Origin of the sequence: Streptomyces sp. NPDC048172 (assembly GCF_043202595.1) — a bacterium.
Lineage (GTDB): Bacteria > Actinomycetota > Actinomycetes > Streptomycetales > Streptomycetaceae > Streptomyces.
This window is the reverse complement of sequence record NZ_JBIDAT010000004.1, coordinates 281247-506077: the sequence shown is the minus strand read 5'-3', so window position 1 is coordinate 506077 and position 224831 is coordinate 281247. Positions and strand designations below refer to the sequence as shown.

Sequence of the window (224831 nt, the reverse complement as noted above, 5' to 3'; positions counted from 1 at the left end):
CCGCCGCTCCTCCAGCGCCGCCTGCACACGCGGGTCGTCCGCGAGCCGGACCCGGGCGCGCGCGTCCCGGGGGCGCCCCTCGCGCACACCGAGCGCCGCCAGTACCCCGGCCGCCTTGGCGTGCGTCTCGGCGACCTCGTTCGCCGGGTCCGAGGCGCGCACCAGCGTGGCCCCGACCGGGACCCGCAGCCGTCCCGTCGCCGTGTCGATGTCGGCGGCGCGGATGAGGATGGGGGAGTCCAGCGTCTGCGCGCCGCCCGCGTCCCGCCCGACGAGGGCCAGCGCCCCCGCGTAGTAGCCGCGACCGCCCCTCTCGTGCCGCTCGATCACCCGGCAGGCGTTCTCCACGGGCGAGCCCGTCACGGTCGCCGCGAACATCGTCTCGCGCAGCACGTCGCGCACGTCGAGCGTGCTCTTGCCGCGCAGCTCGTACTCGGTGTGCGCCAGGTGCGCCATCTCCTTCAGCCGGGGCCCGACGACGACGCCGCCCTCGTCGCCGACGGTGCACATCATCTTCAGCTCCTCGTCGACGACCATGGACAGCTCCTCGCTCTCCTTGCGGTCGTCCAGGAACTCCAGCAGCCCCTCGACGCTCGGCCCTTCGGGTGGATACCGGTAGGTCCCACTGATCGGGTTCATCACGACGGTCCCGCCGCTCATCCGTACGTGCACCTCGGGGCTGGCGCCCAGGAGGACGCGGTCCCCGGTGTGCACGACGAACGTCCAGTACGCGCCCTGCTCGCCGCGCAGCAGCCGCCGGAAGAGCGCGAGCGCGTCGGCCCGCGAGAAGCCGGGGACGGTGCCGACGGTGCCCTCGAAGGTGCGGCGCACGACGAAGTTCGCGCCCTCGCCCGTGCCGATCTCGTCCTCGACGACGCGGCGCACGATCTCCTCGTACGCGCCGTCGTCCACGTCGAAGGCGCCGCCTTCCACGTGGACGCTGTGCGCGGGCAGCGCGTCCAGCACGGCGCCGAGCGGCAGTTCATGCCGCTCCTCCACGGCGAGCACGGAGAGCGGAGTGCCGTCGTCCGTCACGTCGAACCCACGCTCCCGGATCTGCCGGAACGGTACGAGCGCGAGCGCGCCGCCGTCGTCCACGGGGATCTCAGCGAGCCGTTCCCTCGTGTGCACGGGGCCGGTCAACAGCTCGACGGTATCGGCCTCGCGGCCGGGCGTACGCCTGCGGAGCAGGGCGAAGGGTGGAGCGTCGTCGCTGGTCAGACGGTTGATGAGAGTGGTGGTGCGGTCCATGGGCGGGTTCCTTCACGTGGGGAGGAACGGCCGCCGAACACGAAAAAGGCCGCCCCTCGGGCGGCCTGCCTGTACTGCGGTGCTCAGCGCACGCGCATGCCGGGATGGGCCGCCACCTGAGCGGGCCACCACCAGTTCATGTTCACGAGCGCGTGCATGCGTGCACCTTAACGGATGAGCCGAGCAGAATCTGCCCCGCGCCCCTGACGGGGCACGCCCCACCTCTCCCTCCACCCCTCTGAGCTTGGGAAGTCTGCGCAAGGCGCAGGGTTGGCAAGCGCAGCCCCCCACGCCGGGTGCTCCGGCGATAGAGCCGGGTTCGGGGTGCCCCGGGCTGTGCTTCGCGGGCTGCGAGTGCGTCGTGGCTTGTCGCGCAGTTCCTCGCGCCCCTCAGGGAGAAGGGGTGGGCTCTGGTTAGTTGTCCAGTTCCATTGGGACAGCTCGGACGCTGCGTCCGCTCTTGTCCAGGACGCGGCCCACGTGCTTGATCGTGCGGAGGACGACCGCCCGTTCGTCGATGCGCAGCGAGAGCCCGTGGAGCTCGCGCCCGATGTGGGTCTCCAGGGCGTGGACGTCATGGAGGGCCCGTAGCCAGACGTCGAGGACCAGGTTGTACGGCCCGGCCGTGATCGTGCAGAGGCGGAGTTCCGGCAGGGTACGGAGCGCCTGGGCCGCCGCCTCCAGATGCTCGGCCGGTACGGACGCGAAGTAGACGGCGGCGACCGGCGAGCCCGAGAGCGGGCGGGCCACGGTGCAGCGCAGGGAGAGCTGACGGCTCGCGGTGAGGAGCTGGAGCCTGCGGCGGGCCGTGGCCACGCTCGTACCGACGGCCGAGGCCAGCTCCGTGAGCGGCATCCGCCCGTCCTGCCCGATGGCCACGGCGATGCGCTGGTCGACCGGGGTGAGGGAAGCGAGGACCGCGGGGCGCTCGGGGGGCGGGGGCTGGAGCCGGGCCCGCTGCTGCGGGGTGAGGGCGCGCAGCCGCCACATGCTGCCCTCCCAGGGCGCCGCGGTGATGACGTGGATGCGGGTCGTACGGACGCCGGGGATGCGGGAGACGCGTTCCGAGACGTAGTCGACGAGGCGGCCCAGGTCGCGGGCGATGACGATGGCGATGAGGTCGCGGGAGCCCGAGGTCTGCTTGAGGCTCATGATCTCCGCGTCCTCGGCGAGGACACCGGAGACCTCGGCGAGGCGCGCGCCGTCGGTGATGATCTCGACGTGCGCGCGGACCGCGCCCTCGTGGCCGATCGAGAGGTAGCCGTCCACCCAGGCCGTGCCCGCGTCCCGCATCCGCTGCCAGCGGCGGGCGACGGTGACCGGGTCGACGCCGAGCACCTGGCCGAGCAGCGACCAGGGGGCGCGCGGCTGGATCTGGAGGGCGTGGAGGAGCTGGAGGTCCAGCTCGTCGAGGTCCTCCTGGGGGGCGGCAGATCCCTGCATCTCCCTGGCCTTTCCGGATCGTGCGTGTGAGAGCCCTCGGTGAATGAATCCGGCGATTTAACAGCCGGTTCATCGAGAGACCTGACCGTATCTCCAGCCCATCCCCCTCCGCGACGACAGCTGGAGTTTCTGTGACCTCCCCTGCCTCTTCCGTCCCGCTCCGGATCACCGGCGCCCGTATCGTCGACGGCACCGGCGCGGCGCCCGTGGACGACGGCGTGGTGCGTACGGGCGCGGACGGCACGCTCAGCTACGTCGGGCCCGCGGCGGGCGAGCCGCCCGTCGAGTCCGGCGTACGGACCCTCGACGTCGGGGGCCGCACCGTGCTGCCCGGGTTCATCGACACCCACGTCCACTTCTGCGCGGGCTCCTCCGCCGATCTCACCCGGCGCTTCCAGGAGGACCCGACGGTGGGCGTCTTCCGCGCCGCCGAGCGGATGCGGCTGACGCTGGACGCGGGGGTCACCACGGCCCGTGACCTGGGCGGTCTCCCGGCCGGGTTCCGCGTGGCGCAGGCCGAGGGGCTGACCGTGGGCCCGCGGATCCGTACGGCCGTACGGATCATGGGGCACACCGGCGGTCACGCCGACTACAGCACCACGTGCGGGATGGACCTCAGCGGCGGCGTCGGGGAGATCGCGGACACCGTCGACCAGGTGCGGATCTCGGTGCGCAGGCTGCTGCGCGAGGGCGCCGACGTGATCAAGCTCTGCGCGACCGGCGGCATGGGCAGCCCGCACGACCAGCCCGACGACGAGGGGCTGAGCGAGGAGGAGATCCGCGCGGTCGTGGACGAGGTCTCGCGGCACGGCGGCCGTCCCGTCGCCGCCCACGCGCAGGGCACGGCAGGCATCCTCAACGCGATCCGCGGCGGCGTGACCAGCGTCGAGCACGGTTACGGGCTGGACGCGCGGGCCCGTGAACTGGCGGGGGAGCGCGGCACGTTCGTCGTCCCGACGCTCTCCACGGTCTTCGACGGAATCGACAAGTCGACCATGGAGCCGTACCACTACGAGAAGAAGGTCCGCTGGTCCGGGATCACTCAGGAGAATATCGCCGCGGCCATCGCCGACGGCGTCCGCATCGCGCTCGGCACCGACTCCGCGATCTGTCCGCACGGCCGGAACCTGCGCGAGCTGATCCATCTGGTGACCCTCGGGATGTCCCCGCTCGACGCGATCACCGCGGGCACCCGCAGCGCCGCCGAGCTGCTCGGCCTCGACGACCGGATCGGCACCCTCGCCGCGGGTAAGGAGGCCGACCTCGTGGTCTGCGACGGGGACCCGCTCGCCGACATCTCCGTCCTCGCCGACCCCGCGCGGATCGCGTACGTCCTCCAGGGCGGCACCGTCCGTAAGAACCTGCTGCCCGCGCAGCCCGCCGAGAGAGGCTAGCGACGACGATGGCCAGGACGATGGAGAAGGCCCCGCCGGGCGGCGGCACCCTGCTCGACAAGGCGCTCGGCCTGATCGAGCGCGGCGGCAACCGGCTGCCGCATCCGTTCTACCTGTTCACCGGCATCTTCGCGGTGCTCGCCGTCGCCTCCACCGCGCTGGCGGTGGCGGGCGCGACCGTGACGGTGCCGGGCTCGGACAAGACGCTGGAGATCCACGGCCTCCTCACGGGCGAGGGCGTCCAGTGGCTGCTGGCGAACCTCATCCCGAACTTCACCGGCTTCCCCTCGCTGGGGACCGTGCTGCTGATGATGATGGCGGTCGGCGTCGCGGAGAGGACGGGGCTGCTGGAGGCGGCCGTACGCATCAGCATCGCGCGCACTCCGGCCCGCTTCCTTCCGTATGTGATCGCTTTCGTGGCCTGTCAGGCGCACCTGATGAGCGACATCGCCATCATCGTGATCCCGCCGCTCGCCGCGCTCGCCTTCCGCGCCGCCGGGCGGAACCCCGTCGCGGGCCTCATCGGCGCCTTCGCCTCCGTCTGCGCCGGATACGCGGCGGGCTTCACCATCGGCGCCCTCGACGCGCTCTACGTCGGCATCACGGAGAAGGCCGCCGCCGTCCTGCCGGACGCGCCGGGCGTCGAGACCCACATACTGATCAACTACTTCTTCACCGCGACCGCCAGCGCCCTGCTCGGCCTCCTCGGCGGCTTCCTCACCGCGCGCGTCCTGGAACCCCGGCTGCCGCAGCCCACGGGCGACGGCGTCACGGACCCGGAGACCGAGGACGCGACGGGCGGCACCCCCGAGGGAGCCGCGCAGGCCGGAGAGGTCAGCACGGCCGTCACGGCCCCGGAGAAGCGCGGCCTGCTGCGCGCGCTGCTCGCCGTCGGCGCGTACGGCGTGGCCGTCGTCGTCTGCTGGCTGCTCCCCGGCAGCCCGCTGCGCGGCGAGGGCGGCGCGCTCGTGCCCTCGCCGGTGCTGGACGGGGTGGTGCCGCTGCTCTTCGTCGCCTTCCTGCTCGGCGGCGTGGTGTACGGCGTGAGCGTCGGCACCCTGCGCGGCGCCGACGACGTCCCGAAGATCATGGCCCAGTCCGTCACCGGGATGTCCGGCTACATCGTGCTCATCTTCATGATCAGCCAGGTCATCGGGGTCTTCGAATGGTCGAACGTCGGCACGCTGCTCGCGGTCAAGGCCGCGGCCCTGCTGAAGGCGGCGGGCCTGACAGGCTTCCTGGGCGTCCTCCTCTTCGTCCTGCTCGTCTGCGTCCTCAACCTCTTCATCACCTCGGGCTCGGCCCTGTGGTCGCTGATGGCGCCCGTCTTCGTACCGACGTTCATGCTGCTCGGACTGGAGCCCGCGCTGACCCAGGCCGCGTTCCGGATCGGCGACTCGGCGACGCAGATGATCACTCCGATGAACCCGTACCTCTTCCTCGCGCTCGCCCTGCTGCGGCGGTACGAGCCCGAGGCGCGGCTCGGCACCCTGCTCTCGCGGCTGGCTGTCTTCACCGTGCCGTTCCTGATCGCCTGGCTGGCGGTGCTCGGGATCTTCTACTTCGCCGATCTCCCGCTGGGCCCGGGATCCGGCGTCCATCTCCCGGCGAGGCCGTGATGCCGGTCTCGTATCGCGGTCAGGGGGACGGAGACGCCCGAAAACCCCGTAATCTTTACCGCGTGACTGTGAACGCCAACACCGACGCCGGTGCCCACACCTGGCGAGACCTTCCCGCGGCACAGCAGCCCGACTGGCCGGACCACGAGGCTCTGCGCGAGACGCTCGCGGAGCTGGAGTCCTATCCGCCGCTCGTCTTCGCCGGCGAGTGCGACCAGTTGCGTGCCCGGCTGGGCGCGGTCGCGCGCGGTGAGGCGTTCCTGCTCCAGGGCGGTGACTGCGCCGAGGCATTCGACCAGGTCAGCGCCGAGCACATCCGGAACAAGCTGAAGACGCTGCTCCAGATGGGCGCCGTGCTGACCTACGCCGGGTCCGTCCCGGTCGTGAAGGTCGGCCGGATCGCCGGGCAGTACAGCAAGCCCCGCTCGAAGCCGACGGAGACCCGCGACGGCGTCACCCTGCCGACGTACCGGGGCGACTCGGTGAACGGGTTCGACTTCACGCCGGAGGCGCGTACGCCCGATCCGGAGCGGCTGAAGCGGATGTACCACGCCTCGGCCTCGACGCTGAACCTCGTGCGCGCCTTCACCACCGGCGGATACGCGGACCTGCGCCAGGTGCACGCCTGGAACCAGGACTTCGTGAAGAACTCCCCGTCCGGGCAGCGGTACGAGGCGCTGGCGCGCGAGATCGACCAGGCCATGAAGTTCATGCGGGCCTGCGGCACGGACCCGGAGGAGCTGCGCACCGTCGAGTTCTACTCGTCGCACGAGGCGCTCCTGCTCGACTACGAATCGGCGCTCACCCGCGTCGACTCCCGCAGCGGGAATCTCTACGACGTCTCAGGGCACATGGTCTGGATCGGCGAGCGTACGCGTCAACTGGACGGGGCCCACGTGGAGTTCGCCTCCCGTGTGCGCAACCCGGTCGGCGTCAAGCTGGGCCCGACGACCACCTCCGAGGAGGCGCTGGCGCTCATCGACAAGATCGACCCGGACCGCGAGCCGGGGCGCCTCACCTTCATCACGCGGATGGGTGCCGACAAGATCCGCGACCGGCTCCCCGAGCTCGTGGAGAAGGTCACGGCGTCCGGCGCCCAGGTGGCCTGGATCAGCGACCCGATGCACGGCAACACCTTCGAGGCGGCCAGCGGGCACAAGACCCGGCGCTTCGACGACGTGCTGGACGAGGTCAAGGGCTTCTTCGAGGTCCACAAGAGCCTCGGCACCCACCCGGGCGGCATCCACATGGAGCTGACCGGCGACGACGTCACGGAGTGCGTGGGCGGCGGCGACGAGATCTTCGTCGACGACCTGCACCAGCGGTACGAGACCGCGTGCGACCCCCGCCTCAACCGCAGCCAGTCCCTGGACCTGGCCTTCCTGGTCGCGGAGATGTACCGCGACCAGTAGCCGCCTGCCATGAGCGGCCGTGGGGCCCGCATCCGATGTGATGCGGGCCCCACGCGCATTTATGGACACTCCGGCCGGGGTAAGGTTAGGTTAACCTCATCGATAGTTCCCGTCCGGAGGTGACCGCGTGTACGTCTGCTCGTGCTTCGGCATCACCGAAGAGCAGGTGCGTGAGCACGCGGCGGCGGGTGCGTGCACCCCGCGCCAGATAGCCTCCGAGAGCAAGGCGGGCACCGACTGCGGCTCCTGCGTGCGCCGCATCCAGGGCCTCCTGGGCCGGGGCACCTGCCCCCGCCGCGCGGCCATGGACAAGGGGGAGCCGGCCCTGGAGCCGGTGGAATCCGTGGAGTCCGTGGAGCCGGTGGAGTCTCTGCCGGAGCGGGTTCTTACGATTCCGGCTGCTTGATCAGCTGCGAGATGTAGAGCGGCTCACCGAGCTTCTCGACCAGTTCGAGCTGGGTGTCGAGGTAGTCGATGTGGTGCTCCTCGTCCTTGAGGATGTCCTCGAAGAGCTTGGCCGAGGTGATGTCGCCCTTGGAGCGCATCAGCTCGATGCCCCGGCGCAGCCGGTCGATGGCCTCGACCTCGATCTGCCGGTCGGCCTGGAACATCTCGGTGACCGTCTGGCCGACGCGCACATGGAAGAGCCGCTGGTAGTTCGGCAGACCGTCCAGGAACAGGATCCGGTCCGTGAGCACCTCGGCGTGCTTCATCTCGTCGAACGACTCGGCCCGCGTGTACTCCGCGAGCTTCGGCCAGCCGAAGTTCTCCTGCATCTTGGCGTGCAGGAAGTACTGGTTGATCGCGGTGAGCTCGGCGGTCAACTGCTCGTTGAGGAATTCGATGACCTCGGGGTCGCCCTGCATGGTGGCGGGCTCCTTCCAGGGGGCAGGAATGTGCGAATGCTTGCGCGCGCCCGCGCATCCTCGCACCGCTTCCGCGCGCTGGTCCAGTAAGTGCAGGCTTACCGAATTTGCCCGGATTTACGACTGTGAGTGAAGGGTGAGGGGGCGGTAAGAAGCACCCCTGTCGGTCTGTCACCATGGAGACATGGGTCAACCGCAAAGCCGCGAAGGGGAGCAACCGGAGCTTCCGCCCGGGCAGCGGCTCCAGCGCGGCTGGCCGGTGACGCACTACGGACCGGTGCCGAAGTTCAAGCCCGACCGCTGGGACTTCCGGGTCTTCGGGGCCACCTCCGACGGCGACAAGCGGTCGTGGGCGCACGAGGAGTTCACCGCTCTGCCGTACGAGACGGTGGTCGCTGACCTGCACTGTGTCGCGAAGTTCAGCATGCTGGGCGCCGAATGGGGCGGCGTGCGCGCCCGCACGGTCCTGGAGCTGGCACCGCCCGCGCCGGACGTCACCCATGTGATGGTGTGGGCCGAGTACGGCTTCAGCTCGAATCTGCGGCTCGCCGACTTCGCCGCGGAGAACGTGGTGTTCGCGACGCATCGCGCGGGCGAACTCCTCACCGCCGAGCACGGCTTCCCCGTACGTCTCGTCGTGCCCCATCTGTACGCCTGGAAAGGGCCCAAATGGGTCCGCGGCATCGAATACATGACGGCGGACCGCCGGGGCTTCTGGGAGGAGCGCGGCTACCACAACCTCGGCGACCCCTGGCAGGAGCAGCGCTACTCCTACCAGGAGGAGCCGGGAGACGGCCCCGAGTTGTAGTCAGTGGTACCGATGGGCCACCGCGTGGCCCTTGCCCTTGCCGATGAGCCAGCGGTTGACCGGCGTGGTCACCACGAAGGCGATGGCGAAGGCCACGGCCAGCGTGATCCAGAAGAGCCACTCCGTGAGGTGGGCGTCCATCGCGCCCGGGGTCACCAGGATGACGCCGTTGTCCACGATCTCCATGACGAGGATCGAGACCGTGTCGGCGGCCAGGGCGACCTTGAAGGCCGACTTGAGGTCGAGCCCGGCGCGGAGCACGGCGTACATCGTGAAGCTGTAGCCGAAGACGAAGGCCAGGGCGATCGCGAGCGCCATCGTCGGCGCGTTGTGCCAGGCCAGGGCTGTGCCGATCATCATGCCCAGGATCTCGCCGATGGCACAGCCGGTGAGGCAGTGCAGCGTGGCCCTGGCGGCCATGGCCCAGGAGACGGGCCCGTGGCCGCCGTGGTCGTGCTGCGCGGGGGCGTGGTGGTGCTGGGACATGTGCGACACCTCGCGGAACGGAGCGACTCCTGGCGTGCTGCGAGGTCAACGATATACCCCAGCGGGGTATTCCTGTGGTGTGCGGAGACGGCTCAGCGGAGCTTCTTCAGCAGTGCCACGTCGTCCGCGTGCCCCTGCTTGCCGCCCGGGGTCTCGATCACCAGGGGGACGCCCTCGGTCGCCGGGTGGGCCAGCAGCTCGGCGAACGGGGTCTCGCCGATGTGGCCCGCGCCGATGTTCGCGTGCCGGTCCTTGTGGGCGCCGGCGACGTCCTTCGAGTCGTTGGCGTGGATGAGCTTCAGCCGCCCGGGTCCGGTGACCTCCACCAGTTCGTCCAGCGTGTCCCGTACGCCGCCCGGGGCCGCGAGGTCGTGCCCGGCGGCGAAGACGTGGCAGGTGTCGAGGCAGACCCCGAGCTTGGGGTGGTGGCCGAGGACGTCGAAGTACGGGCCGAGGTCGCGCACTTGCGAGCAGAGGGAGGCGCCCTGGCCCGCGGTCGGCTCCAGCAGCAGCCAGGGGTCGTCGTCGTGCGTCAGCTCGTCCAGCAGCGGCCGCATCAGCTCGCCCGCCTGCGCGAGCGCCGTCTCCCGGGCGCGTCCGCCCGTCGCCGAGCCCGTGTGCACGACGACGCCGAGCGCGCCGATCTCCCGGCCCCTGCGCAGCGAATGGCGCATCGAGGAGACGGACTTGGCGGCCGTCGCCTCGTTGTCCGAGCCGAAATTGATGAGATACGGCGCGTGGACGTACGCGGGAAGATTCTCCTCTGCGCAGGCGGCGCGGAATTTCTCGTCCTGCTCCGGTTTTCCCGGGAGGGTGGCCCAGCCACGGGGATTGGCGACGAAGACCTGAACCGTCTCCGCCGCTATTTCCCGCGCATAGGAAATGCCATTGGCGGCCAGACCCCCGGCTACGGGGACATGGCCGCCAATGGGATTGCGCTGTCGCTTCGTCTGTTCTGCGGTCACACGCTTCAGTATGCCGAGTCGACGTTGTCCATCGAACCGTACCGGTCGGCCGCGTAGTTGCAGGCGGCGACGATGTTGGCGACGGGGTCGGTCAGATTCTTCGGGGTGCCCTTGACGTGGTAGGCGTCGAAGGTGGGCTGGATCACCTGGAGCAGGCCCTTGGACGGCACGCCGTTCTTGGCGTTGATGTCCCAGTCGTTGGACACGTTCGGGTCGCCGCCGGACTCGCGGATGATGTTCCGCTTGATGCCGTCGTACGAGCCGGGGATGCCGTGCTTCTTCATGATCGAGCGGGCCTCGCGGATCCAGCCGTCCAGGTTGTCGGGGTAGCTGGGCTTGGCGGGGGCGCGCTTGGCGGAGCGGCTGGCGGGCTTGTCGCCCTTGTCCCGGGCCGCGGCGTCGGCCTTCGCGTCCTCGGCCTTGCGGGCCTCCTCGGCCTTGCGCTCGGCCTCGCGCTTGGCGGCGGCGTCCTTGCGTGCCTCGGCCTTGCGCGCCTCGTCGGCCTCCTGCTTGGCCACGGCGGGGTCCTTCTTGGCGACCGAGGACTCGTGCTTCGCGGAGGCGGAGTCCGTGGCGAACGCGACGGGCTCGGCGGAGATGGTCGCCGCGGCCTGGCTGTGGTCCCCGTCCTCGGCGGAGCCGGGGACGACCGTCAGCGCGAGCGCGGCGGCACCCGCAGCGCTGATACCGACGGCGGAAATCTTCTTTGCCTTGGGGTTGCGGAGATAACCGGAGATGCTGGGCATGGGGAGAGCGGAGCCTTTCCGTTGGTTTGCGTCGCAGAGCCGGGGGAAGGCGAGGAACGCCGAGTTCGATCCCGGCGCCGTGCGACGAAGACCAAGTGTTAAAGGCTTCGAATTCGTAAATCAAAGGTGTGACGTACGACCCTGATTAGTGGACCGCGTATGACGTCACGTCAGAAGTGCCGCATGTCCGGTTCTGTTCCACTAATCCCGTTCGTACGTGATGTGCGCCCTATGCGCGGGCTCACACGGGAGACCCCCGGAGCTCACGCTCAGTCGACCGGTGACGACGGGAAAGCCGACCGGAAAGCGCGCTCCGAGAGGGTCAGCGCAGCCAGATGGTGACCTCGGAGCCGCGCGGGGCCTCCTCGCCCGCGTCGGGGGACTGGTTGAAGACCGTGTCGCTGACGAAGAGCCTGCGCACGGTCACCTTGAACCCCGCGTCCTCCAGCGCCGTGCGGGCCTCGTCCTCGCTGCTGTCCTCCACGTCGGGCACCTCGACCATGTCCTGGCCCTTGGAGACCGTCAGCGTGACGGTCGCGCCCTTCTCCCGCACAGCCCCGTCGGCCGGGGACTGGCGGGCGACCGTGCCCTTGTCCTCCTCGGAGAAGACGCGCTTGGCCGCGACGCGGACCTTGAAGCCCTCTTCCCGCAGCTCGTCCCGCGCCGCGCTCTCGTCCTCACCGACGACGTCCGGCACGTCCAGCGGCTCGCCCTTGGAGACGGACAGCGCCACGGCCGTCCCCGAGCGCCGCTTGGTGCCCGGCGTCGGATCCGTCGTGACGACTTCGCCGCGCGGCACGCTGTCGCTGAAGCGCCGCTTGACCGCGCCGGGCTCCAGGCCCGCCTTCTTCAGCTCGTCCTTCGCCTCGGCGAGCGGCGAGCCCTTCACGTCCGGGACCTTCACGACGTGCGGGCCGCGCGAGACGACCAGCGTGACGGTGCCGGTGTTGCGGATGCGCTCGCCCGGGTTCGGGTTGGTGTCGATCACATGGCCGCGCTTCACGCGCGCGCTGTAGTCGTACGTGACCCTCACGTCGAGGCCCTCGTCGTCGATCAGCCGCGTGGCCTCGGCCCGCGTCTTGTCGAGCACCGCGGGCGTCCGCGTGAACTGTCCGGAGTTGATGTACCAGATCCCCACGCCCAGCAGGACGAGCAGCAGCGCGCCCACCGCGACCAGCGCCCAGCGCGGCGGCCGCCGCGGCCCTCCGCGCGGGCCCCGGCCGCCCGGGGGCGCGGGCGGGGGGTCGAGCGGGGGCGGGGCGAGCCGGGTGGTGGCGTTCAGCGGCTCGGCGGCGGAGACGAGCGCCGGGCGCGGGATCACGTACGTACCGGCCTCGTCGCCGCCGGACTCCTTCTTCTGCTGGGCGTCGGCGTCCTTCGCGCGCGGCGGCACGGCGTCCAGCTCGGCGTCGGTCAGGCGGGCCCGCGTGGCGCGGGTCTCCGAGAGCATCGCGACGGCGTCCGCGGGGCGCTGCCGCGGATCGCGCGCGGCGGCGCGCGCCACCAGCTCGTCCAGCGCGTGCGCCGCACCCGGCACCGACTGCGAGGGGGCCGGGACGTCCTCGTGCAGATGTTGGTAGAGCACCTGCGCCGGGGTGCCGCCCGCGTGCGGCTTGGCGCCGGTCAGCATCTCGTAGAGCATCACGCCGCACGCGTACAGATCGGTGCGGGTGTCGGCGGCGCCGTGCTCGATCTGCTCCGGCGCGAGATACGAGACGGTGCCCAGGATCGAGTCCGTCGTCACACCGGACTGGCTGTCCACGGCCCGTACGAGCCCGAAGTCGGCGACCTTCACCCGGCCGTCGTCCCCTATCAGGACGTTCTCCGGCTTCATGTCGCGGTGCACGAGCCCCGCGCGGTGCGCGGCGCCGAGCGCGGCGAGGATCGGCTCCAGGATGTCGAGCGCCGCGCGCGGCTGCAGCGCGCCTCTGTCGCGCAGCACGTCGCGGAGGGTGCAGCCGGAGACGTACTCCATCGCGAGATAGACGTACGTCCCGTCCGTGCCCTGGTCGAAGACGCCGACCACGTTGGGGTGCGCGAGACGCGCGGCCGACTTGGCCTCCCGGATGAACCGGCCTACGAACGTGTCGTCGGCCACGAGAGAGGGATGCATCACCTTCAGGGCCAGCACGCGGTCCAGGCGTGTGTCCATCGCGCGGTAGACCGTGGCCATGCCGCCGACGGCGATACGCGCGTCCACGCGGTATCGCCCGTCGAGCACCTTGCCGACCAGCGGATCCTTGAGGGTGGTGTCCATTGCGGAGAGTTTACGAGTCGCGATGCCCTTCGGGTTCGTGCGGTGCCCTGCTGGAGCCGAACGGTGACGTTGCCCGGCATCCGGACTGAGCCCGGGCAGCCCCTTGCGGTGCGTCGCAGTCTGCGAGCGCGCTGTGGCCGGCCGCGCAGTTCCCCGCGCCCCTGAAGCGCCCCTCCGGGGCGCTTTGCGCGGCCAGGCTGCGCCCCGAAGCACGCCCCGAAGGGGCGGCTTCAGGGGCGCGGGGAACTGCGCGCCAAGCCACGGCGAAGCCCGCGGAATGCTACGCGCCGCGAGGGGCACCCCGCCAGGGGCGCGGGGAACTGCGCGACCGGCCACGGCGCACCCGCAGGCTGCAATGCACAGCAAGGGGCAGCCCCTGCTCAGCCGAAAGCAGGCCTTTCGGGGTCGAGAGAGGGCGTGCCCTCTACCGGCGACGACGCTTCGGCGAAGTGGCGGCGGGGGATGCGGCCGGCCCGGAAGGCGAGGCGCCCGGCATCGGTCGCGTGCCTCATGGCCTCGGCCATGAGCACCGGCTCCTGGGCCCGCGTGACCGCCGAGGCCAGCATGACGGCCGCGCACCCCAGCTCCATCGCGAGCGCGACGTCGGAGGCCGTGCCGGCACCGGCGTCCAGGATGACGGGGACACCTGCCCGCTCGGTGATCAAGGAGAAGTTGTGCGGGTTGCGGATGCCCAGGCCCGAGCCGATGGGGGAGCCCAGCGGCATGATCGCCGCGCACCCCGCGTCCTCCAGCTTCCGGGCCAGCACCGGATCGTCGTTCGTATAGGGAAGGACCGTGAAGCCGTCGTCGACCAGCGTCTCGGCGGCGTCCAGCAGCTCGACCGGGTCGGGGAGCAGGGTGCGCTCGTCGGCGATGACCTCCAGTTTCACCCAGTCCGTGCCGAGGGCCTCGCGGGCGAGGCGGGCGGTGAGGACGGCCTCGCCCGCCGTGTAGCAGCCCGCGGTGTTCGGCAGGACGCGGATGCCGTGCTTCTCCAGTACGGAGAGGACCGAGCCCTGCACGCCGGGGTCGAGGCGGCGCATGGCGACGGTCGTCAGCTCGGTGCCGGAGGCGAGCAGGGCCCGTTCCAGCACGTCGAGGCTGGGCGCCCCGCCCGTACCCATGATCAGGCGGGACGTGAACGTGGTGTCGCCGATGGTCAGCGCGTCGTCGGCCATGGTGCGGTCAGCCTCCCTGTACGGCGGTGAGTATCTCCACGCGGTCGCCCTCGCCGAGGCGGGTCTCCGCCCAGCGGCCGCGCGGTACGACGTCCTCGTTGACGGCGGCGGCGACCCCGCTGGGCGCGGTGCTGAACGTCGCCACGAGCCGGTCGAGGGCGAGGCCGTCCGGCACGGCGCGGGATTCGCCGTTCACGGATACGGAGACGGTCACGGTCACAGGCACGGTCCCGTCAGTGCTCATGCGTACTGCTCCTTACGTTCGTGCGCGAAGCGCCCCGGGGCGAAGGCGCGGGCCTCCTCGGGCAGTTCGCCCGTCTCCAGCAGCGCGCCCATCGTGTCGCCCGTCACGGCGGTGAGCAGCACGCCGTGGCGGTAGTGGCCGGTGGCCAGGTGGAGGCCGGGGAGGGCCGAGGGGCCCAGCAGGGGCGCGTTGTCGGGGGTGGCGGGGCGGAGTCCGGCGAGGGTCTCGGCGAGGGGGAGTTCGGTGATGCCGGGGACCAGCTCGTGGGCGTCGCGCAGCAGTTCGTAGACGCCGCCCGCCGTGACCGTGGTGTCCCAGCCCAACTCCTCGCTGGTGGCGCCGACGACCAGTTCGCCGCTGGCGCGCGGGACGAGATAGAGGTGGCCGCCGCGGACGACCGCGCGCACGGTGCGCGAGAGGAACGGGCCGAACCGGGACGGCGGCATCCATAGCCGCAGCACCTGCCCCTTCACCGGGCGGACCGGCGGCAGCACGTCCGGCGGGACGCCGTCCAGACGGCCGCTGTACGAGCCGAGGGCCAGCACCGTCTGCCCGGCGTCGAGCACCGTGCCGTCGTCCAGGTCGGCGCCCGTAGCGCGGCCGTTCGCGGTGCGCAGCCGTACGGCCGAGGCGCGGTGGAACGTCACGCCCGCGCGCTCGCAGGCCACCAGCAGCGCGGCGGCGAGGCGGCGCGGATCGACCTGGTGGTCGCCGTCGACGCGCAGCCCGCCCCGTACCGAGGGGGCGAGCATCGGTTCGAGACGGCGGCACTCGCGGCCGGTCAGCCACTCCGACTCCAGGCCGCAGCGGAGCTGGAGCGCGTGGAGTTCGCGCAGATGGGCGCGGTCGTCGGCGTCGAGCGCCACGGCGAGGGTGCCGCAGGCGCGGTAGCCGGTCTCCTGGCCGCTCGCCTCCTCCAGCTCCGCGACGAAGTCCGGATAGCGGCGTGCCGAGGCGAGGTTGAGGGCGAGCAGCGTCTCCTCGCCGTAGTGCAGCTCGGTGACGGCGGCGAGCATCCCGGCGGCCACCTGGGCCGCGCCGCCGCCCGGCGCCGGGTCGACGACGGCGACGCGCAGCCCGCGCCGCGCGGCCCGCCAGGCCGTGACCAGGCCGATGAGCCCGCCGCCGAGCACGGCGACGTCGGGGGAGGAGGAGGGGGAGGGGGAGGGGGAGTGGGGTGTGACGCGCATGGGAAGAACGCAGCTCCCTTCGCCGGTATGACCCGGATCAGGTTCGGACGGTCGGAGGCCGCCCAGCCTCCCTCTCAGCCCGGTACGTCCGGGCTCCCGCGTATGTCCGCCCCAGCGTACTGCGGCGCCTCCGGCGCGGGGAGTCCGGCTTAGAGTGATCGTGTGAGCGACAGTCAGAAGCAGCAGAGAGTCGTGATCGTCGGGGCCGGGATGGCGGGGGTGCAGACCGCCGTGCAGCTCCGCGAGCAGGGGTGGCCGGGGCCGGTCCGGCTGATCGGCGCCGAGCCGCACGCGCCGTACGACCGTCCGCCGCTGTCCAAGGCGGTGCTGCTCGGCAAGGGCGAGGCGGCCGAGCACCCGGTCTTCGACATCGACTTCGCCGCGCTCGGCATCGAGCTGGAGCTGGGCCGCACCGTCACCGGGCTCCGCCCCGGCGAGCAGCTGCTGGACACCGAGGCGGGGCCGGTGCGTTACGACCGGCTGGTGGTCGCCACGGGGGCCGAGCCCGTCGCGCTGCCCGGCAGCGAGGGCGTTCCCGGCGTGCATCTGCTGCGCACCCTCGACGACGCGGCGCGGCTGCGGCCCGTGCTCGCCGCGGGCGGCGACGTGGTGGTCGTCGGCGCGGGCTGGATCGGCGCGGAGTTCGCGACCGCGGCCCGGGAGCGCGGCTGCCGGGTCACCGTCGTGGAGGCGGCGCCGCGCCCGCTGCCCGGTGCGCTGCCCGCCGAGGTCTCCGAGCCGATGCGCGCCTGGTACGAGGAGGCGGGGGCCGAGCTGCGTACGGGCGTCGCCGTGGCCTCCGTCGAGCGGGGCGCCGTCGTCCTCGCGGACGGCACCCGGCTGCCCGCCGACGCCGTGGTCGTCGGCATCGGGGCCCGGCCCGCGACCGGCTGGCTGGAGGGCTCGGGGATCGAGCTGGGCGCGCACCGCGAGGTGCTGGCCGACGCGGGCCTGCGCGCCTCCGCCGAGCACGTCCACGCGGTCGGGGACTGCGCCTCCTTCCCCTCAGCGCGCTACGGCGAGCGGCTGCTGATCCACCACTGGGACAACGCGCTCCAGGGCCCCCGTACGGTCGCGGCGAACCTGGTCGCCGAGGGCCACGCGGACAGCGCGGCCGAGCGCGTGCTCTACGACCCGGTGCCCTACTTCTGGTCGGAGCAGTTCGGCCGTTTCGTGCAGTACGTGGGACACCACCGGGACGGCGACGCACTCGTGTGGCGGGGCGATCCTGCGGGCGCCGCGTGGTCCGTGTGCTGGCTGCGCGGGGAGCGGCTGGTGGCGCTGCTGGCGGTGGGCCGCCCGCGCGATCTGGCCCAGGGCCGCAAGCTCGTCCAGAGCGGGGCCGAGGTGGACAAGGCCCTGGTAGCAGACGCGTCCGTCGCTCTGAAGAAGGCGGCGCGGTAGTGACCGCCGTCGGAGGGTGGCACTCTGGGAGCCGTGACCCAGATTGACGCAAAGACCGAAGCTCTCGTGCCCGCATGGCTCACTCTCCCCGACGCCGCCGAGAAGCTCGGCGTCGAAGTGACCCGCGTCCGGCAGCTGGTCAAGGAGGGCCAGCTCATCGCCGTCCGGCGCGTGGGTGAGGACGGAGAGTCCAAGGTGCTGCAGGTGCCCGCCGACTTCATCGGTGACGGCAAGGTCGTGAAGGGCCTCGTCGGCACCATCACGCTCCTGAAGGACGACGGCTTCAGCGACGAGGAGATGCTGGAGTGGCTCTTCACCGAGGACGAGTCCCTGCCGGGCTCCCCGGTGCGCGCCCTCCGCGAGAACCGGGGGACCGAGGTGAAGCGCCGCGCGCAGGCCCTCGCCGTCTGATCCGTATCCCGTACGACGCACGACCGAGAACCGTCCACCGGGGTGCATGGGCCTCACCGGCCCATGCACCCCCTTCCTGGGGGGAACGTCCCATGTCCCGCAGCGCCCGAGAGCGGCTGGCCGACGCGCGGCTGTATCTGTGCACCGACGCGCGCAAGGACCGCGGTGACCTGCCCGCCTTCCTCGACGCGGCACTGGCGGGCGGCGTCGACATCGTGCAGCTGCGCGACAAGGGCATGGAGGCGGGCGAGGAGCTGGAGCACCTCGCGGTCCTCGCCGACGCCTGCCGCCGCCACGGCAAGCTCCTCGCGGTGAACGACCGCGCGGACGTCGCGCACGCCGCGGGCTCCGACGTGCTCCACCTCGGCCAGGGCGACCTGCCCGTCCCCGCGGCCCGGGCGATCCTGGGCGACGACGTGCTCATCGGCCGTTCCACCCACTCCGCGGCCGAGGCCGACGCCGCGATCACCGAGCCCGGCGTGGACTACTTCTGCACCGGGCCCTGCTGGCCGACGCCCACCAAGCCGGGGCGTCACGCACCGGGGCTGGATCTGGTGCGTCACACCGCGGCCCGCGCGCCGGAGCGCCCCTGGTTCGCGATCGGCGGGATCGACGAGGACAACCTCGACCAGGTCCTGGACGCGGGTGCCCGCCGGGTGGTCGTCGTCCGTGCGATCACTGAGGCCGACGACCCGGGCGAGGCGGCGGCAAGGTTGGCCAAGCGACTGCGGGCGGTCCAGTAGGACCGTCCCATAGCGCTGCCCCATAGCGCTGACCGGTTGTGCCGTCCAGTAGCGCCCTCCGGCGGAAGTGTCCAGCAGGCGGACATCGGCCATCCGGGAAACGGACAGATGCCGCCGTATCGTCCCAGCGCACAGCCACGGCGCAGCGGGGACGGCTAACCTGCACGTATGGCCATCGGTATCTCAGCTCCCAGGACAGAACGTCCGCCGACCGTGCGTGAGCTGCTCGCGACCGGAGAGCAGTCTTTCTCCTTCGAGTTCTTCGCTCCGAAGACCGAGAAGGGGGAGCGGACCCTGTGGGACGCGCTGCGCCGTATCGAGGCAGTGTCCCCGACCTTCGTGTCGGTGACCTACGGCGCAGGCGGCTCCTCCCGCGAGGGCACCGTACGCAACACCGAGCGCATCGCCACCGAGACCACCCTCACCCCGGTCGCCCACCTCACCGCCGTGAACCACTCGCGCGCCGAACTGCGCAACGTCATCGGGCAGTACGCGAACGCGGGGATCAAGAACGTGCTCGCGATCAGGGGTGATCCCCCCGGGGATCCCATGGGCGAGTGGGTCAAGCACCCCCAGGGGCTCGACTACGCCGCGGAGCTCGTCGAGCTGATCAAGGAGTCCGGAGACTTCTGCGTCGGCGTCGCCGCGTTCCCCGAGATGCACCCGCGCTCGGCCGACTGGGACACCGACGTCCGGCACTTCGTGAACAAGTGCCGCGCGGGTGCGGACTACGCGATCACTCAGATGTTCTTCCGCGCCGAGGACTATCTGCGGCTCCGCGACAGCGCCGTCGCGGCCGGTTGCCAGACGCCCATCATCCCGGAGATCATGCCCGTCACGAATGTGAAGCAGATCGAACGGTTCGCGCAGCTCAGCAACGCGACCATCCCGCGCGAGATGGCAGACCGCCTCCGGGCGGTCGAAGACGATCCGGCCGCTGTACGCTCGGTCGGGATCGAGTGCGCCACGGAGTTGTGTGCGAGGCTGCTGGCCGAGGGAGTCCCCGGTCTCCACTTCATTACGCTGAACCACTCCACGGCGACGCTGGAAATCCACGAGAATCTGGGACTTCACGACAGGTCCTGAGCCGAGAAGCTGGCGGCTGGCCGACCGGGCGGCGAGCAGCGGGAAGAGGGGCGTACATGGGCTGGACGGTCCTCTATGTCGCGTTCGGAGTGGTCGCGCTCTGGCTGCTGGGCGAAGTCCTGCTCCAGTACAAGGCCCGGCTGCGCTGGCGCCTGCTGGCGTTCGCCGGGTTCCTCGGCGTCGTCGCGGGCGCCGTGATAGGGCAGGTCATCGTGATCGGCGTCGGCATCGCCGCCTTCGCCACGGGCCAGACCTTCGTCACGCTCTCGTACCGCCGCGGCTTCTCGACCGGCTGGGCGCTCGGCGGATCGCCGGGCGCCAGCCGGCGCCGCCGGGGCGGCCCGGCCCCCCGCGACGCGGAGCCCTCCCTGGAGGTCACCGGGCTGGAAGCGGGATACGACGAGAACGGCGTCCCGGACTACTCGGCGGGCCAGGGCATCCCCCCGGCCCCCGCGGGCTACGGCACCGGCCCCGGCCCCGGCGACACCCCGCCCAGCGGCGTCCCCGGCGTCCCCGGCATCCCGGACTACGTCGACTACCAGGCGGCCATGGCCCAGGAGCAGACCCAGGTCCAGCCGGTCCAGGCGGCCTACGGGGACTACGCCCCGCCCGCCCCGCCCGTCCCCCCGGCCCCGCACGCCGAGCAGACGCAGGCGTTCGCGTACGACGACCAGCAGCCGTACGCGCCCTACCAGGACCCCTACGGCGGATACGCCCAGCCCGCGCCCCAGGCCCCGCAGTACGACTACGGCTACGGCGACTACGGACAGCAGGGCTACGGCGGCACCGACGGCGCCGGGTACACGTACGAGACGCCCGGCGCGCCGCCCACCGAGCCGTACTACCCCGACACCCCGCCCGGCGGCGTCTGGGTCCCGCAGCAGCGCGAGGGCGGCGTGCCGCTCCCGCCCGAGCAGCCGCCCGCGCAGCCGCCGCCGTACGGGTACGACGAGCAGCAGCAGTACCAGAACGGGTACTACGGCCAGGGCCAGCAGGGCGGCTACTGAGCGCGTCGATGCCCAGCTCGCACCGTTCGCGCCTACGCCCCGTCGACCTCGCGCGCGCGGCGGGCGTCTCGCCCCAGCAGATCCGCAACTACGAGGACGCGGGCCTCCTGCCGCCCGTCCCCCGCACCCCCACGGGCTATCGGGCCTTCGGCCCCCGCCACCTGGACGCCGTCCTGACCTACCGTGCCCTGGTCCTCGGCCACGGCCCGGAGACGGCCCGCGCCGTCATGCACGCCGTCCACGCCGACGACCTGCCGGGGGCGCTCGCGCTGATCGACGCCGGGCACGCGGAGCTCCACGAACAGCGCCGCGCCCTCCAGGCCACGGCCGAGGCCCTCGAAGCGCTCGCGAGCCGGCCGCCGGATGCGGTGCCCCGCGTGTCCCTGCGCATCGGTGACGTCGCGGCACTCCTGGGCGTACGGACGTCCGCCCTCCGCGTCTGGGAGGCGGCGGGCCTCCTGACCCCCGGGCGCGAACGCGTCACCGGGTACCGCCTGTTCGGCCCCGCCGACGTCCGTGACGCCCGCCTCATCCACATGCTGCGCCAGAGCGGCTACCCGCTGCCGCAGATTCGCCCGGTCCTCGACGGCCTGCGCCGCACGGGCAACCCCTCCGCGCTTCGCGCGGCCATCGACCGTCGCCAGTCCGAGCTCGACGCCCGCGCCAGAGCCAAGCTGGCCGCTTCCGCGCGCCTTCGCGCGTACGCGATGCCCGAGGACTGACCAGAGCTCGCCCCTGCTTCTCCCTCCGCTCCTGCGGAGCTTGGGAAGTCTGCGCAAGGCGCAGGGTTGGCAAGCGCAGCCCCCCACGCCGGGTGCCCCGGTGAAAGAGCCGGGTTCGGGGTGCCCCGGGCTGTGCTTCGCGGGGCGCGCCCGCGTCGTGGCTTGTCGCGCAGTTCCCCGCGCCCCTGAGGGAGAAGGGGCAAGCCCCGACGTGCAGTGACCGGGCGCGCCCGCGCGGCGGAGCCGCAAAACCCCTGAGGGAACAGGGGCAAGCCCCGAGGTGTCGGGACCGTCGCGCCCATGTGGCGGAGCCGCACATCGAGCGCAGGCTCAGGACGAGCCGCGCCAGTTGGGACCCTCTGTGAAGAGACCGGCGGCGAGGGTGCCGGACATGCCCGCGTGGGGGAGGCCGCCCCCCGGGTGGGACCAGGCGCCGACGGCGAAGAGGGCCGACACGCTCGTCTGGTTGGGGGGCTGGAGCAGGGCTCCGGACGCGCCCGCGAGGGCCGGGGGAGGGACCTGGCCCCCAGGAGCGCCGGTCTCGGACTCGTAGTCGCGGGGTGTGCGGACCTCGCGCCAGAGGAGGCGGTCGGAGAGGTCCAGGCCCGCCGCATCCGTGGCGGACAAGAGCTCGGCGGCGAGGCGCTCGGCCTCGGGCTCCTCCCGTACGGCCCCCACAGGCACCGGCACGGTGAGGACCGCCGTCCCGTGCGCGTCGTCGGGCCGCAGCGAGGGGTCGTCGGGGCGGAGCACCGTCACCGGCGCGGCGCCCGCGCCCCGGTGCACGACCGTGCGGTGCGGGGTGCCCTCGGGGTGCGCGCCGCGCAGGGCGAGGAGGACGGTCAGCCGGGAGGAGCCCGCAGGCCACTCCGCGCGGCCGGGGCGGAGCGCCGGGCCGCTGCCCACGATCACCGCGTCGGCGTCGACGGACGAGCCGTCCGCGAGCTCGACGCCGACGGCCCTGCCGTCCTTCTCCCGTACGGACGCCACCGGGGAGTCGAAGACGAAGCGGACCCGCCGGGCCCGGCACCGCTCGTACAGCGCGTCGGCCAGCGCGCGCATCCCGCCGCGCACGTACCAGGTGCCGAACGAGTCCTCCACGTACGGCAGCACGGCCGCGCTCGCCGGGGTGACCGCCGGATCCAGGCCGTACGCGCGGGCGTAGCTCTCCAGCAGTGCCACCAGCCGCGGCTCGCGCAGCTCGTCCGCGGCGACCTCGGCCAGCGTGGGCGGGCGGCGGCGCAGCAGGCCCTTGCGGCGGAGCGCCGGGTACGCGGAGTCGTGGCTGAGCGCGGCGCGGGACTCGTCGCGCAGGGGCTCCTCCAGGAGCGGGCGGCGCGTGGCCTCCCAGGCGTCCCGCGCGCGGTTGAGGACGTCCGCCCAGCGCTCGCCCGCGCCCGCGCCGAGGGCCGCGTCGACGGCGGCGACGACCTTGCCGCGCGAGGCGTTCGGCAGCGTGAGGGCCGTGCCGTCGGTGAAGACGTGGTGCGCGGTCGGGTCGACCTGCGCCATCTCCACGCACTGTTCGAGGGACTCGCGGCCCGTTTTGAGGAACAGGTCGCGGTAGACGGCGGGCAGCCGCAGCAGGCCGGGACCCGTGTCGAAGGCGAAGCCGTTTCGTTCGTAGCGGCGCAGGGCACCTCCGTAGGTACCGGTGCGCTCGTGGACCGTGACCTCGTTCCCCGCGACGGCCAGCCGAGCCGCCGCCGCCATCGCGCCCATTCCCGCGCCGATCACCGCGATACGTGCCATGGTCAGCGACTCTAGCGGGAGCGCTCACCGCGCCCGGCACCGACTGAGCCTTTGTGCGCACGCCTAGGTAGTGCTACTCAGACGCGCGGTTGAGTAGCCGCGCGGATGGGGCCCGACCTGCGCCGACGGCAGAGTGATGCACACGGAAAGGGCGCGGCACGGTACCGCCGACACGGGGCTGCGGAACCGGGTCGTGGCCCTTTCCGGGGGGAACCGGGGGAACACGGGGGCTCGGGCCGCGACCGGTCCGGGCACAGGGAAACGGGGAACAAAGGCCGTGGGCGGAACCGGTACCAAGTCGCCCTAACGGGACCGCCCACGGCCTCCACGGCCCTCATGGCCTCCGACGCGCCCCTGGAGCAGCAGCGAGAGCGCGCCGTGCACATCCTCCAGAGACCGCTCCGGCTGGAACGCCTTCCAGTCCAGCGCCGCCACCAGCACCATGCCGACCAGTGCGGCCGCCGTGAGCGGGATGTCGATCTCCTCGCTCAGCTCGCCCTCGGCGACGCCCTCGCGCAGCACCTCCTCCACGACCGCGACGGCCTGCTTGCGTACGACCATCAGCGTGTCGTTCCACGCCCTGTTGGTGCGCCACAGCTCGGCGACGTAGAGCTGGGTGAACGCCGGGTAGTGGTCGATGAAGCCGAGCCCGGCCCGGATCATCGCGTCCAGCGCGTCCACCCGCCCGCCGCCGCGCGCGGCCGTCTCCTCGGCGGCGCTGCGCAGATCGGCGGTGAGCATCTCCACGCCGTGCCGCAGCAGCTCCTCGAACAGCTCCGTCTTGCTGGCGAAGTTGTAGTAGACCGTGCCCTTGGCGACACCGGCACGCTCGGCTATCTCCTCGACGGTCGTCGAGGAGAAACCCTGCTCGGCGATGAGGGTCACCGCGGCCTGGAAGAGCTTCTGCTTCGTGGCGCTGCGGCTGCGTGGGGTGGTGCGGGCACTCGTCATGACGCTGATTCTCTCCTCACAGGGTCAGCTCCGGGTGCAGCCGGTCCAGGGTCCACACCTGCTTGCGGCGCGCGGTGACGGCGGTGAGCGCGAGGGCGCCCACGGCGAAGGCCAGCAGCACCGCGCACGCCCGCCACACCGGCCACAGCCCGCCGCCCGTGATGAGGTGCCGCAGCCCCTCCACCACGTAGGTCATGGGCAGGAACGGGTGGAGCGCGTTGAAGAACCCCGGGCTGGTCTGGATCGGGTACGTGCCTCCGGCCGAGGTGAGCTGCAGCATCAGCAGGGCCAGGACGAGGATGCGTCCGGCCGGTCCGAAGCGCGCGTTGAGGAACTGCACGATCGAGGTGAAGCAGACCGTCACCAGCAGCAGGAACCCGATCGTGCCCGCGCCGCGCGCCATTTCCAGGCCCAGCCCCCAGTGCAGCACGCTCATCAGCGCCGCCACCTGCGCGGCGCCGATCGCCGCCACCGGCAGCCAGCCCGCGAGCGCGATCCGCCAGGCGGGGGCGCCGGAGGCGAGGGCGCGCTTGTTGAGCGGCTGGAGCAGCATGTACGCGATCATCGCGCCGACCCAGAGGGAGAGCGGGATGAAGTACGGCGCGAAGCCCGTGCCGTAGTTCGGCGCGGCGTGCGCCTTGTCGGAGGCGAGCCCGACCGGGTCGGACATCACGCCCGTACGGTCGTCGCGCTGCTGCTTGTCGTAGTCCGGGATCTTCTTGGCGCCGTCGTGCAGGCCGCCCGCGAGCTTGCCGGAGCCGTCGGCGAGCTTGAAGAGGCCGCCGTCGAGCGAGGTGGCGCCCTTGGTGAGCTTGCCGAGCCCGGTGTCGAGGTCGGCGGCGCCGGTCTTCGCGGTGGACAGGCCCGCCTGCAGCTTGCCCGCGCCCTTGGAGACCTGGTGCGCGCCCTTGTTGAGCTTGTTGATCTGGCGGACGGCGGAGGTGACGTCCTGGCCGAGGTTCGGGGCGCGCTTGGCGAGGAGGGTGGCCTTCTTGTCGAGGTCGTCCAGGTGCGTGCCCAGCTCGTCGAGGTTCTTGTGGCCCTTGACGGTGTCGTTGACCTCCTTGGCGACCTTCGCCGAGCGCTCGGCCGCGTCGACGGCCTTCTTCAGCTCGGGGCACGCCTTGTCCTTGACGTCACCGGGGGATTCCCCCTGCGTGGGGGAGGGCGTGGGAACGGGCGGGGGCGTGCCGCCCTTCTCGCAGCCCGAGGTGTAGAGCGTGGAGAGCGCGTCGGCGGCCTTGCGCGAGTCGGTCTGCGCGCGCTGGGCCGCGCCCGGCAGCTCGTCCAGGTGCTTCTTGAGCGCCTTGCTCGTACGGGAGACCCCGCGCGCGGCCTTGCCGATCTCGTCGCCGTGCTCCTTGAGGAACGGCGTGACCTTCCCCGATACGCCGTTGGCCTTGTCGGCGAGCTTCTGGGTGCCCCCGGCCACCTGCTTGGCGCCCTTCTTCAGGTCGCCCGCGCCGGTGTGCAGGTCCGAGGTGCCGGTCTTGAGCTTGCCGCTGCCGTCCTCGGCGTCCTTGAGGCCGCTCTTGAGGTCGGAGGCCCCCTTCTTCGCCTTGCCGATGCCGTCGCCGAGGTCGTCGGCGCCCTTGGCGGCCTTGGCCGTCTGGCCGTGCAGGGAGGAGAAGGAGACGAAGATGTTGTCGTAGAAGCCGCGCGAGACCTTGCTGGAGGCCGAGGCGCGTACCTCGGAGAAGACGCTGCGGGATATCTGCCCGACGATGTAGTTGTTCGCGTCGTTCGCCTGGACCTTCAGGGCGCCCGTCTCGGGGGAGTCGCCGGAGCTGGAGGTGACGCGCTTGCTGAAGTCCGAGGGGATCGTCAGCGAGAGGTAGTACCGCCCGTCCTCGACGCCCTCACGGGCCTCCTTCGCGCTCGTCTCGCGCCAGTCGAAGGTCTCGCTGTCACGCAGCCCCTTGACGATCGAGTCCCCGGCCTCGACCTTCTCGCCCTTGGCCCGGGCGCCGCTGTCGTCGTTGACGAGCGCGACGGGGATCTTGTCGAGCCGCTCGTAGGGGTCCCAGAAGGACCACAGGTAGAGCGCGCCGTACAGCAGCGGCAGCAGCAGCATCGCCGCCATGGCCGCGCGGGGCAGCCTCCCCCTGCCGAACCGCTTGAGCTCAAGCGCGGCTAGCCTCGGCGAGCGCATCGAACGCCTCCCCCTTCTTCTCCGCCTCGGTCTTCTCGTCGTCCCTGTCCGTGGGGGTGCGCTGCTCTCCTGTACGCACCACGAGCGCACCCTCCGGTGCCTCGCTGCACGCGGCCAGCACGGTCAGGCCCGTACGGGCGCCCGTACCGGTGCCCGTACCGGCGAGGGAGCGCAACAGGGCCCACATCTCCTCGCGTTCGGCGTCCGAGAGCTTCAGGTCGGCGTCGTCCACCGCGAGCACCCGGGGCTCGCCAAGCAGCGCCAGCGCCAGCGAGAGCCGCAGCTCCTCCAGCCGCCCCAGGTCCCGCACGGAGGTACGCCCGCCGCGCGGCAGCGCGTCCAGGTCGAGCCCCGCGGCGCCGAGCGCCGCCTCCAGCCGCGCGCGGCTCGCCGCGGCGCGCTCGGCGCGCGGGCGCAGCAGTGAGCGCAGCGAGCCGCCGAACCGCCGCTGGAGCAGCACCCGTTCGCGGAGCTGCTCGGTGACGGTCAGCGCGGGGTCCAGGTCGGTGACGCCGGGGACGGAGCCCAGCGCGCTGATCCGCCGTACGGCCGCCAGCCGCTTGGGGAGCCGCTCGCCGTGCACGTCCGCGTGCCCGGACGTCGCCTTCATCCGGCCGGTGAGCGCGAGCAGCAGGCAGGTCCGCCCGGAGCCCGAGGGCCCCTCCAGTGCGACCAGCGACCCCTCGGGCGCCGTGAAGGTGATCCCGTCGAAGACCTGGCCGCGCGGCCCCTTGAGCCCGAAGCCCTCGGCCGCGACGGCGTACTCCCGCTGGCTCACCGTGTCCTCCCCTCCCGTTTTTGAACTGACCGGTCAGTTCAAAGTATGCGCCATACGGGGACGCCGACGCGAACCGGGGGTGGGAGAGCGGCGCATGGGCGGCATTTCTGCAGGTCAGAGCGGATTGTCAGTGGCATGCGCCACGATGTGGGTCATACGGTCGGTTGTCCGCGAATCCGGACAACCGGCGCCCGACGACGGGAGGTTGGTTCAGCAATGCGACCGAGCGCCGCCCTGTCCCAGACCGACGTCCACCCCGTGCTGCGCCGCGCCTCGGCCCCGCCCGCCGCACTCGACCTGCTGGCCCAGGCGCAGCACGGCCTGGACGAGGCCATGACCCTGGAAACGGCGAACGAGCGGTATGCCACCGCGCACCTGGCCGCCCTCCGCACGGCCGCCGCCGTCCTCGCCGCGCGCGGCCGGCCCGACCCGGCCCCGCCGCGCAGGCGCGGCGGCCCACCCCGCCGCCCCCGCCGCCAGGGGATACGGAGCGCGTGGGAGATCCTCCCCGAGATCGCCCCCGAGCTCGCCGAGTGGTCCGCGCTCTTCGAGTCCGGCGCGGCCCGCCGGGCCCGCGCCGAGGCAGGCATAGCCGACGCGGCGAGCTGGCGCGACGCGGACGACCTCGTGCGGGACGCCGGAGTCTTCCTCCGCATCGTCGAGCGCCTGCTCGTCCCCCAGCCCGCGCTCCCCAGGCCCCGGATCGCCGGAGGAGCGGACGGATCGCCGGAGGTCCCGAGGCAATAGGGTGGGAGGCGCCCGTCACTGAGCCGAGGAGCATCAGCCATGTCCCGCCCCAGCGCATCGATCCGTACCGCCGTGGTCTGGGAGGTCCTGCGGGGCGCCCTCGACCAGCGCGCCAAGCTGGCGGACCGCGATCGGCTGGACGTCCTGGACACCGGCGGCGGCACCGGCAACTTCGCCGTTCCCGTCGCCCGTCTCGGCCACCACGTCACGGTCGTCGACCCGAGTCCGAACGCGCTCTTCGCGCTGGAGCGCCGCGCCGCCGAGGCAGGCGTGGCCGACCGCGTCCGCGGCGTGCAGGGCGACGCCCGCGGCCTCTTCGACGTGGCGGAGCGCGAGGGGTACGACGCGGTGCTCTGCCACGGCGTCCTGGAGCACGTCGACGACCCCGCCGAGGGCGTGCGCAACGCGGTCGCGGCCCTCCGCCCCGGCGGCGGCACCCTCAGTGTGCTCGCCTCGGGCCTCGGTGGAGCCGTGCTGGGGCGCGCCCTGGCCGGACACTTCACGGAGGCCCGCCAGGTCCTCACTTCGGAGGGCGGCCGCTGGGGGGCGAACGATCCGATGCCCCGCCGCTTCACCCCCGAGCAGCTCACCGGGCTGGTCACCGGCAGCGGCCTGGAGGTCGTCTCGGTGCACGGCGTCCGCGTCTTCGCCGACCTGGTCCCCGGCGCCCTGGTCGACACCGAGCCGGACGCCCTGGAGGCGCTCGCCCGGCTGGAGGCAGCCGCCGCCGAGCTGCCCGCCTTCCAGTCCGTGGCCAGCCAGCTCCACGTGCTGGCCGAGCTGCCGCCGGTCACGGGCGCGGGGCCCCGTTAGCGGTCTGGCTCACAGCCCGCCCGATCATCGGCTACGCGCCGTATGATCGAGGCACACCGTCCGGCATGGCGGAAAGGTGGTGAGGGAATGTACGGAACACGTCGCTCAGCGCCACCGTCCGGCATCTCGGTCTTGGTGGGAGGAATTGGCGTAGAGGGGCGGGTTTCACGGGGGCGATTCCCTGCCTATCCTTGAAGGGTCGCATCCGGTCGCCCCCGCGACCGACGAGTAGGAGGACTCCGTGCCGCTCTCTGAGCACGAGCAGCGGATGCTCGAGCAGATGGAGCGAGCGCTGTACGCCGAAGATCCCAAGTTCGCGACAGCGCTCGAAGGAAGTGAGCTGCGCCGGTACACCCGCAAGCGGGTCTATCAATCGGTCGCAGGCTTTCTGGTGGGTATCGCGCTCCTCATGGCCGGGATGGTCGCGCAGCAGATCTGGGTCAGCGTCGTGGGTTTCCTCGTCATGCTCGGATGCGCCGTCCTCGCGGTGACCGGCTGGCGCAAGGCGCCCAAGGCCGGCGAGCAGGGGCAGCAGGGTGGGCAGGCGCCGCAGGGGGGTGGCCCAGCAGGGCAGCCACAGGCTCAGGCTCGCCGTCAGCCGCGTTCCCGTCGTTCGATGATGAACCGCATCGAGGAGCGGTGGCAGCGGCGCCGTGACGAGGGCCAGCACTGAGCTTGCGCCTTCTTTGACCTGTACCCGCCCAAGAGCCCTCACCGTCTGACGTCCAGCTTCGACGTGGGCGTGGCCCGATTCCCTCGGACCACGCCCACGTCATTGTTGTACGGGGTGCCCCTTCAGGGGCGCGGGGCTGTGCGTGTTTCGCGGCTCCGCCGCGTGGGCGCGACGGTTCAAGACTCCGGGGCTTGCCCCTTTGCCCTCAGGGGCGCGGGGCTGTGTTTGCTTTGCGGCTCCGCCGCGCGGGCGCGACCGGTCACTGCACGTAGGGGCTTGCCCCTGTTCCCTCAGGGGCGCGGGGAACTGCGCGCCAAGCCACGAGGCGGGCGCGGCCCGCGAAGCACAGCCCGGGGCACCCCGGGCGCGGCTCTTGTACGCGGGGCACCCGGCGCAGGGGGCTGCGCTTGCCAACCCTGCGCCTTGCTCAGACTTCCCAAGCTTCGCAGGGGCGGAGGGAGAAGCAGGGGCACCCCCTTATCGGGGGTGCCCGGCCCTACTTGGCGAAGCGGAGACGGACGGCGCCTGCCCAGCGGCTGCGCAACGCGGCCCAGCGGCGTGAGACTCCCCACACCACCCTGATCGTAGAGGGCGGCAGCAGCAGGGCGCGGAGGCGGAGGCGGCGCGGGGCCGCCGCGTGGAGGCCCGCGTGGACGCGGCGGACCTCGTCGGCGAGGCCCGACGCAAGGTCCGGGCTGGGCCTCGGGGCGTAGAGGACCTGCTCCACCGCGAGCGCCACCCGGTGGGCGGCCTCGGTCTCGGCCGGGCCCAGCTCGCCGACCCGGGCGATACGGGCCGCGGCCGTGCGCGGCGTCGCGGACTCCTCCGGTACGACGCCGTAGTCCCAGCCCGTGTCGAGGAGTTCGCTCCAGACGGCCAGGACGGAGCCGGAGACCACCTCCGGCGGGGCCCCCGCAGGGGGCGGCGGGCGGAGGCGTCGCGCGCGGCTTCGCCTGCGCCACAGCAGCGGCAGGGCGGGGAGGAGCAGCACCAGGAGCACGGCGCTCGCGGCCGCGGCGACCGTGCCCGTGGGGAAGCCGCCGCCCCGATCCCCGCTGTCCGGCGGGGGCGCGGCCGCCCCGCAGTCCGGGTTCGCACGCTTCTCCTCCGGCGTGCACTTCTCCGACTGCGACGGGCTCGGCGAGGGCGAGGCGCTCTGGCCGCGGTCCGGCAGCCGCTCCTCCGGGTTGTCGCCGGGGTCGGGGGAGTCGGGCAGCGCGTAGTCAGGGGTGCTGCCGCGGGTCGGGGTGGGCTCGAAGCGGGTCCAGCCGACGCCCTCGAAGTACAGCTCGGGCCAGGCGTGCGCGTCCTGGAGGCCGACGGCCATCGAGCCGTCGCCCTGTGCCGTGCCCGGCGTGAAGCCGACGGCGACCCGTGCCGGGATGCCGAGCGTGCGGGCCATCGAGGCCATGGCGAAGGAGAAGTGGATGCAGAACCCCTCCTTCTGTTCCAGGAAGTTGGCGATCGCGGCCGTGCCGCTGCCCGCCTGGACCTGGGTGTCGTAGCGGAAGCCGCCCTTGCGGGCGAACCAGTCCTGGAGGCGGACCGCCCGCTCGTAGTCGTTGTCCGCGCCGCGCGTGAGGCGCTGGGCCGTCTCCGGGACGACGGACGGGAGGGAGTCCGGCACCTTCGTGTACTCGCGCTTGAGTCCGGCGGGCGGCTCTGGGGCCTGCCGGAGCTGGTCCGCGGTCGGCTCGACGATCAGGCTCTCGACGTCGTACGAGGCGCCGCGCGTGGTCTGGCCCTGGTAGCCGACGAGGGTGCGGCCCTCGGGCTCGAAGCGCCATTTGCCGCCCACGCTCACGCGGTCGGCCGGGTACGGCATCGGCAGCCAGTCCTGCGCGTACCAGTCGGCGGCCTTGATCTTGCTGCGGACCTTCTGCGTACGGACGTCGGGGGCGAGGCCGCGCGGGCTGGGGAGCGGGCTCGGGACGGAGGTGATCCGCCGTTCGGAGGGCTTCCACGCGGAGCCGTCGAACTTGTCGAGCGCGACGATCCGCATGTAGAGCTCCTGCGTCTCCTTCGCGTTCGTCCGGTACGTCAGCGCCGTACGGTCCTCGGGCTGGTTGAGGCTGTCCTGGAGTGCGACCAGCGGGTTCACGGCCGAGATGGTGCCGCCGTTGTCGCCGCCCTTGCCCGCGCCCCCGTTCCGCGCCGCGTCCAGCAGCCCGCCGCTGAGCGAGGGGAGGACGGCGGGGACGACCAGCGAGATGCCGAGCGCCAGCGCGCCGATCCGCCGTCCCGTGCGTACGGGCGCGACGGCGGGCCCGCCCACGGAGCCTGGTTCGTGGGGTGCCGAGCCCGGCCGGGACCTGTCGGCGAAGAGGCGTCCCCACTGGGAGAGCCGCTCGCGGCCCTCCGCGAGGAGCAGCAGCAGATAGCCGCCCGCCGCGCACAGGAACCACAGCCAGCGCGCCCCGCCCTGGGAGAGCCCGGCCGCGACCGAGTACAGCGCGAGCAGCGGCAGTCCGGCGGGTGCCGCGCTGCGGTACGTCACCGCGAGCGCGTCCACCAGCAGTCCGATCACCAGGACCCCGCCGACGAGCATCAGCCGGATCCCGTCCGTCACGGGCGCGGGGATGGCGAAGCGGCCGACGTCCTGCGTCCCGGCGGTCAGCAGGTCGGCGAAGCGCTCGAAGACCGCCGGGTTCGGCAGCACTCCGCCCAGCGCCTCCTGCCGCGCGAACATCACGGTGAGCAGCAGCAGCGTGGCCAGCGCCTGCACCAGCACCGTCACGGGGCGGGCCAGCGGCACCCGGCGGGCCGCGGCGCCCACCCCGCTCTGGAGGGCGATCAGCATCGCGGCCTGGAGGAGCCAGGTCGCGGGGTCGACCAGTGGCAGCAGCGCGCAGGAGGCGGCCAGGGTCGCCAGCGCCGCGCAGAAGGCGAGCCTGCCCCGTCCGCTCATCGGTCCAGTCCCTTCACGGTCTGCTTGTCGGCCTCCTGCCACAGCGCGGGCAGCGCCGTCCCCGGGCCGCCGACCAGCGCGGTCCAGCCCGCGTCACGCAGGGCGCGCAGCGCGGGGGCGTCGTCGGGGAGCGGGGACGGGGCCGTGGCAGGCGCCGGGGCCGGAACCGGGGCCGGTGCCTCGGGGGCGCCGACCGGAATCTGCCCGTTCCCGCCGTTGCCGTTCCCGTTGCCGTTCCCGGAAGCGTGCAGTGCCGAGGTGAAGGCCACCGCCCGGTTCGTCCGCATTCTCATCCGCCCCACCGTGATGGCCTGTTCCTCGTCGAGCGTGCCCAGGAAGGCGACGAGCAGCCCCTCGGAGCCGCCCATGCCGCCGCGCAGCGCGTCGTACGCGGACGAGAGCCCCGTCTCCGAGGAGTGCTCGACCACGGCGAGGGCGTCCAGCAGCAGGCCCGCCGTGTCCGAGGAGTCGGCGGCGAAGAGCCCGCCCTCCGGGCCCGGCGACATCGCGCCGGTGTCGGTCAGCAGCCGCACCGCGTAGCCCCGCTCCAGCAGGTGCATGCAGACGGACGCCGCACCCGCGACGGCCCATTCGAAGGGCGAGTCGGGGCCCGAGCCCGCGTACGCGAGACGGCGGGTGTCGAGCAGCACCGTGCAGCGGGCCTTCTGCGGCTGCTCCTCGCGGCGCACCATCAGCTCGCCGTAGCGAGCGGTGGAGCGCCAGTGGACGCGGCGCAGGTCGTCCCCGTGCCGGTAGCCGCGCGGGATGACGTCGTCCTCCCCGGCGAGCGCGAGGGAGCGCTGCCGCCCGTCGCCGTACCCGCTGGTCTCGCCCGACAGCCGCACGGGCGGCAGGGCCTCGACGGGCGGGACGACGGTGAGCGTGTCGTACGTACTGAAGGAGCGCGTCAGCTCGCACATCCCGAACGGGTCGGTCAGCCGCAGCTGGAGCGGTCCCAGCGGATAGCGCCCGCGCAGGTCGGAGCGGACCCGGTAGGACACCTCGCGCCGCCCGCCCGGCTCGACCCGGTCCAGCACGAAGCGGGGGCGCGGGCCCAGCACGTAGGGCACCCGGTCCTGGAGCATCAGCAGGCCCGTGGGCAGCCGCGAGATGTTGTCGATCCGCAGATGCACCCGGGCCTCGGTCCGCGCTGGCACCCGCGCGGGCGACAGCCGCCGCGAGCCCGCCACCCGGTACCGGGTGCGGTGCAGCACGAGCACGCACACCAGCGGCAGTACGGCCAGGAGCATGCCGACGCGCAGCAGTTCGTTCTGCCCGAGCGCGTACGCGCAGATGGCGGCGGCCACGCCCGCGGCCAGGAACGACCGCCCGCGCGTGGTGAGCCCGCCGAACGCCGTACGGAGAGAGCCGCGCGTCTCGCCGCCCTCACCGCCCGACGGGGACGGCCCCCCTGACGGCCCCCCAGCCGCCATCAGTACCCCCGCGGCTGCTGCTGCCCGGGCTGCGGCGGCCCGGCCTGGGGGTGACCGGCCGGGGGATGACCGGCCTGGGGAGGCGCGGCCGGGGCGCCGGGCGGCGGCTGGCCCGGGGCGCCGCCGTACCGGTTGTGCGGGGCGCCGGGGACGGGGCCGCCCGGCGGCGGCGGGGCGACGGCGGGGACCGGCACGCGCTGCACGATCTCCTGGACGACCTGGTCGGCCGAGCGTCTGTTCAACTGCGCCTGCGCGGTGGGCAGCAGCCGGTGCGCCAGGACGGGCACGGCCAGCGACTGCACGTCGTCCGGCAGCGCGAACTCCCGCCCGGCGAGCGCCGCCGCGGCCTTCGAGGCGCGCAGCAGATGCAGCGTCGCGCGCGGCGAGGCGCCCAGCCGCAGGTCGGGGTGCGAACGGGTGGCGGCGACCAGCTCGACCGCGTACCGCCGCACCGCGTCGGAGACGTGCACGCCCCGGACGGCGTCGACGAGCTTGACGATGTCGTGCGCGTGCGCCACCGGCTGGAGGTCGTCCAGCGGGGAGGCGCCGCCGTGCACGTCGAGCATCTCCAGCTCGGCCGCCGGGCTCGGATAGCCGATCGAGACCCGTGCCATGAACCGGTCGCGCTGCGCCTCCGGGAGGGGATACGTTCCCTCCATCTCGACCGGGTTCTGCGTGGCGACGACCATGAACGGATCGGGCAGCTCGTACGTCTGCCCGTCGATGGTCACCTGCCGCTCCTCCATCGACTCCAGCAGCGCCGACTGGGTCTTGGGCGAGGCGCGGTTGATCTCGTCGCCGATCACGATCTGCGCGAAGACCGCGCCCGGCTTGAACTCGAAGTCCCGCTGCTGCTGGTCGTAGACGCTCACGCCCGTGATGTCGGAGGGCAGCAGGTCGGGAGTGAACTGGATCCTGCGCACCGAGCAGTCGATCGATTTGGCCAGCGCCTTCGCCAGCATGGTCTTGCCCACCCCCGGCACATCCTCGATCAGGAGGTGCCCTTCGGCCAGCAGAACCGTCAGAGAGAGCCGGACGACCTCGGGCTTGCCCTCGATCACGGTCTCCACGGAGCGTCGCACCTGTCCTGCTGTGGTGCTCAGATCGCTGAGGTTCGCTCGCTCGTCATAGGTCGTCACCCGGCCCTCCTCGGCCCCGTCCCCGTCGTGCTGGGTTGTGCTGGGTTGCCACGGGCCGTGCTCGTCCCCGCCCGTGTGCGCTGCTCCCTCGTATTCTTCACGGCCACCCGGTGGTTCGTCACCGTTCCCGGGGGATCTCCGGGTCGATCTCGCGCAGCAGGCCGGTCGTCACGTCGAAGACGAAGCCCCGCACGTCGTCCCTGTGCGGTACGAACGGCGACGTACGGACGCGCTGCATCGACTGGCGCACATCCTGGTCCACGTCCCTGAACGCCTCGACCGCCCAGGCCGGCCGCTGGCCGACCTCCATCTCCAGCTCGTGCCGGAACTCCTCGGAGAGGGACTCCAGGCCGCAGTTCGTGTGGTGGATCAGCGCGACGGAGCGGGTGCCCAGCGCGCGCTGGCTGATGGTGAGCGAACGGATGACGTCGTCGGTGACGACCCCGCCCGCGTTCCGGATCGTGTGGCAGTCGCCGAGCTCCAGGCCCAGGGCCTCATGCAGGTCCAGGCGGGCGTCCATGCACGCGACGACCGCGACACGGCGTACGGGCTTGGCGTCCATTCCGGGGTCGGTGAAGCTCTCGGCGTAGTGGGCGTTCGCCGCAACCAGCTCGTCGGTGACAGTGTCCTTCGCGTCCATACGGACGATTCTCCCCCAGACCGCAGCGGGGAGCTTGACGGGGCGTGCCGAACAGGGGGCCGGACGCGCCTCGTACCGTAGTTGACCGAGGGGACGAGTGGACTAAAGTGACGCGAAGTGGGAGGCGCAACTCTCCCCAAGGACCCCGAATCCCCTCGCGTGCGCGGGCGCGCACGTGCGGCTCGGCCTCCTCCCGCTCCCGGCCCTCCGACGCCCACCAGGCGCAGGCGGGTCACTCCCCTTCGAGCGGGCGGGGACCAAGGAGCATGTGCACCAGTGCCCGCCAGACTTGAGAGGGCACATGACCACCAACGAGCAGCCCGTCGGCGACCTCCACAACCCGGTCATGCTCCGGCGCTCCCTGGACCTGCTCGCCCCCGCCCTCGCCCTGCCGGGCGCGACCGTCATCGACTGCACCCTCGGCATGGGCGGCCACAGCGAGGCCCTGCTGCACACCTTCCCCTCCGCGCGCCTGATCGGGCTCGACCGCGACACCGAGGCGCTGCGCCTCGCGGGTGAGCGCCTCGCGCCGTACGGGGACCGCGCCACGCTCGTCCACGCGGTCTACGACGAGCTGCCGCAGGTCCTGGAGCGGCTGGAGGTCCCGCGCGTCCAGGGCGTCCTCTTCGACCTCGGCGTCTCCTCCCTCCAGCTCGACGAGGCGGGCCGCGGCTTCGCGTACGCGCAGGACGCCCCGCTCGACATGCGCATGGACCAGACGACGGGCATCAGCGCCGCCGAGGTCCTCAACACCTACGCGCCGGGGGAACTGGTGCGGATCCTGCGGGCGTACGGCGAGGAGAAGCAGGCCAAGCGCATCGTCGAGGCCGTGGTGAAGGCGCGCGAGAAGGAGCCCTTCAGCAACAGCGCCCGGCTGGTCGAGCTGATCCGAGACGCGCTCCCGCAGGCCGCCAAGCGCACCGGCGGCAACCCCGCCAAGCGGACGTTCCAGGCGCTGCGCATCGAGGTCAACGGCGAGCTGGCCGTCCTGGAGCGGGCCCTGCCCGCCGCCGTGGACGCGCTCGCTGTGGGCGGCCGTATCGCCGTGCTCTCGTACCACTCGCTGGAGGACCGGCTGGTCAAGCAGGTCTTCGCGGCGGGCTCGCACAACACGGCGCCGCCCGGACTGCCGGTCGTGCCCGAGCAGTACCAGCCCCGGCTGAAGCTGCTCACGCGCGGCGCGGAGCTGCCCTCGGAGGAAGAGATCGCGGAGAACCGCCGCGCGGCCCCGGCGCGGCTGCGCGCGGCCAAGCGCATCCGGGAGGCCACGGGATGAGCGCCCAGCAGCGTCTCGCCCGGCTGGCCCGGATGGTGCCCGCCGGCAACTCCAACGCCGCGCGTGCCCCGTTCGTCCTGCTGGTCGTCCTGCTGCTCGGCTCCGGGCTGCTCGCGCTGCTGCTGCTCAACGCGTCACTGAACAAGGGTTCGTTCAAGCTGGACAAGCTGGAGAAGGAGACCGAGGAGCTGACGGACGAGCAGCAGGCCCTCCAGCAGCAGGTCGACGGCTACTCCTCCCCGGGTGAGCTGGAGAAACGTGCCCGCGAACTGGGCCTCGTCCCCGGCGGCAACCCGGTCTTCCTCACCCCCGACGGCAAGGTGCGCGGCACGTCCGACGCCCAGGACGAGCAGGTGGGCCCGTGACCCCGAGGAACGATCCGCGCCGCGGCGGTGACGACGGTGCCTCCCGTGCCCCGCGCCGCGAGCGACCGAGCCGGGGCTCGCGCCCGGACGACCGTCCCCGTGACGGATCGGACGCGCCGCGCGCCGCGGGCGGCCGAGGCGCCGACGAGCGGGACGGGCGGCGGTCCGTCCCCGGTGGCCGCGCCCGCGACGACGGGGGCGGCGGCGCTCGCCGTGACCGATCGGGCGAACCGCGCCAGGCGGGTGGCCGGGGTTCCGGCGACAGGAACGCGCGACGGCCCCTGCGTGACACCGAGGACGGCGAGTCCGTCAGGCGCGAACCGCGCCCGGCGGGTGGCCGGAGCCGGAGCGAGCGGCCTGGCGAGCGGCCGGGCCGGAAGGCGGAACCGGACGCCCGCCGTCGCGCCGCGGCGGGCGCGCCGCGTGCCGCACAGGAGCGGCCCTCCCGCCGGTCCCGTGACGACGACGGCGGCGGCCGGGGCTCCGGCGAGCAGCGGCAGGGCTCGCGGGAGGGCGCGTCCGCGCGCGCCGCGCGCGCCGCGCGCGGCGCGCGGTCCGAGGCCCGGCAGGAAGGGCGAGAGTCGCGCCCCCGCGTGCCGCGCCCCGCGCGCGGCGGCGCGCAGGGCGGCGGACGTGGCGGGCGTGGTGGGCGAGGCGGCGGGGGCGGCAACAACAGGCCCGGCCGTCCCTCGCCCGGGGAGGGCGCCGCGCTGCGGCTGGCGAACCCGAAGCCCCGGCTGCGGCTGGTGGCGGTCGGGCTGACCCTCGTCGTGCTCGCGTTCACCGTGCGGCTGCTGCAGGTGCAGGCCGTCGACGCCAGCGTGTTCGCGGACAAGGCGGCCGTGAACCGGTACATCACCGTGCCGCTGGCCGCCGAGCGCGGCACGATCGCGGCGCGGGACGGTTCCTCGCTGGCCGCGACGGTGGACGCGTACGACATCACCGCCGACCCGTACCTCTTCACGCCCAAGCAGGCCAAGGTGAAGGACGCGCCCGAGCGGGCCGCGAAGCTGCTCGCGCCGCTGGTGGGGGAGAAGCGGAAGACGCTCGCGAAGAAGCTCTCGAAGCCCGACACCCGGTACGTGCTGCTGGCCCGCCAGCAGACCCCGCAGACCTGGAAGAAGATCAAGAAGCTCAAGGCGGAGCTGGCCGCCGACGCCGCGGCCCGCAAGGGCGCCAACGTGCTCGCGGGGATCTACCAGGAGAAGCACGCCAAGCGCGTCTATCCGAACAAGGAGCTGGCCTCCTCCGTCCTCGGCTTCGTGAACCAGGACGGCGAGGGCGGCGCGGGCATCGAGGCCATGCTCGACAAGGAGCTGTCGGGCGAGAGCGGCAAGATCACGTACGCCCAGTCGGGCGGCCGTCAGGTCCCCACCGCCGGAGTGCGGGAGAAGGCCGCGCGCCCCGGGTCCGACATAGAGCTCACCCTCGACCGTGACATCCAGTGGTCGGCGCAGCAGGCGATCAGCAAGCAGGTCCGCAAGTCCCACGCCGACCGGGGCTACGTCATCGTCCAGGACACCAGGACAGGCGAGCTGCTCGGCATGGCCGCCGCGCCCGGCTTCGACCCGAACGACATCGGGAAGTCCAAGCTCGACTCGTTCGGCAACCCGGCGCTCCAGGACGTCTACGAGCCGGGCTCGACCAGCAAGCTGATGTCCATGGCGGCCGTGCTGGAGGAGAAGAAGGCCACGCCGCGTACGGCGGTGACCGTGCCGAACCGGCTCAAGCGCGCCGACCGCGCCTTCGCCGACGACGTCGACCACCCCACGTGGAACCTCACGCTCAACGGCGTCCTGGCCAAGTCCAGCAACATCGGCACGATCCTCGCCACCGAGCAGCTCGGCAAGACGCAGAAGAAGGCCAACAAGGTCCTCTACGACTACATGCGGGACTTCGGCATCGGCAGGCCCTCGGGCCTCGGCTTCCCCGGGGAGACCGACGGCATCCTGGAGAAGCCGCAGAAGTGGAGCGCCTCGCAGCAGTACACGATCCCCTTCGGCCAGGGCCTCTCGCTCAACGCCGTACAGGCCGCGTCGATCTACTCGACGATCGCCAACGGCGGCGTCCGGACGCAGCCCAGCCTCGTGCGCGCCACGGTCGGGCCCGACGGGCGGTACGCGCCGTCGAAGAAGCCGGGCGAGCGGCGGGTCGTGAGCGAGAAGACCGCGAAGACGCTCGCGAAGATGCTGGAGTCCGTCGTCGGCGACATGGAGGGCACCGGCACCACCGCGAAGATCCCCGGCTACCGCGTCGCGGGCAAGACCGGTACGGCCAACCGGGTGGACCCGGAGACCGGCCGCTACCACGGCTACACCTCGTCCTTCGCGGGCTTCGCGCCCGCGGACAAGCCCCGCGTGACCGTCTACTGCGCGGTGCAGAACCCGAAGAGCGGCAGCTACTTCGGCAGCGACGTGTGCGGCCCGGTCTACAAGAAGGTCATGAAGTTCGCGCTCAAGTCCCTCCAGGTCCCGCCGACCGGCGCGGACCCGGCGCGGCTGCCCGTCCTCGCGGGGCAGGGCCGCTGACGGGGGCGCACAGGTGAGGGAAGACCGGGAGAACCGTGCAGAACGTGAGAACCGTGCAGATCGTGAGAACCGCGTGAGAACGATCACTGACAATCCGTGCAACCCCCAGGCCGCTCCGTCCGCGCCCGGCCCCTCGCTTCGCGGCGCGGCGGCCCCGCCCGGTACGCTCACCGCCGTGCCACAAGCTGATCAGACCTCCTCCGAGTCCTTTCCGGGGCCGCCCCGGCCCACCCGGGTCCGGCCCGTACCGCTCGCGGAGCTGGCCCGACGGCTGGACGCCGTGCTCGCCGAAGACAGCGGGGCCGAAGGAACCGCCACCGGCATCACGCACGACTCCCGCGCGGTGCGGCCCGGCGACATCTACGCCGCGCTGCCCGGCGCGCGCCTGCACGGCGCGGACTTCGTGGCGCAGGCCCAGAGCCTCGGCGCCGTCGCCGTCCTCACCGACCCGGGCGGCACCGAGCGCGCCGCCGCCACCGGGCTGCCGGTGCTGACGGTCCCCGACCCCCGCGGCCGGATGGGCGAGCTGGCCGCCGCGGTGTACGGGGAGCCGGGCGCCGACCTGCTCCAGATCGGCATCACCGGCACCTCCGGCAAGACCACCACGGCGTACCTCATCGAGGGCGGCCTGCGGCAGGCGGCCGAGAAGGACGGCGGGCTGACGGGCCTGATCGGCACCGTCGAGTCCCGCATCGGCGACGAGCGCATCAAGTCCGAGCGCACCACGCCCGAGGCCACCGACCTCCAGGCGCTGTTCGCGGTGATGCGCGAGCGCGGCGTCAGCTCGGTCGCCATGGAGGTCTCCAGCCACGCGCTGGTCCTGGGCCGGGTGGACGGCTGCGTGTTCGACATCGCGGTGTTCAACAACCTCAGCCCCGAGCACCTCGACTTCCACCCGGACATGGAGGACTACTTCCAGGCCAAGCGGCAGCTCTTCACCCGGGCCCGCTCCCGCGCCGCGGTGGTGAACTTCGACGACGAGTACGGCCACCGGCTGATCACCGAGTCCGAGGTCCCGGTCACCACGTTCTCCGCCGAGGGCCACCCCGACGCCGACTGGCGCGCCGAGGACGTCGAGCTGGGCCCGCTCGGCTCGACGTTCACCGCCGTGGGCCCCGAGGGCGAGTCCGTACCGGCGCACGCGCCGCTCCCCGGCCCGTTCAACGTCGCGAACACGCTCGCCGCGATCACCGCCCTCGTCGCCGCCGGGATCGACGCGCGTACGGCCGCCGAGGGCGTCGGCGCCGTCCCGGGCGTCCCCGGCCGCCTGGAGCGCGTGGACGCCGGGCAGGACTACCTGGCCGTCGTCGACTACGCGCACAAGCCCGACGCCGTCGAGTCCGTGCTCTACGCGATCCGCAAGGTCACCGAGGGCCGGGTGCACGCCGTCCTCGGCTGCGGCGGCGACCGCGACCCGCACAAGCGGCCCGCGATGGGCTCGGCCCTCGCCCGCCTCTCCGACACGGCGGTGCTCACCTCCGACAACCCCCGCTCCGAGGACCCCCTCGCGATCCTCGCGACGATGCTCGCGGGCGCCGCCGAGGTGCCCGCGTACGAGCGCGGCACGGTGCTCGTCGAGGAGGAGCGGGCCGCGGCCATCGAGGCCGCCGTGGCCCGCGCCGAGCCCGGCGACGCCGTTCTCGTCCTCGGCAAGGGGCACGAGACGGGCCAGAACATCGCGGGCGTCGTCCGCCCGTTCGACGACCACGACGTGCTGCGCCGCGCCATCCTGCGGCGCGCCGCGGAAGCTCCGCAGTCCCCGCAGACCTCGCAGTCCACTCCGACCGCACAGCCCAGTCCCGCAGCTCCGACACCTCACCGGACAGACAACCAGAACCGATGATCCCCCTCTCCCTCGCAGAGATCGCCGCCCTCACCGGCGGACGGCAGCACGACATAACGGACCCGGAAGCGCGGATCACCGGGCCCGTGGTGATCGACTCCCGCCAGGTGGGCCCCGGCAGCCTCTTCGCGGCCTTCGCCGGAGAGCGCGTCGACGGCCACGACTTCGCGCGCGGCGCCGTGGAGTCCGGAGCCACCGCCGTGCTCGCCACCCGCCCCGTCGGCGTCCCCTCGATCGTCGTCGACGACGTCACCGCGGCGCTCGGCGCCCTCGCCCGCCATACGGTCGGGCAGCTGGGCACCCGGGTCGTCGCCCTCACCGGATCCAGCGGCAAGACCAGCACCAAGGACCTGATCGCCCAGCTGCTGGAGCGGATCGGGCCCACGGTGTGGCCCCCCGGATCCTTCAACAACGAGATCGGGCTGCCGCTCACCGCGCTCCGCGCCGACGCGGACACCCGCCATCTGGTGCTGGAGATGGGCGCCCGCGGCATCGGCCACATCCGCTACCTCGCCGAGCTCACCCCACCCCGTATCGGCGTCGTGCTCAACGTGGGCACCGCGCACATCGGGGAGTTCGGCGGCCGGGAGCAGATCGCCGAGGCCAAGGGCGAGCTCGTGGAGGTCCTGCCGACGGCGGAAGATGGCGGAATCGCGGTGCTCAACGCCGACGATCCGCTCGTCCGCGCCATGGCACCCCGCACCCGCGCCCGCGTCACGCTCTTCGGCGAGGACGCGGATGCGGACGTACGGGCAGAGAACGTACGGCTCACCGAGCGCGGCACACCCGCCTTCACCCTCCACACCCCCACCGGGTGCGGTGACGTGACCATGCGGCTGTACGGTGAGCACCACGTGTCGAACGCGCTCGCCGCGGCGGCCGTCGCCCACGAACTGGGCATGCCCGCCGGGGACATCGCCACCGCGCTGTCCGAGGCGGGCACGCTCTCCCGTTGGCGGATGGAGGTCACCGAGCGCGCCGACGGCGTCACGGTCGTCAACGACGCCTACAACGCCAATCCCGACTCCATGCGGGCCGCGCTCCGCGCGCTGGCCGCCATGGGCAGCGGTCGTCGGACGTGGGCGGTGCTGGGCGAGATGGCCGAGCTGGGCGACGAAGCGCTCGCCGAGCACGACGCGATCGGACGGCTCGCCGTCCGGCTCAACGTCAGCAAGCTCGTGGCGGTGGGCGGCCAGGAGGCCGCCTGGCTCGACATGGGCGCCAAGAACGAGGGTTCGTGGGGTGAGGAGTCGGTGCACGTGTCCGACGCTGAGGCGGCCGTCGACCTGTTGCGCGGGGAACTGCGCGCGGGGGATGTCGTATTGGTGAAGGCTTCCCGTTCGGTCGGCCTGGAGAGCGTCGCCGAGGCGCTGCTCGCTCACGAAGGGGCCGCCGCCCGATGAGGCAGATCCTCTTCTCCGGGGCCATCGGCCTCTTCCTGTCCCTGGTCGGGACCCCGCTGCTGATCAAGCTGCTGGCCAAGAAGGGCTACGGCCAGTTCATCCGCGACGACGGCCCCCGCGACCACCACAGCAAGCGCGGTACGCCCACGATGGGCGGCATCGCCTTCATCCTCGCGACGATCATCGCGTACGCGCTGACCAAGCTGATCACCGGCAGCGAGCCGACGTTCTCCGGCGTGCTGGTGCTCTTCCTCTTCGCGGGGATGGGCCTGGTCGGCTTCCTCGACGACTACATCAAGATCGTCAAGCAGCGCAGCCTCGGCCTGCGCGCCAAGGCGAAGATGGCCGGCCAGCTCATCGTCGGCATCGCCTTCGCGGTCCTCGCGCTCAACTTCGAGGACGCCCGCCAGCTCACCCCGGCCTCCACCAAGCTCTCCTTCACCCAGGACTTCGGCTGGGCGCTGCCGCCCGTCATCTTCGTGGTCTGGGCGCTGTTCATGATCCTCGCGATGTCGAACGGCGTGAACCTCACCGACGGCCTCGACGGTCTCGCCACCGGCGCCTCGGTGATGGTCTTCGGCGCGTACACCTTCATCGGCGTGTGGGAGTACCAGGAGTCCTGCGCCAACCCCGCCTCGGCCGGTCCCGGCTGCTACGAGGTACGAGATCCCCTCGATCTCGCGGTCGTCGCGGCGGCCCTGATGGGCGCCTGCTTCGGCTTCCTGTGGTGGAACACCTCGCCGGCCAAGGTCTTCATGGGCGACACCGGCTCCCTCGCCCTCGGCGGCGCCCTGGCGGGCCTCGCCATCTGCTCCCGGACCGAGCTGCTGCTCGCGGTCCTCGGCGGCCTCTTCGTCCTGATCACCATGTCCGTGGTCATCCAGGTCGGCTCCTTCCGGCTCACCGGCAAGCGCGTCTTCAAGATGGCGCCACTCCAGCACCACTTCGAGATCAAGGGGTGGTCGGAAGTCCTTGTGGTGGTCCGGTTCTGGATCATCCAGGGCATGTGCGCGATCGTCGGCGTCGGCATCTTCTACGCGGGCTGGGCGGCGAGCAATTGAGCACCCAGGGATTCAAGGACCTCACCGAGCAGCTCGACGGCAAGCACGTCACGGTCGCCGGGCTCGGCGTCAGCGGCCTCCCGGCGGCCAAGGCCCTGCTCCGCCTCGGCGCCCGGGTCACGGCCGTCAACGGCGGCGACGGCGACGGGCCGCGCCGCCAGGCCGCCGAGCTGGAGGAGCTCGGCGCCGCGGTCCGCCTCGGCGACGACCGTACGCTCCCCGAGGGCACCGACCTCGTCGTCACCACGCCCGGCTTCAAGCCCGACAGCCCGCTCTTCCTCGCCGCCGCCGACGCGGGCGTGCCCGTATGGGGCGACGTCGAGCTGGCGTGGCGGCTGCGCGGGCCCGACAGCCCGCCCTGGCTCGCGGTCACCGGCACCAACGGCAAGACGACCACCGTCCAGATGCTCGCCAGCATCCTGCGCGCCGCCGGGCTCCGTACAGCGGCCGTCGGCAACATCGGCGTCTCGCTCGTCGACGTCGCCCTGGAGCGCGAGCCGTACGACGGGCTGGACGTCCTGGCCGTCGAGCTCTCCAGCTACCAGCTCCACTGGGCGCCCAGCCTGCGCCCGCACTCGGCGGCCGTGCTGAACCTGGCCCCCGACCACCTCGACTGGCACGGCTCGATGGAGGCGTACGCCGCCGACAAGGGCCGCATCTACGAGGGCAACGAGGTCGCCTGCGTCTACAACGTCGCCGACCCCGTCACCGAGCGACTCGTCCGCGAGGCCGACGTCGTCGAGGGCGCCCGCGCCATCGGCTTCACCCTCGCCGCCCCGGCCCCCTCCCAACTCGGGGTCGTCGACGGCATCCTCGTCGACCGCGCGTTCGTGGACGACCGGCAGACGCAGGCCCAGGAGCTCGCCGAGGTCTCCGACGTCACGCCCCCGGCGCCGCACAACGTCGCCAACGCGCTCGCCGCGGCGGCGCTCGCCCGCGCGTACGGGGTCGCGCCCGCGGCCGTGCGCGACGGGCTGCGCGCCTTCCGCCCCGACGCGCACCGGATGACCCATGTCGCCGACGCCGGCGGCGTCGCGTACGTGGACGACTCCAAGGCCACCAACACCCATGCCACCGAGGCCTCCCTCGCGGCCTACGCATCGGTCGTATGGATCGCGGGCGGCCTCGCCAAGGGCGCCACCTTCGACGAGCTGGTCACGGGCGCCGCGCCCCGGCTGCGCGCCGCCGTGCTGCTGGGCGCCGACCGGCAGCTCATCGCCGAAGCCCTCGCGCGACACGCCCCGGATGTGCCCGTGGTCGACCTGGAGCGCACGGACACTGGGGCGATGGCGGCGGCGGTCCGCGAGGCGGCGTCCCTGTCACAGCCGGGGGATACCGTACTGCTGGCCCCCGCGTGCGCGTCGATGGACATGTTCGTCAACTACAACGCACGCGGCGACGCGTTCGCCGAGGCGGTACGGGCACTGGCGAGCGAGACATAACCCGCAGGTCCGTCCCCGTGGACCGAGGCGCGGGTGAGACGGAGGGACACGGATGACGGCGCGATCCGCCAAGCCGCCCACGGCGCGGCGCGGGACGGGACAGCCCGCACCCGTGCGCCCGCCGCGCCGCCCGCGCCCGTCCCGGGGCGGCGGAAGCACGGCCCTGGGACTCTCGCGGTTCTACGCCCGCGCGAAGCGCACCTGGGACCGCCCCCTGACGGCGTACTACCTGATCCTGGGCGGCAGCCTGCTCATCACCGCGCTCGGCCTGGTGATGGTCTTCTCCGCCTCGCAGATCGAGGCGCTCCAGTCGGGCCTGGCGTCCACGTACTTCTTCCGCAAGCAGCTCGTCGCCGCCGTGCTGGGCACCCTGCTGCTGCTCGCCGCGTCCCGGATGCCGCTGAAGCTGCACCGGGCCCTGGCGTATCCGCTGCTCGCCGTCTCCGTGTTCCTGATGTGCCTGGTGCAGGTGCCGGGGATAGGGCGCGAGGTGAACGGGAACCAGAACTGGATCTATCTGGGCGGCCCCTTCCAGCTCCAGCCCAGCGAGTTCGCCAAGCTCGCGCTCGTCCTGTGGGGCGCCGACCTGCTCGCCCGTAAGAGCGACAAGAACATGCTGACCCAGTGGAAGCACCTGCTGGTCCCGCTCGTCCCGATGGCCCTGCTGCTCCTCGGGCTCATCATGCTCGGCGGCGACATGGGCACGGCCATCATCCTCACGGCCGTCCTCTTCGGCCTGCTGTGGCTCGCGGGCGCTCCCACCCGGCTCTTCACCGGCGTGCTGGCCGCCGCCGCCACCGCCGGTGCGTTCCTCATCACATCCAACCCCAACCGCATGTCCCGCCTCGGCTGCATCGGCGCGACCGACCCGGGGGCCAACGACCAGTGCTGGCAGGCGGTCCACGGGATCTACGCCCTGGCATCGGGCGGCTGGTTCGGTTCGGGCCTCGGCGCGAGTGTGGAAAAATGGGGTCAACTGCCCGAACCGCACACCGACTTCATCTTCGCCGTGACTGGGGAGGAACTCGGTCTGGCGGGGACGCTGTCGGTGCTCACTCTCTTCGCGGCTCTAGGCTATGCGGGTATCCGCGTGGCCGGACGTACGGAGGATCCGTTCGTGAGGTATGCCGCGGGAGGCGTGACCACCTGGATCACGGCCCAGGCCGTGATCAATGTCGGTGCGGTGCTCGGTCTGCTGCCGATCGCCGGTGTCCCGCTCCCGCTGTTCTCCTACGGAGGATCCGCCCTGCTGCCGACGATGTTCGCCGTCGGACTGCTGATCGCCTTCGCGCGCAGCGACCCGGCGGCTCGTGCGGCACTGGCCGTGCGGCAGCCCGCCCTGGGGCAGCGCCTGCTGCGGGGAGGGCTGGCAGGGAGAAGGAAGACGATGAGACGGCGCCCCGAACGGCGGCCGTCCGGAGAGCGGTGAATCAGAGTGCACGTCGTACTCGCCGGTGGGGGGACCGCCGGCCACATCGAGCCCGCGCTCGCCCTCGCGGACGCCCTGCGCAGGCAGGACCCGACCGTGGGGATCACGGCCCTGGGCACGGAGCGCGGACTTGAGACGCGCCTCGTCCCCGAGCGTGGCTATCAGCTGGAGCTGATCCCGGCCGTGCCGCTGCCCCGCAAGCCGACCCCCGAGCTGATCACCGTGCCGGGACGGCTGCGCGGCACCATCAAGGCCACCGAGCAGATCCTGGAGCGCACCAAGGCGGACTGCGTGGTCGGCTTCGGCGGGTACGTGGCGCTGCCGGCGTACCTGGCCGCCAAGCGCCTCGGCGTCCCCATCGTCGTCCACGAGGCCAACGCCCGCCCGGGCCTCGCCAACAAGATCGGCTCGCGGTACGCGTACGCGGTCGCCGTCTCGACCCCCGACAGCAAGCTGCGCGGCGCGCGCTACATCGGCATCCCGCTGCGCCGCGCCATCGCCACGCTGGACCGCGCCGGGGCGCGCCCGGAGGCCCGCGCCTCCTTCGGCCTCGCGCAGAACCTGCCGACCCTCCTCGTCTCCGGCGGCTCCCAGGGCGCCCGCAGGCTGAACGAGGTCGTGCAGCAGGCCGTCCCGCACCTCCAGCGCGCCGGGATCCAGGTGCTGCACGCGGTCGGGCCGAAGAACGAACTGCCGCAGGTGCAGCAGATGCCCGGAATGCCGCCCTATGTGCCGGTACCGTATGTGGACCGTATGGACCTCGCGTACGCCGCGGCGGACATGATGCTCTGCCGCGCGGGCGCGATGACCGTCGCGGAGCTGTCGGCCGTCGGGCTGCCCGCCGCCTACGTCCCGCTGCCGATCGGCAACGGCGAACAGCGGCTGAACGCCCAGCCGCTCGTCAAGGCCGGCGGCGGACTGCTCGTCGACGACGCCGAGCTGACGCCGGAGTGGATCCAGGGCAACGTGCTCCCGGTCCTCGCCGACCCCCAGCGGCTGTACGACATGTCGTGCGCGGCGGCCGAGTTCGGCCGCCCCAACGCCGACGAGCTGCTGGTCGGAATGGTGTACGAGGCGCTCGCGGCGCGTCGCCAGGGCTGAGCGCGGCCCGGCGCGGCAGCGGCGGGAGCGACCGGAGAAGTGGCGAAGAGGCAGGGGTGCGCGTGGCCGGACCGTCCGGACCGACGAAGACCGCCGACCGGCGCGCGCACGAGCGCGCGCGGGCCCGGCCGTCCCCGGACCCCTCCGGTTCCGGTTCCGGCGGGGACCGGCCCACGCGCTCCCGCCTGAGACCCCGGATGCGGGTGCCGGGCAGGCGCACCCTTGTGGTGACACTCGTCCTGGTGGTCCTGCTCGGCGCCTTCGCCGTCTACGCCCTCTACGGCTCGCCCTGGCTGCGGGTCGGACATGTTTCGGTCAGCGGAAACCAAAAACTCGGCAAGGCCGAGATCACCCGCGCCGCCGCCGTCCCGGAGGGCGCGCCGCTCGCCACCGTCGACAAGACCGCGATCGCCCACCGGGTCAGCGCCGCGTTGCCGCGTGTGGGCCGCGTCGATGTCGTACGGTCGTGGCCGGACGGAATCGGGCTCAAAGTGACCGAACGCCGTCCGGAACTGCTGATGAAAAGCGCCGGAAAATACGTCGAAGTGGACGCCGAAGGCGTGCGATTCGCCACAGTGGGCAGGCCCCCGAAGGGAGTTCCACTTCTTGAGCTGGAAGCCGAGCGCTCCGCGAGCCTGCGCCACTTCGGCGCGGCCCGCCTGCGCCGCGAGGCGGTACGGGCGGCGGCGGCTCTCCCGGAATCCCTGCACCGCGCCACCCGCACGGTCCGGGTCAGCTCGTACGACTCCATCACCCTTGAGCTCTCCCACGACCGGACGGTCCTGTGGGGCAGCGCGGAGCGCGGCAAGGCCAAGGCCAAGTCGCTTACGGCACTCATGAAAGCGGCCGAGGACGAGTCACACTTCGACGTCAGCGTCCCCAGCGCTCCGGCGGCCTCGGGGAGTTGACGGCGGCAGTCGCAGGCCCGTTCGGCGAAGTGGCTGGTAAGCGCGAAGTCATAGGCCGTGTCAGTTGACGGGCGTAGCCGCAGGCCAGCACCCTGGATGGCTACCGCCCGGCCTGATCACATAGGGTGAAAAGAAAAACGGGAGGTTCGGCGTGTTCGTTGAACACCCACCACTTGTCGACTTAGTGTCCGTTCCGGAGAGTCCAAGTAAGACAGGCACTGGTAACCCTAAACTTCACGCTTAGGGTTCGGGTCGGCGTTCGAACCGCCCCACAGGGATACGTAACTCGAGGCGAGAGGCCTTCGACGTGGCAGCACCGCAGAACTACCTCGCAGTCATCAAGGTCGTCGGAATCGGCGGCGGTGGCGTTAATGCCATCAACCGGATGATCGAGGTCGGTCTCAAGGGCGTCGAGTTCATCGCGATCAACACCGACGCGCAAGCCCTGTTGATGAGCGACGCCGACGTCAAGCTCGACGTGGGCAGGGAGCTCACGCGCGGCCTCGGCGCCGGCGCCAACCCCGACGTGGGGCGCAAGGCCGCCGAGGACCATCGCGAGGAGATCGAGGAGGTCCTCAAGGGGGCCGACATGGTCTTCGTGACCGCGGGCGAGGGCGGCGGGACCGGCACCGGCGGCGCGCCCGTCGTCGCCAACATCGCGCGTTCGCTCGGCGCCCTGACGATCGGCGTCGTCACCCGCCCGTTCACCTTCGAGGGCCGCCGCCGCGCGAACCAGGCGGAGGACGGCATCGCGGGGCTGCGCGACGAGGTCGACACCCTGATCGTCATTCCGAACGACCGGCTGCTCTCCATCTCGGACCGCCAGGTGAGCGTGCTCGACGCGTTCAAGTCCGCGGACCAGGTGCTGCTGTCCGGCGTCCAGGGCATCACCGACCTCATCACCACCCCCGGCCTCATCAACCTCGACTTCGCCGACGTCAAGTCCGTGATGTCCGAGGCGGGCTCGGCCCTCATGGGCATCGGCTCGGCGCGCGGCGACGACCGCGCGGTGGCGGCGGCCGAGATGGCGATCTCCTCGCCGCTGCTGGAGGCGTCCATCGACGGCGCCCGCGGCGTGCTGCTCTCGATCTCCGGCGGCTCGGACCTCGGTCTGTTCGAGATCAACGAGGCCGCGCAGCTCGTGAGCGAGGCCGCGCACCCCGAGGCCAACATCATCTTCGGCGCCGTCATCGACGACGCGCTCGGCGACGAGGTCCGGGTGACCGTCATCGCCGCGGGCTTCGACGGGGGCCAGCCGCCGTCGAAGAAGGGCGAGAAGGCGCTCGGTTCGAGCGCTCCCTCGACCTCGTCGGCGGCACCGGCGCCCGCGCCCTCGTACAAGGAGGAGCCGGCCGCTCCCGAGCCGGAGCCCGAGCGCTCCTCCTCGTTCAGCGGCATCGGCACCGTCACCCCGCGCGAGGAGGAGTCGCCGCGGCGCAGCGAGCCCGCGCCGGTGAGCGAGGTACCCCCGCCGCCGGAGGACTCGCCGCGCGTCCCGCCGCCGCCGCGTTCGTACCAGGACAGCCAGGCGGAAGAGCTGGATGTGCCGGACTTCTTGAAGTGATAGGCACGCAGGAGACGGTCAGCGGCGCGCACTTCGCTTTCACCGACAGGTGGGGTGGGGTGAGCGCCGCTCCGTATGAGGCCCTCAATCTCGGCGACGCGGTCGGCGACGACCCCGAGGCCGTACGGACCAATCGCGCGCTGGCGGCCAAGACCCTGGGGCTGTCCCCCGACGAGGTGGTCTGGATGCGTCAGGTGCACGGGCGTGACGTGGCCGTCGTGGACGCGCCGTCCGGCGAGGAGCCCCCGTCCGTCGACGGGGTGGCGACCGCCCGCCGGGGTCTCGCGCTCGCGGTGCTCACCGCGGACTGCACGCCCGTGCTGCTGGCCGACCCGGTCGCCGGAGTCGCCGGTGCCGCGCACGCGGGGCGCCCGGGGCTGCTCGCGGGCGTGGTCGGGGAGACGGTCGAGGCGATGAGGGGGCTCGGTGCCGAGCCCGCGCGGATGGTCGCCCGTACGGGACCCGCGGTCTGCGGACGGTGCTACGAGGTGCCGGAGGCCATGCGCGAGGAGGTGGCCGCGGCCGTTCCCGAGGCGTACGCGACGACGCGGTGGGGGACTCCGGCCCTCGACATCGCCGCCGGAGTGCGCGCGCAGTTGGCCCGGTCGGGTGTCACAGCATGGGAACAGTCGTCCGTGTGCACCCTGGAATCGGGTGACCACTTCTCCTACCGGAGGGACCGGGGGACAGGGCGGCTCGCGAGTTATGTCTGGATCGGGGTGGAGTGAGCCATGTCGGCGCGGAAGGCGGAACTCGCGGAGAATCTCGCCCGGGTGGAGGAGCGCATCGAGAGCGCTTGTGTCGCGGCGGGGCGTAAGCGGGAGGACGTCACTCTGGTCGTCGTGACCAAGACGTACCCGGCGAGCGACGTACGGCTGCTGGCGGAGCTGGGGGTGCGGCACGTTGCGGAGAACCGTGACCAGGACGCGGCGCCCAAGGCCGCGGCCTGCGCGGATCTGCCGCTGAAGTGGCACTTCGTCGGACAGCTGCAGACCAACAAGGCCCGTTCCGTTGCCGGTTACGCCGACTTCGTGCACTCTGTCGACCGGCCCCGGCTGGTCACGGCGCTCTCGACGGCGGCCGCGCGGGACGGGCGCGAGCTCGGGTGCCTGGTCCAGGTGGCGTTCGACGTGGAGTCAGGGGACGTCGGGGCGCGGGGCGGTGCGGCCCCCGGAGTGGTGCCGGATCTGGCGGACGCGGTGGCCGCGGCCGAAGGGCTCCGGCTCGACGGTGTGATGACGGTCGCACCTCTGGCCGGGCCTTATGCGGGCGAGCCCGGTCAGGCGTTCGCACGACTGAGGGAAATCTCAACCCGCCTGCGAGCCGCGCATCCTGCTGCGAACATGGTCTCGGCAGGAATGAGCTCGGATCTCGAAGAGGCGGTGCAAGCCGGTGCGACACATGTGCGCGTCGGCAGCGCGGTGCTCGGAGACCGACCCCGCCTCGGGTAACGTCGCCAAGCAAGTCGGACCACAGCACAAAATATGGTCATTTCCGCCAGGAAAATCTGAGCGGAGGGACTGCGTGGATCCTAGGCCACCGGTGCAGGTGACGGAGCCGATCCACCACAGAGCGGAGGACGCAGAGAATGGCCGGCGCGATGCGCAAGATGGCGGTCTACCTCGGCCTCGTGGAGGACGATGGGTACGACGGCCGGGGCTTCGACCCCGACGACGAGTTCGAACCCGAGCCCGAGCCCGAACGGGACCGTCGGCGGTACCAGCCCGAGCAGTCACATCATTCCTTGCAGAAGACGGACCCCCACGAACCCGCGGAGCCCGCGCGGGTCGTGAATCCTCCCGCCCAGCGGGAGCGTGAGCAGACGCCGCCCCCGGCGGTCGTCGGCGAAAGCGGACGATCCGGGAGGATCGCCCCGGTGGCATCCATCACACCTGAACGACAGAACCTGGAGAAGAGCGCGCCGGTGATCATGCCCAAGGTCGTGTCCGAGCGAGAGCCGTACCGGATCACCACGCTCCACCCCCGGACCTACAACGAGGCCCGTACCATCGGGGAACACTTCCGTGAGGGCACCCCGGTGATCATGAACTTGACGGAGATGGACGACACGGACGCGAAGCGACTTGTCGACTTTGCGGCCGGTTTGGTCTTCGGATTGCACGGAAGTATTGAGCGGGTGACGCAGAAGGTGTTCCTGCTGTCTCCTGCTAACGTCGACGTGACGGCGGAGGACAAGGCCCGCATCGCAGAGGGCGGGTTCTTCAACCAGAGCTGAGACGACAGGATCAAGGGAACGGGCCGCGAGGCCGGTACGAGGACCCAGGGGAGAGGGACGCGTAGATGAGAACCGCATTGGACGTGGTCCAAATCGCGCTGTACTGCTTCCTGCTCGTGCTGATCTTCCGGCTGGTGATGGACTACGTCTTCCAGTTCGCCCGCTCATGGCAACCCGGCAAGGCGATGGTGGTCGTTCTGGAGGCCACCTACACTGTCACTGATCCGCCACTCAAGCTCCTGCGGCGGTTCATCCCGCCGCTGCGCTTCGGGGGCGTGGCGCTCGACCTGTCCTTCTTCGTGCTCATGATCATCGTCTACATCCTGCTCCAAGTGGTGTCCGGGGTGTGAGCGATTCATATGGTCTTGCCGATATGCCGATGACTTACGTTGAGGTGAAGAGATGCCACTGACCCCCGAGGACGTGCGGAACAAGCAGTTCACGACCGTCCGGCTCCGAGAAGGCTATGACGAGGACGAGGTCGATGCCTTCCTCGACGAGGTCGAGGCCGAACTGACCCGCCTGTTGCGCGAGAACGAGGACCTGCGGGCGAAGCTCGCGGCCGCCACGCGTGCCGCCGCGCAGAACCAGCAGCAGGGCGGGATGCGGAAGCCTCCTGAACCTCAGGATCAGCGCCCAGGCGGGGCCCCTGTGCCCGCCGCCATATCCGGTCCGCAGCCGGTGCCGCCCGGTCAGCAGGGCCCGCCCCCGCAGCACCCGCAGGGCGGTCCCATGGGCGGTCCGCCGCAGCTTCCCGGTGGGCAGCCCGCGCTTCCCGCCGGTCCCGGTGGACCTGGCGGCCCCGGTGGTCCCGGTGGCCCCGGCCCGCAGGGCGGTCCGATGGGCCCGGGCGGCCCCGGTCCGCAGGGTGGCCCGATGGGCCCCGGCGGCCCCGGTGGTCCCGGCCCGCAGCAGGCTCAGCCGCCGCAGCCCCAGCAGCCGCAGCCGCAGATGCCCGGTCAGAACAACGACAGTGCCGCGCGCGTGCTGTCGCTGGCGCAGCAGACCGCCGACCAGGCGATCGCGGAGGCCCGTTCCGAGGCCAACAAGATCGTCGGTGAGGCGCGCAGCCGCGCCGAGGGCCTGGAGCGGGACGCCCGCGCCAAGGCGGACGCGCTGGAGCGGGACGCGCAGGAGAAGCACCGCGTGGCGATGGGCTCCCTGGAGTCCGCGCGCGCCACGCTGGAGCGCAAGGTCGAGGACCTGCGCGGCTTCGAGCGCGAGTACCGCACGCGGCTGAAGTCGTACCTGGAGAGCCAGCTGCGCCAGCTGGAGAACCAGGCCGACGACTCGCTGGCCCCGCCGCGGACCCCGGCGACGGCCTCGCTGCCGCCGTCCCCCGCGCCGTCGATGGCCCCGGCCGGTGCCGCGGCGCCCGCCCCCGCGGGTGCGGCGACGAGCGGTGGCGGCTCGATGGGCGGCCACCAGTCCATGGGCAACAACCACTCCATGGGCGGTCCCGCCGGTGCCGCGGGCCCGCACACCCAGGGCGGTGCCGGGCAGTCGTACGGCGGGCAGCAGCAGATGCAGCCCGCGATGACGCAGCCGATGGCTCCCGTGCGGCCGCAGGGCGGCCCGGCTCCGGCGCAGCAGGCGCCGTCGCCGATGCGGGGCTTCCTGATCGACGAGGACGACAGCTGATCGTCCCCTAGGTCACAGCAGTTCGGGCCGGGCCCGAGAGCAGTTCCTCTGCTCTCGGGCCCGGCCCGTTCCGTGTGCCGTGCTACGCCTTCTTCAGGCTGAAGGTCAGCGACAGGGCCTCGTCCTCGAAGGCGGGGGTCTCCGGGTCCCCTTCCTCGTACGCCGTGGCCAGGACCTCTTCCGCGATGAGCGCGGCGTGGTCCGTGAGGGCTTGGGTGACGTCCTCGTCTGTGGACCGCCAGCGCAGGGAGATACGGTCGGCGACGTCCAGGCCCGAGTTCTTCCGGGCCTCCTGGATGAGGCGGATCGCGTCACGGGCCAGGCCCGCGCGGCGCAGCTCCGGGGTGATCTCCAGGTCCAGGGCGACCGTCGCGCCCGAGTCGGAGGCGACCGACCAGCCCTCGCGCGGGGTCTCGGTGATGATGACCTCCTCCGGGGAGAGGGCCACCGCCTCGCTGCCGACGTCCACCGTGGCGTGGCCCTCGCGCAGCGCGATGGAGAGGGCGGCGGCGTCGGCCTCCGCGATGGCCTTGGCCACCGCCTGGGTCTCCTTGCCGAAGCGGCGGCCCAGTGCGCGGAAGTTGCCCTTCGCGGTGGTGTCGACCAGGGAGCCGCTGACCTCGGCCAGGGAGGCGAGCTGCGAGACGTTCAGCTCCTCGGCGACCTGGTCGCGCATCTCGGGGGAGAGGGTCTCGAAGCCCTGGGCCGCGACCAGCGCGCGGGAGAGCGGCTGGCGGGTCTTGACGCCGGACTCGGCGCGGGTGGCGCGGCCCAGCTCGACCAGGCGGCGGACCAGCAGCATGTCCTGGGACAGCTCCGGGTCGATCTTCCCGAGGTCGGCCTCCGGCCACTCCGCGAGGTGCACCGAGTCCGGGGCGCCCGGCGTGACGGGGACGACCAGGTCCTGCCAGACCCGCTCGGTGATGAACGGGGTGATCGGCGCCATCAGCTTGGTGACCGTCACGACGACCTCGTGCAGGGTGCGGAGCGCGGCCGGGTCGCCCTGCCAGAAGCGGCGACGGGACCGGCGCACGTACCAGTTCGAGAGGTCGTCGACGAAGGTGGAGAGCAGCTTGCCGGCGCGCTGCGTGTCGTACCCGTCCATGGCCATGGTGACCTGGTCGACCAGGGCGTGCAGTTCGCTCAGCAGCCAGCGGTCCAGCAGCGGGCGCTTGTTCGGCGCGGGGTCGGCCTCGGAGGGGGCCCAGCCGGACGTACGGGCGTAGAGCGCCTGGAAGGCGACCGTGTTCCAGTACGTCAGCAGGGTCTTGCGGACGACCTCCTGGATGGTGCCGTGGCCGACGCGGCGCGCGGCCCAGGGCGAGCCGCCGGCGGCCATGAACCAGCGCACCGCGTCGGCGCCGTGCTGGTCCATGAGCGGGATGGGCTCCAGGGTGTTGCCCAGGTGCTTGGACATCTTGCGGCCGTCCTCGGCGAGGATGTGGCCGAGGCAGACCACGTTCTCGTAGGACGACTTGTCGAAGACGAGCGTGCCGACGGCCATCAGCGTGTAGAACCAGCCGCGGGTCTGGTCGATGGCCTCCGAGATGAACTGCGCCGGGTAGCGCTTCTCGAAGAGCTCCTTGTTCTTGTACGGGTATCCCCACTGGGCGAAGGGCATCGAGCCCGAGTCGTACCAGGCGTCGATGACCTCGGGGACGCGGTTCGCCTCCAGGGCGCAGCCCGGCTCGGGGCAGCCGAAGGTGACCGCGTCGATGTACGGACGGTGGGGGTCCAGGGCCGACTGGTCGGTGCCGGTGAGCTCGCTGAGCTCGGCCAGGGAGCCGACGCAGGTGAGGTGTCCGTCCTCGCAGCGCCAGATGGGCAGCGGGGTGCCCCAGTAGCGGTTGCGGCTCAGGGCCCAGTCGACGTTGTTGTTCAGCCAGTCGCCGAAGCGGCCGTGCTTGACGGAGTCCGGGAACCAGTTGGTGGCCTCGTTCTCCCTGAGGAGGGCCTCCTTGATCTGGGTCGTACGGATGTACCAGGACGGCTGCGGGTAGTAGATGAGGGCCGTGTGGCAGCGCCAGCAGTGCGGGTAGCTGTGCTCGTAGGCGACGTGGCGGAAGAGGATGCCGCGCGCGTCCATGTCGGCGACGAGGTCCTCGTCGGCCTTCTTGAAGAAGGTGCCGCCGACGAGGGGCAGGTCCGGGTCGAAGGTGCCGTCGGGGCGGACGGGGACGACCGGCGTGATCCCGTTGTCCCTCGCCACCCGGAAGTCGTCCTCACCGAAGGGCGCGAGGTGCACCATGCCGGTGCCGTCCTCGGTCGTCACGTACGTGTCGTTGACGACGAAGTGGGCGCCGGGGATGTCGACGAGGTCGAACGGGCGCTGGTACGTCCACCCCTTCATCTCGGCGCCGGTGAAGCGCTGGTCCGTGGCGTGCCAGCCCTCGCCGAGGGCCTGCTCGACCAGGGGCTCGGCGACGACGATCCTGTCGGTGCCGTCGGTCGCGACCACGTACGTCACGTCGGGGTGCGCGGCGACCGCGAGGTTGGCGACCAGGGTCCAGGGGGTGGTCGTCCAGATCATGAGGTCGGCCTCGCCCGCGAGCGGGCCGGAGGTCAGGGGCATGCGGACGTAGACGGACGGGTCGACGACCGTCTCGTACCCCTGCGCCAGCTCGTGGTCGGAGAGGCCGGTGCCGCAGCGGGGGCACCAGGGCGCGACGCGGTGGGACTGGACGAGGAGGCCCTTCTTGAAGATCTCCTTGAGCGACCACCAGACCGACTCGATGTACTCGGGGTTCATCGTCCGGTAGGCGTCGTCCATGTCGACCCAGTAGCCCATGCGGGTCGTGAGCTCGGAGAAGGCGTCCGTGTGGCGGGTCACCGACTCGCGGCACTTCGCGTTGAACTCCGCGATGCCGTAGTTCTCGATGTCCTGCTTGCCGCTGAAGCCGAGCTCCTTCTCGACGGCCAGCTCGACCGGGAGGCCGTGGCAGTCCCAGCCCGCCTTGCGCGCGACGTGGTAGCCCCGCATGGTGCGGAAGCGCGGGAAGACGTCCTTGAAGACGCGGGCCTCGATGTGGTGGGCGCCGGGCATCCCGTTGGCCGTCGGCGGGCCTTCGTAGAACACCCACTCGGGGCGGCCCTCGGACTGTTCGAGGCTGCGGGCGAAGACCTTGCTCTCGCTCCAGAAGTCGAGCACCGCGCGCTCCAGCGCTGGCAGGTCGACCTGGGCGGGCACCTGGTTGTATTGCATCGTCGGGGCTTCCTCCGGCGGACACGTCTGTTCGTCTTCCGTCGGAAGGACGAGCGCCTGCCGGAGTCCGGCGGCGGCCCGCGGTACCACCCTCCTTGGCAGCGGAAACGGCGGTCCGCCCACTGCCCCCTCATTGGGAGTGACGCTGCCGGGTCTACTCGCTCCGGGGAGCTTTCTTCCGGCGGCTCCGGGGTGATCTTCACGTCGCGCTCGCCCCCGGGCTCTCACCGTCCCCGGGTCGCTCCTGGCCGCATACGGACGCTACTCGTCCCCTTCATCGCCTTTCGCCACCCCCAGTGTACGGGCCCGCGCGGGCGGCGGCCGAGCGGTTTTCGGGCCGCCGGGCGGGGCACAACGCTTGCAGACCGGCGTGCCCCGTTGCCGTGCGCTTGAAGTCGATTTATCGTTCCGGTCACGTTTCGCGAGCAAGATCACAAAATGTGAAGGGGCCGCGGTCATGGTGGCGAGAGACTCCGCCGCGAAGAAGACGGCAGCAGCGAAGAAGACCTCACACAAGGCCGCACCCGCGAAGAAGGCCGCGACGAAGAAGGCGGCGGCCACGAAGACGGCGGCGAAGAAGACGGCGGCCAAGAAGAGCGTGGCCAAGAAAGCGGTGGCGAAGAAGGCCGCCGCGAAGAAGGCTTCACCGGGAGGGGAGGCGGCACCACGCAGGGCGACGGCGGCCGGTAAGGCCGCCGCTCCGGTGAAGAAGACCGCATCGGCGGCCAAGGCGGCCCCCGCCGAGCAGAGTGCCGAGGCCGCAGATCAGACGACGGGAGCCAAGACGGTGGCTGCGAAGAAGACTCCGGCGGCGACGAAGGACGAGACGGTGCCCTCCGCGCGTGCGGCGGACGCGGCGTCCCCCGGCGAGCTGGCTGTACGTCCCGGCGAGGACCCCTGGACTCCTGAGGAGGTCACGGAGGCGCGCGACGGCCTGCGCAGCGAGTCCGAGCGGCTGCGCGCGGAGATCGCCGCCTCGGAGGAGGCGCTGACCGGTCTCATGCGGGACTCCGGGGACGGCGCGGGGGACGACGACGCCGACACCGGCACCAAGAACATCACGCGCGAGCACGAGATGGCGCTCGCCGCCAACGCGCGCGAGATGCTCTACCAGACCGAGCGCGCCCTCGAACGGCTCGACGCGGGGACGTACGGCCTCTGCGAGAACTGTGGCAAAGCCATCGGAAAGGCCAGGATGCAGGCATTCCCCCGGGCCACTCTGTGCGTGGAGTGCAAGCAGAAGCAGGAACGCCGCTGAACGCGCTCGTACGCGTGTGTCGTACCCTCAACACGTGACAGAGGTGGAGCGGCCCATCGAGACGCCGGACGAGGGCACCGAAGGTCAATCCGAGGCGGCGCCGGGCAAGAAGCGGCGTATCGCCGTGCTCGTGTCGGTGGCCGGGCTCGCCTTCGTGCTGGACCTGATCAGCAAACTGGTCGTGGTCGCCAAGCTGGAGAACCACGAGCCGATCGAGGTCGTGGGCTCCCTGCTGCGGCTCAACGTGATCCGGAACCCCGGAGCGGCGTTCGGCATCGGCGAGGCGCTGACCATTCTGCTGACGGCCATCGCGGCGGCCGTGGTCGTCGTGATCGCCCGCATCGCCCGCAAGCTCTACAGCACGCCGTGGGCCATCGCCCTGGGCCTCCTCCTGGGCGGCGCCTGCGGCAACCTGGTCGACCGCATCTTCCGCTCGCCGGGCGTCTTCCAGGGCGCGGTGGTCGACTTCATCGCTCCGACGCACTTCGCCGTCTTCAACCTGGCGGACTCGGCGATCGTGTGCGGGGGCATTCTGATCGTGCTGCTGTCGTTCCGTGGGCTGGACCCTGATGGGACCGTGCACCGGGACTGACTGAGGTCAGTTCCTGGGCGGGACCTTGAAGGTGACCGCCTGGTCGCCGGTGAGGGTGCGGGTGATGTCCGCGCGGACGCCGTTCGGGAAGGTGTGGCTCTCGCCGGGGCGGAACGGGGCGTCGGAGAGTTCGGCCAGCTCCGTGGGGAGGCGGTCCGCGCAGTCCGGGCCGCCGCCGCTGCGGGGGTGGGCGTCGACGACGCGGACCGGGCCCTGGCCCGTGGGGACGCGTGAGTCGACCGTGTAGAGCAGGACGCCCTCGGCGCAGATGTCCGCGTCGAGGCCCTCGCGGGTGCGGGTCTCGGCGACGACGGCCGTGTGGCGGCCCGTACGGACGACGGCGAGGCGCGCGCCGGGGGAGCCGATGGGCGGAAGGACGTGTTCCGTCGTGCCGGGGGACGTCACGCAGCCGACGCGGTGCGAGGGGATCCAGCCGAACTTCCACTTGTGCCAGCCCAGCAGGTCCGAGATGCCCGCCATGCTCATGGTGTCCCAGCCGCCCGCGTACTCGACCGAGGCGCCCCTGCGGACGTTGTAGAGGTCGGGCAGGCCGTAGAGGTGGTTGGCCTCGTGGACGAAGTTGCCGCGCTGCCAGAGCGCGGAGTCGCCCTCGCGGCCGAAGACCAGCGCGGCCGAGCTGACGCGGGCCGGGCCCGAGCGCAGGGCGGGGAAGGTGTGGGCCTGGGAGACGGTCGGGGCCGCGGGGACGTTCGCGTCGGCGACCACGTAGACCAGGTCGGCCCCGCCGACGCGGACGCCCTGGGCGCGGGCCGCGTCGAGGGCCTCCTGCACGTACCGCCGCATCAGGGGGACGGGGACGCCGCGCGCTATGCCGTACGAGGACCAGGGGCGCGGCATCCGTATCCAGCGCGGCGTGGGGGAGAGGCGGAGGCGGTACTTCCCGTACGAGGCGCGCTTGAGGTAGGCGTCGCCGTAGCGGGAGAAGAACGCGGCACGGTCCCGGGCCGGGGTGACGGCGGGGAGATCGCTGAAGTCGACCATGAGCATCAGGGCCCGCTTCACGCCGTGGGGGCGGACGAAGCCGGGGCGTACGGGGCTCTCGCCGGTGCCGCGGGGCGCCTCCAGGGCGCAGGCCTCGGCCGTCGCCGAGGGCGTCGCCGTGCTCACCGGGGTCAGCGCGAGGCCCGCCGTCGCCAGGGCCGTGGTCACGGTCAGCGCGGTTCTGCCCATCGATCGCTGGCGCCCGCGGTGACGCCCCCAGCGGTGCACGTTGCGCGAGGTCATGACGCGCTCCCCTCGGAGGCCGGGTCGGAGTCCGGCTCTGCGAGCCACCGTCCTGGGGAGCGGGCGCCGTCGCATTCCGGCGCGTGCCAGGCGGGTGAGGCGGGAGGGAGGCCCGGGGGCGGCCCGGGGCGGCCCGGGGCGGCCCGGCGTAGGGCCGCGCGGGTGAGGGCGGACCGGGCGCGTCCGGCATACTCGATCAGGTGAGCACGCTTCCTGAAACACGCACCCTGCCCGTACCGGACGGCCTCGAAGGCGAGCGCGTGGATGCCGCGCTCGCCCGGATGTTCGGTTTTTCGCGTACGAAGGCCGCCGAGCTGGCCGCGGACGGCAAGGTGCTGCTGGACGGCGCACCGGCCGGGAAGTCCGACCGGGTGCAGGGCGGTGCGTGGCTGGAGGTCGAGATGCCCGGTGCGCCGCAGCCCGTGCGGGTCGTCGCCGAGCCGGTCGAGGGGATGGAGATCGCCCACGACGACGAGGACATCGTCGTGATCGTCAAGCCCGTCGGGGTCGCGGCCCACCCGAGCCCCGGCTGGACCGGGCCGACCGTGATCGGCGGGCTCGCCGCCGCCGGGTTCACGATCACGACGTCCGGCGCCGCCGAGCGCCAGGGCATCGTGCACCGGCTCGACGTCGGCACGTCGGGGCTGATGGTCGTCGCCAAGTCCGAGCGGGCCTACACCCTGCTCAAGCAGCAGTTCCGCGAGCGGACCGTCGACAAGCGGTACCACGCGATGGTCCAGGGCCACCCCGACCCGCTCAGCGGCACCATCGACGCGCCCATCGGCCGCCACCCCACCCACGACTACAAGTGGGCGGTCACCGCCGAGGGCAAGCCCTCGGTGACGCACTACGACCTGATCGAGGCGTTCCGCGCCGCGAGCCTGCTCGACATCAAGCTGGAGACGGGGCGTACGCACCAGATCCGCGTCCACATGGCCGCGCACCGCCACCCCTGCGTCGGCGACCTGACGTACGGCGCCGACCCGACCCTGGCCAAGCGGCTCCGGCTGGAGCGCCAGTGGCTGCACGCGATGCGGCTCGGCTTCGAGCACCCCGCCGACGGCCGCTGGGTCGAGTACGAGAGCGAGTACCCCGAGGACCTGCAGCGGGCGCTGGACAGGGTGCGGGCCGAGAGCGCGTAGGAGAGGGACAGGGAAGAGACAGGGAAGGGACAGGCCCAGGAACCGTGGATCAGCTCGCCCTCTTCTTCGCACTGCTGCTCGCCGCCGTCGTGATGGTCCCCGTCGGGGACCGGCTCGGGCTGCCCGCGCCGGTGCTCATGACCATCTTCGGCGGGGTGCTCGCGCTCATCCCGTCGGTCCCGAACGTCTCGCTGCCGCCCGAGTACATCCTGCCGCTCGTGCTGCCGCCGCTGATCTACGCGGCGGCCCAGCGCACGTCCTGGCGGCAGTTCGCCGCGAACAAACGGCCGATCTTCCTGATGGCCGTGGCCCTCGTCTTCGTGACGACCGCCGTCGTCGCCTTCGTCGCCGACGCGCTCGTGCCGGGGCTCGGGCTCGCCGGGGCCGTCGCGCTGGGCGCGCTCGTCGCACCGCCCGACCCCGTCGCCGCGACCGCCGTCGCGGGCAGTGTCGGGCTGCCGCGCCGCCTCGTCTCCGCGCTGGAGGGGGAGGGGCTGTTCAACGACGTCACCGCGATCACCCTCTACCACGTCGCCATCGCCGCCGCCGTGACCGGCTCCTTCTCGCTGGGCGGCGCCGCGTGGGAGCTGGTGCTGTCGGGCGTCGTCGCGGTGATCGTCGGGCTCGTGCTCGGCTGGACCGCCAACAAGCTGATGGGGTACCTCGGCGACGCCACGCTCCAGACGGGGCTGACGCTGCTGGTGCCCTTCGCGGCGTACGTACTGGCCGAGGAGCTGATGGGCTCCGGCGTGCTGGCCGTCCTCGTCACCGCGCTCTATCTCTCCTCGGGGCACGCGGTCGACGCCGACGACGTGCAGGGGCGGCTGGCCGGACAGACGTTCTGGCCGATCGTGGACACGCTCGTGACCGGGGTCGCCTTCGGGCTGATCGGCCTGGAGCTGCACACGGTCGTGGGGACCGTGCGGAACGAGTGGGAGCAGCTCCTCCCGGCCGCGCTGGCGGTCGTGGGCGTCGTCGTGCTCGTACGGCTGATGTGGCTGCTGCCGACCGCGTGGCTGGCCCAACGGCTGCACCGGCGCAACGACCTGGACGAGGACATCCCCGAGAACTGGCGCGAGACCGTCGTCGTCTGGTGGTCGGGGATGCGCGGCGTGGCCTCGGTCGCGCTGGCGCTCGCCGTGCCGCTCAGCGTGGACTCGGGCGCGGACTTCCCCGGGCGCGACGCGATCATCTTCGTCGCCTTCGCCGTGGTCCTGGTGACGCTCGTCTTCCAGGGCCTGACGCTGCCGTGGCTCGTGAAGCGGCTCCGCGTACGGGCGGACAGCGCCGCCGAGCGGGAGCTGGAGCGGCAGTTGGCGATGCGGTGCGCGAAGGCGGCGCGGCGCCGGCTGAAGGAGATCGAGGAGGTCGAGGACCTGCCGGAGGAGGTCTCCGAGGCGCTGGCGCGGCGCGCGTGGGACGTGGGCGCGCGGATCTCGCCCGACATCGTGGACGACGAGCGCCGCGCGGCCCATGTGCAGCGGGTCGCCCGCCTGAAGAAGATGCGCCGCCTCCAGGGCGAGCTGCTCTCGGCGGCACGGCACGAGGTGCTGGCCGCCCGCGGCGAACCCGGCGTCGACCCGGAGGTCGTCGACCGCATCCTCCACCAGCTCGACGTGCGCAGCTTCCGGGGTTTCTAGCCGCCGTGCCTCAGAACGTCTTCTCCGGTTCGCCGGTGCGGCGGATGCCCGGGAGGGCCTCGGTGTGGTTGTCCTTCAGCCAGGTCAGGAGGGACTCGCGGACGTGGCAGCGCAGCGTCCACAGGTCGTCGGAGGTGCGGGCCGTCATCGCGGCGCGTACCTCGATCGTCGTGGGGGTGCTGTCCGTCACCACGAGGCTCCAGCTCCGGCCGTCCCAGTGGTCGCTGGCGCGGACGAGCTCCTCGGTCTTCTCGCGGATCTTCTCCACCGGCGCCGCGTGGTCGAGCTGGAGGTAGACGGTGCCGGTCTGCTGGGGACCGCCGCGGGACCAGTTCTCGAACGGCTTGCTCGTGAAGTACGAGACCGGCATCGTGACGCGGCGCTCGTCCCAGGTGAGGATGACCAGGTAGGAGACGGTGATCTCGTCCACCGTGCCCATCTCGCCGTCGACCACGACCTCGTCGCCGATCCGCACCATGTCGCCGAACGCGATGGACAGCCCCGCGAAGAGGTTGCCCAGCGTCGACTGCGCGGCGATACCGGCGACGATGCCGAGCACACCGGCCGAGGCCAGCATCGAGGTGCCGAACGTCTTCATGCCGGGGAACTGGAGGAGGACGGCGGCCACCGCGATGACCGTCACCACCGCCGTCACCAGCCGCTGGATCAGCGTGAGCTGGGTGCGGACCCGGCGGCCCCTGGCCGGGTCGTGCGTCGAGCCCGCGTAGCGCGTGGCGATGGTCTCCGTTATGGCGGCGACGACCCGCAGGATCAGCCAGGTCGAGCCCGCGATGAGGATGATCGTCATCCAGAGGTCGACGGTCTCCCTGTGGTCGGCCTTGGCCAGATTCGTACTGTCGAAGAAGCCGCTGACCAGCGCGACGAAGAGAACCGCCTGGAGCGGGAACCGGCCGCGGCGCAGCAACCCCCACATCGGGGTCTCGGGGTGCCGCACATCGAGGCGGACCAGCAGCCGGTCGACGGCCCAGGCGAGGACGTACGCCAGCACGAGCGCGCCACCGAAGACGATGACCGGTCGCAGTACGTTCTCCATCTCGTCTCATTCCTTGGGTCCGAGGGGGCAGGCCACCGAAGACCGTACCTGGCACCATGAGGGGAAACTCGACGTAGGGCGCTCCCACGGCGCTCTTTGTGAAGGATGTGACACTCGTGGCCACCGTCGTGCTGTTCCACTCCGTCTACGGACTGCGGCCGGCCGTGCACAGCGCGGCCGACCGTCTCCGGGCCGCCGGACACGAGGTGCACACCCCGGACCTCTTCGACGGGCGTACGGCGCCGACGATCGAGGCCGGGATGAAGCTGAAGGACGAGTTCGGCCGGGACGAGCTGCTCCGGCGCGCGATCACCGCGACGGCCCCGCTCTCCGAGCAGGGGCTGGTCTACGCCGGTTTCTCGCTGGGCGGCGCCATCGCGCAGAACCTCGCGCTGGGCGACGCGAAGGCACGCGGGCTGCTGCTCCTGCACGGCACGTCGGACATCGCCGAGGACGCCGCCGTGGACGAGCTGCCCGTCCAGCTCCACGTCGCCGACCCGGACCCCTTCGAGCCGCACGACTGGCTCTCGGCCTGGTACCTGCTGATGCGCAGGGCAGGGGCCGACGTGGAGGTCTACCGCTACCCGGGCGCCGGGCACCTCTACACCGACGACGAGCTCGACGACTACGACAAGGAGTCCGCCGAGGCCACCTGGCACACGGCGCTCGGCTTCCTCGACTCGCTGGACTGACGCCGCGGTTCAGCGGCGTCAGCGGCGGCAGCGGCCCGTCGGCTTCCCGGCGTGCGGCTGGCAGATGTACGGGCGGTCGGCCGCGTCGTCGCTGACGAAGCGGCCGACGCACTGGTCGGAGCCGGTCAGGCCCTTGGCCGCGCACCAGTCGGCGGCGGCCCTCCCGCTGGGGAACGGGCCGGGGCGGTAGAACATCCAGTAGCCGGGGCGCAGCGAGGCGCGCTTGTCGCTGTCGAGCCAGAGCACGGTGCCCGCCTTGGCAGCGAGCCTGGACTGCATCTTCGCGCGGGCTTCCAGTCCGTCGGACTTGGCGACCGAGCCGAGCTGGGCCACCCACTTGTTCCGCGGCGGGCCGCCCGCGCCCGGCTTCGGGGGGTTCGGCTTCTTCGTGGTGGGCGCCGGGTCGGTCGGCTCCGTCGGCTCCTCCGGCTTCGGGGAGTCCTTCCCCTCGTCCTCGCTCTTGGTGGGAGCCGGGGAGGACTTCTCCCCGGCGGGCTCCTCCGTCGCGGGCGCGGAGGTCGAGTCACCCTTCGCGTCCCCTCCTCCCTCGTCCCCGGAGCGCGTCAGCAGGAAGGCGCCGCCCGCGATGAGCGCCGCCGCCACGACCGCGCCCACGATCGCGAGCGGGGCCCGGCTCCGGCGTCGTACCGGCGGGGAGGCGGAGGACATCGGCTGCGGCGGGGTCGGCGCGGCGGCGGGGCCGGGCGGCGGGGGCGGCGGTGCGGTCAGGGCCGTCTCCGTCGGTACGTACGAGACGGCGCTCCGTCCCTCCTCGACGTCCGCCAGCATCCGGTCCAGGGCCTCGGCGTCGGGCCGCGCGGCGACGTCGCGGACGAGCAGCGCGGTGAGGACGGGCGCCAGCGGGCCGCTGCGGACGGGCTCCGGCAGCGGCTCGTCGAGGACGGCGGCCAGCGTCGAGAGCGTCGTGGGGCGGCGCAGGGGGCTGTGGCCCTCGGCGCAGACGTAGAGCAGCATGCCCAGCGACCACAGGTCGCTGGAGGGGTCGTCGTCCGTGCCGCGGATGCGCTCCGGCGCGATGTACTCGGGCGAGCCGAGGAACTCGCCGGTCTGCGTCAGCGTCGAGGAGCCCTGGAGCGCGGCGATGCCGAAGTCGGTCAGCACGGGCGAACCGTCCGCGCGCAGCATCACGTTGGCGGGCTTCACGTCGCGGTGCTGGATCCCGGCCGCGTGCGCGGTGCGCAGCGCGCCCAGCACCTGGCGGCCGATACGGGCCGCCTCGCGTGGCTCCAGCGGCCCGTCCTCGATCATGTCCTGGAGCGTGTCGCCCGGCAGCAGCTCCATCACGAGCCACGGGTACGGGCGCTCGTCCACGATGTGATGGATCGTCACCACGCGCGGGTCGCTGAGGCGGGCCAGGGCGCGCGCCTCGCGCAGTACGCGCTCGCGCAGCGTCCTGCCCGCCTCCGAGTCGGCGGCCTCCTCGGGGTCGAGCGAGGGGTCCGCGGGGCGGACCTCCTTCAGGGCCACCTCGCGGTGCAGCGCGGTGTCCCGCGCGCGCCACACGTGGCCCATGCCTCCGCTGCCGAGCCGCTCCAGCAACTCGAAGCGGCTGTCGACGATCTGTCCTCGCTCTCCCCCGGCCATGGGCTCAGCGTACGGGCTGATCCGTTCGCTCGACGCGCTGACTGCCCGATACCGTCCGGTAGGAACGGCGGAGTTCGGACGTGGCGTTCTTGTCGGTCTTGTCGGACAGGACGAAGTAGTCCATCTGTGCCCGCTCCGCCGTCAGGTCCAGCACGCCGTAGCCGTGCGAGTCCATGTCGACCCAGCGGACATGGCGGTTGGCCGCGCGTACGGCCGCCTCGGCGACGCCGGAAATGGTGTCGGGGGCGACGTTCAGCACGTCGTCGAGGTTGTCCGAGGTGACGGACGTGAGCACGAACTCGGTGGCGACGGGCGCCTCGCCGGGGTAGTCGGCGGCCTTCACGGGCACGTCGTTGGCCCAGTTCATGTGGATGTCGCCGGTGAGGAAGACGGTGTCCTGGATCCGGTTGTCGCGCAGGTGGGTGAGGAGTTCGCGGCGGTCGTCCGTATAGCCGTCCCACTGGTCGGTGTTGACGGCCAGGCCCTCCTTCGGGACGCCCAGCAGCTCGGCGAGCGGGCCGAGGAACTTCGCGGGCACCGAGCCGAACGCGACCTGGGAGATCATCACCGAGTTGCCGACGAGCTTCCAGCGGGCGCGGGAGTCCGTGAGGCCCTTCTTCAGCCAGGAGAGCTGCGCGCGTCCGGTGAGGGTGCGGTCCGGGTCGTCGATGTCGCCGCCGTCGCCCACGGACGCCTGCACGTCGCGGAACGAGCGCAGGTCGAGCAGGTGCAGATCGGCCAGGTCGCCGAAGCGCAGCCGCCGGAAGGTCGTGCCCTCGGTGGAGGGGCGCACCGGCAGCCACTCGAAGTACGCCTTCTTGGCGGCGGCCATCCGGTCCTTCCAGGCGCCCTCGGTCGCCGGGTCGTGGTTGCCCGCGCCGCCCGACCAGGTGTTGTCGGCGAACTCGTGGTCGTCCCATATCGCGACGAGCGGGTGCGCGGCGTGCATCGCCTGGAGGTCGGCGTCGGCCTTGTAGTGGCCGTGCCGGACGCGGTAGTCGGCGAGCGAGAGGATCTCGTGCTTGGGCTCGACCCCGCGCACGACGCCGTCGCCCTCGGGGTACTCGCCGGTCCCGTACTCGTAGATGTAGTCGCCCAGGTGCAGCACCGCGTGCAGGTCTGTACGGGCCGCGAGGTGGCGGTAGGAGGCGAACCAGCCGCCCTCGTAGTTGGCGCAGGAGACCACGCCGAAGCGGAGGTTGTCCGCCGAGGTGCCCGCGGCGGGGGCCGTACGCGTGCGGCCCACGGGGGAGCGGACGCCGTCGGCGGTGAAGCGGAACCAGTAGGTGGTGGCCGCCTCCAGGCCGCGCACGTCGGCCTTCACGGTGTGGTCGGCGGCGGCCTCGGCCTTGGCGGAGCCGCGCCGGACCACCTTGGCGAACTCCTTGTCGGCGGCGACCTCCCAGTCGACCTCGACCGGGGCGCCCTTGCCGGAGCCGGGGACGGCGCCGGGCTCGGGGGTGACGCGGGTCCACAGCAGGACGCCGTCGGGGAGCGGGTCGCCGGAGGCGACGCCGTGCGCGAAGGCGGGCTTCCCGGCGGCGTCGGCCGGGGCCGGGGCCGCGCTCGCGCCGGGCGCGACGCCCGCCAGGGGCAGCAGCGCGGCGCCGGTCACGCCCGCGGCACCGGCGACGACGGCGCGCCGGCGGGGCGTGCGCGGGGCGGTGTCGGCGTCGGCTTCGGAGGCGGAGGAAGCGGTCGGTGTCTGGGGTCTCTCGGGGCTCGTGGAAGTCACGAGCAGTCATGTTACGTACGGGTACGCGTGAGGGGCAGGCCTCTTGTCGCCAAGTGGCCCGCCCCTCGCGGCTGTTTTCGGGACGTTCGTCCGCGCGTTCCGGAACCCTTACTTCTTCTTCTCGCCCTCGCCGCTGGGCGCCACGTCAACGCCCATCCCCTTCAGCTCCTTGACCAGGTCCTGCGGCTCGGTCTTCTTGCCGTCGACCTTGATCGTGGGCGTGCCCTGGATCTCCGCGCCGTTGAAGCTGGCGATCATGTCCTTCGCCCACTTCTCGTACTTGGTGCCGCTCTTGACCGCCTTCTCGAACTTCTTGTTGTCCTTGAGCTCGGGGACCTCGTCCGACACCTTGAGCAGGTACTTGTTGTCGGCGAACTTGTCCTCCTGCTCCGGCGGGTGGAACTCCTTGGAGTACAGCACCTTGTGGTACTCCGTGAACGCCTTGACGCTCACGGCCTTGGCGGCGCCCAGCGCACGCGCGGCGTTCTTGGAGCCCTTGCCGCCCATGTTGTCGTCGATGATCGAGCCGAGGTGGATGCGCAGCTTGTACTTGCCCTCGTCGGCGCCCTTCTGCAGCGCCTCTCCCATCGCCTGCTCCATCTGGGCGCACGCCGGGCAGCGCAGGTCCTCGTAGACGTCGATCGTCTTCTTGGCCTTGCCGCCGCCCGTGGTGACGGCCATGTCGGCGCCGCTGGACTCCTTCTCGTTCATCTTCGCGACGCCGACCCCGACGCCGGTGACGAGTGCGAGGACACCGACGACCGAGCCCGCGACGAGCAGCTGCCGCCGGGTCCGCTCCTTCTTGGCCTGCTTCTCGCGCTCGACGCGCAGCCGCTCGCGCGCCTGACGCTTGGCTTCCTGGCTGTTGCGCTTGCTCATGTCTGGTCTTCTCCGTGGATGTGTACGCGGGCGCGCGGACGCGGCGCGTAGAGGTCTGGGGACGGGCGGACCACGCGCTGCCACGGGAGGGCGGAGGGGCCCTCGTGCTACGGGGACCCGGGGCGCGCGGTCACGCTGCGGAGGCGGCCAGGAGGGGCGGCCCGCGGCGGTGTACGGAGTGGGTCAGCAGAGGGAGCGTCCGCGGCATCCGGACCGGCCGGAAGCGGGGCGTGCGCGCGGGGCGCGCGGGGCCCGCCGTGCGGCAGACGGCGAAGGCGATCCGCAGCGGGCGGAACGCGGTCGCCGCAGCGGCGCGCAGCAGCCGGGCCACGGCCGCCTCGCCGCGGCGCAGCCAGGCGGCGGCGAGCAGCCCGACGCCCAGGTGCGCGACGAGCAGCAGCCAGGGCACGGCGGGGTCGGCGCCCAGCGGGACGGGGCCCGCGCCGCCGCCCTGCGCGGCCATGCGGGCCAGCGGCGTGCCGACGCCGCCCCCGCCGCAGAGCAGATCGACGCCCACGGAGCGCAGCGGCCCGGTGACGGGGCCTCCCGCCTGTCCGTAACAGGCGTGCTGGCCCGTGGTGAAGACCGTGTCGGCCGCCAGCTCCAGCGGGATGAGGAGGGCGGCGATCCCGGCGAAGCCGCGCTCGCGGTCCGCGAAGGCGAACGCGAGCAGGAAGACTCCGGCGGCGATGGCCGCGAATGCGGTGAGGGGGACGGGTGCTCCGGAGAGCAGGACATGGGCGCCCGCGGACAGCGTGACGCAGAGCGCGGTGAAGACCGCCGCCCTCGCTGTCCTGATCCCTGCCGCCGCCATGTCGGCCGTACCTCTCGCCATCGTCGCCCGAGTCTGCCATGCGAACCGGTAAGCGGCCCCTAAAGGGTCCGGGGTCCGCCAGTTTTTTCCCGGGATACGGCCCCTGGGGCCCTACAGGCCCGGTATCCGGCCGTTACGGAACAGGTCGAGGAAGATCTGGTGGTCCCTGCGGGCCGTCGCGCCGTACGCGTGCGCGAAGTCGACCAGCATGTCCGCGAAGCCCTCCTCGTCCTTGGCGACGGCCGCGTCGATGGCCTGCTCGGTGGAGAACGGCACCAGGCTGTGGCCGCTCTCCGCCTCGTCGGCCGCCGCGTGCATGGCCGCGGTCGCGCGCCCGAGGTCGGCGGTGACCTGACCCATCTCCTCGGGGTCGGCGAGGTCGGACCAGTCGAGGTCCACCGCGTACGGCGAGACCTCGGCGACGAGCTGTCCCGTCCCGTTCAGCTCCGTCCAGCCCAGCCACGGGTCGGCGTGCGCCTGGAGGGCGCGCTGGGAGATCACGGTGCGGTGGCCCTCGTGCTGGAAATAGTCCCGGATGGCGGGGTCCGTGATGTGGCGCGAGACGGCCGGGGTCTGGGCCTGCTTCATGTAGATGACCAGGTCGTTCTCCAGCGCGTCGCTGTGGCCCTCCAGCAGGATGTTGTACGAGGGCAGGCCCGCGCTGCCGATCCCGATGCCGCGCCGCCCGACGACGTCCTTGACGCGGTGGGCGCCCTGCCGGGAGGTGGTGGTGCCGGGGAGGGTCTCCAGATACGCGTCGAAGGCCGTCAGCACCCGGCGGCGGGTGTCGTCGTCCAGCTCGCTGGCGCCGCCGCCCGGGGTGAAGCGGCGCTCGTGGTCGCGGATCTCGGTCATGGTGCGCAGCAGCCCGAATCGGGTGTTGGACCGCGCGTCGCGCAGCGCGTCCAGGACGGGGCCGCTGGCGGTGTCCAGGCTGAGCGCGGTGGCCTCGGCCTCGCGGGCGCCGGAGGCGAGCACCCGGATCCGCTCGCGGTACGCCCGGACGTAGATCCGCACCAGCTCGGTGATCTGCCCGTCGCTGAGCGCCTTGCTGTAGCCGAGCAGGGCGAGGGAGGCGGCGAAGCGCTTGAGGTCCCAGGTGAAGGGGCCGACGTAGGCCTCGTCGAAGTCGTTGACGTTGAAGAGCAGGCGGCCCTGGGCGTCCATGTACGTGCCGAAGTTCTCGGCGTGCAGATCGCCGTGGATCCAGACGCGCCCTGTGCTGTCGTCGAGGAACGGGCCGCCGTGCCGCTCGTCGTCCAGGTCGGCGTAGAAGAGGCAGGCCGTGCCGCGGTAGAACGCGAAGGCGGAGGCCGCCATCTTGCGGAACTTGACCTGGAACGCGGCCGGGTCGGCGGCGAGCAGCTCGCCGAAGGCCGTGTCGAAGACGGTGAGGATGCGCTCGCCGCGGGTCTCGGTGTCGTCAGCCATGGTGAAGGGATGCTCTCCGGGTGCGCCGATGGATGCGGGGGCCGCACGTCACGCGCGGCCGAGGTGTCAACGTACTCGCCCCCGCCGGAGTGCCCGCCCGGGGATCTGTCCGAGGTGCCCGGGGTGCCCCGGGGTGTCAGTGGCGGGTCGTAGACTCCTCAGTCGTCCTGGAAGCCCGTGCTCGGAGGTGTGCCTCGTCGTGACCCAGCAGCCCTTTACGCATCTGCATGTGCACACTCAGTATTCGCTGCTGGACGGCGCCGCGCGGTTGAAGGACATGTTCAACGCGTGCAACGAGATGGGTATGTCGCACATCGCGATGACCGACCACGGCAATCTGCACGGGGCGTACGACTTCTTCCACTCCGCGAAGGACGCGGGCATCACGCCGGTCATCGGGATCGAGGCGTACCTCGCCCCCGACACCCGGCGGAACACGCGTCCGGTGAAGTGGGGCACCCCCCACCAGAAGCGCGACGACGTGTCCGGTAACGGTGCGTACACGCACATGACCATGTGGGCGCGGAACGCGACAGGACTGCACAATCTCTTCCGCGCCCAGTCCCGCGCGAGCCTGGAGGGCTTCTTCCGCAAGCCCCGTATGGACCGCGAGCTCCTCGCGGAGTACGCGGACGGGCTGATGGCCACCACCGGCTGCCCCTCGGGCGAGGTCAGCACCAAGATCCGGCTCGACATGGAGGACGAGGCCCTCAAGGCCGCCGGGGAGTACCAGGACATCTTCGGCAAGGAGAACTTCTTCGTCGAGCTGATGGACCACGACATCGAGATCGACAAGAGGGCGCGCGACGGCCTGGAGCGCATCGCCCGCAAGATCAACGCCCCGTTCGTGGTCACCAACGACTCGCACTACACCTACGCGAGCGAGTCGGCGGCGCACGACACCCTGCTGTGCATCCAGACCGGCAGCAATCTCTCCGACCCCAACCGCTTCAGCTTCGACGGCTCCGGCTACTACCTGAAGTCGGCCGAGGAGATGTATGCCATCGACTCCTCCGACGCCTGGCAGGAGGGGTGCCGCAACACCCAGCTCCTGATCGCGGAGCGGGTCGAGACCGAGGGCATGTTCGTCCCGAAGAACCTGATGCCGAAGTTCGACGTCCCCGAGGGCTTCGACGAAGTGTCGTGGTTCAAGGAGGAGGTCCGGCGCGGCATGGACCGCCGCTACCCGGGCGGCGTCCCCCAGGACCGCCAGGACCTCGCGGACTACGAGATGAAGGTCATCATCGACATGGGCTTCCCGGGGTACTTCCTCGTGGTCGCCGACTTCATCATGTGGGCGAAGGACAACGGCATCGCGGTCGGCCCGGGCCGTGGCTCCGCGGCCGGCTCGATCGTGTCGTACGCGATGGGCATCACCGACCTCGACCCCGTCACGCACGGGCTGATCTTCGAGCGGTTCCTCAACCCCGAGCGCATCTCCATGCCGGATGTCGACATCGACTTCGACGAGCGCAGGCGCGGCGACGTGATCCGCTACGTCACGGAGAAGTACGGCTCCGACAAGGTCGCCATGATCGGCACCTACGGCACGATTAAGGCCAAGGCCGCCATCAAGGACGCCTCCCGCGTCCTCGGTTATCCGTACGCGATGGGTGACCGCATCACCAAGGCCATGCCCGCCGACGTCCTGGGCAAGGGCATCCCGCTCTCCGGCATCACCGACCCCAAGCACCCGCGCTACAGCGAGGCGGGCGAGGTCCGGGGGATGTACGAGAACGAGCCGGACGTCAAGAAGGTCATCGACTCCGCCATGGGCATCGAGGGCCTGGTCCGCCAGATGGGCATGCACGCGGCGGGCGTGATCATGTCCAGCGAGCCGGTCATCGACCACGCGCCGATCTTCTCCCCGAAGAACGACGGCACGGTCGTCACGCAGTGGGACTACCCCAGCTGCGAGTCGCTCGGCCTCCTGAAGATGGACTTCCTGGGGCTGCGCAACCTGACGATCATGGACGACGCGGTCAAGATGATCCGCAAGAACAAGGACGTCGACCTCAAGCTCCTCGATCTCCCGCTGGACGACCCCAAGACCTTCGAGCTGCTCTGCCGCGGTGACACGCTCGGCGTCTTCCAGTTCGACGGCGGCCCCATGCGCTCCCTGCTGCGCATGATGAAGCCCGACCACTTCGAGGACATCTCCGCCGTCTCGGCCCTGTACCGCCCGGGCCCGATGGGCATGAACTCGCACATCAACTACGCCCTGCGGAAGAACGGCCAGCAGGAGATCACCCCGATCCACCCCGAGCTGGAAGAGCCGCTCAAGGACGTCCTGGACATCACCCACGGCCTGATCGTCTACCAGGAGCAGGTGCAGAAGGCCGCGCAGGTCCTCGCCGGGTACTCGCTGGGTCAGGCCGACCTTCTCCGCCGGGCGATGGGCAAGAAGAAGAAGGAGGTTCTCGACAAGGAGTTCGTGAACTTCCAGAAGGGCATGCGCGACCGGAACTACTCGGACGCCGCGATCCAGGCCGTCTGGGACGTCCTGGTGCCCTTCGCCGGGTACGCGTTCAACAAGGCGCACTCCTCCGCGTACGGCCTGGTGACGTACTGGACCGCCTACCTCAAGGCGAACTACCCCGCCGAGTACATGTCGGCCCTGCTCACCTCGGTCCGCGACGACAAGGACAAGTCGGCGGTCTATCTCAACGAGTGCCGGAAGATGGGCATCCAGGTCCTCCCGCCGAACGTCAACGAGTCGGAGGCCAACTTCACCTCGCGCGACGACTCCACGATCGTCTTCGGCCTCACCGCGGTCCGGAACGTCGGGCAGAACGTGGTCGACTCGATCGTGAAGTGCCGCAAGGCCAAGGGGAAGTACACCTCGTTCCCCGACTTCCTGGACAAGGTCGAGGCCGTCGTCTGCAACAAGCGGACGGTCGAGTCGCTGATCAAGGCCGGGGCCTTCGACGAGATGGGCCACACCCGCAAGGGCCTCACCGCCCAGTTCGAGCCGATGATCGACAACGTGGTCCAGGTCAAGCGGAAGGAGGCCGAGGGCCAATTCGACCTCTTCGGCGACCTGGGAGGGGACGACACCGCGGACTCCGGGCCCGGCTTCGGGCTGGACGTCGAGTTCTCGCCGGACGAGTGGGAGAAGACCTATCTCCTCGCCCAGGAGCGCGAGATGCTCGGGCTCTACGTCTCGGACCACCCGCTCTTCGGCCTGGAGCACGTGCTCAACGACAAGGCGGACGCGGCCATCTCCCAGCTCACCGGCGGGGACTACTCGGACGGCTCGATCGTCACCATCGGCGGCATCATCTCGGGCCTCCAGCGCAAGATGACCAAGCAGGGGAACGCCTGGGCGATCGCGACCGTCGAGGACCTCGCGGGCTCCATCGACTGCATGTTCTTCCCCGCCACCTACCAGCTCGTCTCCACGCAGCTCATCGAGGACGCGGTCGTCTTCGTCAAGGGACGGCTCGACAAGCGGGAGGACGTGCCGCGGCTCGTCGCCATGGAGCTGATGATCCCCGACCTGAGCGACGCCTCGGCGAACGCGCCGGTCACGATCACCATCCCGACCGTCAAGATCACCCCGCCGCTCGTGGAGAAGCTCGGCTATGTGCTGACCCAGCACCGGGGCGCGAGCGAGGTCCGAGTGCGGCTCCAGGGAGCCCGCAAGACGACGGTGCTCCGCCTGGACCGTCACCGGGTGACTCCTGACCCCGCTCTTTTCGGTGACCTGAAGGAGCTTCTGGGTCCCGCCTGTCTGGCGAGCTGACGCCGCACCGGGGGCCGTGCAGGGGCTGCCCCTTGCTGTGCGATGCGGGCTGCGGCGCCGTCGTGGCTTGTCGCGCAGTTCCCCGCGCCCCTAGAGGTACGGGGCGCTCCTCGGAGCGCCCCGTCAGGGGCGCGGGGAACTGCGCGAGCAACCACCCCCGACCCGCAGTCTGCAGAGGACGGGAGGGGCAGCCCCTTCTCAGCCCCGGTCTACCGCTCAGGCGGACTCAGTTGTGGCCGAAGCGGCGCTCGCGGTGCTTGCGGGCCACGTCCCCCGGGGTGGCGGAGGTCGACCTGGACTGGGCCTCCATGGCGGTCTTCTGGGCCTCTTCCTTGCCGCGCTCCGAGGCGGGCGCCTGCTTGCCGTCGCGGTTCTGCCTCTTGTTCTTGGCCATGATCGCCTCCTGGGGGTTCCGAACGAGTGGCCGCGATCAGCCTTGCACGGTCCGACAAGAGGTGCATTTCGGGCAGTTACCCTGGGTGAGAGGGTCCGTGGCCCCGCCGGGTTCGCCACGCCGATGATCGAGTTCGGGCTGATAACCCCCGTACGGTCGGGCAGACTCGAAGGAGCCGACCGAGAGTGGGTGGAACGTGGACCGCTGCGTCGTCCTCGTGGACGCCGGATACCTGTTGGGTGCCGCCGCGAGTCTGCTGGCCGGTGAGCCGACCCGCTCCCGCATCAGCGTCGATCACGCCGCGCTGATCCAGGCGCTGCGGGAGCAGGCCGAGGCCGACACCGAGTGCTCCCTGCTGCGTATCTACTGGTTCGACGGTGCGCCCGACCGGGTGCCCCAGCCCGAGCACCGCAGGCTGCGCGTGATGCCCCGGGTGACCGTGCGGCTCGGCGCCCTGACCCGTAGCGACGGGCGGTGGGCCCAGAAGGGCGTCGACGCCGCCATGCACGCGGAGCTGACCGAACTCGCCCGCAACAGGGCCTGCTCCGACATCGTGCTCGTCACCGGCGACGGCGATCTGCTGCCGGGGCTGATGTCGGCCAAGGAGCACGGCGTCGCCGTCCACCTGTGGGCCGTCCAGGCCGCCGACGGGGACTACAACCAGTCCGAGGACCTGGTCGCCGAGGCCGACGAGCGTCGGGTGCTCGACCGTACGTGGATCACCCGGGTCGTCCGTGCCAAGGAGCTGACCGGCGTCTGCCAGCCCTCCCCGGCGCCCCGCCCCGAGATCGCCGCGATCCTCTCGGCCCCGCTCCCCGAGACCGCCAAGAACGGCACGGGCGGCGCGCCGCCACCGGACGCCGTCGAGCCCGCCGCCGGGCAGCACGCCACGGGCGCGCGGGAGAGGGAGCGCGAGGGTGAGGGCGCGGCGGAAGAGGGCGGAGAGGCCGCGGAGAGCTCCTCCTCCGCCGCGCCCCCGCAGCGCGCCGAGGGCCCGGGCGGCGCGGGCGTGCCCACCCCCAAGGACCTGGCCGGACTCGCCCGCCCCGGCGCGGGCCACGGCGCGGTTGCCGCCGGGACCGGAGCGGGCGCCCAGGGCGCCACGCTGCGCTGGTCCTCCGACCGGGGCTGGGTCGAGCGTGCCGCGCCGGGCGAGTCCGCCGAGGTCGCCGCGCTGCCGATGCTGGCCCAGCTCACCACGGCCGAGCAGCGCTGGGCGGACCGCGAGGAGGACATCACCGCCGTCAGCGGCGACCCCTTCGAGGTCGGCCAGGTCTTCGCACGCCGCTGGATCGAGCGGCTCACCGCCGCCCCGCACCTGGAACAGCTCTCCGGCGAGTACCCGCGCATCCCGCACCGCATCGACGGCGAACTCCTCCGGTACGCGGCCCGCTTCGGCCTGCTCGCCCACAAGGACGACCAGATCGACGAGCACGACCGGTACGCGATCCGGGCGGGGTTCTGGCGCGAGGTCGACGCCCGTACCGGCACCTCGGCCGAGCACGCGCCCGCCGGGGAATGACCGGGCGTACGGTCGGGCGTACGTTCGGGCGTACTCCTGGACGTACCGGACGGGCTGGGAGAAGCCTGGGAATCGCCGGGGAACGCCGCCCTCGGCAGAGGGGCACGGGACCGGGCGCGTACCCTCATAGTTCGTGATGACGGGCATGCGGCAGGCGGTGGACGGCTCGGTGGAAGGCGTGGAGACGCGGCCCCGGGCCGCCGTGCGCGTGAGCGGCCTGGTCAAGACCTATCCGCCGGTCCGCGCCCGTCGCCGTACCGCGGCGGTGCCCGCCGTACGGGCCAGCGACGGCGTGACGCTCGACGTCCGGCAGGGGGAGATCTTCGGACTGCTCGGGCCCAACGGCGCCGGGAAGTCCACCCTCGTCCGCCAGCTCACCGGGCTGCTGCGGCCCGACGAGGGCGGCATCGAGGTGCTCGGGCACGACCTCGTACGGCATCCGCGCCGCGCCGCGCGGCTGCTCGCGTACCTCGCGCAGGAGTCCAGCGCCCTCGACGAGCTGACCGTCGCGCTCGCCGCCGAGACCACCGCGCGGCTGCGCGGCCTCGACCTGCCCGCCGCGCGCCGCGCCCGCGACGACGTGCTCGACGAGCTGGACCTCGGCCCGCTCGCCGACCGCCCGCTCAAGCGCCTCTCCGGCGGTGAGCGGCGGCTGGCGTGCGTGGCCGCCGCGCTGGTCGGCGAGCGCCCGCTGCTGGTGCTGGACGAGCCGACCACCGGCATGGACCCGTACGCGCGCCGGGCCGTGTGGGCGGCCGTGGACCGCAGGCGCGCGGAGTACGGCGCGACGGTGGTGCTGGTGACGCACAACGTGATCGAGGCCGAGACCGTGCTCGACCGGGTCGCCGTGATCGACCGGGGGCGGGTGATCGCCTGCGACACCCCCGGCGGGCTCAAGACGACCGTCGGCGACGAGGTGCGGCTCGAACTGGTCTGGCGCGAGACGGCGCCGGTCGGCATCCCCGAGGTCGCCGCGCTCGGCGCGACCGCGGCCGTCTCCGGGCGCCGCTGGACGCTGCGGCTGACGCCGGAGGCCGCGCGCGAGGCGGTGTCCCTGGTGACGGGCGGCCCGGCCTTCGCCGCGCTGGACGACTTCCGGCTGGCGACGCCGAGCCTGGAGGACGTGTACGTGGCACTCGGCGGGCGGGCCGAGGGGACCGACGGGGCCGAGGGTCTGGTGAAAGCGTGAGGGAACCGAGGGTGAGGCAGCCGAAGCCGCCGGAGCGGGCGCGGCCGTCGGGGCAGCCGAGGGGTGGAGTCGCAACGTGAGCACAGCCGCAGCGGAGAACCGGGCGGTCACCGCGGAGTCCCCCGACCCGGACCGCCCCAGCGACGAGACCCGACCGGAGGCCCAGGCCCAGGCCCAGGCCCCGGACCCGGACGGTCCGCCTTCCGGCGGTGTCGCCCTGGCCGAGGATTCGGCGGCCGAGTCGTCGGAGGCCGCCGGGGCGGTCGCCCCGGACCGGCCTCGTGACGGGGTCCGGCCGGAGGCCCAGGACCCGGCTGGCGGTGTCGCCCTGGCCGAGGATCCGGAGGCCGGGACGGCGGGGGGCGAGGGGCCTGTGGCGCTCGCCGCGCCTGCGCGGCTGTGGCCCGCGCTCGGGGCCGTCTACCGGGCGCAGCTCTCGCGGGCGCGGGTCGCGCGGATTCCGCTGCTCTTCGTGGCGACGTTCCAGTCGCTCGGCATCATGATCCTGATGCGCGGCGTCGTGGACGGCGGCGCGGAGGCGCGGGCCGTGGTCGCCGGGTCGAGCGTGCTGGTGGTCGCGTTCGTGGCGCTGAACCTCCTCGCGCAGTACTTCGGGCAGCTCCGCGCCAGCGGCGGCCTCGACCACTACGCGACGCTGCCCGTGCCGCCCGCCTCGGTGGTGCTCGGGACGGCGGCGGCGTACGCGTCCTTCACCGTGCCCGGCGTCGCGGTCTGCGCCGTCGTCGGGAGCCTGCTCTTCCAGCTGCCGCTGGCCGGGCTGTGGGTGCTCGTGGCCGTGATCCCGCTCGCCGGGGCCGCGCTCGCCGGGCTCGGCGCCGCGCTGGGGCTGCTCGCGCCCCGGCCCGAACTCGCCACGCTCTGCGGCCAGTTGGGCATGTCCGCCGCGCTGCTGCTGGGCGTACTGCCGGGGGACGACCTGCCGTTGCTCGTCCAGTGGGCGCGCGACGTACTGCCGTCGACGTACGGGGTCGAGGCGCTTGCGCACACGTTCGAGGCGCGGCCCGACTGGAGCGTGGTGGCGCTCGACCTGGGCGTCTGCGCGGCCGTCGGTGTGCTCTCGCTGGCCGTCGCGACGCGGGCCTACAGGTGGGCGACGGTTCGCTGAAGCGCCGCGCCTGGCCACGGCATCAGCAAGGGACCTGCGCTGAGAGGGTCGGCCCACACCGCAGCGGTGGCGCCTGGCACGATGGCGGGGTGAGCGTACCGACACCCTCCTCCCACAACCAGGACCCCTCGCAGCCGGGCCCGCCGCCCCAGGACGCCCCGGGCCCGGGTCCGGGCCCGTTCCCGCCGCCCGTCGCGGAGTGGACGCCGGGCCCCAACGACGAGGCGAGCGCGACCCCGGGGCGCGAGGTGCGCGACGCGGTGCTCTACGGGCTCGGCGTGGCCGCCGTCGGCGTGGTGTTCGCGCTGCTGTGGGTCTGGCTCGCTCCCCGGGTGCCGCTCTTCACCGATGGCAAGGCCGTCTACCTCAAGGACCCCGAGGGCGAGGAGGCGTTCGGTGCCGACGGGAGCTTCCTGCTGATCGGCGTCGTCATCGGCGTGGTGACCGGCGCGATCGCGTTCTACGCCCGCAAGCTCGGCGGCGTCGGCCTGGTCGTCGGGCTCGGCGTCGGCGCGCTGGCGGGCTCCTTCCTCGCCTGGCGGCTCGGCGTGTGGCTCGGGCCCGAGTCGGACATGGTCGTCGCGGCCAAGGAGGCGGGCAAGGGCGCGACCTTTGACGCGCCGATGAAGCTCCAGGCCAAGGGCGCCCTGCTGGCCTGGCCGCTGGCCGCGCTGGTCACGCATCTCGCGCTGACCGTGGTCCAGTGGCTGCGCGACGCGGGGGCGGCCCCGCTGGGACCGCCCCCCGAGGAGCGCTGAGCGGGTTCTCAGGCTTCTCAGGCCGGGCGGCGGCCGTGGTTCGCCCGGCCCTTCTTCAGCCGCCAGCGGCGCTTCCGGGTGCGCTTGGACATGAGCCCTCCCGTTTCTCCGTGGGCCGGAGTGTCCCTCTGGTCGTAGCGCACATCGGGAGGGCCGTGAAGCCTTGTCACCCTCTTCCGCCGGGCTGACGCGAGGGTGCCCCTTGCCCGTCGTCGCAGGGCGCGGGTGCATCGTGGCTTGTCGCGCAGTTCCCCGCGCCCCTGCGGGGCGCAACCCCGAGGATCGCCCTAGGCGCGGGCGATCGGGGCCGTCACCGCGTCCGTGAGGGTCGCGAGGTCCTTCGGGGAGAGCTCGATCTCCAGGCCGCGGCGGCCCGCCGAGACGCAGATGGTCGCGTGGTCCCCGGCCGAGGCGTCGAGGACGGTCGGGAGCCGCTTGCGCTGGCCCAGCGGGGAGATGCCGCCCCGTACGTAGCCCGTGGTGCGCTCGGCCGCCGCCGGGTCGGCCATCGCCGCGCGCTTGCCGCCCGCCGCCGAGGCGAGCGCCTTGAGGTCGAGCGAGGCGGAGACGGGCACGACGGCGACGGTCAGCGCGCCGTCCACGTCTGCCACGAGGGTCTTGAACACCTGGTCGGGGGAGACCCCCAGGGCCTCGGCGGCCTCCTCGCCGTACGAGGCGGCGGCCGGGTCGTGCGCGTAGGCGTGGGTGGTGAACTCCACCCCCGCCTCCGTCGCGGCGACCGTGGCCGGGGTCGCCGCGGACTGCTGCTTGGCCTGCTTGCTCTGCTTGGCCTTCTTCTTCGCCATGGTCCGATGTTCCGCCAGGTTCAGTTGGGGCTCGTGGGGTTGCGGGTGAGGTCCACGAGCGGCAGCGACGGGAGCTTGCCGATCACGGAGGACTCGCGGCGCAGGATCTTCAGCTCGTCCGCCAGCCGCGTCGCCGTGTCCGGCGCCTGGAGGAGGCGCTGCTTGGCGGGCGTGCTCAGCACCGTCGCCGCCGCCACGAGGTACGAGACCACCGAGGGGTCGTCCGGCAGGTCCTGGTCCTGGCCCGTCGCCAGCGTCCGCTCCCGGGCGCTGGCCAGCCGCTTCTGGTACCCGCGGAAGGCGCGCAGCACTCCGGAGGCCAGGGCGCCGGCGCCGTCGCCCTCCTCCTCGGGGATCTCCTCCGTCTCGGCCATCAGATACGGGCCGCTGGCGTCGACCGAGAGCAGCCGGAAACGGGTGGTGCCGGTCGCCAGCACCTCGTACCCGGCGGTGCTGGTCCGCGGATCGGAGCCCGGGCCGGCGCCCGGCGGACCCGGCTCGGGCTCCTCGCCGCCGGGGCCGCCGTTCGCGCGCTCGCGGATGGTGGAGGCGTCGGCGACGCAGCCCACCGTGTAGAACGACTTGATCGGGTCGGGGCCGAAGCCCGCCGCCGCCTCGGTGCCGGGGAGCGGCGCGGAATCGGGCAGGCCGGTCGCGGTCGGGGCGACCTCGCGGCCGTCCCGGATGGCGACCACGCCGAAGCGGCGTGGCGCGTCCTCGGGCAGGTCGAGGAGGTCGCGCATGAGGGCGCGGTAGCGCGGCTCGAAGATGTTCAGGGGGAGGACCAGGCCCGGGAACAGCACCGTGTTGAGGGGGAAGAGCGGTAGGGCGGTTGTCACAACCGGTAAGCCTAAAGCCTTTGAAGGGTGAGAGAGCTGGAGCGGTGATTTCCGCTTCCTCCTGATGCCGTCCCGGCGCCGCCCTCCCTACTGCCGTCGCAGCAGCCGCGTCGCCCCCGTCGCCACCGTCGTCGCCAGGATCCAGCCGAGCAGGATCAGCCCGGCGGCCAGCCACTGGTAGCCGCCCGCGGGGTTCCACGCCGCGTCCTGGCCGAAGGAGATGACCGGGAGGAGCAGGTCCAGCGTGTAGAGCGCGGCGTTCCAGTGCGGGTGCTCGTCGCCCTTGAGGGCCTCCGGGCGGTGGGCCTCGAAGAGCAGCGCGCCGGTGAGCCACAGGAAGCCCATCCACAGCGCCGCCTGGCCCGGCCGGTACCCGTAGGCCACCGTCCAGTCCTGGAGATAGCCCCAGGCCTTGCCGAAGACGGGCAGTGTCGCGCGGCGGCGGCGCTGCTTGGCCAGCAGGACGATCCGCGCGTTGGTGTCCTCGCCGCTGTTGCGGTACATCGCCGCGAGCTGCTCGTACGGCTCCGGCGCGTACTCCGCCGTGGCCGTCTCCACCCAGTGGAGGCGCTCACGGACGTTGAAGTGGCCCTCCTTCGCGATGGCCAGCTGGTACGTGAAGCCCGCCATCCACAGGCGCTCGTCCCGGGGCCAGCTCAGCGTCCGGTCCATGAGCTTCTCCACCGTCGCGCCGGAGAGCACGATCAGGCCCCGCTCGGGCGTCTGCGGCGTGAAGGTCAGCTCCGGGGTGGTGATCCGGCGCAGCGACAGCTCCTGGTCGCGCTGGAGGTCGAGGCGCGCGTTCTCGATCACCAGCGAGGAGCCGAACCGGCCGTCGTCCAGCACGATGCCGCCCGTGCACTCGAAGTGCTTGGTGCGCCACCTGGTGCCGCCCTGGGTGTGGAAGTCGTAGCGCGTGCCGGTCGGCGGGGTGGCGCCGTAGATCTGCGGGGCGCTGGCGCGGCCCGCGTCGGCGAAGCTCGCGACCTGCTCGACGGTCATCTGCGGCGCGTACAGCGCGTACCGCCCGCGCCGGTTGCGCAGCACCGCGCCGAACATGTGCAGCGAGCTGCCGACCGTCGCGCCGCGCAGGCTCACCAGCCCGTCCGTGACCAGCAGGCTCGCCTGCAGCTCCTGGGAGACGGTGATGCCGTCCGCGGAGACGGCGTGGCTGCGGCGGCCGCTGCCTATCGTCGCCTCGTTGAGCATCAGGTCGGTGCCGATGGTGGCGTCCGTGAGCTTGATGCCGTCGGGGATGCTGCACCGGGGCAGGTGCAGATCGCCCTCGGTGGCGAGCCGGGCGCCCTCCAGGCGCGGGACGAAGCAGTCCACGAAGCGCGCGGTGTGCACCCGCGCCTCGGGCATCCTGACCTCCTGCTCGAAGCGGCACTGGCGCAGCTCGAAGTAGTGCTCCACGACGCCGCCGGAGATGTCCAGGCAGCCCGTGATGTACGCGCCGGTCAGGTGCAGCGAGGCCACGCGGCCGAGCAGCGGGGGCGGGCCGTGCAGCAGGAGCAGCGCGATCACCCGGGCGCGCACGGTGCGCTCGGGCCCCCACGGATGGTCGCCGTTGGGATCGTCCAGCTCGGGCTCCCGGCTGCGCAGATCGTGCTCGCTGCCGTTGCGGAACGCCTGCCAGAGGCCCCACTCCGCGGTGGTCAGCCGGGCGTCCGGCGGCGGATCGCCGACGTCCCCAGGATCGCTCACGCCGCGTCCCCTCCCCCTCTTTACCCCTCGTGTCCTTGACGGTCGTCACGCTTCCTTCCCGCTCTGTGACCAGATGAACGCTAGTGGCGACGATCGCCTCCGGAGACCTCCTGGGGCCCGTATCAGCCACTGATACGGGCGCCGGACAGCTGCGCGGGGTCTGAGAGACTGGGGAGTGTGATCTCCCGAATCGATCTGCGCGGCTCCGCGCTCGACCGTGACCTGCTGCCCCGTGCCGAGCTGGACGTGGAGGCCGCCCTGGAGAAGGTGCGCCCCCTCTGCGACGACGTGCGGCATCGTGGCGCGGCGGCGGTGATCGAGGCCACGGAGAAGTTCGACGGCGTGAAGCTGGAGCGGCTGCGCGTCCCGGCCGAGGCCCTCCGCTCGGCCCTCGCCACGCTGGACCCGGCCGTACGGGCGGCGCTGGAGGAGTCCATCCGCCGGGCCCGGATCGTCCACCGGGACCAGCGCCGCACCGACACCACCACGCAGGTCGTCCCCGGCGGCACCGTCACCGAGCGGTGGGTGCCCGTGGAGCGCGTGGGGCTGTACGTGCCGGGCGGCCGTGCCGTCTACCCCTCGTCCGTGGTCATGAACGTGGTGCCCGCGCAGGAGGCCGGGGTCGGCAAGCTCGCCGTCTCCTCGCCCCCGCAGGCCGATTTCGACGGGCTCCCGCACCCCACGATCCTCGCCGCCTGCGCCCTGCTCGGCGTGGACGAGGTCTACGCGGCGGGCGGCGCCCAGGCCGTGGCCATGTTCGCGTACGGGACGGAGGAGTGCGCCCCCGTCCAGCTCGTCACGGGCCCGGGGAACATCTACGTCGCGGCGGCCAAGCGCCTGCTCAAGGGCGTCATCGGCATCGACTCCGAGGCGGGCCCGACCGAGATCGCGGTCCTCGCCGACGACAGCGCGGAGGCGGCGCACGTCGCCTCCGACCTCATCAGCCAGGCCGAGCACGACGTGGTCGCCGCCGCCGTCCTCGTCACCCCCTCCGAGGCGCTGGCCGAGGCCGTCGAGGCCGAGCTGAAGACCCAGGTGTCCGCCACGAAGCACCGCGAGCGGATCGCCGAGGCGCTGGCCGGGCGGCAGTCCGGCATCGTGCTCGTCGACGACCTGGAGCAGGGCCTCGCCGTGGTGAACGCGTACGCGGCCGAGCACCTGGAGATCCAGACCGAGGACGCCGCGCACTGGGCGTCCCGGGTTGTCAACGCGGGCGCGGTCTTCGTCGGCCCCTACGCCCCCGTCTCCCTCGGGGACTACGCGGCGGGGTCCAACCACGTGCTGCCCACGGGCGGCTGCGCCTGCCACTCCTCCGGCCTGTCCGTGCAGTCGTTCCTGCGCGGCATCCATGTCGTGGAGTACACGAAGGAGGCCCTCGCCGATGTCACCCACCACGTGGTGACGCTGGCCGAGGCGGAGGATCTGCCCGCGCACGGCGCGGCGCTGAAGGCAAGGTACGGATGGAAGGTCCCGGACACTCCGGAGAGCGGCAAGTGAGCACCATCGACTCCCTCGACTCCCTCCCCATCAGGGACGAGCTGCGCGGCAAGTCCCCGTACGGCGCCCCGCAGCTGGACGTCCCCGTGCGGCTGAACACGAACGAGAACCCGTACCCGCTGCCCGAGGAGCTCGTGGCGCGGATCGGCGAGCGCGTCACCGAGGCGGCCCGGCACCTCAACCGGTACCCCGACAGGGACGCGGTCGAGCTGCGCACCGAGCTTGCCCGCTATCTGTCGCGTACGGCGGGGCACACCGTCGGCGCCGAGAACGTCTGGGCGGCCAACGGGTCGAACGAGGTCATCCAGCAGCTCCTGCAGACCTTCGGCGGCCCCGGGCGTACGGCGATCGGCTTCGAGCCCTCGTACTCGATGCACGCCCTCATCTCGCGCGGCACCGGCACCGGCTGGCTCTCCGGGCCGCGCCACGAGGACTTCACCATCGACGTCGAGGCCGCCGTCCGCACCATCACGGAGCGCGCGCCGGACGTCGTCTTCATCTGCTCGCCGAACAACCCGACGGGCACCGCCGTGGACGAGGCGACCGTCCTCGCGCTCTACGAGGCCGCGCAGGCGGCCCGTCCCGGGCGCGGCGCGCTGGTCGTGGTCGACGAGGCGTACGGCGAGTTCTCGCACGGCCCCTCGCTGCTGCCGCTGATCGAGGGCCGCCCCACGCTGGTGCTGTCGCGCACCATGTCCAAAGCGTTCGGCGCGGCCGGGCTGCGGCTCGGCTATCTCGCCGCCGACCCGGCGGTGGTGGACGCGGTGCAGCTCGTGCGGCTGCCGTACCACCTGTCCTCCGTCACCCAGGCCACCGCGCTCGCCGCGCTCGAACACACCGATACGCTGCTCGGGTACGTCGAGCAGCTCAAGTCCGAACGGGACCGGCTGGTGACCGAACTGCGCGCGCTCGGATGCGACGTCACCGCGTCCGACGCCAACTTCGTGCAGTTCGGCACGTTCGCTGACGCCCACGAAGCCTGGGCGGCGCTGCTCGCCCACGGCGTGCTCGTACGGGACAACGGGGTGCCGGGCTGGCTGCGGGTGTCCACCGGGACCCCGGAGGAGAACGACGCATTCCTCGAAGCGGTGCGAGCCGTGACGAAGGACCTCAAGGAGAAGAGCGAACGATGACGCGCAGAGGCCGCGTGGAGCGCACCACCAAGGAGACCTCGGTCGTGGTCGAGATCGACCTCGACGGGACCGGCCAGGTCGATGTCTCGACCGGGGTGGGCTTCTACGACCACATGCTCGACCAGCTCGGCCGCCACGGGCTCTTCGACCTCACGGTCAAGACCGACGGCGATCTGCACATCGACAGCCACCACACCATCGAGGACACCGCGCTCGCGCTGGGCGCCGCCTTCAAGCAGGCGCTCGGCGACAAGAAGGGCATCGTCCGCTTCGCGAACGCGTCCGTCCCGCTCGACGAGTCGCTGGCCCAGGTCACCGTCGACCTCTCGGGCCGCCCGTACCTCGTGCACACCGAGCCCGAGGGCATGGCCCCGCTCATCGGCGCCGAGTACGACACGACGATGACCCGGCACATACTGGAGTCGTTCGTCGCGCAGGCCCAGGTCGCCCTGCACGTCCACGTGCCGTACGGGCGCAACGCGCACCACATCGTCGAGTGCCAGTTCAAGGCCCTGGCCCGCGCGCTGCGGTACGCGAGCGAGATCGACCCGCGCCAGAAGGGAACCATTCCGTCCACCAAGGGCGCGCTGTGAGCGGCCTCTCGGCACTCCTCATCTTCGTCGGGCTCTTCTTCGCGGGCGGCGCGGTCTCGTTCTGGAAGCAGAAGCTGCCCAAGGGCATGATCGTGCTCCTCGCGGGCGCCTCCGTGCTCGCGCTGCTCGCCGGGATCCTGCGGCTGGACTGGTGGTCATGACGGACACGAAGAAGGTCGTCGTCTTCGACTACGGCTTCGGCAACGTCCGTTCCGCCGAGCGCGCGCTCGTACGGGCCGGGGCCGAGGTCGAGATCACGCGGGACTACGACACGGCGATGGCCGCCGACGGGCTGCTGGTGCCCGGCGTCGGCGCGTTCGCCGCCTGCGTCGAGGGGCTGCGCGCCGCGCGCGGCGACTGGGTCATCGGGCGGCGGCTGGCCGGCGGACGGCCCGTGATGGGCATCTGCGTCGGCATGCAGATCCTCTTCGCGCGCGGTGTCGAGCACGGCCACGAGGCGGAGGGCCTCGACGAATGGCCGGGAACCGTCGGTCCGCTGAAGGCCCCCGTCGTCCCCCACATGGGCTGGAACACGGTGCAGGCCGCCGCGGGCTCGCGGCTCTTCGCCGGGCTGCCGGACGACGCGCGCTACTACTTCGTGCACTCCTACGCCGTCCACGACTGGGAGCTGGAGACGGCCAACCCGCTCCTGACGCCGCCCAGGGTGAGCTGGACGACGCACGGCGAGCCGTTCGTCGCGGCCGTCGAGAACGGTCCGCTGTGGGCCACCCAGTTCCACCCCGAGAAGTCCGGCGACGCCGGAGCGCAACTGCTGAGCAACTGGATCGGAACCCTGTGAGCCCCGTGAGCCCTGTGAGCACCACGCTTGAGCTTCTGCCCGCCGTCGACGTCCGCGACGGCCAGGCCGTGCGCCTCGTGCACGGCGAGTCCGGCTCCGAGACCTCGTACGGCGACCCGCTGGAGGCGGCCCTCGCCTGGCAGCGCGCGGGCGCCGAGTGGCTGCACCTCGTCGACCTGGACGCCGCGTTCGGCACCGGGGACAACCGCGAGCGGATCGCGGAGGTCGCCCGGTCGATGGACATCAAGGTCGAGCTGTCCGGCGGCATCCGCGACGACGCCTCGCTCGCCGCCGCCCTCGCCACCGGCTGCCGGCGGGTCAACCTCGGCACGGCCGCGCTGGAGACCCCCGAGTGGGTCGCCAAGGTCATCGCCGAGCACGGCGACAAGATCGCCGTCGGCCTCGACGTACGCGGGACGACGCTGCGCGGGCGCGGCTGGACGCGCGACGGCGGCGACCTCTACGAGACGCTGGAACGGCTCGACGCGGAGGGCTGCGCGCGCTACGTCGTCACCGACATCGCCAAGGACGGCACCCTCCAGGGCCCCAACCTCCAGCTCCTGCGCGACGTCTGCGCGGCCACCGACCGGCCCGTGGTCGCCAGTGGCGGAGTCTCCTCCCTTGACGATCTGCGGGCGATCGCGAGTCTGGTACCTGAGGGCGTGGAGGGCGCGATCGTCGGCAAGGCGCTGTACGCCAAGGCGTTCACCCTGGAAGAGGCGTTGGAGGCGGTTGCGGGATGACGGACGTACGGCGTGTGCAGAGCGGAAGTCCCTGGGAAGAGGAGTTCGGATTCGCACGCGCCGTGGCGGCCGGGGACCGCGTGCTCGTCGGCGGCACCACCGCGTTCCGCGGGAAGGTGCTGCACGGCGAGGGCGACCCGTACGAGCAGACCCGCGTGGCCTGCGAGAACGCGCTCGCGGCGCTCGGGGAGTTCGGGCTCGGCGCGGACGCGGTGATACGCACCCGGCTGTATCTGACGCACAGCCGCGACGTGGACGCGGTGGGCAGGGCCCACGCGGAGGCGTTCGGCGCGGCCCGCCCCGTGACGACGATGGTCGTGGTCACGGGGTTCGTCGACTCCCGCATCCTCGTCGAGGTCGAAGTCGAAGCATTCCGAGAAGTCTGAACGGCACAGCACGAGGAGCCTGAAGCACATGACCCTCGCGGTCCGAGTCATCCCCTGCCTGGACGTGGACGCCGGCCGGGTCGTCAAGGGCGTCAACTTCCAGAACCTGCGCGACGCCGGTGACCCGGTGGAGATGGCGAAGGTGTACGACGCGGAGGGCGCCGACGAGCTGACGTTCCTCGACATCACCGCCTCCTCGGGCGACCGCGAGACGACGTACGACGTGGTGCGGCGCACCGCCGAGCAGGTGTTCATCCCGCTGACGGTGGGCGGCGGCGTCCGTACGGTCGAGGACGTCGACAGGCTGCTGCGCGCCGGGGCCGACAAGGTCGGGGTCAACACCGCCGCCATCGGCCGTCCCGAGCTGATCCGGGAGATCGCCGAGCGGTTCGGGAGCCAGGTGCTGGTGCTGTCGGTGGACGCGCGCCGCACAGAATCCGGCTCGGGCTCGGGAGCCTTCGAGGTGACGACCCACGGCGGGCGGCGCGGCACCGGCATCGACGCCGTCGAGTGGGCGCACCGCGCGGCCGAGCTGGGCGCGGGCGAGATCCTGCTCAACTCGATGGACGCCGACGGCACCAAGGACGGCTACGACACCGAGATGATCGCCGCCGTCCGCGCGCACGTCGGCATCCCCGTGATCGCCAGCGGCGGCGCGGGCGAGCTGGGCCACTTCCCGCCCGCGATCGAAGCGGGCGCCGACGCGGTGCTCGCCGCGTCCGTCTTCCACTTCGGGGACCTGCGCATCGGCCAGGTCAAGGAGACGCTGCGGGAGAGCGGCCACCCGGTGCGCTGACCCCGCCGCCTTCACCGCGGCGTGACTGCGCCTATCGGCGCATGACCGCGGGGGGAGCGCCTCACTACGATGCGACGCGTCGACCCACGAAGGCGGCCGCCATGTCCGATGACACGTCCGATGACACGTCCGATGACATGTCCGAGAACGGTGAAGCACGCCTCGACGTCTCGTTCGCGCCGTGGAGTTCGGGGGAGGCGCCGCTCCCCGACGCGGCGACCGTGGCGGCGGCCGTTCCGCACGGGGTGCTGCTGGCGCCCCGGCCCTACGCGGAGGGCCGCGTCGAGCCCGAGGAGAGCTGGGAGCTGACCGCCGCCTGGGGCCGGGCGCGCGGCACCGCCGACGTCCACCCCGCGCGGGGCACGCCGGGCCGTACCGCGCTCGTCCGCCCGATGGTCTTCGCCGACGGCTTCGGCCACGGGCCCAGCGATCTCCCGGCGCTCTACGGGCACTTCAGGGAGCTGTTCGACGCGCTGCGCGCGTCGGGCGTCGACGTCGTGCTGCTGGGCTTCGCCGAGCGGCAGGCGTCGCTCCAGGCCAACGCCGGGGTCGCGGTGAGCTGCGTCCGCAAGGCCGTCGCACGGCAGTCCGGCTACGAGCCGCTGACCGTCGGCGGCGTCGGCATGGGCGGCCTCGTCACCCGCTACGCCCTGGCCCGCATGGAGCACGACGGCGAGGACCACAGGGCGGGCGTCTACCTCTCCTACGACGTGCCGCACAACGGCGCCGTGATCCCGCTGCTCCTCCAGCAGCTCGCGTACTTCTTCGAGGCGCTCGACCCGGGCGGCGACCGCGCCCAGGCCGCGCTGGTCCGCAGCCCCGCCGCGCAGCAGCTGCTGTGGGGCTGGGTGCCCGGCGCGGCTACGCCGGGCCCCGTCGCCACCGCGAGCCCGCTGCGTGCGGAGTTCCTGCGCGAGCTGCGCCGGGTGGGCTGGTTCCCGCGCGTCCCGCACCGGTTCGGCGTCGCGAACGGCAGCGGCCTCGGCACCGGGCGCGAGGTACCGCCGGACGCGCCCGTCCTCGACTGGACGGAGCTGGCCGGGCAGCTCCAGGCGGTGGTCCGCACCCAGCCCGCGTACGGCGAGGGCCGGTTCACGGGGCGGATGCGCGGGCTCGACGAGTGGCGGTCGGTGACGACGTCGCACGTACCGCCGTTCGACGGGGCGCCGGGCGGCACACTGGAGTCGTACGGGCTGCTCGCCGACGCGCTCGGCGCGAAGGTCGGCAACGACGCCTACCGGCACAGCTGCTTCGTGCCCGCCGTGAGCGCGGTCGCCCTCGACCACGACCCGGTCTCCTGGCCGGTCGACCTCTACGAGGACATCTCGGCACTGCCTCCCGAGCGCAGCGAGCTGGACGCGTTCCTGTGCGACACGGAGAACTCCGAGCACGGCGCCGCACGCCCGGCCCTCACCGACTGGATCCTGCGCCACCTGACCTGACGGCGACGTCCCGCAGGGCCTCGACGAAGGCCGCGGAGGCGTCCGGTGGGGCCGAGTGGCGCTGCTGGAGGACCGCGTACACGCTGCGGAACGGGGGTTCGCTCAGGCGGCGGATCGCCAGGTCGGGGCGGAAGGCGGGGAGGAGCAGGGACGGGGCGAGCAGCACGCCGAGGCCCGCCGCCACGAACGCCTGCTTGCCGAGCCAGCCCCCGCACCGGATGTCGATGCGCGGCGTGAACCCGGCCCGCGCGCAGGCCGTGGCGAGGACGGAGGCAGAGCCCGCGTAGTCCTCGACCCAGGTCTCCTCGGCCAGTTCGGCCAGATCGAGGTCTCCCGCGTCGGGGTCCGCGAGCCGGTGGTCGCGGGGCAGGGCGCAGAGGAGCTCGTCGTCGAGCAGATGGACGGCACGCAGGCCCTCGTGCGCGGGCAGGCCCGGCGGGTAGTCGGTGAGGACGGCGACGTCCAGCTCCCCGTCGAGCAGCCGGGGCAGCAGCCGCGGGGTGACGTCCTCGGTGAACTCGACCCGTACGGCCGGGCGTTCGGCCGTGAACGCGGTCAGCGCCTCCGGCAGCAGCGACGCCGAGGCCGAGGGCACGGCGCCGACGCGGATACGGGCCGCCGCCGTGCCGTACCGCGCGACGGCCGCGACCTCGCGCTCCGCGCGGTCGAACTGGGCGAGGATCGCCGTCGCGTGCTCCAGCAGCGCGGCGCCCGCGGGCGTGGGCCGTACGCCGCGCGCGTGGCGGCACAGCAGCGGGGCCCGCAGCCGGGTCTCCAGGGAGGCGATGTGCCGGGAGAGCGCGGACTGCGTGTACCCGAGCGCCTGGGCGGCCGAACTGATCGAGCCGCGGCGGCAGACCTCGGAGAACGAGCGGAGCGCGGTGACGTCCATGGCGGCACCCTAGATGAGGTATGCGCGGTGCGCATCGCTCCTCTGCGGGATATGCGCTGGTGCGATGGGTGGGTGGCGAGTGAGGATCTCCGTATGAGCCCCATGAGCGAGAAGGTCGAGATCACACACATCCCCGAGCCCGAGGGCGTCGTCGCGGGCAACGGCTACACGAACGTGGTGACGGGCACCGGGCGGCTGGTCACGGTGGCCGGACAGATCGCGCTGGACCGGCACGGGAACCTGGTGGGGGAGGGCGACCCGGAGGCGCAGGCCCGCCAGGTCTTCGAGAACCTGCGCCGCTGCCTTGCTTCGGCGGGCGTCGGCTTCGACGAGGTCGTCAAGCTGACGTACTTCGTCACGGACATCGCCTTTCTGCCCGCGATCCGCACGGTGCGGGACGAGTACGTCGACACGGCCCGCCCTCCGGCGAGCAGCGCGGTAGAGGTCTCCCGGCTCTTCCGCCCCGACCTCCTCCTGGAGATCGAGGCCTTCGCCCTGGCCCCCTGAAGCCCCCCGCACCCGGCATCGGGGGCAGCCCCTGCTCAGCCTTTGGTTGCCGCCCTCAGGAACTCGCGGTTCATTTTCGCGATGGACGGCATCGGGATGCCCTTCGGGCAGGCCGTGGCGCACTCTCCGGCGAGGGTGCAGCCGCCGAAGCCCTCGGCGTCCATCTGGGCCACCATGTCCAGCACCCGGGACTCCCGCTCGGGGGCGCCCTGCGGGAGGGAGTTGAGATGGTTGACCTTCGCCGAGGTGAAGAGCATCGCGGAGCCGTTGGGGCAGGCGGCGACGCACGCGCCGCAGCCGATGCACTCCGCGTGCGCGAACGCGGCGTCGGCGGCCGGTTTCGGCACCGGCGTCGCGTGCGCCTCGGGCGCGCTGCCCGTGGGCGCCGTGACGTAGCCGCCCGCGCCGATGACGCGGTCGAAGGCCGAGCGGTCCACCACCAGGTCCCGCACCACGGGGAAGGCCGCGGCACGCCAGGGCTCGATGTCGACCGTGTCGCCGTCCCTGAAGTGCCGCATATGGAGCTGGCAGGTGGTGGTCCGCTCGGGGCCGTGGGCCTGGCCGTTGATCACCATGCCGCAGGCGCCGCAGATGCCCTCGCGGCAGTCGTGGTCGAAGGCGACCGGCTCCTCGCCCTTGAGGATCAGTTCCTCGTTGAGCGTGTCGAGCATCTCCAGGAACGACATGTCGGGGGAGATGTCCTCGACCTCGTACGTCCGCATCGCCCCGTCCGACTCGGGGTCCTCCTGGCGCCAGATGCGCAGCGTCAATTTCACGTGTAGCTCCGCTGGGTGGGGTGTACGTACTCGAAGTCCAGGGCCTCCTCGTGGAGCACGGGCGCCCTGCCCGTTCCCGTGAACTCCCAGGCTGCCGCGTACGAGAAGTCCTCGTCCCGCCGCGCGGCCTCGCCGTCCTCCGTGCGGCTCTCCTCGCGGAAGTGGCCGCCGCAGGACTCCGTGCGGTGGAGCGCGTCCAGGCACATCAGCTCGGCGAGTTCGAGGTGGTCGGCGACCCGGTTGGCCTTCTCCAGGGACTGGTTGAGCCGGCGGCCGTTGCCGGGGATGCGGATGCGCTCCCAGAACTCCTCGCGCAGCGCCGGGATGCGGTCCAGGGCCTTGCGCAGGCCCGCGTCCGTACGGGACATCCCGCAGTGCTCCCACATCAGTTCGCCCAGCTCGCGGTGGAAGGAGTCGGGCGTGCGGTCGCCGTTGGCGGAGAGCAGGTGGTAGAGGCGGTCGGTGACCTCGTAGACCGCCTCGTGCACCGAGGGGTGGTCCTCGTCGAGCGGCTCCAGTTCCGCGCTCGGCGTGCGCGCGAGGTAGTCGCCCAGCGTGGCCGGAAGGATGAAGTAGCCGTCGGCCAGGCCCTGCATCAGCGCGGAGGCGCCGAGGCGGTTGGCGCCGTGGTCGGAGAAGTTGGCCTCGCCGATGGCGAAGAGGCCGGGAACCGTGGTCATCAGGTCGTAGTCGACCCACAGGCCGCCCATCGTGTAGTGGATGGCCGGATAGATCCGCATGGGGCGGCTGTACGGGTCCTCCGCGGTGATGCGGGCGTACATGTCGAAGAGGTTGCCGTACCTCTCCTCGACGGCGTCCCGGCCCAGCCGGGCGATCGCGTCGGCGAAGTCGAGGTAGACGCCCTGGCCGCCGGGGCCGACGCCGCGCCCCTCGTCGCAGACGTTCTTCGCGGCGCGCGAGGCGATGTCGCGAGGGACGAGGTTGCCGAACGAGGGGTACTGCCGCTCCAGGTAGTAGTCCCGTTCCGCCTCCGGGATCGCGCCCGGCTCGCGGTCGTCGCCGTGCCGCTCGGGGACCCAGATCCGGCCGTCGTTGCGCAGCGACTCGCTCATCAGCGTCAGCTTCGACTGGTGGTCGCCCGAGCGCGGGATGCAGGTGGGGTGGATCTGAGTGAAGCAGGGGTTCGCGAAGTACGCGCCGCGCCGGTGGGCCCGCCACACGGCGGTCGCGTTGGAGTTCTTCGCGTTGGTGGAGAGGTAGAAGACGTTGCCGTAGCCGCCCGTCGCGAGGACGACGGCGTCCGCGAAGTAGGTGTCGACACGGCCGGTGAGCAGGTCCCGGGCGACGATGCCGCGCGCCCGGCCGCCCGCCACGATCAGGTCGAGCATCTCGGTGCGCGGGTGCATCTCCACGTTCCCCTCGGCGATCTGCCGGGAGAGCGCCTGGTACGCGCCGAGCAGCAGCTGCTGCCCCGTCTGGCCGCGGGCGTAGAACGTACGGGAGACCTGGACGCCGCCGAACGAGCGGGTGTCCAGCAGCCCGCCGTACTCGCGGGCGAAGGGCACGCCCTGGGCCACGCACTGGTCGATGATCTCGACGGAGATCTCCGCGAGCCGGTGGACGTTGGACTCCCGGGAGCGGAAGTCGCCGCCCTTGACCGTGTCGTAGAAGAGGCGGTGGACCGAGTCGCCGTCGTTGCGGTAGTTCTTCGCGGCGTTGATGCCGCCCTGCGCGGCGACGGAGTGGGCGCGGCGCGGCGAGTCCTGGTAGCAGAACTGCACGACGTGGTAGCCCTGCTCGGCGAGCGTCGCGCCCGCCGAGCCGCCCGCCAGGCCCGTGCCGACGACGATGACGGTGCGCTTGCGGCGGTTGGCCGGGTTGACGAGCTTCGCCTCGAAGCGCCGCCGGTCCCAGCGCTCGGCGATCGGCCCGTCGGGCGCCTTGGCGTCGGCGAGCGGCTTGCCGGTGTCGTAGGAGGTGTAGGGGGCATCGGCAGTGTTGGCGTTCATGGTCAGCTCACGACTCCCGTCATGACCCCGAGGGGGACGGAGATGAATCCGAGGGTGAGGACGACGGCGAGGACGTTCGCCGTCGCCTTGAGGACGCGCGAGGCACCCGGGCGTGTGACACCGAGGGTCTGGGCCGCGCCCCAGAAGCCGTGCCGGATGTGGAAGCCGACGGCGGTCACGGCGACGACGTAGATGACGTTGCCGTACCAGGTGTCGAAGGTCGCGACGACGTTCTCGTACGGATGCCCGTGCTGGCCGCGCGGGTTCACGGTGCCGGTCGTCAGGTCGAGGATGTGCCAGACGATGAAGAGCGCGAGGATCACGCCGCCCCAGCGCATGGTCCGCGTCGCATAGCTCGTACGGGCGCGGGTGTGCGCGTACTTCACGGGGCGGGCCGCCAGGTCGCGGCGGCTGAGCTGGTACGCGCTGACGCCGTGCAGCACCACGGCCGCGAGCAGCCCGACGCGGACGACCCAGAGGAACCACTCGTAGTGGAGCACGGGGCCGCCGATGGTGCGCAGCCAGTGCGCGTAGCCGTTCATCTCGTCGGGGCCGAAGAAGACCTTGAGATTGCCCAGCATGTGCGCGACGAGGTAGGCCAGCATGGCCAGTCCGGTGACGGCCATGACGGTCTTCTTGCCGATCGTCGAGGACCAGAGGGTGCGCAGGGGCCCCTTCCGGGGACCGGGAGCCCTTCCCGTACGCGCGCTCGTTCGCGTTGCCAGTGCCATGGACACCGACGGTAGGGAGCGCGGGTGGCATCAGTCCAAGACATAGAAATGCTGCGATGGATAGCCAGTGCCTATGAATCTTGATTACGCTGTTCCCATGCAGCTCCAGCAGCTCCGGTACTTCGCTGCCGTCGCCGACACCCGCCACTTCACCCGCGCCGCGCAGCGCGAGCACGTCGCGCAGCCCTCGCTCTCCCAGCAGATCCGCGCGCTCGAACGGGAGCTGGGCGCCGAGCTGTTCCACCGCGCACGCGGCCACATCTCGCTGACGGACGCGGGCGAGGCGCTGCTGCCGCTGGCCCGCCGCATCCTCGCCGACACGGAGACCGCGCGCCGCGAGGTCCAGGAGGTCGCCCGCCTCCAGCGCGGCCGGGTGCGGCTCGGGGCGACGCCGAGCCTCTGCGCGAGCCTCGTCCCCGACGTGCTCCGCGCCTTCCACGACGCCTACCCGGGCGTCGACCTCGTCGTCCACGAGGACGGCTCGCAGGACCTGGTGCGGGTGCTGGCCGCGGGCGAGCTGGACCTCGCCCTGATCATCACCCCGCTCCACGGGCAGGCCCCCGTCCTGCACACCTCCGAGCTGCTGCGCGAGGAGCTGGTCGTCGTCTCGGCCCCGGACGCGCCGCCGCCGGTGCGGCGCACCCGTATCCGCGTGGAGGACCTCCGGGACCGCCCGCTGGCGATGTTCCGCCGGGGGTACGACCTGCGGGAGTTCACGGTCGCCGCGTGCCGCGAGGCGGGCTTCGAGCCGGTCATGGGCGTCGAGGGAGGAGAGATGGACGCGGTCCTCGCGTTCGTACGGGCGGGACTGGGCATCGCCGTGGTCCCCGGCATGGTCGCCGACCGCGCGGGCCTCCGCGCCACCCGCTTCGCGTCGCCGGGCCTGCACCGCACGATCTCCGTCGCCCACCGAGGCGACGTCTCCCCGCCCCGCGCGGCACGCGAGCTGCAACGGATCCTCACGGAGCGGCTGCGGGGCGGGGAGGGGTGAGGGCGGTTCATCGGCGGGCGCCGCGGCCAGCATACGGACGGGGTGACGTGGCCCGTGCCGTGCGGGCTACCCTCCCCGCCATGGACACCACGTACTGGCACACGGTCACACCGCCCCCCGCGTCCCTCTGAGGGCGCACCCACCAGACGCTTCCGAGCACCCTGACAGGCGCGGACGTCCCTGACGTCGCCGCCGTGGTCCGCTGCGCCCTCACGCGACCGCCCGCAGCCGACCCCCTGATCAGGACCAGGTGTCTCCCCGCATGTCCGAACGCGTTTCCTCTCGTACGTCCTACGCCCCCGCGCCCGCTGCGACGGCGTCCGGGCCGCTGCTCGTCCTCACCGCCGCCGCGCTGTGGGGCACGACCGGCACCGTCGCCAGCCTCGCCCCGGCCGGGGCCTCGGCCCTCTCCATCGGCGCCGCCACCATGGGCATCGGCGGCCTGCTCACGTTCCTCCTCGCGGGGCGCTCGGCGTTCGCCGTGCCGCGCGGCGGCGGGGGCGCGCTGCCGCGCGTCCTGTGCGGCGGCCTGGCCGTCGCCGTCTACCCGCTCGCCTTCTACACGGCCATGGCCTGGGCGGGCGTCGCCGTCGGGACCGTCGTCACCATCGGCTCCTCGCCCGTCTTCGCCGCGCTGCTCGAACGTACCCTCGACGGCACCCGCCTCACCCGCCGCTGGGCGGCGGCGACCCTCGCCGCGGGCGTCGGCTGCGTCCTGCTCGTCCTCACCGGCGAGAGCCACGAGGGGAGCGCGCCGCACGCCGCCGCGGGCGTCGCGCTCGGCCTGCTCGGCGGCGCCGCGTACGCCGCGTACACCTGCTGCGGCTCGGGGCTGATGCGCCGCCACTCCTCGCGCGCCGCGATGGGCGCCGTCTTCGGGCTCGGCGCGCTGCTCCTGCTCCCCGTACTGGCCCTGACGGGCGGCCCGCTGCTGACCGAGCCGAGGGGCCTGGCCGTCGCGGGCTACCTCGCGACCGTGCCCATGTGCCTCGCATACGTCCTCTTCGGCGCGGGCCTCGCCCGTACGACCCCGAGCACGGCGACCACCCTGACGCTCCTGGAGTCGGTGGTCGCGGCGCTCCTCGGCGTCCTGGTCGTCGGCGAACGCCTCGGCCTGTGGGCCTGGACAGGCGTCGCCCTGGTCCTCGCGGGCCTGCTGCTGCTCACGGTGCGGGGGAGGGGGCGTGCGGGGGAGGGGTGAGCTTCGGATTCGCTCGTGGTAGTGACGGCGGTAGCGATCATGGTTGCGCCATGATTAGCCTGCTCGTATGCCTGGAATCACGATCGAATTCACCGAGGAAGAGCTGGCCGAGCTGCGCGCCGAGGCCAAAGAACAGGGCAAGGCGATCAAGCGTCTGGCCCACGACATACTGACCGAGGACGTCGTCCGGCGGCGGCAGCGGCAGTCGTTCATCGAGGGCGCGAGCGAGAAGTTCGCCCTGCTCGCCCCGGAGTTCATCGAGATGTTCGACGAGGGAGACCGGTGACCCTCTTCATCGACGCGGGCTGGATCCTCGGAATCCAGTCCAGCAATGTGCCTTCGGACCCGGTGCTCCGGGACTGGGGCGCTCTTCACTCGGCGGTGGAGAGGCACCGGTTCGAACGCTTCGCCGGTGAGGTCTATTACGAGGAGGTGCCCACCCGCGCCGCCGTACTTCTGGAAACGATGGTCCGGCTGAGGCCCTTCGAGGACTACAACCGGCTGATCGGAGCCGTGTGCGCCTGGGAGTACATGGGGCAGTCCGGGGAGCCCATCGATCCGCCTCCGCAGGCGCTCGCCAAGCTCACCAAGGACTCCGAGGCCGGACGGTCCGACCTTTCCCGGACAGCCCGCTGTCTCCGGGACTGGAAGACATAGCCCCTCCGCCGTGCGTCAGCGCGCCGTCGCCGCCTCCACCACGCGCTGGCTCATCTTGCCCCGGTCGGCGTCCAGTCCGGTCGGGGTGAAGGTCCAGACGAGGCGGCGGTGCTGGTCGCGGGTGGAGAAGGCGCCCGTGCCGTAGCCGTACTGCTCGCCGGTCTTGCCCCAGAGGGTGACGCCGTTGACGGTGGCGGTCTGGAGGCCCGTGCTGTAGCGGGCCGGGCTGCCGTCGAGCATCCGTACGCCGTCGGGCGGCAGCGTGAACATCCGCTCCAGCCACGGCCCCTGGAGCAGCGCCCCCGAGAAGAGCCCGGCGAGGAAGCGGGTGAGGTCCCCTGTGGTGGTGACGAGCTCCCCCTCCGCCCATGAGCTCGACATGTCGTACGCGGTGATGTCCTCGCGCCGCCCGTCCGTCATGTCGAGGTAGCCGTGCAGATGCGGCCCGTGGATTCCGGTGTCGTGGCCCGAGAGCGACGGCAGGTCCGTGTGGCCCAGGCCCAGCGGGCGCAGCACCCGGTCGCGGACCTCGGCGCCGTACGGGCGGCGCGTCACGCGCTCGGCGACCAGCGCGGCCAGGATGTAGTTCACGCCCCGGTACTCCTGCTTGGTGCCCGGCTCGAACTTCGGGGGGCGCTTGGTCGCCGTCGCCACGACCTGGGGCGGCGTCCAGCTGTCGAAGCGGTGCCGCAGTACGTCCTCGGGGGTGCCGTCCGGCGCGAGCCCGATGTGGTCGGGCATGCCGCTGGTGTGGTCGAGCAGCTGCGCGACGGTGATCCGGCGGAAGGCGCCGGTCCCGGGCAGCAACTCCGGGAGGTAGCGGCGTACGGGCGCGTCGAGCGCGACGCGGCCCTCCCGCGCGAGCTGGAGGACGACCACGGCGACGAACGGCTTGGTGACGCTCCCGGCGCGCACCTTGTCGTTCGGGCCCACCGGCCGCCCCGTCGCCGTGTCGGAGACGCCGGAGGCGCCGTACCACCGGCCCGCCGCGCCGCTGACCCGCAGCTGGGCCGCGACGGCGGGCGGGTGGCGCAGATCGCCGATCGCGGCGCGCAGCGCGGCGGGGTCGAGGGGCGGGAGCGCGGACGCCGCGCTTGCCTGACCGGTCGTGCCCAGCGTCGCGAGCGCGGTCGCGGTCGCGACGCCCGCGAGGAGCCCGCGTCGGGAGAGGGAAGTCATACGGACAGGCTTCCGTCCCCTCGTGCCCGTGCCATCCGGGAACGCCCCGAACCCGACCCCGAGTCGGCACTGAGACGGCCATGGGGGATTTGCCGGGGCCAGCGTGGGTGAAGTGCCCTGCGAGCAGGGGGAGTTCGGGGCGCACTTCTGTGAAGAGGTTGTGCTCAGGGGGAAGATCCCCCTAGCGTGCCGCGTGTTCGAGAGGCGAACACCGCGCCGGTCAGCACGCCGAATCCTGCCCGCGCCGGACGCGGCACCTCCCCCCAACCGCAACCGCAGGGCAGGAGCGGGGGACCCACCTTCGCCGTCACACCCCCCACACGCACCACGGTGACGGCTAGGGGCGAAGCCGCGTCCCGGATTCCGGGGCGTGGCGGGGCGTTCTCCCGCCCCAGCCCGACAGCTCACCCCGCAGGCGGCCGGAGACAGTTGGAGTCACCCGATGACGTATGCGTCGTCACCGACCCCCTTCGAGGAACATCCCTACCCCCGCCCCCACCGCGCCCGGCACCGCGCCGAGCGTCCCCAGGGCAGAGCCCGCAAGCTCGTCACGCGCGTCTCCGCCGCCGGGGCCACGCTGGCGCTGCCGCTCGTCGGCGCCTCGATGGCCAACGCGGCCGGAGGGGACGGGGACAGCTACACCGTGAAGTCGGGGGACACGCTCTCCCGTATCGCCGACGAGCAGGACGTCGACGGCGGCTGGAAGGCGCTGTACGAGGCCAACAAGTCGACCATCGGCGGCGATCCCGACCTGCTGCAGGCAGGGGACGAGCTGACCCTGAACACCGACCGTGCCGTACGCCCGGTCGCGGGCGGCACCAAGACCGCCGAGTACCAGGCGTCCGGCTCGAACTGGTCGCACGGGCACACAGGTACGGACATCGCGGTGTCCACCGGAACGAACGTCAAGGCGGCGGTGAAGGGCACCGTCGTCACCGCGGACTGGGACAACTCCTTCGGCAACCAGGTGGTGATCAAGCACGCCGACGGCAAGTACTCCCACTACGCGCACCTGTCCAAGATCCTGGTCAAGGACGGCCAGTCCGTCGGCGCCGGGGACCACATAGCCGAGTCGGGCTCGACCGGCAAGTCCACGGGCCCGCACCTGCACTTCGAGGTCCGTACGACGCCCGAGTACGGCTCGGCGATCGACCCCGCGAAGTGGCTCGCGGGCTACGGCGTGAAGCTCTGACGAACGGCCGTGAGCCGGGCGGCCCCGACCCCGTCCCGGCTCACGGCGCGCTCGGCCCGCCCCTCTGCCACCCGCTCTGCCACCCGTCCTCCCGTCCCCGCCACACGAGGACGACGGCCGCCAGTCCCGCCAGGCAGGGCAGCAGCCCGAGCACCCCGTAGAGGACCGGGATCACGTGCGCGTACTCCGCCGAGGACCAGGTCAGGTCGTACAGCGCCCAGCAGGCGCCGACGGCGAACAGCGCGGTGGTGACCGCCCGCGCGCGGGCCGAGCCCCGGCCGACCGAGCGGATCGCCCACAGCCAGCACAGGACACCGAGCGCGCCGACGACGGCCAGGTAGCTCACGATGGCGGTGCGGTCCTTGCTCACGTCCGAGGCGGACCAGTCGGGATACGCCGCGCGGACGTGGTCCGTGACGCTGTCCACGGTGGCCAGGTCGATCAGTGGCACGAGCGCCGCCGCCGCGGTCAGGGCCAGTCCGGAGTACATGACAGTGCGGAGTGACATGGGTGATCCCTTCTCCGTTCCCGCATTCCTATTCTTACGTCGTAAGACTCTGCTGCCCACGCTATATTTACGCTGTAAGAATCGTCAATCGGGGCCGGGAGGAACGTCATGGCGGCCAACAGGGCGCGTGGGCATCGCGCGGGACTCACGCGGCAGGCCGTGCTGGAGGCGGCCGTACGGCTGGCCGACGGGGAAGGGCTGAAGGCGCTCTCCATGCGCAGGCTCGGCGCCGAGCTGGGGGTGGAGGCGATGACCCTCTACCACTACGTGCCGAACAAGGACGCGCTGCTGGACGGCATCGTCGAGCGGGTCGTCGCGGAGGCGGTGCCGCCCGAGTTCGGGGCCGCGAGCTGGCGCGAGAGCCTGCGGGCCTACGCCGAGTCGCTGGTGGCCGTGCTCTCCGCGCATCCGAACGTGATGCCGCTGCTGATGGCCCGGCCCGCCATGACGCCGCGCAACCTGCGGACCATGGAGGACATGGTGGCGGCCCTGTGCGGGGCGGGCTTCGCGCCGGTCCGCGCCCTGGATGTCGTGCACGCGCTGACCGGCTTCGCCGTCGGACACGTGGCCACCCAGGCGGGCGGCGAGGGCGTCGCCGAACTGCTCGCCGTGGACGCCGACGCCTATCCGCTGCTGGCCCGTGCCGCGCGCGAGGCCGGGGGGTCGAGGGGGGAGGCGGACGCGGCGCGCTTCACGTTCGCGCTGGACGCGCTGCTGGCCGGGTTCGAAGGGGAGCTTACGCAAAAATAATTGCGCAAATCCAATTGCACAACTTCTCTTTTGTATCTACGGTCGGGTCATGGCCGACGATTCGCACGACGCGCATGACACGCATGTCCAGAACCGCATCACCGATCTCGCCGCGCTCAAGGTCTTCACGCACCCGCTCCGCATCGAGCTGTGGCGCGCGCTGAGCGCCGTCCGCACCGCGACCGCCTCGCAGCTCGCCGAGCAGGTCGACGAGGCCGTCTCGCTGGTCAGTTACCACCTGCGGAAGATGGCCGAGCACGGCTTCATCGTCGAGTCCGAGCCCCCGGAGGGCCGGAGCGGCGACGCGCGCGAGCGCTGGTGGACGCCCTCGGACGAGCGCCCGTTCAGCTTCCGCACCTCCGACTTCAGCGACCGGCCGGAGGGAGCCGCCGTCGCCTCGACGGTCGTGCGGCGGCTGATGGAGACGCGCGGCGAGCAGTACACGACGTTCCTCGAACAGGCCGCGTCCTGGCCCAAGGAGTGGCTGGACGCGGCGTTCAGCTCCGAGACGCTCGTACGGCTCACGCCCGGGGAACTCACCCAGTGCGAGGCCGAGTTGGCCGAGGTCACGGCGCGCTGGAAGGCGCGCGCGCGTACGGCGGAGGCCGAGACCGGGGACGACGGCGTTCACCGCGAGCACGTGGCCCTGCACCTCTACGGGTTCCCCTTCCGCCCATGACGGCGCCCGTAACGGCGCCTGCGGCGGCGTCCGCGACGGCGCGGCCCAGACCCGCGCACCGCGACGGCGCCGTGCTGCGCTGGCTCGCGGCGTACGCGGTCTCCATGGTCGGCGACGGCATCTGCTTCCTGGCCTTCGGCTGGGCGGCGCAGCGCGTCACAAGCCCCGCCGGGGTCGGACTCGTCCTCGCCGTCAGCGCCGTGCCGCGCGTGGTGCTGATGCTGGGCGGCGGGGTCGTCGCCGACCGCTACGGGCCGCGCCGGGTGGTCCTGGTCAGCGACGCCGTGCGCTGCGCGGTCGTCCTCGCGGTGGCCCTCGCGCTGGGCGCGGGCACGACGGGGCTGTGGCCGCTGGTCCTCGGCGCGCTCGTCTTCGGCGCCGTCGACGCGCTGTTCGTGCCCGCCGTCGGGGCCCTACCGCCCCGCCTCACCTCCCGCGACCAGCTCGCCCGGGTGCAGGGGATGAGCGCCCTCGCCGTGCGGCTCGGCAATGTGGCGGGGCCGCCGCTCGGCGGCTTCGCGCTGGGCCTCGGCGGCGGTGCGACCGCGTTCGCCGTCGCGACGGGCCTGTTCGCCGTCTCGCTGGCCCTGCTCGCGGCCGTACGGACACGAGTGCCGGAGACGGCGGGCGGGGCGTCGGCGGACGACGAGGTACCGCCGTCTCCGCGCGCCACCCCGTGGCGCGAACTCGGGGACGGGCTCCGGCATGTGCGGCGGCACCCTCTGATCGCCCGCCTCGCGCTCAGCGGCGCGCTGTTGGAGCTCGCCGTCAACGGGCCGCTCAACGTCGGCCTCGTCCTGCTCTCCGCCGAGCGCGGCTGGGGCGCTACGGGCGTCGGGTGGCTGGTCAGCGCCTTCGGCGTCGGCGCCGGTACGAGCGCGCTCGTGCTGGCCGTACGGGGCCGGGTGCCGCGCGCGGGTGCGGTGCAGTGCGCGGGCGCCGCCGTCGCCTCGCTCGCCGTCGGCGCCGTCGGACTCGCCCCCGCGCTGCCCGCCGCCGCGGGGCTCGCCGCGCTGGCCGGGCTCGCGGGCGGCATGTGCGGCGGGCTCTCGCGGGCGCTGATCCAGATCACCGCCGACCCCGCCTACCTGGGCCGGGTCACCTCGGTGGCGGGGCTCAGCTCGCTCGGGCTGGCCCCCCTGTCGTACCCCGTCTTCGGCGCGGCGGCGGGGGTGTGGGGGACCGGGCCCGTCTTCGTGTGCTGCGGCGTCCTCGGCCTCGCCGGGCTCCTGCCGCTCGCCTCCCGGGTCTGCCTGCGCGCCGAACTGCCCGTGGCTCCCGTGGCCGGAGGCTCCAAGGCGTGAGTGAGGGCTGCTACCGGCCCCTGCCCCGGCTCTCGCGGCCGCGGAAGCCGCCGACCAGCACGCGCAGCATCATGATCACGCTGAGCACGAGCAGGTTGTAGCCGAAGACCTCGTAGAGGTGGAGCTGGTCGGAGATCCGGGGGCCGCCGCCGCTGGCCAGCAGGACCACGGACATGAGGCCGGTGGTCGCCGCCAGTACGGCGACCAGGGCCTGCTGGAGGAGACCGGACAGGACGCGCTGGCCGGCGGGGTCGGCGAACATCCGGGTGTTGACCGTGAACGCGCCGCGTTCCAGGTCCGCCGTGATCCGGTCCACCCGGCGCGGGATGCGGCGCAGGAGCGGCATCAGCGACACCAGTTCGTCCCGCGCCGCCTCGCGCAGCGACTCGGGGCGCAGCTGCGCGGTGATCTCCCGGTCGGCGAAGGCACGCGACTCGTTGACGATGTTGAAGCCGGGGGCCAGATGGGCGAGCGTGCCCTCCAGGGTGGCGAGGGCGCGGAAGACGGCTGCGACCTCCGCGGGGACGGCGACGCCGTGGGCGGAGACGATGCGGAAGAGGTCCGTGAACATCTCCACGTCGGGCGTCAGCCCCGGGCCCAGATGGCGGGCCATGAAGCGGCCGAGGGAGCGCTCCAGGGACTCGCCGTCCACCGCGTCCGAGCGGTCCATGATCTCGACGAAGGCGTCCCGCACGCCCGCCGGGTCGCGCTGGTCGATGCCGAGCAGGAGGCGCTGCAGCGAGCCCTGGAGCTGGGTGTCCAGGCGGCCGACCGAGCCGAAGTCGATCAGGGCGAGGGAGTCGTCGGGCAGCAGGAGGATGTTGCCGGGGTGCGGGTCGGCGTGGAAGACGCCGTCGACCATGATCTGGCGGAGCAGGACGTCGAGGAGCGTACGGGCCAGCGCCTCGCGGTCCGTGCCGCGTGCCGTCAGGGCCGCGTCCGCGCTGCCCAGCGGGATGCCGTCGAGGGCCTCCATGACCAGGACCCGGGCCGTCGTCAGCTCCTCGTGCACCCGCGGGAGCCGCACGGGGGAGCGGCCGGCACCGGCGGCGGCGACCGTGGCGAGGTTGCGGGCCTCGGCGCGGAAGTCGAGCTCTTCCCGGAGCGAGTCGGCGAAGCCCTCGGCCAGGTCGGCGGCGCCGATGGTGCGGGCCCAGGCGAAGCGGCGCTGCAGGGTGCGGGCCATCCGCCGCACGATGTCGAGGTCGCGGTCGACGACGCGGACGATCCCGGGGCGCCGCACCTTCACCACCACCGGGCGGCCGTCCGCCAGCGTCGCCCGGTGGACCTGGGCGATGGAGGCGGCGGCGAGGGGCGTGGGGTCGAAGTCCTTGAAGCACTCCTCGGGGGCCGCGCCGAGTTCGGCCTCCAACTGCTCGCGCACTTGCGCCCAGGGGGCCGGGGGAACCTCGTTCTGCAACTTGCTCAGTTCGTCGATGAACTCGGGGGGCAGCAGGTCGCGGCGGGTGGAGAGCAGCTGGCCGAGCTTGACGAAGGTGACGCCGCTCTCCTCCAGGGTGCGGCGCAGCGCCGCGGCGAAGTCGGCGTTGCGCTCGGGGGTGTTGCGGCTGGGGCGCCCGGCGGCGAAGCGGGGCAGCCCCGAGCGGGTGGAGATGGCGCTGACCTGGGCGTAACGCCGGGCGCGGAGAACGCGGTGGTGGAGCTCCTTGACCAGGCCGACCGGGCCGAGGCCGCCGGGGACGAACGCCTCCAGCACGAGCAGCATCAGCATGGTGAGGGCGAGCGTGACGCCCCAGAAGACGGTCGCCAGGGACCACCCGTTGCCCTCCTGCACGTACCGGCCCATCGCGGAGCCGCTGACCGTGAGGGCCACGAGGGTGCAGAACGCGATCCTGAGCACCCCGGACCGCAGGTTCAGCAGCCGCCGGGCGAGCAGCGCGGGAACGAAGGTGAACAGGAACCCCAGGAAGAGGGAGGGGATCAGGAACTCGGCCGAGGGCGCATCGGCCTGGCCGGGCGCGGCGAGCAGGGCGACGCTCATCGGCCCACCGGACCCGAGGCCGGGCCTGAGGCCGGGCGCGCGCGTTCGTCGGCGTCGGCCAGCCAGAACAGGACCGGCGGCAGGGCCAGTTCGATGACGGTCAGTGCCACCTGGAACGCGTGCGGCCATCCGTGCACGGCCAGGGACAGCAGCCGCCCGACGCCGCCGAGCAGGAACACCGCGGCGAGCCACCGCACCACGCGCGCCGGGACGGGATCCTGCCGGACCGCCCACAGCCAGGCCAGCCCGTACCCGGCGAAGATCGCGCCGAAGAACCGGCCGAGGCTGTCGAGGGTCGCGCCCGCGTCGGCCTCGCCGGGAATCGCGGCGTTGCCGCCGACCACATGGAACAGGCCGATCGCCACGCAGGCGACGCCCATCACCCACGCGAACCCCCGCAGTGCTCTCCGCACGATTCCCCCTGGTTCTTTAGTTGACATGTGTCTACTAAGGGGCAGGGTAGGCGCCACTGGTAGACACATGTCAAGTAAGCTCGACGCGTGCCACCCCGTCGCCGCCTGACCCCCGCCGACCGCCGCGCTCAGCTGCTCGACGTCGGTGCCCGCCTCTTCGCCGCCACCCCGTACGACGACGTGCTGATGGAGGACGTCGCGCGGGAGGCCGGAGTCTCCCGCGCCCTGCTCTACCGGCACTTCCCCAGCAAGCACGCGCTCTTCGCGGCGATGTACCAGGAGGCGTCCGACCGGCTGCTGGCGGCGACCCGCTTCGATCCGGACGCCACGCTCGTCGAACAGCTCACCCAGGGCCTGGACGCCCACTTCGACTACTTCATCGCGAACCGCCAGGCCGTGCTGGCCGCCAACCGGGTGCTCGCGGGGGACCCCGTCATCCAGACGATCATGACGGACGAGCTCGACGCCCTGCGCGCCCGCCTGCTCGGTGTGCTCCCGCTCGCCGACGAGCGCGCCCACGACGCCGTCTCCGCGGCGCTCAAGGCATGGCTGGTGTTCGTGCAGGTGCTGGTCGTGGACTGGCTCACGCGCGAGACCTGCACCCGCGCGGAACTCCACGCCACCTGCGTCGGCGCCGCGGTGGGCGCCCTGCGCCCGCTGTTCACCGAGGACCCGGCCCCCGACTGGCCCTAGGTGCACACCCCCCTCATCCACGCCCTCCCCTTGCCGAGTCCGAGGCGGGCGCGTTCCGTCCGCTGGATGGACTGGATCGCGCGGAGGCGGGGGAGGGGGTCCTTCGACGGGGCGGTGAGGAAGCGGAGGACCTCCTCGTAGAACGCGTCCCGGACCGTCGGCGGCATCACGTCCGAGGCGTCGAGGCAGCGTTCGCTGTCCCGCCCGGTGAGCCGCCGGGCGATCCGCCCCCTGTCCCCGCTGGTGTACGCCGTGGAGTTCGCGGAGAAGTAGTGCGGGGTCTCCAGCAGGGCGCGCTGGCCCTGTTCCGAGGCCAGGTAGGAGAGCAGGCGGCGGCGGTTGTCCGGGGGGCCGCCGCCGCCCTTGAAGAGCACGGCGAAGTCGGCGGAGACCTCGCTGCGTTCGGGCCCCTCGTACATGTACGGGCCGCCCGGCAGCAGCGCGCGCGAGGTGCGGAAGCGCGCTTCGTCGGCGCGGTCGCCGTAGAAGAAGCGCGCGAACGTGCCCTGGTGCTCCAGCGCGCAGGACCGGCGGCCCCCGCCGAAGAGCAGTCCGTGCGCGCCGGGCTTCCCCCGGTGGTCGGTGAGCAGCGCCCGCCGTGCGGCGCTCGGGCCGCGCCCGTCGTCCTGCGCGAGGAGCAGGCCCCACGCCCGCCACGCCGCCGCGATCCGCTTGTCCGTCCACGGCAGCGTGCCGCCCGCCCAGCGCTCGTAGACGCCGGTGCCGTAGCCCTGGAGCACGATGTCCTCGATCCAGTCGCTGCCCGGCCAGCCGGAGGCGCCGTCGTCGATCATGCCGAGGCACCACTGCCCGACGGCGGAGCCGTCGGGGCGCGGCCCGCCCGCGCGGTACCAGACGAGGCTCTTCACATCGGCCTTCACCGGCACCCAGTAGCTGCCGCCCGCGCCGCTCGCCACCGGCTGCCAGGGGCCCTCGTCGCCGTACTCCTCCGGCTCGTACAGCCCCTCCAGGGACTGCAGATGGCCCTTGCGCGCGTAGTCGGCCAGCTCGCCGGGGCCCGGGAGCAGCGCGATGTCCGGCGGGTTGCCCGACTGGACCTGGGAGAGCAGCACCTCGCGCTGGGCGGCCGTGCCCTGGTACGTGTAGCGGACGCCCGACCTGTCCAGCAGCTTGCGGAAGTCGTCCTCCTGGGCGCCGGTCCACGGGCCGAGGACGGTGACCGGGCGGTCCTCGGGCGCGCCCAGCCCGGAGCCGTCGCCGCACCCGGCGGCCGTGGCGGCGGTGAGGACCAGCAGCAGGGCGCCCAGCAGCGCCCGTACGGTCCGGGTGGCGCGCGTCATGGCCGTGCGCGTCATGGCCGTGCCTTCCCGTAGTCGGTGCGCAGGCGGCGCAGCAGCCCGGTGGCGGGGAGCACCAGCAGGGCGACGCCGCAGGCGCCGAAGCCGAGGAGGGGGCCCGCGCGCCCGTGCGCGGTGTCCGCCGCGTGCCGGACCTCGGCCGCCGTACGCGTGATGTTCCGCTGGGTGGCCGCGTGCTCCAGGCTCGTCAGCCGCGTGCTCACCGTGTCGAGCCGGTCCTGCGTGGTGCTGGTCCAGCGCACCGGGACGACGGCGAGGACGAGCGTGAGTACGAGCCCGCACAGCAGCCAGCCGTTGAACAGCCGCCCGCAGCGCCGCCGCAGCACGGCCGTCGCCGACAGCAGCACCAGCCCGGTCAGGATCAGGAACGCCTCGGCCAGCGCCCACCCCACGCGCTGCGCCGTGCTGAACTCCAGCTCCCTGCGGACCTGTTCGAGCTGCCGCTCCTGGAGCTTCGCCAGCCGGGGCAGCATGCCCGTGACCCGGCGGTGCATCAGCGAACCGGCCTCCGTCATCCGCAGCTCGCGCATGGTGCTCAGCTCGTCGCGCGCCCCGGGCGCCATGTCCTCCGGCTTCTCCCCGTACATCCCGGCGGCCTGGTTGACCGCGTCCGCGTAGACCGTGAGCAGCCCGTCGACCGTGTCCAGCTCGCCCCGGCCGTACGAGCCCGCGAGCTGCTTGTCGGCGGCGCGCGAGAGGTTCTGGTCGGCGGCGGAGATCTGGGTGCGGAACCCCTCGCCCACTCCGGTCACCCGGGAGGACGGCTTCCCCACGGCCGCCTCGGCGTTGCGGTGCGCGGTCTCCAGCGCGATGCGCGCCGCCGCCACCTGCTGCGCGGCCAGCGCGGTGCTGGTGCGGACGCGTTCGGGGGAGCGGTGCACCACGTCGTACGAGACCAGCAGCGCCGTGCCGGACAGCAGCGAGAGGACCACCAGCGCCGCCAGATGACGGCGCAGCAGCGTACGGGTCACCACCGGTCCCCTCCGCGCTCCCGTTCCCGTTCCCGTCCCCGTTCCCGTCCCTGGCGGTCCGGGGCCGTCCGCCGCAGGCGGGTGCCGCAGCGCACGCAGTGGCGGGCGCCGGGGGAGGGGACGGCGCCGCAGGCGGGGCAGTCGGGCGGCGGGGGCGAGGACGCGGGCGCGGGCGACGGGGGCACGCGCTGCGCGCGCAACTGGCTGCGCCGCAGGTCAAAGGGGGCCACCGAGGCGCGCAGCCGCACCACGCCGCCGCCGGGGTCGAGCACGTGCACGACCCTGTCCAGCAGCGTCAGCAGCAGCTCGTCCCGCGCTCCGGCCGCCAGCCGGCAGGCGTGGCCGAGGAGCTGCTCCGCGTGCGCGCGCTCCCCGCGCAGCGCGGCGTCGCAGCCCTCCATGTACGCCGTGACCCGGTCGGTGCGCCGCGCGTGGTACAGCACGCTCTGGCCGCGCGCGGTGAAGCGCGAGGTGCCCGCCGCCGTCACGTCGTCCGTCCACCGCACCAGCACCGGGACGGCCACGGCCGCCGTCCCGCCGCCCAGTACGAAGGACGCCAACTGGAGGAGCTCGTCCAGCGGTTCGCCGTGCGGGCTCGCCACCAGCTCGACCTGGTACTCCCGCGTACCGGCCGACCACAGATGCGTGGTGAAGCGGTGCGCGCGCGGCGCCTCCGGGGCGTCCAGCGGGGGCGCCTCGACGGGGAACCCCCGCCGCACGGGGGAGACCTCGGCGAACGACACGAGCCGTACGCCCTTCCGTACGGTGATCTCCACCGGCAGCGCGGGCAGCCGCGCGTCGACCAGCCCCCGTACGGTCGCGGCGAGCCGCCCGCCCAGACCGCCCTCCCCGCCGTCCCCACTGTCCTCGTCGTCCTCCTCGTCCACCGCGTCCGCCGCGCCGTGCAGCGCGGCGGCGATGCGGGAGAGCGGGCCGACGCGCCAGCCGTCGCCGACGCCCAGGACGTCGCAGGTGAACCGCCCGGCGCAGGCGGCGAGTTCACGGTCCAGGACGGCCGTGCCGCCGCCTTCGTCACCGCTGCTGCCGTCCGTCACCATGATCATGTGCCGTACGGCGGGCCGCGTGTCCGTGAACAGCCGACGGGCCAGCGCCAGCCACGCGGCGTAGCTCGTACGGGCCTCGTCGGCCGCGCTGTGCGGCATCATCCCCTGCGTCTCGAACTGGGCCAGGCGGCGCGGCTCGTCACCGGCCACCGCCCACTCGCCGGTCCAGGGATAGACCACGCGGGGCCGGGCGCCCCCGCCCAGCAGCGCGAAGTGCGTGCCGTCCGGCAGCGCGTCGACCGCCGCGCCCGCCGCCCGTACGAGCGCCCGCTTCCGCTCCTCGGCGCCGAGCCCGTCCGCGCGCGGCGCGCCCGGCGCGAAGTCGACCGCGATCAGCACGGCGACCCCCGACGGCTCCCCGCCCCTGACCTCGCCTCCGACCCCGCTCCCGGCTCCCGGCGCGGGGAGCCAGTGCGCCCCGGCGCCCTCCGGCCGCTCCTCGTACATGTCGGCGCGCACCACCGAGCGCACCAGGATGCGCCGGTCCGCGTACTGGTCGGTGCGCATGTCCACCGTCAGCCGCGCGTACAGCCCGCGCTCGCCGCTCCCGGCCATCGGAGCCTCCCGGATCAGGTCAGGGTTCTCGGGCGTACGGCGTTGGCGTGGTCGGCGAAGCGTTCGCGCTCCGCGTCGTCGCCCGAGAGCCGCGCCAGCGTGCCGTAACAGGCGGCGAGCCGGGTCCGCACCAGCGTCTCGGGCCCCGGCGGCGCGGCACCGGCCCGGCGCCGCAGCTCCCGCACGGCGGCGTACGCCCCGCGCGCGGCGCGCGACCGGCGCGGCGCGGGGACCACGGGCGGGGGTCCGAAGATCTCCCCGTACGGCAGTTCGCCGACCCCCGCGCTCGTCACCACCGCACTCGTCACCACGTCGAGCGCCCACTCCAGCACCTCCGCCTTCAGCCGGGTGCGGCCCTCCTCGCCGACGTGCGGAGCGTCGCGCAGCTCCTGGTCGGCGAGGTCACCGGCGAGCCGCCGCTGCGCCTCCCCGAACTCGTCGAGCGAGGGCAGCGCGGGGCGCTCGCCCGCCAGCCGCGCGGTGAGGACGCGCAGCGCCGCGACGCGTACGGCCGCGTGGTCGTGCGAGTCCGTCGGCACCTGGTCGAGCACGCCGAGCGCCCGCCGCCGGTCGCCGCGCGCGAGGGCCGGGCGGACGAGCCCGAAGGCGGCGCTGCCGTGCGCGGGGTTGCGCGACCACACCGCGCGGTAGAACTCCTCGGCCTCGGCCGGGCGCGGGGAGAGCCGCTCCGCGCAGTAGCCGAGCGCGAGCTTGGGCGCGTACTCGCCGGGCATCGCGCCGTACGTCAGGTCGAACGCGTAACGCGCCGCCTCCAGCTGCTCCCGCTCGTCCCTACCGGTCCCCGTGCCGCGCGCGAGGTCGGCGCGGGCCAGCGCCAGCAGCCCCTGGTGCCAGGCGAGCCGCCAGCGCAGCGGGGGTCCGGCGCCCAGGATGTCCATGGCCTTCGCGTACTCCCGGGCGGCCCGCTCCAGCGCCTCCTCGCCGCCGCCGCGCAGCAGATGACGGCGCACGTGGTGCAGGCAGATCTCGGACGAGGGCCGCGCGGCGTCCTGCTGGAGCACCTGGAGCGGGTCGTACGTCGTCAGCCCGAACTCCCCGGCGCGCGGGTCCGCCGGATGCGGGTCCGGCACCGGCAGCCCCAGCGCGAAGGCGCGCGCCGAGGGGATCGCGGGGTCCAGCGGCGCCGAGCGGAACCGCCGCCCCCGCACCGGTGGGGGCCCGTCCAGCCACCGGGCGCGGGGCGGCACCGTGCCCAGCTCGCGGCCGAGCAGCTCACCGGCGGGGGTGAAGTAGCGGGACGGCTCCGGGGCGTCCCGCTCCTCGCGCAGCGCCCTGATCTCCCGCGCCACGCCGCGCAGCTGGCCCGCCATCTCGCGCGCCGAGGAGAAGCGGTAGCTCGGCAGCGGGTGCGTCGCCCGGTCGATCACCCGGCGGAACGAGCGCATCGCGAGCCCCGGCACGTCCCGCACCGCGTAGGCGGCCAGCTCGCTCAGGGTCCTGCCGACCGTGTGCAGATCGTGCGCGACGGTCGGCCCCGTACGGCGCGCGAGCACCTCCGGCGCGGCGAACGGCTCCGAGAGCGTCGGCTCGTACTGCTGGTCCCCGGCCTTCCGCACCCCGCCCAGGTCGATGATCCTGACGCGGTCGCCGACGTGGATGACGTTCGACGGCTTCAGGTCGCTGTAGACCAGGTCCAGGCCGTGCAGATGGCCCAGCGCCTCCAGGATCAGACAGCCGTAGGCGAGCACGGTCTCGATGTCCAGCGGCCGCCCGAGCGGCAGCTCGCCCCGCCGGGTCTGGGTGACGATCTCCTCCAGAGTGCTGCCGCCGACGTACTCCATCACCAGGTACGAGGTCGGCTCGGCGTCCCCCGGGTGCGTGTGGCGCACGTAGTTGTGGAAGCCGACGATGCCCTCGTGGCTCACCCGGTAGAGATAGCGGGCCTCCTCGGTGGCCAGCTTCCGCATCCGCTCGTCGTGCCGGTTCAGCAGCCCCTTGATCACCACGGGCGGCACATCGGTCAGTTCGGTGCTGTCGGCGAGATAGACCCAGCCCTGCCCGCCGTGCGCGAGACAGCCGCGCACCCGGTACTGCGCGAGCGTGTCCCCGGTGCGCAGCGAGGGCGCGAACGAGAAGCGGTGGCCGCACAGCGGGCAGAACCCCTCGGGCGGCAGCGGGAGTTCGAGCAGCGGCGGCCCGAGCGAGGCCCCGCACTCCGGATTGCCGCACTTGCGGCCCGGCGGGGGCGGGGAGTCCTCCGGGATCAGCCGCGCGCCGGGGGCGCGGGGCGCGAGCCACGGCAGCGCCAGCAGCGCCGGTGCCCCCGCGCGCTCCCCGCCCTCCTGCTTCCCCGGGCGCGGGCTCGGGTCCGGGTCCGCCGTGCGCGGGTGCCGCCCGCACCCGTCGCAGTACCCCGTCACGGTCAGGCGGCCGGCGCACCGCGCACCCGAGAAGAGGGTGTGCGGACACGCGGCGCCCGTTCCTGGGACCCCCATGTCCGGTGAGGATACGCCCGGTTACCCACCGTCAGGAGTCCTCCGGCCGGAGAAAGTCCGCTCAGATGCCGAGCCGCGCCTCGTACGCCTGCGCGACGGCGTCCTTCTCGCCCTCCAGCTGCACGTCGGCGACCTCCTGCCGCCCGGAGGTGAACAGCAGCAACTCCGAGGGCTCCCCCGTGACCGTCACCACGGGGGTGCCCTTGCGGGCGACGGCGGTCTGCCCGTTGGGCCGGCGCAGCACCAGGCCGACCGGGGACTTGCGCCCGTACACCCGGGCGCCGCTCTCCAGACGGCGCCACAGCGCGTCCTCGAAGACCGGGTCCAGCTCGCGCCGCGTCCAGTCGCTCTGCGCGCGGCGCACGTCCTCGGCGTGCACGAAGAACTCGACGGTGTTCGCCGCCTCGTCCACCTGCTTCACGGAGAACGGCGACATCCGGGGCGGTCCGGTGCGGATGAGCTGGATCAGCTCCTCGTACGGCTTGGCGGTGAACTCTCCCTGGACGCGCTCCAGGCGCGCCGCGAGCGGCTTGATCAGGATCCCGCCCGCCGCGTCCTGACGGCGCTCGCGCACCACGACGTGCGCGGCGAGATCGCGGGTCTTCCACCCCTCACACAGTGTCGGGGCCTCGGGGCCGTTGGCTTCCAGCAGATCGGCGAGCAGCAGGCGTTCCCGCTTGGCGTGGGTCGACATGCGCCCATTCTTCCCCAGCGCGCGTACGGGACAATGGAGCACATGCCCTCGAACGACATCCCCGCCAGCTCTCTCGACCCGGCCGTCGCCGCCCGCCTCAAGCGTGACGCGAACGGCCTGTTCCCCGCCGTCGCCCAGCAGCACGACACCGGCGAGGTGCTGATGCTCGGCTGGATGGACGACGAGGCGCTCTCCCGCACGCTGAGCTCGGGGCGCGCGACGTACTGGAGCCGCAGCCGCCAGGAGTACTGGGTCAAGGGCGACACGTCCGGGCACGTCCAGTGGGTCAAGTCCGTCGCCCTCGACTGCGACGCGGACACGGTCCTGATCAAGGTCGACCAGGTAGGCCCCGCGTGCCACACGGGCGCTCACTCGTGCTTTGACGCCGACCCTCTTGCGTTGAGCTGACGCCTCTGGGGGCTGCGTCCGGGTTGCCCCCGTGCGTGCTTTGCAGGCTGCGGCTGCGCGGTGGCTGGCCGCGCAGTTCCCCGCGCCCCTGAAGCGGCCCCTCCGGGGCGCTTCCGGGCGCTGGAGCGCCCCGTCAGGGGCGCGGGGAACTGCGCGAGCGACCACGACGCAGCCGCAGCCTGCGAAGCAGGGGACGGGGCAGCCCGGATGCAGCCCCGATGCGGGGTGGCCCAGGTACGCCGGGCGCCAAAGGTACGGTCAGCGCCCACTACGCTCGCCCGCATGACCCGCAGCGCACCCTCCCTCGAAGCCTTCCGCACGCTCGCCGAGGACCGTCGCGTCATCCCCGTGACCAGGCGGCTCCTGGCCGACGGGGACACGCCCATCGCCCTGTACAGGAAACTCGCCGCGGAGCGGCCCGGCACCTTTCTCCTCGAATCGGCGGAGAACGGCAGGACCTGGTCGCGGTACTCGTTCGTCGGCGTCCGCAGCGACGCCACGCTCACCGTGCGGGACGGGCAGGCGCACTGGCGGGGCACGCCGCCCGTGGGCGTACCGACGGACGGCGATCCGCTGCACGCGCTGCGGGAGACCGTGGAGGCCCTGCACACCCCGCGTGACCTGCACGAGGACGGCGCAGGCGGCGGCCTCGGCGCGCTGCCGCCGTTCACCGGCGGCATGGTCGGCTACCTCGGCTACGACGTCGTGCGGCAGCTGGAGAAGATCGGCGACAGCACCGAGGACGACCTCGGCCTCCCGCCGCTCACGATGCTGCTCACCTCCGACCTCGCCGTGCTCGACCACCGCGACGGCACCGTGCTGCTGATCGCCAACGCGATCAACCACAACGACCTGGACACGGGCGTCGACGAGGCGTACGCGGACGCCGTACGGCGGCTCGACGCGATGGAGGCCGACCTCGCGCGCCCGGCCCCGGTCGCCCCGGCCGCGCTGCCGCCGTCCGAGCTGCCGGACTTCGAGGCGCGGTCGGGCGGCGCGACGTACAAGGGCTGGGTCGAGGACGTCAAGGAGCGCATCCGCGCGGGCGAGGCGTTCCAGGTCGTGCCCTCGCAGCGGTTCGAGGCCCGGTGCGAGGCGAGCGCCCTCGACGTCTACCGGGTGCTGCGCGCGACCAACCCGAGCCCGTACATGTACCTGCTGCGCTTCGACGGCTTCGACATCGTCGGCTCCAGCCCCGAGGCGCTGGTCAAGGTCGAGGACGGGCGCGCGATGATGCACCCCATCGCGGGTACCCGGCCGCGCGGCGCGACGCCGCGCGAGGACAGCGCGCTCGCCGACGAACTGCTGGCCGACCCCAAGGAGCGCGCCGAGCACCTGATGCTCGTCGACCTCGGGCGCAACGATCTCGGGCGGGTGTGCGAGCCCGGCAGCGTCGAGGTCGTCGACTTCATGTCCGTCGAGCGCTACAGCCACGTGATGCACATCGTCTCGACCGTCACGGGCCAGCTCGCGGAGGGGCGTACGGCCTTCGACGCGCTCACCGCCTGCTTCCCCGCCGGCACCCTCTCCGGGGCGCCCAAGCCGCGCGCCCTCCAGATCATCGAGGAACTGGAGCCCACCCGCCGCGGGGTCTACGGGGGCTGCGTCGGCTACCTCGACTTCGCGGGCGACTCGGACACCGCGATCGCCATCCGTACGGCGCTGCTGCGCGACGGCACCGCCTACGTCCAGGCAGGTGCGGGCGTCGTCGCCGACTCGGATCCGGCGGCGGAGGACGCCGAGTGCCGGAACAAGGCGGCGGCCGTGCTGAGGGCGGTCCGTACGGCCGAACGGCTCAGCGGTAGCGTGGAAGGGTGACTTCTGCATCCTCCGAGCCCGACGAGCGCCCCGAGCGTCCTGAGCGCGCCGAGCGCTCCGAGCGCGCGGCGCGCCCCGAGCGCCCCACGGGCCAGCGCGCGGCCCGGCGCGCACTCGGTGTCGCGCTGCTCTGCGGCGCGGTCGGCGCCGCCCTCGCGCTCGTCGCCGCCGGGCAGACCTGGAGCGAGTCCACGGCCGCCTTCGCCCAGGGCACGGTGCCCGTCCGGGCGAAGGGCGGGGACGTCACCGGGCTGCCCAGCGCCCTGGCGCTCGTCGGCCTCGCGGCGCTCGTCGCGGTCTTCGCGGTGCGCCGCGCCGGGCGCGTCACGGTCGCCGTGCTGCTCACGCTCTGCGGCGCCGGGGTGATCGCCTCCGCGCTGATCGGCGCCGACTCGCCGGACGCGCTCGCCGAGAAGGCGGCCAAGACCTCGGGCCTCACCGGCAGCGACATCGGCGCCGTCCACCTCAGCGCGTGGCCGTACGTCTCGGCCGCCGGAGGGCTGCTGCTGGTGATCGCCGGGCTGCTCGCGCTGCGCTTCGGGCGCGCGTGGCCCTCGATGTCCGGCAGCGGGCGCTACGAGCGCACGGCGCGCGGCCCCCGCGCGGCGCGCCCCGCGCGCGTGGACCCCGACCGGCCCGAGGATCTGTGGAAGGCCCTCGACCGCGGTGAGGACCCCACGCACGGCACCGCGTGACAGACGAGGGACAATGGGGGGCGGAGGCCCCGTGACGGGCCCCGCCTCGTTCGCATACGTCACACGTACACCACGTACACAAGGAGCACTCATGGCGCACAGCCACGGACACACCCCCGCCGCGTGGACCGGCGTCATCATCGCCTTCATCGGCTTCTGCACGGGTTCGGTCTTCATGGTCATGCCCTCGCCGGTCGGCGTGGCAGCGAGCCTGGTGCTGATCCTCGCGGGCGCCGTGGTCGGCGGGATCATGCGCGCGGCGGGCCTCGGCCAGAAGAGCAAGGGCCTCACCAAGGACCAGCTCCAGGCCCACACGCAGAAGTTCACCCAGGCCCAGGCCCAGAAGCAGTCCGCGGCCCCGCAGACCGCCGAGGCGCACTCCTGACCGACCGGCGTGACGACGCCGTGACGGCGCGGCCCCGCCCCCGTTCCCGGACGGCGGTGCCGCGCCTCGCCGCGCCCCTCGGCGTTCTCGCCGGGCTGGGCGCGGCTTTCGCGTACGTGGCCGCCTTCGACCCCAACGAGCCCGGCCACTACCCCACCTGCCCCGTGCTCTCCGTCACGGGCTTCGCCTGCCCCGGCTGCGGCGGGCTGCGCTGCGCGTACGCCGTCGCGCACGGCGACCTCGGCGCCGCGCTGGGCGCCAACGCGCTCGCGGTGGCCGCCTTCGCGCTCTTCGCGCTCCTGTGGACCCACTGGTTCGTACGGACGGCGCGCGGGCTCCCGTACGCCTTCCCGGTGCGGCTCAGGGCCTGGCACGGCTGGGCCGCGTGTGCCCTGACGGCCGCGTTCACAGTTGTCCGGAACACGCCCCTGGGGGCGGGGCTCACGCCGTGACCTGCGGGTTACGGTGCGTTGATCGCTCGAAGAATTGTCCGGAATGCGGGACTACGGTCAACCGGATGCGAGACCTCCGTCCCCCGGCGGATACCATCACAGTGCCTGACCTGACCATCCCCCGCGGAGCCTCGTGGGGGCCGCCCCCAGCCAAGAAAGGGGCCGCTCGCGTGAGTGTGCTCGACGAGATCATCGAAGGCGTGCGTGAGGACCTCGCCGAGCGGCAGGCGCGCGTCAGCCTCGACGAACTCAAGGAGCGCGCGGCACGGGCGCCCCAGGCCAAGGACGGACTCGCGGCCCTCAAGGGCGACAGCGTCCGCGTCATCTGCGAGGTCAAGCGCTCCAGCCCCTCCAAGGGCGCGCTCGCGGCCATCGCCGACCCGGCGGGCCTCGCCGCGGACTACGAGGCGGGCGGTGCCGCCCTCATCTCCGTCCTCACCGAGCAGCGCCGCTTCGGCGGCTCGCTGGCCGACCTCGACGCGGTCCGCGCCCGGGTGGACGTGCCGGTGCTGCGCAAGGACTTCGTCTTCTCCTCGTACCAGCTCTGGGAGGCGCGGGCGCACGGCGCCGACGTGATCCTGCTGATCGTCGCCGCGCTGGAGCAGGAGGCCCTCGTCTCCCTCATCGAGCGCGCCGAGTCCATCGGCCTGACGCCGCTGGTCGAGGTGCACGACGAGGAGGAGACCGAGCGGGCCCTGGAGGCGGGCGCGAAGATCATCGGGGTCAACGCGCGCAACCTGAAGACGCTTGAGGTCGACCGGGGCAACTTCACCCGGATCGCGCCCGAGATCCCCGACCACATCGTCAAGGTCGCCGAGTCGGGCGTCCGCGGCCCGCACGACCTGATCGCCTACGCGAACGAGGGCGCGGACGCCGTGCTCGTAGGGGAGTCCCTGGTCACGGGCAAGGACCCGAAGGCGGCCGTCGCCGACCTGGTCGCCGCGGGCGCCCACCCGGCGCTGCGGCACGGGCGGAGCTGACCCTCCATGCTCGCCGACCTCCGCTACGCGCGCTTCGCGCGGGGATGCCGCCCGCGCGGGTGCCGCGCGCCCGCGCGGCGCGTGCGGGGGCGCGAGGTGCGGTACCACATCGGGTGCGAGCCGGGGCAGGTGCGGGGCCGCCGATGGCGTGCCCTCGGTCGCTGATCCCTCTCTTCCACCGGGGCTCCGCCCCGAGCCGTGGGCTGCGGAGGAGCGGGATCAGGGCCCGGCACGCGCCGCAGGCGTCACCGCAACCACCCACGCACCCGAGGAGCAAGGGCACACCCATGTCCGACTACTTCATCCCTGACCCCGAAAGCCGAATCCCCAGCCCCGAGGGCTACTTCGGCGCGTTCGGCGGCAAGTTCATCCCCGAGGCCCTCGTCGCCGCCGTCGACGAGGTCGCGGCCGAGTACGAGAAGGCGAAGGCCGACCCGGCGTTCGCCGCCGAGCTGGACGACCTGCTGGTCAACTACACCGGCCGGCCCAGCGCGCTCACCGAGATCCCCCGCTTCGCGCGGCACGCGGGCGGCGCCCGGATCTTCCTCAAGCGCGAGGACCTCAACCACACCGGCTCGCACAAGATCAACAATGTGCTGGGGCAGGCCCTGCTCACCAAGCGGATGGGCAAGACCCGCGTCATCGCCGAGACCGGCGCGGGCCAGCACGGCGTGGCCACCGCCACCGCCTGCGCCCTCTTCGGCCTCGACTGCACGATCTACATGGGCGAGATCGACACCCAGCGCCAGGCGCTGAACGTCGCCCGGATGCGGATGCTGGGCGCCGAGGTCATCCCGGTCACGTCCGGCAGCCGTACGCTCAAGGACGCGATCAACGAGGCGTTCCGCGACTGGGTCGCCAACGTCGACCGCACCCACTACCTCTTCGGTACGGTCGCGGGCCCGCACCCCTTCCCGCAGCTCGTGCGCGACTTCCACCGCGTCATCGGCGTCGAGGCCCGGCGCCAGATCCTGGAGCGGGCCGGACGCCTCCCCGACGCCGTCGCGGCCTGCGTGGGCGGCGGCTCGAACGCCATCGGGCTCTTCCACGCCTTCCTCGGCGACGAGGACGTCCGCATCGTCGGCCTGGAGGCCGCGGGCCACGGCGTGGAGTCCGGCGAGCACGCCGCGACCCTCTCCGTCGGCGAGCCCGGCATCCTGCACGGCTCGCGCAGTTACGTCCTCCAGGACGACGAGGGCCAGATCACCGAGCCGTACTCGATCTCGGCCGGGCTCGACTACCCGGGCATCGGTCCCGAGCACGCCTACCTCAAGGACAGCGGCCGCGGCGAGTACCGCCCGGTGACCGACGAGCAGGCGATGGCGGCGCTGCGGCTCCTCTCGGAAACGGAGGGCATCATCCCGGCCATCGAGAGCGCCCACGCGCTCGCGGGCGCGCTGGACCTCGGCAAGGAGCTGGGCGAGGACGGGCTGATCCTGGTGAACCTCTCCGGGCGCGGCGACAAGGACATGGACACGGCCGCGCGGTACTTCGGCCTGTACGACGAGGGGGCGGCCAAGTGAGCGGCACGATCGAACTGCTGGACGCGGCGCTGGCACAGGCCAAGTCCGAGAACCGCGCGGCCCTGGTCGGCTACCTCCCCGCCGGATTCCCCACCGTCGAGGGTGGGATCGCCGCCTGTACCGCCCTGCTGGAGAGCGGCTGCGACGTCGTCGAGGTCGGCCTGCCCCACAGCGACCCGGTGCTCGACGGCCCGGTCATCCAGACCGCCGACGACATCGCGCTGCGCGGCGGCGTCCGTATCGCGGACGTGATCCGTACGGTCCGCGAGGCCCACGCGGCGACGGGCAAGCCGGTGCTGATCATGACGTACTGGAACCCGATCGACCGGTACGGGGTCGAGCGCTTCGCCGCCGAGCTGGGGGAGGCCGGGGGTGCGGGCTGCATCCTTCCCGACCTGCCCGTCGAGGAGTCGGACGCCTGGCGGAAGGCCGCCGAGGCGAACGGGCTCGGGACCGTCTTCGTCGTCGCCCCGAGCAGCCGCGACGAGCGCCTCGCGAAGATCACGGCGGCGGGCAGCGGCTTCGTCTATGCGGCCTCGCTGATGGGCGTCACCGGCACACGTGAGTCGGTCGGCCGCGAGGCGGAGTCTCTGGTCTCTCGGACCCGGGCGACGACCTCGCTGCCGGTCTGTGTCGGCCTGGGCGTCTCCAACGCCCGCCAGGCGTCCGAGGTCGCCTCCTTCGCCGACGGCGTCATCGTCGGCTCGGCCTTCGTCAAACGATTGTTGGACGCCGCCGACCTCGACTCCGGCCTCGCGGATGTCCGCGCCCTCGCGGGCGAATTGGCGGCCGGCGTCCGCCGAAGCTAGCCCATTCTGAGGGCGCACCCTGTCGGAGGGTGCGCCCTCAGCGCCGCGCCCGGTTCAAGACGTCGGGGCTCGCCCCTTCTCCCTAGGGGCGCGGGGCTGTCTCCGATATGTGGTCACGACGCATCGGGGCTCGCCCGTTCGGGGGCGCGGGGAACTGCGCGACAAGCCACGACGCGGGCGCGGCCCGCGAAGCACAGCCCGGGGCTCCCCGGGCGCGGCTCTTGTACGCGGGGCACCCGGCGTGGGGGGCTGCGCTTGCCAACCCTGCGCCTTGCGCAGACTTCCCAAGCTTCGCGGAAGAGCAAGGGGCACTCCCTTCTTGGGACCCTTTTGGGTGAAAAGGGGGGGAGGTCGGCTTTCGCCTCGACGGCGAGTCGTTGGCTCTGGGTGTGATGAGCCAGAAGAACAATGAGGGGAAGCGCACCGCGAGGGAGCGGCTGCGTGAGGAGCAGGAGCGCCAGAAGGGCGCGGAGAAGCGCCGCAGGACGCTGAAGGTGGGGGCCGTCGTCGTCGGCGTGCTGGTCGTGGCGACGGCGGTCTCCGTCGTCGTCGCGCAGACGAAGAAGGACGACGGCGGTTCCGGCGGCGACGCCAAGCCGATCACGGTCGGCAAGAAGTCGGCGCCCTCCCGGCTCACCGTCTACGAGGACTTCCGCTGCCCGGCCTGCGCCCAGTTCGAGAACCAGTTCCGCAGCACCGTGCGCGGGCTGGAGAAGGCGGGCAAGCTCAAGACCGAGTATCACCTCGTGACGCTCATCGACGGCAACATGGGCGGCAGCGGTTCCAAGAAGGCCGCGAACGCGGCGGCTTGTGCGCGCGACGGCGGCAAGTTCCCCGAGTACCACGACGTGCTGTACCAGAACCAGCCCGCCGAGCAGGACGACGCCTTCGCGAAGGACAAGCGGCTGCTCGACCTCGCGGGCAAGGTCGACGGGCTGAGCGGGCCCGGCTTCGAGAAGTGCGTGAAGAGCGGCAAGCACGACGCGTGGGTGAAGGAGTCCAACGACTCCTTCAGCAACTCGCAGTACAAGGCGACGCCGACCATCCTGCTCGACGGCAAGGATGTCTACAGCGACCAGTCGAACCCCCTCACCCCCGGCAAGCTGAAGAAGATGGTCGAGGAGAAGGCGGCCTAGCCACGGGCCGTACGGCCACCGGCCGTACGCGGGCGGGCCCGGGGCGTTATGGAGCCGTTGTGCGGGCTGATTGCGGACGGTGGCGTGCGGCACGGTAGCGTCGGGGGCGCCATGGAGACCCTTGCCTTTATCCCCAGTCCCTCGGCCGGTGAGATTCACCTCGGGCCGCTTCCGTTGCGCGGCTACGCGCTGTGCATCATCCTCGGCGTCTTCGTCGCGGTGTGGCTCGGCGGGCGGCGGTGGGTCGCCCGGGGCGGACGCCCCGGCACGGTCGCCGACATCGCCGTGTGGGCCGTGCCGTTCGGCCTGATCGGCGGCAGGCTCTACCACGTCATCACCGACTATCAGCTCTACTTCGGTGACGGGCGCAACTGGGTGGACGCCTTCCGTATCTGGGACGGCGGTCTCGGCATCTGGGGCGCCATCGCGCTCGGCGCGGTCGGTGCCTGGATCGGCTGCCGCCGCCGCGGCATCCCGCTGCCCGCCTACGCGGACGCGGTCGCGCCCGGCATCGTCCTCGCCCAGGCGCTGGGCCGCTGGGGCAACTGGTTCAACCAGGAGCTGTACGGCAAGGCCACCGACCTGCCCTGGGCGCTGAAGATCGACCAGGACCACCGCCCCGTCGACACGCCCGACCTGGCCACGTACCACCCGACGTTCCTCTACGAGTCGCTGTGGTGCGTCGGCGTCGCGCTGCTGGTGATCTGGGCGGACCGCCGCTTCAAGCTCGGGCACGGACGCGCGTTCGCGCTCTACGTCGCCGGGTACACCGTGGGCCGGTTCTGGACCGAGTACCTGCGCGTGGACGACGCGCACCACGTGCTCGGCATGCGGCTCAACAACTGGACGGCGATCGTCGTCTTCGCCGCCGCCGTGGCCTACATCGTGATCTCCGCGAAGCGCCGCCCCGGCCGGGAAGAGGTCGTCGAGCCCGGCGCGGCGGAGGAACGTGCCGCCGAGGAGGCGAAGTCCTCCGACGGTGACGGCGACGGCGACGGCGCCAAGGACGAGCCCGAGGCCAAGAGCGAGCCCGACGCCAAGAGCGAGCCCGAGGCCGAGAAGGCCGATGCCGGGGACGGTGGCGACAAGGCCAAGGACGGCTCCACCTCGTAGCTTCGGCGGCTCCCGCAACGCCTGCCCGGATTGTGCCGTTTCGTGTGCAATTCTCGGGAGGTGCTGTGGCTGATCCTCCTTCACCTCGGCGCCGCCTGCGCGGCGGTGCCGCTGGTGCGGTGGCTCGGCACTCGCGCGTTCCTCCTGCTCGCGCTCGTGCCGGGCGCCGCCGCCGTGTGGGCCGCCGCGCACCACGACGAGGTCGCCGACGGGCACACGCTCGTCTCCGAGTGGCACTGGATCCCCGGACTGGGGGTCGGCGTCGCGCTCCGCTGCGACGCGCTCGCGCTGCTGATGGTGCTCATCGCGGGCGGCGTCGGCGCGCTCGTGATGGTCTACTGCGCCGGGTACTTCCGGCGGGACGAGCCCCGCGTCGGCGCCTTCGCCGGGACGCTCACCGCGTTCGCCGGGGCCATGCTCGGGCTGGTCCTCGCCGACGACCTGATCGTGCTCTACGTGATGTGGGAGCTGACCTCGGTCTTCTCCTTCCTCCTCATCGGGCACACGCCCGAGCGCAGGAAGAACCGCCGCGCCGCCCTGCAGGCCCTGCTCGTCACCACGCTCGGCGGGCTCGTGATGCTCGTCGGCTTCCTGATGCTGGGGCACGCCGCGGGCACGTACCGCCTCTCGCGGATCGTCGCCGACCCGCCCGCCGCCGGGCCGCTGCTCTCGACCGCGCTCGTGTGCGTCCTGGTGGGGGCGCTGACGAAGTCCGCGGTGTGGCCGTTCAGCTTCTGGCTGCCGGGCGCCATGGCCGCGCCGACGCCGGTCTCCGCGTATCTGCACGCCGCCGCGATGGTCAAGGCGGGGATCTATCTCGTCGCGCGGCTCGCGCCCGCGTTCGCGCACGTCGTGCCCTGGCGGGGGACGGTGCTGGTGCTGGGCGCGGTGACGATGCTGCTCGGCGGGTGGCGGGCGCTGCGCGAGACCGATCTGAAGCGGCTGCTCGCGTTCGGCACGGTCAGCCAGCTCGGCTTCCTCACCCTGCTCGTGGGCGACGGCACCCGGGACGCGGCGCTGGCCGGGGCCGTGATGATCCTCGCGCACGCGCTCTTCAAGGCCCCGCTCTTCCTCACCGTCGGGATCATCGACCACGCCACCGGTACGCGGGAGCTGGACCGGCTCTCCGGGCTGGGGCGCCGGATGCCGTGGGTGTGCGCCGTCGCGGTGCTCGCCGGGGCCTCCATGGCGGGGCTGCCGCCGCTGCTCGGCTTCGCCGCCAAGGAGGCCGCCGCGCAGGCGCTGGCCGAGGGCGACACGGCCGAGGCGTGGGCGCTGGGGGCCGTCGTCCTCGGCTCCGGGCTCACGTTCGCGTACACGCTGCGGTTCCTGTGGGGCGCCTTCGGCCGTAAGCCCGGCGTGGAGCCCCTCACCCCCGCCCGTACCGGGCCCGCGCTCTTCGTGCCGCCCGCCGTCTGCGCGCTGTGCGGGCTGCTGCTGGGGCCCGCCGTGCTCTGGCTCGACCCGCTGCTCGCGCGGTACGCGCGCACGTTCCCCGACCCCGGCGGCGAGCCCTTCCACCTCGCGCTCTGGCACGGCTTCGGGCCCGCGCTCGGGCTCTCCGCGCTCGCCTGGGCCCTGGGCCTCCTGATCTTCCTCGCCGGGCGGCCCCTCGCCCGGCTCGGCGACCGGATCGCGCAGTTCGACGGCGACGTGGTCTTCGCGCACGCCCTGTGGGGCCTGGAGCGGCTCTCGCTGCAGAGCACCGGCATGGTCCAGCGCGGCTCGCTGCCCGTTTACCTGGGGACCGCGCTGGCCGTCCTCGTCGGCTTCGAGGGCGTGGCGCTCGCCGCCGACCAGCCCTGGCAGCACATCGGGGAGCCGCGCTGGTTCGACTCCGTCCCGCAGCTGGCCGTGGCCGTGGGCGTCTGCGCCGTCGCCGTGCTCTGCGTGCTGGCGGACCAGCGCATGAAGGCCGCCATCCTCGCCGGGATCACCGGCTACGGCACGGGCGTGCTCTACGTCCTGCACGGGGCGCCCGACCTCGCGCTGACCCAGTTCGCCGTCGAGACGGTCTCGCTGATCGTCTTCGTGCTCGTCCTGCGGCGGCTCCCGGCCCGTTTCCCCGCCGGGCAGCGCACCTGGCGCGTACGCCGCGTCACCCAGCTCGTGTTCGCCGTCGCCGCCGGAGGGCTCGTCGCCGGGCTCACGTATCTGGCCGCCGCCGCGCGGCTCGCGCCGCCCGCCGGGCACGAGCTGCCGACCGCGACCGCGCACGAGGGCGTCAAGAACGTCGTCGCCACCACCCTCGTCGACCTGCGCGCCTGGGACACGATGGGGGAGTCCGCGGTCCTCGCCGTCGCCGCCATCGGCGTCACCAGCCTCGTCTATCTGCGCCGCCGCGCCCGCGCCGCCGTCGCGCTGCCCGTCCCCGGGGCCGGCCCCGGCACCGGGACGCACACGGGCGGCACCGGGCGGGGCGGCGGCGCGAGCGCCGCGACGCCGCCCGGACGGCTCGACGCGTGGAAGCTGACCGGACGCCCCGTCACCCTGCCGCCGCGCGGCGGCGGTTCGCCGGTCGCTCCCCGCCGTACGTGGCTCGCGGCGAGCTCCAGCCTGGCGCCCGAGGGACGTTCGGTGATGTTCGAGGTGATGGCCCGGCTGGTCTTCCACCCCATCGTCGTCCTCTCCCTCTACCTCCTCTTCTGCGCCGAGAACCTGCCCGGCGGCGGCTTCACCGCAGGTCTCGTCGCCGGGCTCGCGCTCGCCGTCCGCTACCTCGCGGGCGGGCGCCACGAACTCGCCGCCGCCGCGCCCGTCGACGCGGGCTTCCTGCTCGGCCTCGGGCTGCTGATCCTCACCGGTACGGGCCTCGCCGGGCTCTTCCTCGGCGGCAGCGTCCTCGCGTCCGGCTCCGTGCACGCCGAACTCCCCGTCCTCGGGGAGGTCCACGCGGCCAGCGCCGTCCTCTTCGACACCGGCGTCTACCTGCTCGTCCTCGGCGTCGTCCTCGACGTGCTGCGCAGCCTCGGCTCCGAGATCGACCGCCGTATCGAACGGGAACGGGCGCGGGCCGCCGACGAACGGCAGCGGGGCGGGCAGCGGGGCGGCGCCTCATGACCGAGACCCTCGTCCTCGTGGTCACCGGCGGTGTCCTCTTCGCCGCCGGTACGGCGCTGCTGCTCGCCCGCCCCCTCACCCGCATCCTGCTCGGCGCCGTCCTCGTCGGGAACGGCGTCAACCTGCTGATGCTCGCCACCAGCGGCGCGGCGGGCGAGGCGCCGCTGCTCTACCCCGGCTCGGACGTGACGCGGATGGCGGACCCGCTGCCCGAGGCGTTCGTCCTCACCGCGATCGTCATCACGCTCGCGCTCACCTCGTTCCTCGTGACCATGGCGTACCGCTCCTGGCAGCTCTCCGGCAGCGACGACGTGCAGGACGACACCGAGGACATCCGCGTCGTACGCCGTGCCGAGTACGCGGAGGAGCGCGCCGCGGCGCCGCCCCGCGCCCGGCGGCGCGAGATGCGCCGCACGTTCCGGGCCCGGCAGGCCAGGGCCGAGGAGACCGCCGAGGAGAGCGCAGGGGAGGACGACCCATGGCAGACGATCCTGGGCCGGGACGAATGAGTACGGGGCCCCGTCAGGGGCGCGGGGAACTGCGCGAGCGACCACGACGCACCCGCGGTCTGCGACGCACGTCGAGGGGCACCCCGTGCACAGCCCTCGGACAGAGGCCGGACTCATGAGCGGCGGGGCACAGCCGGTCGAGGCCGCATCCGTCGTGTCGGCGCTCGTGCCGCTGCCGGTGGTCCTGCCGCTCTGCGCAGCGGGGCTGAAGCTGGTCATCGGCATGCGCCTGGAGCGCGTGCAGCGCTTCATCAGCGCCGCCGTGCTCATCGCCGTGCTCGCGATCTCGCTCGTGCTGCTCGTCGCCGCCGACCGGCACGGGCCGCAGGTGATGTACGCGGGCGGCTGGGCCCCGCCCGTCGGGATCGTGCTGGTCGCCGACCGGCTCTCCGCGCTGATGCTGGTCGTCTCCTCGGCCGTGACCCTGTGCGTGCTGATCTACTCGTTCGGCCAGGGCATGGCCGACAACGACGAGGCGACGCCGCTCTCGGTCTTCCACCCCTCCTACCTCATGCTGGTCGCCGGGGTGGCGGACACGTTCCTGGCGGGCGACCTGTTCAACCTCTACGTCGGCTTCGAGATCATGCTGACGGCGAGCTACGTGCTGCTCACCCTCGGCGGCACGATCGCGCGGATCCGCGCCGGGGCGACGTACGCGATCGTCTCGCTGCTCTCCTCCGTGCTCTTCATGGCCGCGGTCGCGATGGTCTACGCGGCGGCGGGCACCGTGACCATGGCCGAACTCCCCTCCCGGCTCGACGCGCTGCCCGAGGGGATCAAGACCGTCATCCAGATCGCGCTGCTGACCGTCTTCGGCATCAAGGCGGCCGTCTTCCCGCTCGCGGCCTGGCTGCCGGACTCGTACCCGACCGCGCCCGCGCCCGTGACGGCCGTGTTCGCGGGACTCCTCACCAAGGTCGGCGTCTACGCGATACTCCGCACGCAGACCCTCCTCTTCCCCGGCGACCGGCTGGAGGAGGCGCTGATGCTCGTGGCGCTGCTCTCGCTCACCGTCGGCATCATGGGCGCCGTCGCGCAGACGGACCTCAAGCGGCTGCTCTCGTTCACCCTCGTCAGCCACATGGGCTACATGGTCTTCGGCATCGCCCTCGACTCCCCGGGCGGCATCTCCGGGGCGGTCTTCTACGTGGCGCACCACATCACCGTGCAGACCACCCTCTTCCTCGTCGCCGGGCTCGTGGAACGCCGCAGCGGCAGCACCGACCTGCAGAGCGTGGGCGGCCTCGCGACGCTCTCCCCGCTCCTCGCCGTCCTCTTCTTCATCCCCGCGATGAACCTCTCGGGCATCCCGCCGCTCTCCGGCTTCCTCGGCAAGCTCGGGCTGCTGCGGGCCGGGGTCGAGGACGGCGGCGCGATGGCGTACGTCCTGGTCGCGGCCGGGACGGCGACGAGCCTGCTGACGCTGTACGCGATGGCGAAGGCCTGGAACCTGGCGTTCTGGCGGGCGCCGACGCCGGAGATGTGCGCGGAGGGCACGGTGCTGGACACGGCGGAGCCGGACAACGACTCCGACTCCGATTCCGGTTCCGACACGGGTACGGATTCGTCCGGCTCGGACTCCGGCTCCGGCTCCGGTTCCGACTCCGGGGTCGATCCGGCGGGGGTGCCCGCGGGGACCGTGCGCGTGGCCACGTTCGGCGGGCAGGCGATCACCACCACGCGCACCCTGCCCGGCACCATGGCGGGCGCGACCATCGCGCTGGTGCTGTTCGGGCTCGCGTTCACCGTGCTGGCCGGACCCCTGTTCGGGCTCACCGGCCGCGCCGCCGAGGAACTCCTCGCCCGTACGCCCTACGTGGAGGCGGTGATGGGCAGGTGACGGCCCCTCAGCGGCTGCCCGACGCGAGCAGACTGCGCGCCACGCAGTGGCCGATGATCCTCGGGCTGACCGTGCTGTGGGTGCTGCTCTGGGGCACGGTCTCGGTCGCCAACGTGCTGTCGGGCGTGCTCGTCGGCGTACTCGTCGTCTTCGTCTTCCCGCTGCCGCCCATCGAGAAGCAGGCGCGGCTGCACCCGGTGGGCGTCCTGCGCTTCGCGCTGCGCTTCATCGGCGACATGGTCGTGTCGAGCTGGCGCCTCAACAAGTCCATCCTCGCGCCGGGCCCGCCCAGCTGCGCCGTCCTGGGCGTACGGATGCGCTGCCCCGGCGATCTCATGCTCACCGTCACGGCGGTCGCCGTCTCCGCCGTGCCCGGCAGCACCGTGCTGGAGCTGGACCGCCGCGCGGGAACGCTCTACCTGCACGTGCTGGGCGCGGGCAGCCAGGCCGAACGCGACCGCGCGCGGCGCGAGGTGCTGCGCCTGGAGGCCCGCGTCGTACGGGCCTTCGGCACGCCCGCCGACGTCGCCGCGATCGACGCGTCGGAGACCGCCGAGGAGGTGTTCGGGCCGTGGGCGTGACGATCGCGGTCATCGTCGGACTGCTGCTGGCCTCCGGCGCGATGGTGACGCTGCGGCTGGTACGGGGACCGTCGACGCTGGACCGGGCCGTGGCGCTGGACGCGCTCGTGTCGGTGGCCATGGCGGGCATCGGTGTGCAGACGGCGGTGCAGCGCAACGCGTACTACCTGCCGGTGCTGCTGGTGCTCTCCTTCCTCGGCTTCACCGGCTCGGTCGGCGTCGCCCGGTTCATGGCGCTGCGGGACGAGGCGGGCGAGGAGTCGGCGGACGAGGAGGGCGCGGGCACATGAGCATGGCCATGGACTGGACGCGGGTGGCGGATCTGGCCGGGGTCGTCTGCATGCTGGGCGGGGCACTGATGTGCCTGCTCGCGGGGATCGGGCTGACGCGGCTGCCGGACGTGCTGACGCGGATGCACGCGGCGGCCAAGCCGCAGTCCTTCGGGCTGCTGCTGGTGCTCCTCGGCGCCGGGCTCTGGCTGCGCAGCGTGATCGACCTGGGCACGCTGCTCCTCGTCGGCCTCTTCCAGCTGCTGACGACACCGGTCGCCGCGCACATGGTCGGGCGGGCCGCGTACCGGACGGGGCGGGTCGACAAGGAGCATCTCGTCGTGGACGACCTTGGAACGGCCCTTGAGGAAAAGCGCAGGTCAGAGAGGTAAGTACGGCCTTCCTTGCTGGCGCGGACCCCTGGATCGCGCATATCTTCGAGTGTGTCAGCGAAGCTCGTGAAGGGAGCGCGACCGGCCATGTCCGATGCCGGGGTCTCAGATCCGACCCAGTCCACCCACGTCGCCCACCGTGACAACCACACGCACCGTGACGTCAACGGCGGCTGGCTGCGCCCCGCCGTCTTCGGCGCCATGGACGGGCTCGTCTCCAACCTCGGACTGATGACCGGCGTCGCGGGCAGCTCCGCCTCCTCCCAGACGATCGTGATCTCGGGCCTCGCCGGGCTCGCGGCGGGCGCGTTCTCGATGGCGGCGGGCGAGTACACGTCCGTGGCCTCGCAGCGGGAGCTGGTGCAGGCCGAGCTGGAGGTCGAGCGGCGCGAGCTGCGCCGCAGCCCTCGCGAGGAGGTCCGTGAGCTGGCCGCGCTCTACGAGTCGCGGGGCGTCGAGCCGGAGCTGGCGCTGGAGGTCGCCAAGCAGTTGCACCGGGATCCGGAGCAGGCCTTGGAGATACACGCGAGAGAGGAACTGGGCATCGACCCCGGCGACCTGCCCTCGCCCACGGTCGCCGCCGTCTCCTCGTTCCTCTCCTTCTCGGTCGGCGCGGTGCTCCCCGTACTGCCGTATTTGTTCGGGGCCTCGGCACTCTGGCCCGCCGTTCTGCTGGCGCTGGTGGGGCTGTTCGTGTGCGGGGCGGTTGTCGCTCGGGTGACGGCGAAGAGCTGGTGGTTCAGCGGCCTCCGCCAGCTGGCCCTCGGCGGCGCGGCGGCGGCCGTCACGTATGGCCTGGGCACCTTGTTCGGCGTCGCCGTCGGGTAAGGGCCTGGGCAGAGGCTGCCCCGCACGGTGCTTCGCAGCCTGCGCCTGCGCCGTGGCTTGCCGCGCAGTTCCCCGCGCCCCTGACGGGGCACGACTGCTCCTCCCTCCCACTGCGCTTGGGAAGTCTGCGCAAGGCGCAGGGTTGGCAAGCGCAGCCCCCACGCCGGGTGCTCCGGTGAAAGAGCCGGGTTCGGGGTGCCCCGGGCTGTGCTTCGCGGGGTGCGAGTGCGTCGTGGCTTGTCGCGCAGTTCCCCGCGCCCCTGAACGGGCACGCCCCGAGGTGTTGTGACCGGTCGCGCCCGCGCGGCGGAGCCGCATATCGAACACAGCCCCGCGCCCCTGAACGGGCAAGCCCCGACGTGTCGTGACCGTCGCGCCCACGCGGCGGAGCCGCAAAATAGGCACAGCCCCTCGCGCCCCTGGGGAGAAGGGGCTAGCCCCTACGTGCGGTGGGGCCCGCCAGGGATAGGGTGCGGCGGGCTCCTGCTACTACCGCCGCGTCTACGAAACGGCCGTCCGGCAAGGCGAGGGCGCCCGCGTCCGACTGCGCCGCGTGGATGACCTGTTCCGCCGCTTCCACCTCCGCCGCCGTGGGGCGGTAGGCGGCCTCGATCACCGGGAGCTGGCGGGGGTGGATCGCGGTCCGGCCCAGGAAGCCCAGGGCGCGGCCCTCCGCGCAGGACGTCGCGAGTCCCGCGAGGTCCCGGACGTCCGGGTAGACCGACTGCGGGGGCGGGGCCAGACCAGCCGCGCGGGCCGCGACGACCGTACGGCCGCGGGCGTACGCCAGGCCCGGGCCCTCCACCACGCCCAGGTCCGCGCGGAGGTCGGCCTCGCCCAAAGCGATGCCGTGCGGCGTGGGAGGGCCGGTCGCGATCTCGTACGCCCGTTCCACACCCAGGGCGTTCTCCAGGAGCGCGTAGAGGGGCGGGGGTGTGCTGTTCGTCCAGGCCACCACCCGCGCCAGGTCCGCCGGGCCCGTCACCTTGGGGAGGCGGAGGCCCGTCAGGCCGGGGAGTCCCGCGAGGGCGCGGACGTCCTGCTCGGACAGGGGGCCGTCCAGCGCGTTGATCCGTACGTGGACCGGTACGGGCCCCGGTGCCGGGTCCGCGAGGAGTTCGGCCGTCGCGGCCCGCGCGTACGCCTTCCGCGCGGGCGCCACCGCGTCCTCCAGGTCGACGAGGACCACGTCGGCCCCCGAGCGCAGGGCCTTCGTGACGACCTCGGGGCGGTCGCCCGGTACGTACAGCCAGGTCAGGGGGGTCCCGGTGCTCATAGCGCGCCCTCCTCCCGCAGTGCGGCGATCTCGGCCTGGGTCAGGCCCAGGCCGGTCAGCACCTCGTCCGTGTCGGCGCCGTGCGCGCGGCCCGCCCATTTGATCGCGCCGGGTGTCTCGGAGAGCCGGAAGAGGACGTTCTGCATCTTCACGGTGCCCAGGTCCTCGTCCTCGACCTCGGTGATCGAACCCAGCGCGCGGTACTGCTCGTTCTCCATCACGTCCCGCACGTCGAAGACCGGCGCGACCGCCGCCTGCGCTTCCTCGAAGGCGCGGACGACCTCCGCCTCGTCGTGCCGGGCGATCCAGCCGCCGACCGCCTCGTCCAGCTCCTCCGCGTGCGCGGCGCGGCCCGCGCCCGTCGCGAACCACGGCTCGTCGAGGAACTCCGGGCGCCCCACCAGCCGCATCACGCGCTCGGCTATGGACTGCGCCGACGTCGAGACGGCCAGCCAGCGGCCGTCGGCCGTGCGGTAGGTGTTGCGGGGCGCGTTGTTCGCCGAGCGGTTGCCGGTGCGGGGCTGGACGTAGCCGAGCTGGTCGTACCAGATCGGCTGCGGGCCCAGCACCGTCAGCATCGGCTCGATGATCGCCATGTCGACGACCTGGCCCCGGCCGCCGTTGCGGTCGCGGCCCGCGAGCGCCGTCATCACCGCGTACGCCGTCGAGAGCGCCGCGATCGAGTCCGCGAGGCCGAACGGCGGCAGCGTCGGCGGCCCGTCCGGCTCGCCCGTGACCGCCGCGAAGCCGCTCATCGCCTCGGCGAGCGTGCCGAAGCCGGGGCGGCGCGCGTACGGCCCGGTCTGCCCGAAGCCGGTCACGCGCGCGAGCACCAGCCCCGGGTTGGCCTCCGACAGCTCCTCCCAGCCCAGGCCCCACTTCTCCAGGGTGCCGGGCCGGAAGTTCTCGATGACGACGTCCGATTCGGCCACCAGTTTCAGCAGCACGTCGCGGCCGCCGGGGGCGGACAGGTCGAGGGTGACGGTGCGCTTGTTGCGGCCCAGCAGCTTCCACCACAGGCCGACGCCGTCCTTGCTGGGCCCGTGGCCCCGGGACGGGTCGGGCTTGCGGGGGTGCTCGACCTTGATCACCTCGGCGCCGAAGTCGCCGAGCAGCGTGGCGGCGAGGGGACCGGCGAAGAGGGTCGCGAGGTCGAGGACGCGGAGTCCCTGGAGGGGCGGCGGGGCGGTGTCGTTCATGGCGCGGTCGTTCATGGCGCGGTGGTCCTTTGCCTGCTGAGGGTGGTGATCTCTGCGCGGGTGGGCATCGAGGAGGAGGCGCCGGGGCGTTGCACGGCGAGCGCGGAGGCGGCCGAGGCCCAGGCCAGCGCCTCCGGCATCGCGACGCCCTCCGCGTACGCGGTGCACAGCGCGCCGACGAAGGTGTCCCCGGCGGCGGTCGTGTCCACCGCCTCGACCTCGTACGCCGGTACGGTCACGGGCGCCCGGCCCCGCGCCGCGTACAGGCAGCCGCGCGCGCCGAGGGTGATCACGACCTCGGGCACGCGGGCGAGCAGCGCGTCCGCCGCCGCGTGCGGGTCCCGCTCGCCGGTGAGGGCGGCGGCCTCGTGCTCGTTCGGCACCAACAGGTCGATCGTGTCGAGGAGTTCGGGCGGGAGCGGCTGCGTGGGCGCGGGGGTGAGGACGGTACGGGTGCCGTGCGCGCGGGCGGCGCGGGCCGCCGCGACCACGCCCTGCATGGGCGTCTCCAACTGGAGGAGCAGGGCGTCGGCGCGGGCGATCCGCTCTTCGTCGTCGGCCGCGAGCCCGGTGACGGTGGCGTTCGCGCCGGGGACGACGATGATCGAGTTCGCGCCCTTGCCGTCCACGGTGATGTGCGCGATGCCGCTCGCGCCCTCCGCCGTACGGAGCCCGCCGGTGTCCACGCCGGACTCGTCCAGCGCGGCACGCATCTCCTGGCCGAACTCGTCGTCGCCGACCGCGCCGATCATGTGCGTGACGCCGCCCGCGCGGGCCGCCGCCACGGCCTGGTTGGCGCCCTTGCCGCCGGGGACGGTGCGGAACGCGGTTCCGGTCACGGTCTCGCCGAGCGCGGGTGCCGTGGGGACGGTCGCCACCAGGTCCATGTTGGCGCTGCCGAAGACGGCGAGGACGGCGCGTCGTTCGCTCGTTCCCTGCGCCAACGCGGCGGTACGTGCGGCGAGTTCGTCGAAGCCGATGCCGTCCAGGCCGCCGACCGTGGTGGCGAGGCGGTTGCGGAGGGGCTCGGTCCAGCGGGCGGGGAGCGCGTCGGGCGACCCCGCCAGCAGGCCCGCGAGGGAGCCCGCCGTCGCGCCGTTCGAGTCGGTGTCCAGGCCGCCGGAGACCGTACGGCAGATGGACGCGGTGAAGTCGCCGTCCGCGTGGGTGAGGGCTGCGGCGAGGAGGGCGGCGTTCGGGAGGACGTGCACCCAGTGGTGGTCGCGGTAGGCGTCATGGATCCGGTCCACGGCGTCGTCGAAGTCGGCGGACGCGCGGGCGGCCTCGATGCCCGTACGGACGGCCTGCGCGTAGCGGGACCCGGGCGGTACGACCGCGAGTCCCGCGGCGAGGCAGGCGTGCACGTCCGTGCCCGTGCCCGTGCCCGGGCCCTGGCCCGCGGCGTGCGCGAGGGCCGCGGCGGCGAACATCGCGCCGTACACGCCGTTCGCCGTGTGCGTCAGCACCGCGTCCCGCCACGCCGCCTCCGCGGCGGCCCCCGGGTCGCCCGGGTGGGTCCAGCCGAACACGTCGGCGCGGATCTGCGCCCCGATCCACTCGCGGAACGGGTTGCGGCGGGTGGCGGTCTGTGGCGGCTCGATCCCGTCCAGCAGATTGCGGTACGCGACGCGCTCGGCGGTGAACGTACGGCCTGCCGGAAGCTCGTCCAGCCACAGCTTCGCGACGTCGGCGGTGGTGAAGGCGTGCCCGTGCCGTTCGAGGAGGAGGAGATTGAGGAGGGGGTAGTTGAGGTCGTCGTCCTCGGGCATCCCGTCGATGTTCTCGGCGAGGGAGGTGGGCGCGGAGCGGCGGTTCCACGGGTGCGCGGCCTTTGTCGCCGGGTCGATTCCGCGCTCCGTGAACCAGTCGTCGAGCGGCCAGTTTCCGGTGGCGCGGGCGAGGGCCCGGATGCCGTCGAGGGTGACCTTCTCCACGGGCTTCCCGAGCAGGCACCCCGCCGCTCTGCCGAGCCATGCCGAGTGCAGCCGTTCTCTGAGCCCGGGGGCGACTGCTGCGGGCGTCGGCCATTCCGGGCACGCGGCCCGGATCGCGTCCAGCGCTGTGGGTTCGCCGAGCGGCGAAGTGCGCTGGCCGAGTTCGTCGAGCAGGGTCTCTGCGAGGGCACGGAGTTCGGGGCTCGGTGGTGTGGAGGAGGCCCCGGCCCTGCTTGGCGCCGGCTGCCCCCCGGCGCTAAACCACCGCTCCCGTACGTCTTCGACGTCCCGCCCATCCTGCACAGCCTGAGCCAACTCATGCCCGACGAGATCCTCGGGCTGCACCCAGGTAAGCCGCATGGTCTTCCGCTCAGTGCTCATGAGGGGCTCCCTTCAGGGGCGCGGGGCTCCGTCGATGTGCGGCTCCGCCGCGTGGGCGCGCCCGGTCCAAGACGACAGAGCTTGCCCCTCCAGGGGCGCGGGGAACTGCGCGACCAGCCACGGCGCAGCCGCAGCCCGCGATGCACGTGGCGGGGCAGTCTCTGCTCGGCCCTGTGGCACGCGCACCCGGCGTGGTGGGCTGCGCTTGCCAGCCCTGCGCCTTGCGCAGACCTCCCAAGCGCAGTGGGGCGAAGTGGACGTGCCCCGTGAGGGGCGCGGGGAACTGCGCGGGCGGCCACGGCGTAGCCGCAGCCCGCGACGCACAGTACGGGGCAGGCTCTTCTCGGGGCTCAAGGGGCGGCGGCATCACCTCGTACCCCCCAGTTCCGCGAAGGCGGACTCGTGGGTGCGGCGGCGGGTGAGGTCGCGGGTGAAGACCTCGCGGGTGACCGCCGAGAGGGCGGCGGCCGGACCGGTGAGGTCGAGGCGGCTGGCCCGGGAGACCTCCTCGGACCATTCCGGCGGTACCGACGACGCTCCGCGGAGCGCGCCCACGATCGCCCCGCTCATCGTGGCGATGGAGTCGCAGTCACGCCCGTAGTTGACGGAGCCGAGGACCGTGTGCCGGTAGTCGGCGCCGCCGATGAGCAGCATGCCGAGCGCTATCGGCAGCTCCTCGATCGCGTGGAGGCGGGACGGGCGCCGGGCGCCCAGGGAGGGGTTGCGGTAGTCGGGGCCGACCGTGTCGAAGGGGGCGACGGCCTCCCGTAGGGGACGGAGCGCCGGTTCGAAGTCCGTGTAGCGGGACGCCACTTCGGCTACCGCCTCGATCGCCGCCCGCGTGCCGTCCTTCGCCAGCTCCAGGGCGGTCTCGACCACCGACGACGGCGTCGCCCCGGGGCGGTACGCCTCCGCGACCGCCGCCGCGAAGACTCCGGCCGCCTCCCGCCCGTACGAGGACTGGTGCGGTGCCGCCACGTCCAGCGCCTCCGCGTACGCCGCGCCGGGGTTGCCCGCGTTGACCGCGCCGACCGGCGCCATGTACATCGCGGCGCCGCAGTTGACGATGTTGCCGCTGCCCGCCTCGCGCGGGTCCACATGGCCGTAGTGCAACCTCGCCACCAGCCATTTCTCCGCGAGGAAGATGCGCTGCAAAGGCAAGGCCTCCGCCTCCAGTTCCGGGATCCAGCGCGGGGTGCCGATGAGGTCGGGGACCAGGTGTTCGGCCACCGCGTACGCGTCGAGGTGGTCGCGGACCTTCTCGTAGACGCGGACCAGGGCGTGGGTCATCAAGGTGTCGTCGGTGACGTGCCCGTCGCCCTTGTGGTACGGCGCGATGGGGCGGGCCGTGCGCCACTCGTCCTTGTAGAAGGGCTCGACGATGCCCTGGACGCGTCCGCCGTGCCGTTCGGCGATGGCCTCCGGGGTCCAGCCCTCGACGGGTCCGCCGAGCGCGTCGCCGACCGCCGCGCCGACCAGGCAGCCGGCGGTGCGGTCCTCCAGGGAGAGGGGGGTGCTCATGTCTCCAGGGGTCCTTCCAGGATCAGGTGGTGGGTGGCGAGCCGGTCGGCCGTCTCGACCAGGTCGGCCCCGGCGAACTGGGGGAGGGAGCAGCCCGACAGGGCCCGGCACGCCTCGCGCCACGCGCGCGGGACCGAGGGCGCGCCGCCGAGCGCTCCGGTCAGCGCACCGGCCAGCGCGGGCGCCGAGTCGGCGACCCGCGACATGCAGGCGGCGGCCGGTACGGCCTCGCTGAGGACGCCCGCCGAGGCCGTGGCGCAGGCGAGCGCGACGGGCACGGTCTCGGCGGCGGCGATGCCGTAGCTGTAGACGTGGTCGACGATCTCGTGCTCCAGGACGGGCACGAGCGCGAACGCGTTGCCGGGCAGTCCCGGCCGGTCCGCGACGGCCGTACGGGCCAGCTCGACGGCGCGCAGCGCGTTGCGCCGGATCTCGGTGCCGTCGGGGAGCTGGGCGAGCGCCGCGGCGACGGCCTCCTCGACGGGGCCGCCCGCGAGGGCGACGGAGACGGCGGCGGCCATCGCGCGGGCGCCGTGCACCCCGTCGTCGTCCTGCGTGTAGCGCGCGTCGAACTCGGCGAGCCCGGCCGCGGCCACCGGGTCGCCGGGGTGGACGACGGCGAGCACGGCGGCGCGTACGCAGGCCGCGTCGTCGAAGTAGTGCGGGTTGTCGTGGCCGGTGGCCGGGGGCCGCAGCCCGGCGGCGAGGTTGCCGAGGCCCGCGCGGACGGAGATGCGGGCGCGGAGGGGGATCTGCGCGGACTCGATCTCCTCGGCGCGTTCGGCGGCGGCCGCGACCTCGTCGGCGAGCGCGTTCCAGGAGAGCGTGAGCGCCGCCCGTACGCGCTGGTCGGGCGTGAGGTCGCTGTGCGGCGTCCCGTCGGCCGACAGCACGGCGTGCGCGGTGAACGCCGCCCACTCCGCGTCGTCCGACGGGCCCAGGCGCAGCGGCTCGGGCGGCTGGTTGAGCGCGATCGGCACGGGGAGCGTCGTCGTCGCGTTCTGCTCGGCGAAGGTGTCCAGCTCGCGGGTCAGCCGCCGCGTCCAGTCGGGCAGCCGCGCGGCCCGGTGCCGCCCGGCGGGCCACCCGGCGGCGTCCCCCGACGCGAGCCCGAGCAGCAGCCCCTCGACGCGCCGGGGACCCTCGCCTCCCGCCGTTCCGGCGATGCTCTCGGCGAGCGTGCTGGTCATGACGCCTCCTTGGCCTCGGCGCGGTCCGCGGACAGCTGGTCGGCGATCTCGACGACGTGGCGGCCCGTCATGGAGGGGAGGCAGGTGCCGCGGGCGGGGCGGATGGCGTCGGACCAGTCCTGGGGGATCGCCCGCGCGCCGCGCAGCGCGCCCGCGAGGGCACCCGCGACGGCGGCCGTGGTGTCGGCGTCGCGGCCCATGTTGACGGCCATCAGGACGGAGTCGGTGAAGGCGCCGCACGTCGCCGTGAAGGCCCCGAACGCCAGCCCCACGGCCTCCGGCGCCAGGTCCGTCCACGGGTAGCCGCCGATGACGACGGAGGAGCGGACCTCGCGTTCGATGCCGAGCCGGGTGGCGTCGGGTCTGCGGCGGGCGCGGCGCGCGGCGGAGACGGCGCGCTGGAGGGAGCGGGACGTCCAGGAGTTCTCGGGGACCACGGACAGGGCCGCCTGGATCACCGCGTCCTGGTGTTCGCTCACCATCGCGGCGGCGACTCCCGCCGCGACCGCCTGCCCGCCGTAGATGCCCTCGCCGTCGTGGCTCACGGTCCCGTCGATGGCGACGAGGCGGGCCGCCTCGGCGGGGCGTCCCGCCGCGAAGACCCCGAACGGCGCGGCGCGCATGGCCAGTCCGTCGCTCCACGCGTGCCGGTGCTGCGCGGAGATGGGCGCGGCGAGGCCGCGCCGCAGGTTCTCCAGCGTGCCGCGCTCGCTGAACCCGGCGCCCTTGAACGCGCCCTCGTCGCGGTCGGCGATGTCCCGGTGCCAGGCCCGCTCCACGTCCTCGACGGTCAGGGCCTCGCCGTGCTCGGCGAGGAGGAGGCCGGAGAAGAGGGCGTACTCGGTGTCGTCCGTGCCCGCGGGGTCGTCGGAGACGAAGCCCTCGATGTGGCCCCAGCGTTCGCGGATCTGGGAGGGCTTCATGTTCTCCGCGGGCGCGCCCAGCGCGTCGCCGACGGCCAGCCCGAGCATGGCTCCCCGGGCTCTGTCCCTGTCGTCCCTGTGCGTCATGGTGCGGATCGTGCCTACCTCTGGTAGCGGTCGAGGATGAGTTGGCCGTCGTGGGTGAGGGAGCGGGCGAGGTCGTCGCGCGAGGTGTCGCCGTTGTAGTAGCGCTGGAAGGCGGGGGTGGCGATCTTGTCGGACCACTCCGCGTAGCCCCGTACGCCGAGGGTGGGGGAGGGGCGGAGCGTCTTCGCCGTGTCGACGCCCATGCGCCAGCCGTCCTTCGTCCGGTTGAGGGCCGGGTCCTTGAGGGCCTCGCGGCCCGTCGGGAGGATCCAGTCGCCCTTGGCGAGCTCGGCCATGTGCGCGGGCTGCGCCATGTACGCGATGAACTGGGCCGCCGCCCGCTTGTGGGAGCTCTCCTCGGCGACGGAGAGGGTCTGCGGGACGACGCCCTGCGCGTTCTGCCCCGGGCGCTCGCCGCGCGGCATCGGGAGGACCGTCCACTCGAAGCCGTCGGGCGCCTGCTGCTTGACCTGCTGGCGGAACGAGTAGTTGAGCGGCACCGTCGCGTACTTCCCGGCGAAGAAGCCGGGCAGCGCGTCGGACCCGGCCATGCCGAGCCCGCTCCTGGGGGCCGTACGGTCCTCGTTGACCTGGCGGTTGATCAGCTCGCTGACGGCGGAGTCGCGGCGGTTGAAGCGGACCTCGTTCTTCGGCCCGTCGTCCGTCCGCTCCTTGGTGAAGATCTTGCCGCCGGTCGACTGCGAGAGGTTGACGGACTGCTTGACCGGCTCCTTCATCGTCCAGACGGTCCCGAAGCGCTTGCCCTTGACCGTGAGGTCGCGGGAGAACTTCTCGAACTCGTCCCACGTCCAGGGCTTCTCGGCCGTCGGGATGCGCGCGCCGGACTTCTCCAGCAGCTTCTTGTTGGCGACGATCACCCGCGGCTCCTGGGAGAACGGCACGCCGTAGACCCGGCCGCCGTTCATCGTGACGCTGTCCCAGGTGCGCTGCGGGATGTCCTTGCGCAGCTTCCCGGGGAGCAGGCCGCGCAGGTCGGCGAGGTAGCCGCCGTAGGCGAAGTCCGTCAGGTCGCTGGCGTCGTCGTGGATGATGTCGGGCGCCTCGCCGCCCTCGAAGGAGGTGAGGAGCTGGTCGTGGACGTTGTCCCAGGAGCCCTGGACGTAGCGGACCTTGGTCCTGGGGTGGGCCTTGTTCCAGCGCGCGACGAGCCTCTTGTTGGCAGCGACGGACTCCTTCTGCCAGGCCAGGCTGTAGTAGTCGAGGGTGACGGTGCCGTCGCCGCCGCCCTCGTCCCCGCCGGAGCAGGAGGTGAGCGCGGCGAGGAGAGCGGTGGACAGCAGCACCGCGGCCGCCGTACGGACGCGGACCCGGACGCGGCGCATCAGCCCTTCACCGCCCCGGCGATCATGCCGCTGGCCAGCCGTCGCTGGAGCAGCGCGAAGAAGAGCAGGCTCGGGATCGTCGCGAGGACGGAGGCGGCGGCCAGCGGGCCCAGGTCCGCCACGCCCTCGGTGCCGATGAAGTGGGTGAGGATCACGGACATGGTCTGGTTCTCCGGGGACTTGAGCAGCACCAGGGCGAAGAAGAACTCGTTCCAGGCGGTGACGAACGAGAACATCAGCGTCGCCACCAGGCCGGGCGCGAGCAGCGGGAGGACCACGCTGCGCAGGACGCGGAATCTGCTGGCCCCGTCCATCGCCGCGGCCTCCTCCAGCGAGACGGGCACGGCCTTGACGTACCCCTGGAGCATCCAGAGCGAGAAGGGCAGGTTCCAGACGACGTACACGATGATCAGGCCCGAGAGGGAGTCGATCAGGTGGACGTTCTTGAGCAGCAGGAAGAGCGGGATGATCACCAGCACGAACGGGAACATCTGGCTGACCAGGATCCAGCCGGTGGCCGCGCTGCTCACCTTCGAGCGGAAGCGGACCAGCGCGTACGCGGCGGGCACCGCGATGGTCACCGAGATCAGCGTGGCGCTGCCCGCGACGATCAGGCTGTTGAGCGCGGAACGGGCCAGCGGCTGCGTCTCGAACGCCTCGCGGAAGTTGTCGAGCGAGGGATACTTCGGGATCCAGGTCGGATCGATGCTGCCCATTTCCTGCGGGGACTTGAACGAGGTGGAGAGCAGCCAGAGCAGGGGGAAGGCGAGGAAGACGAGGTAGCAGAGCAGGGCGAGGTACTGCCCGGTGCGCCCTGCGGCACGGGTGGCTCTCACGGCGCTCATGAGGCGTCCTCCTTCAGGCGCTTGCGCAGGAACACGGTGAGGAAGACGGCGATGACCGCGATCATCACCACGCCCATCGCGGCGGCGTAGCCGAACTGGCCGTACTTGAACGCCTCCTCGTACGCGAAGAGCATCGGCAGCCGGGTCTTGCCGCCGGGGCCGCCCTGGGTCAGCACGTAGACCAGGCCGAACGAGTTGAAGTTCCAGATGAAGTTGAGCGCCGTGATGGCGATGGCGACCGGCCGGACCGCGGGCCAGGTGACCGAGGCGAACCGGCGCCAGACACCCGCGCCGTCGAGCTGCGCGGCCTCGTTCAGCTCCTGCGGGACGTTCTGGAGCCCGGCGAGGAGGACGACGGTGGTCTGCGGCATGCCCGCCCAGACGCCGACGAGGATCACGGCGGGGAGGGCGAGGGAGAGGTTCGTCAGCCAGTCGATGTTCTCGCTGATCAGATGCAGGTCGCGCAGCGTCTTGTTGAGGATGCCCGCGTCCTGGTGGTAGACGAGCCGCCACATGATGCCGACGACGACCTCGGGCATCGCCCAGGGGACGAGCGCGAGCGTACGGGCCAGCCAGCGGAACCGGAGGTTCTGGTTGAGCAGCAGCGCCAGCCCGAGGGAGAGCAGGAGCTGCAGCGCGGTGACGCAGACCGCCCAGATGAGGCCGATGCGGAACGACTCCCAGAAGAGCGAGTCGAGGCGCAGCGTACGGAAGTTGTCGACGCCGACGAAGTCCGTGTCGACCGTCCGCCCCATCTGCGAGTCGGTGAACGCGAGGGAGATCGCGTAGAGCAGCGGCCCGGCGCTCAGCACCAGGATCGGCAGCAGCGCGGGCAGCAGCAGGAACCAGGCGCCGTGGTCGAGCCCGAGCATCCGCTTGCGCGCGGCGGGCGTACGGGGCGGGGGCGTGCCTCTGCTCCCGGCCGGCGGCGAGGAGGGCCCGGTGGGGGCCGTCGCGGCGCTCACGCGGACCTCCCCGCGGGGGAGGCCGAGGGGTCCGTGGAGCCGCGGACGACGAGGCGGGGGACCGCGGTCGTACGCCGCGCCGCGGTCGTGTCGAGGTCCGCGCCCGCGAGCCGGTCGAGCAGCATCCGCGCGGCGAGCCTGCCGCGCTCGACGGAGCCGAGGTCGACGCTGGTCAGCGGGGGCCAGGCGGCCTGCGCGAGGTCGCTGTCGTCCATCCCGGCGACGGCGATGTCCTCGGGCATCCGCAGCCCGCGCTCGTGGACGGCCTGGCTGGCGCCCAGCGCGAGCTGGTCGTTGGCGCAGAAGAAGGCGTCCAGGTCCGGGTGTACGTCCAGCAGCTGGTGGGCGGCCCGCCGTCCGGCGGCGAGGCCGAACTCGGTGGCGCGCTCGGCCTCGGGGTGGTGCGGCAGCCCGAGATCGGCGAGGGCCTTGAGGTAGCCCTGGCGGCGGTTGTGGCCTGGCACGGTGTCGAGCGGGCCGTTGATGAGCGCGATGCGGCGCCGCCCGGTCTCCGCGAGGTGCTGCACGGCGAGCCGGGCGCCCGCCACGGAGTCGGCCTGCACCGCGTCGACCTGGACGTCGCCCGGCAGCGAGCCGATGACGACGACCGGGCCGGCGGCCTGGCTCAGCACCTCGATGTGCTCGGGCGTGATGCGGATGGGACAGAGGATCAGCCCGTCGCTCGTACGGTCGCCGAGGCTGCGCACGACGGCGAGCTCGTCCTCGATCACGGCGTCGGTGGAGTGGAGCAGCAGCCGGTATCCGGCGGCGCGGGCCTCGGCCTGGATCTCGCGGACCATGGTGACGTAGACCGGGTTGCCGATGTCCTGCATGGCGAAGGTGAGCTGCTTGGTGCGGCCGCCCTTGAGGGACTGGGCCACGGCGTTGGGCACATAGCCCAGCTCGGCCGCGGCGCGCTCGACCTTGCGCACGGTGTCGGGGCGCGCCCCCACCCCGTTCAGCACCCGGGACACCGAGGCGATCGAGACGCCCGCGCGTTCCGCGATCGACACGATGGTGGGTGGTCCGCCCTCGGACATCTGGCAGCTCCTTTGCCGCTCCGGTGAGTCCGCCGTAAAGCTGTAAACCTTTACAGCACGCTGAAAGCCAAGCTGAAAACGTTTACAGATACTCTTCACAGGGCCGGGAGGTGTCAAGGGTGTTTCGAAAAATGCGTGAACTAGTGATGACTCGTGTGCGGGATGTGGCCCATGATGATCCCCAACGGACCTAGGGTGTCTTCAAGTTGACAGGAAGCGGGAAACAACCGACGTTCAGCGCCACCGGCCGCTAGGGGAGAAGCGATCGTGACCAGTCAGCCCCACGCACAGCCGCAAGGTCCGCCGCCGCAACCGCCACCCGGCTGCCCGGCCCACGGCGGCGGTGATCCCGTCCCCCTCATGGGCCCCCGGTTCCACACCGACCTCGAAGGCGTCTACCGCGACATGCGGCGCGAGCACGGCGCGGTCGTGCCCGTCGTGCTCCCGGGCGACGTGCCCGCCTGGCTGGTGATCGGCTACACGGAGATGTACCAGGTCACCACCGACTCCACGCTCTTCCCCCGCGACGTCGGCCTCTGGAACCAGTGGGAGACGCTGCCCGAGGACTGGCCGCTGCGTCCGATGGTCGGCCAGCGCATGCCGTCCGTGTACTTCACCGTCGGTGAGGAGCACCGGCGCCATCTGACCATGGTCCAGGACGCGTTGGAGCGCGTCGGCCATGTCGAGCTGCGCCGCTCCACGGAGGCGATCGCCGACCGGCTGATCGACCGGTTCTGCGGCGCGGGCGAGGCGGAGGTCATCTCCGCGTACGCCAAGCCGCTCGCCGTCCTCGCGCTCGCCCGGATGCTCGGCTTCCCGGAGGCCGACGACGCGGCGCTGATCGACTCGCTCGGCGCGATGGCCGACGGCGGCGCCGACGCGATCGGCGGCTTCGACCACGCGGTGGCCCTGATGGGCAAGCTCGTCGGGCACAAGAAGACCACGCCGGGCGCCGACGTGGTCTCGTACATGGTCACGCACCCCGAGCCGTTCACCGACCAGGAGTACACGCTCGACCTGATGGCGATCACCGCCGCCGGTTACCTGCCGACCGCCGACTGGATCGGCAACTCCGTGCGGCTCATGCTCACCGACGACCGCTTCGCCGCCTCGCTCACCGGCGGGCGGCACAGCGTGCCCGAGGCGATGAACGAGGTGCTGTGGGAGGACACCCCCACGCAGATCCTCGCCGGACGCTGGGCCGCGCGCGACACCCGGCTCGGCGGACAGTCGATCAAGGCGGGCGACATGCTGCTGCTCGGCCTCGCCGGTGCCAACGCCGACCCCGCGGCCCACAACCCGGGCGGCTCGGCGGACGGCCTGCGCAACAGCAACTTCGCCCACTTCGCCTTCAGCCACGGCGAGTTCCAGTGCCCCTTCCCGGCACAGGAGATAGCCGAGATCATCGCCCGTACGGGCATCGAGGTGCTCCTCGACCGGCTCCCCGGGCTCGACCTGGCGGTGCCCGCCGAGACCCTCGCCCGGCGGCCGTCCCCGTTCCTGCGGGGCATGACCGTCCTGCCCGTCCAGTTCGCTCCCACCCCTGCGTACGGAGGTTGACGATGAAGTGCCCGATGGGGACCGGTTCCGAGGGTTCGAGCGGGGCGGGCGGAGTGGCCCTCGATCCGCTGGTGATCGACCCGCTCATCGGGAATCTCGCGGGGGAGACCGCGGCGCTGCGCGAGGCGGGCCCCGTCGTGCGGATCGAACTGATGGGCGCCGAGGCGTGGACGATCACCACGCACGCCGACGCGCGCAGGCTCCTCACCGACAGCCGCCTGGTGAAGGACATCCGCCAGTGGAACCTGTGGAAGTCCGGCCAGGTCACCCAGGAATGGCCGCTGATCGGGATGGTCGACGCCGGGCGCTCGATGTTCACGGTCGACGGCGCCGAGCACCGTCGCCTGCGCGTGAAGACCGCCCAGGCGGTCACGCCCCGGCGTCTTGAGGAACTGCGGCCCACGGTCGAGGCGATCTGCGAGCGGCTGCTGGAGGAGATGGCGCGCGGCGCGGCGGACGCGCCGGGTGAACCGGTCGACCTGAAGGCCGCCTTCGCCGGCCCGCTGCCGATGTCCGTGGTGTGCGAGCTGATGGGCGTGCCGGACGCGCTGCGGCCCCGTCTCCACACGCTGTACGACGCGTTCTTCTCGATGCTCACCCCGCAGGACGAGCGCCTCGCCGTCATCGAGGAACTGGACGGCATCTACGCCGACCTGGTCCGCGAGAAGACGGCACGCCCCGTGGACGACCTGACCAGCGCGCTCGTCCTCGCCGACGAGGGCGGCGAGCCGCTGACGCCCGAGGAGGTCGCGGGCAACCTGGAGGCGATGGTCGCCGCCGGGCACGAGACCACGATCGGCCTGATCCTCTGCGCCGTACGGGCGCTGCTCACCCATCCCGACCAGCTCCGGCTCGTCCTGGACGGCGAGATCGGCTGGGACGTCGTGATCGAGGAGACGCTGCGGTGGGAGTCGCCGTCCACGCATCTGCTGCTGCGGTTCGCGACGGAGGACATCGCGGTGGGCGACACGGTGATCCGTGAGGGGGAGGGGGTCGTGATGTCGTACCGGGCGATCGGGCGGGACCGTTCGCAGCACGGGGAGAACGCGGACGACTTCGATGTACGCCGTGAGACGCCGATCCGTCACATGGCGTTTGGGCACGGGCCCCACATCTGCCCCGGTGCCGCGCTGTCCCGTCTTGAGGCGTCCATCGCCCTCCCCGCCCTCTTCGCCCGCTTCCCCGGCCTTCGGCTCGGCGCCGCCCTCTCCGAGATCCGCAACCGCCCCGTTCTCACCCAGAACGAACTGGAGTCCCTCCCGGTAATCCTGGGCTGACCCGACCCCTCACTGTGCTCCTCCCCCCACTGGGCTTGGGAAGTCTGCGCAAGGCGCAGGGTTGGCAAGCGCAGCCCCCTGCGCCGGGTGCCCCGCGTGCAAGAGCCGCGCCCGGGGTGCCCCGGGCTGTGCTTCGCGGGGCGCGCCCGCGTGGGGGCTGGGCGCGCAGTTCCCCGCGCCCCTGAGGGAACAGGGGCAAGCCCCGACGTGCCGTGACCCGTCGCGCCCACGCGGCGGAGCCGCAAATCAAACACAGCTCCGCGCCCCTAATCGGGCAAGCCCAAAAGTCTTGAACCGGTCGCGCCCACGCGGCGGAGCCGCAAAACGAACACAGCCGGAACAGGTGTGGTCTGGGTCACGGCGCGCGGCGCGCACGCACGGCATGATCCGCGTGTTACTCGGCGGTTTCAGTTTGTTCATCGGTGGGCAGGAGCAAGAAGGCCCACGGGCAATGACGCCCGTTTCGCCGTGCGCGGGGTGACCCCCCGCAGAACCGTCGCAGAACCCCTTTCGCAGGCCCCACAGGGCCGTCGTCCCCTCACCTCGTGTGTCCACATCGTGGACTCGCGTATCCACTGTTCGGGAAGACGGCCATCATGTAACCTGCACGAAAATTTTTGCCGCATGAGGGCCAACGTCGTCCCTCGGGTACGCACCTTTGCCACGAGACGACGGGAGAGCCGATGCGCGCTGTATCGACATCCCCTGCCAAGCAGGGCCTTTACGACCCCCGATACGAGCACGACGCCTGCGGTGTCGGCTTCGTGGCGACCCTTACCGGCGACGCCAGCCATGACCTCGTAGAGCAGGCGCTGACCGTGCTGCGGAACCTGGAGCACCGGGGTGCCACCGGCTCCGACCCGGACACCGGGGACGGCGCGGGCATCCTCCTCCAGGTCCCGGACGCCTTCCTGCGGGAGAACGTCCCCTTCGCGCTGCCGGAGGCCGGTTCGTACGCCGTCGGCATCGCCTTCCTCCCCGCCGAGGAGAGCGACGCCGCTGAGGCCGTCTCGCGGATCGAGACGATCGCGACCGAGGAGGGGCTCACCGTCCTCGGCTGGCGCGAGGTCCCCGTCGCCCCCGACCTGCTGGGCGCGGGCGCCCGCGAGACCATGCCGTGCTTCCGGCAGCTCTTCGTGCAGGGCGAAGGGAAGAGCGGCGTCGCTCTCGACCGGATCGCGTTCGTGCTGCGCAAGCGCGCCGAGCGCGAGGCCGGGGTCTACTTCCCGTCGCTCTCCGCGCGCACCCTCGTCTACAAGGGCATGCTCACCACCGGGCAGCTGGAGCCGTTCTTCCCGGATCTGTCCGACCGGCGCTTCGCGACCGCGGTCGCGCTGGTGCACTCGCGGTTCTCCACGAACACCTTCCCGAGCTGGCCGCTGGCGCACCCGTACCGCTTCGTCGCGCACAACGGTGAGATCAACACCGTGCAGGGCAACCGCAACTGGATGCGCGCCCGCGAGTCCCAGCTCCCCGCCGAGCTGGCGAAGACGTTCCCCGTCTGTACGCCCGGCGCGTCCGACTCCGCCACCTTCGACGAGGTCCTGGAGCTGCTGCACCTCGGCGGGCGTTCGCTGCCGCACTCCGTGCTGATGATGGTGCCCGAGGCGTGGGAGAGCGAGGGCGCGCGGGACTCGATGGACCCGGCACGCCGCGCCTTCTACCAGTACCACTCCACGATGATGGAGCCCTGGGACGGACCCGCCTGCGTCACCTTCACCGACGGCGTCCAGGTCGGCGCCGTTCTCGACCGCAACGGCCTGCGGCCCGGGCGGTACTGGGTCACGGACGACGGCCTCGTCGTCCTCGCCTCCGAGGTCGGCGTCCTCGACATCGACCCGGCCAAGGTGGTGCGGAAGGGACGCCTGCAGCCCGGGCGGATGTTCCTCGTGGACACCGCCGAGGGGCGGATCATCGAGGACGACGAGATCAAGGCGCAGCTCGCCGCCGAGCAGCCGTACCAGGAGTGGCTGGACAGCGGCATCATCGAGCTGGAGGACCTCCCCGAGCGTGAGCACATCGTGCACACGCACGCGTCCGTCACCCGGCGGCAGCAGACCTTCGGGTACACCGAGGAGGAGCTGCGCGTCCTGCTCGCGCCCATGGCCCGTACGGGCGCCGAGCCGATCGGGTCCATGGGGACCGATTCGCCGATCGCGGCGCTCTCCGAGCGGCCCCGGCTGATCTTCGACTACTTCACGCAGCTCTTCGCGCAGGTCACGAACCCGCCGCTGGACGCCATCCGCGAGGAGCTGGTGACTTCGCTGCGCTCGCCGCTGGGTCCGGCGGGCAATCTGCTCGACCCGACGGCGGCCTCGTGCCGCAGCGTCTCGCTGACGTTCCCGGTGATCGACAACGACGAGCTGGCCAAGCTCATCCACATCAACGCCGACGGGGACCTGCCGGGCTTCAAGACCGCCACGCTCTCCGGTCTCTACCGTGTCGCCGAAGGAGGGGACGGCCTCGCCGAGCGGATCCGGGAGATCTGCGCCGAGGCCGACGCGGCGATAGAGTCCGGCGCCCGGCTGATCGTGCTGTCCGACCGCCACTCGGACGCCGAGCACGCGCCGATCCCGTCGCTGCTGCTCACCTCGGCGGTGCACCACCACCTCATCCGCACCAAGCAGCGCACCCGCGTGGGCCTGCTGATAGAGGCGGGCGACGTGCGCGAGGTGCACCACGTGGCGCTGCTGATCGGGTACGGGGCCGCGGCCGTGAACCCGTATCTCGCCATGGAGTCCGTGGAGGACCTGGTGCGGGCCGGGACGTTCCTGGACGGGGACGCCGACCCCGAAGAGGCCATCCGCAACCTGATCTACGCGCTGGGCAAGGGCGTGCTCAAGGTGATGTCCAAGATGGGCATCTCCACCGTCGCCTCCTACCGCGGCGCGCAGGTCTTCGAGGCCGTCGGGCTCGACGAGTCGTTCATCGACACCTACTTCCACGGCACCACCACCAAGATCGGCGGCGCCGGTCTCGACGTGATCGCCAAGGAGGTCGCCGCGCGGCACGCCAAGGCGTACCCGGCCTCCGGGATCTCCGCCACGCACCGCGCGCTGGACATCGGCGGCGAGTACCAGTGGCGCCGCGAGGGCGAGCCGCACCTGTTCGACCCGGACACGGTCTTCCGGCTCCAGCACTCCACGCGCGAGCGGCGCTACGACATCTTCAAGCAGTACACCTCGCGCGTGGACGAGCAGTCCGAGCGGCTGATGACGCTGCGCGGCCTGTTCGGGCTCAAGGGCGACCGGCCCTCGGTGCCGCTGGACGAGGTGGAGCCCGCCAGCGAGATCGTCAAGCGGTTCTCGACCGGCGCGATGTCGTACGGCTCGATCTCCCGCGAGGCGCACGAGACCCTCGCCATCGCCATGAACCAGCTGGGCGGCAAGTCCAACACCGGTGAGGGCGGCGAGGACCCGGAGCGGCTCTACGACCCGGCGCGGCGCTCCAGCATCAAGCAGGTCGCCTCCGGCCGTTTCGGGGTCACCTCCGAGTACCTCGTCAACTCCGACGACATCCAGATCAAGATGGCCCAGGGCGCCAAGCCCGGCGAGGGCGGCCAGCTCCCGGGCCACAAGGTCTACCCCTGGGTCGCCAAGACCCGGCACTCGACGCCCGGCGTCGGCCTCATCTCGCCGCCGCCGCACCACGACATCTACTCCATCGAGGACCTCGCCCAGCTCATCCACGACCTCAAGAACGCCAACCCGGCCGCACGTATCCACGTGAAGCTGGTGAGCGAGGTCGGCGTCGGGACCGTGGCCGCGGGCGTGTCCAAGGCGCACGCCGATGTCGTGCTGATCTCCGGCCACGACGGCGGTACGGGCGCCTCCCCGCTGACCTCGCTCAAGCACGCGGGCGGCCCCTGGGAGCTGGGCCTCGCCGAGACGCAGCAGACGCTGCTGCTCAACGGGCTGCGCGACCGGATCGTCGTCCAGACCGACGGCCAGCTCAAGACCGGCCGTGACGTCGTCATCGCCGCGCTGCTGGGCGCCGAGGAGTACGGCTTCGCGACCGCGCCGCTGGTCGTCTCCGGCTGCGTGATGATGCGCGTGTGCCACCTGGACACCTGCCCGGTCGGCATCGCCACCCAGAACCCCACCCTGCGGGAGCGGTTCAGCGGCAAGGCCGAGTACGTCGTGAACTTCTTCCAGTTCATCGCCGAGGAGGTCCGCGAGCTCCTCGCCGAGCTGGGCTTCCGCTCGCTCGACGAGGCCATCGGGCACGCCGAGCTCCTCGACACCTCCCGCGCCGTGGACCACTGGAAGGCGCGCGGCTTCGACCTCGCGCCGCTCCTCCACGTCCCCGAGCTGCCCGAGGGCGCCAAGCGCCACCAGGTCACCGTCCAGGACCACGGCCTGGAGAAGGCGCTCGACAACCAGCTGATCAAGCTCGCCGCCGACGCGCTGCACGCCGACACCGCCGAGTCCGCGCAGCCCGTACGGGCGCAGGTCGCGATCCGTAACACCAACCGGACCGTGGGCACGATGCTCGGGCACGAGGTGACGAAGAAGTTCGGCGGCGCCGGGCTGCCCGACGACACCGTCGACATCACCTTCACCGGCTCCGCGGGCCAGTCGTTCGGCGCGTTCGTGCCGCGCGGCGTGACCCTGCGGCTGGAGGGCGACGCCAACGACTACGTCGGCAAGGGCCTCTCCGGCGGCCGGATCGTCGTCCGCCCGGACCGCGGCGCCGACCACCTCGCCGAGTTCTCGACGATCGCGGGCAACACGCTCGCGTACGGCGCGACCGGCGGCGAGCTCTTCCTGCGCGGCCGCGTGGGCGAGCGGTTCTGCGTCCGCAACTCCGGCGCGCTGGTCGTCTCCGAGGGCGTCGGCGACCACGGCTGCGAGTACATGACCGGCGGCACCGCGGTCGTCCTCGGCGGCACCGGCAGGAACTTCGGCGCGGGCATGTCCGGCGGCACCGCGTACGTCATCGACCTCGACCCGGGACACGTCAACGTGGGCGTGCGCGACACCGTCGAACCGATGGCCGACGCCTCCGCCGAGGAGAAGACGCGGCTGCACGACGTGGTGCGCCGCCACCAGGAGGAGACCGGCTCGACCGTGGCCGCCAAGCTCCTCGCCGAATGGGAGACGGCGCTGCCGCGCTTCAGCAAGGTCGTCCCCGCCACGTACAAGGCCGTGCTCGCCGCCAAGGACGCCGCCGAGCGGGCCGGGCTCTCCGAGTCCGAGACCCACGAGAAGATGATGGAGGCGGCGACCAATGGCTGACCCCAAGGGCTTCCTGACCACCGACCGCGAGGTCGCCGAGTCCCGCCCCGTCGAGGAACGGGTCAAGGACTGGAACGAGGTCTACGTCCCTGGCTCCCTCCTGCCCATCATCAGCAAGCAGGCGGGCCGCTGCATGGACTGCGGCATCCCCTTCTGCCACAACGGCTGTCCGCTCGGCAATCTCATCCCCGAGTGGAACGACTACGCGTACCGGGGCGACTGGACGGCCGCGTCCGAGCGCCTCCACGCCACGAACAACTTCCCCGAGTTCACGGGCCGTCTCTGCCCGGCCCCGTGCGAGTCGGCGTGCGTCCTGGGCATCAACCAGCCCGCCGTGACCATCAAGAACGTCGAGGTCTCCATCATCGACAAGGCGTGGGAGACCGGTGGCGTCACCCCGCAGCCCCCGGAGCGCCTGAGCGGCAAGACCGTCGCCGTCATCGGCTCGGGCCCGGCCGGGCTCGCCGCGGCCCAGCAGCTCACCCGGGCCGGGCACACGGTCGCCGTCTACGAGCGCGCCGACCGCATCGGCGGCCTCCTGCGCTACGGCATCCCCGAGTTCAAGATGGAGAAGCGGCACATCAACCGCCGTATCGAGCAGATGCGCGCGGAGGGCACCAAGTTCCGTACGGGCGTGGAGATCGGCCGGGACATCGACGCGGCCAAGCTGCGCAAGCGGTACGACGCGGTCGTCGTCGCGGCCGGTGCCACCACGGCCCGCGACCTGCCCGTCCCGGGCCGCGAGCTGAACGGCGTGCACCAGGCGATGGAGTACCTGCCGCTCTCCAACAAGGTGCAGGAGGGCGACTTCGTGGCGCCCCCGATCTCGGCGGAGGGCAAGCACGTCGTCGTCATCGGCGGCGGCGACACCGGCGCGGACTGCGTCGGCACGGCCCACCGCCAGGGCGCGGCCTCGGTGACCCAGCTGGAGATCATGCCCAAGCCGGGCGAGGAGCGCGCGCCGGGCCAGCCCTGGCCGACCTTCCCGATGCTCTACAAGGTGACCTCGGCCCATGAGGAGGGCGGCGAACGCGTCTACTCGGTCTCGACCACGCACTTCGAGGGCGACGAGGCCGGCAACGTCCAGTGGCTGCACCTCATCGAGGTCGAGTTCATCGACGGCAAGCTCACGCAGAAGCCGGGCACGGAGCGGAAGATCCCCGCCCAGCTCGTCACCCTGGCGATGGGCTTCACCGGCGTGGACCGTGAGAACGGGCTGGTCGAGCAGTTCGGTGTCGACCTGGACGAGCGCGGCAACGTCGCGCGCGACGGCGACTACGCGACGAACGTCGACGGCGTGTACGTGGCGGGCGACGCGGGCCGCGGCCAGTCCCTGATCGTCTGGGCCATCGCCGAGGGCCGCTCGGCCGCCAAGGCGGTAGACCGCTACCTCACGGGCGCCCCGAGCGCCCTCCCCTCCCCGATCCGCCCCACGGACCGCTCCCTCACGGTCTAGCCCTCCGGATCCCCCTCGCTTCCGTACAACGGCGTACGGATACCGACGCGGCGCTCGCCATGTCCCCGACCGGACGCTTGGCGGGCGCCGCGTGCTGTCCGCGGCAGGCGGAGCCCGCCGGGAGTGAACCGATTCCGGGGCAGGGACGTAGTTGCCTCTCGACTGGAGACGATCCGGTCGGCGTCGCTCAACTCGACGTCACCAGGCTCCGTATGGAGCGACCTCCGTCGAGAAGGAAGCGTGAAATGCCCGAACGCGATGGGTCGCCGTATTCAGACGGCTCCGGGAACAGCATCAACTCCTACGTTTCCATGTACGTGGATGCAAATGGGGAACTGGCTTACTCGGGCGATGAGGTCTACGATGCGCCACTGCCCCCCTCGGACGCCGGCGCCATGGTACGCCTCGCCAGCGAAGACCCCAATGAAGCGGGGTTCTACGCGATCAACCACGACCCCAGCACCAACGAGACGTGGATCAGGAAAGCGTTCAACGCCGTCGGCGATGCCGCAAAGGCCACCTGGAGTTTTGTCCAGGAGAACCCGACGCGCGCTGTGAGGCTGCTGGCCGATGCCGCCCCAAATATTATTTCGGGTATTGGGAGTCAATTCCCTGACGAGAGCTACGCGGCGAAGGGCTTGAAGGGTCTCGGAGCCGCAGGTCAGTATGTCCTGGCCACCGAGGGTGCTTGGAAAACGGGTGCGAAGGTGGTGCGTGGAGAAGGGGTCGACTGGGCTGAGGCAGGTATTGCCCTAGGCACCGGATACGCGGCGTCAGGGCCTCTGTCTGGTGCTTTCGCCGGTGAGGAGAACAAGCAAGTCGGTGGGCACCAGGGGGCCGCGGAATTCGTGAACGGGGTCGTCACCTTTGCTAGGGGGGCGATGCACTACAACCAGGCCAACCAGGCGGAGGAACGGCAGCAGGTGCCCGACATCGAGGCGGGTGATGATCGTAGAGAGGTGCCTCCTCTGGACTCGAAACAGTGGCCTGATCACTACAAACAGTACGCCAAGTACATCTGGAATGACGGCCGCGTCCGCCCGCATGGGAAAATCACCTGGAACGATGGAAAGCATAAGGTGAAGGCGAATCCGGATAAGGATGACTGGCTCAAGTGGTACGCAGACGAGTACGTCCATCAAAGGCAGCAGAAGGCGGAGGCTCAGGCAAGCACTGCTGCTTATGCCCATGCCACCTCCAGCGGGCACAGCAAGGGGCACAGTGGAGAGTCGAGCCACCGCGACAAGAGCAAGAGCGGCAAGTCGCACGGCAGCTCCAGCGCGCAGGAACCCGCCAAGGCGTCCAAGTCCAGCAGCAGCAAGTCTGAAGGGAAGAGGAAAGCACACTGATCCTGACGGCGGAGCCGTCTGTTCGGTGATTCGAGGTGCTCAAGTAGTGGGAGAGGGCGCCCAGCAGTCCACGTCGGCACGTCACGTACTGGCCGACGTCACGACTGCGGGGTGCCCTCTCGCGCGCCGGGCGCCTCAGGTCGAGGCCTCTCCCGTGCGGACCGGGACGCGGTCTTCCTTGCGTTGGAGGGACTTGAAGTCCGCCTGGAAGGCGGGGTTGCGGCCCGTTACGGATGTGCCGGTGGGGCGGACCGTGCGGGTGGCGTAGAGGCTGTTGAGGAGCCAGGGCTTCTTTGCCGGCTTGATGCCCTTCACCATGGACTCGCCCTGGACGACGCCGTACGTGGCGACGCCGAGTTTGCCCGTGGCGCGGAACTGGGCCATCTGGTCACGGACGTAGTGCTTGTTGCCGTCGAACCAGGGGCTCATGGAGAGGAAGTCGTCCCATTTTGCCTGGGGGAAGGGGTTGGCTGCCGCTCGTTTGAGGAGTTGCCAGACCCTCAAGTTCGGGGGCATTTTCCACTTCTCGGCGAATTCCGCGGGGATCCGGGTCTTCATGTTGTCGCCCCAGAGGTGCACTAGGGAGAACTCGGTCGCGAGGAACCTCTGGTCCTCGCGCAGGCGCGGGACCACGTAGTCCAGGTACTGCTTGCTGCCCTCCAGCGAGCGTACGTGGGGGTGGATGTCGACGCCCTCGATCTCCCGGGTGTCGTGGACGAACTCCAGCCAGCGGCGGGTCGCGCCGGTCCGCTTGGCGGGGTCGTCCAGCCAGGTGAGCGCGCCCATGTAGAGGCGGGTGCGGCAGCCCTTCGCGAACTTCTCCTTGCGGTACTTGATGACGTGGCGGGCCACGTGTTCGTAGAAGACGTTGACCCCGGGGCCGTCGCGGTCGGACTTCGAGCTCTCGATGAAGGGCTCGTTGCCGATGACGAGGATGTCGACCTTGCCGAGGACGGCCTTCAGTACCCGGTCGACGCGGGCCAGTTCCTTCTCCATGCGGGAGGTGCCCGGCTCGGGCAGAGCTTCGCGGGGGTGCGGGAACTTGAGGGAGAGGATCGTGGCGTACCCCTTCTCGTGCGCCGTGAGCAGGGTGGCCACGGGGGGCTGCCGGGTGACGGGGCCGCGGTCGGTCCGGGGCACGAGGGGGACGAAGCCGCGCACCCAGCCCGTGGAGAGGTCCTTCAGGTGGGCGAGGCGCATGCCGCCGGGCTCCGAGTTGAAGTTGACGCCCAGGGCCCCGCTCCAGTCGACCGGGCGGCCCGAGGGGCGGGCCGAGGGGCCGCCCGAGGGGGCGTCGCTCTCCTTGTCGCTCTCCTGCCCGGTGCAGCCTGCGGTGAGCAGGGCCGCTCCGGACGCCGTGAGCAGCAAGCGCCGTGAAACCTGCATTTCCGTGCACCCTCCGCGTCGCGCCGTGCCCCGTCGGGGGCCGTGACCGGAATTGTTCGCGACGCCCCGCGGGCCTGTCCTCACCTGTAACGCAGGGGTGACGCGTTCGGTTCAGGCCCGTGGCTGTCAGGCGTGCTCGGCCTCCCGGCTGAAGAAGGCGGCCATGTCCCGGGCGCCGGTGGGGGAGAGCATCATGGTGTGGATCGCCTCGGACTCGCGGGCCGCGATCGCGCTCCGCTCGAACATCGCCGTCTCGTACCCCCGCAGGGCCGCGGCCGGGTCGCCGGGGCTGGCGGCGAGGGCGAGGGCGAGCTCGGCGCCGTCGAGCATCGCGAGGTTGGCGCCCTCGCCGACCGGGGGCATCAGGTGCGCGGCGTCGCCGATGAGGGTGACGCCGGGGGTGACGGCCCAGGTCAGGCCGGTGGGCAGCGCCTCGATGGGGCGGGGCACGACGGGGCCCTCGCACGCCTCGACGAGCGCGGTGAAGACCGGGGACCAGCCCCGTGCCTCCAGCAGGTTCCGCAGGCCCGCGCGGGCGCGGTCCGGGTCCTCGAAGGAGAGGCCGCTGGTGGCGAACCAGTCGGCGGGGGAGCGCAGGGACATGCCGACGCGGACGCTCCCGTCCCCGTTGCGCTGGGCCGCGACGGTCTGGCTGTCGCCGATGCCCCAGTAGTTGCCCCGGCCGACCGTGGCCGCCAGCTCGGGCCGGGTGCGGTCGGCGTCGGGGATGCGGCCGCAGTCCACCTGGTTGACCCCGGTGTGGCGGGGCCCGGCGTCGGTGAGCAGCGGCCGTACGCGCGAACGGGCGCCGTCCGCGCCGACCAGCAGGTCGCACTCGGCGGTGGCGCCGTCCGCGAAGTGCAGCAGGTGCCCGCCGCCGGGCAGCGGCGTCGCGTGCGTGAACGCGTGCCCCCAGACGACGGCCCCCTCCGGAACCCCGTCGGCCTCCCCGGGCAGCGAGTCGAGCAGCAGGTCGCGCAGGTCGGTGCGGTCGATCTCGGGGCGCTCCAGCGGGGCGTCCTCGGGGGTGTCGTGCTGGACGAGGAGCGTGCCGGTGTGGTCGAGCAGCTTCATGTCCTGGCCCTCGCGCCGGGCGAGCGCCCGGAACTCCGCCTCCAATCCCGCTTCGCGCAGGGCCCGCTGACCGGTCTCCGTGTGCAGGTCGAGCATGCCGCCCTGCCCGCGCGCGGTGCGTGACTCCTCGCGCTCGAAGACGACCGCGTCGAAGCCGTGCAGGTGCAGGACGCGGGCGAGCGTGAGCCCGCCGAGACCGGCTCCGACGATGGCGATGCGCATGTGGTGCCCCTTCCGTTGCGACGGCGGCGATGCCCGGCTCCGATACGCGTACGTCTCGCGTACGTCTCGCGTACGTCGTACTCGCGATACGCCGTATCGGACGATACAGCGTATCGCACGAGACCCGCGTATCGTGAGCCCCGCACGGGCGCGCCTGCCCGGCGAGCGAGGGGCCTGCTGCGCGGGTCCGGTCCGCGTGCGGGCGTACGTCCGTCGCGTGGGCACGATGGGAGGCGAGGCGCGATGGCGGCACGAGGTGAGTCCGGGGGGACCGGAGAGGGCGAGCCGATGCTCGTATGGGAGCGCCCCGAGCCCGCCACGCGCCCGGCGCCGAGCCCGCTGAGCCGCGACCGGATCGTGCGCGCGGCCGTCGAGCTCGCCGACGCGGACGGGCTGGAGGCCGTCTCCCTGCGCAAGGTCGCCGCCGCGCTCGACGCGGGCCCCATGCGGCTCTATCGCTACCTCTCGACGAAGGAGGAGCTGATCGACCTCATGGCGGACGCGGTCTACGGCGAGATGGCCGGGCCGCTCCACGTGCTGGAGGGCGACTGGCGCGGGGTCCTGGGCGCGCTCGCGCACCGCGTGCGCGACGCGGTGCTGCGCCACGAGTGGTTCGCCGAACTCCTCGGCGGGCGCCCGCACCTGGGCCCCGAGGGCCTGGCCCATCTCGAACGGTCGCTGGCGGCCCTGCACGACACCCCCGGCTTCGAGGACCTCAACCGGGTGATGCGCGCGGTCGAGGCGGTCAACGCGTACGTGGTGGGCGCGTCCCGCCGCGAGATCACCGAGCGGCGCGCGGAGCGCGTCACGGGGATGAGCGAGGAGCAGTGGCAGCGCGTCGTGGCCCCCTACCTCGCCCGCCTCAACGCCACCGGTCGTTATCCCACCCTCGCCAAGGTCATGGACGAGACGGCCCACCTCGACTTCCGCGCCACCTTCGACGCGGGCCTCAAGGTCGTCCTCGACGGCGTCGCGGCGGGCCTGCGCGCTTGACCTTGCCCCTCGGGGGCGTCCGTCAGGGGTGCGGGGAACTGCGCGACAAGCCATGGCGCAGCCGCGGTCTGCAGCGCACGGTCCGGGGCGGCCCGTACTCAGCCCCGTAGGGCGCGCAGGGCGGGCTACGACTCCCCGGCCTCCCCGGTGGCCCCGACGTGGGTGATGCGGTCGTCGCCCAGGCGCCGCTGTACGTCCTGGAGGAGGACGCGGAGGAGTCCGGCGAGCTGGGTCTGCTGCGCCGTGGTGAGGCCGCTCAGCAGGTCGGCCTCGCGGGTGAGGACCTGGTCGACGGTGGACTCGACCAGGGCGTGGCCCGCGTCGGTGAGGGCGACCGTGACGGCGCGGGGGCGCGGTTCGCCGGGGCGGCGGGTGACCAGGCCGTCCTTCTCGGCGCGGGCCACGCGCTGGGAGATCGCGCCCGCCGTGACGAGGGAGCGGGCCGCGAGTTCGCGGGTGGTCAGGGCGTACGGTTCGCCCGCCCGGCGCAGGACGCTGAGCAGGTCGAGCGTCGCCGCGTCCACCCCGGCGCCGGCCAGGACGCGGCGGCGGTCGTCGCCGAGGAGCTTCGCCAGCCGCCAGACGGGGGTGACGACGCCGATGGAGGAGACGGGCGTGCCGGGGCGCTCGCGCTCCCAGGCGTCGGCGATCTCCTGAACGGGGTAGCCGGACGCGCTGTCCAGCGGATACGCGTCGCTCCCGCCGCTCTCGCTTGCCATGGGGCCTCCCTGCGGTGTTACGTTTAGCTCTAAATTTAGACCTGAACGACAGTGCTACGGAGGTCACCCTATGACACGGCGCGCACGGCGCATCCTCGTCACCGGCGGAGCCACGGGCATCGGGCTCGCGGTGGCCCGGCACTTCGCGGACGGCGGGGACGGCGGGGACACCGTGGTGATCACGGGACGGCGCCGGGCCCCGCTGGAGGCGGCGGCCAAGGAGACCGGTGCCCAGCCGGTGGTCTGCGACCACACCGACCCCGCCGCCGTCGAGCGGCTCGTCGCCGAGCTGGACGGCCCCCTCGACGTGCTCGTCAACAACGCGGGCGGCAACACCGACTTCGACAGCGAAGAGGAGGGCGGGCTCGCCTCCTACGCGCGCCGCTTCCGCGCCAACCTCGACGCCAACCTGCTCAGCGCGGCGCTCACCACCAAGGCCGTCGAGGACCGGCTCGCGGCCGGGGGAGCGGTGGTCCACATCGGCTCGATCGCCGCCGACCAGGGCGCGGGGGCGTACGGCGCGGCCAAGGCGGGCCTCGCGGCGTGGAACGTCGAGCTGGCCCGCGAGCTGGGCGCGCGCGACGTCACGGCCAACGTCGTCTCGCCCGGCTACGTCGCCGACACCGAGTTCTTCCGCGACCGGCTCCCCGCCGACCGGCGCTCCCAGCTCGTCGCCGCGACGGCCGTCGGGCGGCCCGGTGCCCCCGCCGACATCGCGGGCGCCGTCGCCTTCCTCGCCTCGCCCGGGGCCCGGCACGTCACGGGCCAGGTGCTCAATGTGAACGGGGGCGCCCACATGACCCGTTGAGGCCCGTCCGTGCGCAGGGGCTGCGCAGGGGGCACCCGGTGTGGGCACCGGTGACCGTGTTGCGCCATCCTCGGCTGTACGACGTGACGATCACCGCGACGATCACCGCAGCGAGGAGAGGCACCCTTGACCACCGGCACACCGTCCCAGGGCAGCTACTACGAGCGCACCGGCGAGCACACCTTCAAGCCCACCCCGCACGCCAGCGGGGCCTGGTCCGACGACGAGCAGCACTTCAGCCCGCTGGGCGGGCTCGTCGTCCACGCGCTCGACCGTCACCTCGCCGACCGGCCGCGGCCCGGCCTGGTCCTGAGCAGGATCAGCCACGACATCCTCGGGAAGCCCGCGCTGGACGAGTGCGAGGTGACGGTGGAGAGCGTGCGGCCCGGGCGGACCATCGAGCTGCTCGAAGCCGTCGTCCGGATCGCGGGCCGCCCCGTCGTGCGGACCCGCGCCTGGCTGCTGGCCTCGGGGGACACCGCCGCCGTCGCCGGGGGCGCCGACGAGCGGCTCACGCCGCCCGGGGAGCTGGAGACCTGGGCGATGGGGGACCTGTGGCCGGGCGGGTACATCGCCTCGCTCGACGCCCGCCCGCTCGCCCCGCCGCGCCCCGGCCGCGCGACGGCCTGGATCTCCACCCCGCTCGACCTCGTGGCGGGGGAGCCCATCGGCCCGGTGGCCTCGTTCCTCGCGCTCGTCGACACGGCCAACGGCATAGCCGTACGGCAGTCGCCCACCGACTGGATGTTCCCGAACGTGGACCTCACGATCCACCTGCACCGCCAGCCCGAGGGCGACTGGACCGGCCTGGACACCACCGTCACCTTCGGACCCACGGGCCAGGGCCTCACCAGCACCGTCCTCCATGATGTCCACGGCCCCGTCGGCCGCGCGGAACAGATGCTCACCGTCCGCCCGCTGCCCCCGAAGGCCGACGGAAGCGATTGAGCGCGGCGCCGCCCGAGAGGACGAGGCCTAGGGCGGCGACCTTGGCCGCGCCGTAGAACATGCCGGGCAGGGTGCCGTCGGCGTCCGGGGTGCCAGGGAGGCGGAGGTAGAGCCAGAGCGCGGCGGCGGCCCCGAACACGATCATGGCCACGGCTCCGGCCGGGCCCGTCCCCGCCCACCAGGGGGCGTCCGGGTGGTGATGCGTGGCCTCCGGCCGTTCGTCTTCCATGGTGATCCCTCCCGTGTGCGGATCACCACTGTGGCAAGGGCGGGAGGGGCGCGGAGTCTGCCTTTCGGCCGGGGGAGGACCTTACTTTCGTCGATGGGAACGGCCTCCCGTTCTCCCTACGCTCGCGGCATGATCTCAACTCGTCGCCGCAAGACCGCCGTTCTCGTCGCCGCGCTCGGGCCGCTGCTGGCCACCGTGGCGTGCACGTCGGCCAGCGCCAGCCCGGCCGGTTCGCCAGGTTCGGCAGGTTCCGCCGCACCGGAGGAGAAGCCCCGGCTCGCGATTCCCGAGCTCAGCGGCCCGTACGCCGTCGGGCGCGACGCCCAGCAGCTCGTGGACCGTTCGCGCAAGGACCCGTGGGTGCCGTCCGCCGGGCCGCGGCGGCTGATGATGTCGCTGTACTACCCGGCGCGCGAGCAGGGGGAGCGGCAGGGGAAGACCGCGCCCTACATGTCGGGCAAGGAGGCGGAGCTGCTGCTCAAGGGGATCAAGAAGGACGACAAGATCGATCCGGCCACGGTCGCCGCCACCCGCACCCACGCCCGTACGGGAGCCGCGCCCGCACGCGGGAAGCACCCGCTGGTGCTGCTCTCGCCGGGCTTCACCCTCAACCGCGCCACCCTCACCCACCTCGCCGAGGACCTCGCCTCGCGCGGCTACGTGGTCGCGTCGCTGGACCACGCGTACGAGTCGTTCGGCACCGAGTTCCCCGGCGGCCTCGTCGACTGCGTGGCCTGCGAGCGGGTCGAGCAGCAGCCGGACGACGCGGCCGAGAAGAAGCTGCTGGCCAAGGCGGCGCGGGGGAGGGCGGCGGACATGTCGTTCGCCCTCGACAAGCTGCTCGGTCCTGGAGGCAAGGGTGCGGGGCGGTACGCCTCGATGATCGACCCGAAGCGGATCGGAGCCGCCGGGCACTCCCTCGGCGGCAATGCCTCCGCGTACGCCCTCGGCAGCGACCCGCGCATCCGGGCGGCCGCGAACCTCGACGGTACGTTCTTCGCGCCGGTGCCGCGCGCCGCGCTCGGGCGGCCCGTGCTGATGTTCGGCACCGAGGCCGGGCACAGGCCCGGCAGCAAGGACGAGACCTGGCCGCGCGACTGGAGCCGACTCAAGGGCTGGAAGAAGTGGCTCACGGTCAAGGACGCCGGGCACTTCAGCTTCAACGACCTGCCCGTGCTCGCCGGTCAGCTCGGCTACACCGACCCGGAGGCCCCGCTGTCCGGGAAGAGGTCGGGGGAGATCAACACGGGGTACGTGGGCGCGTTCTTCGAGCAGCACCTCAAGGGTCACCACCAGAAGCTGCTCGACGGCCCGTCGAAGGCGAACCCCGAGGTGACGTTCCAGAACCCCTGAGACGGAGCCCTGGCGCCCGGCTGTTACGCTCCGCTGCCGCTGCTTGGCGGCTCTTCGGGGAGGGACGGACGGTCATGGAGCACCTGTTCTACTGTCGTGACAGGCCGGGCACGTGGGACCTGCGGATGAGCCTGGGCGAGGACCACTGGGCCTTCATGGACAAGTACGCCGAGGGCATGATCGCCCGCGGTCCCACGTTCGCCCCCGACGGGGACACGGTGACCGGCAGCCTGCACATCGTCGACCTCCCCGACGCGGAGGCGGTCCGCGCCTTCGCGTACGACGAGCCGAACCACCGCGCCGGTGTCTACGAGGACGAGGTCCTCATCCGCCGCTGGCGCAACGTCCTCGGCCGCACGATGTGGCAGTACGCCGGGGAGCGGCCCGGGTACGAGCGGTTCCTGATCCTCGCCCACGGGTCGGCGCCCGGCGTCCCCCAGGCCCTGGAGGACGCTCAGCGCGGCTACTTCACCGCCGAGTACGCCGAACGCCTCATCGCCTACGGCCCGTTGTTCTCCGAGGACGGCACGGCCTGGCGCGGCACCGCGCTCCTCGCGGAGCTGCCGGACCGGGACGCGGCCGGGGCGATGATGGCGGGCGACCCGTGCGCCGAGCTCTACGGTGAGGTCGAGATCCACACCTGGACCTTCGGCGGACGGCGCTGAGCCCGTAGCCCATAGCCCATAGCCCATGGCCCGAGGGGCATCAGGCCGGGAGGATCTCCACGCCGAGTGTCTTGAGCGACTCGATGACCGTGTCGTGAGGATCGGCGTCGGTGATCAGCCCGGTGATCTTCCCCCAGGGCAGGACGCGGTACGGCGAGGCCGTACCGATCTTCTCGTGGGAGGCGAGGACGTAGGTGTCCGCGGCCCGCGCGGCGAGGGCACGCTTCATCGCCGCCTCCTCGGCGTCCCCCGTGGTCAGTCCGGCCTCCGGGTGGACGCCGGTGACGCCGAGCAGGCACAGGTCGGCGGAGACGTTCTGCGCGGCTTCGACCGCGGCGGCGCCGCAGGCGACCGCCGAGTGCTTGAAGACGCGCCCCCCGAGGAGGAAGAGTTCCGCCCGCGGGTGGTCGAGCAGAGCCGTGGCGATCGTCGGGCTGTGGGTGATCACTGTGCAGGCGAGGTCCTCCGGGAGCGCCCGCGCCACGGCGAGGGCGGTGGTGCCGCCGTCGAGGATCACCGAGCCGCCGGGCCGCACCAGTGCGGCGGCCGCGGCGGCGACCTTCCGCTTGCCGTCCGGGGCCACCGCCTGCCGGGCGTCGTAGTCCACCACCGCGGGAGAGGCGGGCAGCGCGCCCCCGTACACCCTCTGGCACAGCCCCTCGGCGGCGAGATCGCGGAGGTCGCGCCGCACGCTGTCTTCGGAGATGCCCAGTTCGACGGCGACGTCCTTGGCCACGATCTTTCCCGTGCGGGCGAGCAGACCGAGCAGGTGTGTGCGTCGTTCGGCGGCCAGCATTCACGTTCCTTCCTGTTCTTGCACGTTTCTGCGTGTATCTTAGCCGCCATGACCGACAAGCCTCTGCTCATCCCCCTCGCAGGCCCCTGCCGTTCCGGCGCCGACGGCGACGCGCGGGAGGCCATGTGACGGGCGGCCCGGGCGTCGAGACCCCCGATCACCGTGGACGCACCGGTCTCCACCTCGCCGGGCGTGACCTCGACCGCAACCCCGACGTCCGGATACGCGACGTCGAGCTCACCTCCCAGGGCTGGCACGTCCTGCGGCGCACCACCTTCGACTACCGGCGCCGTGACGGACGCTGGGAGACCCAGCAGCGCGAGACCTACGACCGTGGCAACGGCGCCGTGGTCCTGCCCTACGACATCGAAGCCGGGCGTGTCCTGCTCACCCGCCAGTTCCGCTACCCGGCCTACGTGAACGGCCACCTCGACGGCATGCTCATCGAGGCGGCGGCCGGGCTGCTCGACGCCCAGGACCCGCACACCGCGATCCGCCGCGAGAGCGCCGAGGAACTCGGCGTCGAACTCGGCCCGCTCACCCACGTGCTCGACGCCTACATGAGCCCGGGCTCCGTCACCGAGCGCCTCCATTTCTTCGCCGCTCCCTACACCCCGGCCGACCGGACCGGCGCGGGCGGAGGGGTCGAGGAGGAGGGCGAGGACATCGAAGTCCTCGAACTCCCCTTTTCCGAGGCCCTCGCCATGACCTACGACGGACGCATCACCGACGGCAAGACCGTCCTGCTCCTGCAATGGGCGGCCCTGCGGGGGCCCTTCGCCCGGCAGGCGAACGTCTGAAGGTCCGCCTTCGACTTCCGGGACGGTTCAGGTGCCTCGCGAAGTGGTGCTGATGTTGAACATCCAGGTGATCCCGAAGCGGTCGATGAGCGAGCCCGCGACATCGCCCCAGACCTGCTGTTCCAGCGGCAGCGTGACGGTGCCGCCTTCGGAGAGCTTCCCGAAGTGGTCGCGCAGCCCGTTCCCTTCGTCCTCGTCGCCGTCGCCGTCGGCGTCCAGGAAGAGCGCGACGTTGTTCCCCGGGCGGTACGGCGGATGGCCCGGCCTGTCGTCCGGGAAGTCCCATGCCATGAGCGTGTATCCGGCCGGGGTGTCGAGGCGGGAGTGCATGACCTTGTCGGAGTCCGCGACGGTGCTCAGCTCCAGCTTGCCGCCGAACACGCGCTCGTAGAACTCCATCGCCTGCCGGGCGTTGCCGTTGAACGTGATGCACGGGTTGACCTGAGATCCCACGTGGGCTCCTCACTCGGTACGTCGACTACGCCCACGCTCTCAGCGAATCGTGACACCTCCTGTCACGGTTCAGGCGCGCTGCTTGGCGTGGAAGCGCGCCTTCTTCTGGCGGTTCCCGCAGGTGTTCATGTCGCACCAGCGGCGGGTGCGGCTCTGGCTGGTGTCGAAGAAGGCCGCCAGGCAGGTCGGTGACGCGCAAAGGGCCAGCTTTCCGTCCCGCTCGCCCGCGATGACGCTGATCGCGTCGGCGGCGATCACGCCGAGGGCGTCCTCCACGGGGGAGGCCGAGCTGAGCCGCCACTGCCGCTCGCCCTCGGGCGTCAGGGCCGCCGAGGCCCGGCCCCGGGCGCTGAAGTCGTTGATGACCTCGACGGCGGGCGTGGGCAGCGCGTCCCCGCGCGCGGCCGCGGTCGCGGCGGCGTGGATCGCCTCCCTCAGCTCCCGGGCGCGTTCGAGCTGGGCAGGGCTGCAGGAGTCCACGGCGAGGCCGTAGACCGCCAGCCAGTCGACGAGCCGGTGGGGAACGGGGATGCGCTCGATCGGCTCGCCGTGCCGCTCCGACAGCGTCCCCGTGAAGCTCGTGGAGAGGACGGTGCCGAGGCGGAAGTCAGGGAATCCAGCACTCATGGAACCACCTTAGCCGGTTGCGGGCCGACGCCGGAAGCTGCTAGAACCGTCTTAGCCGGTTCCATCAAGGCTCCAAGGCCAGGAGGTCTCATGTCCCGCCCGACCAGCGACGTGCACGTATTCGAAGCCCACGCCAGCGACGCCGATCTTGACGATCTCCGCGCCCGGCTGGCCGCGGCGCGGCTGCCGGAGGCCGAGACGGTCCCGCGCGACGCGACCGGCTCCGGCCGGTGGGAGCAGGGCGTTCCGCTCGCCGACCTCGTTGACGTCGTCACCTACTGGCGCACCGAGTACGACTGGCGCTCGTTCGAGAAGCAGCTCAACCGGATCGGCCAGTTCCGTACGACCATCGACGGCCTGGGGATCCACTTCCTGCACCGCCGCTCCCCGCGCGCGGACGCCACCCCTCTGCTCATGACGCACGGCTGGCCGGACAGCGTCGTCCGGTTCGCGGACGTGGTGGAGGAGTTGGCGGACCCGGCGGACGCGGACGCGCCCGCGTTCCACGTCGTGGTCCCCTCGCTGCCGGGCTTCGGCTACAGCGACAGGCCGTCCACCAGCGGCTGGGGGACCGAGAAGATCGCCGCCGCATGGGTCGAGCTGATGGGGCGGCTCGGTTACGACCGTTTCCTGGCCCACGGCGGCGACTGGGGCGGCAACATCACCACCGTCCTCGGCGGCAGGTTCCCCGCGCACGTCCTCGGCATCCACACCACGTTCGCGGACGCGCCGCCCGGGATGACGACCGACGGGCTGACGGCGGCCGAGCGCGCGTGGGCCGAGGACACCCACGACTTCTGGGCCCGCCGCGCGGCGTACGCGAAGCAGCAGGCGGCCCGGCCGCAGACCACCGGGTACGCGCTCGTCGACTCACCGGTCGGGCTCCTCGCCTGGATCCTCGACAAGTTCGCCGAGTGGTCGGACACCGAGGACAGCCCGTTCGAGACGATCTCCCTGGACCGCGTCCTCGACGACGTCACCCTGTACTGGCTGACGCGGACCGGCGCCTCGGCCGCCCGCATCTACTACGAGAGCCACAATTCCCTGGACCCCGACCTCCGGGTCGACGTCCCCTCCGCGATCACGGCCTATCCGCGCGACGTCGAGAAGTGCCCGCGCCCCTGGGCGCAGCAGCGGTACCGGCAGATCGTCCGCTGGTCGGAACCCGAGCGCGGAGGCCACTTCCCGTCCCTGGAGGTCCCCGACCTCTTCCTCAAGGACCTGCGGGACGGCCTCGCGGCGCTGCTGGCCGTAACTCACGGTGCAAGATAGGGCCCATGACTCTGCCCACGCCCGAACTCCACACCGCCCACCTGCGGCTCCGCCCCTTCGCCGACACCGACGCGGACGCCCTCTTCGCGCTCCACAGCGACACCACCGTGATGCGGTACTGGGACTCGCCGCCGTGGACCGAGCGTGCCCGCGCCTCGCGCTTCCTCGCGAAGTGCCGGGAACTGGCGGACGAGGGCACGGGCGCGCGCCTCGCCATCGACCGTGCCTCGGACGGGGCCTTCGTCGGCTGGTGCGCCCTGATCGAATGGGACCCGGAGTTCCGCAGCGCCTCGCTGGGCTACTGCCTCAGCGAGGCCATGTGGGGCCACGGGTACGCCACGGAGTCCGTACACGCCCTGCTGCGCTGGGCGTTCGACACGCTTGATCTGAACCGGGTCCAGGCCGAGGCCGACACGCGCAACGCGGCATCGGCCCGGGTCCTGGAGAAGGCCGGGTTCCTACGGGAAGGGACCCTGCGCGAGGACTGCGTCGTGAACGGCGAGGTCTCCGACTCCTGGGTGTTCGGCCTGCTCAGGCGCGAGTGGCTCGCGCGTACGCCGTGAATGCTGCCCAGGCCTCGGGGGAGAGGGTGAGGTGGGGGACCGTGATGTCCTTGGAGTCCCGCACGTGGATTGCCTCGGCGCACGGGGCGACCTCGACGCATGCATCGCCGTCCCCGCCGCTGTGGCTGGACTTGCGCCAGGAGAGCGCGACTTCGACGCAGCTGTCGCCATCGCTGCTGCTGTAGCTCGACTTGAACCAGTTCATAGCTCTCCTCGCATCTGCGTCAGCAAGCTCACCGTGTCCTTCGGGGTGAGCGCCTGTGAGCGCATGCTTGCATATCGCGCCTGGAGAACGCTGACTTCTTTTGCGTCAGTGACGAGGACGCCTCCTCGCTGGCCCTCGCAGTAGGCGTACCAAGCGCTCTCCGGGGTCTCCAGAAGCTGGATGGGCCCGGCCAGCCCGGAGTGGTTCTCCTGGACGAGGGGCATGACCTGGATCTCGATGTTCCGGAGCTGCACCAACGTCAGGACGGAGTCGATCAGTTCGCGCGTCACGGCGGGACCGCCCGTGCAGCGGCGGAACAGCGCCTCCTCAACGATGAAGCTGAACGAGGTCTCTTGCCGCTCGCGCAGCATGCGCTGTCGTTGGATTCGTGCTGCGACCTGCGCTTCCAGGCGAGCGTCCGGCAGGGGCGGTACTCGGTTGCTGAAGTCAGCGCGCATGTACGCCTCTGTCTGCAACAGCCCCGGGATCACCCGGCACTCGTACGTGTAGAGGGCGATCGCGTCGCGCTCCAACTTCGCCCAGCGGCGGAACCAGTTGGCGAGGCCAGGGTTGCGGGAGAGATGGCGCGCGGCGCGTTCGATCGTGCCGAAGGCGTCGAGGACCTCGTCGGCCTTGGCCGGAAAGTCGGGGGGAGGGAAGCGGCGGCCCTGTTCGATGGAGCCGACGGTGTGCGGGGAGTACCCCACCCTCCCCGCCAGCTCGGGCTGGCTCATCGCGGCGCGTTCGCGGAAGCAGCGGACGATCTCGCCGAACTCGCGCAGGCTGTCCGAGGATTCGGGTTCTTCGTGGTCGTTCATGCACACAGGGTTACGGGTTGATCAGCGTACTGTCGACACCCCGTAGGCGTACGGGTACCCACCGTACGGGCGGGAGTGCTGGTCACGCCGGGTCAGGACGGTCACCGTAGACATATGCACGCGACAACGCCGCCGCAAGCACCCGTTACCGTACGTGTGTTCTGCCAGCGGTTCTCCGCCACGAGGCGCGGGGCCCGCCTCGCCCGCCTCCTCGCGCTCCACCAGCTCGACGCGTGGGGCGTCCCGTACGGGGCGAGAGCCTCGGAGGAGGCCGGGGCCGTCGTGGCGGAGCTGGCGTCCAACGCGGTGCTGCACGGGCGCGTGCCGGGGCGGGACTTCGAGCTGCGGCTCGTTCTCGACGGTACGGCGAAGGCGCTGCGGGTCGAGGTGACGGACACGCGGTGCGAGGAGCGGCCGCCCGCCGAGCCGGAACGGGCGGGGGACGAGGACGAGGGCGGGCGCGGACTGCTGATCGTCGCGGCGCTGAGCGCGCGGTGGGGCGTGACGGAGGGGCCCGCGCCGCTCAAGACGGTGTGGGCGGAGCTGGACGGTGTCACGCCGTAAGAGGGGGGGAGGGGGCGTCAACGGCCGGGCGTCCGCAGGTGGATGCGTTCGCCCTGCTTGCCGAAGAGGCTCAGCAGCTCGACGCTGCCGCGTCCCGCGGCGCCGAACCAGTGCGGGGTCCGGCAGTCGAACTCGGCGGCCTCGCCCTCGCCCATCACGAAGTCCTGGTCGGCGAGGCGGACGCGGAGCCGTCCGCGCAGGACGAAGAGCCACTCGTATCCCTCGTGGGTGCGCAGATGGGGCTCTTCGTCGTGGGCCGGGATCACCATCTTGTAGGCGCGCGGCTCGCCCTGGCGGCGGGAGAGCGGGACGAGGACGCGGCCGTCCTTACGGGTGGGGTGCTGCGGCACGCGCGGGTCGAGGACGCGCGGCGCGGCGACGATCTCGTCGAGGGGGATGCCGAGCGCGGCGGTGACCGGCAGGAGGAGTTCGAGGCTCGGCTTGCGCTGGCCCGACTCCAGGCGCGACAGCGTGCTGGTGGAGATGCCGGTGGCGCGCGCGAGCTCGGCCAGGCTGAGGTCCTTCTTCTCGCGGGCGCGGCGCAGGCGGGGCGCGATCTGCTCGATGGCGGCGCTGACGCTGGGCTGCTGGTCGTTCATGGGGGCAGTCAATCAATGCGTCCCGGAAACGGCAACGCTCGTTGCGGGAACGGGGCGGCCACCCGGACCCTCCCGGTGGAGGTGATCCGTATGGACGCAACGGTCATGGAAGGCCGTTCGGAAGGCCGCTCGGGAGGCCGTTCGGAACAGCGGGACCGTCGGCTGCCCGCCGGTGTCTATCTGCTGGGCTTCTGCCTGTTCGCGATGGGCAGCGCGGAGTTCCTGCTCGCGGGTGTGCTGCCCGCCGTGGCGGCCGACCTGGAGGTCTCGCTCTCGTCGGCCGGGTTCCTGATCACGGGGTTCGCGCTGGGCGTCGTCGTGGGCGGGCCGCCGTTCGCCGTGCTGAGCCTGCGGTGGCCGCGCCGTACGACGCTGGCGGTGACCCAGGGCGTCTTCGCCGCGAGCGTCGCCGTCGGGCTGCTCGGCGGCTACGAGGTGCTGCTGCTGACCCGGATCGTGGCCGGGGTCGCCTACGCGGGCTTCTTCGCCGTCGCCTCGGTGACGGCGATCGGCCTGGTGACCCCGGACCGTAACGCGCGGGCCTCCGGGGTCGTGGTCAGCGGGCTCAGCGTGGCGATGGTCGCGGGCGGTCCCGCGGGCACGCTGCTCAGCCACTTCACCGACTGGCGCGGCGGCTTCTGGGCCGTGGTCGCGCTGACCGTCGCCGGGCTCGTCGGCTGCCTGCTGGGCATCCCGGCCGACGGGGCGGCCGACGGGGCGGCGGGCGGTGCCGTCTCTCCCGTACGGCCCGGCCTCGCGGGGGAGCTCGCGGCGATGCGCCGTCCCGCGCTCTGGGGCATCCTCGCGGTGACGGTCCTGACGACGGCGGCGTACATGATCACGTTCAACTACCTGGCCGCCATGCTCGCCGACCTGACGGGGCTCGGCGAGGTATGGATCCCGGCGGTGCTCGCCCTGTTCGGGGCCGGGGCCTTCGTCGGCCTGTCCATCGGCGGACGCGTCGCCGACCGGCGCCCGCACGCCGCGCTCCTCACCGGCGCAGCGGCGCTCGTCGTGCTCTCGCTCGCGATGACCGTCGCAGTCCACCGGGCGTGGGCGGTGGTGCCGGTGGTGGCGCTGCTCGGGATCGCCGCGTTCGTGGTGAACCCCGCCGTGTACGGACGGGTGTTCGCGATCGCCGCCGACGCGCCGCGCCTCGCGGGCGCCACGACCGTCTCCGCGTTCCAACTGGGCATCAGCGCCACCCCGGCCCTCGCCGCCGCCGTCCTCACCCGGGGCGCCGCGCTCACGACGGTCAGCCTGATCGGCGCGGCCCTCGCCGCCGCCGCGATCCCGCTCGTACTGCTCGACCGGGCGCGCTCCACCACGTAACTCGTTCAACGTGGCCGGAGATCGCATTGCCCGCTCACCGTGCGACACGCTGGAGTAGGGGCGCACGGAGGAGAGGGGCGGTAATGCAGGAAGCAGCAGCGGTGGCCGCGCTGGCCGCGTCGGGCGGGACGGCGCTCGTGCAGGCGGCGGGCACGGACGCCTGGCAGAGCCTGCGGGACGGGGTCGCCCGGTGGTTCGGACGGGGCGACGACAGGCGCGAGGGCCTCGCGCTGGAGCGGCTCGACCGTACCGAAGCGGCCGTACGGGACGGGGATCCGGAGGCGCGCGCGGAGCAGCGGGCCGCGTGGCGGGGCCGGTTCGCCGACCTCCTGGAGGAACTGGACGAGGAGGAGCGCGAATCGGCCGCCTCGGAGCTACGGGAGCTGCTGGGGCGGCACGGTGCCGGGCCCGGGGTGTCGGCCGGGGCCGGCGGCGTGGCCGTGGGCGGCGACTTCCGCGTCACGGCGGAGGGCGGGTCGTTCGCGACCGGCGTGCACCATGGGGACGTCACGATCCAGGGCCCTCCGGAGCCGGACCAGGGACAGGGCTGACCGGTCCGGCCGCTGTTGGCCCCTCCCACGCACCGCCGCACGCACCGCCGTACGCACAGCCGCACGCCTCCTCGCACGGCGGGCCGTCCGTCCACGCGGACAACCGGAGCTTCGCGGCCGGGTACGTGGGCAACGTGTACGTCGGCGGCGCGGTCCGCCCGGCCGGGCTCGCGCGCTATCTCAAGGCCGTGGAGAACGCCGTCCGGGAGCACCCGTATCCCGGCGTCGTGCCCGGCACCGTTCCGTCGTTGTCCGAGGTCTACCTGCGTCAGCACGCCGTCCCCAGGGGCGGGCACGAGGAGCCGCAGCGGGTCTCGGCGGAGAGCGTGCTCACGGGCCCGTACGAGCTGTGCCTCGTGCTCGGCGACCCGGGATGCGGCAAGTCCAGCCTGCTGCGCAGCCATGTGGCCGCGCTGCTGGAACGGCGGCGGAAAGGGCGTGCGGCTCCCGTGCCGGTCCTCGTCCCCGCCGCGGCCCTGGCCGACGAGACGCTGGGCCGCGCGCTCAGCAGCCACGCCCTGTCCGAGCTGGGCGCCCACGGCCTGCTCGGCGAGCTGCCGCCGTCCTTCTTCGAGGAGGTACCGGCCCCCGGCGTGCCCTGGACGGTGCTCGTCGACGGGGTCGACGAGATCACCGATGCCGCTGCCCGGCACCGGGTGCTCAGCGTGGTGAAGAACCTCGTCGCGGCGGCGGAGCGGCCCACGCACCGGTTCGTCCTGGCCTCGCGCCCGCTCCCCGAGAGCGACCTGGCCGTGCTGGGGGAAGGAACGCCCTGCTACCAGCTCCAGGCCTTCGACGAGGAGCAGCTGCCCGAGTTCGCGCGCAAGTGGTTCGTGGCCCTGGGGGTGCCCGGGACGGACCGTGTGACCGAGACCTTCCTCGGCGCACTGCGGCGCACGGGCATGAAGGAGCTGGCCCGTGTGCCCCTGATGGCCACCATGCTCTGCCAGCTCCACGCGGCCCGGCCCGACGAGCCGCTGCCCGCGAGCCGCGGCGCCCTCTACCGCGACTTCGTGGAGCTGCTGAACGAACGGCAGTACGCCGCCGGGCCGACGGGCATCGTGCCGCAGACCAGCAGCGCGCTGGAGCGGTACGGCGGGACCGCCGTCGACCGTGCGCACGAGGTCCTCACCACCTGGCCGGAGCTGATGAGCGCGCTCGCCTCCGCACAGTACGGCGGTGACGAACGGCCCGTGCTCGACCTGCTGGCCTCGTTGCGGGACACCGAGCAGCCTCCCGGCGTCTCGGCGAAGGCGTGGCGGGACTTCCTGGAGGCGAGCCTGCGCCGCAGCGGCCTGCTGACGCTGCGCGGCGGAGACTACGAGTTCCTCCACCACACGCTGCTGGAGCACCTGGCCGCCCGCGCCGTGCCCGCCGAGGACGTGCGGCTTCTCTGCGTCGAGGGGTACAGGGCGTCGTCCGTCGGCCAACTCTCGTACATAGGCTTCGTGCTCGACCGGGGCGAGGCGGTTCCGGCCGACGGCGTGCGGATGCTGGAGAGCATCGCCGGGCTCGACGGACTCAGCGGACTCCAGGGGGCGCGCTACATCGCCGGGCTGGTCTCGCTCGGCACACGGCTCCCGGACTCCGTCCTCGACCGGGCCGCCCGGACCCTCGACTCCCTCGCGCGGGACGGCGCCCGCGAGGCGGACGAGCGGGCGGAGGCGATCCGCTCCCTGCGCGAACTCGCGGGCCCGTTCGGCGGTTCGCACGGCGGTTCGCACGGCGGTTCGCACGGTGGTTCGCACGGCGGGAGCCTGCTGGAAGACATGGTCCGCGACCCCCGCCTGCCCCCGCTCCACCGGCGCCAGGCCGCGAACGCGCTCACCCGGCTGGACAGGGAACGCGGCGAGGCGCACTTCGTCGCCCTCGTCCACGACCCCTCGCTCGACGGCCGGGAGCGCGTGGAGGCGGCACAGTGGCTGTCGGACACCGCGTACGACAAGGGCACCGAGCTGCTCGGTGAACTCGCTCTCGGCAGCGCACTCGATGCCGAGGGCGTGCAGTCGGCCGCCCGCGCGCTGGCCACGCGCGGTGACGCGCGCGGCTCCGGCGCCCTGCACACCCTCGCGTGCGACCCCGCCCAGCCGCTCGCCGCCCGGCAGGAAGCGGCGGGCGCCCTCGCCGGACTCGGCGACCCGCGCGGGCCCGCGCTGCTGGAGTCGTTCGCGCGCGACGCCTCCCTGCCTCCGCTGGACCGGATGGGGACGGTGTACGAGCTGCTGCGGCACGCGGACCCGGCACACTCCGTGGCCCAGCTCGCCGCGCTGGCCCGGGACACCACGCTGGGGGCCGGAAGCCGCGAGCACGCCGTCGCCCTGCTGGCCGCGATGCTGGAGGGCGCCCCCGACGACGCGACGCTCGACGGGCTCGCCCGCGATCCCGGCCTCGACCCGTACGTACGGGTGCAGGCCGCGGGCGAGATGACGTACGCCGGTGACGACCGGGGCCCGGCCCACCTGCACGGGTACGTCCGCGACTCCGAACTGCCCGATGCCGTGCGGGCGCAGGCCGCGTACCTTCTCGCGTGCGCCGACGCCCCGGGCGCCGACGACGCGCTCGCCGCCGTCGCCGGGGACACCGGCATCGGCGGTCCGCTGCGCGCCCAGGCCGCCGGGCACCTGGCCGACCGGGCGGATCCGCGCGGAGACCCGGCCCGGTCACGCCCGTAGGGCCGCCAGGTGGGCCGTGCGAACCTCCGGGGTCTGGCCCTGGACGACCAGGAACAGACCCTCTCTGGCCAGGCGCTGGGCCGGGCTGGAGAGGGCGAAGGCGCGACCGCCGCCCGCGACGATCGCGGCGGTGGTGGCGGCCCGCATCAGGTCGTAGGCGCGGGTCTTGACCGCGAGCCTGTCCGCCAGCGCCTCGGCGGGCGGCACCTCGTCCACCAGGGCGTACGCGTCGCGGCGGGCGGCGTCGAGGCGTTCGCGCAGGACGCCCGCCGTCTCCTTCGCCTCGCCGTCGCCGGACGCGTCGAGCAGGCCGAGGGCGGCGCGAGCCACGCCGAAGACGGCCGGGTTGGTGTTGGTGTTCTTCGGGCGGTCGGCCCGCGCCCACTCCTCCTGCGGCAGCCGCACGGCCACCGCCTCCTCCGGCACCGTGAGCCCGTCGAGCAGCAGCCCGACCGTACGGGTGCCGGTGAGCGCGGCGAGCTGGAGCGGGGCCGTGGGGGCGAGCCCCGGCTGCTCGACGGCGTCGACCACGGCGAAGACCACCTCGCCCTCCTCGGTCGCGCCGCCCAGCAGGAACACGTCGTTGAGGCCCCAGCCCGTGTACCAGGGCACCCGCCCGTCGAAGCGCCAGCCGCCGCCGGGTGCGCGTGACGCGCGTACCGGCAGCTTCGGGTAGGCCCGCAGGTGCGAGAAGGCGATCCCGGCGAGCGCCGTGCCGTCGCTGAGGGGGCGCAGCCAGCGCTCGCGCGCCGCCTCGCCGTCGGCGTCGGCGTCGGCCAGCGTCCGTACGGGCGTGTGGTGCTGGGCCTGCACGAAGAACGTCGAGCAGCACGCGCCCGCCAGGATCTCCGCGATCTCCCGCCCCACCGGTGCCGGTGCCGCCGCGCCCCCGTACGCGGCGGGGGCGTTGACGCCCAGCACGCCCGACGCCTTCACCGCCGCGACCGCCTCGGGCGTGACGCCCTCGCCGTCGTGCCGCTCGGCGGCGGGGGAGAGGGTCTCGGCGGCCAGCTTGCGTGCCGCGTCGATGAGGGGGTGGTCCAGGGTCATGCGGTGGGCTCCTTGACGGTGACGGCGACGGCGTCGGTGGTACGGGGCTCGCCCAGGGTCAGCATCAGGCGGTTGGCCCAGGCGAACACGGCGACGACATGGATCAGGTCCAGGATCTCCATGTCGTCCAGACCCGCGTCCGTCCGCAGCGCCGTCAGATCGAGCGGCTGGCCGGGTTCGCGGGTGAGGCGTACGGCGAAGTCGGTGACCGCGCGGCGCCGCGCCGTTCCGGTGTCCGCCGCCGGGCCCTCGCGCAGCAGGGCCTCGGCGGGGCCCGCGTCCTTCTTGTTGAGCTGGGCGAAGCGGCGTGCGTGCACGGACGCGCAGTACACGCAGCCGTTGACGCGCGAGACCGCGAGCGCGGCGATCTCGCGGTCGCGGCGGTCGAGGCCGCGCGGCGCGTACATGATCGCGTTGTACAGCCGGGAGCGTTCGCGCAGTGCCGTCACGTCGTGGACGAGGGCGAGGTAGTACGGGGAGGTCTTCGCGGTGGGGAGGGACTCCTCCAGCACCGCCAGTTGCTCGGGCGTCGCGGTGTCCACGTCCACGGTCTGGACCCAGGCGTCCCATTCCAGGGGTTCTAGCGTGAACGGGCGTCCTTCGCTTGCCGTCTCGTACGCGGGTGGCTCCGCGGCCTCACCTTCGGCGGGGTGCCCTCCGAGTGCCCTCAGTCCGGCCGCGAGGCGCGACTGGTAGGTCACGAACGCGATGAGCTGCGAGGCCGCGACGATCTCCGGGGCGCCCCAGCCCGCTCGGGCCAGGGCCTCTATGTCTCTGGGGGTCGCGGTGGAGGGGGCTCGTACGAGGAGTTCCGCGTGGCGGCGCAGTGCGGTGAAGCGGGTGCTGGGTTCGGGGGTGGGGGCCAGGCCCCGATAGTGCGTGGCCAGGGCGGGGGCCCCGTCGAGTTCTGCCGCGTACGCGGCGAGCGCGGCCCGCTCCGGCCGCCCCAGCCCTTCGGTTCCGGCCAGCAGGGCGTCGTGGGCGCCTTGGGTGTGCGCGTAAGCCTTGTCGCGGAACGCCCGTAGAACGATGGGTGTCCCGGCAACTTTGTCGATCACGTCAGACATGGACACGAGCCCTTTCATGACTTGCCGGAACAGCGTGCGCCCCCGGCATGGTGGGCTGCGCTTGCCAGCCCTGCGCCTTGCGCAGACCTCCCAAGCACAGAAGGGAGGAGTGGGGGTGCGCCCCGCCTGTGCGGATGTCCCAAGCGCAGAAGGGAGGAGTGGGGGTGCGCCCCGGCTGCGCGGATGTCCCAAGCGCAGAAGGGAGGAGTGGGGGTGCGCCCCGCCTGCGCGGATGTCCCAAGCGCAGAAGGGAGGAGTGGGGGTGCGCCCCGCCTGAGCGGATGTCCCAAGCGCAGAAGGGAGGAGTGGGGGTGCGCCCCGCCTGCGCGGATGTCCCAAGCGCAGAAGGGAGGAGCGGGGGTGCGCCCCGCCTGCGCAGATCTCCCAAGCGCAGAAGGGAGAGGTGGGGCGTGCCCCGCCTGCGCGGGTGGCCCAAGCGCAGCAAGCGGAGAAACAGGGCTTGCCCCTTCAGGGGCGCGGGGAACTGCGCGACAAGCCACGACGCGGCGGTAGTCCGCGATGGGCGGTCGGGGGCAGTTGGGTCCCGGCGGTGCTGCACAGGGGTGGTCGGCGGAGCAGGGGTGGGGCAGGAGCGCCCCGCCAGGGGCGCGGGGAACTGCGCGGCTAGCCACGGTGTAGGCGCGGTCTGCGGTGTGCGGCAAGGGGCACCCCCTTTTCAGCGGAGGAGGGCTAGTTCGTGGCGTTCTCGGAGGCCTTGTACGCCCTCAGGTAGAGGCGGGCTCCGGCTACCAGGAGGATCGCTACGCAGACCGCCAACGCAGAGGCGAGGCCCAAGTCCTGGTCCGCGAAGGCGAGCTTGCGGATCTCCAGCGGCACCGTGGTGGACGTGTCCATGGGGCCGCCGCCCGACAACAGGTACGGCAGGTCGAAGTCGTACGCGGTCCAGATCGTGCGCATGAGCATCGCCACGATCAGGGCAGGGGCGATCCACGGCAGCGTGACGTAGCGGAAGACTCCGAGGCGGCCTGCGCCGTCCAGCGATGCCGCCTCCTTCAGCTCGCCCGGCAGCGTCTGGAGGCGGGCCAGGACGACGATGACGATGAACGGCACGTACTTCCAGCAGTTCACGGCGACCAGCGCGCCCATCACCGTCGCCGGGTCGGCGAAGGGGTTGGTGAGGGAGTCGCTGAGGCCGAGCGTGCGGAGGACGTAACCCGCCATGCCCGAGGTGTCGTTGAACGCGAAGCGGAAGACCATCGCGGCGACCACGGCGGGGACGACGTACGGGAAGAGGATGAGGCCGCGTGCCAGCGTCTGGCCGCGCAGGCCCGCGTTGAGGAGGAGGGCGATGCCGACCCCCGCCACCGCCTGGACCACCACGTTCCCGGCGACCCACAGCACGCTGCGGGCGAACGCGCCGCGTACGGCCGGGTCGTCCCACAGGCGGCGGTAATTGTCGAGGCCGAGGAAGGTGTGCTCGCGGGTGAGGAAGTCGACGTGGAAGAAGCTGTCGAAGACCGAGGCGAGGAAGGGGTACACGGCGAAGACCAGGAGCAGCAGAAGGGCCGGGAGCAGCATCAGCGTGCCCAGCGTGCGGTCCGAGAGGCCCCTGCGGGGCGTGGACGGTCTCACTTCACGGCCCCCTGACCTATGCCGCCGACGAGGAACTTCTGTACGAACACGAAGAGCACCAGCACCGGTGCGACGACGATGAGCGCGGCGGCCATCAGCACGCCCCACGAGTAGACGCTCGTCTGGTCCATGAGCAGGGAGAGGCCGGGGCTGAGCGTCAGCTTCTCCGGGTCGGCCATCAGCGTGGAGGCGAAGAGATACTCGCTCCAGGCCGCGTTGAAGGCGAAGACGGCCGTGGCGACCATCCCCGGCACGGACTGCGGCAGCACGACCCGTACGAAGGCGCCGAAGCGGGTGCAGCCGTCGACCATCGCCGCGTCCTCCAGCTCCACGGTCAGCCCGTGGAAGTACGAGCGCAGCGTCCACAGCGCGAAGGGCAGCAGCGTCGCCGTGTAGATGACGATCAGCGCGGCCAGGTTGTTGGCGAGCCCGAAGCGGGCCACGAGCTGCGAGACCGGCACCAGCACCAGGATCGGCGGCACCAGGTACGCGAAGAGGGACAGCTCCCCGACCCAGCGCAGCCCCGGGATGCGGAACCGTACGAGCGCGTATGCGGCGCAGGTGCCGAGCAGCACCACGAGCACCGTCGAGGACGCCGCCACGATCAGTGAGTTGGTCAGGTACGTGCCGAACTGCGAGATCTCGAAGAGCGTCCGGAAGTTGTCGAGCGTGAGGTCGTGCGGGAGGAAGGTCGGGGGGTAGGCGATGATCTCCTGGTCCGGCTTGAGGGCCGTGAGCACGATCCACAGCAGGGGGAGATCCGCGATCACGACGACCGCGACGAGCGCCGCGTACTGCGCGGCTCGTACGAGCGTCATGCGGCGGGCCTCCACTCCGGGTTGGCCTTCCGCCAGTCGCGGGCCGCGAAGGAGAACTGTTCGACGGCGCGGCGCCACGCCCGTTCCGGGTCGTCGCCGCGCAGCAGGATCGACTGCACCATCGTCGCGTCGGCCGGGGGCGGGGCCCACGCCTTGCCCGCCCAGGGGCAGGGGTTGGAGAGCTTCCCGTCGTACCGCCCGTCGACGACCGAGCCCATGGCCATGTCGGGGCTGAGCGCGTGCGGGACGAGGTCGAGGATCGTACGGACCCAGTCGCCGTGCTTGCGCAGGTACGGGTCCTCCGAGGTGCCGATCTCCGCGCGGAGGCGCGCCTTGACGGACTTCAGCGGCGGGACGAGGTGGCCGGGGACGGTGAGGGAGAACTTCAGCGCGTTCTCGCCGGTGGTCAGCTCCTGGAGGAAGGCGCGGGCCTCGCGTCTGTGGCGGGTGTGCGCGAAGACGCTGTACTGGTTCTTGCCGCCGTATGCCAGCCGTCCCGTGCGGAACGGGCCCGCCGGGACCGGGAGTACGCCCGTGGCCTCGGCGACCTCGGGGTTCTGCGCGGCGAGGTTCACGCCGAGGCGCCCGGCCATGGTGGCGAAGGCGGCCTTGCCCGAGATGTACGTGTTCATGAGGTCGGGGTAGTTGGTGTTGTACGCGCCCTTGCGGCCGTACCGCATGATCGCGACGTGCCGCTTCACCCCGTCGAGCACCTCGTCCTTGCCGAACAGCACCTCGCCGTCGGGCCCGTAGTAGTCCCAGCCCGCCTGGTAGACGTAGGGCGCGAGGAACTGGGTGGTCATCCCCGGGGTGTTGCCCGCGCCGGAGGAGATGCCGTCGACGCCGTCACGGCCGTGCAGTTCGCGGACGGCGCCGAGGAAGGCGCCGTAGCTGCGGGGCGGGTCGATGCCCGCCTTGTCGAGCAGGTCCCTGCGGTAGTAGAGGACGGACGCGTTGGCCTGGAACGGCATCGCGTACTCCTCGCCGCCGTGCGGGACGAGGGTGCCGGGCAGGAAGTCGTCCCGGCCGATCTCCTCGATCATGCCGGTGAGCGGCAGCAGATAGCCCTTCACGGCCCAGTCGAGGATGTTCGCGGCCGGTGGCGCGAAGACGCCGATGTCGGTGCCGGTCTGCATGGCCGACTGGAGGTACTGGAGCTGGTTCTCGTCCGAGTAGAGCGTCATCTTCACGGTGACGCCGGGGTGCTTCCGCTCGAACCTCCTGATCACGGAGCGGTAGAAGGCGAGCGACTTGGGGTCCGACTCGGTCGTGTAGAAGGGCACGACCTTGCCGTCGGAGGCGGATCCGGTGCCGCAGGACGACAGGAGTGCGGCACCGGAAGAGGCGGCGGCCAGCGACAGCAGGCCGCGCCGCGATACGCGGGCGGAGGGCATGACGGTCCAGGGGGAGGGTGCTGCGTGGGCGAGCGGGGAACGGGGGAGGTGCCCCTCAACATCCCGTGCTGGTGGACCGCCGCAGGTCGAGGTACCGGCGCTGGGTGAGACGCAGAGTCGTCGTCACGGCCGCCCCCCTCGGACTCGGATCCTTGTGCGATACAGGTGGCCGGAAAGTTATGCCGTGGGTCCGTCCGCTGTCAAAGTGAAAGCGTCCTCGGGACTGGCCATGTCGAGCAGCAGCATCGCGTCATGGTCGGGGGTGCCGGGCGACGCCTGGTAGGCGACGACGCGCTGGCCGTCCGTCCGGGAGAGGGTCATCACCTCGTACGTGAGCGACATCTCACCGACGTCCGGATGCTGGAACACCTTCAGGCCGCCGCCGCGCGCCGCCACCTCGTACTTGGCCCAGATCCGGGCGAAGTCCGGGCTCTTCATCACCAACTCGCCGACCAGCGCCGCCAGCTCCGGCTGGTCCGGGTCGGCACCGCCGACCGCGCGCAGATGGGCGACGCTGTGATGGGCCATGTCCTCCCAGTTCCGGTAGAGGACGCGGCCTTGGGGGTGCAGGAACATGTACCGCGTGACGTTCCTGCGGTGCGGCGGCCACTCGTCCATGCCGGGCAGCAGGCGGAGCCCGGGGCCGTTCGCGGCCAGCAGGTCGTTGATGCGGCTGACGGCGTACGCCGGGGTGGGGCGCAGCGACTCCAGGAGCTGGACGACGGACGGCCGGACCGTACGGCTGATGGGCACCGGCTCCCGCTCCGTGGCGCACGCGGCGAGAGTGGCCAGCTCGCGCAGCCGCTGGAGCGCGTCGCCGTAGAGCTGGAGGGCACGGCCCAGCGCGGCCACGACGGGCGGGCTGGGGCGGGTCTCGCGGCCCCGCTCCAGCCGCGTGTAGTAGTCGACGCTGACCCCGGCCAGCGTCGCCAGCTCCTCGCGCCGCAGCCCGGGGGTGCGGCGGATGCCGGTGCCGGTGGGAAGGCCGACGTCCCCGGGCCGTACGCGGGCGCGGCGGGCACGCAGGAAACGGCCCAGCTCCGTGCCCTCGCTGCCGCCGCCGTTGGTGCCGCCGCCGTTGGTGCTGGCTTCGGTGCTCATCGGTCCATTGTCCCAGGAGAGGCGGGGGACGGGAGGGCCGTGAGGGGCCCTGTCACACCCTGGCACGGCACTCCCCGGAAGAGCGCGGTCTGCCGCCGGGGCCCGGCCTCGGCGATCGTTCCGGCATGCCCACGAGAACACTTCCCGCCCCTGCGAAACCGTCGACGTCACCCTCGCGAGCCCCGCGAGTCCCGCGCGGGGAGAGGGCGTCGCTGCCCGCGCTGCTCGCCGCGCTGCTGGGCTTCTTCGTCATCACCGTCGACGTCTCCGCCGTCAACATCGCCCTCCCCGCCGTCGGGGACGGGCTGCACGGCGGGATGGCGGGGCTCCAGTGGGTCGTGGACAGCTACACGCTGATGTTCGCCGCGCTGATGCTCTCCGCCGGTTCGCTCTCCGACCGGATCGGCGCCCGGCGCGCGTACGGCTGGGGGCTGGGCCTCTTCACCGCCGCCTCGCTGGCATGCGGGCTCGCGCCGACGATGGGCGCGCTGATCGCGGCCCGCGTGGCGCAGGGCGCGGCGGCGGCCGTGATGCTGCCGACCTCGCTCGCGCTGATCCGCCAGGCCTACGCCGAGGCCGGGGAACGCGCCCGCGCCATCGCACTGTGGACGGCCGCCGGAGCGGTCGCGCTGGCCGCCGGGCCCGCGCTGGGCGGACTCCTGACCTCGGAACTGAGCTGGCGCGCGGTCTTCTTCATCAACCTGCCCGTGGGCCTCCTCGGCCTGGCGCTCCTCGCGCGCGTGACCCGCTCGCCGCGCCGCCCCGCGCCGCTGGACGTACGGGGGCAGCTCGCGGCGGTGGCCGGGCTGGCGGCACTCACGTTCGCGGTGATCGAGGGCGGCCACGGGGGCTTCGCGCGACCGGCCGTGCTGGGCTCGCTCGCGCTGGCGCTCGCCGCGGGCATCGCGTTCGTGGCCGTCGAGGCGCGGGCCGCGGGGCCGATGGTGCCGCTCGCCCTCTTCCGGCGGCGCGCGGTCGCCGTACCGGTGACGATCGGCTTCACGCTCAACGCCGCGTTCTACGGGGCGGTCTTCCTGCTCGGCCTCTACTTCCAGCAGGTGCGCGGGCTTTCGCCGGTCGCGGCCGGTGCGACGTTCGTGCCGATGGCTGCCGCGACGACCGTCACGAACGTGGCCTCACCGCGGCTCGCCGCCCGCTTCGGTGCCCGGGCCGTGATCGTCGCGGGCCTGCTCACCCTCGCGTCCGGCGTCGCGGGCCTGGCGGCGACGGGCCCGGGAACGCCGCCCGTCACGGTCGTCGTCCTGCTGATGGTGCCGGTGGGGGTCGGCGGGGCGCTGGCGATGCCGTCGCTGACGTCGCTCATGCTCGACAGTGTCGCCGCCGAGCGGGCGGGGACGGCTGCCGCCGTCCTCAACACCTCCCGCCAGACCGGCGGCGCGCTCTCCGTCGCCCTCTTCGGCACGCTCGTCGCCCGCAACTTCCCTTCAGGCATGCGCCTGAGCCTCCTCTTGGCCGCCGCCCTGCTCACCACAGCCGCCCTCCTGACGACCACAACCCTCCAGAGCCGCCGGCCGGCGGCGGGGCTCGCCCCTTCTCCCTAGGGGCGCGGGGCTGTGTCTGATTTGCGGCTCCGCCGCGTGGGCGCGCCCGGTCACGACGCCTCGGGGCTTGCCCCTGTTCCCTCAGGGGCGCGGGGCTGTGTTTGATGTGCGGCTCCGCCGCGTGGGCGCGCCCGGTCACGACACCTCGGGGCTTGCCCCTTCTCCCTAGGGGCGCGGGGAACTGCGCGACAAGCCACGACGCGGCGGCAGTCCGCGAAGCACAGCCCGGGGCACCCCGAACCCGGCTCTATCGCCGGAGCACCCGGCGTGGGGGGCTGCGCTTGCCAACCCTGCGCCTTGCGCAGACTTCCCAAGCTCAGAGGGGCGGAGGGAGGAGACGCTCAGGGTTTTTGGGGGTGGAGGGGGATGAAGGCTGAGGTGAAGAGGTAGGAGGGCTCCTCCTCGTTGTCGTAGCCTCCGTCTTGGGCTACCAGGAACTGGAAGCCCCGGGGGAGGGGCCGGCCCAGTCGGCGGTGTTCGGCGCGGAGCTCGTGCTCGACGTGCCCGGCGAGGAGACGGTACGGCACCGTGTCGGAGACCTTCGCGCGGGGCTCGTTCATGAGGGTGACCGTCTGGGACATCAGGTCGAAGAAGCCCTTGTCCTGGCGGCGGGTGGGGAACCACAGGGCCTGCGTCCAGCGCCGCCGCGCCATCGGCATCGCCTCGCGCCACGCCGTCTCGTCGCCGTCCGCGTCGAGCGAGCGGTGGAAGAGGCGGTAGTCCTGCTGGGCCGGATTGGGCGCGAAGAAGCGCCAGTCGGGGATGCCGAGGCCGATCCAGTCCAGGTGCCGGACGCGGTCGAAGTTCGTACGGTCCGGGTGCTGGCTCAGCGCCGTGACCGTGAACCAGGCCGCGAGCGCGGTGGCCGCCGCCACTCCCGCCGGGCCCAACGCGGGGTTGTTCTCAGTGGCCATGCTGTGTCACTCCCTCCACGAACGCCAGCAGCTCCGTCGCCACCCGCTCCGCGCACGCCGGGTGCGCGAGGATGTCCTCGTGTGCCGCGTCCTCGACCGTCGTGTGCGTGGCGCGCGGTGCGGAGGCCGCGAACTCCTTCTGGAGCCGGGCGTGTTCCGCGTCCTTCTCCACCGCGTGCTGCGCGCTGAGCACCAGCACGGGGGAGCCGACCTTGGGCAGCTCACCCTCGTAGCGGTAGAAGTCCTCGCGGGCCGCGAGCCATTCGCGGCGCAGGGCCGCCGCCTGGCCCGGGTCGCGGTAGCCCGCGAGGGCCAGCTTCCGTACGTGCGCGGGCAGCAGCTCCGCCCACTCGGGCGCGATCCGCTGCAGCCCGAGGCCGACGCGGAGCGAGAACTCGGCCTTGGGCAGCTCGCGCGCGAGGGCGAGTTCGCCGGTGCGCTGGCGCTCGGAGGCGAGCAGCTCGCCCGGGTGGCTGGAGTCGACCAGGCACAGGGCCCGGATCCGCTCGCCGCCCAGCCGCGCGGCCGTCCGCCAGACCAGGTGTCCGCCGAGCGAGTGGCCGGCCAGGATCACCGGGCGGTCCGGGGCCACGTGGGCGAGGAGGTCTTCCAGATCGCGTTCGGCCTCGGCCAGCCGGTAGTGGCTCTCGTCGGCGTACGTACTGCGCCCGTACCCGGCGCGGTTGTACGTGATCACCGGGTGCCGGGACGCGACGCGCGCGACGACGCGCTCCCAGTGCTCCATCGTCGCGCCGAGCCCGTTCTCGAAGACGAGGACCGGGCCCATGCCGGAGTCCACGCCCACGCGGCGGAAGGAGAGCTCGTTCCCCGAGGACGCCGTGAACGCCTCCTCGTCCCCGCGCCCCGCCCGTACGACCGCGCGCCGCCGCTGCTTGGAGACGGCCAGCGCGAGCCCCGCCGCCGCGGCCGTACCGGCGCAGAGCGCGGGGAAGAGGTCGTCGCGCCGTTCCGTACGGCCGTCCGGCAGCGGCTTCTCGCGCGCGCCCGTCACGTACAGCACGGCCGGATGCATCGCGCCGAACGCGCTGAGGAAACGGCCGAGCGCCATCAGCCGCGCGTTGGCGAGGTGGAAGGCGTCGGCGGCGGCCACGTACGGCTTGGCGAGCCGCCCGCCGAAGAGGAAGACTGCCGGGTACGTGCACTCCATGACGAGTGTGGCCAGTCCGAGGGCCCGCGCGACGCGGGGGTGGCGGCGGAGCAGGCGCCAGGTGCGCTCGTCGCCGTACGTCACCGTGCGCATGATGCCTTGGAGCGCGTCGCCGTCGCGCCACAGGGGCCCTGCCAGCTTGACGTAACCGGACGCCGCGTAGTTGAGGACCGACTGCAGCGCGACGAACCAGAGGCAGGCGTCGGCCAGGCGCGGGTTGCGGCCTGTACGGGCGAGCGTCGCGGAGGTCTGGACGAGCCAGGAGACCTGGTCGGCGCCGTCGGTGCCGAAGTGGTGGCGGGGGTGGAGGACGAGGTCGATCCCGGAGAGCGCCGCGTTCGCGGCCAGCCGCGTGCGCCGCGAGGTCGGCGCGAGGAGCGAGAGGGCGGCGCCGACGGCCACGACGTGCAGGGCCCGCGTCACGGCGGGGCGGGAGACGGCGTCGAGCACGGCACGGGTGGGCTTCGAGCGGGCCGCGTAGCTGTCGCGGACGACGGACCAGTCGTTGAGGCCGCCGGGGCGCCGGTGCCGCTCCGTCGCCAGATACTCCAGGCTCGCCACCAGATGCGTGGCGGCGCTGAGCCTTTCCATCGACGTGAGGGCCTTTTCCCTGCCGAGCGAGGAGGGGGAGAAGAAGGAACGCAACACCGAGCGTATGCGGGGCTTGCGGGGCATGGGGGGAATGCCTTTCGGGAAAGGGCGCGGGCGGGAGAACAACACCGGCAAGAGTTGGGTTTCCCGCCCGCGCCCTGCTAAAGGACTACGCGAGGCTCAGCGGTTCTCAGTCGTTCGCGTAGTTGTACGCGCTCACGCCCGCGCCCGCCGCGCCGAGCGTGGCCAGGGCCACGAACGCCGGGGTCGAGGCGATCGGCGTACCGGTGAGGGCGAATTCCGCCTCGGCGTGCTCGGTCAGGTCGCCGAAACGGGCGGAGGAAACCTCGTTGATGTGTTCCAGGGTCTTGTTCGCCATGAACTCTTTCCCTTTCTACCATCCGTTGAACGGGCGCTTGTCGCCCGCTCTTCTGGCACACGTCCGTCCGCCCCCGGAAGGTGAGTTCCGTGGTCGCCGGGCGTGAATCTGTGGAATTACCTCGCGGGGCCGGAGCCGGGGCCCGAGTCGTCCTCCGTGGTGTCACGGCGGGGGAGCAGGAGCAGGCAGAGCGCCAGCGTCGCCAGCACGGCCCCCGTCACCGCGAGCACGGTGCGCCGGACGTGCCGGGTGCCCCAGCGCCGCGCCGCGGGCGGCGCGCCCGGCGGCAGGGACTGCGGGGTGATCAGATCGGCGCGCGCGTCGAGCGCGGCCCGCAGCCGCTCCTCCACCCCGGGCCGCCGCGTCACGGCCCGTCCTCCAGCAGCCTCTCCAGGGCGTCCAGCGCGCGGCTCGCCGTGGATTTCACGGTGCCGCGCGACAGGCCCAGGGCCTCCGCTATCTGCGCCTCGGTCATGTCGGACCAGTAGCGCAGGACCAGTACCTCACGCTGCCGCCAGGTGAGCTTCATCAGCGCGTCCAGCACCTGCCGGTGCTCCTCGGCGAGCAGCAGCCGCTCGTCGACGGGCGCGCCGTAACCCTCGTGGGGCGGGATGTAGGCGCGCGCCGTACGGCGCCGCCGCAGCACCGAGCGCGCCGCGTTGACGACGGCGGTGTGCAGGTACGAGGCGGCGTCCTGGAGGTCGTCCAGCGCCGCGCCGTGCCGTCGGCAGACCGCCGCGAAGGCGTCCTGCACGACGTCCTCCGCGGTGTGCCGGTCGTCGACGAGGAAGACCGCGAGCCGCACCATGTCCAGCCGCCGCGCCTCGTACAGATCGGCCAGGCTCTGCCGTCCGCCGTCCCGTCCCGCCGCGCGTTCGGCACGCCGTGACTCCCGTACGGGCGGCGGTGCGGCGGGACGCGGGCGGGGGCGCCGGAGGAGCCGGAACGGCCGGGAGATGACCCGCGGGGTGTCCGCCGCCGTCAGGGGCATCACCGCGGCGTGCGGTGCTGCTCCCAGCATGACGTATGTGGGCTGCATCTCCCTCGTCCACCTCATCCGACATCGCTCGCCGTTGTCGCCCGCCTACACCCCACAAGACGTGCGGCCCCGGCGGGGGTTGCGGGTCAGGTGAAGAAAGTTTCCTAACACCTGTCCGAGGGGGCGCCGGTTAGCATCCGGGCATGAGCATTCACGAGGTAGAGATCGCGTCCCTGACCGGCGGCCCCGCGCGGCTCGCACAGTACGAGGGCAAGGCCGTCCTGGTCGTCAACGTCGCCTCCCGCTGCGGGCTCACCCCGCAGTACGCGGGCCTGGAGAAGCTGCACGAGCGGTTCGCGGACCGGGGCTTCACCGTCCTCGGCGTCCCCTGCAACCAGTTCATGGGCCAGGAGCCCGGCACGTCCGAGGAGATCGCCGAATTCTGCTCGGCGACGTACGGGGTGACGTTCCCGATGACCGAGAAGGTGGAGGTCAACGGGGAGGGACGGCACGCACTGTACGAGGAGCTGACGGGGACGGCGGACGCGGAGGGCCACAGCGGGGACATCCGGTGGAACTTCGAGAAGTTCGTCGTGGACGGCCAGGGCAATCCGGTCGCCCGGTTCGCCCCGCAGACCGAGCCGGACGCTCCGGAGGTCGTCGCGGCGATCGAGGGCGCGCTGCCCCGCTGATCCCCGGGCCGCCGACCACCGGCGGCGTACACAGTTGTACGTTGCACCTATGACCCGTACCGCGCCCTGGGCCGTGCCCACCCCCGCTCTGGCCCGGCGGCAGCCGGTCCGCTTCTGCTTCGAGGTGCTGCGCGGCATCGCGCAGGTCGACTTCATGCCGAACGCGGCGTGCGGCGCGTTCTTCGTCGCGGCCCTCTTCGCCTCCGGCTGGCAGTACGGGCTCTACGGGATCGTGGGGACGGCCGTCGGCACGGCCGTGGCCCACGGGCTCGGCGTCGACCGCGAGCGGATCGGCGCGGGCCTGGAGGGCTTCAACGGCTGCCTGGTCGCCGTCGCCTTCGCCGTCTTCCTCGGCCCGGGGCACGCCTCGACCTGGGCCATGGCGCTCGGCGGCGCCGTGGTCGCCGCCGTCGTCACCGGGGCGCTCGTCAATCTCCTCAAGCCCTGGGACCTGCCGACGTTCACGCTGCCGTTCTGTCTGATCGCGAGCGTCGTCACCATCGCGGCGCCCGGCTTCCAGCGGATCTGGCACGAGGGCTCCTCGCTCTCCGCGCTGCCCCGCACCGCGCACGGCGACGCCGCGCTGAACTGGGGCGACCTCGCGCACGCCTTCTTCGCCAACGTCGGCCAGATCTTCCTGATGCCGCAGTGGTACGTGGGCGTGATCTTCCTGATCGGGATCTTCGTCGCCGACCTGCACGCCGGGTTCACCGCCTGCCTCGGCAGCGCCGTCGGCACCGCCACCGCCTGGGCGCTGGGCGCCCCGGCCACCGGCGTCGTCGAGGGGCTGCTCGGCTACAACGCGGTGCTCGTCGCCATGGCGCTCGGCAGCGTCTTCCTCGCCCGCGGGCCCTGGACGCTGGTCTACGCGGCCGTCGGAGCCGTCGCCTCGACCGTACTGACCGTCGCCGTCACCTCGTTCTTCTCGCCCTTCGGGGGCCACACGCTCACCTGGCCGTACATCCTCACCACGCTCGTCTTCCTCGTCGCCGTGCCCTCCTTCCCCCGGCTGCGCGGTTTGGCGGCGGTTTAGCGGGACACGGCACGCTGCCGCTGCGCGCGCGACGGCAAGGGACGCGTACGCCGGACGAGGACGAGCGGAGCGCCATGACTCGATATCTGCCCTGGAAGAGCGGCGAGGCGCCGGAGCCGGGCGTGCCCCGGCTGCTGTGCTTCCCGTACGCGGGCGGCGGCGCCTCCGCGTACGGCCGCTGGCAGCGCGAACTCGACGCGCACGGAGCCGGGGTACGGGTCGTGCCCGTCCAGCTCCCCGGCCGGGAGGGGCGGATGACGGAGCCCCGGTTCACCGACCTCGACGAGCTGGTCGACGACATGAGCGACCAGCTGGAGGAGGAGCTGGAGCAGCCGCACGTGCTCTACGGGCACAGCATGGGCGCCCTCATCGCCTACGCCCTCGCCCAGCGGCGGCAGCGCGAGGGCACGCTGATGCCCCGCGCGCTGGTCCTCAGCGCCTACCGCGCGCCGCACCTGCCGCCGCCCCGTATCGCCGCGCCCGGCGCCAGCGACGAGGAGCTCGTCGCCAGCCTCGCGCAGCTCGGCGGCATCCCGGCGCCGCTGCTCAAGCACCCGGACTTCCTCTCCGCGCTGATGCCCGTCGCCCGCGACGACCTGCGGCTGTGCAACGGCTACGCCTCCGTCCTCTACGACGAGCCCCTCCGCGTCCCCATGCACCTCTTCGCGGGCGAGGAGGACAAGCTGGTGACGGTGCCCGAGGTGCTGGCCTGGCGCCGGTACGCGGCACGCGGCTGCGAGGTCCGCACCCTGCCGGGCGACCACTTCTTCATCCGTTCCGCCGAGGAGGACTTCCTCGGCGAACTCGGCTCGCTGCTGCGGCAGTACGCCTACGAGCCGGTGCTCGCGGGCGTAGGAGTCTGAGCCGACCGCGACCGACGAAAGGACGCACGCGCATGGTGCGAGCGGAGTCGTGCACGTTCACCGACCGGTTACGGGCGCGCGTGGACGCGCGCGGCGACGCCGAGGCGTACGTCTTCCTGCGGGACCAGGGAGCGGCCGGGCTCGCCCCCGAACATCTCACCTACGCCGCGCTCGACGAGCAGGCCAGGGACATCGCCTCGCTGCTCCGGGCCCGTGGCCTCGCCGCCCGGCAGGTGCTGCTCCTCTACCCCTCCGGGCTGCCCTTCGTCGCGGCCTTCGCCGGCTGCCAGTACGCGGGTGCCGTCGCGGTGCCCGCGCCGCTGCCCGCCGGGCGGGGCCAGCACTTCCAGCGGCTCTCGCGCATCGCCGCCGACGCCGAGGTCGGCCTCGTCCTCACGACCTCCGCGCACGCGGCCCTCGTGGAGAGCTGGCTCGCGGAGGCGGAGGGGCTCGACGGGCTCACGTACGTCGTGACGGACGAGGGGCCCGTCGGCGACGCGGCGTCCTGGCGCGCGCCGGAGCTCACGCCCGACGCGCTCTCGTTCCTCCAGTACACCTCGGGATCGACCAGCGAGCCCAAGGGCGTGATGGTCTCGCACGCCAACCTCGTCGCCCAGGGCGACGCGCTGGCCCGCTCGATGGGCTCCGACGCGGACTCCGTCTTCGGCAGCTGGCTGCCGATGTACCACGACATGGGGCTCATCGGGCACGTCCTCCAGCCCCTCCAACTCGGCGCGCGCGCCGCGCTGATGGCCCCCGGCACCTTCCTCAGCCGCCCCGTGCGCTGGCTGGAGATGGTCACCGAGCACCGCGTCACGGACGGGGGAGCGCCCAACTTCGCGTACGACGCCTGCCTGCGCCGCATCCGCGACGAGGAGCTGGCCGGGCTCGACCTGTCGACCTGGCGCGCGGCGTGCAACGGCGCCGAGCCCGTGCGCGCCGACACCGTCACCGCCTTCGTCGCCCGCTTCGGGCCCGTCGGCTTCCGCCCCGAGACGTTCTTCCCCTGCTACGGCATGGCCGAGGCCACGCTGCTGGTCTCCGGCACGCCGAGGGAGAGCGCGTCCGTGATCCGTACGGTGGACGCGAGGTCTCTGGAGCGAGGCTCGCTCGCTGCCCCCTCCTCCGGGGCCGCCACGCGTGAGCTGGTGAGCAGCGGCATCGTGCGTGCCCAGGACTTCGAGGTGCGCGTGGTGGACCCCGAGAGCCGCAGGCCGCTGGCCGACGGCAGGGTCGGCGAGATCTGGCTCGCCGGGACCAGCGTCTGCCGGGGCTACTGGGCGCGGGCGGAGCAGAGCGCGGAGGTCTTCGGGGCGAGCCTGGAAGGCACGGGCGCGGACCGTCTCTGGTTGCGCAGCGGAGACCTGGGCGCTTACGTGGACGGCGAACTCTTCGTCACCGGGCGGCTGAAGGAGATGATCCTCATCAACGGCCGCAACGTCTATCCGCACGACGTGGAGGCCGTGGCCCGCGAGGTGGACGCCTCCCTGTGCACGGGGGCGGCGTTCTCCGTGCCCGGCGCGGACGGGCGTGAACGGCTCGTTCTGGTCCAGGAGATCAAGGGCTCGGCCGCCGATCTCGATCGTGCGGCGCTTGTCCGGCGCCTCCAGAAGGCGGTCAACGGCGAGTTCGGCGTGCCCCTCGGTCTTGTCGCCCTGGTCCGTCCGGGCACGGTCCGTCGCACCACCAGCGGCAAAATCCAACGCCGCCTCATGAGGACCCTCTACGAAGAAGGCTCCCTCCCCCTCCTCCCCGGCACCCTGCCGGCCCCGTCTCCCAGCGATTAGGGCGCGACCGTTCACGACACGTCGGGGCTTGCCCCTGTTCCCTCAGGGGCGCGGGGCTGTGTTTTTTTGCGGCTCCGCCGCGGGGCGCGACCGGTCACAACGCATCGGGGCTTGCCCGATTAGGGGCGCGGGGAACTGCGCGCCAAGCCACGACGCACTCGCAGCCCGCGATGCACAGCCCGGGGCACCCCGAACCCGGCTCTTTCACCGGGGCACCCGGCGTGGGGGCTGCGCTTGCCAACCCTGCGCCTTGCGCAGACTTCCCAAGCTTCGCAGGGCCGGAGGGAGGAGCGCAGGCCTGCCAAGCGCTGTGGGGTGGAGGGCGAAGCAGGACGTGGCCCGGTAGGGGCGCGGGGAACTGCGCGATCAGGCACGACGCGGGGGCGGCCCGCGAAGCACAGCCCGGGGCACCCCGGGCGCGGCTCTTGTGCGCGGGGCACCCGGCATGGGGCCAAGCGCATGGGTGGCGTCAATGGGAGAGGAGCCAGGCTATGCGGTCGTAGGCGGCTATCTGGTAGGCGATCATGACGATCAGGGACCATTTGGCGACCCGCCTGATCTGCATATGGTAAAGCGTGGCCACCGCCCCGAAGAGGACCGCCAGTTCGAGCAGGAGGCGTAAGGGGCCCGGCGTCTCGTAGTCCGTCTCGCCGGAGCGGGACTCGTCGCCGGAGACGGCGAAAGAGCCCCAGGCCCAGCCGACCGCGACCGGCAGCGCGATGGCGGCAAGGAGGCGGGCCGGCCACGGCCCCGGCGTCTTGCGCCAGCCCCAGAGGGCGAAGCAGCCCAGGGCGAAGAGTTCCAGGAGGAAGCGGATTCCTAAGAGGACCGGATTGTTGGCCAGGGCCAGTTGGATCATGACGGGCTTGCCTCCGTAGTGGTCTTGAGCGCGGTCAGCCAGGACTCCAGGACCCGCTGGAGCTTCTCGCTGCCGAAGTACAGGGCCACGAACGGGCCCCCGATGGACTCCTCGGACTCGACTTCCGTGCCTCCACCGGATTCCTGGAGGCGGAAGCGGTGCACTGCCCTCGTCCCCGCCAGCAGGCCCGTCCAGCACAGCTCGCGGCCCGGGTCGACCACGGCGAGCGTCGAACGGATGCGGGTGCCGTTCAGTTTCCAGCGGAACGCGGCGTCCGGGGCGACCCCGGAGGGCCCCAGGCGTACGTAGGCGACGCCCGGCACCCACTCCGGCCAGCGCGGCAGAGCGGAGAGGCGGGCCCAGACCGCTTCCGGGGGCGCGGCCACGTGGATGCCGCTGACCGCGCGCACGGGGGCCGAGGTGTCGATGACGCCCCGCTTCGCGTACCGCTCGTGCAGCGTCTCGTGGGACGGGCCCCGGTAGAGGGCCCGGCTCAGGAGCGAGGGCTCGGACATGGCGTACCGCCTCACCTCGTGGATGCCCAATTCTCCGAGTCTTCTACGGGAGGGCTAGAGCCCTGGTGGAGCGCGGGCGGGAACGGTTCACGCCGGGGACCGGGGAGGAGCAGGGCCGCGGCTGCCGCGCCCGCCAGGACCAGCGCGGCGGCGACCGCGAAGCCCGCCGAGGCCGCCTGCTCGAAGGCGTCGCGCGCCCCCGGCGTGCGGGGCGGGTGCATGCTCTCCGCCGTGCCGTGGGTGTAGCGGCGGGCCAGCACGGTGCCGACGACGGCGACGCCCAGCGCGTTGCCCAGCTCCTGCATCGTGTCGTTGAGCGCCGCCGCGTTGCCCGAACGGTCCGGCGGCACCAGCAGCATCACCGTGTCCGTCGCCGGGGTCAGGGCGAGGCCGACGCCCACCCCGCAGAGTGCGAGCCCGCACAGCAGCACCGGGTAGCCCGAGGCCGAGCGGGTCAGGACGAGGATGCCCGCCGCCGCGCAGGCCAGGCCCGCCGCGACGCCGCCGCGCGGCCCCGTGCGGCGGGCCAGCGCGGGGGAGAAGGCGGAGCCCGCGCCGACCGCCACCGCGAGCGGCGCCAGGGCGAGGCCCGCCTTCAGCGCGCCGTAGCCCATGGCGAACTGCATCTGCTGCGTGAGCACGAACAGCGTGCCCGCCAGCCCCAGGAACAGCAGCATGTTGCCCGTACTCGCGCCCAGGAACGCGGACTTGCGCAGCAGCGCGAAGTCGACCATCGGCGCCGGGTGCCGCCGCTCCCAGGCCACGAAACCGGCGCCGCCGCCAGCCGCCACGGCGAACGCGCCCAGCACCGGGCCGGACGTCCAGCCGCTGCCCGAGGCGTGGATGACGCCGTAGACGAGGCCGACCATCGTCGCCGAGCCCAGCAGCGCGCCCACCGGGTCGGCCGGGCGCGGGACCTTCGCGGCCGACTCCGGCAGCAGCGCGGCCCCCGCGACCAGTACGACGGCCACCGGCAGCAGATTGACGAGGAAGACCGAGCCCCACCAGAAGTGGTTGACCAGCACCCCGCCCAGCACCGGGCCCGCGGCGACGCCGAGCGCCGAGGCGCTGCCCCAGACGGCGATGGCCCGGGGCCGTTCGCGCGCGGGGAAGACGTCGACCAGGATCGAGAGCGTGCCCGGCATCACGCATGCCGCCGCCGCGCCCATCAGGCCGCGCGCCAGCGTCAGCTGGGTCGCGCCCTCGGCGGTGACCGCCACCAGTGAGCCCAGCCCGAAGACCACCGTGCCCAGCAGCGTCGCGCGCTTGCGCCCGTAGCGGTCCGAGAGCGTCCCGGCGGTCAGCAGGCACGCGGCGAAGACCAGCGCGTAGCCGTCCACGATCCACTGGGTCCTGGTGATGCCGGTGTCCAGGTCCCGCATGATGCGCGGGATGGCCACGTTCAGCAGGCCGTTGTTGAGGATGATCATGAACAGGGCGAGCGAGAGCACCGCCAGCACCCACCACCGCCGGGGGTGGCCCACGTCCGCTTCCAGTTCCGCATCCGGTGTCCGCATGCCGCGATGCTCGGAGCCACGGCTTTAGCCAAGCCAAAGCCCCCGCGCCGACGCTGCCAGTCGGCAGACCCGGCGACGAGGGAGGAACATGCGCTGGCAAGGCGTTCACGTGGCGGGGACCGGCGTCTGGCTGCCCGGACCCGTCACCGCGTGGTCCGCCGTGGAGGCGGGCGACTACGACCCCGAACAGCACGCGGCCGACGAACTGATCGCCGTCCGGGTGGCGTCGGACGACGTCGCGCCGCCCGACATGGCCGTGCACGCGGCCGTCGCCGCGGTCAAGCGCGCCGAGTCCGCGGGCCTCGACCCCGAGGGCGTGGGCCTGCTGCTGCACACCAGCATCTGGTTCCAGGGCGTGGAGATGTGGCCCGCGGCCTCCTACGTCGCCGGGCACGCGCTCGGCAGCTCCGTGCCCGCGCTCGGCGTGCGCCAGGAGTGCAACGCGGGCGTCGGCGCGCTGGAGATCGCGGCGGGACAGCTCGCCGCGGGACTCGCGGGCGAGGCGGCCATGGTGACCACGGCCGACCGCTTCGGCGAGCCCATGATCCGCCGCTGGAGCAGCGAGCCCGGCTTCGTCTACGGCGACGGCGGCACCGCCGTCCTGCTCTCCCGGCGCTCCGGCTTCGCCACGCTGCTGTCCACGGCGACCGGCGTGGACAACACCCTGGAGGCCGTGATGCGCGGCTCCGGCTTCCGGCCGGTGCCCACCCGCGAACCCCTCGACCTCAACGGGCGCGTGGCGCACTACATGAAGCACCACGGCGGCATGCGCCGCGCGAGCACGCGCGTCGCGGGCATCGTGCGCGAGACCGTCGGCACAGCCCTCGCCGACGCGGGCGTCGCGCTCGACGAGATCACCCGCATCGTGGTCCCCGCCAGCGGCCGCAGCCGCATGGACTGGCAGGCCCAGCAGGTGCTCGACATCCCGCTGGAGCGCTCCTCCTGGGAGTTCGCGCGGCAGGTCGGACACCTCGGCGCCGGCGACCAGTTCGCCGGGCTCAACCACCTCGTGGAGCACCGCCACCTGCGCGCCGGGGACACGGTGCTGCTCGTCGGCGGCGGCTCCGGATTCAGCTGCACCTGCGCCGTGCTGCGCATCGATGACGAACCCGACTGGACGCCCGTCGGGATCGGGGAGGTCAGGCAGTGACCATCGCATTCGTCGCCGAGAACACCGGCGCACGGGAGAACGGCCACCCCGAGGGGAGCCCCGCCGCCGTGGCCACGGCCGTCGCCGCGCCCCGCGTCGAGAACGCCGCCGAGGTCTTCCTCGGCCGCGCCGCCGCCCTCCACCCCTCAGCGCCCGCCGCCCGCGACCGCGCGGGCGAGTGGACGTACGCGACGCTCGACGCCGCGTCCCGCACCTTCGCGCTCCGCCTCGCCGAGTACGGCGTGCGCCCCGGCGACCGGGTGCTGGCGCGGACCGGCAGCGTCCGCGAGTTCCTCGCCGCGCTCTACGGCACCTGGCGGCACGGCGCGGTCTTCGTGCCCGTCAGCCCCGCCATGAAGACCTTCCACCTGCGGGCCGTCCTGGAGGACGCCGCGCCCGCGCTCGTCCTCACCACGCCCGAGGAGCGCGAGGGCGTGGACGAGCTGCGCTGGCCGGAGAGCTGCCGCGCCGCCGTGCTGGACGAGATCGACCTCACCTGGCCGGGCCCCGAGGACCCGCCCGAGGACCCGGCGCCGCCCGTGCCCGCCGACCGGCTGGCGCTGCTCATCTACACCTCCGGCTCGACCTCCGCGCCCAAGGCCGTGGCCTGCCCGCACGCGCCGGTCGCCTTCGCGGCCCGCGCCATCGCGGCCCGGCTCGGCTACCGCCAGGACGACGTCGTCCTCACCGCCGTCCCGCTCTCCTTCGACTACGGCCTCTACCAGGCGCTGCTGTGCGCCCTGTCCGGAGCCGAACTGCTGCTCTCCGACGCCGACAGCCACGCGCGGCTGCTCGGCTACGCGAGGGAGAACGGCGCCACCGTCGTGCCCGTCGTCCCCTCGCTCGGCGAGCTGCTCGTCAAGCTCACCGCCCGCGACCGGCGGCGCACCCGCATCCGCCTCTTCACCAACACGGGCGCCGCGCTGGGCGCCCCGCTGATCGCCTCCCTGCGCGAGGCGTTCCCCGGCGCCCGTGTGGCCCCCATGTTCGGCACCACCGAGTGCAAGCGCATCACCATCCTGGAGCCCGACGGCGACATCGGCCGCCCCGGCTCGGTGGGCCCCGCGCTGCCCGGCACGGAGGTGCTGATCCTCGACGACGAGGGCGGACGGCTCTCCCCGTACGAGATCGGCGAGATCGCCGCGCGCGGCCCGCACGTCATGGCCGGGTACTGGCGCGCCCCCGAGGCCACAGCCCAGCGCTTCCGCCCGGGGGCCGACGGCCAGGTCGTGCTGCACACCGGCGACTACGGCTGGCTGGACGAGGACGGCCACCTCTACTTCCAGGGCCGCCGCGACGACCTGTTCAAACGGCGCGGCCTGCGGATGAGCGCCATCGAGATCGAGGCGGCGACGCTCGACATCGACGGCGTGCGCGCCGCCTCGCTCCTCGTACCCGAGGAGGGCCGCGACATGGTCCTGTTCACGGTCGGCGAGCTGACCGGCGAACAGGTGCGGGCACGGCTCGCCGAACGGCTGGAGGACGCGAAGGTCCCCGACGACTGCCACGTCCTCGACGCGCTGCCGCTGACCCCCAACGGCAAGACCGACCGCAAGCGGCTCAAGGCGCTGCTGAAGGAGTGGGAGGAAGCGGATGCCTGACACCGCCCCGCCGGAGTGGGACGAGGAGCTGCTCGCCGAGTACGGCAGCCCGCTCTACGTCTACGACCTGCCCGCCGTCCGTACGGCCTGCCGCGAGCTGCGCGCCTCCCTGCCCGAACCCGCGCGCCTCTACTACTCGCTCAAGGCCAACCCGCACCCCGCGCTCGTCGCCGCGCTCCGTGCGGAGGGCGCCCGCGCCGAGATCACCTCGCGCGGCGAACTGGCCTCGGCCCTGAGCGCGGGCTGCCCGCCCTCCGAACTCCTCTACTCGGGCCCCGGGAAGACCCCCGGCGAACTCGACGAGGCGATACGCGCCGGAGTCCGCTCCTTCTCCGCCGAATCGGCGGGCGACCTGGCGCGCATCGGCGCCGCCGCGGCGGGCGAGGGCGCCGAGGCCCGGTGCGTGCTGCGCGTCAACGCGGCCGGAGCGCCGGGCGGCGCGGGCCTGCGCATGACGGGCAGCTCCTCGCAGTTCGGCTTCGACGAGGACGTCCTGCTGGACGCCGCGGAACGCGGCCTCCTCACCCCGCCCGGCACGCGCGTCGTCGGCCTGCACTTCTTCCCGCTCACGAACGCGCGGGACGAGGCGGGCCTCGCGGCGGAGCTGGTCCAGAGCGTCCACACGGCAGCCCAGCTCCGCGACCGCCTCGGCCTCGACCTCCAACTGGTCGACCTGGGCGGCGGATTCGCCGCGCCCTACGCCGTGCCGGGGGAGCGCCCCGTCTACGGCGGCCTGCGCGCGGTCGTCTGCGCGGCCCTGGACGAATGGCTCCCGGGCTGGCGCGACGGCACCCCCGTCGTCGCCTTCGAGTCCGGCCGCCACCTGGTGGGCGGCGCCGGGCGGCTGCTGTGCACCGTGACGGACGTCAAGCGCAGCCGCGGCGCGGACTTCGCGGTGCTCGACGCCGGGATCAACCACCTCGGCGGCCTCTCGGGCCTGGGCCGCCTCCTCCCGATGTCGGCCCGCCCGTTGCGCCCGGCGGGCGCGGAGGCCACCCAGCGCATCACCCTCGCAGGCCCCCTGTGCACCCCGGCGGACCTGCTGGGCCGCCAGGTCGAGATCCCGGGCGGGCTGCGCCCCGGCATGGTCCTGGCCTTCCCCAACGTCGGCGCGTACGGCCTGTCGGCCAGCCTGCTCGGCTTCCTGGGCCACCCGGCTCCGGCGGAGGTCGTCACGGACGTCACGGACGGCGAACGCGGCGTGGTCTCGGCGACCCGCCTCACCCTGGAACGGTCCGAGATCCGAACGAAGGAGCGAGTACGCGCATGAGTGAGCAGCAGTGGGATGAGCGCTTCGTGGAGGTGCTGGTGGGGGCGTTGCCCCGGCTGGCGGAAAAGGGCGAGTTCGGGCCCGACACGCGCCTCAAGGCGGCGGGCCTCGATTCGCTGGCCATGGTCGAACTCCTGGTCCGCGTCGAGACGGCCTACGACATCGTCGTCCCCGACAACGAACTGGCCCCCGACGTCTTCGAAACCCCCGCCAAGCTTTGGTCCCTGATCGCCGGTCTACGCACCCGGCAACTCGCCCCGGACTCCTAGAGGCGCCAACACGCCGAGCCCCCTCACACCAGGGCTTGCCCCTGTTCCCTCAGGGGCGCGGGGCTGTGTCTGTTTTGCGGCTCCGCCGCGGGGCGCGACCGGTCCAAGACTTTTGGGCTTGCCCACTCAGGGGCGCGGGGAACTGCGCGCCAAGCCCCGACGCGGGCGCGGCCCGCGAAGCACAGCCCGGGGCTCCCCGAACCCGGCTCTTGTACGCGGGGCACCCGGCGTGGGGGGCTGCGCTTGCCAACCCTGCGCCTTGCGCAGACTTCCCAAGCACAGCGGAGGGAGAAGCGCAGACCTGCCAAGCACAGTGGAGGGAGAAGCGCAGACCTGCCAAGCACAGGGGGGTGGAGGGAGAAACAGGGGCAGGGTCAGACGTTGTCGCTTACTGAGCCTAGGCTCGTGCCGGAGAGTTTGCGGTGGAGGGCAACGGCCTGACCCTCTGTCAGCGAGGCCACATGGTCCGCGGCGGCACGGAGAGGGTCGGCATGGAGCGCCAGCTCTTCCGCGCGCTCGTGCGGAAGGAGCTGCGGGGACTCATGCGTCCAGCGGAGAAGTTCGCTGACGATGCGCCGTTTCCCGTGCTGCTGCGTGGCGAGCGCGGGGCGGTCGATGACGTAGCACCACACCAGCTCCTTCAGCAGCTCGCACGCCGCACGGTGCCCGTCCGGGACGACCAGGCGGGCGCCGTAACGGATGGGGGCCCGCCCCGTGACCTCCAGGCCGATGCCGCGCGTGAAGTACGCGATGAGGTCGGCGGTGCGCCGGTTGACCGCGACAGCGTCCTCGTGGGCGCCGCCGTACGGCGCGTGGACCGCGAGCCGCTTGCCGATGTCGGCCAGCAGGGCCAGGGCCCCCGCACGGTCGAAGTCCGATCCCTCGGCGCGCCGCTTGGCCTCGACGTAGTCGACGAAGCGCCGCGTCTCCCGTTCCGTCTCGGCGCCGCCGTCGCCGTCGGCGGGGAAGAGCGCGGCCAGCGGGATGAGGCCCGTGCGGTAGAAGTCCTCCACGTCGTGGCAGGCGTAGGTGACGTCGTCGGCCCAGTCCATGATCTGTTCCTCGACGGGCACGGCGAAGTCCTCGCGCCCCTCGCGGATCCAGGCGAAGGCCTCCCGGTCGGCGACGTACACCCCCCACTTGCGGTGCCGCGCCGGGCCCTGGTCGCGCGGGGCCCGTTCCCAGGGGTATTTCACGGAGGCGTCCAGGCAGGCCCGGGTCAGGTGCAGCCCCCGGTGCCCGGGGTACTTGTGCGCGGCGAGGAAGGTGAGGACGCGCAGCGTCTGCGCGTTGCCCTCGAAGCTGTCCAGCACGCCGCCGGAGAAGCGGAGTTCGTCCATGGTCGCGCGCAGCGCGGTCTCCCCGGCGTGGCCGAAGGGCGGGTGCCCGATGTCGTGCGCCATGCAGGCCGCCTCGACGAGCGCCGGGTTCGGGCCCCCGTAGCGCCGCTCCAGCCGCTCCGCCATGCGCCGCCCGAGCTGTGCGACCTTCATCGAGTGGGTGAGCCGGGTGTGGTAAGCGCCGAGCTCGGCGCTGGCCACCACCTGGCTCTTTCCGGCCAGTGCCCGCCACTGGGTGGAGTACAGGATCCGGTCGACGTCGTGCTCGAAGGCCGAACGCTGTCCGTCGTCGGCCGCCCGCAGCCGCCGCGCGTGCTGTTCCAGGTCCTCGTCGCTGTATTCCGCAGGTCTCATGCACGGATGCTACGCGCGTAGCGGCACGGCCGCACGGGTGGCGGCCCCAGGCCTCGCACAACCGGCGCTACAGGCCCGGCGCCCAGCATCGGTGCGTCGGAAAACCAGCCCTAGGGAGTGGACGTGGACGTGCGGGACGAACGGGCGGAAGCCCTGCGGACTCTGCTCATCGACCTGGTCACGGTCGTGCGGCCGGAGGCGGCGGCGATGACGGTCACCGACGAGTGCACGCTCACCGGCGACATCGCCCTGGACTCCGTCCAGCTCGCGGAGTTCTTCGACCGGATCCGGGCGGAGATCGGCGATGTGGACTTCACGTTCTGGATGAGCGGCGCGACCCAGGCCGACGGCGACACGCTCGGCAGCCTGATCCAGTACCTGGTGACCGTGGCTCCCGACGAGCAGTCGGTCGCCGAGTCCGTACGCGAGGGGGTCCGATGACCACCGCCACCACTGCCGACACGCGGTACGTCGATCTGGCGCGGCAGCTCGCCGAGACCTTCGCCGAGCGGGCCGCGGCCCACGACCGCGACGGCTCCTTCCCGCACGAGAACATCACCGACCTCGTCGAGTCCGGCTACACGGCCATGACCGTGCCCGCCGCGTACGGGGGCGGCGGCGCGAGCCTCGAAGAGCTGTGCCGCGCGCAGGAGATCCTCGCGGGCGCCTGCTCCAACACCGCGTTCGCGGTCAACATGCATGTGCACGGCATCGCCATGATCGCCGGCATCAGCAGCGACAGCGCCGGATGGGCGTACGAGGCGATCGTGCGGGACGGCGCCGTCATCGCGGGCGGCTTCAGCGAGCCCGGCGTCGGCGGCAACTGGTGGCATCCGACCACCAAGGCGCGGCCCGTCGAGGGCGGCTACGTGCTCAACGGGCGCAAGGGCTTCTTCACCGGGTTCCCCGCCGCCGACCTGCTCTTCCTCTCCGCTGCGCTGACCGACGACCGGGGGCTGCCGCAGCCCGCCGGGTTCCTGGTGCCCAAGCCGGAGTCCGGCGTGACCGTGACCGCGCCGTGGGACGCGGCGGGCATGCGGGCCACCGGCAGCCACTCCCTCTCCGTCGACGAGCTGTTCGTCGAGGAGCACCGGATGGTGGGCGAGCCGGGCACGCTGCCGCTGATGTTCATGCGCGGCGTGCACTGGGCCTGGTGCAGCTTCGCCTCCGTCTTCCTGGGGATCGCGCGCGGCGCGCTGGACCGCGTCGTGGCCACGCAGCGCGAACGGACGCTGCACGTGCTGGACCGTACGGTCGCGCACCTGCCCGGCGTGCAGTTCCGGGTGGCCGAGATGAAGACGAAGCTGGAGGCCGCCTCGGCGCACCTCTACTCGGCCGTACGCGCCGACCACGAGCGCGCGACGGCGGCCGACCCGCTCGGCCACTACATCGAGATGAGCGTCATGAAGAACGGCGTGTGCCGCCTCGCGCACGAGGTGGTCACGCTCGCGATGCAGGTGCAGGGCGGTTCGGCGCTGCTGTCGGACAGCCCGCTGCAGCGCGCGTACCGGGACGTCGTCGCGGGCCTGCTGGTGCCGCCGAACTCCGACGTCACCGCCGAGTGGGCGGGCAAACACGCGCTGGGCGTGCCGGTGTTCGCCGAACCCCGTTGGGAGGGCTGAGAGATGACAGACAGTCGCGCTCAGGAGTGGGAACGGCTGGAGGCCACGGCGCGCGAGCTGGCCGAGCGCTTCGAGAAGCGGGCCGCCGAGCGGTACGACGCGGGGGAGTTCGCCGCCGAGAACATCCGCGACCTCGTCGACTCCGGCATCGCCGCCGTCAACGTGCCGCGCGACATGGGCGGCTTCGAGGCCACGCTGGAGGAGAACACCAGGCTGCTGCGGATCATCGCGGGCGGCTGCGGCTCCACCGCCTTCACCCTCGCCATCCACGCCGTGCTGACCGGCTCGATGCGCGGCGACCTGTCGGCCGCCGTACGGGAGCGGATGTTCACGGCCGTACGGGACGAGGGCGCGTTCGTCGTCGGCCCGTTCACCGACGAGGGCTCGGGCGGCAACTGGGTGCGGCCCTCGACCACCGCGCGCCGCGTACCCGACGGCTTCGTGCTGGACGGCACCAAGCACTTCGCGACCGGCTTCGACGCCGCCACGCACCTGGTCGTCACGGCCGGGCTGGACGACGACCATCTGGAGCCGCCCTTCAACCTCGCCGCGTTCTTCATCGAGAAGCCGACGGGCGAGGGCTGCGGCGTCGAGGTCGTCGCGCCCTGGAGCGGCTTCGCGCTGCCGCTGACCGGCTCGCACTCGCTGCGGCTGAGCGGGCTGAGCGTGCCCGCGGAGGACTCCGTCTTCCCCGACGGGCTCACGCCGCTGTTCGTGATGGCCCGCCAGCAGTGGGGCCACTACTGCTTCGCCGCGGTCTTCCTGGGCCTGGCCGAGCGCGCGTACGAGCTCGCGATCGAGCGGACGCGCGGGCGCTCGACCACCGCCGTGAGCGACCTCGCGCGGCTGCCCGGCATCCAGTTCGCCGTGGCCCGCATGCGCTCCTCGCTCGCGACCATGGAGGCGCTGCTGACCGAGTACGCGCGCCACCACCTGGACCCGGGCGAGGACCTGCCCGCCTTCGTCGCGGACACCTGCGTGCCGAAGTACTTCATCACCAACGAGGCCGAGCACGTCGTCGCGACCGCCTTCGAGGTCATCGGCGGCTCCGGCATCCGCGAGGGCTCCCGGATCGGGCAGATCTGGCGGGACGTGAAGGCCGGTCCGCTGCTGCCGTTCACCAACGACATGGCGCGCGAGTTCATCGGCAAGGCCACGCTCGGCATCAGCCCCGTCGAGACGCCGAGGTGGGTGTGATGAGCACCTCGCGGACGGACGCGCGTACCGGGGCGCGGATCGACAACGAGTACTACGACGAGGTCGGCGACGACTGGTGGAACCCCGAGGGCCAGCTGCGGGCGCTGCACGAGATGAACCCGGCCCGCACCGGCTACTTCCACCGGGTGCTGCGCGACCGTTTCCCCGGCGTGCCCGCCTCCCGCATCCGGATCGTGGACCTGGGCTGCGGCGGCGGCCTGGTCGCGGAGAACATGGCCTCGCGGGGCTACTCCGTGACCGGCGTCGACCTGTCGGCCGACACCGTGGCCACCGCGCGGCGGCACGCCGCCGCCACCGGCGTCGAGGTCACCTACCGCGTCGGCTCCGCCTACGGCACCGAGCTGCCCGACGGCTGCGCCGAGGCCGTCGTCGCCTCCGACGTGCTGGAGCACTTCCACGACCTGCCCGCGGCGCTCGCCGAGATCGACCGGCTGCTGGTGCCCGGCGGCGTGCTCGTCTTCGACACCATCAACCGCACCGTGCGCAGCTATCTGCTGCTCATCCTCGTCGCCGAGAAGCTCACCCGGATCATCCGCCCCGGCACCCACAACTGGCGGATGTTCATCAAGCCCGCCGAGCTGGCCACGCTGCTCGCGGGACACCGGCTGCGGCTCGCCGAGACCTTCGGCCTGGCCCCCGCGGCCTCCTGGCCGCACCTGCTGCGCGGCCTGCTCTCCCGGCGCGGGCTCGGCGCCTTCACCCTGACCGGCGACACCTCGGCCAGCTACATCGGCCACGCCGTCAAGGCCAAGCAGCACAGCAGCACCGACTGAGAAGGACGTCATGGTTGCCCTACGCTCCGCAAGCACTCGCGCCATCGAGATCGAGGCCGAGCCGGACGCCGTACACAAGCTGCTGGCCGACGTCGTCGGCTGCGGGCGGCTGATGCCCGGCGTGGAGAGCCTCACCGCCGAATCCGACGGCACCTACCACTACGTGCTGACGACCATCTCCAACGGCGCCGTCAGCCACACCCCCGACTACCGCTCCCGCTTCGACACCTCCGACCCGGCGCACATCACCTGGGGCCCGGCGGACGAGGGCGGCACCGACAACTTCCGCTCCTGGGGCACCTTCCGCACCGAGCCCGGCACCTCCCCCGGCACCACCCGGCTGGAGATCGAGACCCGGTCCGAGGCCGACGTCGACATCGCGCCCGTGGTGCTGCCGCTGGTCGAGCCGTTCGCCAAGCAGCAGAGCGAGGAGATCACGGAGGGCTTCCTCCAGGCGATCAAGGAGCGCGTCGAATGAGCGACCGGCAGAACGGCGACCGCAAGGGCCTCGCCCGGATCCACGCGCTGCGCACCGCGGCGCCCAAGAACGTCGTCCCGCAGGATGACGCCTACGAGAAGTACTACTCCAAGCACTTCGCCGAGGTCCCCAAGCTCAAAGAGGTCTTCGCGAACTGCGGGGTCCGTCAGCGCCACATGGCCTGGGACCCCCGCAACCTCTACGACGAGGGCTTCCCGCCCATCAAGCCCCGCATGATGGCCTGGCAGGAGCACGTCCTCGGCATGGGCCGCGAGGCCGTCGCCGGAGTGCTGGACGGCGTCGAACGGGAACGCGTCGGCTCCTTCGTCCTCGCGAGCTGCACCGGCTACGCGGGCCCCACGCCCGAGATGCTGCTCGCCAAGGAGTTCGGGCTGCGGCAGGACCTGCGGCGCACCTTCATCGGCCACATGGGCTGCTACGCGGCGTTCAACGCGCTCAAGTCGGGCCTCGACTCCATCACCGCCCGCCCCGGCGACCTCTCCCTCGTCGGTACGGCCGAGGTGTGCTCCGTGCACCTGCGGCCCGAGGTCAGCTCCGAACAGGCCGTCGTCAACGCGCTGTTCGGCGACGCGGGCGCGATGCTGCTGCTCGGCGCCGACGACGGAGGGCCGGGCCCCGTCGTCCTGGCCACGCACACCGAGACGCACCCCGAGACCTCGCACGCCATGAGCTGGCACATCGAGGACTCGGCGTTCCGGATGACGCTCTCGCCCTACGTGCCGTTCTACCTGGCCGAGACCATCGACCCCTTCGTCAAGCGGCTGCTGTCCCCCTTCGGGATCGGGGCGGAGGACGTCCAGCACTGGGGGATCCACCCCGGAGGCCCGAAGATCGTCGAGTTCGTCGGGGAGCGGCTGCACCTGACGGAGGAGCAGCTCGCGCCGACCCGCGCCGTGCTGAGCGAGTACGGGAACTGCTCGTCCAGCACCATCCTGCTGATCCTCGACGAGATCCTCCGGACCAGCCGCCCGGCACCCGGCGAATACGGCGTGGTGATGGCCTTCGGCCCCGGGCTGACCATGGAATCGGCGCTGGTGCGCTTCTAACCGACGCTGGACAAGAAGGGTTTCGACGATGACGAGCGCACTGACCCCCAAGTGGTCGACGCCCGATCTGCACGCCGCGATCAAGGATCACTACGACGGGCTGATCGAGCTGTACGAGGACCTGTGGGGCGAGCACATCCACCACGGCTACTGGGCCGAGGGCGAGCCCGACCCCGGACGGCACGCCGCACAGGTCCGGCTCATCGAGGAGCTGCTCGCCTTCGGCGGCCTCTCCGAGATCGCCGGGGGCGCCAGGGTCCTCGACGTCGGCTGCGGCGTCGGCGCCTCCTCCGTGCACCTCGCGGGCAAGCTCGGCTGCACCGTGGACGGCATCACGATCAGCTCCGAGCAGATCGTCCGCGCCGGCGAGAAGGCCGCCGAGGCCGGAGTGACCGACCGCACCACCTTCCGGCTGATGGACGCCATGGCCACGGATTACGAGGACGGCACGTTCGACGTCGTCTGGGCCCTGGAGAGCTGCGAACTGATGCCGGACAAGCGGAAGTTCCTCGCCGAGTGCGCCCGGGTGCTCAAGCCCGGCGGGACGCTGCTGGTCGCGACCTGGTGCGCGCGGGACGACAAGCTCGCCAAGGACGAGGCCCGGCTCCTCGACCGTATCTACCGCGACTTCGTGGTCTCCCACGTGCTGCCCCTCGACCACTACCGCACCCTCGTGGAAGAGCTCGGCCTCACCGGCATCCGCACCGCCGACTGGTCCGAGCAGGTCGCGGACACCTGGAAGATCTCCAGCGAGGCCGTCAAGCCCGTGGTCCGCAACCCCTCCATGGTCTGGAAGCTGATCCGCGCCAAGGGCATGGACATCTTCCGCTTCCTGAACTCCGTCCCGCTGATGAAGCAGGCGTACGAGCGGAACGTCATGCGCTACGGCGTCTTCACCGCCACACGCGCCGGAGACCCCTCATGACCACAACGGTGAAATCCGCAACCTCCGACACCTCCGCGGCCTCCGTCGAGAGCCTGGTAGCCGAGATGCTCGGCCAGCCGTGGCTGATCGAGCTGTTCACCGAGCTGTCCGAGCGGCAGGAGAAGTCCTCCGCGGCGACGGCCCGGCTCCGCGAGGTGGACGCCAGCAACCACGTCTTCTGGCCCTTCCACGCCCCGCAGTTCCCGCTCGTCGCCACCGGCGCGCACGGCAGCAGGCTGACCGACGCCGACGGCAACGAGTACCTCGACTGCCACCTCGGCTTCGGCGCCCAGGCCCTGCACGGGCACAGCCCCGAGCCGGTCGTCGAGTTCGTCCGCGAACAGCTCGCCGCCACCACCGGGAACGGCTACTGCCATCCGGTGGAGACGAAGCTCGTCGAGTTGCTGAGGGAGTTCGTCCCGCACTGCGAGAAGTTCGCGTTCCTCAACTCCGGCACGGACGCCACGGCCGCCGCGATCCGCATCGCGCGGGCGCACACCGGACGGCGCATGGTCGCCAAGTTCGAGGGCGCCCTGCACGGCGTCCACGACCTCGGCATGCACAACACGGCCTTCTGGTACCACGGCCACCCCGCCGCGCCCTTCCCCGGCGGAGCCGAGGACGGCGGCGTGGAGCGCCGCCCGGCCCTCACGGGCATCCCCGTGGCCGACCCCCGTGACCTCTTGGTCCTCCCCAACGACCCGGCCCGCGCCCTCGCGCTCATCGAGCGGCACAAGGACCAGCTCGCCTGCGTCCTGGGCGAGGCCGTCTCCTCGTCGTTCCCGTACGAGGAGCACACCGTGCCGCTGATCCGCTCGGTGGCCGAGTCCTGCCGGGGGCTGCGGATCCCGTTCATCCTCGACGAGGTGCTGACGGGCTTCCGCTACGGCCCCGGCGGCGCGGCCCGGCACTTCGGCATCCCCGCCGACCTGTGCTGCTACGGCAAGGTCATCACCGGCCTCGGCCTGCCGCTCTCCGCGGTCGGCGGACGCGCCGAACTCCTCGACCACATGCAGACCAGCGGCCTCCCGCTGACCGACATCGGCCGCAAGACGTGCGTCCAGACCACGCACGCGGGCAACCACCTGTCGCTGTGCGCCTCGTACGCCAGCCTCAAGCTGCTGCACGAGCAGGGCGAGACGTACTACGAGGAGACGCGGGCGAAGGTCGCCCTGATCCAGCGCAGGCTGTCGGCGTTCCGCGCCGAGACGGCCATCCCCCTGCGCCTCGTCGGCTTCGGCGACTTCATCGGCTCCTTCGCCTTCCTGGAGAAGGAGAGCTACGCCGACTACCGGGAGTTCGCGGCCGCGACCAACCCGATCGCCTTCTTCCTCCTCACCCTCATGCTGCGCAAGCGAGGCTTCTACACGCTGAGCCTGCCCATGCTCTTCACGGGCGGCGCGCACAGCGTGGCCGACCTGGAGGCGGTGTGCGACGCGGTGACGGACTCGGCGCGTGAACTGGACGGCCACGGCTTCCCGTTCGTCCTGCCGACGGCGGGAGGCGACGAGACATGATCCGCATCGCGGCCCTCGGCGGCTCACTGCGGGCCGGTTCGGTCTCGGCCCAGGCACTGCGCGCGTGCGCGGCCCGCGCGCGGGGAGCGGGCGCCCAGGTGACGGTCGTCGCGGGCCGCGACCTGGTGCTCCCGCTCTACGATCCGGACGGCGGCATCCGCACGGCCGAGGAGAGCAGGCTGCTGGCCACGCTGCGCGCCGCCGACGGCGTACTGCTGGCCAGCCCCACGTACCACGGCGGCATGTCCGGGCTGATGAAGAACGTCCTCGACCACGCGGAGGACCTGGCCCACGACACCCCCGCCTACCTCGACGGGCGCGCCGTCGGCTGCATCACCGTCGCCTGGAACGAGGTCGCCGGCGCCTCCGCCCTCGCGGGCATGCGCGCCTCGGTCCAGGCCCTGCGGGCCTGGGCGGCGCCGATGGGCGTGGTGGTGGGGGCCGACGCGACCTTCGACCTCCGCGACGGGGAGGGCTACGGCACGGACCCCCGCACCGCACGCCGCCTCGACATCCTCACGGACCAGGTCCTCGACTTCGCCCGCATGCGAGCGGGCCACACGACATCGGTCCCCGCGCCGCCACCTCTGGAACCGGCGATCTAGCCCCGCCGCCGCGCGCTACCGCCGGGTGCAGCCTTCCTTCTTCTTCTCGCCGGGGAGCCAGGCTTTGACGAAGCGCTCGGTGGCCGCGCGGCGCTCGTCCGCGCTGTCGCCCTTCACGGTGTGGAGGGTGAACTCGAACGTCAGGGCATCCGACCTGTCCTTGGAGCCCGTCCGGCACGCGGTGTTACCCAGGCTCTTGCCGTCGCGTACCTCGGCCCAGCCGGAGAAGGGGGGATTCTTGATGTACCGGGGGTGGTCTTCGGTGGACCTCTTCCGGCCCACGCTGGGCCACTCGTAGAGCGTGATGTAGAGCCCGTCCCCGCCGTCGACGGTCACATTGCACCGCACGAAGTGCCGATCCCTGAACTCGCGCCGCTCCCGCTCCTGCTCCAGCTTCTCGCCGTCTCCCAGCAGCGGGTCGATCACGTCCTCGGAAACCTTGACCCCGCAGATGCTGCGCGGCACCTCGTACTCCCGGCCCGCGCACCCGGAGACGGCCGGGAGGAGCAGGGCCAGGGCGGCGAGGGGGAGTGCCGTCCAGCGGAGCCGTCGTGTGAGTCTCACTTGTCCCCGGATTCCCGCTTGTTGTCGTCCGTGCCGTCGTGCGCCGCTGCGTTGATCTTCGCCATCGCGCCGTGCCCCTTCGAGTAGTCGCCATCGGCCATGGCCCAGTCCCGGTTGGTCTCGTACCAATGGTCCTTGAGGGCGCTCAAGCGATGGTTCTGACTCGTGGCGATGTCCTTGAGCTCGGTGGACTCGTTCTTCTGGATCCGTTCGGTCTCGTCCTCGACGAGCGCCTTGCTGACCGCGAACGCCGCGTGGTCGACGTGGCCACCGCCCCAGGGCAGGAACGAGGCGGCTGTGCCGACCGCCAGATAGCCGCCCATCCCCTTCGCCCCCCAGCCCGCGTCCTTGAGTTCCGCGGCGGTCTTCTCGCCGATGGCGTCACGCCGGGCCTGCTCCAGGAAGCCGACCGTGCGGCCCGACCGGTCGAGGCTGTCACCGGGAACCTGCTCCTCGGTGACCTTCGTGGTCTCGTTGATGTCCTGCATCATGGCCCGGTCCATGGACTGGTTGAGCACCTGGTAGCTGTCCGGGTCGCGGGAGATCTGCTTGGAGACCGCCAGCAGATCGTCCCGGTCCAGCACTCGTTCCTTGTCCAGCCCGCCCATCGTCATGTGGGTGTCCTCGCCATGGTTGCCCAGCAGCCGGGCCATGTCGTCGCGGATGGCCGCGGGCATGTCGTCGCCCTTGTCGGCCAGGCGGGAGAGGGCGCCGTTGAGCACCTCCTTGTGCTCCGGGCGGTGGTCGACGTAGGTGGCGGTCGGGTCGTCCGGGTTCATGCCGCTGCCCGCGGCGAAGAGGGCGTCGCCGAGGGCCTCGCGGGAGAGGAGCTTCTGGTCGGCGGGGGCGCCGTCGGAGTCGAGTTTGTCCTCGTCGTAGTAGGCGCGTTCCTTGAGGAGGTAGTCCGCCTTGTCGGCGTCGTTGAAGACCGCCGTCGACGCGTCGGGGTTGTGGCTGAGGGCCTTGAGGTAGCCCGTCATGGGGTCGTTGCCGCGGGACTTGTCGTTGGAGTGGTCCAGGTCGGTGCCCATGCCCATCAGGCCCCAGGCCTCGGGGCCCTTGCCCTTGCCCCGTTCGTACTTGAGCATCGCGTCGCCGTAGCGGTCCAGGAAGCCCTTGTCGAACTTGCCCTTGCCCATCAGGTTGCTCATGACCTGGAAGCCCATGACCTTGGACATGATGCCGGGGTGGCCGAAGTCCTTGCTGCCGGCCTTGATGATGTCGTCCTCCCACGCCTGCATGCCCGGCGTCTGCTGGCGGGTGGCGTTGGCCAGGGTCATGCTCAGGTTGTCCTGGACGTGGCCCAGCAGCTCGGCGCGGGCGCCCGTGGGGGTGTCGCCCTTGCCGGGGTCGGCGAGCGAGCGCCAGAACTGGAGGGTGCCCTCGCCGCCCATGAGCTGGGTGAAGGTGGTGGTGAAGGCGGGGTTGTCGCGCTGGTTGCGGAGCGCCTCGTTGAACTTCTTGAGCTGCGGCTCGGTGAGCTTCTCGGGGTGGTTGCCGAGGTCGTGGAGCTTCTTCGTCCAGTACGCGGCGTCCTCCTCGCCCTGCCGCGCGTCGGCGGCCTTGAGGCTGTCCGCGTTCAGGCCGCTGAAGTCGTGTTTCCGCTTCGCTATCGCACGCAGCTCGCGGGCCGCGATCCGGTCCGACTCCGCCGCCTCCCACAGCACCCGCTCGATCCGCTTCGCCGCGGCGTCGATCTGCTCCTGCGTCGGCTTGTCGGCCTTGGCCGTGCCGTCCGCCTCCAGGGCCGTGCCCTGCGCGTTGATGTGGATGTGCTGCTTCTTGACGTCGTCGATGACGGTTTCGAGGTCTTCCTTGTGCTTGGTGAACCGCCGGTGCGCGGACTCCAGGATGCCCAGGACGTCCGACGCCTCCGCCGTCATCTCGGACATCTCGACCGCGGTCTTGGACACGAACTCCTTGGTGACGGCGGCGTTCTCGCCGTCCCATTCGGCCTTGCCCGCCGCGGTGCTGAGCCCGGCGGCGGACACGGCGCCCTTCCCCTTGCCGCCGCCGCCACCGCCGCCACCGCCCGCGCCGCCGCCCTCGAAGTCGGCGGGGTCGGCGATGGAGCGGAGTCTGCGGACCATCTCGCGCCAGTCGGTGACCGCCGTGTTCAGCTTGCCCAGCCGCAGGTCGCGCAGCTCGCGCACCGTCAGCATGTCGGCCTTAGCCCCCATCGCCGTACCTCAGTCCTTCTTCATCCACTTGTCGAGCTTCGCGATGGACGACATCTCGCCCTGGACGTGGACCTCGTCCTTGGCGTGCTTGGCCTTGGTGTAGTCCAGGTGGTTGGAGATCCGGCCGCAGGCGTCCTTGAGCGTGGTCGTCTTGGTGCTCCACGCGTCGTGCAGCTCCGTGAGCGCGGAGCCCATGTCCAGGCCGTCGTTGAAGAGCTCGATGGAGGCGTCGAACGTCGCGGGCCGCGCGTGGTCGGAGTCGACGCGGATGCGCTCGCGCAGCTCGTAGGCCATGTTGCCGAGCGCGCCCAGCGAGTCGTTGTTCACCACGAGGTTCGGCCCGCTCTTGGCGGCCGAGGGATATCCCCCGCGCGGGCCGTCGCCGTCAGGCGTGCCGTTCAGTTGCATGTGCGGCGATCCCTGGTCCGCCGCGGAGGACGCCTTCAGCTGTTCCCACTCGTCCCAAGCCATTCGTCGTTCAACCCCCGTACGCACAGCGCTCATCGGACACGACGCGTCTCAACGTAGGGACGTATGCGTGTGCCTGGCAACTGCAAACGGGAAAGCGGGGGATTCGTCCGCCGGGGTCCCGTTCCCCTCCGGGCGTTCGCCGGAGAAGGCGAGGACCGCGCGCGCGAGGGCGTCGGCGTCGCACAGGGTCACGGAGTTCACGCCGGGCCGGATGCCCGCCGCCGTCGCCCAGTGCACGGACTCGGTGGGCACGCCGAAGACGAAGCGGCGCGGATGCGCGCGGCCCTCCGCGTCGAGCATGCGGTACGGGCGCGGGGTGACCGCGACGCCGCCCGTCTCGTAGCTGCCGTGCGGCCCGTTCAGCACGTGCGTACGGCACTCGCCGCGCACCAGCAGCCGTGTCAGCAGCGGGTCGGCGGTGTGCCGCAGGTCGATGCCGGGCAGCCGGGCCTCGATCAGCGCGCGGGTCTCCGCTCGGGCCCCCGGGATCTCGGCCGACTCGACGACGAAGCGGCCCGACTCCTCGTCCGTACGGGCCCGGGTGCCGGGGCCGAGCACCTCCAGGACGCCCGCCTCCAGCAGCGCGATGGCCTCCTCGATGCGCCGCGCGGGCGGCCCGATGGACAGATAGGCGTTGAGCGGCGTGTACCAGCCGTCCAGGTGCTCGCGGTGCGAGGGGCCCGTCAGGCCGCCGTGCTCGACCAGCTGCCGCACCTCGTTGCGCAGGTCGCGCAGCACGTCGAGGGCCGCCTTGACCGCGTCGTCGACGTTCCCGCCGCGCGCCGCCGCCACGTCCCGGCGCAGATGCTCCAGCAGCCAGGTCCGGAACTCGCCGGGCGAGCCGAAGCGGCGGCCCGCGTAGGGCGTCGCGATCCGCTGCCAGGACCAGCGCTCCTCGCGCGGGATGCCCAGCTCCCGCAGCAGCGCGAGCTGCGCCTTGCCGCGGTGCCGGATCCCGGGGTAGGCGGCGCGCACCCGGCGCGCGTCCGCTGGGCGGTCGGCGGCCTGGAGCAGCGCCGCGTAGTAGACCGTCTCGACCTCCTTGGCGATCAGCGGCCACAGGGCCTCGCGGAAGTCGAGACCGGCCTCGGCGCGGGCGCGTTCGCGCAGTTGGTCGATGACCTCGTCGGTGAGCACCAGCGGTACGTGGCGGCCGTGCGGGCCCTTCTGGTTGTCGCCGCGCGCGTGGAAGGGGATGCCGCGCCGCGAACCGGCGATCAGTCGCGGCTCCGCGCCGGAGCGTACGTACACCAGCCGCCCGTCCCGGCGGACGAACGAGCCGCCGCGCCCGGTCGTCAGCAGCGACAGCAGGTCGAAGAAGTTCAGCCCGAGGCCGAGCAGCGCGACCGGCTCTTCCGGCGGCAGCACGGTGGGGGACAGGTCGAGGTCCGCCGGGTTCGCGGGCGCGACGTAGCGCAGGCCGCGCGCGGCGGCGAAGCGCGCGTACTCCTCCTGGCGGCGGGTGCGGCGCAGCGGCAGATGGCCCTGCGCGAGGACCACCGCGTGCAGCCCGGCGAGCTCGGTGCCGTTCTCCAGGCGCAGCCGCTGGAGGCCGTGCGGCCCGTTCTCGCCGGGTATGCCCTCGCCGGGTACGTCCTCGCCGGGTACGTCCTCGTCGGTCAGCTCGACGGCCCGCGCGCGGTGCACGACGCAGCGCATCCGGTCCGGAGCGCCGTCGTGCACCCGGCGGAACGCCCACTCCAGGTAGTGCCCGTAGAAGGCACGCGTCGGATACGCGTCGGGGCCGAGCGTACGGGCCTCGGCCAGCACCTCCTCGCCGTACCGCACCCCGTCGAACGGGCCCATCAGGGACAGGAACCGCGCCCATTCGTAGAGGCTCGGGCCCGGCGTGACGGGGCCGACCAGCTCGACGCTGGCGTCGGTGAACACGGTCACCTGCGAGGCGACCGTGTTCATCAGCAGCTCGGCGGGCTGCTCGGTGCGCCACACCCGCCCGGCGCCCGGCGGGTGCGGGTCCACGAGGTGCACCGTCAGGCGCGGGCCCGCGGGGAAGAGCGCGGCGTTGGCCGCGAGCCGCTCCAGTACGGAGAGCCCGCGCGGACCGGCGCCGACGAGCGCGACGGTCAGCTCGGTCGGCTCGGTGAGGTCCGTCGGTTCCCTCACGACGGCTCGCCGCCCTCGCCCTCGGCCAGTTCGCGCAGGCGCCGCTTGAGGACCTTGCCCGTCACGCCCATCGGGATCCGGGAGAGCGGCACCACGCGCACGGCGCTCAGCGGCGGGCCGAGCCGCGCGTCGTCCACGAGCGTCGTCAGCTCGCGCTCCAGCCGCTCGCGCGCGCCGGGCTCCCACGCGGCGAGGTCGGCCTCCTCCAGCACGCCGCGCGGCGCCACCCACGCCTCGGCGCGGCCCAGCCCCGTCGCCGGGTCCGTGCCGGACCGGAAGACGGCCGCCTCCATGGCCCGGGGATGCGTCAGCAGCCGCTCCTCGAACGGCAGGGTCCGCAGCATCCCTCCCGGCGTGTGCACCGAGTCGGCCTCGCGGTCCAGGAAGACCAGGCGGCCCCGCGCGTCGATCCGGCCCACGTCGCCGCCCCACCACCAGCCGTCGATCCGGGACTCGGCCCAGCGGGTGTGGTTGTCCCAGTAGCCGTCGAAGCTGGAGCTGGAGCGGACCAGGATCCGGCCCGTACGCCCGCGCGGCACGTCCCGCCAGTGCTCGTCGACGATGCGCAGCCCGTACTGCGTCGGCATCGGTTTGCCCTGCACGCACGGCTCGGGCGCCGAGCCCGGCAGCCACACCTGGAGGATGCCGCCCGCGCCGATCTCGGTCGAGCCGTAGGAGTCCAGGAAGACGGAACCCCTGGGCCTGCCGGGGAGCTTCACGCTGCCGTAGCCCGTCAGCCGGGCGATGTGCGGGGCGTGCGCCTTGTCGGCGCCGACGCTCCACACCCGCATCGAGCTGAGGTCGTAGGCGTCCAGGTCCTCGGCCGCCATCCGCATGTAGAGGTGCGGGAACGCCATCACGTGCGAGATCCGGTCCCGCGCGATGGCGGCCAGCGCGGCGTGCGGGTCGTAGAGCGAGGTCGTGGAGACGCGGGCCCCGCACAGCATCATGCCGGTGGCCAGCGCGAACGCGATCTGGTGCGAGAAGGGCACCGCCAGCAGCGCCCGCGAGCCCGCGCCCAGCGGCAGCGTCGGGATCATCAGCTGCCAGATCCGGTGCGTGTTCCGGCGGCTCCAGATGCACAGCTTCGGCACGCCCGTGGTGCCCGAGGTGTGGAAGAGGCCGAGCGGGGTGTCGTGCCCGGTGCGGCGGCGCGGCGGGGCCGTGGCGGGGGCCCGCGTGACGGCGTCGACGAAGTCGGTGACGGCCGGGTGCTCCGCGCACCACTTCGCGGCCGTACGGACGGCGGGCTCGGCGGCTCCGCCCCCGTGGCCCACGCGCAGCACCGCCACCCCGTCGTCCAGCATGGGGCCCAGCTCCTCCTCGGCGCCGGGGGCGGCGAGCGTCTCCGTGTCGGTGAGCACGTACCGCACCCCGGCCAGCCGCGCCACGGCCGCCGTGTACGGCCAGCCGGTGGCCGCGTTGACGCTCACGGGGATCGCGCCCGCCGCGATGCACGCGTAGAGGTAGAGCAGATAGTCCGGGTGTTCGCGTTTGACGATCAGGACGCGGGTGTTGACCCCGACGCCCCGCGCACGCAGCGCGTGCGCCATGCGGTGGCCCAGCTCGCGCAGCTGCCCGCCGGTCAGCTCCGGGGTGCCGTAGCCGGGATACTCCAGCGGCTCCGGCGGCACCAGCAGCGGCCTGTCCGCGTGGTCGGCGCCGAACCGGTGGAGGACACGCGTGGCGTCGACCGAGAAGAGGGTCCGGGCGCGGGTGAGAGGTGACATTTCAGAGCCCTCCAGGAGTGCGAGCAGGCTCCCACTGGAACGGCTCGCGCTAGAGAACTCCTCGGGCCCCGTCGGGCTCCGGGGCGGGCGTACGGCGCCGCTTCCGCTTGAGCCGTCCTCTAGTCGGCGCCACGACAATGCGGGGCATGCTCGCATCCTTAGGCACCGTGCTTCACCGCCGACGGCGAATCGCCCTCTTGCTGCTGACGCTTGCCGCTCTGCTCGCGGGCGCGGTGGGTGCCACCGTGAACAGCGCGCTCACCAACGGCCGCGCCGACTACTACGATCCCCACGGGGAGAACCTGGTCGCCAGGGACATCATCCAGGACGCCACCGGCGTCGACTCCCTGCGCGGCTACGCGCTGCTCATCCATACCAGCACGCCCTTGAAGGCCGGTGACCCGCGCCCCGAGGCGGTGCGCGCCGCGGAGAAGCTGCTGCGCTCCCGCTCCGAGGTCAAGCAGGTCGTCGACTACGCGGATCCCGCGGGCAAGGGCCTGATCGCGCGCGACGGCGGAAGCACCGTCGTGATCGGCAACGTCGGCTCCATGGAGGAGAAGGCGACCATCGACGCCGAGCGTGAGCTGCAGAAGGCGATCGACGCCGATCCCGCGCTCCGCGACCGTACGCTGCTGGGCGGGCCCACACCCGGCCAGGTGCAGGTCGCCGACGTCTCCAACAAGGACCTGGCGATGGCCGAGGGCCTCGCCACCCCCGTCATCCTCATCCTGCTCTTCCTGGTCTTCCGCGGCGTCGTCGCGGCCTGCGTGCCGGTCGTCGGCGCGCTGCTCTCGCTGCTGCTGACGCTGGCCGGACTGCGCATCGCCACCGAGGCCATGCAGGTCTCCAGCGGGTCCCTGAACCTCGCGTTCGCGCTCAGCCTCGGCCTGTCCATCGACTTCGGGCTGCTCATCGTCTCCCGCTACCGGGAGGAGATCGCCGCCACCGGGGCCGGGGTCGCCGCGCTGCGCCGCACGCTGGCCACCGCGGGCCGCACCGTCTTCTTCAGCGCGCTGACCGTCGCCGCCGCGCTCGCCGCGCTGATGGTCTTCCCGCACCCGTACCTGCGCTCCATGGGCCTCGCCGGAGTGATCACCGTCGCGGCGTCCGCGCTCTTCGCGCTCGTCGGACTGCCCGCGATGCTCGCCGCGCTCGGGCAGCGCGTCAACGCGCTGTCCCCCAAGCGCTGGCAGCGCAAGGAAGCCAACAAGGACGCGGCCGGCAAGCGCTGGAGCGCCATCGCCTCCGCCGTGATGCGCCGCCCCGCGGTCGTCGCCGTCGGCGCCGCCGCCGTGCTGCTGCTGATCGCCGCGCCCGTCACCGGCATCCGCTTCACCGGGGTCGACGCCACCACGCTGCCCAAGGACGTCAGCGCCGGGCAGCTCGCGCACGAGCTGGAGCGCGACTACACCGAGCCGACGACCTCGCCGCTCCAGATCGTCCTCGACACCCGGGGCGACCAGGGGCTGGCCGCGTACGCCGAGCGCGTCGCGGCGGTCGACGGCGTCCGGACGGTCGCCGAGCCCAAGCGCCTGGACGCCGGGCACTGGGAGATCGACGCCGTGCTCCAGGGCGACCCGCTGGGCGACACCGCGAAGAACGCGGCGACCGACGTGCAGGCGCTCGACGCACCGCACAAGGCCCGCTACACGGGCGTCACCGCGGACTTCCTGGAACAGCGCGACTCGATCGCCGACAAGCTGCCGCTGGCGCTGACCGTGCTCGTCGTCGTCACCCTGCTGCTGCTCTTCGCGTTCTCCGGCTCGCTGGTGCTGCCCGTCAAGGCCCTGGTGATGAACGCGCTCACGACCATGGCCGCCTTCGGATTCCTCGTCTGGGCCTTCCAGGACGGCAATCTGGGCTTCGCCGCGCAGCCGGGCGTCGAAGTGACCACGCCGGTCGTCGTCTTCGCGCTGGCCTTCGGCCTGTCCACCGACTACAACGTCTTCCTCCTCGGCCGTATCAAGGAGGCGCGGGCGAGCCTCGGCGACGACCGCGCCGCCGTCAAGGAGGGGCTGGCCCGCACGGGCGCCATCGTGACCTCGGCCGCGATCCTCTTCAGCGTCGCGCTCGGCGCGCTCGCCCTCTCCCGGCTGGTGTTCATCCAGGAGCTGGGCCTCGGCGCGACGTTCGCCGTGCTCGTCGACGCCACGCTCGTACGGGCGCTGCTCGTACCGTCCCTGATGGCCCTCATGGGCGGCGCCAACTGGTGGCTGCCCGGACCGCTGCGGCGGCTCCACACCGCGCTGCGGCTGGACAAGATGGAGAGCGAGGCGCCGCCGCCGGAGCGTCCCGCGCGGGACCCGGATGACGACGGTGAGCGCGCCGCCGCGGCCGATGCCGACGCCGACGCCGATGCCGACGCCGACGAGCCCGGAAAACCGGAGGTGTCCGTCCGATGAGTGAGGCACGCGAGAGCGGGGCAGCGCAGGTCAACACCACCGACCTGGTCCTCGCGCACCGGCTCTTCCGCAAGGAGTTCGCCGCCGTGCCGGGCCTGGTGCGCCGCGTCCCCGCCGGGGACAAGGCCCGCGCCGGCACGGTCGGCGCCCACCTGGCAGGGCTGCTGCACATGCTCGACGACCACCACAAGGCCGAGGACGAGATCGTCTGGCCCCGGCTGAACTCCGACACCGACGTGCCGCCCACCACCATGCGCCGCATGGAGGAGCAGCACGAGCGGATCGCCGAGGACCTGGAGGAGATCGAGCGCCTGCTGCCCGTGTGGCGCGAGTCGGCCGCACCCGAGGCGGGCGACCGGCTCGCGGCCGCGGTCGCCACGATGACGCCCGCGCTGGCCGAGCACCTGGACGACGAGGAGAAGCTCGTCCTCCCGCTGGTGCACGGCCGGTTCACCCAGCGCGAGTGGGACCGGCTCAGCGAACGCGGCCGGGACGCGGTGCCCAAGAACAAGCAGATCTACATGCTCGGCGAACTCCTCGCCTCCGCCGACGACCAGCAGCGCGCCGACTACATGCGCCGGCTGCCGCCGCCGGTCCGGCTCCTGTGGCCGGTCGTGGGCCGCCTCGTCCACCGCCGCCAGTACCGGGCGCTGCACGGCGCCGCCTGACCCGCACCTTCAGAGGGAGACCGCGTGACCGAGCCCGAGCTGAGCTATCCGTTCCACCGCCCCTCCGCCGTGGAGGTCCCGCCCACGTACGAGAAGCTGCGGGCCACGTGCCCCGTCGCCCACGTCCGGCTGCCCAGCGGCGACGAGGGCTATGTCGCCAGCCGCTACGAGGACGTGCGTACCGTCCTGGCCGACACCCGCTTCAGCCGGGCCGCCACCGTGGCGCCCGGCGCGCCCCAGCTCTCCAGGAACCCGCCCATGGCGGGCGGCCTGTTCACCATGGACCCGCCCGAGCACACGCGGCTGCGCAAGCTGGTCTCGCGGGAGTTCACCGCGCGCCGCGTGCAGAACATGCGGCCCCGCATCCAGGAGCTGACCGACGGGCTGCTCGACGGGATGGAGAAGGCCTCCCCGCCCGCCGACCTCAACACCCTGCTGGCCTTCCCGCTGCCCGTCATGGTCATCTGCGAACTGCTGGGCGTCCCCTTCGAGGACCGCGACCGCTTCCGCGACTGGTCCGACGCGTTCGTCTCGCTCACCTCGCACACGCCCGAGGAGGTCGCCTCCCGCCGCGCGGAGATGGTCTCCTACCTCGGCGCGCTGATCCAGCGCAAACGGGAGGAGCCCGCCGACGACCTGATGAGCGCCCTCGTCGTCGCCAGCGACGAACAGGGCCGGCTCTCCGAGCCCGAGCTCATCACGATGGGCATCACGCTCCTCGTCGCCGGGCACGAGACGACCGTCAGCATGATCGGCACCAGTGTGCTGACCCTGCTGCGCCACCCGGAGCACCTCGCGGCGCTCCGGGAGCGGCCCGAGGCGATGGAGCACGCCGTCGAGGAGCTGCTCCGGATCAATCCCATCGGGGACGGCGGTCCCCTGCGGGTCACCCTGGAGGACGTGACCGTCGGCGACACGTTCATCCCCCGGGGGAGCGCCGTGCTCGCCGCGATCTGCTCCGCGAACCGTGACGAGTCCGTCTTCACCGAGCTTCCGCCGGACGTCTTCGCCCCGGCGCGCCCCTCGGCCACGTCCCAGCTCGCCTTCGGGCATGGCGCCCACTTCTGCCTGGGGGCCGCGCTTGCTCGTGCCGAGCTCCAGATCGTGCTCTCGTCGTTGCTGGCCCGCTTCCCCGGACTGCGCCTCGCCGAGGACGTGTCCGCACTCCGGATGACGACCGGAATGATGGTCCATGCCTTGGAGAGGCTGCCGGTGAGTTGGTAGGCCCCCAGCACGTATGGCCCCGGCCTCTCTTGGCCGGGGCCGTTGCCTTGCGTGCCGGGCAGAGGCTGCCCCTGCCCGTGCGTCGCGGACTGCCGGTGCGTCGTGCCCGCTCGCGCAGTTCCCCGCGCCCCTTACGGGGCGCCCCGAACGGCGGGGCGCCCCGAAGCGCGCCCCGGAGGGGCGGCTTCAGGGGCGCGGGGAACTGCGCGACAAGCCACGACGCACCCGCAGACTGCGAACTACGGAGAGGGGCAGCCCCTACGCAGCAGCCACCGGCACTCGGTGCGGGCCAGGCTTCTGCAACTGGAAGTAGGCGCGGGCCAACACGCGCTGGGTCAGACGAGGACTGCGCCCCACGGAGGTGTAGAGGGCACGGCGGAAGGCACCGCCAATCGGCTCGCTCAGGGCGAAGAGGCGTTCTTGCCGGAGCTGGAGCGAGCGGGATTTGCGGATCGAGCCCTCTCGCGCGGACTGGAATTCGCGCGAGGCCCGCAGGAGCGGAGCCGTACCGCCGCCCTCCTCGAAGGCACCCCGCACCAGCGGAGCCAGCGTCACCGCGTCGATGATGGCGTGGTTGACGCCCTGGCCCAGGATCGGGGTGAGGGTGTGCGCGGCGTCGCCGATGAGCACCAGGCCCGGGATCGACCAGCGCGGGGCCGTCGTCGTGAAGATGTCCAGCATGGAGGTGTCGGACCAGGCGCGGACGTTCTCGCGTACGGCCGTGGAGAGTTCGGGCGCCAGCGTGTCCAGCCGCTCGTACAGCGCGTCGAGGCCCTGGGAGCGCAGCTCGCGCAGGCCGCCCTTGCGGATGTTGAAGCCCACGCGCACGCTGTCGGGCCGGGTCGGGATGAACAGCCCGTGCTGGTCGCCCGCGATGCGGATCCGGTACGTACGGTCGTCCCACTCGGTGGGGAACGGGAGCTTGAGCCACACCACGTCCCGCTCCAGCGGCGCCTTGCTGTACGGCAGCCCGGACATCTCGCGGATCTTGCTGAAGCGCCCGTCCGCGGCGACCGTGAGCGCGGCCCGCACGGTGACCTCGCCCTCGCGCGTCCGCGCGCGTACGCCCGTGACCCGGCCGTCCCCGCCGCGCAGCAGCTCCGTCGCGGTGGCCCGCTGGAGCAGCGTGAAGCCGTCCAGTCGTGCGCCTTCCTCGGCGAGTGCCGTCAGCAGCGCGGGCTGCGGCATCTCGACCGGGTACGGATAGGGGTAGCGGAACGTCGAGAAGTCGGCGCGCAGCACGGTGCGGCCCGCGTCCTGGATCTCCATGCGCCGCATCTGCTGGTAGTCGTCGGTCAGCCGTTCCAGCAGGCCGAGCCGGTCCAGGAGCCAGACCGAGTCGGGGGAGACCGACTCGCCGCGGAACGAGCGGTCGAAGCGCGCGCTCTGCTCCAGCACGACGACCCGCACCGAGCGGCGCGCGAGTTCCAGCGCGAGCGTCAGCCCCGCCGGGCCGCCGCCGACCACGCAGACTTGTGTCTCCAGATCCTCACCGTCGTGCATCGTCCCCCGCCTCTCACTCTTGGATGTGCTTGGGCGGGTCCACGGTCGCGCCGGGGACTAAAGGACGCGTTGCGGCTCGGTACGGGACTTGAGCGCGGTGTTCAGCTGGGCGAAGCCCCGTTCGGTGGCCGTGATGACGGAGCGGAGCACCGGCACCAGGGCGCCGGAGAAGTCCTCGCTCTGGAGCACGTCCGTGCCCCCGGCGCGGGGCGTCAGCACGAAGGAGTGCACGCCGTCGAAGATCCCCGGCATCCCGAACCGGCCCCGCCAGCGCAGCAGCCGGCCCCGCTCGGCGGCGAGCACCGTGGGGCGGAAGACCATTTCCATGCCGCCGTCCGGCAGCCGGAAGAGCAGCTTCAGCCGCGTCCCCGGCTCCGGGCGCCCCGCGGCCTCCACGAGGAACGGGTTCCACTCGTGGAAGCGCGCGAAGTCGGCGAGCACGTCCCACACCTGCTCGGGCGGCGCGGCGACATGGATGCCGCTGGCGATCCGCCGCGAGAAGAACGCCGGTACACCCCTCGTCGTCATGCCCCTCACCACGCCACCGGCAGTGAGGTGATGCCGTGCACCAGCATCCCCTCGGGCCTGCGCAGTTCCTCGACGGGCACCGCGAGGCGCAGCGTCGGGAACCGGGCGATCAGCGAGCCGATCGCGATCTGGAGCTCCAGCCGCGCGAGGCCCGAGCCCAGGCAGTAGTGCGGGCCGTGGCTGAACGCGAAGTGCGGGTTCGTCGGCCGGTCGAAGTCGACCTCGTCCGGGCGCTCGAACTGGCGGCCGTCCCGGTTCGCCGAGCTGAGCCCCGCCAGCACGGCGCTGCCCGCGGGGACCGTGACGCCGCCGCTCAGCTCCACGTCCTCGGTCGTGATGCGCAGCAGCGCCTCGTCGCCCGGCGGGTGCAGCCGCAGCAGCTCCTCGACCGCGTTGCCGAGCAGCTCCGGCTCGCGGCGCAGCCGCTCCAGGTGCTCGGGGTGGGTCAGCAGGGAGACCACGCTGTTCGCGATCTGGTTGACGGTCGTCTCGTGGCCCGCGACGAGCAGGGAGATGCCGAGGAAGATCAGCTCCTCCTCCTGGAGGCGGTCCTCGTCCTCGTCGTGGATCGAGACCAGCGCCGAGAGCAGGTCCTCGCCCGGGTCCTCGCGCTTGGCGGCGACCAGCTCCGCCAGATAGTTCCGCAGGCCCGCCTGCGCCGCCAGCATCTCCTCCTTCGTACGGGAGGTCGTCGCCAGGAAGACGCTCGACCAGGCGCCGAACTGCTCGCGGTCCTCGAACGGCACGCCGAGCAGCTCGCAGATCACGGTCACCGGCAGCGGGAACGCCAGCGCGGGCACCAGGTCGACGGGCGGGCTCTGCCGCTCCATCGCGTCCAGCAGCGCGTCCGTGTGCTCCTGCACGCGCGGCCGCAGCGCCGCCACCCGCCGCGCGGTGAACTCGCGCGACACCAGCTTGCGCACCCGCGTGTGCTCGGGCGGGTCCATGTTCAGCAGGCTCTTGAAGCGCTGCGGGGCCGCCGCGAGCCGGGGCGCGCCCTCCTCCAGCGTCGCCGCGCGGCTGAAGCGGGGGTCGGACAGCGCGGTGCGTACGTCCTCGTACGAGGTCAGCAGGTACGCCGAGTCCCCGCTGGGCATCCGGACCTCGGCCACCGGGCACTGCTCGCGCAGCTTCGCGTACATCGGGCACTGCTCAAGGCCGGGCGCCCGCTCGAAGGGGTAGGGGAGCACGCCGTCGTCCGTCATCGTCGCGTTCCTTTCGCGGAGTCGGAGCCGGAGTTGGAGCCGGATTCGGATTCGGAGGGGAGGGGGAGCACGGCGGGCACGGGCGCGGTCTCCACGGCCCGGGAGCCGCTCGCGGCGGCCTCCTGGAGGGGGTAGTAGACGCCCGAGAGCACCTTCCGCTTCAGCCGGGAGCTGCCGTTCACCAGCCGGTAGCCGGTGCGGCGCAGCAGCGAGGGCAGCGGCCCCGAGAGCGCGAAGGCCCGCTCCTGGCGCAGCTGGACGAGCCGCGCGTGGTCCACGGCGGCCTGCCGTCCGCGCTGGAAGGTCTCCCCGGCCCGGTCGAGCGCGGCGCGCTCGTCGCCCGCGTCGCCCGCGTCGCTCGCCTCGGCGAGCAGCCCGGCCAGCACGACCGCGTCGGTGATCGCGTGGTTGACGCCCTGCCCCAGCACGGGGGTGAGGGTGTGCGCGGCGTCGCCGATGAGCACCAGGCCCGGCGCCGACCAGCGCGGGACGACCGTGGTGAAGATGTCCAGCATCGAGGTGTCCGACCAGCGCGTGACGGATTCCCGTACGCCCTCGGACACCTCGGGCGCCAGTTCGTCGATACGGGCGTGCAGCGCGGGCAGCCCCTCCTTGCGCAGCTCCCGCAGCCCGCCCTTGGGGATGTTGAAGCCGATCCGGATCAGGTCGGGGACCGTGGGGATGAAGAGCCCGTGCCGGTCCTCCACGATCCGTACGCGGTAGGTGTGCGCGTCCCACACCTCGGGGCGCGGCACCTTGAACCAGACGAAGTCCCGCTCCAGCGGCGTCTTCTCGTACGGCAGCTCCGCCATCTCGCGGACCTTGCTGAACCGGCCGTCGGCGCCCACCGTCACGGCGGCGCGCACGTCCAGTTCGCCGTCCGGGCCCTTGCAGCGGACGCCCGTCACCCGGCCGTCGGCCGCGCGCAGCAGCCCTGTGGCCGTGGCCTTGCGCAGCAGCCGGAAGCCGCGCAGCGCCTGGCCCTGCTCGGCGAGCGCCGCGAGCATCACCGGCTGCGGCAGCTCCATCGGGTACGGGCTCGGCAGGTCGAAGTCGCCGAACTCGGCGGCCAGCACCGTCCTGCCGCGCTCTCCGATCTCCAGGCGGCGCGTCTCCAGGGTGCTGCCGCGCACCTGCTCCAGCACGCCCATCCGCTGCAGCAGCCACACCGAGTCCGGCGAGATCGACTCCCCGCGGAACGAGCGGTCGAACCGCCCGCTCTGCTCGACCACCGTGACGTCGACGGACCGCCTCGCCAGCTCAAGAGCGAGAGCGAGCCCCGCGGGTCCCCCTCCCACGACGCAGACCTGCGATTCCAGGGATTCCTCCATCGCCCTGCCTCTCCGTCCTCCGGGGAAAGTGGGGAAAGTACGGTGCGACGAAGGTCACGGCGGGCGCTAAAGCCCGGGTTGCGCAAGCGGCCCTTAAGCCCCCGCGGTGACGCTGCCCGGTGTCCACCGACACCACCCCCGCCGTCAGGAGTGAGGACGACACCGTGGCAGCACCTGCTTTGGAGCGGCTGAGGGAGCTCCACACCACCGGAAAGCTCGCCGTCGAGTACCCCGCGGTGCCGGGACTCCTGGCGGAGCTGGACCCAGCCGACCTGGCCCGCGCCGGACGCCTGCTCGCGCGCGTACCCGTCGAGGAGATCGAGGAACGGCACCCCGGCACCGTCCCCCTCACCGCCGCCGTCACGGGACACGGCACCCTCGACGGGCTGACCGCGCCGCTCACCGCGCAGCTCGCCCGGCACGGCATCCCCCTGCGCGCCACCGTCGGCGACCACGACGCGTGGCTGCGCGAGCTGCGCGACACGGGCAGCGCGCTCTACGCCGACGGCACCGAACT

At 72.5% G+C, this 224831-nt stretch carries 203 protein-coding genes, 1 pseudogene and 1 riboswitch (2 of these 205 cut by a window edge); of the genes and pseudogenes, 116 read left to right on the top strand and 88 right to left on the bottom strand.

Annotation, left to right across the window (positions count from 1 at the left end; translation table 11 throughout):
* Both ACGF3A_RS20045 and ACGF3A_RS20040 read right to left on the bottom strand, forming a co-directional pair.
* On the bottom strand, positions 1 to 1251 hold the 5' portion of the coding sequence (locus tag ACGF3A_RS20045; RefSeq protein WP_393731549.1) for an anthranilate synthase family protein. Its footprint begins 654 nt before the window's first position; the window shows 1251 of its 1905 coding nt (coding positions 1-1251); the start codon lies at positions 1249 to 1251; its stop codon lies off the left edge, out of view.
* A gap of 414 nt (positions 1252 to 1665) precedes the next feature.
* Positions 1666 to 2694: an Lrp/AsnC family transcriptional regulator gene (locus ACGF3A_RS20040; RefSeq protein WP_393731548.1), complete on the bottom strand. Its 1029-nt coding sequence runs from the start codon at positions 2692 to 2694 to the stop codon at positions 1666 to 1668.
* Positions 2695 to 2825: 131 nt separating this feature from the next.
* Between ACGF3A_RS20040 and ACGF3A_RS20035 the strand changes: the two genes are divergently transcribed.
* The 4 genes from ACGF3A_RS20035 to ACGF3A_RS20020 all read left to right on the top strand — a co-directional run bounded on the left by ACGF3A_RS20035 (position 2826) and on the right by ACGF3A_RS20020 (position 7525).
* Positions 2826 to 4088: an amidohydrolase family protein gene (locus ACGF3A_RS20035; protein WP_393731547.1), complete on the top strand. Its 1263-nt coding sequence runs from the start codon at positions 2826 to 2828 to the stop codon at positions 4086 to 4088.
* Between the two features lie 8 nt (positions 4089 to 4096).
* Entirely contained in the window at positions 4097 to 5707 is a 1611-nt protein-coding gene (locus tag ACGF3A_RS20030) for an AbgT family transporter (protein WP_393731546.1), read from the top strand.
* Between the two features lie 68 nt (positions 5708 to 5775).
* Complete coding sequence (locus ACGF3A_RS20025; RefSeq protein ID WP_393731901.1) at positions 5776 to 7119, top strand: class II 3-deoxy-7-phosphoheptulonate synthase; 1344 nt, start codon at positions 5776 to 5778, stop codon at positions 7117 to 7119.
* Between the two features lie 127 nt (positions 7120 to 7246).
* Positions 7247 to 7525, top strand: a complete 279-nt coding sequence (locus ACGF3A_RS20020) for a bacterioferritin-associated ferredoxin (protein WP_393731545.1) — start codon at positions 7247 to 7249, stop codon at positions 7523 to 7525.
* Here ACGF3A_RS20020 and bfr read toward each other — a convergent pair.
* Positions 7506 to 7985: a bacterioferritin gene (bfr, locus tag ACGF3A_RS20015; RefSeq protein WP_393731544.1), complete on the bottom strand. Its 480-nt coding sequence runs from the start codon at positions 7983 to 7985 to the stop codon at positions 7506 to 7508. The genes ACGF3A_RS20020 and bfr overlap by 20 nt on opposite strands.
* Positions 7986 to 8169: 184 nt before the next feature.
* Between bfr and ACGF3A_RS20010 the strand changes: the two genes are divergently transcribed.
* On the top strand, positions 8170 to 8793 hold the full coding sequence (locus tag ACGF3A_RS20010) for a sulfite oxidase-like oxidoreductase (RefSeq protein ID WP_393731543.1): 624 nt from the start codon (positions 8170 to 8172) through the stop codon (positions 8791 to 8793).
* Here ACGF3A_RS20010 and ACGF3A_RS20005 read toward each other — a convergent pair whose 3' ends face one another.
* The 7 genes from ACGF3A_RS20005 to thiO form a co-directional block, all read right to left on the bottom strand.
* Positions 8794 to 9279 (bottom strand): DUF4396 domain-containing protein, encoded by a 486-nt coding sequence (locus tag ACGF3A_RS20005; protein ID WP_393731542.1) that lies wholly within the window; start codon positions 9277 to 9279, stop codon positions 8794 to 8796.
* Positions 9280 to 9371: 92 nt separating this feature from the next.
* Positions 9372 to 10244 (bottom strand): deoxyribonuclease IV, encoded by an 873-nt coding sequence (locus ACGF3A_RS20000; protein WP_393731541.1) that lies wholly within the window; start codon positions 10242 to 10244, stop codon positions 9372 to 9374.
* Between the two features lie 5 nt (positions 10245 to 10249).
* Positions 10250 to 10990: a transglycosylase SLT domain-containing protein gene (locus tag ACGF3A_RS19995; protein ID WP_393731540.1), complete on the bottom strand. Its 741-nt coding sequence runs from the start codon at positions 10988 to 10990 to the stop codon at positions 10250 to 10252.
* A 322-nt stretch (positions 10991 to 11312) separates the two neighbouring features.
* The gene (pknB, locus tag ACGF3A_RS19990) at positions 11313 to 13247 is read right to left on the bottom strand and encodes a Stk1 family PASTA domain-containing Ser/Thr kinase (protein WP_393731539.1); all 1935 of its coding nucleotides are present in this window, start codon (positions 13245 to 13247) and stop codon (positions 11313 to 11315) included.
* 380 nt (positions 13248 to 13627) lie between these two features.
* Positions 13628 to 14425 (bottom strand): thiazole synthase, encoded by a 798-nt coding sequence (locus ACGF3A_RS19985; RefSeq protein WP_393731538.1) that lies wholly within the window; start codon positions 14423 to 14425, stop codon positions 13628 to 13630.
* A gap of 7 nt (positions 14426 to 14432) precedes the next feature.
* The gene (thiS, locus tag ACGF3A_RS19980) at positions 14433 to 14669 is read right to left on the bottom strand and encodes a sulfur carrier protein ThiS (RefSeq protein WP_393731537.1); all 237 of its coding nucleotides are present in this window, start codon (positions 14667 to 14669) and stop codon (positions 14433 to 14435) included.
* The gene (gene thiO / locus ACGF3A_RS19975) at positions 14666 to 15859 is read right to left on the bottom strand and encodes a glycine oxidase ThiO (protein ID WP_393731536.1); all 1194 of its coding nucleotides are present in this window, start codon (positions 15857 to 15859) and stop codon (positions 14666 to 14668) included. Before thiO ends, thiS begins: the two co-directional genes overlap by 4 nt.
* Positions 15856 to 15969, bottom strand: a riboswitch (TPP riboswitch). (Overlaps the previous gene by 4 nt.)
* Positions 15970 to 16021: 52 nt before the next feature.
* On the opposite strand from thiO, the gene ACGF3A_RS19970 reads away from it, so the two are divergent.
* The 6 genes from ACGF3A_RS19970 to ACGF3A_RS19945 all read left to right on the top strand — a co-directional run bounded on the left by ACGF3A_RS19970 (position 16022) and on the right by ACGF3A_RS19945 (position 21232).
* A complete protein-coding gene (locus tag ACGF3A_RS19970; RefSeq protein WP_393731535.1) occupies positions 16022 to 17263 on the top strand; it encodes an NAD(P)/FAD-dependent oxidoreductase in 1242 nt (413 codons plus the stop codon).
* A gap of 33 nt (positions 17264 to 17296) precedes the next feature.
* Positions 17297 to 17674, top strand: a complete 378-nt coding sequence (locus ACGF3A_RS19965) for an Rv2175c family DNA-binding protein (RefSeq protein ID WP_393731534.1) — start codon at positions 17297 to 17299, stop codon at positions 17672 to 17674.
* Positions 17675 to 17766: 92 nt separating this feature from the next.
* Positions 17767 to 18417 (top strand): thiamine phosphate synthase, encoded by a 651-nt coding sequence (thiE, locus tag ACGF3A_RS19960; protein ID WP_393731533.1) that lies wholly within the window; start codon positions 17767 to 17769, stop codon positions 18415 to 18417.
* Positions 18418 to 18585: 168 nt separating this feature from the next.
* The gene (metF, locus tag ACGF3A_RS19955) at positions 18586 to 19503 is read left to right on the top strand and encodes a methylenetetrahydrofolate reductase [NAD(P)H] (protein ID WP_393731532.1); all 918 of its coding nucleotides are present in this window, start codon (positions 18586 to 18588) and stop codon (positions 19501 to 19503) included.
* 56 nt (positions 19504 to 19559) lie between these two features.
* Positions 19560 to 20510, top strand: coding sequence for a hypothetical protein (locus tag ACGF3A_RS19950; RefSeq protein WP_393731531.1), 951 nt, complete (start codon positions 19560 to 19562; stop codon positions 20508 to 20510).
* A gap of 8 nt (positions 20511 to 20518) precedes the next feature.
* Complete coding sequence (locus ACGF3A_RS19945; RefSeq protein ID WP_393731530.1) at positions 20519 to 21232, top strand: MerR family transcriptional regulator; 714 nt, start codon at positions 20519 to 20521, stop codon at positions 21230 to 21232.
* A 330-nt stretch (positions 21233 to 21562) separates the two neighbouring features.
* On the opposite strand, the gene ACGF3A_RS19940 is transcribed toward ACGF3A_RS19945, so the two are convergent.
* From ACGF3A_RS19940 to ACGF3A_RS19925, 4 genes are all read right to left on the bottom strand, one after another.
* Entirely contained in the window at positions 21563 to 22984 is a 1422-nt protein-coding gene (locus tag ACGF3A_RS19940; protein WP_393731529.1) for a phytoene desaturase family protein, read from the bottom strand.
* 303 nt (positions 22985 to 23287) lie between these two features.
* Positions 23288 to 23935, bottom strand: coding sequence for a TetR/AcrR family transcriptional regulator (locus ACGF3A_RS19935; RefSeq protein WP_393731528.1), 648 nt, complete (start codon positions 23933 to 23935; stop codon positions 23288 to 23290).
* A 16-nt stretch (positions 23936 to 23951) separates the two neighbouring features.
* The gene (locus tag ACGF3A_RS19930; RefSeq protein WP_393731527.1) at positions 23952 to 26087 is read right to left on the bottom strand and encodes a YhgE/Pip family protein; all 2136 of its coding nucleotides are present in this window, start codon (positions 26085 to 26087) and stop codon (positions 23952 to 23954) included.
* Complete coding sequence (locus tag ACGF3A_RS19925) at positions 26059 to 26865, bottom strand: ATP-binding cassette domain-containing protein (RefSeq protein ID WP_393731526.1); 807 nt, start codon at positions 26863 to 26865, stop codon at positions 26059 to 26061. Before ACGF3A_RS19925 ends, ACGF3A_RS19930 begins: the two co-directional genes overlap by 29 nt.
* A 216-nt stretch (positions 26866 to 27081) precedes the next feature.
* Between ACGF3A_RS19925 and ACGF3A_RS19920 the strand changes: the two genes are divergently transcribed.
* The 3 genes from ACGF3A_RS19920 to ACGF3A_RS19910 all read left to right on the top strand — a co-directional run bounded on the left by ACGF3A_RS19920 (position 27082) and on the right by ACGF3A_RS19910 (position 29098).
* Positions 27082 to 27612, top strand: coding sequence for an SAV_6107 family HEPN domain-containing protein (locus ACGF3A_RS19920; protein WP_393731525.1), 531 nt, complete (start codon positions 27082 to 27084; stop codon positions 27610 to 27612).
* A gap of 39 nt (positions 27613 to 27651) precedes the next feature.
* Positions 27652 to 28425, top strand: coding sequence for a methyltransferase (locus ACGF3A_RS19915; RefSeq protein ID WP_393731524.1), 774 nt, complete (start codon positions 27652 to 27654; stop codon positions 28423 to 28425).
* Between the two features lie 241 nt (positions 28426 to 28666).
* Entirely contained in the window at positions 28667 to 29098 is a 432-nt protein-coding gene (locus tag ACGF3A_RS19910; RefSeq protein WP_393731523.1) for a DUF3040 domain-containing protein, read from the top strand.
* A 496-nt stretch (positions 29099 to 29594) separates the two neighbouring features.
* On the opposite strand, the gene ACGF3A_RS19905 is transcribed toward ACGF3A_RS19910, so the two are convergent.
* The 4 genes from ACGF3A_RS19905 to ACGF3A_RS19890 all read right to left on the bottom strand — a co-directional run bounded on the left by ACGF3A_RS19905 (position 29595) and on the right by ACGF3A_RS19890 (position 35218).
* Positions 29595 to 32006, bottom strand: a complete 2412-nt coding sequence (locus tag ACGF3A_RS19905) for a transglutaminaseTgpA domain-containing protein (RefSeq protein ID WP_393731522.1) — start codon at positions 32004 to 32006, stop codon at positions 29595 to 29597.
* Entirely contained in the window at positions 32003 to 33439 is a 1437-nt protein-coding gene (locus ACGF3A_RS19900; RefSeq protein ID WP_393731521.1) for a DUF58 domain-containing protein, read from the bottom strand. The genes ACGF3A_RS19905 and ACGF3A_RS19900 overlap by 4 nt, the downstream gene beginning before the upstream one ends.
* Positions 33439 to 34578: an AAA family ATPase gene (locus ACGF3A_RS19895; RefSeq protein ID WP_393731520.1), complete on the bottom strand. Its 1140-nt coding sequence runs from the start codon at positions 34576 to 34578 to the stop codon at positions 33439 to 33441. Before ACGF3A_RS19895 ends, ACGF3A_RS19900 begins: the two co-directional genes overlap by 1 nt.
* Positions 34579 to 34696: 118 nt before the next feature.
* Positions 34697 to 35218 (bottom strand): beta-class carbonic anhydrase, encoded by a 522-nt coding sequence (locus ACGF3A_RS19890; RefSeq protein ID WP_393731519.1) that lies wholly within the window; start codon positions 35216 to 35218, stop codon positions 34697 to 34699.
* Between the two features lie 301 nt (positions 35219 to 35519).
* Between ACGF3A_RS19890 and rsmH the strand changes: the two genes are divergently transcribed.
* The 16 genes from rsmH to ACGF3A_RS19810 all read left to right on the top strand — a co-directional run bounded on the left by rsmH (position 35520) and on the right by ACGF3A_RS19810 (position 54015).
* Positions 35520 to 36494, top strand: a complete 975-nt coding sequence (gene rsmH, locus ACGF3A_RS19885) for a 16S rRNA (cytosine(1402)-N(4))-methyltransferase RsmH (RefSeq protein WP_393731518.1) — start codon at positions 35520 to 35522, stop codon at positions 36492 to 36494.
* Positions 36491 to 36859 carry a septum formation initiator family protein gene (locus ACGF3A_RS19880; RefSeq protein ID WP_393731517.1) on the top strand — a complete coding sequence of 123 codons (369 nt, stop codon included), beginning with the start codon at positions 36491 to 36493 and terminating at the stop codon, positions 36857 to 36859. The genes rsmH and ACGF3A_RS19880 overlap by 4 nt, the downstream gene beginning before the upstream one ends.
* A gap of 593 nt (positions 36860 to 37452) precedes the next feature.
* Positions 37453 to 39387, top strand: coding sequence for a peptidoglycan D,D-transpeptidase FtsI family protein (locus tag ACGF3A_RS19875; RefSeq protein WP_393731900.1), 1935 nt, complete (start codon positions 37453 to 37455; stop codon positions 39385 to 39387).
* 73 nt (positions 39388 to 39460) lie between these two features.
* Positions 39461 to 41230 carry a UDP-N-acetylmuramoyl-L-alanyl-D-glutamate--2,6-diaminopimelate ligase gene (locus ACGF3A_RS19870; protein ID WP_393731516.1) on the top strand — a complete coding sequence of 590 codons (1770 nt, stop codon included), beginning with the start codon at positions 39461 to 39463 and terminating at the stop codon, positions 41228 to 41230.
* Positions 41227 to 42633: a UDP-N-acetylmuramoyl-tripeptide--D-alanyl-D-alanine ligase gene (gene murF / locus ACGF3A_RS19865; protein WP_393731515.1), complete on the top strand. Its 1407-nt coding sequence runs from the start codon at positions 41227 to 41229 to the stop codon at positions 42631 to 42633. Before ACGF3A_RS19870 ends, murF begins: the two co-directional genes overlap by 4 nt.
* Positions 42630 to 43694 (top strand): phospho-N-acetylmuramoyl-pentapeptide-transferase, encoded by a 1065-nt coding sequence (mraY, locus tag ACGF3A_RS19860; protein ID WP_393731514.1) that lies wholly within the window; start codon positions 42630 to 42632, stop codon positions 43692 to 43694. The genes murF and mraY overlap by 4 nt, the downstream gene beginning before the upstream one ends.
* On the top strand, positions 43691 to 45136 hold the full coding sequence (gene murD / locus ACGF3A_RS19855) for a UDP-N-acetylmuramoyl-L-alanine--D-glutamate ligase (RefSeq protein WP_393731513.1): 1446 nt from the start codon (positions 43691 to 43693) through the stop codon (positions 45134 to 45136). The genes mraY and murD overlap by 4 nt, the downstream gene beginning before the upstream one ends.
* Positions 45137 to 45188: 52 nt before the next feature.
* Positions 45189 to 46565: a putative lipid II flippase FtsW gene (ftsW, locus tag ACGF3A_RS19850; protein WP_393731512.1), complete on the top strand. Its 1377-nt coding sequence runs from the start codon at positions 45189 to 45191 to the stop codon at positions 46563 to 46565.
* Between the two features lie 6 nt (positions 46566 to 46571).
* A complete protein-coding gene (murG, locus tag ACGF3A_RS19845) occupies positions 46572 to 47666 on the top strand; it encodes an undecaprenyldiphospho-muramoylpentapeptide beta-N-acetylglucosaminyltransferase (protein WP_393731511.1) in 1095 nt (364 codons plus the stop codon).
* A gap of 62 nt (positions 47667 to 47728) precedes the next feature.
* Positions 47729 to 48574, top strand: a complete 846-nt coding sequence (locus ACGF3A_RS19840) for a cell division protein FtsQ/DivIB (protein WP_393731510.1) — start codon at positions 47729 to 47731, stop codon at positions 48572 to 48574.
* Positions 48575 to 48881: 307 nt separating this feature from the next.
* Entirely contained in the window at positions 48882 to 50138 is a 1257-nt protein-coding gene (ftsZ, locus tag ACGF3A_RS19835; RefSeq protein WP_393731509.1) for a cell division protein FtsZ, read from the top strand.
* Positions 50135 to 50866: a peptidoglycan editing factor PgeF gene (gene pgeF / locus ACGF3A_RS19830; RefSeq protein ID WP_393731508.1), complete on the top strand. Its 732-nt coding sequence runs from the start codon at positions 50135 to 50137 to the stop codon at positions 50864 to 50866. Before ftsZ ends, pgeF begins: the two co-directional genes overlap by 4 nt.
* 3 nt (positions 50867 to 50869) lie before the next feature.
* Positions 50870 to 51589, top strand: coding sequence for a YggS family pyridoxal phosphate-dependent enzyme (locus ACGF3A_RS19825; RefSeq protein ID WP_393731506.1), 720 nt, complete (start codon positions 50870 to 50872; stop codon positions 51587 to 51589).
* Positions 51590 to 51726: 137 nt separating this feature from the next.
* Complete coding sequence (locus ACGF3A_RS19820) at positions 51727 to 52374, top strand: cell division protein SepF (protein ID WP_344529048.1); 648 nt, start codon at positions 51727 to 51729, stop codon at positions 52372 to 52374.
* Positions 52375 to 52439: 65 nt separating this feature from the next.
* Positions 52440 to 52724, top strand: a complete 285-nt coding sequence (locus ACGF3A_RS19815; RefSeq protein ID WP_393731503.1) for a YggT family protein — start codon at positions 52440 to 52442, stop codon at positions 52722 to 52724.
* 52 nt (positions 52725 to 52776) lie between these two features.
* Positions 52777 to 54015 (top strand): DivIVA domain-containing protein, encoded by a 1239-nt coding sequence (locus tag ACGF3A_RS19810; RefSeq protein ID WP_393731501.1) that lies wholly within the window; start codon positions 52777 to 52779, stop codon positions 54013 to 54015.
* An 82-nt stretch (positions 54016 to 54097) separates the two neighbouring features.
* Here ACGF3A_RS19810 and ileS read toward each other — a convergent pair whose 3' ends face one another.
* Complete coding sequence (gene ileS / locus ACGF3A_RS19805; RefSeq protein ID WP_393731498.1) at positions 54098 to 57217, bottom strand: isoleucine--tRNA ligase; 3120 nt, start codon at positions 57215 to 57217, stop codon at positions 54098 to 54100.
* Positions 57218 to 57674: 457 nt separating this feature from the next.
* Between ileS and ACGF3A_RS19800 the strand changes: the two genes are divergently transcribed.
* Positions 57675 to 58475, top strand: coding sequence for a TraR/DksA family transcriptional regulator (locus ACGF3A_RS19800; RefSeq protein ID WP_393731496.1), 801 nt, complete (start codon positions 57675 to 57677; stop codon positions 58473 to 58475).
* A gap of 34 nt (positions 58476 to 58509) precedes the next feature.
* The gene (gene lspA / locus ACGF3A_RS19795; RefSeq protein WP_393731494.1) at positions 58510 to 59067 is read left to right on the top strand and encodes a signal peptidase II; all 558 of its coding nucleotides are present in this window, start codon (positions 58510 to 58512) and stop codon (positions 59065 to 59067) included.
* Between the two features lie 6 nt (positions 59068 to 59073).
* On the opposite strand, the gene ACGF3A_RS19790 is transcribed toward lspA, so the two are convergent.
* Positions 59074 to 60312, bottom strand: coding sequence for a peptidase M6 (locus ACGF3A_RS19790; protein WP_393731492.1), 1239 nt, complete (start codon positions 60310 to 60312; stop codon positions 59074 to 59076).
* A gap of 200 nt (positions 60313 to 60512) precedes the next feature.
* Between ACGF3A_RS19790 and ACGF3A_RS19785 the strand changes: the two genes are divergently transcribed.
* Both ACGF3A_RS19785 and ACGF3A_RS19780 read left to right on the top strand, forming a co-directional pair.
* Positions 60513 to 61454, top strand: coding sequence for an RluA family pseudouridine synthase (locus tag ACGF3A_RS19785; protein WP_393731490.1), 942 nt, complete (start codon positions 60513 to 60515; stop codon positions 61452 to 61454).
* 44 nt (positions 61455 to 61498) lie between these two features.
* Entirely contained in the window at positions 61499 to 63094 is a 1596-nt protein-coding gene (locus ACGF3A_RS19780) for a Na+/H+ antiporter (RefSeq protein WP_393731488.1), read from the top strand.
* Positions 63095 to 63104: 10 nt separating this feature from the next.
* Here the strand turns inward: ACGF3A_RS19780 and ACGF3A_RS19775 are convergent, their stop codons facing one another.
* Complete coding sequence (locus ACGF3A_RS19775; RefSeq protein ID WP_393731486.1) at positions 63105 to 64148, bottom strand: mechanosensitive ion channel family protein; 1044 nt, start codon at positions 64146 to 64148, stop codon at positions 63105 to 63107.
* A 116-nt stretch (positions 64149 to 64264) separates the two neighbouring features.
* On the opposite strand from ACGF3A_RS19775, the gene ACGF3A_RS19770 reads away from it, so the two are divergent.
* Positions 64265 to 64840, top strand: a complete 576-nt coding sequence (locus ACGF3A_RS19770; protein ID WP_393731484.1) for a dienelactone hydrolase family protein — start codon at positions 64265 to 64267, stop codon at positions 64838 to 64840.
* Positions 64841 to 64858: 18 nt separating this feature from the next.
* Here the strand turns inward: ACGF3A_RS19770 and ACGF3A_RS19765 are convergent, their stop codons facing one another.
* The 5 genes from ACGF3A_RS19765 to ACGF3A_RS19745 all read right to left on the bottom strand — a co-directional run bounded on the left by ACGF3A_RS19765 (position 64859) and on the right by ACGF3A_RS19745 (position 71304).
* Positions 64859 to 66445, bottom strand: a complete 1587-nt coding sequence (locus ACGF3A_RS19765) for a serine/threonine-protein kinase (protein ID WP_393731482.1) — start codon at positions 66443 to 66445, stop codon at positions 64859 to 64861.
* 4 nt (positions 66446 to 66449) lie between these two features.
* Complete coding sequence (locus tag ACGF3A_RS19760) at positions 66450 to 68060, bottom strand: alkaline phosphatase D family protein (RefSeq protein WP_393731899.1); 1611 nt, start codon at positions 68058 to 68060, stop codon at positions 66450 to 66452.
* A 228-nt stretch (positions 68061 to 68288) separates the two neighbouring features.
* Positions 68289 to 69059 (bottom strand): thioredoxin domain-containing protein, encoded by a 771-nt coding sequence (locus ACGF3A_RS19755; RefSeq protein WP_393731480.1) that lies wholly within the window; start codon positions 69057 to 69059, stop codon positions 68289 to 68291.
* A 130-nt stretch (positions 69060 to 69189) separates the two neighbouring features.
* Positions 69190 to 69894 carry a hypothetical protein gene (locus tag ACGF3A_RS19750; protein ID WP_393731478.1) on the bottom strand — a complete coding sequence of 235 codons (705 nt, stop codon included), beginning with the start codon at positions 69892 to 69894 and terminating at the stop codon, positions 69190 to 69192.
* A gap of 90 nt (positions 69895 to 69984) precedes the next feature.
* The gene (locus ACGF3A_RS19745; RefSeq protein WP_393731476.1) at positions 69985 to 71304 is read right to left on the bottom strand and encodes a DUF2252 domain-containing protein; all 1320 of its coding nucleotides are present in this window, start codon (positions 71302 to 71304) and stop codon (positions 69985 to 69987) included.
* Positions 71305 to 71503: 199 nt separating this feature from the next.
* Here ACGF3A_RS19745 and dnaE point away from each other — a divergent pair, with 199 nt between their 5' ends.
* Positions 71504 to 75049, top strand: coding sequence for a DNA polymerase III subunit alpha (gene dnaE / locus ACGF3A_RS19740; protein WP_393731474.1), 3546 nt, complete (start codon positions 71504 to 71506; stop codon positions 75047 to 75049).
* A gap of 226 nt (positions 75050 to 75275) precedes the next feature.
* On the opposite strand, the gene ACGF3A_RS19735 is transcribed toward dnaE, so the two are convergent.
* The gene (locus ACGF3A_RS19735) at positions 75276 to 75443 is read right to left on the bottom strand and encodes a hypothetical protein (protein WP_393731472.1); all 168 of its coding nucleotides are present in this window, start codon (positions 75441 to 75443) and stop codon (positions 75276 to 75278) included.
* A gap of 196 nt (positions 75444 to 75639) precedes the next feature.
* On the opposite strand from ACGF3A_RS19735, the gene ACGF3A_RS19730 reads away from it, so the two are divergent.
* The 4 genes from ACGF3A_RS19730 (at position 75640) to ACGF3A_RS19715 (ending at position 80038) form a co-directional block, all read left to right on the top strand.
* Positions 75640 to 76965, top strand: a complete 1326-nt coding sequence (locus tag ACGF3A_RS19730; protein ID WP_393731470.1) for an NYN domain-containing protein — start codon at positions 75640 to 75642, stop codon at positions 76963 to 76965.
* 133 nt (positions 76966 to 77098) lie between these two features.
* Positions 77099 to 78154: an ABC transporter ATP-binding protein gene (locus ACGF3A_RS19725; RefSeq protein ID WP_393731468.1), complete on the top strand. Its 1056-nt coding sequence runs from the start codon at positions 77099 to 77101 to the stop codon at positions 78152 to 78154.
* 328 nt (positions 78155 to 78482) lie between these two features.
* Entirely contained in the window at positions 78483 to 79280 is a 798-nt protein-coding gene (locus tag ACGF3A_RS19720) for an ABC transporter permease (RefSeq protein WP_393731898.1), read from the top strand.
* An 89-nt stretch (positions 79281 to 79369) separates the two neighbouring features.
* Positions 79370 to 80038, top strand: coding sequence for a hypothetical protein (locus tag ACGF3A_RS19715; protein WP_393731466.1), 669 nt, complete (start codon positions 79370 to 79372; stop codon positions 80036 to 80038).
* A 287-nt stretch (positions 80039 to 80325) separates the two neighbouring features.
* Here ACGF3A_RS19715 and ybaK read toward each other — a convergent pair whose 3' ends face one another.
* From ybaK to ACGF3A_RS19700, 3 genes are all read right to left on the bottom strand, one after another.
* Positions 80326 to 80844: a Cys-tRNA(Pro) deacylase gene (ybaK, locus tag ACGF3A_RS19710; RefSeq protein WP_393731464.1), complete on the bottom strand. Its 519-nt coding sequence runs from the start codon at positions 80842 to 80844 to the stop codon at positions 80326 to 80328.
* A 20-nt stretch (positions 80845 to 80864) separates the two neighbouring features.
* Positions 80865 to 81683 carry an LON peptidase substrate-binding domain-containing protein gene (locus tag ACGF3A_RS19705; protein ID WP_393731462.1) on the bottom strand — a complete coding sequence of 273 codons (819 nt, stop codon included), beginning with the start codon at positions 81681 to 81683 and terminating at the stop codon, positions 80865 to 80867.
* Positions 81684 to 81770: 87 nt separating this feature from the next.
* A complete protein-coding gene (locus ACGF3A_RS19700; RefSeq protein WP_393731460.1) occupies positions 81771 to 83390 on the bottom strand; it encodes an oxidoreductase in 1620 nt (539 codons plus the stop codon).
* A 177-nt stretch (positions 83391 to 83567) separates the two neighbouring features.
* On the opposite strand from ACGF3A_RS19700, the gene hisD reads away from it, so the two are divergent.
* The 9 genes from hisD (at position 83568) to ACGF3A_RS19655 (ending at position 90779) form a co-directional block, all read left to right on the top strand.
* Positions 83568 to 84887, top strand: a complete 1320-nt coding sequence (gene hisD, locus ACGF3A_RS19695) for a histidinol dehydrogenase (protein ID WP_393731458.1) — start codon at positions 83568 to 83570, stop codon at positions 84885 to 84887.
* On the top strand, positions 84884 to 86020 hold the full coding sequence (locus ACGF3A_RS19690) for a histidinol-phosphate transaminase (RefSeq protein WP_393731456.1): 1137 nt from the start codon (positions 84884 to 84886) through the stop codon (positions 86018 to 86020). Before hisD ends, ACGF3A_RS19690 begins: the two co-directional genes overlap by 4 nt.
* Positions 86017 to 86613 (top strand): imidazoleglycerol-phosphate dehydratase HisB, encoded by a 597-nt coding sequence (gene hisB / locus ACGF3A_RS19685; protein ID WP_393731454.1) that lies wholly within the window; start codon positions 86017 to 86019, stop codon positions 86611 to 86613. Before ACGF3A_RS19690 ends, hisB begins: the two co-directional genes overlap by 4 nt.
* A complete protein-coding gene (locus ACGF3A_RS19680; RefSeq protein ID WP_393731452.1) occupies positions 86610 to 86774 on the top strand; it encodes a hypothetical protein in 165 nt (54 codons plus the stop codon). Before hisB ends, ACGF3A_RS19680 begins: the two co-directional genes overlap by 4 nt.
* A complete protein-coding gene (hisH, locus tag ACGF3A_RS19675) occupies positions 86771 to 87412 on the top strand; it encodes an imidazole glycerol phosphate synthase subunit HisH (protein ID WP_393731450.1) in 642 nt (213 codons plus the stop codon). Before ACGF3A_RS19680 ends, hisH begins: the two co-directional genes overlap by 4 nt.
* Positions 87413 to 87426: 14 nt before the next feature.
* Entirely contained in the window at positions 87427 to 88155 is a 729-nt protein-coding gene (gene priA / locus ACGF3A_RS19670) for a bifunctional 1-(5-phosphoribosyl)-5-((5-phosphoribosylamino)methylideneamino)imidazole-4-carboxamide isomerase/phosphoribosylanthranilate isomerase PriA (RefSeq protein WP_393731448.1), read from the top strand.
* Positions 88152 to 88541 carry a RidA family protein gene (locus ACGF3A_RS19665; RefSeq protein WP_393731446.1) on the top strand — a complete coding sequence of 130 codons (390 nt, stop codon included), beginning with the start codon at positions 88152 to 88154 and terminating at the stop codon, positions 88539 to 88541. Before priA ends, ACGF3A_RS19665 begins: the two co-directional genes overlap by 4 nt.
* A gap of 28 nt (positions 88542 to 88569) precedes the next feature.
* Positions 88570 to 89337, top strand: a complete 768-nt coding sequence (hisF, locus tag ACGF3A_RS19660; protein ID WP_393731444.1) for an imidazole glycerol phosphate synthase subunit HisF — start codon at positions 88570 to 88572, stop codon at positions 89335 to 89337.
* A 101-nt stretch (positions 89338 to 89438) separates the two neighbouring features.
* Positions 89439 to 90779 carry a hypothetical protein gene (locus tag ACGF3A_RS19655; RefSeq protein WP_393731442.1) on the top strand — a complete coding sequence of 447 codons (1341 nt, stop codon included), beginning with the start codon at positions 89439 to 89441 and terminating at the stop codon, positions 90777 to 90779.
* Here ACGF3A_RS19655 and ACGF3A_RS19650 read toward each other — a convergent pair.
* Complete coding sequence (locus ACGF3A_RS19650) at positions 90748 to 91671, bottom strand: LysR family transcriptional regulator (protein ID WP_393731440.1); 924 nt, start codon at positions 91669 to 91671, stop codon at positions 90748 to 90750. The genes ACGF3A_RS19655 and ACGF3A_RS19650 overlap by 32 nt on opposite strands.
* A gap of 102 nt (positions 91672 to 91773) precedes the next feature.
* Here ACGF3A_RS19650 and ACGF3A_RS19645 point away from each other — a divergent pair, with 102 nt between their 5' ends.
* Positions 91774 to 92178: a RidA family protein gene (locus tag ACGF3A_RS19645; RefSeq protein WP_393731897.1), complete on the top strand. Its 405-nt coding sequence runs from the start codon at positions 91774 to 91776 to the stop codon at positions 92176 to 92178.
* A 35-nt stretch (positions 92179 to 92213) separates the two neighbouring features.
* Here ACGF3A_RS19645 and ACGF3A_RS19640 read toward each other — a convergent pair whose 3' ends face one another.
* From ACGF3A_RS19640 to ACGF3A_RS19630, 3 genes are read right to left on the bottom strand one after another with little or no spacing between them, the layout of a single operon-like run.
* Positions 92214 to 92954: a succinate dehydrogenase/fumarate reductase iron-sulfur subunit gene (locus tag ACGF3A_RS19640; RefSeq protein WP_393731438.1), complete on the bottom strand. Its 741-nt coding sequence runs from the start codon at positions 92952 to 92954 to the stop codon at positions 92214 to 92216.
* Positions 92951 to 94924 (bottom strand): fumarate reductase/succinate dehydrogenase flavoprotein subunit, encoded by a 1974-nt coding sequence (locus tag ACGF3A_RS19635; protein WP_393731436.1) that lies wholly within the window; start codon positions 94922 to 94924, stop codon positions 92951 to 92953. Before ACGF3A_RS19635 ends, ACGF3A_RS19640 begins: the two co-directional genes overlap by 4 nt.
* A 2-nt stretch (positions 94925 to 94926) precedes the next feature.
* On the bottom strand, positions 94927 to 95655 hold the full coding sequence (locus ACGF3A_RS19630; RefSeq protein ID WP_393731434.1) for a succinate dehydrogenase cytochrome b subunit: 729 nt from the start codon (positions 95653 to 95655) through the stop codon (positions 94927 to 94929).
* Between the two features lie 97 nt (positions 95656 to 95752).
* Here ACGF3A_RS19630 and ACGF3A_RS19625 point away from each other — a divergent pair, with 97 nt between their 5' ends.
* From ACGF3A_RS19625 to ACGF3A_RS19610, 4 genes are all read left to right on the top strand, one after another.
* The gene (locus ACGF3A_RS19625; RefSeq protein ID WP_393731432.1) at positions 95753 to 96646 is read left to right on the top strand and encodes a LysR family transcriptional regulator; all 894 of its coding nucleotides are present in this window, start codon (positions 95753 to 95755) and stop codon (positions 96644 to 96646) included.
* A 262-nt stretch (positions 96647 to 96908) separates the two neighbouring features.
* Positions 96909 to 97847 carry a DMT family transporter gene (locus ACGF3A_RS19620; protein ID WP_393731430.1) on the top strand — a complete coding sequence of 313 codons (939 nt, stop codon included), beginning with the start codon at positions 96909 to 96911 and terminating at the stop codon, positions 97845 to 97847.
* Between the two features lie 67 nt (positions 97848 to 97914).
* The gene (locus ACGF3A_RS19615; protein WP_344528977.1) at positions 97915 to 98133 is read left to right on the top strand and encodes a hypothetical protein; all 219 of its coding nucleotides are present in this window, start codon (positions 97915 to 97917) and stop codon (positions 98131 to 98133) included.
* Complete coding sequence (locus ACGF3A_RS19610) at positions 98130 to 98504, top strand: hypothetical protein (RefSeq protein ID WP_393731427.1); 375 nt, start codon at positions 98130 to 98132, stop codon at positions 98502 to 98504. The genes ACGF3A_RS19615 and ACGF3A_RS19610 overlap by 4 nt, the downstream gene beginning before the upstream one ends.
* Positions 98505 to 98519: 15 nt before the next feature.
* Here the strand turns inward: ACGF3A_RS19610 and ACGF3A_RS19605 are convergent, their stop codons facing one another.
* On the bottom strand, positions 98520 to 99683 hold the full coding sequence (locus ACGF3A_RS19605; RefSeq protein WP_393731425.1) for a serine hydrolase domain-containing protein: 1164 nt from the start codon (positions 99681 to 99683) through the stop codon (positions 98520 to 98522).
* A gap of 442 nt (positions 99684 to 100125) precedes the next feature.
* Here ACGF3A_RS19605 and ACGF3A_RS19600 point away from each other — a divergent pair, with 442 nt between their 5' ends.
* Positions 100126 to 100875, top strand: coding sequence for a M23 family metallopeptidase (locus ACGF3A_RS19600; protein ID WP_393731423.1), 750 nt, complete (start codon positions 100126 to 100128; stop codon positions 100873 to 100875).
* A gap of 40 nt (positions 100876 to 100915) precedes the next feature.
* Here the strand turns inward: ACGF3A_RS19600 and ACGF3A_RS19595 are convergent, their stop codons facing one another.
* Positions 100916 to 101383 (bottom strand): hypothetical protein, encoded by a 468-nt coding sequence (locus ACGF3A_RS19595; RefSeq protein WP_393731421.1) that lies wholly within the window; start codon positions 101381 to 101383, stop codon positions 100916 to 100918.
* 108 nt (positions 101384 to 101491) lie between these two features.
* Here ACGF3A_RS19595 and ACGF3A_RS19590 point away from each other — a divergent pair, with 108 nt between their 5' ends.
* The 3 genes from ACGF3A_RS19590 to ACGF3A_RS19580 are packed head-to-tail and all read left to right on the top strand — an operon-like array spanning position 101492 to position 104116.
* The gene (locus ACGF3A_RS19590; protein WP_393731419.1) at positions 101492 to 102133 is read left to right on the top strand and encodes a TetR/AcrR family transcriptional regulator C-terminal domain-containing protein; all 642 of its coding nucleotides are present in this window, start codon (positions 101492 to 101494) and stop codon (positions 102131 to 102133) included.
* 49 nt (positions 102134 to 102182) lie between these two features.
* Positions 102183 to 102812 (top strand): helix-turn-helix domain-containing protein, encoded by a 630-nt coding sequence (locus ACGF3A_RS19585; protein WP_393731417.1) that lies wholly within the window; start codon positions 102183 to 102185, stop codon positions 102810 to 102812.
* Positions 102809 to 104116, top strand: coding sequence for an MFS transporter (locus ACGF3A_RS19580; protein ID WP_393731415.1), 1308 nt, complete (start codon positions 102809 to 102811; stop codon positions 104114 to 104116). The genes ACGF3A_RS19585 and ACGF3A_RS19580 overlap by 4 nt, the downstream gene beginning before the upstream one ends.
* 10 nt (positions 104117 to 104126) lie before the next feature.
* Here the strand turns inward: ACGF3A_RS19580 and ACGF3A_RS19575 are convergent, their stop codons facing one another.
* Together ACGF3A_RS19575 and ACGF3A_RS19570 are read right to left on the bottom strand one after the other, a co-directional pair.
* Positions 104127 to 106118, bottom strand: a complete 1992-nt coding sequence (locus ACGF3A_RS19575) for an ABC1 kinase family protein (protein ID WP_393731413.1) — start codon at positions 106116 to 106118, stop codon at positions 104127 to 104129.
* A complete protein-coding gene (locus ACGF3A_RS19570; RefSeq protein ID WP_393731411.1) occupies positions 106115 to 106531 on the bottom strand; it encodes a DUF4345 domain-containing protein in 417 nt (138 codons plus the stop codon). Before ACGF3A_RS19570 ends, ACGF3A_RS19575 begins: the two co-directional genes overlap by 4 nt.
* An 87-nt stretch (positions 106532 to 106618) precedes the next feature.
* Here ACGF3A_RS19570 and ACGF3A_RS19565 point away from each other — a divergent pair, with 87 nt between their 5' ends.
* Positions 106619 to 107224 (top strand): TetR/AcrR family transcriptional regulator, encoded by a 606-nt coding sequence (locus tag ACGF3A_RS19565; RefSeq protein WP_393731409.1) that lies wholly within the window; start codon positions 106619 to 106621, stop codon positions 107222 to 107224.
* Here ACGF3A_RS19565 and ACGF3A_RS19560 read toward each other — a convergent pair.
* The 5 genes from ACGF3A_RS19560 to ACGF3A_RS19540 form a co-directional block, all read right to left on the bottom strand.
* A complete protein-coding gene (locus tag ACGF3A_RS19560; protein WP_393731407.1) occupies positions 107221 to 108540 on the bottom strand; it encodes an extracellular solute-binding protein in 1320 nt (439 codons plus the stop codon). The two genes, ACGF3A_RS19565 and ACGF3A_RS19560, sit on opposite strands and share 4 nt — an antisense overlap.
* Complete coding sequence (locus tag ACGF3A_RS19555) at positions 108537 to 109517, bottom strand: hypothetical protein (protein WP_393731405.1); 981 nt, start codon at positions 109515 to 109517, stop codon at positions 108537 to 108539. Before ACGF3A_RS19555 ends, ACGF3A_RS19560 begins: the two co-directional genes overlap by 4 nt.
* Positions 109511 to 111133, bottom strand: a complete 1623-nt coding sequence (locus tag ACGF3A_RS19550; protein WP_393731403.1) for a hypothetical protein — start codon at positions 111131 to 111133, stop codon at positions 109511 to 109513. Before ACGF3A_RS19550 ends, ACGF3A_RS19555 begins: the two co-directional genes overlap by 7 nt.
* Positions 111134 to 111147: 14 nt before the next feature.
* Positions 111148 to 113589 (bottom strand): tetratricopeptide repeat protein, encoded by a 2442-nt coding sequence (locus ACGF3A_RS19545; protein WP_393731401.1) that lies wholly within the window; start codon positions 113587 to 113589, stop codon positions 111148 to 111150.
* Between the two features lie 61 nt (positions 113590 to 113650).
* Positions 113651 to 114283: a TIGR03085 family metal-binding protein gene (locus tag ACGF3A_RS19540; RefSeq protein WP_393731399.1), complete on the bottom strand. Its 633-nt coding sequence runs from the start codon at positions 114281 to 114283 to the stop codon at positions 113651 to 113653.
* Positions 114284 to 114325: 42 nt separating this feature from the next.
* Here ACGF3A_RS19540 and hisI point away from each other — a divergent pair, with 42 nt between their 5' ends.
* The 18 genes from hisI (at position 114326) to ACGF3A_RS19450 (ending at position 131081) form a co-directional block, all read left to right on the top strand.
* A complete protein-coding gene (hisI, locus tag ACGF3A_RS19535; protein WP_393731397.1) occupies positions 114326 to 114691 on the top strand; it encodes a phosphoribosyl-AMP cyclohydrolase in 366 nt (121 codons plus the stop codon).
* Positions 114692 to 114973: 282 nt separating this feature from the next.
* Positions 114974 to 116509, top strand: coding sequence for an anthranilate synthase component I (locus ACGF3A_RS19530; protein WP_393731395.1), 1536 nt, complete (start codon positions 114974 to 114976; stop codon positions 116507 to 116509).
* Entirely contained in the window at positions 116506 to 117204 is a 699-nt protein-coding gene (locus ACGF3A_RS19525) for a TIGR02234 family membrane protein (protein WP_393731393.1), read from the top strand. Before ACGF3A_RS19530 ends, ACGF3A_RS19525 begins: the two co-directional genes overlap by 4 nt.
* 91 nt (positions 117205 to 117295) lie before the next feature.
* Positions 117296 to 117589: an HGxxPAAW family protein gene (locus tag ACGF3A_RS19520; RefSeq protein ID WP_393731391.1), complete on the top strand. Its 294-nt coding sequence runs from the start codon at positions 117296 to 117298 to the stop codon at positions 117587 to 117589.
* A gap of 20 nt (positions 117590 to 117609) precedes the next feature.
* Complete coding sequence (locus ACGF3A_RS19515) at positions 117610 to 118041, top strand: DUF2752 domain-containing protein (protein WP_393731389.1); 432 nt, start codon at positions 117610 to 117612, stop codon at positions 118039 to 118041.
* Positions 118042 to 118211: 170 nt separating this feature from the next.
* On the top strand, positions 118212 to 119021 hold the full coding sequence (gene trpC / locus ACGF3A_RS19510; RefSeq protein ID WP_393731387.1) for an indole-3-glycerol phosphate synthase TrpC: 810 nt from the start codon (positions 118212 to 118214) through the stop codon (positions 119019 to 119021).
* Positions 119022 to 119027: 6 nt separating this feature from the next.
* Positions 119028 to 119186, top strand: coding sequence for a tryptophan biosynthesis modulator TrpM (gene trpM, locus ACGF3A_RS19505; protein WP_393731384.1), 159 nt, complete (start codon positions 119028 to 119030; stop codon positions 119184 to 119186).
* A gap of 122 nt (positions 119187 to 119308) precedes the next feature.
* The gene (trpB, locus tag ACGF3A_RS19500; RefSeq protein WP_393731382.1) at positions 119309 to 120544 is read left to right on the top strand and encodes a tryptophan synthase subunit beta; all 1236 of its coding nucleotides are present in this window, start codon (positions 119309 to 119311) and stop codon (positions 120542 to 120544) included.
* A complete protein-coding gene (gene trpA, locus ACGF3A_RS19495) occupies positions 120541 to 121353 on the top strand; it encodes a tryptophan synthase subunit alpha (protein ID WP_393731380.1) in 813 nt (270 codons plus the stop codon). The genes trpB and trpA overlap by 4 nt, the downstream gene beginning before the upstream one ends.
* 392 nt (positions 121354 to 121745) lie before the next feature.
* Positions 121746 to 122489, top strand: a complete 744-nt coding sequence (locus ACGF3A_RS19490; protein ID WP_393731378.1) for a DsbA family protein — start codon at positions 121746 to 121748, stop codon at positions 122487 to 122489.
* Between the two features lie 111 nt (positions 122490 to 122600).
* Positions 122601 to 123602 carry a prolipoprotein diacylglyceryl transferase gene (gene lgt / locus ACGF3A_RS19485; RefSeq protein WP_393731376.1) on the top strand — a complete coding sequence of 334 codons (1002 nt, stop codon included), beginning with the start codon at positions 122601 to 122603 and terminating at the stop codon, positions 123600 to 123602.
* 60 nt (positions 123603 to 123662) lie between these two features.
* Positions 123663 to 126662, top strand: coding sequence for a Na+/H+ antiporter subunit A (locus ACGF3A_RS19480; RefSeq protein ID WP_393731896.1), 3000 nt, complete (start codon positions 123663 to 123665; stop codon positions 126660 to 126662).
* Positions 126659 to 127171: a Na(+)/H(+) antiporter subunit C gene (locus ACGF3A_RS19475; protein ID WP_393731374.1), complete on the top strand. Its 513-nt coding sequence runs from the start codon at positions 126659 to 126661 to the stop codon at positions 127169 to 127171. The genes ACGF3A_RS19480 and ACGF3A_RS19475 overlap by 4 nt, the downstream gene beginning before the upstream one ends.
* Positions 127172 to 127325: 154 nt before the next feature.
* A complete protein-coding gene (locus ACGF3A_RS19470; protein WP_393731895.1) occupies positions 127326 to 129011 on the top strand; it encodes a Na+/H+ antiporter subunit D in 1686 nt (561 codons plus the stop codon).
* Positions 129008 to 129592, top strand: a complete 585-nt coding sequence (locus tag ACGF3A_RS19465) for a Na+/H+ antiporter subunit E (RefSeq protein WP_393731372.1) — start codon at positions 129008 to 129010, stop codon at positions 129590 to 129592. The genes ACGF3A_RS19470 and ACGF3A_RS19465 overlap by 4 nt, the downstream gene beginning before the upstream one ends.
* Entirely contained in the window at positions 129583 to 129882 is a 300-nt protein-coding gene (locus tag ACGF3A_RS19460; protein ID WP_393731370.1) for a monovalent cation/H+ antiporter complex subunit F, read from the top strand. Before ACGF3A_RS19465 ends, ACGF3A_RS19460 begins: the two co-directional genes overlap by 10 nt.
* Positions 129879 to 130253 (top strand): monovalent cation/H(+) antiporter subunit G, encoded by a 375-nt coding sequence (gene mnhG, locus ACGF3A_RS19455; RefSeq protein WP_393731368.1) that lies wholly within the window; start codon positions 129879 to 129881, stop codon positions 130251 to 130253. The genes ACGF3A_RS19460 and mnhG overlap by 4 nt, the downstream gene beginning before the upstream one ends.
* Before the next feature lie 87 nt (positions 130254 to 130340).
* Entirely contained in the window at positions 130341 to 131081 is a 741-nt protein-coding gene (locus tag ACGF3A_RS19450) for a VIT1/CCC1 transporter family protein (protein WP_393731366.1), read from the top strand.
* A gap of 433 nt (positions 131082 to 131514) precedes the next feature.
* Here the strand turns inward: ACGF3A_RS19450 and ACGF3A_RS19445 are convergent, their stop codons facing one another.
* From ACGF3A_RS19445 to ACGF3A_RS19395, 11 genes and pseudogenes are all read right to left on the bottom strand, one after another.
* A complete protein-coding gene (locus ACGF3A_RS19445) occupies positions 131515 to 132357 on the bottom strand; it encodes an HpcH/HpaI aldolase/citrate lyase family protein (RefSeq protein ID WP_393731364.1) in 843 nt (280 codons plus the stop codon).
* A complete protein-coding gene (locus tag ACGF3A_RS19440) occupies positions 132354 to 133571 on the bottom strand; it encodes a CaiB/BaiF CoA transferase family protein (RefSeq protein ID WP_393731362.1) in 1218 nt (405 codons plus the stop codon). The genes ACGF3A_RS19445 and ACGF3A_RS19440 overlap by 4 nt, the downstream gene beginning before the upstream one ends.
* On the bottom strand, positions 133568 to 134443 hold the full coding sequence (locus ACGF3A_RS19435; protein WP_393731894.1) for a ribokinase: 876 nt from the start codon (positions 134441 to 134443) through the stop codon (positions 133568 to 133570). The genes ACGF3A_RS19440 and ACGF3A_RS19435 overlap by 4 nt, the downstream gene beginning before the upstream one ends.
* A 63-nt stretch (positions 134444 to 134506) precedes the next feature.
* Positions 134507 to 135871 (bottom strand): annotated as a pseudogene (locus tag ACGF3A_RS19430) (ADP-ribosylglycohydrolase family protein); the annotation flags it as partial.
* Positions 135872 to 136237: 366 nt separating this feature from the next.
* Positions 136238 to 137392 carry an ADP-ribosylglycohydrolase family protein gene (locus ACGF3A_RS19425; RefSeq protein ID WP_393731360.1) on the bottom strand — a complete coding sequence of 385 codons (1155 nt, stop codon included), beginning with the start codon at positions 137390 to 137392 and terminating at the stop codon, positions 136238 to 136240.
* A complete protein-coding gene (locus ACGF3A_RS19420; protein ID WP_393731358.1) occupies positions 137389 to 138582 on the bottom strand; it encodes an ADP-ribosylglycohydrolase family protein in 1194 nt (397 codons plus the stop codon). Before ACGF3A_RS19420 ends, ACGF3A_RS19425 begins: the two co-directional genes overlap by 4 nt.
* Positions 138579 to 139592 (bottom strand): ADP-ribosylglycohydrolase family protein, encoded by a 1014-nt coding sequence (locus ACGF3A_RS19415; protein WP_393731356.1) that lies wholly within the window; start codon positions 139590 to 139592, stop codon positions 138579 to 138581. The genes ACGF3A_RS19420 and ACGF3A_RS19415 overlap by 4 nt, the downstream gene beginning before the upstream one ends.
* Before the next feature lie 14 nt (positions 139593 to 139606).
* Complete coding sequence (locus ACGF3A_RS19410) at positions 139607 to 140935, bottom strand: ABC transporter substrate-binding protein (RefSeq protein WP_393731354.1); 1329 nt, start codon at positions 140933 to 140935, stop codon at positions 139607 to 139609.
* On the bottom strand, positions 140935 to 141780 hold the full coding sequence (locus tag ACGF3A_RS19405) for a carbohydrate ABC transporter permease (RefSeq protein WP_393731351.1): 846 nt from the start codon (positions 141778 to 141780) through the stop codon (positions 140935 to 140937). Before ACGF3A_RS19405 ends, ACGF3A_RS19410 begins: the two co-directional genes overlap by 1 nt.
* Positions 141777 to 142652 (bottom strand): carbohydrate ABC transporter permease, encoded by an 876-nt coding sequence (locus ACGF3A_RS19400; RefSeq protein ID WP_393731893.1) that lies wholly within the window; start codon positions 142650 to 142652, stop codon positions 141777 to 141779. Before ACGF3A_RS19400 ends, ACGF3A_RS19405 begins: the two co-directional genes overlap by 4 nt.
* A gap of 89 nt (positions 142653 to 142741) precedes the next feature.
* Positions 142742 to 143785, bottom strand: coding sequence for a LacI family DNA-binding transcriptional regulator (locus ACGF3A_RS19395; RefSeq protein WP_393731349.1), 1044 nt, complete (start codon positions 143783 to 143785; stop codon positions 142742 to 142744).
* Between the two features lie 360 nt (positions 143786 to 144145).
* On the opposite strand from ACGF3A_RS19395, the gene ACGF3A_RS19390 reads away from it, so the two are divergent.
* The 5 genes from ACGF3A_RS19390 (at position 144146) to ACGF3A_RS19370 (ending at position 154664) form a co-directional block, all read left to right on the top strand.
* On the top strand, positions 144146 to 145345 hold the full coding sequence (locus ACGF3A_RS19390) for a cytochrome P450 (RefSeq protein ID WP_393731347.1): 1200 nt from the start codon (positions 144146 to 144148) through the stop codon (positions 145343 to 145345).
* Positions 145346 to 145347: 2 nt separating this feature from the next.
* Positions 145348 to 146622 (top strand): cytochrome P450, encoded by a 1275-nt coding sequence (locus tag ACGF3A_RS19385; protein WP_393731345.1) that lies wholly within the window; start codon positions 145348 to 145350, stop codon positions 146620 to 146622.
* Positions 146623 to 147305: 683 nt separating this feature from the next.
* Positions 147306 to 151859 carry a glutamate synthase large subunit gene (gene gltB / locus ACGF3A_RS19380; RefSeq protein ID WP_393731342.1) on the top strand — a complete coding sequence of 1518 codons (4554 nt, stop codon included), beginning with the start codon at positions 147306 to 147308 and terminating at the stop codon, positions 151857 to 151859.
* Positions 151852 to 153315, top strand: a complete 1464-nt coding sequence (locus ACGF3A_RS19375; protein WP_393731340.1) for a glutamate synthase subunit beta — start codon at positions 151852 to 151854, stop codon at positions 153313 to 153315. Before gltB ends, ACGF3A_RS19375 begins: the two co-directional genes overlap by 8 nt.
* A 245-nt stretch (positions 153316 to 153560) precedes the next feature.
* On the top strand, positions 153561 to 154664 hold the full coding sequence (locus ACGF3A_RS19370) for a hypothetical protein (RefSeq protein ID WP_393731339.1): 1104 nt from the start codon (positions 153561 to 153563) through the stop codon (positions 154662 to 154664).
* A gap of 135 nt (positions 154665 to 154799) precedes the next feature.
* On the opposite strand, the gene ACGF3A_RS19365 is transcribed toward ACGF3A_RS19370, so the two are convergent.
* Both ACGF3A_RS19365 and ACGF3A_RS19360 read right to left on the bottom strand, forming a co-directional pair.
* A complete protein-coding gene (locus ACGF3A_RS19365; protein WP_393731337.1) occupies positions 154800 to 156050 on the bottom strand; it encodes a hypothetical protein in 1251 nt (416 codons plus the stop codon).
* Between the two features lie 126 nt (positions 156051 to 156176).
* The gene (locus ACGF3A_RS19360) at positions 156177 to 157346 is read right to left on the bottom strand and encodes an FAD-dependent oxidoreductase (protein WP_393731335.1); all 1170 of its coding nucleotides are present in this window, start codon (positions 157344 to 157346) and stop codon (positions 156177 to 156179) included.
* A gap of 288 nt (positions 157347 to 157634) precedes the next feature.
* Here ACGF3A_RS19360 and ACGF3A_RS19355 point away from each other — a divergent pair, with 288 nt between their 5' ends.
* The gene (locus ACGF3A_RS19355) at positions 157635 to 158339 is read left to right on the top strand and encodes a TetR/AcrR family transcriptional regulator (protein WP_393731892.1); all 705 of its coding nucleotides are present in this window, start codon (positions 157635 to 157637) and stop codon (positions 158337 to 158339) included.
* 125 nt (positions 158340 to 158464) lie between these two features.
* Here ACGF3A_RS19355 and ACGF3A_RS19350 read toward each other — a convergent pair whose 3' ends face one another.
* On the bottom strand, positions 158465 to 159058 hold the full coding sequence (locus ACGF3A_RS19350) for a MarR family winged helix-turn-helix transcriptional regulator (protein ID WP_393731333.1): 594 nt from the start codon (positions 159056 to 159058) through the stop codon (positions 158465 to 158467).
* A 70-nt stretch (positions 159059 to 159128) separates the two neighbouring features.
* On the opposite strand from ACGF3A_RS19350, the gene ACGF3A_RS19345 reads away from it, so the two are divergent.
* Entirely contained in the window at positions 159129 to 159866 is a 738-nt protein-coding gene (locus tag ACGF3A_RS19345) for an SDR family NAD(P)-dependent oxidoreductase (protein ID WP_393731331.1), read from the top strand.
* Positions 159867 to 159992: 126 nt separating this feature from the next.
* Positions 159993 to 160814 (top strand): thioesterase family protein, encoded by an 822-nt coding sequence (locus ACGF3A_RS19340; protein WP_393731329.1) that lies wholly within the window; start codon positions 159993 to 159995, stop codon positions 160812 to 160814.
* Here the strand turns inward: ACGF3A_RS19340 and ACGF3A_RS19335 are convergent.
* Complete coding sequence (locus tag ACGF3A_RS19335; RefSeq protein ID WP_393731327.1) at positions 160771 to 161043, bottom strand: hypothetical protein; 273 nt, start codon at positions 161041 to 161043, stop codon at positions 160771 to 160773. The genes ACGF3A_RS19340 and ACGF3A_RS19335 overlap by 44 nt on opposite strands.
* Positions 161044 to 161172: 129 nt before the next feature.
* On the opposite strand from ACGF3A_RS19335, the gene ACGF3A_RS19330 reads away from it, so the two are divergent.
* Both ACGF3A_RS19330 and ACGF3A_RS19325 read left to right on the top strand, forming a co-directional pair.
* Positions 161173 to 162396 carry an alpha/beta hydrolase family protein gene (locus tag ACGF3A_RS19330; RefSeq protein ID WP_393731325.1) on the top strand — a complete coding sequence of 408 codons (1224 nt, stop codon included), beginning with the start codon at positions 161173 to 161175 and terminating at the stop codon, positions 162394 to 162396.
* A gap of 74 nt (positions 162397 to 162470) precedes the next feature.
* Positions 162471 to 163061 carry a YciI family protein gene (locus ACGF3A_RS19325; RefSeq protein ID WP_393731323.1) on the top strand — a complete coding sequence of 197 codons (591 nt, stop codon included), beginning with the start codon at positions 162471 to 162473 and terminating at the stop codon, positions 163059 to 163061.
* Between the two features lie 40 nt (positions 163062 to 163101).
* Here the strand turns inward: ACGF3A_RS19325 and ACGF3A_RS19320 are convergent, their stop codons facing one another.
* Positions 163102 to 163857 (bottom strand): DeoR/GlpR family DNA-binding transcription regulator, encoded by a 756-nt coding sequence (locus tag ACGF3A_RS19320; protein ID WP_393731321.1) that lies wholly within the window; start codon positions 163855 to 163857, stop codon positions 163102 to 163104.
* A gap of 125 nt (positions 163858 to 163982) precedes the next feature.
* Here ACGF3A_RS19320 and ACGF3A_RS19315 point away from each other — a divergent pair, with 125 nt between their 5' ends.
* On the top strand, positions 163983 to 164657 hold the full coding sequence (locus tag ACGF3A_RS19315) for an NUDIX domain-containing protein (RefSeq protein ID WP_393731319.1): 675 nt from the start codon (positions 163983 to 163985) through the stop codon (positions 164655 to 164657).
* Positions 164658 to 164684: 27 nt separating this feature from the next.
* Here ACGF3A_RS19315 and ACGF3A_RS19310 read toward each other — a convergent pair whose 3' ends face one another.
* Both ACGF3A_RS19310 and ACGF3A_RS19305 read right to left on the bottom strand, forming a co-directional pair.
* Positions 164685 to 165110, bottom strand: a complete 426-nt coding sequence (locus tag ACGF3A_RS19310; RefSeq protein WP_393731317.1) for a VOC family protein — start codon at positions 165108 to 165110, stop codon at positions 164685 to 164687.
* Positions 165111 to 165179: 69 nt separating this feature from the next.
* Positions 165180 to 165737 (bottom strand): CGNR zinc finger domain-containing protein, encoded by a 558-nt coding sequence (locus ACGF3A_RS19305; protein WP_393731315.1) that lies wholly within the window; start codon positions 165735 to 165737, stop codon positions 165180 to 165182.
* Positions 165738 to 165827: 90 nt separating this feature from the next.
* Here ACGF3A_RS19305 and ACGF3A_RS19300 point away from each other — a divergent pair, with 90 nt between their 5' ends.
* A complete protein-coding gene (locus ACGF3A_RS19300) occupies positions 165828 to 167009 on the top strand; it encodes an epoxide hydrolase family protein (RefSeq protein ID WP_393731313.1) in 1182 nt (393 codons plus the stop codon).
* A 5-nt stretch (positions 167010 to 167014) separates the two neighbouring features.
* Positions 167015 to 167572, top strand: a complete 558-nt coding sequence (locus tag ACGF3A_RS19295; RefSeq protein ID WP_393731311.1) for a GNAT family N-acetyltransferase — start codon at positions 167015 to 167017, stop codon at positions 167570 to 167572.
* On the opposite strand, the gene ACGF3A_RS19290 is transcribed toward ACGF3A_RS19295, so the two are convergent.
* Positions 167541 to 167777 (bottom strand): DUF397 domain-containing protein, encoded by a 237-nt coding sequence (locus tag ACGF3A_RS19290; RefSeq protein WP_393731309.1) that lies wholly within the window; start codon positions 167775 to 167777, stop codon positions 167541 to 167543. The two genes, ACGF3A_RS19295 and ACGF3A_RS19290, sit on opposite strands and share 32 nt — an antisense overlap.
* On the bottom strand, positions 167774 to 168595 hold the full coding sequence (locus ACGF3A_RS19285) for a Scr1 family TA system antitoxin-like transcriptional regulator (protein WP_393731307.1): 822 nt from the start codon (positions 168593 to 168595) through the stop codon (positions 167774 to 167776). Before ACGF3A_RS19285 ends, ACGF3A_RS19290 begins: the two co-directional genes overlap by 4 nt.
* 114 nt (positions 168596 to 168709) lie before the next feature.
* Here ACGF3A_RS19285 and ACGF3A_RS19280 point away from each other — a divergent pair, with 114 nt between their 5' ends.
* On the top strand, positions 168710 to 169159 hold the full coding sequence (locus ACGF3A_RS19280; RefSeq protein ID WP_393731305.1) for an ATP-binding protein: 450 nt from the start codon (positions 168710 to 168712) through the stop codon (positions 169157 to 169159).
* A gap of 17 nt (positions 169160 to 169176) precedes the next feature.
* On the opposite strand, the gene ACGF3A_RS19275 is transcribed toward ACGF3A_RS19280, so the two are convergent.
* Positions 169177 to 169758: a helix-turn-helix domain-containing protein gene (locus tag ACGF3A_RS19275; protein WP_393731303.1), complete on the bottom strand. Its 582-nt coding sequence runs from the start codon at positions 169756 to 169758 to the stop codon at positions 169177 to 169179.
* Positions 169759 to 169773: 15 nt separating this feature from the next.
* On the opposite strand from ACGF3A_RS19275, the gene ACGF3A_RS19270 reads away from it, so the two are divergent.
* The 3 genes from ACGF3A_RS19270 to ACGF3A_RS19260 all read left to right on the top strand — a co-directional run bounded on the left by ACGF3A_RS19270 (position 169774) and on the right by ACGF3A_RS19260 (position 174313).
* Entirely contained in the window at positions 169774 to 171090 is a 1317-nt protein-coding gene (locus ACGF3A_RS19270; protein ID WP_393731300.1) for an MFS transporter, read from the top strand.
* An 83-nt stretch (positions 171091 to 171173) separates the two neighbouring features.
* A complete protein-coding gene (locus ACGF3A_RS19265) occupies positions 171174 to 171641 on the top strand; it encodes a hypothetical protein (RefSeq protein ID WP_393731298.1) in 468 nt (155 codons plus the stop codon).
* Between the two features lie 125 nt (positions 171642 to 171766).
* Complete coding sequence (locus ACGF3A_RS19260) at positions 171767 to 174313, top strand: NACHT domain-containing protein (RefSeq protein ID WP_393731296.1); 2547 nt, start codon at positions 171767 to 171769, stop codon at positions 174311 to 174313.
* Here the strand turns inward: ACGF3A_RS19260 and ACGF3A_RS19255 are convergent.
* From ACGF3A_RS19255 to ACGF3A_RS19230, 6 genes are all read right to left on the bottom strand, one after another.
* Positions 174302 to 175363 (bottom strand): acyl-CoA dehydrogenase family protein, encoded by a 1062-nt coding sequence (locus ACGF3A_RS19255; protein WP_393731294.1) that lies wholly within the window; start codon positions 175361 to 175363, stop codon positions 174302 to 174304. The two genes, ACGF3A_RS19260 and ACGF3A_RS19255, sit on opposite strands and share 12 nt — an antisense overlap.
* Entirely contained in the window at positions 175360 to 176430 is a 1071-nt protein-coding gene (locus ACGF3A_RS19250) for a CMD domain-containing protein (protein ID WP_393731292.1), read from the bottom strand. Before ACGF3A_RS19250 ends, ACGF3A_RS19255 begins: the two co-directional genes overlap by 4 nt.
* A gap of 690 nt (positions 176431 to 177120) precedes the next feature.
* Positions 177121 to 178023: a carbohydrate ABC transporter permease gene (locus ACGF3A_RS19245; protein WP_393731290.1), complete on the bottom strand. Its 903-nt coding sequence runs from the start codon at positions 178021 to 178023 to the stop codon at positions 177121 to 177123.
* Positions 178020 to 178841: a carbohydrate ABC transporter permease gene (locus ACGF3A_RS19240; RefSeq protein WP_393731288.1), complete on the bottom strand. Its 822-nt coding sequence runs from the start codon at positions 178839 to 178841 to the stop codon at positions 178020 to 178022. Before ACGF3A_RS19240 ends, ACGF3A_RS19245 begins: the two co-directional genes overlap by 4 nt.
* Positions 178838 to 180235 carry an ABC transporter substrate-binding protein gene (locus ACGF3A_RS19235; protein WP_393731286.1) on the bottom strand — a complete coding sequence of 466 codons (1398 nt, stop codon included), beginning with the start codon at positions 180233 to 180235 and terminating at the stop codon, positions 178838 to 178840. The genes ACGF3A_RS19240 and ACGF3A_RS19235 overlap by 4 nt, the downstream gene beginning before the upstream one ends.
* 177 nt (positions 180236 to 180412) lie before the next feature.
* The gene (locus ACGF3A_RS19230; protein ID WP_393731284.1) at positions 180413 to 181336 is read right to left on the bottom strand and encodes a helix-turn-helix transcriptional regulator; all 924 of its coding nucleotides are present in this window, start codon (positions 181334 to 181336) and stop codon (positions 180413 to 180415) included.
* Positions 181337 to 181461: 125 nt separating this feature from the next.
* On the opposite strand from ACGF3A_RS19230, the gene ACGF3A_RS19225 reads away from it, so the two are divergent.
* Complete coding sequence (locus ACGF3A_RS19225) at positions 181462 to 182898, top strand: MFS transporter (protein WP_393731282.1); 1437 nt, start codon at positions 181462 to 181464, stop codon at positions 182896 to 182898.
* Positions 182899 to 183239: 341 nt separating this feature from the next.
* Here the strand turns inward: ACGF3A_RS19225 and ACGF3A_RS19220 are convergent, their stop codons facing one another.
* The 5 genes from ACGF3A_RS19220 to ACGF3A_RS19200 all read right to left on the bottom strand — a co-directional run bounded on the left by ACGF3A_RS19220 (position 183240) and on the right by ACGF3A_RS19200 (position 186989).
* On the bottom strand, positions 183240 to 183812 hold the full coding sequence (locus ACGF3A_RS19220) for a hypothetical protein (RefSeq protein WP_393731280.1): 573 nt from the start codon (positions 183810 to 183812) through the stop codon (positions 183240 to 183242).
* Positions 183802 to 185571 (bottom strand): alpha/beta fold hydrolase, encoded by a 1770-nt coding sequence (locus ACGF3A_RS19215; RefSeq protein WP_393731278.1) that lies wholly within the window; start codon positions 185569 to 185571, stop codon positions 183802 to 183804. Before ACGF3A_RS19215 ends, ACGF3A_RS19220 begins: the two co-directional genes overlap by 11 nt.
* Before the next feature lie 190 nt (positions 185572 to 185761).
* On the bottom strand, positions 185762 to 185950 hold the full coding sequence (locus ACGF3A_RS19210; RefSeq protein WP_393731276.1) for a hypothetical protein: 189 nt from the start codon (positions 185948 to 185950) through the stop codon (positions 185762 to 185764).
* A gap of 116 nt (positions 185951 to 186066) precedes the next feature.
* Positions 186067 to 186318, bottom strand: coding sequence for a hypothetical protein (locus tag ACGF3A_RS19205; protein WP_393731274.1), 252 nt, complete (start codon positions 186316 to 186318; stop codon positions 186067 to 186069).
* Entirely contained in the window at positions 186315 to 186989 is a 675-nt protein-coding gene (locus ACGF3A_RS19200; RefSeq protein WP_393731272.1) for a SigE family RNA polymerase sigma factor, read from the bottom strand. The genes ACGF3A_RS19205 and ACGF3A_RS19200 overlap by 4 nt, the downstream gene beginning before the upstream one ends.
* Positions 186990 to 187132: 143 nt before the next feature.
* Here ACGF3A_RS19200 and ACGF3A_RS19195 point away from each other — a divergent pair, with 143 nt between their 5' ends.
* The 4 genes from ACGF3A_RS19195 (at position 187133) to ACGF3A_RS19180 (ending at position 191304) form a co-directional block, all read left to right on the top strand.
* Entirely contained in the window at positions 187133 to 187621 is a 489-nt protein-coding gene (locus tag ACGF3A_RS19195; protein ID WP_393731270.1) for a glutathione peroxidase, read from the top strand.
* Positions 187622 to 187670: 49 nt separating this feature from the next.
* Complete coding sequence (locus ACGF3A_RS19190; protein ID WP_393731268.1) at positions 187671 to 188654, top strand: urea transporter; 984 nt, start codon at positions 187671 to 187673, stop codon at positions 188652 to 188654.
* A 74-nt stretch (positions 188655 to 188728) separates the two neighbouring features.
* The gene (locus ACGF3A_RS19185) at positions 188729 to 189517 is read left to right on the top strand and encodes a thioesterase II family protein (protein WP_393731266.1); all 789 of its coding nucleotides are present in this window, start codon (positions 188729 to 188731) and stop codon (positions 189515 to 189517) included.
* Positions 189518 to 189549: 32 nt separating this feature from the next.
* Positions 189550 to 191304, top strand: a complete 1755-nt coding sequence (locus tag ACGF3A_RS19180; RefSeq protein ID WP_393731264.1) for a fatty acyl-AMP ligase — start codon at positions 189550 to 189552, stop codon at positions 191302 to 191304.
* Between the two features lie 469 nt (positions 191305 to 191773).
* On the opposite strand, the gene ACGF3A_RS19175 is transcribed toward ACGF3A_RS19180, so the two are convergent.
* From ACGF3A_RS19175 to ACGF3A_RS19165, 3 genes are read right to left on the bottom strand one after another with little or no spacing between them, the layout of a single operon-like run.
* Entirely contained in the window at positions 191774 to 192163 is a 390-nt protein-coding gene (locus ACGF3A_RS19175) for a YrdB family protein (protein ID WP_393731262.1), read from the bottom strand.
* Positions 192160 to 192678, bottom strand: a complete 519-nt coding sequence (locus tag ACGF3A_RS19170) for an SRPBCC family protein (RefSeq protein ID WP_393731260.1) — start codon at positions 192676 to 192678, stop codon at positions 192160 to 192162. The genes ACGF3A_RS19175 and ACGF3A_RS19170 overlap by 4 nt, the downstream gene beginning before the upstream one ends.
* Positions 192679 to 192689: 11 nt before the next feature.
* The gene (locus ACGF3A_RS19165) at positions 192690 to 194195 is read right to left on the bottom strand and encodes an MFS transporter (RefSeq protein ID WP_393731258.1); all 1506 of its coding nucleotides are present in this window, start codon (positions 194193 to 194195) and stop codon (positions 192690 to 192692) included.
* A 109-nt stretch (positions 194196 to 194304) separates the two neighbouring features.
* Here ACGF3A_RS19165 and ACGF3A_RS19160 point away from each other — a divergent pair, with 109 nt between their 5' ends.
* The 4 genes from ACGF3A_RS19160 (at position 194305) to ACGF3A_RS19145 (ending at position 198485) form a co-directional block, all read left to right on the top strand.
* A complete protein-coding gene (locus ACGF3A_RS19160; protein ID WP_393731256.1) occupies positions 194305 to 195345 on the top strand; it encodes a ketoacyl-ACP synthase III family protein in 1041 nt (346 codons plus the stop codon).
* A 68-nt stretch (positions 195346 to 195413) separates the two neighbouring features.
* Positions 195414 to 196946, top strand: a complete 1533-nt coding sequence (locus tag ACGF3A_RS19155) for a class I adenylate-forming enzyme family protein (RefSeq protein WP_393731891.1) — start codon at positions 195414 to 195416, stop codon at positions 196944 to 196946.
* Positions 196939 to 198216: a type III PLP-dependent enzyme gene (locus ACGF3A_RS19150; RefSeq protein ID WP_393731254.1), complete on the top strand. Its 1278-nt coding sequence runs from the start codon at positions 196939 to 196941 to the stop codon at positions 198214 to 198216. The genes ACGF3A_RS19155 and ACGF3A_RS19150 overlap by 8 nt, the downstream gene beginning before the upstream one ends.
* A complete protein-coding gene (locus ACGF3A_RS19145) occupies positions 198213 to 198485 on the top strand; it encodes an acyl carrier protein (protein WP_393731252.1) in 273 nt (90 codons plus the stop codon). The genes ACGF3A_RS19150 and ACGF3A_RS19145 overlap by 4 nt, the downstream gene beginning before the upstream one ends.
* A gap of 374 nt (positions 198486 to 198859) precedes the next feature.
* On the opposite strand, the gene ACGF3A_RS19140 is transcribed toward ACGF3A_RS19145, so the two are convergent.
* Positions 198860 to 200179 (bottom strand): deoxyguanosinetriphosphate triphosphohydrolase family protein, encoded by a 1320-nt coding sequence (locus ACGF3A_RS19140; protein WP_393731250.1) that lies wholly within the window; start codon positions 200177 to 200179, stop codon positions 198860 to 198862.
* 123 nt (positions 200180 to 200302) lie between these two features.
* Between ACGF3A_RS19140 and ACGF3A_RS19135 the strand changes: the two genes are divergently transcribed.
* Genes ACGF3A_RS19135 through ACGF3A_RS19095 form a run of 9 tightly spaced genes read left to right on the top strand, consistent with a single transcriptional unit; the run spans position 200303 to position 208384 of the window.
* Complete coding sequence (locus ACGF3A_RS19135) at positions 200303 to 200620, top strand: hypothetical protein (protein WP_393731248.1); 318 nt, start codon at positions 200303 to 200305, stop codon at positions 200618 to 200620.
* Positions 200617 to 201801, top strand: coding sequence for an acyl-CoA dehydrogenase family protein (locus tag ACGF3A_RS19130; protein WP_393731246.1), 1185 nt, complete (start codon positions 200617 to 200619; stop codon positions 201799 to 201801). The genes ACGF3A_RS19135 and ACGF3A_RS19130 overlap by 4 nt, the downstream gene beginning before the upstream one ends.
* Before the next feature lie 3 nt (positions 201802 to 201804).
* On the top strand, positions 201805 to 202998 hold the full coding sequence (locus ACGF3A_RS19125; protein ID WP_393731244.1) for an acyl-CoA dehydrogenase family protein: 1194 nt from the start codon (positions 201805 to 201807) through the stop codon (positions 202996 to 202998).
* Positions 202998 to 203792, top strand: coding sequence for a bifunctional 2-polyprenyl-6-hydroxyphenol methylase/3-demethylubiquinol 3-O-methyltransferase UbiG (ubiG, locus tag ACGF3A_RS19120; protein ID WP_393731242.1), 795 nt, complete (start codon positions 202998 to 203000; stop codon positions 203790 to 203792). Before ACGF3A_RS19125 ends, ubiG begins: the two co-directional genes overlap by 1 nt.
* Positions 203793 to 203802: 10 nt before the next feature.
* Positions 203803 to 204270: an SRPBCC family protein gene (locus ACGF3A_RS19115; RefSeq protein WP_393731240.1), complete on the top strand. Its 468-nt coding sequence runs from the start codon at positions 203803 to 203805 to the stop codon at positions 204268 to 204270.
* The gene (locus tag ACGF3A_RS19110; RefSeq protein WP_393731238.1) at positions 204267 to 205337 is read left to right on the top strand and encodes a type III polyketide synthase; all 1071 of its coding nucleotides are present in this window, start codon (positions 204267 to 204269) and stop codon (positions 205335 to 205337) included. The genes ACGF3A_RS19115 and ACGF3A_RS19110 overlap by 4 nt, the downstream gene beginning before the upstream one ends.
* A gap of 28 nt (positions 205338 to 205365) precedes the next feature.
* Entirely contained in the window at positions 205366 to 206262 is an 897-nt protein-coding gene (locus ACGF3A_RS19105) for a methyltransferase domain-containing protein (protein WP_393731236.1), read from the top strand.
* Positions 206259 to 207779, top strand: a complete 1521-nt coding sequence (locus tag ACGF3A_RS19100) for an aminotransferase class III-fold pyridoxal phosphate-dependent enzyme (protein WP_393731234.1) — start codon at positions 206259 to 206261, stop codon at positions 207777 to 207779. Before ACGF3A_RS19105 ends, ACGF3A_RS19100 begins: the two co-directional genes overlap by 4 nt.
* A complete protein-coding gene (locus ACGF3A_RS19095) occupies positions 207776 to 208384 on the top strand; it encodes an NADPH-dependent FMN reductase (RefSeq protein ID WP_393731232.1) in 609 nt (202 codons plus the stop codon). Before ACGF3A_RS19100 ends, ACGF3A_RS19095 begins: the two co-directional genes overlap by 4 nt.
* Before the next feature lie 15 nt (positions 208385 to 208399).
* Here ACGF3A_RS19095 and ACGF3A_RS19090 read toward each other — a convergent pair whose 3' ends face one another.
* Genes ACGF3A_RS19090 through ACGF3A_RS19070 form a run of 5 tightly spaced genes read right to left on the bottom strand, consistent with a single transcriptional unit; the run spans position 208400 to position 215453 of the window.
* On the bottom strand, positions 208400 to 208948 hold the full coding sequence (locus tag ACGF3A_RS19090; protein WP_393731230.1) for a hypothetical protein: 549 nt from the start codon (positions 208946 to 208948) through the stop codon (positions 208400 to 208402).
* Positions 208945 to 211128 carry a hypothetical protein gene (locus ACGF3A_RS19085; protein WP_393731229.1) on the bottom strand — a complete coding sequence of 728 codons (2184 nt, stop codon included), beginning with the start codon at positions 211126 to 211128 and terminating at the stop codon, positions 208945 to 208947. The genes ACGF3A_RS19090 and ACGF3A_RS19085 overlap by 4 nt, the downstream gene beginning before the upstream one ends.
* A gap of 9 nt (positions 211129 to 211137) precedes the next feature.
* Positions 211138 to 211599 carry a hypothetical protein gene (locus tag ACGF3A_RS19080; RefSeq protein ID WP_393731227.1) on the bottom strand — a complete coding sequence of 154 codons (462 nt, stop codon included), beginning with the start codon at positions 211597 to 211599 and terminating at the stop codon, positions 211138 to 211140.
* A 48-nt stretch (positions 211600 to 211647) separates the two neighbouring features.
* Positions 211648 to 213723, bottom strand: a complete 2076-nt coding sequence (locus tag ACGF3A_RS19075; protein ID WP_393731225.1) for an FAD/NAD(P)-binding protein — start codon at positions 213721 to 213723, stop codon at positions 211648 to 211650.
* Positions 213720 to 215453, bottom strand: coding sequence for a class I adenylate-forming enzyme family protein (locus ACGF3A_RS19070; RefSeq protein ID WP_393731223.1), 1734 nt, complete (start codon positions 215451 to 215453; stop codon positions 213720 to 213722). Before ACGF3A_RS19070 ends, ACGF3A_RS19075 begins: the two co-directional genes overlap by 4 nt.
* A gap of 146 nt (positions 215454 to 215599) precedes the next feature.
* On the opposite strand from ACGF3A_RS19070, the gene ACGF3A_RS19065 reads away from it, so the two are divergent.
* Genes ACGF3A_RS19065 through ACGF3A_RS19055 form a run of 3 tightly spaced genes read left to right on the top strand, consistent with a single transcriptional unit; the run spans position 215600 to position 219747 of the window.
* Positions 215600 to 217855, top strand: a complete 2256-nt coding sequence (locus ACGF3A_RS19065; protein ID WP_393731221.1) for an MMPL family transporter — start codon at positions 215600 to 215602, stop codon at positions 217853 to 217855.
* Entirely contained in the window at positions 217852 to 218523 is a 672-nt protein-coding gene (locus ACGF3A_RS19060) for a hemerythrin domain-containing protein (RefSeq protein ID WP_393731219.1), read from the top strand. The genes ACGF3A_RS19065 and ACGF3A_RS19060 overlap by 4 nt, the downstream gene beginning before the upstream one ends.
* A gap of 24 nt (positions 218524 to 218547) precedes the next feature.
* Positions 218548 to 219747 (top strand): cytochrome P450, encoded by a 1200-nt coding sequence (locus ACGF3A_RS19055; protein WP_393731217.1) that lies wholly within the window; start codon positions 218548 to 218550, stop codon positions 219745 to 219747.
* 258 nt (positions 219748 to 220005) lie between these two features.
* On the opposite strand, the gene ACGF3A_RS19050 is transcribed toward ACGF3A_RS19055, so the two are convergent.
* The 4 genes from ACGF3A_RS19050 to ACGF3A_RS19035 are packed head-to-tail and all read right to left on the bottom strand — an operon-like array spanning position 220006 to position 224314.
* The gene (locus tag ACGF3A_RS19050; RefSeq protein ID WP_393731215.1) at positions 220006 to 221250 is read right to left on the bottom strand and encodes an FAD-dependent oxidoreductase; all 1245 of its coding nucleotides are present in this window, start codon (positions 221248 to 221250) and stop codon (positions 220006 to 220008) included.
* A 57-nt stretch (positions 221251 to 221307) separates the two neighbouring features.
* Positions 221308 to 221778 (bottom strand): SRPBCC family protein, encoded by a 471-nt coding sequence (locus ACGF3A_RS19045; protein ID WP_393731213.1) that lies wholly within the window; start codon positions 221776 to 221778, stop codon positions 221308 to 221310.
* Positions 221779 to 221783: 5 nt separating this feature from the next.
* Complete coding sequence (locus ACGF3A_RS19040; RefSeq protein ID WP_393731211.1) at positions 221784 to 222983, bottom strand: cytochrome P450; 1200 nt, start codon at positions 222981 to 222983, stop codon at positions 221784 to 221786.
* Entirely contained in the window at positions 222980 to 224314 is a 1335-nt protein-coding gene (locus ACGF3A_RS19035; RefSeq protein WP_393731209.1) for an FAD-dependent oxidoreductase, read from the bottom strand. The genes ACGF3A_RS19040 and ACGF3A_RS19035 overlap by 4 nt, the downstream gene beginning before the upstream one ends.
* A gap of 164 nt (positions 224315 to 224478) precedes the next feature.
* On the opposite strand from ACGF3A_RS19035, the gene ACGF3A_RS19030 reads away from it, so the two are divergent.
* A protein-coding gene (locus ACGF3A_RS19030) for an HAD-IIIC family phosphatase (RefSeq protein ID WP_393731207.1) crosses the window boundary here: on the top strand, positions 224479 to 224831 show its start. The gene runs 1513 nt beyond the window's last position; 353 of the gene's 1866 nt are visible here — the first part of the coding sequence; its start codon is at positions 224479 to 224481; its stop codon lies off the right edge, out of view.

Bases quoted from the DNA above. Each gene is read 5' to 3' on its own strand.
- ACGF3A_RS20010 (WP_393731543.1), top strand. From the start codon at position 8,170: ATGGGTCAACCGCAAAGCCGCGAAGGGGAGCAACCGGAGCTTCCGCCC.
- ACGF3A_RS19390 (WP_393731347.1), top strand. From the start codon at position 144,146: ATGGGCCCCCGGTTCCACACCGACCTCGAAGGCGTCTACCGCGACATG.
- ACGF3A_RS19270 (WP_393731300.1), top strand. From the start codon at position 169,774: ATGCGTCCCGGAAACGGCAACGCTCGTTGCGGGAACGGGGCGGCCACC.
- mnhG (WP_393731368.1), top strand. From the start codon at position 129,879: ATGAGCATGGCCATGGACTGGACGCGGGTGGCGGATCTGGCCGGGGTC.
- mraY (WP_393731514.1), top strand. From the start codon at position 42,630: ATGAGGCAGATCCTCTTCTCCGGGGCCATCGGCCTCTTCCTGTCCCTG.
- ACGF3A_RS19615 (WP_344528977.1), top strand. From the start codon at position 97,915: ATGCCTGGAATCACGATCGAATTCACCGAGGAAGAGCTGGCCGAGCTG.
- thiO (WP_393731536.1), bottom strand. From the start codon at position 15,859: ATGCGCGTCACACCCCACTCCCCCTCCCCCTCCCCCTCCTCCTCCCCC.
- ACGF3A_RS19280 (WP_393731305.1), top strand. From the start codon at position 168,710: ATGCACGCGACAACGCCGCCGCAAGCACCCGTTACCGTACGTGTGTTC.
- ACGF3A_RS19625 (WP_393731432.1), top strand. From the start codon at position 95,753: ATGCAGCTCCAGCAGCTCCGGTACTTCGCTGCCGTCGCCGACACCCGC.
- ACGF3A_RS19815 (WP_393731503.1), top strand. From the start codon at position 52,440: ATGAGAACCGCATTGGACGTGGTCCAAATCGCGCTGTACTGCTTCCTG.
- ACGF3A_RS19345 (WP_393731331.1), top strand. From the start codon at position 159,129: ATGACACGGCGCGCACGGCGCATCCTCGTCACCGGCGGAGCCACGGGC.
- hisI (WP_393731397.1), top strand. From the start codon at position 114,326: ATGCCCTCGAACGACATCCCCGCCAGCTCTCTCGACCCGGCCGTCGCC.
- ACGF3A_RS19290 (WP_393731309.1), bottom strand. From the start codon at position 167,777: ATGAACTGGTTCAAGTCGAGCTACAGCAGCAGCGATGGCGACAGCTGC.
- hisH (WP_393731450.1), top strand. From the start codon at position 86,771: ATGACGGACACGAAGAAGGTCGTCGTCTTCGACTACGGCTTCGGCAAC.
- ACGF3A_RS19400 (WP_393731893.1), bottom strand. From the start codon at position 142,652: ATGCTCGGGCTCGACCACGGCGCCTGGTTCCTGCTGCTGCCCGCGCTG.
- ACGF3A_RS19095 (WP_393731232.1), top strand. From the start codon at position 207,776: ATGATCCGCATCGCGGCCCTCGGCGGCTCACTGCGGGCCGGTTCGGTC.
- ACGF3A_RS19900 (WP_393731521.1), bottom strand. From the start codon at position 33,439: ATGGCGGCTGGGGGGCCGTCAGGGGGGCCGTCCCCGTCGGGCGGTGAG.
- ACGF3A_RS19210 (WP_393731276.1), bottom strand. From the start codon at position 185,950: ATGGCGAACAAGACCCTGGAACACATCAACGAGGTTTCCTCCGCCCGT.
- ACGF3A_RS19620 (WP_393731430.1), top strand. From the start codon at position 96,909: ATGTCCGAACGCGTTTCCTCTCGTACGTCCTACGCCCCCGCGCCCGCT.
- ACGF3A_RS19580 (WP_393731415.1), top strand. From the start codon at position 102,809: ATGACGGCGCCCGTAACGGCGCCTGCGGCGGCGTCCGCGACGGCGCGG.
- ACGF3A_RS19050 (WP_393731215.1), bottom strand. From the start codon at position 221,250: ATGCACGACGGTGAGGATCTGGAGACACAAGTCTGCGTGGTCGGCGGC.
- ACGF3A_RS19545 (WP_393731401.1), bottom strand. From the start codon at position 113,589: ATGGGGGTCCCAGGAACGGGCGCCGCGTGTCCGCACACCCTCTTCTCG.
- ACGF3A_RS19110 (WP_393731238.1), top strand. From the start codon at position 204,267: ATGAGCGACCGGCAGAACGGCGACCGCAAGGGCCTCGCCCGGATCCAC.
- ACGF3A_RS19330 (WP_393731325.1), top strand. From the start codon at position 161,173: ATGATCTCAACTCGTCGCCGCAAGACCGCCGTTCTCGTCGCCGCGCTC.
- ACGF3A_RS19045 (WP_393731213.1), bottom strand. From the start codon at position 221,778: ATGACGACGAGGGGTGTACCGGCGTTCTTCTCGCGGCGGATCGCCAGC.
- ACGF3A_RS19145 (WP_393731252.1), top strand. From the start codon at position 198,213: ATGAGTGAGCAGCAGTGGGATGAGCGCTTCGTGGAGGTGCTGGTGGGG.
- gltB (WP_393731342.1), top strand. From the start codon at position 147,306: ATGCGCGCTGTATCGACATCCCCTGCCAAGCAGGGCCTTTACGACCCC.
- ACGF3A_RS19410 (WP_393731354.1), bottom strand. From the start codon at position 140,935: ATGCGCCGCGTCCGGGTCCGCGTCCGTACGGCGGCCGCGGTGCTGCTG.
- ACGF3A_RS19140 (WP_393731250.1), bottom strand. From the start codon at position 200,179: ATGAGACCTGCGGAATACAGCGACGAGGACCTGGAACAGCACGCGCGG.
- ACGF3A_RS19385 (WP_393731345.1), top strand. From the start codon at position 145,348: ATGAAGTGCCCGATGGGGACCGGTTCCGAGGGTTCGAGCGGGGCGGGC.
- ACGF3A_RS19755 (WP_393731480.1), bottom strand. From the start codon at position 69,059: ATGAGCAAGCGCAACAGCCAGGAAGCCAAGCGTCAGGCGCGCGAGCGG.
- ACGF3A_RS19590 (WP_393731419.1), top strand. From the start codon at position 101,492: ATGGCGGCCAACAGGGCGCGTGGGCATCGCGCGGGACTCACGCGGCAG.
- thiS (WP_393731537.1), bottom strand. From the start codon at position 14,669: ATGAGCACTGACGGGACCGTGCCTGTGACCGTGACCGTCTCCGTATCC.
- ACGF3A_RS19540 (WP_393731399.1), bottom strand. From the start codon at position 114,283: ATGTCGACCCACGCCAAGCGGGAACGCCTGCTGCTCGCCGATCTGCTG.
- ACGF3A_RS19065 (WP_393731221.1), top strand. From the start codon at position 215,600: ATGCTCGCATCCTTAGGCACCGTGCTTCACCGCCGACGGCGAATCGCC.
- ACGF3A_RS19950 (WP_393731531.1), top strand. From the start codon at position 19,560: ATGGGCTGGACGGTCCTCTATGTCGCGTTCGGAGTGGTCGCGCTCTGG.
- bfr (WP_393731544.1), bottom strand. From the start codon at position 7,985: ATGCAGGGCGACCCCGAGGTCATCGAATTCCTCAACGAGCAGTTGACC.
- ACGF3A_RS19060 (WP_393731219.1), top strand. From the start codon at position 217,852: ATGAGTGAGGCACGCGAGAGCGGGGCAGCGCAGGTCAACACCACCGAC.
- ACGF3A_RS19600 (WP_393731423.1), top strand. From the start codon at position 100,126: ATGACGTATGCGTCGTCACCGACCCCCTTCGAGGAACATCCCTACCCC.
- ACGF3A_RS19355 (WP_393731892.1), top strand. From the start codon at position 157,635: ATGCTCGTATGGGAGCGCCCCGAGCCCGCCACGCGCCCGGCGCCGAGC.
- ACGF3A_RS19150 (WP_393731254.1), top strand. From the start codon at position 196,939: ATGCCTGACACCGCCCCGCCGGAGTGGGACGAGGAGCTGCTCGCCGAG.
- ACGF3A_RS19450 (WP_393731366.1), top strand. From the start codon at position 130,341: ATGTCCGATGCCGGGGTCTCAGATCCGACCCAGTCCACCCACGTCGCC.
- ACGF3A_RS19800 (WP_393731496.1), top strand. From the start codon at position 57,675: ATGGTGGCGAGAGACTCCGCCGCGAAGAAGACGGCAGCAGCGAAGAAG.
- ACGF3A_RS19350 (WP_393731333.1), bottom strand. From the start codon at position 159,058: ATGGCAAGCGAGAGCGGCGGGAGCGACGCGTATCCGCTGGACAGCGCG.
- ACGF3A_RS19665 (WP_393731446.1), top strand. From the start codon at position 88,152: ATGACGGACGTACGGCGTGTGCAGAGCGGAAGTCCCTGGGAAGAGGAG.
- ACGF3A_RS19085 (WP_393731229.1), bottom strand. From the start codon at position 211,128: ATGGGGGCTAAGGCCGACATGCTGACGGTGCGCGAGCTGCGCGACCTG.
- ACGF3A_RS19650 (WP_393731440.1), bottom strand. From the start codon at position 91,671: ATGGACGTCACCGCGCTCCGCTCGTTCTCCGAGGTCTGCCGCCGCGGC.
- ACGF3A_RS19185 (WP_393731266.1), top strand. From the start codon at position 188,729: ATGACTCGATATCTGCCCTGGAAGAGCGGCGAGGCGCCGGAGCCGGGC.
- ACGF3A_RS20030 (WP_393731546.1), top strand. From the start codon at position 4,097: ATGGCCAGGACGATGGAGAAGGCCCCGCCGGGCGGCGGCACCCTGCTC.
- ACGF3A_RS20040 (WP_393731548.1), bottom strand. From the start codon at position 2,694: ATGCAGGGATCTGCCGCCCCCCAGGAGGACCTCGACGAGCTGGACCTC.
- ACGF3A_RS19560 (WP_393731407.1), bottom strand. From the start codon at position 108,540: ATGACGCGCACGGCCATGACGCGCGCCACCCGGACCGTACGGGCGCTG.
- ACGF3A_RS19440 (WP_393731362.1), bottom strand. From the start codon at position 133,571: ATGAACGACCGCGCCATGAACGACACCGCCCCGCCGCCCCTCCAGGGA.
- ACGF3A_RS19130 (WP_393731246.1), top strand. From the start codon at position 200,617: ATGACCACCGCCACCACTGCCGACACGCGGTACGTCGATCTGGCGCGG.
- ACGF3A_RS19105 (WP_393731236.1), top strand. From the start codon at position 205,366: ATGACGAGCGCACTGACCCCCAAGTGGTCGACGCCCGATCTGCACGCC.
- ACGF3A_RS19325 (WP_393731323.1), top strand. From the start codon at position 162,471: ATGGAGCACCTGTTCTACTGTCGTGACAGGCCGGGCACGTGGGACCTG.
- ACGF3A_RS19635 (WP_393731436.1), bottom strand. From the start codon at position 94,924: ATGAACGCCAACACTGCCGATGCCCCCTACACCTCCTACGACACCGGC.
- ACGF3A_RS19745 (WP_393731476.1), bottom strand. From the start codon at position 71,304: ATGGCTGACGACACCGAGACCCGCGGCGAGCGCATCCTCACCGTCTTC.
- murF (WP_393731515.1), top strand. From the start codon at position 41,227: ATGATCCCCCTCTCCCTCGCAGAGATCGCCGCCCTCACCGGCGGACGG.
- ACGF3A_RS19435 (WP_393731894.1), bottom strand. From the start codon at position 134,443: ATGGACCTGGTGGCGACCGTCCCCACGGCACCCGCGCTCGGCGAGACC.
- ybaK (WP_393731464.1), bottom strand. From the start codon at position 80,844: ATGGCGAAGAAGAAGGCCAAGCAGAGCAAGCAGGCCAAGCAGCAGTCC.
- ACGF3A_RS19655 (WP_393731442.1), top strand. From the start codon at position 89,439: ATGTCCGATGACACGTCCGATGACACGTCCGATGACATGTCCGAGAAC.
- lgt (WP_393731376.1), top strand. From the start codon at position 122,601: ATGGAGACCCTTGCCTTTATCCCCAGTCCCTCGGCCGGTGAGATTCAC.
- ACGF3A_RS19275 (WP_393731303.1), bottom strand. From the start codon at position 169,758: ATGAACGACCAGCAGCCCAGCGTCAGCGCCGCCATCGAGCAGATCGCG.
- ACGF3A_RS19880 (WP_393731517.1), top strand. From the start codon at position 36,491: ATGAGCGCCCAGCAGCGTCTCGCCCGGCTGGCCCGGATGGTGCCCGCC.
- ACGF3A_RS19295 (WP_393731311.1), top strand. From the start codon at position 167,015: ATGACTCTGCCCACGCCCGAACTCCACACCGCCCACCTGCGGCTCCGC.
- thiE (WP_393731533.1), top strand. From the start codon at position 17,767: ATGTCCCGCAGCGCCCGAGAGCGGCTGGCCGACGCGCGGCTGTATCTG.
- ACGF3A_RS19080 (WP_393731227.1), bottom strand. From the start codon at position 211,599: ATGGCTTGGGACGAGTGGGAACAGCTGAAGGCGTCCTCCGCGGCGGAC.
- ACGF3A_RS19995 (WP_393731540.1), bottom strand. From the start codon at position 10,990: ATGCCCAGCATCTCCGGTTATCTCCGCAACCCCAAGGCAAAGAAGATT.
- ACGF3A_RS19930 (WP_393731527.1), bottom strand. From the start codon at position 26,087: ATGCGCTCGCCGAGGCTAGCCGCGCTTGAGCTCAAGCGGTTCGGCAGG.
- ACGF3A_RS19735 (WP_393731472.1), bottom strand. From the start codon at position 75,443: ATGGCCAAGAACAAGAGGCAGAACCGCGACGGCAAGCAGGCGCCCGCC.
- ACGF3A_RS19790 (WP_393731492.1), bottom strand. From the start codon at position 60,312: ATGACCTCGCGCAACGTGCACCGCTGGGGGCGTCACCGCGGGCGCCAG.
- pknB (WP_393731539.1), bottom strand. From the start codon at position 13,247: ATGGACACCACCCTCAAGGATCCGCTGGTCGGCAAGGTGCTCGACGGG.
- ACGF3A_RS19935 (WP_393731528.1), bottom strand. From the start codon at position 23,935: ATGACGAGTGCCCGCACCACCCCACGCAGCCGCAGCGCCACGAAGCAG.
- ACGF3A_RS19250 (WP_393731292.1), bottom strand. From the start codon at position 176,430: ATGTCTGACGTGATCGACAAAGTTGCCGGGACACCCATCGTTCTACGG.
- ACGF3A_RS19200 (WP_393731272.1), bottom strand. From the start codon at position 186,989: ATGCAGCCCACATACGTCATGCTGGGAGCAGCACCGCACGCCGCGGTG.
- ACGF3A_RS19215 (WP_393731278.1), bottom strand. From the start codon at position 185,571: ATGGAAAGGCTCAGCGCCGCCACGCATCTGGTGGCGAGCCTGGAGTAT.
- ACGF3A_RS19395 (WP_393731349.1), bottom strand. From the start codon at position 143,785: ATGTCCGAGGGCGGACCACCCACCATCGTGTCGATCGCGGAACGCGCG.
- ACGF3A_RS19360 (WP_393731335.1), bottom strand. From the start codon at position 157,346: ATGCGCATCGCCATCGTCGGAGCCGGTCTCGGCGGGCTCACGCTCGCC.
- ACGF3A_RS19170 (WP_393731260.1), bottom strand. From the start codon at position 192,678: ATGTCCGAGCCCTCGCTCCTGAGCCGGGCCCTCTACCGGGGCCCGTCC.
- ACGF3A_RS19750 (WP_393731478.1), bottom strand. From the start codon at position 69,894: ATGGCGAGAGGTACGGCCGACATGGCGGCGGCAGGGATCAGGACAGCG.
- ACGF3A_RS19375 (WP_393731340.1), top strand. From the start codon at position 151,852: ATGGCTGACCCCAAGGGCTTCCTGACCACCGACCGCGAGGTCGCCGAG.
- ACGF3A_RS19320 (WP_393731321.1), bottom strand. From the start codon at position 163,857: ATGCTGGCCGCCGAACGACGCACACACCTGCTCGGTCTGCTCGCCCGC.
- ileS (WP_393731498.1), bottom strand. From the start codon at position 57,217: ATGCAATACAACCAGGTGCCCGCCCAGGTCGACCTGCCAGCGCTGGAG.
- ACGF3A_RS19040 (WP_393731211.1), bottom strand. From the start codon at position 222,983: ATGACGGACGACGGCGTGCTCCCCTACCCCTTCGAGCGGGCGCCCGGC.
- ACGF3A_RS19100 (WP_393731234.1), top strand. From the start codon at position 206,259: ATGACCACAACGGTGAAATCCGCAACCTCCGACACCTCCGCGGCCTCC.
- ACGF3A_RS19195 (WP_393731270.1), top strand. From the start codon at position 187,133: ATGAGCATTCACGAGGTAGAGATCGCGTCCCTGACCGGCGGCCCCGCG.
- ACGF3A_RS19175 (WP_393731262.1), bottom strand. From the start codon at position 192,163: ATGATCCAACTGGCCCTGGCCAACAATCCGGTCCTCTTAGGAATCCGC.
- ACGF3A_RS19420 (WP_393731358.1), bottom strand. From the start codon at position 138,582: ATGACCAGCACGCTCGCCGAGAGCATCGCCGGAACGGCGGGAGGCGAG.
- ACGF3A_RS19645 (WP_393731897.1), top strand. From the start codon at position 91,774: ATGAGCGAGAAGGTCGAGATCACACACATCCCCGAGCCCGAGGGCGTC.
- ACGF3A_RS19300 (WP_393731313.1), top strand. From the start codon at position 165,828: ATGTCCCGCCCGACCAGCGACGTGCACGTATTCGAAGCCCACGCCAGC.
- ACGF3A_RS19605 (WP_393731425.1), bottom strand. From the start codon at position 99,683: ATGACTTCCCTCTCCCGACGCGGGCTCCTCGCGGGCGTCGCGACCGCG.
- ACGF3A_RS20005 (WP_393731542.1), bottom strand. From the start codon at position 9,279: ATGTCCCAGCACCACCACGCCCCCGCGCAGCACGACCACGGCGGCCAC.
- ACGF3A_RS19235 (WP_393731286.1), bottom strand. From the start codon at position 180,235: ATGCCCTCCGCCCGCGTATCGCGGCGCGGCCTGCTGTCGCTGGCCGCC.
- ACGF3A_RS19180 (WP_393731264.1), top strand. From the start codon at position 189,550: ATGGTGCGAGCGGAGTCGTGCACGTTCACCGACCGGTTACGGGCGCGC.
- rsmH (WP_393731518.1), top strand. From the start codon at position 35,520: ATGACCACCAACGAGCAGCCCGTCGGCGACCTCCACAACCCGGTCATG.
- ACGF3A_RS19115 (WP_393731240.1), top strand. From the start codon at position 203,803: ATGGTTGCCCTACGCTCCGCAAGCACTCGCGCCATCGAGATCGAGGCC.
- ACGF3A_RS19905 (WP_393731522.1), bottom strand. From the start codon at position 32,006: ATGAGCGGACGGGGCAGGCTCGCCTTCTGCGCGGCGCTGGCGACCCTG.
- ACGF3A_RS19765 (WP_393731482.1), bottom strand. From the start codon at position 66,445: ATGGCCGGGGGAGAGCGAGGACAGATCGTCGACAGCCGCTTCGAGTTG.
- metF (WP_393731532.1), top strand. From the start codon at position 18,586: ATGGCCATCGGTATCTCAGCTCCCAGGACAGAACGTCCGCCGACCGTG.
- ACGF3A_RS19445 (WP_393731364.1), bottom strand. From the start codon at position 132,357: ATGAGCACCGGGACCCCCCTGACCTGGCTGTACGTACCGGGCGACCGC.
- ACGF3A_RS19530 (WP_393731395.1), top strand. From the start codon at position 114,974: ATGACCCGCAGCGCACCCTCCCTCGAAGCCTTCCGCACGCTCGCCGAG.
- ACGF3A_RS19520 (WP_393731391.1), top strand. From the start codon at position 117,296: ATGGCGCACAGCCACGGACACACCCCCGCCGCGTGGACCGGCGTCATC.
- ACGF3A_RS19035 (WP_393731209.1), bottom strand. From the start codon at position 224,314: ATGGAGGAATCCCTGGAATCGCAGGTCTGCGTCGTGGGAGGGGGACCC.
- ACGF3A_RS19190 (WP_393731268.1), top strand. From the start codon at position 187,671: ATGACCCGTACCGCGCCCTGGGCCGTGCCCACCCCCGCTCTGGCCCGG.
- ACGF3A_RS19165 (WP_393731258.1), bottom strand. From the start codon at position 194,195: ATGCGGACACCGGATGCGGAACTGGAAGCGGACGTGGGCCACCCCCGG.
- ACGF3A_RS19220 (WP_393731280.1), bottom strand. From the start codon at position 183,812: ATGGCCACTGAGAACAACCCCGCGTTGGGCCCGGCGGGAGTGGCGGCG.
- ACGF3A_RS19405 (WP_393731351.1), bottom strand. From the start codon at position 141,780: ATGAGCGCCGTGAGAGCCACCCGTGCCGCAGGGCGCACCGGGCAGTAC.
- ACGF3A_RS19915 (WP_393731524.1), top strand. From the start codon at position 27,652: ATGTCCCGCCCCAGCGCATCGATCCGTACCGCCGTGGTCTGGGAGGTC.
- ACGF3A_RS19890 (WP_393731519.1), bottom strand. From the start codon at position 35,218: ATGGACGCGAAGGACACTGTCACCGACGAGCTGGTTGCGGCGAACGCC.
- ACGF3A_RS19825 (WP_393731506.1), top strand. From the start codon at position 50,870: ATGTCGGCGCGGAAGGCGGAACTCGCGGAGAATCTCGCCCGGGTGGAG.
- ACGF3A_RS19820 (WP_344529048.1), top strand. From the start codon at position 51,727: ATGGCCGGCGCGATGCGCAAGATGGCGGTCTACCTCGGCCTCGTGGAG.
- ACGF3A_RS19255 (WP_393731294.1), bottom strand. From the start codon at position 175,363: ATGACCCTGGACCACCCCCTCATCGACGCGGCACGCAAGCTGGCCGCC.
- ACGF3A_RS19985 (WP_393731538.1), bottom strand. From the start codon at position 14,425: ATGGCCGACGACGCGCTGACCATCGGCGACACCACGTTCACGTCCCGC.
- trpB (WP_393731382.1), top strand. From the start codon at position 119,309: ATGTCCGACTACTTCATCCCTGACCCCGAAAGCCGAATCCCCAGCCCC.
- ACGF3A_RS19365 (WP_393731337.1), bottom strand. From the start codon at position 156,050: ATGCAGGTTTCACGGCGCTTGCTGCTCACGGCGTCCGGAGCGGCCCTG.
- ubiG (WP_393731242.1), top strand. From the start codon at position 202,998: ATGAGCACCTCGCGGACGGACGCGCGTACCGGGGCGCGGATCGACAAC.
- ACGF3A_RS19230 (WP_393731284.1), bottom strand. From the start codon at position 181,336: ATGAGCACCGAAGCCAGCACCAACGGCGGCGGCACCAACGGCGGCGGC.
- ACGF3A_RS19305 (WP_393731315.1), bottom strand. From the start codon at position 165,737: ATGAGTGCTGGATTCCCTGACTTCCGCCTCGGCACCGTCCTCTCCACG.
- hisB (WP_393731454.1), top strand. From the start codon at position 86,017: ATGACGCGCAGAGGCCGCGTGGAGCGCACCACCAAGGAGACCTCGGTC.
- ACGF3A_RS19425 (WP_393731360.1), bottom strand. From the start codon at position 137,392: ATGAGCACCCCCCTCTCCCTGGAGGACCGCACCGCCGGCTGCCTGGTC.
- ACGF3A_RS19415 (WP_393731356.1), bottom strand. From the start codon at position 139,592: ATGACGCACAGGGACGACAGGGACAGAGCCCGGGGAGCCATGCTCGGG.
- ACGF3A_RS19070 (WP_393731223.1), bottom strand. From the start codon at position 215,453: ATGTCACCTCTCACCCGCGCCCGGACCCTCTTCTCGGTCGACGCCACG.
- trpM (WP_393731384.1), top strand. From the start codon at position 119,028: ATGCTCGCCGACCTCCGCTACGCGCGCTTCGCGCGGGGATGCCGCCCG.
- ACGF3A_RS19240 (WP_393731288.1), bottom strand. From the start codon at position 178,841: ATGACGCTCGTACGAGCCGCGCAGTACGCGGCGCTCGTCGCGGTCGTC.
- ACGF3A_RS19810 (WP_393731501.1), top strand. From the start codon at position 52,777: ATGCCACTGACCCCCGAGGACGTGCGGAACAAGCAGTTCACGACCGTC.
- ACGF3A_RS19370 (WP_393731339.1), top strand. From the start codon at position 153,561: ATGCCCGAACGCGATGGGTCGCCGTATTCAGACGGCTCCGGGAACAGC.
- ACGF3A_RS19225 (WP_393731282.1), top strand. From the start codon at position 181,462: ATGCCCACGAGAACACTTCCCGCCCCTGCGAAACCGTCGACGTCACCC.
- ACGF3A_RS19475 (WP_393731374.1), top strand. From the start codon at position 126,659: ATGACCGAGACCCTCGTCCTCGTGGTCACCGGCGGTGTCCTCTTCGCC.
- hisF (WP_393731444.1), top strand. From the start codon at position 88,570: ATGACCCTCGCGGTCCGAGTCATCCCCTGCCTGGACGTGGACGCCGGC.
- ACGF3A_RS19285 (WP_393731307.1), bottom strand. From the start codon at position 168,595: ATGAACGACCACGAAGAACCCGAATCCTCGGACAGCCTGCGCGAGTTC.
- ACGF3A_RS19630 (WP_393731434.1), bottom strand. From the start codon at position 95,655: ATGGCACTGGCAACGCGAACGAGCGCGCGTACGGGAAGGGCTCCCGGT.
- ftsW (WP_393731512.1), top strand. From the start codon at position 45,189: ATGACGGCGCGATCCGCCAAGCCGCCCACGGCGCGGCGCGGGACGGGA.
- ACGF3A_RS19265 (WP_393731298.1), top strand. From the start codon at position 171,174: ATGCAGGAAGCAGCAGCGGTGGCCGCGCTGGCCGCGTCGGGCGGGACG.
- ACGF3A_RS19595 (WP_393731421.1), bottom strand. From the start codon at position 101,383: ATGTCACTCCGCACTGTCATGTACTCCGGACTGGCCCTGACCGCGGCG.
- ACGF3A_RS19125 (WP_393731244.1), top strand. From the start codon at position 201,805: ATGACAGACAGTCGCGCTCAGGAGTGGGAACGGCTGGAGGCCACGGCG.
- ACGF3A_RS19550 (WP_393731403.1), bottom strand. From the start codon at position 111,133: ATGGCCGGGAGCGGCGAGCGCGGGCTGTACGCGCGGCTGACGGTGGAC.
- ACGF3A_RS19940 (WP_393731529.1), bottom strand. From the start codon at position 22,984: ATGGCACGTATCGCGGTGATCGGCGCGGGAATGGGCGCGATGGCGGCG.
- ACGF3A_RS19775 (WP_393731486.1), bottom strand. From the start codon at position 64,148: ATGGAGAACGTACTGCGACCGGTCATCGTCTTCGGTGGCGCGCTCGTG.
- ACGF3A_RS19335 (WP_393731327.1), bottom strand. From the start codon at position 161,043: ATGGAAGACGAACGGCCGGAGGCCACGCATCACCACCCGGACGCCCCC.
- ACGF3A_RS19490 (WP_393731378.1), top strand. From the start codon at position 121,746: ATGAGCCAGAAGAACAATGAGGGGAAGCGCACCGCGAGGGAGCGGCTG.
- ACGF3A_RS19585 (WP_393731417.1), top strand. From the start codon at position 102,183: ATGGCCGACGATTCGCACGACGCGCATGACACGCATGTCCAGAACCGC.
- ACGF3A_RS19945 (WP_393731530.1), top strand. From the start codon at position 20,519: ATGCCCAGCTCGCACCGTTCGCGCCTACGCCCCGTCGACCTCGCGCGC.
- ACGF3A_RS19920 (WP_393731525.1), top strand. From the start codon at position 27,082: ATGCGACCGAGCGCCGCCCTGTCCCAGACCGACGTCCACCCCGTGCTG.
- ACGF3A_RS19575 (WP_393731413.1), bottom strand. From the start codon at position 106,118: ATGAGCGTCGCCCTGCTCGCCGCGCCCGGCCAGGCCGATGCGCCCTCG.